This is a genomic window from Enterobacter sp. 18A13 (genome assembly GCF_007035975.1).
Classification (GTDB): Bacteria; Pseudomonadota; Gammaproteobacteria; order Enterobacterales; family Enterobacteriaceae; genus Enterobacter; species Enterobacter vonholyi.
Genome location: NZ_AP019634.1, coordinates 632,844 through 863,529, shown reverse-complemented (window position 1 = coordinate 863,529; position 230,686 = coordinate 632,844). Strand labels below are relative to the sequence as shown.

Below are 230,686 nucleotides of genomic sequence, written 5' to 3'. Positions count from 1 at the left end.
ACGGTAGCCTTCTGGTGCTGGCATACCGAAGTTACGACGGATTTTCTCTTTGGTTTCACGACCCTTCTGATGACCAATGATCATCACCGGGCGTCCGTCCAGACGCGCGATACCGCCAACGATAGCTTTATCGTCAGCGTATGCGCGATCGCCTGCCAGTTCGTCAAATTCGTCAAACGCCAGGCGGACATAATCCAGGGTGTACGGACGCTGTGGATGGCGGGCCAACTGGGCCACCTGCCATGCGCCGAGATCGGCAAAGATTTTGCGCGTCAGCTCTACGCTTTTCTCGCGCAGACGATGCACTTCTTCGTCGATGTTAATATCCAGTTTTTCATCCTGACGGCTTACCGCTGTCAGAGAATCGATTTTCGCTTCCAGCTCAGCAATCGGCTGTTCGAAATCAAGGAAATTCAGACTCATAGTATTCCTGTATTAGTCAAACTCCAGTTCCACCTGCTCCGAACCAATGAGGCCACGGAGATCGTTCAGTAAACGATCGCTCGGAGAGACACGCCACGTTGCACCAAAGCGCAACCGCGCACGTGCATCCGCCCTCTGATAGTAGAGATGTACTGGAATTGTCCCCGAGCGGTGGGGTTCCAGAGACTGACGGAGTCGGTTTAAAAGCTGGTCATCAATTTGCCTGTCCGTCAGCGAGATAGCAAGCCCGCGAGCATATTTTTCCCGGGCTTCGTCAATGTCCATCACTTCGCGGGCGGTCATTTTAAGCCCCCCACTGAAGTCATCAAAGCTGACCTGTCCGCTGACGATAAGTATGCGGTCTTTTTCCAGCAATTGCTGGTATTTATCCAACGCGTCGGTGAACAGCATCACCTCCAGACGCCCGGAACGGTCATCCAACGTACAGATGCCGATACGATTGCCGCGCTTGGTGACCATAACCCTTGCAGCAATCACGAGCCCCGCAGCCGTGGTGATTTTACCACGTTCTGTCGGATGCATGTCTTTAAGCCTGTGGCCGCCGACATAGCGCTCAATTTCTTTGATGTACTGGTTGATCGGGTGCCCCGTCAGGTACAAGCCTAACGTCTCACGCTCCCCATCCAGTACGACCTGTTCTGGCCACGGCTGGCAGTTGGAATAAGATTGCTCGATCTGCTCTGGCTCTTCCGCCAGCACCCCGAACATATCCGCCTGACCAATGGCTTCCGCTTTTGCATGCTGATCCGCCGCTTTCAGCGCGTCGCCGAGGGAATTCATCAGCGCGGCGCGATGCGGCCCGAGTCTGTCAAACGCGCCGGACATGATCAGTTTTTCCAGCACGCGACGGTTCAGTTTTTTGGTGTCGGTACGAGCGCAAAGATCGAACAGCTCGCGGAAATACCCGCCGTTGTTACGCGCTTCGATGATCGCCTCGATCGGACCTTCACCTACGCCTTTGATCGCGCCGATCCCGTAAACGATCTCTCCGTCATCGTTGACGTGGAAGTGGTAGAGCCCTGAGTTAATATCCGGCGGCAGGATCTTGAGTCCCATGCGCCAGCACTCGTCCACCAGGCCAACCACCTTCTCGGTGTTATCCATATCGGCCGTCATTACCGCCGCCATAAATTCAGCAGGATAGTGCGCCTTCAGCCACAGCGTTTGATACGACACCAAAGCATAGGCGGCGGAGTGAGATTTGTTAAATCCGTACCCGGCGAATTTCTCCACCAGGTCGAAGATTTTCATCGCCAGCTCGCCGTCAACGCCGTTTTTCTTCGCCCCGTCTTCAAAAATGGAACGCTGCTTGGCCATCTCTTCCGGCTTTTTCTTACCCATCGCACGACGCAGCATGTCCGCGCCGCCGAGCGTATAGCCGGAAAGCACCTGGGCAATCTGCATGACCTGTTCCTGATACAGGATGATGCCGTATGTTGGTTCCAGTACCGGCTTCAGGCTTTCGTGCTGCCACTGAACGTCCGGGTAAGAAATCTCTTCGCGACCGTGCTTACGGTCGATAAAGTTATCTACCATCCCTGATTGCAGTGGGCCCGGACGGAACAGGGCGACCAATGCGATCATATCTTCGAAGCAGTCAGGCTGCAGACGTTTAATCAGATCTTTCATGCCGCGGGATTCAAGCTGGAAGACGGCTGTCGTCTCCGAGCGCTGCAGCATGTCGAAACTTTTCTTGTCATCCAGCGGGATGGCGGCGATATCCAGCGGCGGCTCGCCGTTCTTCTCGCGGCGGGCGTTGATCATCTCCAGCGCCCAGTTAATGATGGTCAACGTGCGCAGGCCAAGGAAGTCGAACTTCACCAGCCCGGCGTATTCTACGTCGTTCTTGTCAAACTGGGTAACCGGGTGTTGGCCCGCTTCATCGCAGTAAAGCGGTGCAAAATCCGTAATTTTAGTCGGGGCGATAACCACGCCCCCCGCATGCTTACCGGCGTTACGCGTGACGCCTTCCAGCTTGCGCGCCATGTCGATCAGCGCTTTGACTTCTTCGTCCGCTTCGTAGATTTCCGGCAGCTGTGGTTCAGCCTCAAAGGCTTTCGCCAGCGTCATGCCCGGATCGGGCGGCACCAGCTTAGAAATGCGATCGACAAACCCGTAAGGATGGCCCAGCACGCGGCCCACGTCACGGATAACCGCTTTCGCCGCCATCGTACCAAACGTAATAATCTGCGATACCGCATCACGGCCGTACATATCGGCCACGTGCTCGATCACCTGGTCGCGTTTCTCCATGCAGAAGTCGACGTCGAAGTCGGGCATCGAGACACGTTCCGGATTAAGGAAACGTTCGAACAGCAGGTCGAACTCCAGCGGATCGAGGTCGGTAATTTTCAGCGCATACGCCACCAGCGAACCTGCACCGGAGCCACGCCCCGGCCCGACCGGCACGCCGTTATCTTTCGACCACTGGATAAACTCCATAACGATCAGGAAGTAGCCCGGGAAGCCCATCTGGTTGATCACCTGGAGTTCAATGTCCAGGCGTTCGTCATACTCAGGACGACGCTTTTTACGCTCTTCTTCATCCGGGAACAGGAATTCCAGACGCTCTTCCAGACCTTCTTTTGATTTCGCGACCAGGAAATCTTCCGTGGTCATGTCACCCGTCGGGAACTGCGGCAGGAAGTATTCGCCGAGGCGGACGGTAACGTTGCAACGCTTGGCGATCTCTACGCTGTTTTCCAGCGCTTCGGGAATATCGGAGAAGAGTTCACACATCTCCTCCTCACTGCGCATGTACTGTTGAGCGGAGTAATTACGCGGCCGCTTCGGATCGTCGAGCGTAAAGCCATCGTGGATCGCCACGCGAATTTCGTGCGCGTCAAAATCTCCCGGTTCGAGAAAGCGTACATCGTTTGTCGCGACGACGGGCAGACCGCGTTCTTCCGCAAGTGCGACCGCCGCATGAAGATAGCTCTCTTCGTCCTGGCGACCGGTGCGGATCAACTCCAGATAATAACGATCCGGGAAATACTCTTCGTAGAACGAGACGCATTGATCCACCAGCGCGCTATTGCCGCGCAGCAGTGATTTGCCGACGTCACCCATACGGCCACCGGAGATCAGCAGCAGCCCTTCGTTGAGCTCGGCCAGCCAGTCGCGGTCGATCCACGGGCCCAGCGCACCATATCCGCGCTGATAGGCTTTTGAGATAAGCAGCGTGAGGTTTTGATAACCCGTGTTGTTCATCGCCAGCACGGAGATTTGCGTCAGTTCATCCCCGATGAGGTCGCTCTGCACGTGGAAATCCGCGCCGACGATGGGCTTTATCCCCGCGCCGTGCGCTGTTCCGTAGAACTTCACCAGGCCACACAGGTTGGTAAAATCGGTGATCGCCAGCGCAGGCATGCCAAGGGAGGCCGCCTTTTTTACCAGCGGCCCGGTCTTCGCCAGCCCATCGATCATGGAGTAGTCGCTATGCACCCGCAGGTGTACGAAACGTGGTTCAGCCATCTTCAGATTCCGCGTTACTTAATTGCTTGCGTATTGATTCAGGACACCCGTCCCAGCGCGCGTTTCACCGGGCCGAAACTGCGCCGGTGGTGTTCGGTTGCGCCATGTTCAGCCAGCCTCTCCAGGTGGAAAGGTGTGGGATACCCCTTGTGCTGGGCGAAACCGTACTGAGGGTAAGTGAGGTCCAGCGCGGCCATTTCGGCGTCGCGCGTCACTTTGGCAATAATAGAAGCTGCGCTAATTTCTGCGACCCGGCTATCGCCTTTGACGACCGCCATTGAAGGCATGGGCAATGCCGGACAGCGGTTGCCGTCAATCAGGACATATTCCGGGGAAATTTTCAGGCCCGCTACCGCACGCTGCATCGCCAGCATCGTGGCGTGCAAAATATTCAGTTCATCTATTTCATGCGGTTCAGCGCGCCCCAGGCTCCAGGCCAGCGCCTTCTCCTGAATCTCACTAAACAGCGCCAGCCGGCGCTTTTCAGACAATTTTTTAGAGTCGTTCAGCCCGACGATCGGCCGAGCCGGATCGAGGATCACCGCAGCGGTCACCACTGCCCCGACTAACGGACCACGACCCACTTCGTCCACGCCCGCCACAAGATGGGTGTGAGGATAAACAAATTCCATCATTTCGCTAGCTCCAGCACCGCATCGGCCGCTTGCTCATCAGCATTACAGCGGATCAGTTGATGCAGTTCGCGGAAGGTATCGTGCATCTGGTGGCTGGTCTTGCCGTTGGCGAGCAGCGGCAGCAGCGCATCGGCAAGCGCCTGCGGCTGGCACTCATCCTGCAGCAGTTCTTTCACCAGCTCGCGCCCGGCAAGCAGGTTCGGCAGGGAGACATAATCCGTTTTCACCAGACGTTTTGCCAGCCAGAAAGTGAACGGCTTCATGCGATAACCGACCACCATCGGACATTTCGCCAGCATGCATTCCAGCGCCGCCGTGCCGGAGGCTAGCAGTGCGGCATCGCTCGCATACATCGCTTCCCGCCCTTTGCCGTCCAGAAGACGGACGTGGAGATCCGGGGCGACTTCCGCTTTGATGCGCTCAAACTGCTCGCGGCGTTTGGCATTCACCAGCGGCACGACCACTTCGAGATCGGGGTACGTCTGGCGAAGAATTTGCGCTGTCTTGAGGAAATCGGCGCTCAGCATCTCAACCTCTGCGCCACGGCTGCCCGGCAGCAAGGCCAGACAGTGCACATCATGGGGAATGCCCAGCACGTCGCGCGCCGCGTTTTTATCCGGATCCAAGGGCATCGCATCAGCCATGGTATGGCCGATAAAACGGCACGGAACATTAAATCTGTCGTAAAACGCTTTTTCGAAAGGCAGAAAAGCCAGCACCAGGTTGGTGGACCGTCCGATTTTGAAAACGCGTTTCTGTCGCCACGCCCAGACGGACGGACTGACGTAGTGAATCGTTTTGATACCCTGCTTTTTCAGATTCCCTTCGAGGGTAATGTTGAAATCAGGTGCATCGATACCGACAAACACATCGGGTTTGAGTTCGGTAAAACGACGGGTGAGATCGGCGCGGATGTGCAGCAAACGGCGTAGCCGCCCCAGCACCTCAACGATGCCCATCACGGCGAGCTCCTCCATTTCATACCAGGCTTCACAGCCTTCGGCCTGCATTAGCGGGCCAGCAACGCCGACAAAACGAGCATTGGGTACACGCGCCTTAAGCGCGCGGATGAGACCGGCACCAAGAATATCGCCGGAGGTTTCTCCGGCGACCAGGGCTATCGTAAGCGGACGACCGTCGACCATTAACGAATCAGACCCCTTGTGGAACGGTCAAAGAATTCCATGAACGCGTTCACTTCCGGGTGCTTATTCGCCAGCTCGGCAATTTCCGGCTTCGCCTCTTCCAGCGTTTTACCGCTACGGTACAGCAGTTTGTACGCGTTGCGGATGGCAGTAATCGCTTCGCGACTAAAACCACGACGCTTGAGGCCTTCGATGTTCACGCCAAACGGCGTGGCATGGTTGCCCTGCGCAATCACATACGGTGGGACGTCCTGCGCCACACCGGAGCATCCGCCAACCATCACGTGCGCACCAATGATGCAGAACTGATGGACTGCGGTCATGCCGCCAATAATTGCGAAGTCATCAACCGATACGTGTCCTGCCAGCGTTGCGTTGTTGGCAAGAATACAGCGGTCACCTACGGTACAGTCGTGCGCAATATGCGCATTAACCATAAACAGGTTATCGCTGCCCACCTTCGTCAACCCACCACCCTGTACTGTTCCACGATGAATGGTGACGCTTTCGCGAATACGGTTACGATCGCCAATTTCCAGACGGGTCGACTCACCAGCATATTTTAGATCCTGGTTAACTTCGCCGATGGAAGCGAACTGATAGATCTCGTTATTGCAGCCAATGGTCGTGTGACCGTTCACGACAACGTGAGATTTCAGTACTGTACCCTCACCAATTTCGACATGGGGTCCCACAATACAAAACGGGCCAATATGGACGTTAGCGCCAATGATGGCACCGGTTTCCACAATAGCGGTAGGATGAATAAAGGCGGATTTATCAATCACGTATCAGGACTCCCGGCTACGAGCACACATCATCGTCGCTTCGCAAACAACTTTGCCGTCAACCAGCGCTACGCCTTTGAAGCGAGTCAGGCCACGACGCGTTTTTTCAAAAGTGACTTCCATGATCATCTGATCACCAGGCACGACAGGGCGCTTAAAGCGCGCTTCATCAATACCCGCGAAGTAATACAGCTCACCTGGCTCCAGTTTACCGACGCTTTTAAACGCCAGGATACCGGTAGCCTGAGCCATCGCTTCCAGAATCAACACACCCGGGAAGATAGGCTTCCCAGGGAAGTGCCCCTGGAAGAACGGCTCGTTCACGGAAACATTTTTCACTGCGCGCAGAAAACGACCTTCTTCAAAATCCAGCACACGGTCTACCAGCAGAAACGGGTAGCGGTGCGGCAGAAGTTCTAAAATCTCTTCAATATGCAGAGTATGAGTGTCAGTAGTCAAAATACTCTTCCTGTCAAAATGTACTGATAACAATAATAACACGGCCTGCCGGTTTATTAGAAAGCCGACAGGCCGGAAAAAATAGCGTTAAACGGATGACGCTTAATCTTGTTGATCGATCTTACGCTCAAGAGACTTGAGGCGCTTGTTCATATCATCAATGTTCATCACCAGAGCTGCTGTTTTACGCCATACCTTGTTGGGCTGAAGCGGAATGCCGGAGGAATAGACGCCAGGTTCAGTGATAGGACGCATTACCATGCCCATTCCCGTCACGGTGACCTTGTCGCATATTTCCATATGGCCATTAATCACGCTCGCGCCGCCAATCATGCAATAACGGCCAATTTTCAGGCTGCCTGCCATGATGACGCCACCCGCAACCGCGGTATTGTCGCCAATCACAACGTTATGCGCAATCTGGCACTGGTTATCGATGATAACACCATTGCCAATGATCGTGTCGTCAAGCGCGCCACGGTCAATGGTGGTACAGGCGCCGATCTCTACGCGATCGCCAATAATAACGCGACCAAGCTGCGGGATCTTAACCCAGTTACCGCGATCGTTAGCGTAACCAAAGCCATCGGAACCAATCACGGTGCTGGACTGGACGAGGCAATTTTCGCCAATTTCAACGTCATGATAAACGGACACGTTAGCCCATAAACGGGTCCCGGCGCCGATTTTCGTATTTTTCCCAACGAAGCAACCTGGGCCAATGACGACGTTATCGCCCAGCACAACGCCGGATTCGATAACCGCATTCGCGCCAACGGCGACGTTGTTACCCAGCCTGGCCGTCGCATCAATCGCTGCACTGGCAGCAATGTTCTGGGCCGGCTGCGGCGTGGTATCGAGAATTTGAGCCATGCGTGCATACGTCAGGTAGGGGTTTTTCACTACCAGCGCGCTTACAGTGGCAAATGGAAGATCGTCCTGCGTCAGTACAACAGCTGACGCCTGGCATTGAGCCAGTTGCTCACGGTACTTAGGGCTTACCATGAAGGTAATCGTGCCAGCTTTAGCAGATTGCATGGACGCAACAGCGGTGATGACGATATCGCCATCACCGTGTAATTCTGCATCCAACTGCTGAGCTAAATCAGCCAGTCGAATTGAAGGCATTACTTATTTAACCTGTTTCAGAACATCAGCAGTGATGTCTTTAACATCTTTGCTGTTGAAAGCAACGGCGTTCGCATCAACAACCAGATCGATGCTCTGATCGGCAGCCACTGCTTTAACAGCGGTCTGAATGCGAGTCACCAGCTTGCCGCGTTCTTCGTTAGAACGACGCTGACGATCCTGCTCGAAAGCCTGCGCTTTCTGGGAGAACGTCTGGCGCTGAGCCATTACGTCTTTTTCCAGCTTGCTGCGGTCGCTTGCTTTCATGGTAGAACCATCACGCTGCAGACGCTGCATTTTGGACTGAAGATCGTTTTCCATACCCTGCAGTTCGCTTGCACGGCCTTTGAATTCGTTTTCCAGAGTCGCAGAAACACCTGTTTTCTGTGCAACCTGCTGGAACAAATTACCCATGTTGACGATTGCAATTTTGTCTGCTGCCTGAGCAGAAGTTGCCATCGCTAAACCGAGACCTGCAGCTAATAACCACTTTTTCACAATTAACTCCTTACCATCCCATTGGCACCAGAAGGTACCGTTCTTTGCGTGGCAAGGCGACCGTGTTACCGATCGCCAGTTGTCAGCGCTACACTGCCAACGCATTCCTTTGCAGCGGATTATTACCAGGTTTTACCAATGTTAAACTGGAATTGCTCCGCTTTGTCTCCATCGTATTTCTTAAACGGCTGGGCGTAAGAGAAGACCAACGGCCCCAGCGGTGACATCCATTGTAATGCGATACCGGCAGACATGCGAATATTGCTCGGATCGCTGTAGTCTGGAACGCCCTCTGCGCGCATCTGGGCAGTATTCTGCCAGTTGGTATCCCACACGGTACCAGCATCCCAGAAGAAGGACGTACGGACCGAGTTCGCGTATTTATCACTGATAAACGGCGTTGGCGTGATGAACTCCAGGCTGGCAACGGCCATGGCGTTACCGCCCACCGCGTCATCAGAGCTACAGACTTCGGAAGAGGAAGACTTATTACAGTTATCTTTGTCGTTCCCGCCGTAGTAAACCGCTTTCGGACCAATGTTGTTGGACTGGAAACCACGAACGGTGCTGGAGCCACCCGCATAGAAGTTTTCATAGAACGGCAGTTCTTTGCCACCCAGACCATCGCCATAGCCCCAACGGGTACGACCCAGAACCACCCACTTATGATCGTCATCGATCGGGAAGTAGGATGCGGTATCAAGCGTGACCTTATAGAACTCGTTATCGGAACCCGGAACTGTAACTTTACCGTTCAGGTTGACGCGAGAACCTTCCGTTGGGAAGTAGCCGCGGTCGAGACGGTTATAGGTCCAACCGTAGTTAAAGGTGAAGTCATCCGCCGCGAAGCCATTGTCGTGACCAGTTTTGCTGGTTGACTGGCCGATAGAGTCCAGATAACGCCACATCGCCACCTGAGGTTGCATGTTGGACAGGTCGTTATGCACGTAACCTAAGCCCGCGCGCAGGGTGTTGTATTCGTTAACCGGGAAGCCAAGCGTACCGTCTACACCGTAACTCTTGTTGGTGTAAGAAGACAGATCCGCGTCGTCTGCTTTAAAGTCGTTATAGAAAATACGACCGCCCAGGCTCACACCATCTACGGTGAAGTATGGGTTAGTTACAGAGAACTCAGAGTAGGTCTGGTAGTCGTTTTTGGTGCCGTTAATACCGACAGAGTAACCTGTACCCAGCCAGTTATCCTGCTGCACGCCGACCTGGAAGCTGACGCCGCTTTCAGTACCGTAGCCCACACCGAAGTTGAAGCTACCGGTATTGCGCTCTTTCACTTTATAAACGACATCAACCTGATCCGGGCTGCCCGGTACGCGCTGGGTATCGGTATCCACCGTTTCAAAATAACCCAGACGGTTCAGACGCTCTTTACCCTGATCAACGAGGTCGCTACCCAACCATGCGCCTTCCATCTGACGCATTTCGCGACGCAGAACGGAATCTTTGGAGGTGTCGTTACCGACGAAGCGGATCTTACGCACGTAGAAACGGTTGCCCGCATCAACATTCACATGCAGCTTAACGGTTTTATCCGCGTCATTGATTTCAGGCTGAGTCTGTACGCGCGGATAGGCATAACCATAGCGGCCGAGCAGCTTCTTAATGCTGTCTTCCATTTTGGTTACTTTGGAACCGCTATACAGGTCGCCTGGCTGAATTTTGGTCAGCGATTCGATTTCAGCAGAATGCCCCGCCAGATTACCACTCACTTCAACACCAGAAAGCTTGTACTGCTCGCCTTCAGTGATGTTAACCGTAATGTAGATACCTTTCTTGTCCGGAGTCAGACTGACCTGAGTCGAGTCGATGTTGAAACGCGCATAGCCACGATCGAGATAGTAGCTGCGCAGGGTTTCAAGGTCGCCCGCCAGTTTCTGTTTCTGGTATTTGCGATCGCCTACCACGTTCCACCATGGCACTTCATCGCGCAGCTGGAAGGTGGAGATCAGTTCGTCGGTGCTGAACGCATGGTTGCCGACAATGTTGATCTGCTGGATCTTCGCAGAAACACCTTCCTGGAAGACCAGCTTCAGGTCAACACGGTTACGTGGCAGCGGAGTAACAACCGCTTTCACGCTGGCGCTGTATTTACCGACGCTGTAGTAGAAGTCTTCCAGACCTTTTTCAATGTCTGAAAGGGTTGTGCGGTCCAGAGATTCACCCACACGAACACCCGATGCTTCAAGGTTTTGCTTGAGCATGTCATCTTTCACCGACTTGTTACCGGAGAAAGTGATACTGGCGATCGTTGGACGTTCTTTTACCTGTACCAGCAGCGTATCACCATCGCGCAGGACGCGAACGTCCTCAAAGTTGCCGGTGGCAAACAGAGCACGGATGGTGTTACTGATATCATCATCATTAACCGTATCGCCGGGGCGTACAGGCATACTGAGGAGGGCCGCACCAACGGCGACACGCTGGAGGCCTTCGAAATGAATGTCTTTCACTACGAACCCGTCAGCACCGTATACGGTGGCGCTGCTAAACAGCAGCGACGCTATGAGCAACTTTTTCATCGCCATCGTTATTATGCGTTCTTCCTAACACTCTCTTACAACCGAGAGAAATCATTGAAAAGTGCAAGCCCCATTAACAGCACCAGCAGAATCGAGCCAATGCGATAACTAAAGTCTTGAACTCGCTCGGATACCGGTCCGCCTTTTAGCTTTTCAATCGCTAAAAACAGCAGATGACCCCCGTCTAAAACGGGAAGCGGGAACAGGTTGATTATCCCAAGGTTCACGCTAATGAGCGCGAGGAACATGAGATAGTAAATCACCCCGAATTCCGCTGACATCCCAGCCCCCTGAGCAATCGAAATTGGCCCACTGAGGTTGTTCAGTTTCACATCACCGGTTATCAATTTCCCCAACATGTTGACCGTCAGCTTCATCAGTTGCCATGTTTTATCCGTGGCTTCAAGGATGGCGCTGAACGGCCCATACTGGCGTATTGTCTTGTACTCATCTGGCAGCGGGATCACCTTTGGCACAACGCCTGCAAACCCTTCTGCCTTTTTGCCGACCGACTTCGTATCCGGAATCAGCGTCAGCGAAAGCGGACTACCCTGCCTTTCAACTTCCAGCGCGAGAGACGTTCCCGGATTATCGCGCACCAGAGTAACAAAGGTCATCCACTCTGTTAATGGTTGACCATCGACTTTAACGATCCTGTCGCCCGCTTGCAAACCCGCTTTGCTCGCTGCCGAATTTGCCTGTACTTCGGCTAATACCGGCTCGATCTGCGGACCGCGCGGACGAATGCCCAGCGCAGCGACGGGATCCTCTTTGTCTGGCTCGAAACGCCAGTGGCGTAAATCAAGTACTTTGTCCTGACGCGTATCAGAACCAAACGGCGATACGCTGATGGTGGTCTGCGGATCGCCAATTTTGGCTACCAGCTGCAGTCGCACGGCATCCCAATCAGGGGTTTCGATGCCATCAATCGCTTTAAGTTCCATCCCGGATGTAATTTGCGCACTCGCCGCGATGGAGTTGGGGGCAATTTCACCTACCACAGGACGCACGCCAGGAACGCCGATGATGAACACCAGCCAGTAAGCGAAAATCGCAAAGATGAAGTTGGCTACCGGTCCGGCAGCAATGATGGCGGCGCGTTGTCCAACGGTTTTATTGTTGAATGCGCTGTGTCGCAGCTCAGGAGCGACAGGCTCGACGCGTTCGTCGAGCATTTTGACGTAGCCGCCCAGCGGAATAAGGGCGATGACAAATTCTGTGCCATGACGGTCTGTGCGCGTCCAGAGTGATTTACCAAAACCGATGGAAAACCGCTCTACGCGCACGCCACAGCGGCGAGCAACCCAGAAATGGCCAAATTCATGCACGGTAATCAGTACACCCAGTGCAACAATGAACGCCGCCAGATTCCAGAGAATGCTCAGCATAAAACCTTCCGTTAAATCGTCCCGAATACCAGTAAAAGCAAACACGCAAACACTGGAACAGCCGCTGTCAGGCTATCAATGCGATCCAGTATACCGCCATGCCCTGGAATCAGGTGTCCGCTATCCTTAATCCCTGCTTCGCGCTTAAACATACTTTCGGTCAAATCACCGAGCACGGAGGCAAGCGCAGCAAAAATCGAGCACACCAGCAGTATTGACGGTGCCACTTCAAGATTCGCCCAGACGCCGTAGCCCCAGGAGATGATCGCTGCCGTAAACAGGCCGCCGATGAATCCTTGCCAGGTTTTGCCCGGAGAAACCTTCGGTGCCAGCTTATGTTTGCCAAACAGTTTACCAAACATATAGGCCCCGGAGTCAGCACCCCAGACCAGAATCATTACATAAAGCAGCCAGATCGCACCGCTGTAGTGGTTTTCGTCGTAGTGCCAGGCTCGCAGCGCAACCATACCCCAGAAAAAAGGAATAATTGTGAGCAAACCAAAAATCAGTCGCAGCACTTTTGAATTACGCCATAATGCCGCAGAACCTGGATAAAAAAGAACCAGCAACAGCGCGGCAACCCACCAGGCCAACGATATCCACAAGGAACCGGCAACCAGTGGCTGATGAATATCATGGTGATATTCAGGCAACGTAAACAGCATTATGGCCAGGATAAAGCCACAAAGTACCGCAAGCCATACTCGCTGAGTGCGCGAGGTAAAGCCGCTAAACTGTCCCCATTCCCACGCGGCGAGCATACACACCACCAGCGTGACAATAGCGAATCCCACCGGGGGCAGTAAAAACAGCGCCGCTATGACAATGGGTATTAATACAAAAGCGGAAATCAGGCGATACTTCAGCAAAAGCTACCCCCATCAGGCTTTGTCGCCACCAGGCTCGGTGCCGCCGAAACGACGCTCTCGATTGGCAAAGGCATGCAGCGCACCTTCAAAGTCTTGTTCATCAAAATCGGGCCAAAGAACATCCGTAAAGTAAAGTTCGGCATAGGCAATTTGCCATATCAAAAAGTTACTTATGCGATGTTCCCCCCCTGTCCTAATTACCAAATCCACGGGAGCCTGTTCATTCATGCAGATTTGCTTGCTCAGCGCCTCTTCATCAATTTGGTCGGGTCTCAACAGCCCTTCCTGAACCTGTTCGGCCAGATGCCGAACGCCCTGGATAATATCCCAGCGTCCGCCGTAATTCGCCGCAATATTCAGCGTAAGACCGGTATTATTTTCCGTCAGCGCTTCTGCTTTACGAATCCGTTCCTGCAAACGTGAGTTAAAACGACTGGTATCGCCAATGATACGCAGGCGGACGTTGTGGCGGTGCAGGCTTTTTACTTCGCTGTCTAGCGCCCACACAAACAATTCCATCAACGCAGTCACTTCCTGCAGAGGCCGATTCCAGTTTTCACTGCTAAAAGCATAGAGCGTTAACGCATCAATGCCGTTGTTGGCGGCAAAAGAAACGGCGCGGCGAACGGATTTCGCCCCCGCTTTATGCCCAAAGGCTCGTATCTTCCCTTGTCTTTTCGCCCAGCGGCCATTGCCATCCATAATGATTGCTACATGACGGCAGCCATGAGCTGGCAAATTTTCGCTTATTGGTTGATTCGCAGACAACATAACGCGTTTTTTGTCCCTGAAAAGGATTTAACGGTACTCAGGAATACTGAAGCCTATACATAAAAAAGCCGTGTCAAACCACGGCTCACCTGACCACATTAAGTCAAATACCTGCGATCAGGTGGCGCAGACTATATCACTGAAGCCCAACGCTAACAAATAGCACGACGACTAGTGCTTGCTTTATCACCAGCTTGCGAGACGTGTCACCTGTTGGCGCGCAATATTACGCGCAGCTGCATCCACCGCCAGCACCTCTTCCACGCTTTGTGGTTCGCGCAAATCCATCATCTCCAGTACCGATAAATTTAACGACGCGATATCGGTAAAACGAATTTGCTGATTCAGAAATGCCTCAACGGTAATTTCATTGGCTGCATTCAGTGCCGTTGTCGCCGCCTGCCCTTGGTCAAAGGCAGTCATCGCAAGCTTCAGACAAGGATAGCGATCGTAATCTGGTTCACTGAACGTCAGGGAACTTAGCTTGCAGAAATCAAGCGGCTTCACGCCGGATTTCACTCGATTTGGCCACGCCATTGAATGGGCAATCGGCGTACGCATGTCCGGCTCGCCCAACTGCGCCAGCACGCTGCCATCCTGATAACGCACCATCGAATGAATGACCGATTGCGGGTGAATCAGTACTTCCATCTGTTTCGCTGACGCATTAAACAACCAGCGCGCTTCAATGTATTCCAGACCTTTGTTCATCATGGTGGCAGAGTCAACGGAGATTTTACGCCCCATCGACCAGTTCGGATGACGGCACGCCTGATCCGGCGTCATGGCGCGCAGTTCAGACAGTGGCGTTTCACGGAACGGGCCACCAGACCCGGTAAGCAGAATCGACACTACGCCATTCTGCTCCAGGTCAGCGTACCCCAGGTTCTGTTGAAAAGGTTGCGGTAAACTCTGAAAAATCGCGTTGTGCTCGCTGTCAACCGGTAGAAGACGCGCGCCGCGCTGCTTCACCGCATCCATAAACAGGCGTCCGCAGGTGACCAACGACTCTTTATTGGCCAGCAAAACATCCTTACCGGCATCAATCGCGGCAAGCGTCGGCAGCAGCCCTGCCGCGCCGACAATGGCCGCCATCACCTGATCCACCTCGTCCAGCGCCGCCATCTCGCAGGCCGCCTGCTGGCCACTCAGCACTTCGGTTCGGCAGCCCTTTTCACGCAGCTGTGCTTTCAGCAGACGTGCGCTCTCTTCGTCATCCATCACCGCATAGCGGGGCGCAAACTCCAGGCACTGTTCGACCATTCGCTGCACATTCTTACCGGCCACCAGCGCTGTCACGGTGTAAAGTTCAGGATTATGGCGAACGACGTCGAGAGTGCTGCAACCGATAGAGCCGGTTGAGCCGAGGAGTGTTAAATGCTTCATGGGATGCCCGAAAAAAGTTAGACCAGATAAAAGCAAAACGCCGCCAGCAAGACCCGAAGTCCCTCTGAACGGCGTTTATCAGTGTACGACAGAAATCAGAACTGCATCAGTTCCGCTTCTTTATCTGCCAGCGCCGCATCAATTTTCTTGATGGCAGCGTCGGTCATTTTCTGAATGTCGTCCTGAGAACGACGATCGTCATCTTCACTGATCTCTTTTTCTTTCAGCAGCGCTTTTACTTTATCGTTCGCGTCGCGACGGACGTTACGCACGGATACACGACCCTGCTCAGCTTCGCCACGAACGACTTTGATCAGATCTTTACGACGCTCTTCCGTCAGCGGAGGCAGTGGAACACGGATGTCTGCGCCCGCAGAGCTTGGGTTCAGTCCGAGGTCAGAGGCCATAATCGCTTTCTCAACGGCCGGGCCCATAGAACGATCGAACACGTTGATTTTCAGCGTACGGGTATCTTCTACCGTTACGCTCGCCAGCTGACGCAGAGGAGTTGGCGTACCGTAGTACTCAACAATGATGCCATCCAGCAGGCTTGGAGAAGCACGGCCAGTACGGATTTTGCTGATTTGGGTTTTGAACGCTTCTACGCATTTTTCCATGCGTACTTCAGCATCTTTTCTGATGTCGTTAATCACGTTACGAATCCTTGAAAACTTGTCTCAGGCAGACTATCCGCCAGCACAGCGCTACAGGTGTGCTAAGTATAGTCGCGTTTAATTCATGACAACGCCAAAGGCGCGCCCGGGTAAGATACCACTACAAAATAAAGCGGAATCTTACCTGTATTTATCGTCAACGGAAATTATTCCGTGATCAAAGTGCCTTCTTTTTCGCCCATGACCACGCGACGCAGTGCGCCTGGTTTGTTCATGTTGAAGACACGGATCGGCAGTTTGTGGTCGCGAGCCAGCGTGAAGGCGGCAAGATCCATCACTTTCAGCTCTTTATCCAGCACTTCGCTGTAACTCAGCTGATCGTACATGGTGGCAGAAGGATCTTTTGCCGGGTCGGCAGTAAACACGCCGTCAACTTTGGTCGCTTTCAGTACCACATCGGCTTCGATCTCGATACCGCGCAGGCAGGCAGCGGAATCGGTCGTAAAGAACGGGTTACCCGTACCGGCGGAGAGGATCACCACGCGGTTGTTGCGCAGCAGGCTGATGGCTTCTGCCCAGCTGTAATTATCGCATACGCCATTCAGTGGAATAGCGGACATCAGGCGGGCGTTCACATAGGCGCGATGGAGCGCATCACGCATCGCCAGGCCATTCATCACGGTTGCCAGCATACCCATGTGGTCGCCCACAACGCGGTTCATCCCCGCTTTCGCCAGACCAGCACCACGGAAAAGGTTGCCACCGCCAATGACCACGCCAACCTGGATACCCAGTTCGACCAGTTCTTTGATTTCCTGTGCCATGCGATCAAGGATGCTTGCGTCAATACCGAAGCCTTCCGATCCCTGCAGCGCTTCGCCACTCAGCTTAAGCAGAATGCGTTTGTACACGGGTTTTGCATTGGTAGCCATGTTTCTTTCCTGAGACTGTCAACGATTAAGATGGGGGTTAATTCTGGCGACATGATATGCCGCAAATCAGTACAGCGATACTGGAGCCTGTCTGATTTCCTGTGACGGGTGACAAAAAGAAGCCGCCCTCAGGCGGCTCCTTTTCAATCATTAAGACTGCTTGGACATTGCAGCAACTTCTGCTGCGAAGTCAGTCTCAACTTTCTCGATGCCTTCGCCCACTTCGAAGCGGATGAAGCCAGTTACGTCAGCGTTGTGCTCTTTCAGCAGCTGAGCAACAGACTTGCTTGGGTCCATTACGAATGGCTGGCCAGTCAGAGAAACTTCGCCGGTGAATTTCTTCATGCGGCCTTCAACCATTTTCTCTGCGATTTCTTTTGGTTTACCAGACTGCATCGCGATGTCCAGCTGAACCTGGTACTCTTTCTCTACCACTTCAGCAGACACGTCTTCTGGCTTAACGAATTCTGGCTTGCTTGCAGCGATGTGCATTGCCAGCTGTTTAACCAGCTCTTCGTCAGCGCCTTTAGCCGCAACCAGAACACCGATACGTGCACCGTGCTGGTAAGAACCCAGAACGTCACCTTCCAGAGAAGATACGCGACGGATGTTGATGTTCTCACCGATTTTAGCAACCAGCGCAACACGTTCTTCTTCGAACTGTGCTTTCAGAACTTCAACGTCAGTGATTTTACCAGCAACAGCTGCGTCCAGAACTTTGTTAGCAAATGCCTGGAAACCGCCATCTTTAGCAACGAAGTCAGTCTGGCAGTTAACTTCCAGAATGATGCCGTAGTTGCCATCGATCTTAGTGATGATCACGCCGTCAGCAGCAACGTTGCCTGCTTTTTTAGCTGCTTTGATCGCACCGGATTTACGCATGTTTTCGATTGCCAGCTCGATGTCGCCGTTCGCTTCAGTCAGCGCTTTTTTGCAATCCATCATGCCTGCGCCAGTACGCTCGCGCAGCTCTTTTACCAGGGATGCGGTAATTTCAGCCATTCTTAAATCCTCGGGAGATGTGAACTGCCCGGCCGGGGGCCAAACAGTGTAAATTGAAAAAAGGGGCCGGTAATGGGCCCCTATTCATACACGGTACTAATAAGGGGTAAAACCTTATTATTCAGCTTCTACGAAGCTTTCTTCCGCCTGAGAAGCCAGATCCTGGGAACGGCCTTCACGAACGGTAGCAGCTACAGCGCTCAGGTACAGGCTAACAGCACGGATTGCGTCGTCGTTACCCGGGATAACGAAGTCAACACCGTCCGGATCGGAGTTGGTATCAACGATAGCGAATACCGGGATACCCAGGTTGTTAGCTTCTTTGATAGCGATGTGCTCGTGGTCTGCATCGATTACGAACAGCGCGTCTGGCAGGCCGCCCATATCTTTGATACCGCCCAGGCTGTTTTCCAGCTTGTCCAGTTCACGAGTGCGCATCAGCGCTTCTTTCTTAGTCAGCTTGTCGAAAGTACCGTCCTGAGACTGGGTTTCCAGATCTTTCAGGCGCTTGATGGACTGACGAACAGTTTTCCAGTTGGTCAGCATGCCGCCCAACCAGCGATGGTTCACGAAGAACTGGTCGCAGCTGTTAGCAGCATCTTTCACAGCTTCGCTTGCAGCGCGCTTAGTACCAACGAACAGAATCTTACCTTTACGGGAAGAGATCTTGTTCAGCTCAGCCAGGGCTTCGTTGAACATTGGTACAGTTTTCTCAAGGTTGATGATGTGAACTTTGTTACGTGCGCCGAAGATGAAAGGCTTCATTTTCGGGTTCCAGTAACGGGTCTGGTGACCAAAGTGAACACCAGCCTTGAGCATGTCGCGCATGGAAACAGTTGCCATGTTTAAAACCTCTATATTGAAAGTTGGGGTTATGCCTCCACGTATCCCATATTACCGACCCCGAAGGGCACCCCGGAATATGTGCCGATACGTGTGTGTTGTTACACAAAGTGAGATTTGTCGCTTCCGTCCAGCCTGTGTATCTGAGATGGATCGGAAGTCCGGCGCGCTTTATACCACAAAACACGACCAGAAACCAACAGTTGTTGGCGGAGTGTGCTGTTAATGATTCTCAATTTGGCACGGAGCGTGCCTGACTGATACCATTGACGACACTTAGACTAGTATTGTCGAAAAAATCGACACCGATGGACAGATTACATGGCTATCTCTATTAAGACACCTGAAGAAATTGAAAAGATGCGCGTCGCCGGTCGTCTGGCCGCGGAAGTGCTGGAAATGATCGAGCCGTTCGTGAAGCCGGGCGTCAGTACCGGTGAACTGGACCGTATCTGTAACGACTATATCGTGAACGAGCAGCACGCGGTTTCCGCCTGCCTCGGCTACCACGGTTTCCCGAAATCCGTCTGCATCTCTATTAATGAAGTGGTGTGTCACGGTATTCCGGACGATGAAAAACTGCTGAAAGACGGCGACATCGTTAACATCGACGTGACCGTCATTAAAGACGAGTACCACGGTGACACCTCAAAAATGTTCATCGTTGGCAAGCCGACTATTCTTGGCGAGCGTCTGTGCAAAGTGACGCAAGAGAGCCTCTATCTGGCGCTGAAAATGGTTAAACCGGGTATTCGCCTGCGTACCATCGGTGCGGCAATCCAGAAGTTTGTGGAAGCAGAAGGTTTCTCCGTGGTTCGCGAGTACTGCGGTCACGGCATTGGTCGCGTCTTCCATGAAGAGCCGCAGGTTCTGCACTATGATGCAGACGACGGCGGCGTGGTGCTGCAAAAAGGCATGACCTTTACCATTGAACCGATGGTCAACGCGGGTGATTACCGCATCCGTACCATGAAAGACGGCTGGACGGTGAAAACCAAAGACAGAAGCTTGTCTGCACAGTACGAGCATACTATTGTGGTAACAGACAACGGCTGCGAAATTATGACGTTGCGCAAGGATGACACCATCCCGGCGATACTGACGCACGACGAATGATAAAAAAGCCGGCAAATGCCGGCTTTTTTAATGGCTATAGCTTTTTCTTATGGGTGGCGCACGATGAGTAATCTTTTACCCGAACAGTATGCTAACACAGCACTTCCCACCCTCCCCGACCAGCCCGATAACCCGGGCGTCTGGCCGTCGCACGAGCTGACCTGCGCGCATATTAAAGCCCATATGGATGTTTTCCATCGCTGGCTGGGCAGCGCGTTCGACGCAGGCGTGTCGGCCGAGCAGCTCATTGAAGCGCGCACCGAATTTATCGACCAGCTGCTGCAGCGCCTGTGGATCGATTATGGGTTTGGGCAAATCAGTGATGTTGCGCTGGTTGCCGTCGGGGGCTACGGCCGCGGTGAGCTGCATCCGCTTTCCGATATCGATCTGCTGATCTTAAGCCGCAAAAAGCTGCCGGACGAACAGGCGCAAAAAATTGGCGAACTGCTGACGCTGCTTTGGGACGTGAAGCTGGAGGTGGGCCACAGCGTGCGAACCCTGGAAGAGTGTCTGCTGGAAGGGTTATCGGACCTGACCGTCGCCACCAACCTGATTGAAACCCGCCTGCTGATTGGTGACGTTGCCCTGTTCCTGGAGCTGCAAAAACACATCTTCAGCGACGGCTTCTGGCCGTCAGAAAAGTTCTTCGCCGCGAAGGTCGAGGAGCAAAACCAGCGCCACCAGCGCTATCACGGCACCAGCTATAATCTTGAACCCGATATAAAAAGCAGCCCCGGTGGCCTGCGCGACATCCACACTTTACAGTGGGTCGCCCGCCGCCATTTTGGCGCCACCTCGATGGACGAGATGGTCGGCTTCGGCTTTTTAACCGAGGCCGAGCGTAACGAACTAAACGAGTGCCTGCACCTGCTCTGGCGCATCCGCTTTGCCCTGCATCTGGAAGTTACGCGCTACGATAACCGTCTGCTGTTTGACCGCCAGCTCAGCGTGGCTCAGCGCCTGAATTACCAGGGCGAAGGTAACGAGCCGGTTGAGCACATGATGAAGGATTTCTTCCGCGTCACTCGCCGGGTGAGCGAGCTGAACCAGATGCTGTTGCAGCTGTTCGACGAGGCCATTCTGGCCCTGACGGCCGACGAAAAGCCGCGCCCGATTGATGACGAATTCCAGCTGCGCGGCACGCTTATCGATCTGCGCGACGAAACGCTGTTCATCCGCGAGCCGGAAGCGATCCTGCGGATGTTCTATACCATGGTGCGCAACAGCACCATCACCGGGATCTATTCCACCACCCTGCGCCATCTGCGTCATGCGCGCCGTCATCTGACGCAGCCGCTGTGCTATATCCCGGAAGCGCGTTCGCTGTTCCTGAGCATGCTCCGCCACCCGGGTGCCGTAAGCCGCGGCCTGCTGCCGATGCACCGTCACAGCGTGCTGTGGGCCTATATGCCGCAGTGGTCGCACATCGTCGGGCAGATGCAGTTCGATCTGTTCCACGCCTACACGGTGGATGAACACACGATCCGCGTGATGCTCAAGCTGGAGAGCTTTGCGAAAGAAGAGACGCGCTCCCGCCACCCGCTGTGCGTCGAACTGTGGCCGCGCCTGACCCATCCGGAACTGATCCTGATTGCCGCCCTGTTCCACGATATCGCCAAAGGTCGCGGCGGTGACCATTCGGTGCTGGGCGCGCAGGACGTACTGAAATTTGCCGAACTGCACGGCCTGAACTCGCGTGAAACGCAGCTGGTGGCCTGGCTGGTGCGCCATCACCTGCTGATGTCGGTCACCGCGCAGCGTCGGGATATTCAGGACCCGGAAGTCATTAAGCAGTTCGCCGAAGAAGTTCAGACTGAAAACCGTCTGCGCTATCTGGTCTGCCTGACGGTGGCCGATATCTGCGCCACCAACGAAACCCTGTGGAACAGCTGGAAGCAGAGCCTGCTGCGCGAGCTGTACTTCGCCACAGAAAAACAGCTGCGTCGCGGGATGCAGAACACCCCGGACATGCGCGAGCGCGTACGTCATCACCAGCTGCAGGCGCTGGCGCTGCTGCGGATGGATAACATTGATGAAGAGGCGCTACATCAGATTTGGGCCCGCTGCCGCGCCAACTATTTTGTCCGCCACAGCCCAAACCAGCTGGCGTGGCACGCGCGGCACCTGCTCAAGCACGATCTGTCCCAGCCGATGATCCTGCTAAGCCCGCAGGCCACGCGCGGCGGAACGGAGATTTTCATCTGGAGCCCGGACCGGCCTTATTTGTTTGCTGCGGTCTGCGCCGAGCTGGACAGGCGTAATCTGAGCGTTCACGACGCGCAGATTTTCACCACCCGCGACGGTATGGCGATGGACACCTTTATCGTGCTTGAGCCGGACGGCAGCCCGCTCTCGGCGGACAGGCATGAAGGGATACGTTTTGGCCTGGAGCAGGCGATTACCCAGCGCAGCTGGCAGCCTCCGCAGCCGCGTCGCCAGCCGGCGAAATTGCGCCACTTTACCGTCGATACCGAGGTCAATTTCCTGCCGACCCACACCGACCGAAAATCGTTCCTGGAGCTGATCGCGCTCGACCAGCCAGGGCTGCTTGCCCGCGTCGGCCAGGTTTTTGCCGATCTGGGAATTTCGCTTCATGGGGCCCGAATTACAACCATTGGCGAGCGAGTAGAAGATTTATTTATAATCGCCACCGCTGACCGGCGTGCCCTTAATAATGACCTGCAGCTTGAAGTGCAACAACGGTTGACAGCAGCCCTCAATCCAAACGATAAAGGGTGATATGTTTTTTAGTGAAATGGAAAGAGTAAACAATGCAGCAGTTACAGAACGTTATTGAGTCCGCTTTTGAGCGTCGCGCCGAGATTACCCCGGCAAATGTGGATACCGTGACCCGTGAAGCGGTAAACCAGGTGATTTCCCTTCTGGATTCCGGCGCGCTGCGCGTGGCAGAAAAAATCGACGGTCAGTGGGTCACTCATCAATGGCTGAAGAAAGCCGTGCTGCTCTCTTTCCGCATCAACGATAACCAGGTTATCGACGGAGCTGAAAGCCGCTACTTCGATAAAGTGCCAATGAAATTCGCTGACTACGACGAAGCGCGTTTCCAGAAAGAAGGTTTCCGCGTGGTACCGCCTGCGGCCGTACGTCAGGGCGCATTCATCGCACGCAATACCGTGCTGATGCCATCCTACGTGAACATCGGTGCCTACGTTGACGAAGGCACGATGGTTGACACCTGGGCAACCGTCGGTTCATGCGCGCAGATCGGTAAAAACGTTCACCTGTCCGGCGGCGTGGGCATCGGTGGCGTTCTGGAACCACTGCAGGCTAACCCGACCATCATCGAAGACAACTGCTTCATCGGCGCGCGCTCTGAAGTGGTAGAAGGCGTGATCGTTGAAGAAGGCTCCGTGATCTCCATGGGCGTTTACATCGGTCAGAGCACCCGTATTTATGACCGTGAAACCGGCGAAGTTCACTATGGTCGCGTTCCGGCTGGCTCCGTGGTGGTTTCCGGTAACCTGCCGTCAAAAGATGGCAAATACAGCCTCTACTGTGCGGTTATCGTGAAGAAAGTGGATGCGAAAACGCGCGGTAAAGTGGGCATCAATGAATTGCTGCGCACCATCGATTAATCGGGTATAAAAAAAGCGGGGGCAACCCCGCTTTTTTTATATCTGAGGGTGGCGAAAATAGATTTTTTCGTTAATTATTCAAAGGTTATGTTGAGATCAAGGGTACCGCTATGTACGATAATCTGAAAAGTCTGGGCATTACCAATCCTGATGAAATTGATCGTTACAGCCTCCGCCAGGAAGCCAACAACGATATTTTGAAAATCTATTTTCACAAGGACAAAGGAGAGTTTTTCGCCAAAAGCGTGAAGTTTAAATACCCACGCCAGCGTAAAACCGTTGTTGCTGACGGCGTAGGTCAGGGATACAAAGAAGTACAGGAAATCAGCCCTAACCTGCGCTATGTGATCGATGAACTCGATCAGATCTGCCAGCGCGACCGCACCGAAGTCGATCTCAAGCGTAAGATCCTTGACGATCTGCGTCACCTGGAAAGCGTTGTGACTAACAAGATCAGCGAGATTGAAGCGGATCTTGAGAAATTAACCCGGAAATAAAAGCAAAACGGCAATCCTTGATTGCCGTTTTTAGTGTTTGCGCCCTCTCCCCGTGGGAGAGGGATGGGGTGAGGGCACCAGACCGCACTCAGTCATCTCTGATCGTCCAGCTGCAGCGCCACATACAGCAGCAGCCTGTCGTCGAAATTCCCCAGGTCCAGCCCCGTCAGCTCCGAAATCCGGTTTAACCGATACTCCAGTGTATTGCGGTGAATAAACAGCGCCTTCGAGGTCGCCAGCGGCTGCACGTTATGGCGGAACCATGCCTGCAGCGTCCGGCGCAGCAGGCCGTTGTTGTCCATGGCTTTCAGACGCGCTAATGGCCGCGCTAGCTCATTGGCCTGCCAGCCCCCGCGCAGGCTGTCGAGCAGCACCGGCAGCATCAGATCCTGATAGAAATAACTGCGGCTCTCCGGCATTCGCTGCTTGCCCACCATCATGGTGGTTCGAGCGGTACGCCAGGAGCGGGCGATACTGCCCGGCCCGGTAAAGTAGTTGCCCAGCGCAACGCGAAAACGCAGCTGACCATTCTCCTTCATCCGGGAGATCAGCAGCTCCACGCGACGACGATGATCGTCTGCATCCCAGCGGCCAAACGCATTGAGCGCCGGTTTGAGCACCACCATTTCCGTCAGAGAAACGATCGCCACCAGGTTATCGCGTTCCGGCGTTGCCAGCGCATTTTGCAGCTGCTGCAGCTCGGCCATCGCGCTATCTACGCCCAGCTGGCCGCTATCGACCTCAATGACCGCCACCACGCGCGGCTGGTTTAGATCGATCCCCAGACGCTGCGCCCATTCACTCAGTGCAGGCGTATGCTCTTCCGCCTGAATAAGGTTCATCACCAGCTCTTCGCGCAGGCGGCTATCCTGAGCCAGCAGGTGCATCAGGCGCGACTGCTCGAGCATCATCTCTGCCGTCATACAGACCAGCTCGCCGTATTTTCGCAGGGACTCCGGCTCGCCGGTCAGGCCAATAACGCCGACTATCTCCCCTTCCAGACGCAGCGGTAAGTTGATCCCCTGCCGGACGCCGTGAAGATGTTTCGCTACCGCGTCGTCGATATCCACGACCCGCCCCTGGGAAAGCACCAGCAGCGCACCTTCGTGCAATTCTCCAATACGCTCGCGATCGCCGCTGCCGATAATGCGCCCGCGAGCATCCATCACGTTGATATTGGTATCGATGATGCGCATGGTGCGCGCCACGATATCCTGCGCCATTTTGGTATCAAGATGCCAGCCAGCCATAGAACCCTCCCGTGAGCAGAGCTCAAGCATAGGGAAGTTCAGCTGCGGCTGCATTGTGCGAATGCACAAAGAGAGAGGGAGAAGTATAGAGTTGTGGTTACAGTCACAGAAACGAGAAAGCCCCTGCGAACAGGGGCTTCAGAGGATTACTGCATCAGCAGATAAAGAGAGGTATCACCACGCTGGATATTCAGCGCCAGCACGGAAGGCTTGCTGTCGAGAATTTTGCGCAGTTCAGCGATGTTTTTAACCGGCTGCTGGTTAGCGCCCATGATCACATCGCCTTTTTTCAGGCCGATACGGGCTGCCGGTGAATTCGCTTTCACGTTATTCACCACCACGCCTTTGTCTGCGCCTTTATTGCTCATCTCGGCACCTTCAATCCCGCTGAAGATGGTGCTGGAATCCACCTGATTCTGGCTGCTCTGCTGCAGCTCCAGGCTCACGTTAACCGGCTTACCGTCGCGCAGCAGGCCGAGGGTGATTTTACTGCCAACCGGCATGGAGCCCACTTCGGCACGCAGGGCGGCAAAGCTGCTGATCGGTTTACCGTTCAGGGAGGTGATCACATCCCCCGCTTTAATGCCCGCTTTCGCCGCAGAGGAATTCGGCATCACCTGGCTGACGAATGCCCCGCGCTGAGCGTCAACTTTCATTGCCTTCGCCAGCTCGGAGTTCAGCTCCGTACCGAGGATACCCAGCTCGCCGCGTTTCACCTGGCCATACTGCACCATCTGCGCGGTCAGGTTTTTCACCATGTTACTTGGGATAGCAAAGCCAATCCCGATGTTACCGCCGTCCGGTGCCAGGATAGCGGTGTTGATACCGATCAACTCACCGTTGAGGTTCACCAGCGCACCGCCTGAGTTACCGCGGTTAATCGCCGCATCCGTCTGGATGAAGTTTTCATAGTTTTCGGCATTGAGGCCGCTACGGCCCAGTGCAGAGACGATACCGGATGTCACGGTTTCACCCAGACCAAACGGGTTACCGATCGCCACGGTGTAGTCACCCACGCGCAGCGCGTCGGAGTCGGCAATTTTAATCGCCGTCAGGTTTTTCGGATCCTGGATCTGGATCAGCGCGATGTCGGAGCGCGGGTCTTTACCCACCACTTTGGCGTCGAACTTACGGCCATCGCTCAGCTGAACCTTAATGCTGTTAGCGTTATCGACAACGTGGTTGTTGGTAACGACGTAGCCTTTCGCTGCATCAATGATTACCCCCGAGCCAAGCGCCATGAATTTCTGCTGCTGGCCGCCGCCCTGGCTGTCATCCCCTGCGCCACCGCCCTGACAGAACGGAGAGCTCTGGAATGGCGAACCGTCCTGGCAGAACGGCGAATTGTCGCCGAAGAACTGCTGGAAGTTACGCGGCATACGCGGCGTATTGACGGTCGTGCTGCCCTCAACGTTAATACTCACCACCGATGGCATCACTTTTTCGAGCATCGGTGCCAGGCTTGGCATCTGCTGCGCGGTTGCTGCCGACGACGCGGTCTCGGCTGCAGTAGCAGTCAGAGGAGACAGCGCTAAACCTAAACTCAGAGCCAGTGCACTCATTGCTAATGTGGTTTTTTTCATGTTTCTCAATCTCGATTTACAGGTAACGCAAAATTGCTGTGTAACTCAGATTCGTTTTATACCGCTTAGTTCCGGCGATAAGTTTATGGAAAAGGTAAAAATTTATTGGCCGTCTTTACAAAACTCCGGGATTATTCCACCGCCATCAGCTTGCGGTATTCATCCCAGGCATACAAATCCGTCATGCCGCTGATATAGTCCTGGATAAGACGGCAGCGATAATAATATTCCATTACCGGCCATTCGGGAGAGTTGCGTTCCAGCTTGCCAATCGCTTCGACATACGCCAGACGATGCCGGGTAGAGAGTTTTTGATAAAGCCGCGATTCGATGGGTATTCTGCGCACGCGCTCGTGTTCCACCAGCTCGCTGAATTCGTCGACAGAAAGCTGGAGCAATGGGGAATAAATTTCCAGTAACCCACTGATTACCCGATAGCCCTGCAGCTCTAGCTGCTCGACATCCGGATGGCTGAATACATGCCGCATCGCAACATGTTTATAAAGCTCAAGGAGCTGGCTGAAACTGCTGTCATCTTCCAGCAGCGCGTGGTTGAATTCCCCGCTGAAAATGAGCGGCAAATTATCAATAAAGCGCGACGCCGCGTATGGCACCAGTTTATTTAATGTATTGACCCGCAAATACATAAAGAACTGGTCTTCCGTACTGCGGCTTAATGTATTTGACCGCGATTTTTCCCAGGCATTTTCTACAACCTGCGCAAACAGCGAGCCTTTTTCGTGAGTACCCCAGGCCGCATAAAGATGCTGATAAAGCTCCTCGACGCTGAAAATTCTTTTCTCAACGGCATCTTCCAGATCGGCCACGCAATAGGAGATATCATCGGCGGCTTCCATAATCCAGGTCAATGGAAAACGACCGTTTGGCGTCAATGAAAGTTCTTTACGCAGCCTCTCAATATAGGCCTGTTCGGAAAGGTAATAGCCCGGTTTTTTCATTAAATAACTGTGGGACGCGGGGGGATCCCCCATCCACCACGCGGGGCGCGTATATTTTAGAATGCAGCCGACCTGTGCCCAGGTCAGGTTCATGCGCATCAGGGAGTGGACCAGACGGATCCCCTGCGCGTTGCCTTCAAAATGACAGAGATCCTGACGTACCTTGCGGCGCAGATCGTTCAGCCCCTCTTCGCCTTCACGCAGGCGTAAATCGCGTACGATGCAGCGATCGTCGCTCAGCGGCTGGCTCACCGCATCCGAAGGGTAAAGCCGTTGTTTAAACCAGTCATTGATAGCCGCCTCACCAAAGTGACCGAAAGGCGGGTTGCCGATGTCATGCATTAGGCAGGCCATCTCAACGATGCTCTCAAAAGGCCCCGTCAGCTCGTCCAGACCATAGGTTTCCAGTAAACGCTGCTCTTTGAGACGGCTCAAAACCTCCTTGGCAATGTAGCGCCCGACCTGCTGCACCTCCATGGAGTGGGTTAAACGCGTGCGCACCGCGGCGTTACGTTCCAGCGGAAAGACCTGGGTCTTTTGCTGCAGACGGCGGATGGCGGGCGAGTTAACGATCCGCCCGCGATCGCTTTCAAAGATACGCAGGATCTCATGTTCGCTCTTGTCGCCCTGCGGCGAACGGAAACGTCGGTGCCAGTTAATTTTGGTGCGAAAATCGATTGGTGACATGTGCTCCCCCGCATGAGAATGCGTTTCCCCTTAACCGCATGATAGACTATGCATCTTAACAAGGCACATCGCGAGTAAATCTATGAAAATCGGCATTATTGGTGCAATGGAAGAAGAAGTTACGCTCCTGCGTGACAAAATTGAGAACCGTCAGACCCTCTCTCTGGGTGGTTGTGAGATCTATACCGGTCAGCTAAACGGTGTTGACGTGGCTCTGCTGAAATCAGGCATCGGTAAAGTCGCTGCGGCGCTGGGTGCCACCCTGCTGCTTGAGCGCTGCAAGCCGGACGTAATCATTAATACCGGCTCTGCGGGCGGCCTGGCGCCGACGCTGAAGGTGGGTGATATCGTTGTTTCCGACGAAGCGCGCTATCACGATGCGGACGTCACCGCGTTCGGTTACGAGTACGGCCAGCTTCCTGGCTGCCCGGCAGGATTTAAGGCTGACGACAAACTGATTGCGGCGGCAGAGACCTGCATTGCGGAGCTCAACCTCAACGCGGTACGCGGTCTGATTGTCAGCGGTGATGCGTTCATCAATGGTTCCGTGGGTCTGGCGAAAATCCGTCATAACTTCCCTCAGGCGGTAGCCGTTGAGATGGAAGCGACCGCGATTGCTCACGTTTGCCATAACTTCAGCGTACCGTTTGTGGTGGTTCGCGCCATCTCTGACGTGGCAGACCAGCAGTCCCACATCAGCTTCGACGAGTTCCTGACCGTTGCGGCAAAACAGTCCACCGTGATGGTGGAACGCCTGGTGCAGAATCTGGCACGTGGCTAAACATACCCTCAGGGCGCTTGCCGCCCTGCTTCTTTTCGCACCGCTGTGGCTCTATGCGCTACCGCGCGTAATTACCCTCTCTCCCGCGAATACGGAACTGGCATTTGCCGCCGGGATCACTCCCGTTGGCGTGAGCAGCTTTTCGGATTACCCACCGCAGGCCGCGGGTATTGAACAAGTGGCAACCTGGCAGGGGATGAACCTTGAGCGTATCGTGGCGCTTAAACCGGATCTCGTGCTGGCCTGGCGTGGCGGCAACGCCGAGCGGCAGGTCAACCAGCTCACTTCCCTTGGCATAAAGGTGATGTGGATAGATGCCGTCAGCATTGAGCAGGTCGCTCAGGCGCTCCGCGCCCTGGCACCCTATAGCCCTACGCCCAAAAAAGCAGAGGCCGCGGCAAAACAGATGCTGAGCGACTATGCGGCGCTGAAATCCCGATACGATACCCCTGTTAAAAAGCGCATCTTCCTTCAGTTTGGCAGCCAGCCGCTGTTTACCACCGGAAAAGGGTCGATTCAGAACCAGGTGCTGGAAGTCTGTGGCGGTGAAAACATCTTTGCAGCCAGCCGGGTGCCGTGGCCTCAGGTAAGCCGTGAGCAGGTTCTGGCGCGCCAGCCACAGGCCATCGTCGTGGTCGGAAATGCGAGCGAAATTCCCAAAATTGAGCAATTCTGGCAAAGACAGCTAAAAATACCGGTGATACCTCTCAACAGCGACTGGTTTGAACGCGCCAGCCCGCGTATTATCCTCGCCGCAAAACAGCTCTGTGCCGCGCTGGCAGAGAGTCACTAACATAAGACCCTTTTCGAGGATTTAACGATGCTCGTTTATTGGCTGGATATTCTTGGCACAGCCGTTTTTGCTATCTCCGGCGTCCTGCTCGCCGGAAAACTGCGCATGGATCCGTTTGGCGTGCTGGTGCTGGGCGTCGTGACCGCCGTGGGCGGCGGGACTATCCGCGATATGGCGCTGGCGAATGGGCCGGTGTTTTGGGTGAAAGATCCGACCGATCTGGTGGTCGCAATGGTCACCTGCCTGTTAACCATTGTGCTGGTTCGCCAGCCCCGCCGATTACCAAAATGGATATTGCCGGTACTGGATGCCGTCGGTCTGGCCGTGTTTGTCGGTATTGGCGTCAATAAGGCGTTTAATGCGGGCACCGGTCCGATGGTGGCAATCTGCATGGGCGTATTAACCGGCGTGGGCGGCGGCATCATTCGCGACATTCTGGCGCGTGAAGTGCCGATGATCCTGCGTACTGAAATTTACGCGACGGCCTGTATTGCGGGCGGCATTGTTCACGCGACCGCGTACTACACCTTTGCAATTCCGCTGGAAAACGCCGCAATGCTGGGGATGGTCGTGACGCTGGTGATACGTTTAGCGGCGATACGCTGGCACCTGAAGCTGCCGACGTTTGCGCTGGATGATAATGCAAGATAAAAGCAAAACGGTAACCGTCAGGTTACCGTTTTTAGTATTTCTCCCTCTCCCTGTGAGAGAGGGCCGGAGTGAGGGCATCAGCCCGCACTCTCTTAGATACTGAACGAAGATCCACACCCACAGGTGCTTGTCGCATTCGGGTTAGTGACCACAAAGCGCGAACCTTCCAGACCCTCGGTGTAATCCACCGAACCGCCCACCAGATATTGCAGGCTCATCGGGTCAACCACCAGCGCGACGCCCTGTTTCTCGATAGTCATATCGCCATCGTTAACCTGGTCGTCAAAGGTAAAACCATACTGGAAGCCGCTGCAGCCACCACCGGTAATATAAACACGCAGTTTCAGATCCGGATTGTCTTCGTCGGCAATCAGGGTTTTCACTTTGTTGGCTGCTGCTTCGGTAAATTCCAGCGGCACAGCTACGTCATCACTCATCTTATGCTCCCATGAATACTGCTATTGGGTAAAATTCACCCAATTCTTTTCGTCATTATCTAATACCCTGGTAATTCATTCAAGTATTCTGCGCGGCGGCCCGCTCCGCCTCTTGTTTTGCCAGAGTACGCGCAAGGATGGTGGAGTATAGCGGTTTTCCACCCAGGAACTGGGCTAATAGTGTCGCGCCGAGACAGGTAATGATCATTGGCAAAATGAGCTGGTAATTGTCCGTCATCTCCAGCACCAGCACTATCCCGGTCAACGGCGCACGAAGGGACGCGGCCAACAGCGCCCCCATTCCGGAGACGGCAAACGTCCCGGCGTCAAGATGATAGGCGGGAAACCCCGCTTCAGCCGCCATACCAAACGCGGTGCCGAGCAGCGTACCCAGCGCCAGCATCGGGGCGAAAATCCCTCCCGGCGCGCCCGAGGAGAAGCACAATACCGTAGTAATGACGCGGGAGATAAACATAAACAGCAGCAGGCCTACGCTGAAATTCCCCGCAGCCGCAATGGGTATCAGCCCGAAGCCACCGCCCGCGGCATTCGGCTCGATGAACCCAAGCACGCCGCACATGCCGCCCAGCAGCCCCCCCATCAGCACCCATTTCGTCGTGTTGCCGCCGTGAATGCGCTGAAACATATCCTGAGCGCGCAGGATAAAGGTGTTAAACAGCGGCCCCACCACGCCAAAAATCATGCCGAGGATCAGATAAAGCCACAGGGTGTTGACCGGCGCATTGGTCAGTTTCCCCACTTCAATTACCGCCCCTTCGCCATTAAAAAGGCGGAAGACAATGCTCGACATAATGACGCCGGTAAACACCGCTTTAATCGAGATCAGGTTGTAGCGAAACTGCGCGCGCATCTCTTCGATGATGAACAAAATGCCCGCCAGCGGCGCGTTAAACGCCGCCGACAGCCCCGCCGCCGCGCCGGTCGCCAGCAGCGTATGGCGCGCTTCGGCGCTGCGCATCCGAAAGAGATCGCCCACCATGCGGCCGACGTTCCCGCCCAGCTGAACCGTGGGTCCTTCCCGTCCGAGTACCATTCCCGCGCCCAGCGTACCCATGCCGCCGATGAACTTAACCGGAATCACCCGCCACCAGCGCACCGGACGCAGCTCCTCCAGCGCGCCTTCAATTTCCGGGATGCCCGATCCCCCTGCTTCCGGCGCGAATTTACGCACCAGAAAATACCCCACCATGGCAAACAGCGCAGACAGCCCGAATGCCCACACCCAGACCAGCCATTCGCTATTGGCGAAACCTGCCACGGTGCCCACTCGCCAGTTGAGCACGGCATTAACCGCTTTTTCAAACGCCACGCCCACCAGCCCGGCGAGTGTTCCCACCACGGCAGCAGCCAGAAGGATCGCCAGCGGCGTTTTATCGCGGTTAAGCAGCCGCCGAATGCTGATTCGGTGCTGAGCGCGCGTAAACTGTTGTTCTTCAAAAGACGGAGAATCTGATTTCATGTCCTGTTCTTATTCGTCATACAAAAAGCCGCGAGGATTTTACCAGAGACTGCCCTACCGTCTCCTGAAAATTACTTAACAAATCTTAAAGCATTACCCGGCTAAAAATTTCATAACCATCCCCGAATCACTTAGAATAGTGGGCTTAACCATTTTATACGAACCAGGAACGACGCCATGAGCAAGTCTGAAAACCTCTACAGTGCAGCCCGCGAGCTTATTCCGGGTGGCGTGAACTCACCTGTGCGCGCCTTCACCGGCGTGGGCGGTACACCGCTGTTTATCGAACGTGCTGACGGCGCGTATCTGTATGATGTCGATGGCAAAGCCTATATCGATTACGTCGGCTCCTGGGGCCCGATGGTGCTGGGTCACAACCACCCGGCTATTCGTAACGCGGTAATTGAAGCCGCCCAGCGCGGCCTGAGCTTCGGCGCGCCAACCGAAATGGAAGTGAAAATGGCGGAGCTGGTGACTGAACTGGTGCCTACCATGGACATGGTGCGTATGGTGAACTCCGGTACCGAAGCCACCATGAGCGCCATCCGCCTGGCGCGCGGTTTTACCGGCCGCGATAAAATCATCAAGTTTGAAGGCTGTTACCATGGTCATGCGGACTGCCTGCTGGTGAAAGCCGGTTCCGGCGCGCTGACGCTCGGCCAGCCGAACTCCCCGGGCGTACCGGCAGATTTCGCGAAGCACACCCTGACCTGCACCTACAACGATCTTGCTACCGTTCGCGCGGCGTTCGAGCAGTATCCGCAGGAGATCGCCTGCATCATCGTTGAGCCGGTTGCCGGCAACATGAACTGCATTCCACCGCAGCCTGACTTCCTGCCGGGACTGCGTGCCCTGTGCGACGAGTTCGGCGCGCTGCTGATCATCGATGAAGTCATGACCGGCTTCCGCGTGGCGCTGGCGGGTGCCCAGTCTTACTACAACGTCGAGCCGGACCTGACCTGCCTCGGCAAAATCATCGGCGGCGGCATGCCGGTCGGGGCATTCGGTGGCCGTAAGGACGTTATGGAAGCCCTGGCGCCAACCGGTCCGGTTTACCAGGCGGGCACGCTCTCCGGTAACCCAATCGCGATGGCGGCGGGCTTCGCCTGCCTGAACGAAGTCGCTCAGCCGGGGATTCATGAAACCCTGACCGACCGTACCACGCAGCTGGCAAACGGCCTGCTTGAAGCGGCAGAGGAAGCCGGTATTCCGCTGGTCGTTAACCACGTGGGCGGGATGTTCGGGATTTTCTTCACCGATGCGAAAACCGTGACCTGCTATCAGGACGTGGTGAAGTGCGACGTCGAACGCTTCAAGCGCTTCTTCCACCTGATGCTGGAAGAAGGCGTGTACCTGGCGCCGTCCGCGTTCGAAGCGGGCTTCATGTCCGTGGCGCACAGCGAAGCAGATATCAATAACACCATCGACGCGGCGCGTAAGGTGTTTGCGAAGCTGTAAGATGTGCGGCTTGATGCCCTCACCCCAACCCTCTCCCACGGGGAGAGGGAGCAAACCCTAAAACGGCAATCTCAGGATTGCCGTTTACTTTTATTAGCGGCTCTGCTTTCTCAACAGATAAATAAAATACGGCGCGCCAATGAAGGTCGACAGCAGACCCGCCGGGATCTGATACGGGAACAGCACCATTCTTCCGCACCAGTCCGCAAACACCAGCATGACCCCGCCCGTGAGGGCAGACATCACAATATGCGGCATCGTTCGGCGGAATCCCATCATTCGGGCAATGTGCGGCGCCATCAACCCAACAAAGCTCAGCGGTCCGATAGTCATGGTTGCCACAGCCGTCAGGCACGCCGCCAGCAGCAGCAGGGCCACGCGCGCTGGGGTCAGCGCCATTCCCACCGCCCGCGCCGTTTCACCGCCGAGCGGCAGGATAGTCAGCCAGCGACGGCACAGCGGCACAATCGCCAGCAGCACGATCAACACGATCCCGGACCAGACAACCTGACTGCCGGTGGCACCGTACGTTGAGCCAGAAATCCAGGTCAGGATCTTCGCCATGCGCGGATCGCCGCTCGCCTGCAGCATCATCAGGAGCATCGTAAATGCGGTGCTGAGCGCCATCCCGGCCAGCAGCATCCGGTGCGGGGAAAATCCGCCGCGACCGGCAGCCATCAGGATAATCATCAGCGTGGCCGCCGCACCGATACTCCCGGCAGGCATCAGCCAGCCAAACGCATTGCCCGGCACAAAGAACAGCATCAGCACCACGCCAAAGGCGGCGCCGGAGCTGATCCCGAGCACTTCCGGGCTTGCCATTGGGTTGCCGGTCAGACGCTGAATAATGCACCCCGCCACCGCCAGCATCACGCCGGCGATCAGCGCGGCGAAGATACGCGGCCAGCGCCACTGCAGCAGTTCGTTGAGTAAATCGCCCGTTGCCCAGTGCCAGCCCGCCGCATCGCGCCCAAACGCGAGCGCGGTAAACGAGGCGATAACCAGCACCGCCAGGCCGGCAAGGCTAAACCACAGCACCGACTGGCGTTCCGCATAGACTTTACCGCCCGCATCCATCGCCGGCGCGCTCATGCTGCGCAGGCGCGGCAGCAGCCACAGCAGCAGCGGCGCACCGATAAGCGCCGTGACCGATCCGGTGGACACCTCCCTCCAGACCCGCGCCAGCCACAGAATGAGCTGATCGGAAAGCCAGAGGATCAGCGCCCCAATTAGCGAGGCCAGCAGCAGACGCGCCAGCAAACGACGCGCACCGAGCATTTTCGCCAGCAGCGGCGCGAACAGGCCGATAAACCCGATGATGCCGACCGCGTTCACCAGCAGGGCGCTCAGTACAATCGCCAGCGTCAGCGCCGCCAGGCGAGCCAGCGACAGCGCCAGCCCCAGGTTTCGCGCCACGCCGTCATCCAGCCCCATGAGCGTCAGGGGACGCAGGAGTAGCAGCGTCAGCACGACGCCGCCGGCCAGCTGTGGCCACAGATGCGCCACCACGCTCCAGTCGGTCTGGGTGAGCGTGCCGGTACTCCACAGGAACATGCTTTGCAGCCGATCGTGATGGAACAACACCAGCAGCTGGTTAATCGCCCCGCAGTACAGGCTCACCACCAGCCCGGCCAGGATAAGCGTCACGGGAGAAAGGCGTTTGCCCCAGGCCACGCCAAAGACCAGCGCGCCCACCACGCACGCACCCGCGAGTGCCGCAAACTGCGAGGTTAACGCTCCCGGCAGCGTCCACAGGGTGGTGATGGTGATCCCAAGCTGTGCGCCGGTCGCGACGCCGAGCGTGGTTGGCTCTGCCAGCGGGTTACGTAAAACCTGCTGGAACAGCACGCCCACCAGCCCTAAACCGGCACCGACTAACAGGGAGATTGCCAGACGCGGCAGCAGGCTGTAGTGGAACAGCATCTGCTGAATATTGTCGATATCCGGCGAGGCCAGCGCGGCTCCCCATTGCGCGCGAGGTAACGCGGCAGAGAGGTTGAACCCGGTTAACGCCAGCGCGGCAAGAAAAATCAGCATCAGCAGAAGCGCCGGGAAACGGGCGATACGCGTACTCATGCTTTACCTCCCAGAGCGTTATCAAGCACGCGGGCAAAATGCATGGCCGACAGCGTCGCGCCGTAGAACCAGACCGCCGGAGCGCGCTGGAAGCGCTTCTCGCGCACAAACGGCATCGCCTGCCAGAGCGGAGTCGCCATCAGGGTTTGCATGTCGCGTTCGTTGCCGTGGTCGAAACACAGCACGTCCACGTCGCGAAACGCCGCCAGACGGTCGATACCCACGGCGGTACTGCCCCAGAACGTCATCTCCCCTTCCCAGGCATTACGAATGCCGAAGCTGTCCAGCACCTCCTGGAAAAGACAGTTTTTACCGAAGACCAGCATATGGCGGGCATCCAGCAGCGTCACCATCAGCAGCGGACGATCGCCCCGGTGAGCAAAGCGCGGCTTCAGGGAGTCGAGCAGGGCATCAAATTCGTCGAGGTGTTTTTTGGCCTCCACCTCGCGGTTGAGGAAATGCGCCATCTCGTTAATCGAATTTTTCGCTACGGCCAGCGGTTTTTTACCGTCGCTGAAAGCGAATCCGCGCCCGGGCGCAATGCGCGCCATGACCTCCTCTGAGGGACCGTAGCCCGCAGACCAGAACAGGAACGAGGGTTTCATCTGGGTGAGCAGCTCAAGGTTTGGCTCCGTTCGCAGGCCGACGTCGATTACCGAGTCCGGCAGCTTTGGCTCGTTCACCCAGAGGTTATAGTTGGGAATGTCCGCGACGCCGTAGGGCGTGACGCCGAGCGCCATCATCAGTTCGACCGGCAGCCACTCCAGAGCCACAATACGGTGCGGATCGACGGTGGCAGCACGCGCCGTATTCATTTTTAACAGCAGCGGTGAAAGGGCCATCGCCGTCAGCAGGCGACGGCGGCTAATGCGTGTGTTATTCAGCATCAGTAGACAAAGCTCACCGGTGCAGCCCCGGCCGGGTGAGGCAGAATACCCATCGGAATACCGTAAATATGTTCCAGCGTTTCGCTGCGCATCAGCTCGGATGGTGTACCCTGCGCAATCATTTCGCCACCGCGCAGCGCAACAAGGTAGTCACAGTAGCGTGCCGCCATGTTGATATCGTGCAGGACCGCAATGACCGTCAGACCACGTTCCTGGCTTAAGCGGTGCACCAGCGCCAGCACGTCGACCTGATGGGCAATATCCAGCGCGGAGGTTGGCTCATCCAGCAGCAGGCAGCGGCTGTCCTGCGCCACCAGCATCGCAATCCACGCGCGCTGGCGTTCGCCGCCGGACAGGCTATCCACCAGACGGTGCGCCAGCGGTTTCAGCCCGACCAGCGCAATCGCCTCTTCCACTTTCTCTCTGTCAGCAACGCCAAAGCGCCCAAGCGCCCCGTGCCAGGGATAACGCCCAATTGCCACCAGCTCACGCACCGTCATCCCTTCCGCCTGCGGCAGCTGCTGCGGCAGATAGGCCACTTTGCGGGCAAACGCTTTGCTGCTCCAGCTCTCCAGCGGCTGATCATCCAGCAGAATATCGCCTTCAGAAGGCGGCTGATGGCGCCCCAGCATCTTGAGCAGCGTCGATTTACCGGAACCGTTATGACCAATCAGGCCAGTGACTTTACCTGCGGGAAACGTCAAAGAGAACGGATGCAGCAAGGTGCGCCCGGGTACGCGAAAGGAGAGATGGTTAAGCGTAAAGGTGGTGTCGGGTTGCGTTTGATTATCCTGCATATCAGCCAACTTAAATAAAAAGGGCACGGCGAACCGTGCCCGAAGAGAGATTAGAAGCGGAAGGTCGCGGTGGCAACAACCTGACGTTCAGCACCCCAGAAGCAGCCGTAAGTATTAAAGCAGCTGGCAACGTACTCACGATCGAACAGGTTATTCACGTGTAGCGCGACGTTTGAGCCAGCCATGCCAACGCGTGCCAGATCGTATCTGACCAGCGCATCGACAACGGTGTAGCTGCCTACTTTAAAGGAGTTCGCCGGATCGCCATAGCTTGAACCCGTGTAACGCACGCCGGTACCCAGCGTCAGGCCAGACAGCGCACCGTCAAACAGCGTGTAATCACCCCACAGCGATGCCATGTGTTTTGGAACCTGAGCAGGCGTGTTGCCTTTATAAGTGGTGTCTGTGGTGTATTCGGCATCGGTATAGGTATAAGAACCCACCAGGTTAACGCTCGCAGACAGTGCCGCTTTCGCTTCCACCTCTACGCCACGCGCGCGGATTTCACCACCCTGTACCGAGAAGAAGGAGCCCGCCGGGTCCGCCATCAGGTTGTTGGTTTTGGTCAACTGGTACAACGCACCGGTGACGACGATCGGACGATCGTTCGGCACGTATTTCACGCCCGCTTCGTACTGTTTGCCTTTAGACGGTGCAAAGACGTTGCCGTTCGCTCCGGTCTGAGAAGCCGGTTCAAACGACTCGCTATAGCTAAAGTACGGGGTTATACCGTTATCAAACAGGTAGTTAACGCCACCGCGCCAGGTGAACTGGGTATCATCACGTTTGGAGGTGGTGTTCGTCACGCGGTTGTAGGATTCCTGATCGGCCCAGTCATAACGACCGCCCAGGGTTACCAGGACTTTGTCCCACTCAATTTGATCCTGAGCGTAAACGCCGGTCTGTTTTTGCTTGTTCAACACCTGATAGGCACCTGACGGTCCAGGATGTGAACCGAAATCGAAATCGCTACGATCGAGGTTATAGATATCAGATGGCGCAACGGAACCGGCATAGCCGAACCACGAGTCGATGTCATTACGCATGCGCATGAAATCCACCCCAGTCAGCAGAGTATGATCGAGTGAACCTGTCGCGAACTTGCTCTGCAACTGCGTATCAACAGTGAAGTTTTCCAGCTTCTCATTATCGATCACATACTGGCGAGTCAGCGTATGACCCCACTGCGACTGAGGAACGCTCGCGCAAGGGCTGGATGCCGGATTACTCGAGTAGAGCGGATCGGAACACATGCCGTAGCCGTAGACGCTGTTTTGGGAAGTTTTATTCTGCGCATAGCGCAGGTTCTGACGCACGGTAAAGCTATCGTTGAACTCGTGGTCGAAGCTGTATCCCACCATTTTCTGGTTACGGGAATAGGTATTGTTCTTCGCGCCTTCGTTGAAGTTCGTCGGCAGACGATCGCCGTTCGGCAGCGGATCAACCGTTCCCTCTTTTGGCAGCCAGCCGTAGTAGCCCGTTTCAGGTTCGTTCTGGAAATAGGAGAGGAACGTGAAGGTGGTTTTATCATCCGGACGCCAGGAGAACGATGGCGCGATGGCGTAACGCTGCTCGCCCTTACCTTCCTGCTGGGAATTATTAGAACGCGCAACGCCCGTTAAACGGTAAGAGTAAACGCCGTCATCGTCGATTGCATCGCTAAAGTCGAACCCGGTCTGGAACAGGCTGTCCGTGCCGACTTTGAACTGGATCTCTTTCAGGGGCTCGGTTGTTGGGCGCTTACTGACCATGTTCAGCAACCCGCCAGGGCTGCTTTTACCGTACAGAACGGAAACCGGACCGCGCATGATCTCGGCGCGCTCCAGCATATAAGGATCAATCACCGCGTCGTTATAGAAGTTCCCCTGCATTTTCATGCCGTCGAGGTAGTTATTCTGCGTCTGACCATCGGCTGCGAAGCCGCGAATAATCAGATAGTCATAGGTGTTAGACGCACCGCGCGTGCCTACCGCAACGCCCGGCGTATAGCTCAGGGCTTCTTTCACCGAGCGCGGCTGATGCAGCGCCATCTCTTCGGCAGTGACGACAGAAATAGACTGCGGAACCTTTTGAATAGGGGTATCCGTTTTGGTTCCGGTCGCGGATTGCCTTGCGGCGATGGTAGCAGCAGGGCCCCAGGCACTTTCCTGTGCCGCAGGAGCTGCTGTTACCGTAATGGTTTCTTCTTTTTTCGGGGTTTCGGCAGCATGTGCATAAGTTGACATGCCGGCAACCGCTGTAGCGACGACGACCGCGAGTTTACGCAGCGACGTGTTCATTGGCTGAGCAGTATTGGAAAGCGCCATGTTGAATCTCTGATGTGAAAGTGAATGATAACGTAAACGAGAATTATTATTATGAGCGCCAGAATAATATGCGAAACGCTGGTTGCATAGCAAGCAGTAAGCGGCCCTATGAGAATTAAGGGTTTAAGAAATCATCAAGAGAAAACGAAGGGTTAATCAGAGTTAAAACGAGGGTTAACGAAATGAGGTCTACGGGTAAAAAAAGCCCCCTTCCGGGGAAGAGGGCTTTACAAGGTTAGTTACCGCCGAACATGTCTTTAATCCAGCCCGCAACACCGTCGCTGTCTTTCTTCTCATTCTGCTGCTGCTGCTGTTGCTGCTGCGGCTGCTGTGGCTGAGAAGACTGGTCGAACGGGTTACCGGTCGGCTGTTCAGGCTGGCTCAGCTGGCACAGGGAATCCGGGTTGGTTGTCCAGACCGGCAGAGTACGCATTCCGCCGCCGCAGACGAAGTTACCGGAGCTGTCCACGCCCATATCGACGATATCTTCCGGCGCGACAAGGTTCAGCGGCACCGGGGACTGATTTGCCAGATAGCGCTGGTAAATCGACATCGCCCCGCTCGCCCCGTACAGCTTGGTCGGCTGGTTGTTATCGCGGCCTACCCAGGTGATCACCACTTCACGGCCATCAATCCCGGCAAACCAGGTATCGACGTTATTGTTGGTGGTCCCGGTCTTACCTGCCAGATGCAGGCCGGGATACTTCGCACCCAGCTGACGCCCGGTACCGCGCTGCACTACCTGCTGCATCGTCCACAGCGTCATATAGGCGGCCTGAGCAGGAACTGCACGCTCCGCCTGCGGGAAGCTCTGATACAGTACGGAGCCATCTTCGGCAATCACCGAACGCAGGGCAGACAGCGGCGCGCGGTTACCCCCGCTGGCAATAGTCTGGAACGCCTGCGCCACTTCGATCGGCGTCAGGTTAAGCGCGCCCAGGATCATCGCCGGTACCGGGTGCAGCTGATCTTTCGCCACGCCAAGTTTTTGCCAGGTATCGACAATCGCCGGCAGGCCCAGCGACATGCCCAGGTTCACCGTTGGCACGTTCATGGAACGGGTCAACGCATCCACCAGCATGACCTGCCCGCTGAACTGTTTATCATCGTTCTGCGGTGACCAGACCTGGCCGTTGGGCTGGCGCAGGGAGATCGGCGCATCCGCAATCCAGGTATTCAGGCGATACTGATTTGGCTGACTCAGGGCAGTGAGATAGGTTGCTGGTTTTGCCAGAGAACCGATTGAGCGACGCGCCTGCATGGCGCGGTTATAGCCAGCATACTGCGGCTCGGCACCGCCCACCATCGCGCGAACTTCCCCGGTGTTACGGTCAACCACCACCATCGCGGTTTCCAGATCGGAGAGCTTACGCTGTTTCTTCAGCGCCGGAATGCCTTCTACCGCCGCTTTTTCTGCCGCATCCTGCGCCACGGAGTCAAAGGTGGTGAAGATCTTCACGCCGGAGAGATCTTTGACCTTATCGCCAAGCTTGCTTTGCAGCTCCTGACGCACCAGCTGCATAAACGCAGGCTGAGGCGAGATCACCCCACCGCGCGGCTGGACCCCGAGTGGACGCGCGCTCAGCATGTCGTACAGCTCCTGGTCGATCACCTGCTGTTGTTGCAGCAGACGCAGCACCAGGTTACGACGCTCCAGCGCAAGTTTCGGGTTACGCCACGGGTTATAAATGGACGCCCCTTTCACCATGCCCACCAGCAGCGCCTGCTGGTCCAGGCTCAGCTCTTCCACCGGACGACCAAAGTAGTACAGGCTCGCCAGCGGGAAGCCGCGGATTTCGTTATCGCCGCTCTGACCGAGATACACCTCGTTCATGTACAGCTCAAGGATACGATCCTTGCTGTAGCGCGCATCCATCAGCACGGCCATGTAGGCTTCGTTCGCTTTGCGCCAGTAAGAGCGTTCGCTGGAGAGGAACAGGTTCTTCACCAGCTGCTGGGTCAGCGTACTCGCCCCCTGCACGGTCCGACCGGCAGTCAGGTTAGCCAGCACCGCACGACCAATCGAGTAGAGGCTGATGCCATCGTGCTCGTAGAAGTGACGGTCTTCGGTTGCCAGCAGGGTATCGACCAGCAGATCCGGGAAGCCATTACGCGCCACGAAAAGACGCTGCTCGCCGTTTGCCGACGAGAGCATGGTGATCAGACGCGGATCTAGACGGAAGAAACCGAACTGACGGTTGTTATCCATGTTCTCGATGGTATCCAGACGATCGCCGTCAAAGGTCAGACGCGCGCGCACCTGACCCTCTTTGCTGTCCGGGAAATCAAACGGACGACGGATCATCTCAATGCTGTTCGCCTGCACGGTAAATTCGCCAGGGCGCGTCATTTTTGACACCTGACGATACTGGGTGGCTTCCAGCAGTTTAACCATCTCGTTTTTCGTGATGGACATATCTGGCTCAAGGTTCACCATACGGCCATACACTGCCGCAGGTAGCTGCCAGACTTTACCGTCGATACGGCTGCGGATCTTCTGATCGAGATACACGCCGTAAATCGCCATCAGCACGACAAAAACAATAAACAGCTTCAGCAGCAGCCAGAACCAGCCGCGCTTGCCCCGAGGCTTACGCCCTTTGCCTTTTCCATTACGCGGCATCGGTTCTTCATCCTCATAATCGTCTTCATAGTCATCGTCATAGTCCTCATCTCTGAGGCGACGACGGCTTACCTTTTCTTTCGCCGGACGCGCTGGTTTTCCCTTACGTCCTATTGGCTCGCGGTCATTCCCCGCCATGCTTTTTCTCCGCAACTTTCAGGCGCAAAGGCCAGATTTTCTTTTCTTTCACAGGCCTGTGAAAGAAGAAATCTCTCAAAATGTGTTTTCTCCCTCTCCCCGCAGGAGAGGGGCGGGGTGAGGGCATCAGGCCGCACTCCCCTTTCACGAATATTTCTTCGTTCGCCGCGTCGGCGCCGTATTCGCCGGATCGTCCGGCCAGACATGTTTGGGGTATCGCCCCTTCATCTCTTTCTGCACTTCACGGTAGCTTCCCGCCCAGAACGCCCCCAAATCTCGGGTGATCTGCAATGGACGATGCGCAGGGGAGAGCAGCTCAAGCACTAACGGCACGCGCCCTTCCGCAATGGACGGCGTGGTGGCTTCACCAAACATTTCCTGCATCCGAACCGCCAGCGCCGGCGGATTATCCTCATGATAACGGATGGCAATCCGGCTTCCGGTCGGCACAGTGTAATGCCCTGGCAGTTCACTATCCAGACGTTGACGTAATGACCAGTCCAGTAAATTCTGTAACGCGGTCTTAACATCAAGCGCCTTAAGGGCTCGCAGGGAGTGCACGCCGCTCATTTGCGGCAGTAGCCAGCGCTCAAGCGTAGCGAGCAGCGTCTCGTCATCCACCGCAGGCCAACCGTATTCCGGCAGCCACTTCGCGGCGCAGTGCAGACGAATGCGGTACTGATCCGCTTCCGGCGTCCAGTTCAGGGCACTCAACCCTTTTTCCCGAATGCCATTCAGCATCGCCTGATGCAGCTCTTCTTCCGACGGCTTCGCCAGCGGCTTCGTTCCTAAAGTCAATTTCCCAATCTGGCTGCGACGAAACGCCTTCAGCGTGCCCTGGGCGTCATCCCATTCCACGGTATCAGATTGCTGAAGCAGCTGCGGACAGGTACGCGTCAGGGCGTCAATATCTACGGCTATCGCCTGCAGGATACGCGCATCCGGAGAATGGCTACCCTGCAGCAGGAGCGGCGCAATCAGCCACTCGTGACGCGTCAGGGCGTCATCGCTGTCCAGCATCGCACCCATGCCGTTTGCCAGCTGGTAGCGACCGTCCAGCCCGCGCCGACGCGCAATCCTGTCAGGGAAGCCCTGGGCCAGCAGGAAGGCAATCTTATCGCTGTCAGGCGCTCCTCCCCGGCTATTCAGGCGTTTGCTCAGCTGCTGCGCCCGCTGCTGCCAGTTTCCCTGATTGCGCGAAAAAGCCTGCCCCAGATCGCTGTTGCCTCCACGCGGCGGCTCCTCAAGAATAGCCGCCAGTTTTGCCGCCGTGGCAATTTCATCTTCCCCTTGCGCAGCCACCAGCATCGCGGCCAGACGCGGATCGTTGCCCAGCGCCGCCATTTTCTGGCCGCGCGCCGTCAGACGCTCGCCTTCCAGCGCGCCAAGCTGCGTCAGCAACGTGCGCGCAGCGGTGAGGTTTACGACAGGGGGAGGATTGAGCCAGGTGAGCTGCTCAGGGTTCGGGCAGCCCCACTGGAGTAGATCCATCACCAGACCAGACAAATCACTTTGTAAAATTTCCGGCGAGCTTTGCTGTGCAGCACGTTCAGCCTGTTCCGCGCTGGTCAAATGCAGGCAGATACCCGGCTCAAGACGCCCCGCTCGGCCAGCGCGCTGCACCATCGACGCCTGGCTGATGCGCTGCGTCAGGAGTTTAGTCAGCCCGGTACGCGGGTCAAAGCTTGCCACCCGCTCCTGCGCGCTATCCACCACCAGGCGAATACCTTCAATGGTCAAACTGGTTTCAGCAATGTTGGTTGCCAGCACCACCTTGCGCTGCCCCACCGGGGCAGGAAGGATAGCTTTACGCTGCTCCTGCAGTGACAGCGCGCCGTAAAGCGGGCAAAGCAGCATATCGCCGCCTACGCGGGTAGAAAGCTGCTCCTGCACGCGCTGGATCTCACCGACACCCGGCAAAAACAATAGCAGCGAGCCGGGTTCCTGACGCAGCAGTTCTGCGGTTGCGATGGCGACCGCTTCGTCAAAACGCTGATGGGTCGGAAGCGGTTGATAGCGGCGTTCAACGGGATACGCCCGCCCTTCAGAGCTGATAACAGGCGCATCGGGTAGCGCCTGCCGTAGCCGCTCATTGTCCAGCGTGGCCGACATTATCAAAAGCCGGAGATCGTCGCGCAGCCCCTGCTGAACGTCCAGCAACAGCGCGAGGGCCAGATCCGCCTGCAGGCTGCGCTCGTGGAATTCATCCAGGATCACCAGCCCAACGCCGTTCAGCTCCGGATCGTTTTGCAGCATGCGGGTAAGAATGCCCTCGGTGACCACTTCAAGACGCGTGGTCGGGCCAACGCAGGTCTCGGCACGCATCCTGTAACCTACCGTTTCGCCCGGTTTTTCATTCAGCAGCTCCGCCAGGCGCTGCGCCACGTTGCGCGCGGCCAGCCTGCGCGGCTCCAGCAGGATAATTTTCCCGCTGATGTTCCCGTCTTTCAGAATCTGCAGCGGCAGCCAGGTGGACTTACCCGCCCCCGTCGGGGCATTCAGCAAAACCTGCGGGGAGTGGCGTAAGGCAGCGAGAAGGTCAGGAAGAACGACGACGACCGGCAATGAGGACACTAACAGCTCCAGAGGGTTAACATTAGTCGGCGTACATTGTAGCATCGGCGCATATCATTACCGAGTCCTCCGTATGCCTGAGTCGAAACGGCTGTTTTTTGCCATTGAATTGCCCACCACGATACAGCGTCAAATTGTTCGCTGGCGTGCTGACAACTTCACGCCGGAAGCAGGCCGTCCTGTTGCGGCGGCTAACCTGCACCTGACGCTGGCCTTTTTGGGCGACGTCAGCGCCGAAAAACAGCGGGCATTAGCCGCAATGGCCGGGCGTATTGCCCAGCCGGAATTTACGCTGCAACTTGACGACGCGGGCCAGTGGCTGCGTTCGCGCGTGGTCTGGCTGGGAACGCGCCAGCCGCCGCGCGGATTATTGCAGCTGGCGAACATGCTGCGCGCGCAGGCGGCGCGCAGCGGCTGTTATCAGAGCCCACAGCCGTTTCATCCGCATATCACGCTGCTGCGCGATGCCGGTCAGGCCGTTGCCATCCCGCCGCCGGGTTTTCACTGGGCGTTTCCGGTCAACACATTCGCGCTTTATGAATCCGTCTTTGCACAGGGACGCACCCGCTATACGCCACTACAGCGCTGGACGCTGGGCAACACCGAAAGGAATTCTGATGAAGTTTAGTCCTCCTCTGCAGCACGCCACGTTAATCCAACGCTACAAACGCTTCCTCGCCGACGTGATTACCCCCGAAGGGGTTCAGCTCACCCTGCACTGCCCCAATACCGGTGCCATGACGGGATGTGCGACGCCGGGTGACAGGGTCTGGTATTCCACATCAGAAAATAGTAAACGGAAATATGCCCATACCTGGGAAATGACCGAAACTCAAAACGGGGCATTTATTTGCGTTAATACCCAGCGCGCCAATCAGCTGGTTAAGGAAGCGCTGACCCTTGGCACAATTCCCGAACTGGTGGGATATGGCACGCATAAAAGTGAAGTGAAATATGGCGATGAGGGCAGCAGAATTGACTTCATGTTACAGGCGGAAGACAGGCCGGAGTGCTATATTGAAGTGAAATCAGTGACGTTAGCGGAACAGGAAAATGGCTACTTCCCGGATGCGGTAACGCTACGTGGCCAGAAGCATCTGCGAGAGCTAATGAGTGTTGCGGCGGCGGGCAAACGCGCCGTATTGCTGTTTGCAGTATTGCATTCAGCCATTGAACGTTTCTCCCCTGCCCGCCATATTGACCCTAAATACGCGCAATTGTTGAATGAGGCACAAAAGCAGGGGGTAGAGGTTTTCGCTTATAAAGCGGAACTTTCTGCCGATAATATGACTCTGAGATCCTCTCTTCCCATTGTCTTATAAGGGATTAGACGATTGACGAATAAGTGTTCTGGCCGCGTGCGCAAATACGCTTTTCCTCACAGGCTTGTCAAGTGTTACGTTTAGATAATTGCCATACGGAAAAGCATCTGCTATTTATAGCGACCTGATTTTTCCCCCAACACGGGGATCGATAGTGCGTGTTAAGGAGAAGCAACATGCAAGAAGGGCAAAACCGTAAAACATCGTCCCTGAGTATTCTCGCCATCGCTGGGGTGGAGCCGTATCAAGAGAAGCCGGGCGAAGAGTATATGAACGAAGCCCAGCTGTCGCACTTCAAGCGTATTCTTGAAGCATGGCGTAATCAACTCAGGGATGAAGTCGATCGCACCGTTACTCATATGCAGGATGAAGCTGCCAACTTCCCGGATCCGGTAGACCGTGCCGCTCAGGAAGAAGAGTTCAGCCTCGAACTGCGTAACCGTGACCGCGAACGCAAACTGATCAAAAAGATCGAGAAAACGCTGAAAAAAGTCGAAGACGAAGATTTTGGCTACTGCGAATCCTGCGGTGTTGAAATCGGTATTCGTCGCCTGGAAGCGCGTCCAACCGCCGATCTGTGCATCGACTGTAAAACGCTGGCCGAAATCCGCGAAAAACAGATGGCCGGTTAACACCAGCGCTGTTTACACACTCCAAAGGCGGGAGTCTCTCCCGCCTTGTTACTGTTGATATGTCTGAATCACACTATATTGGGCGCTTCGCGCCATCTCCTTCCGGTGAATTACACTTCGGCTCATTAATTGCCGCGCTCGGCAGCTACCTGCAGGCTCGCGCCCGCCGGGGAAAATGGCTTGTCCGCATTGAAGATATTGACCCTCCGCGTGAAGTTCCCGGTGCAGCAGAGACTATTCTGCGTCAGCTGGAACATTACGGTCTTCACTGGGATGACGAGGTGCTCTGGCAGTCAAAACGTCACGATGCTTATCGGGAACGTCTGGCCTGGCTTCGCGATCGGGGGCTTTCCTATAACTGCACCTGCACCCGCGCCCGTATCCAGAGCGTAGGAGGGGTCTATGATGGTCACTGTCGTACGCTCAACCTTCCCCCGGAAAATGCCGCCGTGCGCATCAAGCAGCGCTCCCCGGTGACGCGCTTTAACGATCTCCTCTCCGGTGAGATTCATGCCGATGAACGTCTGGCGCGTGAGGATTTTATTATTCACCGTCGTGACGGCCTTTTCGCCTACAACCTGGCTGTGGTCGTCGACGATCGTTTTCAGGGCGTGACGGAGATTGTGCGCGGGGCGGATCTGGTCGAGCCCACCGTGCGACAAATATCGCTGTATCACCAGTTTGGCTGGACGGCCCCGGATTACATTCATCTGCCGCTGGCGGTTAATGCGCAGGGCTTAAAATTGTCAAAGCAGAACCACGCCCCGGCCCTGCCAGAGGGCGATCCGCGTCCTGTTTTGATCGACGCGCTGCGGTTTCTCAACCAGAATGTAACTAACGAATGGCAGGATCTGCGTATTGACGAACTGCTGAAAATGGCCGTTGCCAACTGGACGCTCGCGGCAGTGCCAAAAATCCAGCATTCTCAAATGCGTTGCGCTGAGCTATGATTAGCCGCTTTTTTCATAACAAAACACACTACGAGGTGTACCATTTTTACCCGAGTCGCTAATTTTTGCCGTAAAGTGCTAAGCCGCGAAGAGAGCATGGCGAACGATGCTATTGCACAGCCACACATGTCGGTTATCCCGCGTGAGCAGCACACAATTTCCCGCAAAGATATCAGTGAAAATGCCCTCAAGGTGCTCTATCGTCTGAATAAAGCGGGCTACGAGGCCTATCTCGTAGGCGGTGGAGTGCGTGATTTACTGCTGGGCAAAAAACCGAAAGATTTCGACGTGACGACCAGCGCCACGCCTGAGCAGGTGCGCAAACTATTCCGTAACTGCCGTCTCGTTGGCCGCCGTTTCCGTCTGGCTCACGTGATGTTTGGCCCGGAAATTATCGAAGTGGCAACCTTCCGCGGCCACCACGAAGCCGGCGCGTCCGATCGCACTACGTCACAGCGCGGCCAGAACGGTATGCTGCTGCGTGACAATATCTTCGGGTCCATCGAAGAAGATGCCCAGCGTCGCGACTTCACCATCAATAGCCTTTATTACAGCGTGGCGGATTTCACCGTGCGCGATTACGTCGGCGGCATGCAGGACCTGAAAGAAGGTCTGATCCGTCTGATCGGCACGCCGGAAACGCGCTATCGTGAAGATCCCGTGCGTATGCTGCGCGCCGTGCGTTTCGCCGCCAAGCTGAACATGCGCATCAGCCCGGAAACGGCAGAGCCTATTCCGCGCCTGGCGACGCTGATTAACGACGTGCCCCCTGCCCGCCTGTTCGAAGAGGCCCTGAAGCTGCTGCAGGCCGGCCACGGCTTTGAAACCTACAATCTGCTGCGTGAATACAACCTGTTCCAGCCGCTGTTCCCGACCATTACCCGCTACTTCACCGAAAACGGTGACAGCCCAATGGAGCGGATGATTGCGCAGGTGCTGAAAAATACCGATACCCGCATTCGCAACGACATGCGCGTGAACCCGGCGTTCCTGTTTGCCGCGATGTTCTGGTATCCCCTGCTGGAAACGGCCCAGCGCATTACCCAGGAGAGCGGACTCGCCTATTACGATGCGTTCGCGCTGGCCGCCAACGACGTGCTCGACGAAGGCTGCCGCACGCTCGCCATTCCGAAACGTATTACCACTCTGGTGCGCGACATCTGGCAGCTTCAGCTGCGCATGTCCCGTCGTCAGGGCAAACGCGCCTGGAAGCTGATGGAGCATCCTAAATTCCGCGCAGCCTTCGATCTCCTGTCGCTGCGCGCGGAAATTGAACGCAACCAGGAGCTGCAGCGTCTGGCGCAGTGGTGGGCTGAATTCCAGGTCTCCGCCCCGCCAGAGCAGAAAGATATGTTGACCGGGCTGGATGAAGAGCCGGAACCGCGTCGCCGTCATCGTCGCCCGCGCAAACGCGCGCCGCGTCGTGAAGGAACAGCATGACCCTCGCGTATATCGCCATCGGCAGCAATTTAGCCTCTCCGCTGGAGCAGGTGAATGCTGCCGTACAGGCGCTGGGTGAGATCCCGCAAAGCAAGATTGTGGCTGTCTCCTCGTTCTACCGCACTCCGCCGTTGGGTCCGCAGGATCAGCCTGATTATCTGAACGCCGCCGTGATCCTTGAGACTGAACTGGGCCCAGAAGAGCTGCTGGACAATACCCAGCGCATCGAACTGCAGCAGGGCCGCGTTCGCAAAGCCGAGCGCTGGGGACCGCGCACGCTGGACCTCGACATTATGCTGTTTGGTCACGAGACCATTAACACTGAACGTCTCACCGTTCCGCATTACGACATGAAAAATCGCGGGTTTATGCTCTGGCCGCTGTTTGAAGTCGCCCCCGATCTTATCTTCCCGGATGGCACCCCACTCAAGTCCATTCTGGACAGCCTCAACGCGGAAAGACCCACTCGCTGGTGATCGGGTTCCCTTGCTGATTAGCCTCAAAATAATTATGGCTAATCGGTTACCTAAAATCATTGTTCCCTCGAATGTTACTGTTAGAATGCGCAAAGATTCGCTTTGGGCTATCAGGAAACAGTATGAAACCAACCACCATCTCCTTACTGCAGAAATGCAAACAGGAAAAAAAACGCTTCGCCACCATCACCGCGTATGACTACAGCTTCGCCAAACTGTTTGCCGAAGAGGGGATCAACGTCATGCTGGTCGGAGATTCGTTAGGGATGACGGTACAAGGACATGATTCCACCCTGCCGGTGACGGTTGAGGATATCGCTTACCATACCCGCGCCGTGCGCCGTGGCGCCCCAGCCTGCCTGCTGCTTTCCGATCTGCCGTTTATGGCCTACGCCACGCCGGAGCAGGCATTTGAAAACGCGGCAGCGGTGATGCGTGCGGGCGCTAATATGGTCAAAGTTGAAGGAGGCGCTTGGCTGGTGGATACGGTGAAGATGCTCACCGAGCGTGCCGTGCCGGTGTGCGGCCATTTGGGTTTGACGCCGCAATCCGTCAACATCTTTGGTGGATATAAAGTGCAGGGCCGTGGTGATGCAGCCCAGACGCTGCTGGATGATGCCCTGGCGCTGGAAGCCGCAGGTGCCCAACTGCTGGTGCTGGAGTGCGTGCCGGTTGAGCTGGCGAAGCGCATTACTGAAGCTCTGTCGATTCCGGTGATTGGTATTGGTGCGGGCAACGTGACTGACGGTCAGATTCTGGTGATGCACGACGCCTTTGGCATCACTGGCGGACATATTCCAAAATTTGCCAAAAATTTCCTCACCGAAGCGGGCGACATGCGCGCTGCGGTCAGGCAGTATATTGCCGACGTTGAATCCGGTGTTTACCCGGGTGAAGAACACAGTTTCCATTAAGGAGTCTCGTTGTGCTAATCATTGAAACCCTGCCGCTGCTTCGCCAGCATATCCGTCGTGCGCGTCAGGAAGGTAAACGTATCGCACTGGTCCCGACCATGGGCAACCTGCATGACGGTCATATGAAGCTGGTTGACGAAGCAAGAGCCCGTGCAGATATCGTGGTGGTCAGTATCTTCGTTAACCCAATGCAGTTTGACCGCGCCGACGATCTGGCACGCTATCCGCGTACCCTGCAGGAAGATTGCGAGAAGCTAAAAAAACGCCATGCGGATATCGTCTTCTCACCTGCACCGGCGGATGTTTACCCGCAGGGTACTGAAGAGGCAACCTACGTTGACGTCCCGGGCATTTCCACAATGCTCGAAGGCGCGAGCCGCCCGGGTCATTTCCGCGGCGTTTCCACTATCGTCAGCAAGCTGTTCAACCTTGTGCAGCCGGACGTTGCCTGCTTCGGTGAGAAAGATTTCCAACAGCTGGCGCTGATCCGCAAGATGGTTGCGGATATGGGTTACGATATCGAGATTGTCGGCGTACCGATTGTACGCGCCAAAGACGGTCTGGCGCTCAGCTCGCGAAATGGCTACCTGACCGCCGACCAGCGTAAAATCGCGCCGGGCTTAAGCAAGGTCATGAATACCATGGCAGAACAGCTTCTGGCGAAAGAGTTAACTGCCGAAGAGATTATTGCTCTGGCTGAACAGGCGCTGAACGATAAAGGCTTCCGCGCTGATGATATTCAAATTCGCGATGCCGACACGCTTCTGGAGCTTACACAGACCAGCAAACGTGCGGTCATTCTGGTGGCGGCATGGCTTGGTCAAGCGCGCCTAATCGACAACAAAGTGGTTGAACTGGCGTAGGTTTCTCTACCCGGAAGATGAAAGGTAAACGTAATGATTCGCAAAATGCTGCAAGGTAAGCTTCACCGTGTGAAAGTCACCCAGGCCGACCTGCACTATGAAGGCTCCTGCGCCATCGACCAGGATTTCCTTGATGCCGCGGGCATCCTTGAAAACGAAGCGATTGATATCTGGAACGTTAACAACGGCAAACGTTTCTCAACCTATGCCATCGCCGCCGAGCGCGGGTCTAAAATCATCTCCGTTAACGGCGCGGCAGCGCACTGCGCTGACGTGGGCGATATTGTGATTATCGCCAGCTTCGTGATGATGTCTGATGAAGAGGCACGCCGCTGGCAGCCGAAAGTCGCCTATTTTGAAGGCGACAACGACATGAAACGTACCGCGAAGGCGATTCCGGTTCAGGTTGCTTAAGCATTATCCCTGCGGCTGATTGCTGATCAGCCGCGACATTGTTTCCAGCGAATCCGTTCTTAAGATGTACAGGCGTTTCAGTAAGAACGGATTATCCCCCGGCTTCACCTTCCCTTTCACCGTCGTCACTGCAAGATGGAAACCGGCATCATTTGCCGCCTTTATCGCTTTATTGTCGTAGCCGCCAAACGGATAGGAAAGATAGAGCACGCGCGGGTTAAACTGCGCCAGCGCGCGACGCGAGCGTTCAAAATCAAACAAAATCACGTGATAGCTGCGGCTCAGTAAAATCGGGTGCTTATACCCATCCACGCGGTGCAGGAAGTGGGTATGTGACTGAATATCAAATACATCCTGAATGCCCTTTATCTCCTGCACGCTCATAAACTGCAGCGATTTGGGGTCCCATTTCTGCGGGTGGCCTTTAATGCGGGAAGAGATAATAAATGCGGTAGCCTTGAAGCCGTATTCTTTCAGCACAGGATAGGCATAGCGGCTGACGGATTTCAGGCCGTCGTCAAAGGTTATTACCACCGATTTTGCAGGCAGGTTCATTTTGTTACGCACGTACCCTTCCAGCTGGTACATCGTCAGGGTGGTATAGCCCTGATCGCGTAACCAGGCCATCTGGTTGTTAAACGCACGTACGCTGGTGGTCGTGGACGTATGTCGAAAGCGCGTGTTTTCTTCATCACGCAAAATATGATGGTAGGTCAGAACCGGAAGTCCATTATCTTCCTGCGCATCCAGGCTGCTGATCCACGCCAGACGATTGCCGATGCGGATCTGAAACCAGGTCTGATTCAGGCGGTCTTTCAGTTTGTTTAATATGGGATAGCGAAGATTGGCGCTTAATGTGCCGAACGGCGCGCTACCGCTCGACGGCGCGTTATAGACCGGCGTGTCTTTCCAGGTAATGAGATTCTGATTGCTCAGGGGTTTATTGAGATCGCCGAGGCTGTCCTCAACGCGCTGTTTCCCCTGAACCGGCTCCAGGTGCCCTTTATCGATAAAACCCGTGCCAAAACCGAAGCGAAATTCATAGTAGTCCGCCGCCGCGGGCACGACGGCCAGGATCTGCCCGGCGCGCACGTTACCGACGTTGATCACGCTGTTTCCCACCTGTGCCCAGATCGCCGCGTCTTCGGTGGTTTGCATGTACTGGGCAGGCAGCGTTTGCTGGCTGAGTAAACTGGCTGAGCTGACGCCGGAAATGAGCATCAATAGCAGGAAAAGAATGCGCGGTAGCATGGTGTCTTAATCGGTGCGGAAAACTGCCGCTATTGTAACAAATGAGACATCAATACCAACGTTTAATTCTTATACAAATCGTGGAGCAGGACGAAAGGAGGATTTTTTTGCTGCTGATGCCACAAGCTGCTGACGCCCGGAACGCCCTGCGCCACGATGGCCTGGCGAAACTCAGCGCTGCTTAAGGATCCACGCTGCGGATACATTAACGCCAGCAGGGAGAGGTTAATACCCGAGATCACTTCACAGCACGCGTGCTTATGGCTGAGCAAAGCGGCTGCGCGGTAAGGCGCCGCGCCCGATTTATCGGTAAGAAAGATCACGCCATCACCGGTGTCGGTTTCATGCAGGGCATCGCACATCATGCGGCTAAGCATGTTGGTGCTCAACCCGCGCCAGTAGTTTACCGCCCGGCATTGCACCAGCGGGCCAAATCTGGCTTCAAGCTTATCCAGTATTTCCTGCGCCTGTTCATCGTGGCAGGTGATAACCCATCCCAGCATAACTCTCTCCTTAGCAGGCAAGTAGTTTAGCGAAGTGAAGGTTAGCTTTCGGTGATAACTGTCAAAGAAAGTGCCCGGCAAACTAAACGTCGCCGGGCAAAAGATTAGCTGCGCAGACCGCGTCCGCGCTGGATCAGATACCAGCAGAGCAGGTAGAAGGCGATGATGAACACCACCAGCACCGCTACCGTGGTAAACAGCGGCACATCGGTAATGCCGAGGAAGCCAAAGCGAAAACCGCTGATCATGTAGACAATCGGGTTCAGGTGCGACAGCGCCTGCCAGAACGGTGGCAGCAGCGTCAGGGAGTAGAACACCCCGCCGAGATAGGTCAGCGGCGTCAGCACGAAGGTCGGGATCAGGCTGATATCGTCAAACGTCTTAGCGAACACAGCGTTCAGTAGTCCGGCCAGCGAGAAGAGGATTGCTGTCAGGAGCAGCGTCAGCGCGACGAACAGCCACGAGTGGACCTGGAACGGCACGAAGAACAGCGAAATCGCCGTGACCAGGATCCCCACGCACAGCCCGCGCGCTACGCCGCCGCCAACATAGCCCGCGATAATGACGTGCGTCGGCACAGGCGCAACCAGCAGCTCTTCAATATTGCGCTGGAACTTAGCACTGAAGAATGACGACGCCACGTTGGCGTAGGCGTTAGTAATCACCGCCATCATTATCAGACCCGGCACGATAAACTGCATATAGGTAAAGCCGTGCATTTCACCAATCCGGGAACCAATCAGGTTACCGAAGATGATGAAATAGAGCGTCATCGTGATGACCGGTGGCACCAGGGTTTGCACCCAGATACGCATAAAGCGGTTAATCTCTTTCGCCCAGATGCTTTTCAGCGCGACCCAGTAAAGATGCGTCATGCCTTGTCTCCTTGTTTGTCCTGTACCAGAGAGACAAACAGCTCTTCCAGTCGGTTCGCTTTGTTACGCATACTTAAGACCTGAATCCCCTGCGCGCTCAGCTGCGAGAACACACTGTTAATCCCCTGCTCGCGCAGCACTTCCACCTCCAGCGTCGAGGTATCGACGAGGCGATACTGATACCCTTCAAGCTTCGGCAGCGGGCTTTTAGCCGCCAGATCGAGGATGAAGGTTTCTGATTTCAGCTTGGAGAGCAGATTCTTCATCGAGGTGTTCTCCACCAGCTCACCGTGCTGGATGATGCCGATGTTGCGGCAGAGCATTTCCGCCTCTTCAAGGTAGTGGGTGGTCAGAATAATGGTTGTGCCTTTGTCGTTGAGGTCTTTCAGGAAGCCCCACATGGAGCGGCGCAGTTCAATATCGACACCCGCCGTCGGCTCATCAAGAATCAGCAGTTTTGGCTCGTGCATCAGCGCGCGGGCAATCATCAGGCGGCGCTTCATCCCGCCGGATAGCATCCGGGCGCGTTCGTTACGCTTTTCCCACAGGTCGAGCTGCTTGAGGTATTTTTCGCTCCGTTCAAGGGCTTCTTTACGCTCGACGCCGTAATAGCCAGCCTGGTTAACGACGATCTGCTGCACCGTCTCGAACGGGTTGAAGTTGAACTCCTGCGGCACCAGACCCAGCTGACGCTTGGCGTTCACCACATCTTTTTGCAGGTCATAACCAAAGACGCTCACCCGGCCGGACGTTTTATTGACCAGCGAGCTGATAATCCCAATGGTGGTCGATTTCCCCGCGCCGTTCGGCCCCAGAAGCGCGTAAAAATCACCGGCCTCTACTTTTAGATCTATTCCGCGCAGCGCCTGGACGCCGCCCGGATAGGTTTTTTTAAGCTGCTCAAGCTCCAGTGCAATTGCCATGAAATTAACTTACCTTTAGTTCTGACACACGTTGTGTGGTTTCATTAAAAGTCGGGTTACCCTATAGTAGCGCAACGCAATTACTCGGTTACAGGTCGCTAACCTCCATGAACAACATAGATACACTCATCAGCAACAATGCACTATGGTCAAAAATGCTGGTGGAGGAAGACCCCGGATTTTTTGGAAAACTCGCGCAGGCGCAAAACCCACGCTTTCTCTGGATTGGATGCTCCGACAGCCGCGTACCGGCGGAGCGCCTGACCGGCCTTGAGCCCGGCGAACTGTTCGTTCACCGCAACGTTGCCAATCTGGTGATTCACACCGATCTCAACTGTCTTTCTGTTGTTCAGTATGCCGTTGACGTTCTGCAAGTCGAGCACATCATCATTTGCGGCCATTACGGCTGCGGCGGCGTGCAGGCGGCGGTTGAAAACACGGAGCTGGGGCTCATTGATAACTGGCTACTGCACATCCGCGATATCTGGTTCAAACATAGCTCACTGCTGGGTGAAATGCCGCAGGAGCGTCGCATGGATACCCTTTGCGAACTCAACGTGATGGAGCAGGTGTATAACCTGGGCCACTCAACGATCATGCAATCAGCCTGGAAACGCGGGCAGAAGGTCTCTATACACGGCTGGGCGTACGGAATTCACGACGGTCTGCTGCGCAATCTGGAAGTGACCGCCACCAACCGCGAAACGCTGGAGCAGCGTTACCGTTCGGGGATTGCCAACCTTCAGCTTAAGCATGTGAATCATAAATAAAGCCGGGGATGTTCTCCCTCTCCCTGCGGGAGAGGGCCGGGGTGAGGGCATCAGCCCGCAATTACTCGTCCAGCAATACCACTTTCCCAACATACGGCAGATGGCGATAACGCTGCGCGTAGTCAATGCCGTAACCGACGACGAATTCGTCAGGAATTGAGAAACCCACGAACTCTACCGGCACCTGAACTTCACGGCGGTCAGGCTTATCCAGCAGAGTGCAAATCGCCAGAGATTTTGGCTCACGCAGGCTCAGGATCTCGCGCACTTTTGACAGCGTGTTGCCGGAGTCGATGATATCCTCAACGATCAGCACATCTTTGCCACGAATATCTTCATCCAGGTCTTTCAGGATTTTCACATCACGGGTCGTGGACATGCCGCTGCCGTAGCTGGAGGCGGTCATAAAATCGACTTCGTGGGGCACATGCACTTCACGGCAAAGGTCTGCCATGAACATGAAAGAGCCACGCAACAGACCGACCAGCACCATTTCGCTGCCGCTGTCCTTGTAATGTTCGGTGATTTGACGACCCAGTTCGGCGATACGCGCTTTGATCTCGGCTTCCGGGATCATCACTTCAACAGTATGTTTCATATTACTAACCAAATGATTTTAATGAAAATCTCTCAATACGGATGAGTTAATATCCAGCACTGATACACAAGCCATTCATTATATCAGCAAATGGATAAGCCTGGCGTATGAGTTATAAAAAGCAAATATTGTGATTCCGATCACACTTGTTAATACCTATAATTAGTTGCTAGCAAATTATTAACAAAAACTGACGAGTACACTTTCTATGGCTGAAACAAACTCTAAACAGCCGCGTCTACTGGTGACATTAACAGCAGCGTTCGCAGCCTTCTGCGCGCTGTATCTGTTAATCGGTGGCGTCTGGCTGGTCGCTTTAGGCGGCTCCTGGTACTACCCGATTGCGGGCCTGGTGATGGTTGCCGTAACCGTCCTGCTGTTGCGTAGAAACCAATCCGCACTGTGGCTGTATGCCGCACTCCTTCTTGCCACCATGATCTGGGGCGTCTGGGAAGTCGGCTTTGACTTCTGGGCGCTGACGCCGCGCAGTGACATCCTGGTCTTCTTCGGTATCTGGCTGATCCTGCCGTTCGTCTGGCGTCGCCTGATCGTGCCGTCCAGCGGTGCCGTTGCGGCGCTGGTGGTAGCGCTGCTGATCAGCGGGGGTATCCTGACCTGGGCCGGCTTTAACGACCCGCAGGAGATCAACGGTACGCTGAACGCAGAATCGACGCCTGCGGCAGCGATCTCACAGGTCGCTGACGGCGACTGGCCTGCCTATGGTCGTAACCAGGAAGGCCAGCGTTACTCTCCGCTGAAGCAGATCAACGCGGACAACGTTAAGAACCTGAAAGAAGCCTGGGTATTCCGTACCGGCGACCTGAAGATGCCGAACGATCCGGGTGAACTGACCAACGAAGTGACGCCAATTAAAGTCGGCGATATGCTTTATCTGTGTACGGCGCACCAGCGTCTGTTCGCGCTCGACGCGGCCACCGGTAAAGAGAAATGGCACTTCGATCCGCAGCTGAACTCCAACCCGTCCTTCCAGCACGTGACCTGCCGTGGCGTCTCTTATCACGAAGCGCGCGCCGATAACGCGAGCCCGGAAGTGGTTGCCGACTGTCCGCGCCGCATCATGCTGCCGGTCAACGATGGTCGTCTGTTCGCCATCAATGCCGAAACGGGCAAGCTGTGTGAAACCTTTGCCAACAAAGGTATCCTGAATCTGCAGACCAATATGCCGGACACCACGCCGGGTCTGTACGAGCCAACCTCGCCGCCAATCATCACCGATAAAACCATCGTGATTGCCGGTTCGGTAACGGATAACTTCTCCACGCGTGAAACCTCCGGCGTTATCCGTGGTTTCGACGTGAATACCGGTAAACTGCTGTGGGCCTTCGACCCGGGCGCGAAAGATCCGAATGCGATCCCGTCGGACGAGCACACCTTTACCTTTAACTCGCCAAACTCCTGGGCACCTGCAGCGTATGACGCGAAGCTGGATCTGGTCTACCTGCCGATGGGCGTTACTACGCCAGATATCTGGGGCGGTAACCGCACGCCGGAGCAGGAACGTTATGCCAGCGCTATCGTGGCATTGAACGCGACCACCGGTAAGCTGGCCTGGAGCTATCAGACCGTTCACCACGATCTGTGGGATATGGATATGCCGTCCCAGCCGACGCTGGCGGACATTACCGTTAACGGCAAAACCGTACCGGTGATTTACGCTCCGGCGAAAACCGGCAACATCTTCGTACTGGATCGCAGCAACGGCAAGCTGGTTGTGCCGGCACCGGAAAAACCGGTTCCGCAGGGTGCGGCGAAAGGTGATTACGTCAGCAAAACCCAGCCGTTCTCCGATCTGAGCTTCCGTCCGAAGAAAGACCTCAGCGGGGCAGACATGTGGGGCGCCACGATGTTTGACCAGCTGGTGTGCCGCGTGATGTTCCATCAGCTGCGCTATGAAGGCATCTTCACGCCGCCTTCTGAGCAGGGCACGCTGGTCTTCCCGGGTAACCTGGGGATGTTCGAGTGGGGTGGGATCTCCGTTGACCCTAACCGTCAGGTCGCGATTGCCAACCCAATGGCGCTGCCGTTCGTTTCCCGTCTGATCCCACGCGGTCCGGGCAACCCAATGGAGCAGCCGAAAGACGCGAAAGGCAGCGGTACCGAAGCCGGTATTCAGCCGCAGTATGGCGTACCGTTCGGCGTGACGCTGAACCCGTTCCTGTCGCCGTTCGGTCTGCCGTGTAAACAGCCTGCCTGGGGTTACATCTCCGGTCTGGATCTGAAAACTAACCAGATCGTATGGAAAAAACGTATTGGTACCCCACAGGACAGCATGCCGTTCCCAATGCCGGTTCCGGTGCCGTTCAATATGGGTATGCCAATGCTGGGTGGCCCAATCTCCACCGCCGGTAACGTGCTGTTCATCGCGGCAACCGCAGATAACTACCTGCGCGCGTACAACATGACCAACGGTGAAAAACTGTGGCAAGGCCGTCTGCCAGCGGGTGGACAAGCCACGCCGATGACCTATGAAGTGAATGGCAAGCAGTACGTTGTCATCTCTGCGGGCGGTCACGGTTCGTTTGGCACGAAGATGGGCGACTATATTGTCGCGTATGCACTGCCTGACGAAAACAAATAACTGAAAAGCCCGGTGGCGCTTACGCTTACCGGGCCTATGGATACGCTATGTAGGCCGGGTAAGGCGAAGCCGCCACCCGGCTTTTTTTATACGGTAAAGCCCAGCATCATCCCCGTATCTTCATGCTCCAGCAGATGGCAGTGCGCCATGTAGGCAAACTCCTTCGGCGCATCGTGGTCAAACTTCACCAGCACCTCGCTGACGCCGCCTTCCACCTTCACCGTATCCTTCCAGCCCGCGCGATGCGCGTCCGGGGCTTTGCCGTTCTCAGAGAGAATGCGGAACTGCGTGCCGTGGATGTGGAACGGGTGCAGCATCATGTCCCCTTCACCTGAAATCACCCAGCGCTCAAGCTGCCCTTTTGTCGCAGCAAACATCGGCGTGTTCATGTCGAACGCTTTGCCGTTGATCATGTTGGCGTTGTGGAAATCAAAGCCATGGTCGCCGTGATTCATGTTCCCCATGCCGCCCATTTTTCCATGGTCCATATTCATATGGCCCATCATCTGCCCGTGATGCATTCCCGCCATCGCCTTATCGCCATATTTCGCCATCAGCGCCTGCATCCCCATCATATCGAGCATCGGGTTCATAGAGAGCTGCAGCTTGCGTTGAGTCAGCCCATCAAGCGACGGAAGTGCCGGCATAGTGGTTAACGTATCAGGGAGCGTGCCGGAAGCGGTCACCAGTAAAGGCTGGATACGCAGCACCGGATGCGGCTTGTCAAACGGCGCGACCGCCATCCCCATCTGGCTAACCGGCAGCGTCACGAGGTCAAACGCCTTGCCGTCGCTGATGTCCACCAGCACCTCAAAGCGTTCGCCCATCAGCATCGGCAGTTCGTTGACCCTCACCGGCTCAGGCAGCAGCCCGCCGTCGCTGGCGACCACGTACAGCGGACGCTTATCGCTGGTAGCAAAATTGAGGGAACGCGCGTTACAGCCGTTAAGCAGACGCAGGCGCAGCCAGCCCTTCGGTGCGGCGTGCTGAGGATAAATGGCGCCGTTGGTCAGCAGCGTGTCGCCAAACCAGCCTACCGCCGCGCTCATCACATCCAGCTGGTAGTCAATTTGCCCGTCAGCGGTGAATTTCTTGTCCTGCACAATCACCGGCACATCGTCGATGCCCCACTGCTTCGGCAGGCGCAGCAGGCGGCTTTCGTCGTCTTCAATCAGCACCAGCCCCGCCAGCCCCATCGCCACCTGATGGCCCGTTTTACCATGCTGATGCGGATGGAACCAGCAGGTCGCCGCGCGCTGGTCGGGCGTAAAGGTGACGCTGCGCGAGCCGCCCGCTTTGATGATGCCCTGCGGCCCGCCGTCTACCTCTCCCGGCACTTCCAGCCCGTGCCAGTGCAGCGTCGTCTCTTCGGCGAGCGTGTTGTGGATATCCACCGTCACCGCTTTCCCTTTACGCAGCTGAAGCGCCGGACCGAGCAGATTGCCGTTATAGCCCCACGTCGTGGCGTTGTGCGCACCGAATGTTGTTTTGCCTGCCTGAACCACAAGCTGGATACGGCTGCGGGCGTCAGCGGTCACCAGGTCAGGGATGGGTAAGGCAGGCCTGTCAGCCGCGAAAACCGCGCGGCTCCAGAGGGGTAATGCGCTGGCAGCCCCCAGCACAGCGGAATATTTTAAAAAATCACGACGTTGCATGTTCATTTCCTTATTTCCAGCAGGCGATCTTTTGAGCATAAACCCTCCCCTTACCGGAAGGTCAAGTAAAGCGGCAATAATAAAGATCGTCGCACTGGCATCAAGTATGCTAACGTTAATTTTCCGTGAAGAAGTGGTAGAAGCAATGAAGACGTTTTTCAGGACAATTTTGTTCGGTAGCCTGATGGCAATGTGTGCGAACAGCTATGCGCTAAGTGAAAATGAAGCGGAAGATATGGCCGATTTAACGGCGGTTTTTGTATTCCTGAAAAATGATTGTGGCTACCAGAATTTACCCAACGGGCAGATTCGCCGCGCGCTGGTCTTTTTTGCCCAGCAGAACCAGTGGGATCTCAGCAACTACGACAGCTTCGACATGAAGGCGCTCGGCGAAGACAGCTACCGTGACTTAAGCGGTATTGGCATTCCCACTGCTAAAAAATGCAAAGCGCTGGCTCGCGACTCACTCAGCCTGCTCGCCTACGTTAAATAACCTTCCCGACGCCTCCTGTTGAACCTCTGGCCGTGCAACCACGGTTAGAGTTAGCTATCATGTTTCGCTCATTTTTTGCGAGCGTAACGGATGTTTACACAGGAGGAGTTCGCTATGGCCGACCACACGTTGTGGCATGAAACATTGCATGACCAGTTTGGTCAGTACTTTGCCGTTGATAACGTGCTCTATCATGAGAAAACCGATCACCAGGATCTGATCATCTTCGAGAATGCTGCCTTTGGCCGCGTGATGGCGCTGGACGGCGTTGTGCAAACCACCGAGCGCGACGAGTTTATTTATCATGAAATGATGACCCACGTCCCGCTCCTGGCGCACGGTCACGCGAAGCATGTTCTGATTATTGGCGGCGGCGACGGCGCAATGCTGCGTGAAGTGTCCCGCCATCGTTCCATTGAAACCATCACCATGGTGGAAATCGATGCGGGCGTCGTCTCTTTCTGCCGCCAGTACCTGCCCAACCACAATGCCGGCAGCTATGACGATCCGCGCTTTAGCCTGGTGATTGACGACGGCGTTAACTTTGTTAACCAGACCTCGCAGACCTTTGACGTGATTATCTCCGACTGCACCGACCCTATTGGCCCAGGCGCGTCGCTGTTCACTTCCTCGTTCTACGAAGGCTGCAAGCGCTGCCTGAACCCGGGCGGGATCTTCGTCGCACAAAATGGCGTCTGCTTCCTTCAGCAGGATGAAGCGCTGGACAGCCATCGCAAGCTCAGCACCTATTTCGAGGATGTCAGCTTCTATCAGGCGGCCATTCCGACGTACTACGGCGGGATCATGACCTTTGCCTGGGCAACGGATAACGACGTATTACGCCATCTCTCCACCGAAATTATTCAGGCCCGCTTCCATCAGGCAGGTCTTCAGTGCCGATACTACAATCCGGCTATTCATACCGCAGCGTTTGCTCTGCCGCAGTACCTGCAAGACGCATTATCCACTAAGGGGGTGAGCTAATTGAAAAAGCTTAAACTGCATGGCTTTAACAATCTGACCAAAAGCCTGAGTTTTTGTATTTACGATATCTGCTATGCCAAAACAGCGGAAGAACGCGATGGTTACATCGCCTATATCGACGAACTCTACAACGCCAACCGTCTGACCGAGATCCTGTCAGAAACCTGTTCCATTATCGGCGCAAATATCCTGAATATCGCCCGACAGGATTATGAACCCCAGGGCGCGAGCGTGACCATTCTGGTCAGCGAAGAGCCGGTTGACCCGAAGCTTATCGACAAAACGGAACATCCGGGCCCGCTGCCGGAAGTGGTTGTTGCCCACCTGGATAAAAGCCATATCTGCGTCCATACCTACCCGGAGAGCCATCCGGAAGGTGGGCTGTGTACGTTCCGCGCCGATATTGAAGTGTCGACCTGCGGCGTGATTTCCCCGCTGAACGCGCTGAACTATCTCATCCACCAGCTGGAATCGGATATCGTCACGATTGATTATCGCGTGCGCGGTTTTACTCGTGACGTCAACGGCATGAAGCACTTCATTGACCACGAGATCAACTCCATACAGAACTTTATGTCCGAGGACATGAAATCGCTGTACGACATGATGGACGTGAACGTGTATCAGGAAAACATCTTCCATACCAAGATGTTACTTAAGGAGTTCGACCTTAAGCACTATATGTTCCACACGAAGCCGGAAGATTTAAGCGAAGAAGAGCGTAAGGCTATTACTGACCTGCTCTGGAAAGAGATGCGCGAGATTTACTACGGCCGCAATATTCCGGCCGTGTAAGAACAAGCCGGAGCAGGGATGCTCCGGGCTGTTATTTCTGTTTCATGAAATCACGGTATGCGTTCACCACCCGAAGGAAGTCTTCTACGCCGCACATCGACAGGCTCTCTTCGTCATAGTAGCTCATCCCCTCTTCCATCTCGTCACCTGAAAACTCGAGCTGGTTGGCACGCACCATGACCTCTTCACCATCCATCCACAGCGTGTATTCGTGCCCGGCGCGCTGCCAGGATCGTTCACTGCCTTTTACCGTATTTGCCGCCTGTTCAACCTCATCAAGAAGTGCGAGGTTTTCTTTCACCTCTTCGTTAAACCAGTGTCCAACGGCTTCGTGGCCCATCGACATACGCACTTTCACCACTCCGGTGATGTCGCGCAGAAATTCGTAATCCATAGTGTTTTCCTCTGCAAAGCCATTAAGGTAATTATCGCAGCAGCGAGGAAGAAAAAAAGCGTGAGAGGTGGGAGGAATGAAAATAAAAAGGTGAGAGCAAGACCCTGCGGCCTGATGCCCTCACCCCGTCCCTCTCCCACAGGAGAGGGTGCAAACACTAAAAACCGTCTCGTGGAGACGGTTTTGCTGTTTATACTGCCGTCTGGAAGATAACCCCGTCAGCCTTCTCGGTGTACTGAGAGAGCTGGTCGAAGTTCAGGTAGCGATAGGTATCAACCGCAGTCTTATCCACCTGAGCCACGAAGGTCTGGTACTCTTCCGGCGTTGGCAGTTTGCCAATCAGCGCCGCAACCGCCGCCAGCTCAGCAGAAGCCAGGAAGACGTTCGCACCGGTACCTAAACGGTTCGGGAAGTTACGGGTCGAGGTGGAGACCACGGTCGCGCCGTCGGCTACGCGCGCCTGGTTACCCATACACAGGGAACAGCCAGGAATTTCGATACGTGCACCGCTCTTACCAAACACGCTGTAGTATCCCTCTTCGGTCAGCTGAGCCGCGTCCATACGGGTCGGCGGAGCCACCCACAGACGGGTTGGCAGCTGTCCTTTGTGGGTATCCAGCAGCTTACCGGCTGCGCGGAAGTGACCAATGTTGGTCATGCACGAACCGATGAACACTTCGTCGATCTTCTCGCCCTGAACTTCAGACAGCGGACGCGCGTCGTCCGGATCGTTCGGTGCACACAGGATTGGCTCTTTGATATCCGCCAGATCGATGTCGATCACCGCCGCGTACTCTGCGTCGGCATCGGCTTCCAGCAGTTGCGGATCGGCCAGCCATTTTTCCATGCCCTGGATACGACGCTCCAGCGTACGACGGTCGCCGTAGCCTTCTGCAATCATCCACTTCAGCAGCACGATGTTAGAGTTCAGGTACTCAATGATAGGCTCTTTGTTCAGCTTGATGGTACAGCCCGCGGCTGAACGCTCGGCGGAGGCATCGGTCAGCTCGAACGCCTGCTCTACTTTCAGATCCGGCAGACCTTCAATTTCCAGGATACGGCCAGAGAAGATGTTTTTCTTCCCTTTCTTCTCAACGGTCAGCAGACCCTGTTTAATCGCATACAGCGGGATCGCGTGAACCAGGTCGCGCAGGGTGATACCCGGCTGCATTTTACCTTTGAAGCGCACCAGCACCGATTCCGGCATATCCAGCGGCATTACGCCGGTCGCCGCAGCAAACGCCACCAGACCGGAACCCGCCGGGAAGGAGATACCGATTGGGAAACGAGTATGGGAGTCACCGCCGGTACCCACGGTATCCGGCAGCAGCATACGGTTCAGCCAGGAGTGGATTACGCCGTCACCCGGACGCAGGGAAACACCGCCGCGGTTCATGATGAAGTCTGGCAGCGTGTGGTGCGTGGTCACGTCAACCGGCTTCGGATACGCCGCAGTGTGGCAGAAGGACTGCATCACCAGATCGGAAGAGAAGCCCAGGCACGCCAGGTCTTTCAGTTCGTCGCGGGTCATTGGGCCAGTGGTGTCCTGAGAACCTACGGAGGTCATCTTCGGCTCGCAGTATGCGCCAGGACGAACGCCGGCGACGCCGCAGGCGCGACCGACCATTTTCTGTGCCAGAGAGTAACCGCGATTGCTTTCCGCCACGTCTTTCGCGTGACGGAATACATCACTGTGCGGCAGACCCAGCGCTTCACGCGCTTTGGTGGTCAGGCCACGGCCGATGATCAGCGGAATACGACCACCGGCACGCACTTCGTCGATCAGCACGTCGGTTTTCAGCTCAAAGCTTGCCAGCAGTTCGTTGGTTTCGTGGTTACGCACTTCACCTTTGTACGGGTAAACGTCAATCACGTCGCCCATGTTCAGGTTAGAGACGTCCACTTCGATCGGCAGTGCGCCCGCATCTTCCATGGTGTTGAAGAAGATTGGCGCAATTTTACCGCCGAGGCACAGACCGCCGCCGCGCTTGTTTGGCACGTGCGGAATATCGTCGCCCATGAACCACAGCACGGAGTTGGTCGCGGACTTACGGGAAGAACCGGTACCCACAACGTCACCCACGTAGGCCAGCGGGAACCCTTTTTTCTGCAGGGCTTCGATCTGTTTGATCGGGCCAACGCTGCCAGGCTGATCCGGCTCAATGCCTTCACGGGCGTTTTTCAGCATCGCCAGGGCGTGCAGAGGGATATCCGGGCGAGACCACGCGTCCGGTGCCGGAGAGAGGTCATCGGTGTTGGTTTCACCGGTCACTTTGAAGACGGTAACGGTGATTTTTTCAGCCAGCGCTGGACGGTTCAGGAACCATTCGGCATCAGCCCAGGACTGCATCACCTGTTTCGCATAGACGTTGCCCGCTTTGGCTTTTTCTTCCACATCGTAGAAGTTATCGAACATCAGCAGCGTAGACGAGAGCGCTTTAGCGGCAATCGGTGCCAGCTTGTCGTTATCCAGCGCGTCAATCAGCGGATGAATGTTGTAACCACCCTGCATGGTGCCGAGCAGTTCAATGGCTTTTTCAGGAGTAACCAGTGGGGAGGTGGCTTCGCCTTTGGCGATAGCAGCAAGGAATCCGGCTTTTACGTAGGCAGCTTCATCTACGCCAGGCGGTACGCGGTTGATCAACAGATCTAACAGGAATTCTTCTTCGCCCTTAGGCGGGTTCTTCAGCAGCTCGACGAGCGCGGCCATTTGGGTTGCATCTAAAGGTTTGGGTACAATTCCCTCGGCGGCACGTTCTGCTACGTGCTTACGGTATTCTTCTAGCACGACGGTTCTCCTCGCTCTCATTGTCATATGCGGCGGGCGTTCTCTTCACGCTCCTGTGAGACAGCAGTTTGTAGGGTAAATGCCCGATACCGCGTCGGGCAGCATAGCAGGATTTCTGCACAGTGTTAATCCGTTTACAAAAAAGCAACATTAAAAAATTTGCTGAATCGTTAAGCATGGTGTAGCGGGGATTTAGGCCATCATTTGCGGTTTCTTCTGCACCGTGACGCTTCAGGTTTTCCTTCATCAGATATAATTGTGTAATAAATACTCACACTCTTTATCCGGACGTACCGGACGCTTCCCAATAAAAGTCAAAACGGTAAAAGGCGGGTGAATAATACTCACGCCAACCGTAACGCCTCACGGCACAGCGCTTGTCTCGTTGGAGTCTTTTATGAAGTTGCCCTTTAAGCCACATCTGCTCGTCCTTCTGTGCAGTGCCGGGCTGTTTGCCGCCTCGGGCGTCATGTTTGTCAAAAGCCGCGCAACGGAACCCGCTGCGACAGCCCCCGTCGCACAACAGCCGGCTGCATCGGACGCGCCTGCCGCAGCGCAGCCCGCCCCTGCTGTCGCGCCAACCTACACAGCCGCACAAATCGATCAGTGGGTTGCCCCAATTGCGCTCTACCCTGACGCCCTGCTGTCGCAAATTTTGATGGCGTCGACCTATCCGGCCAACGTGATTCAGGCGGCGCAGTGGTCCAAAGACAACCCTAAAATGGAAGGAGACGCCGCGATTCAGGCCGTTGCCAGCCAGCCCTGGGATCCGAGCGTGAAATCGCTGGTCGCGTTTCCTCAGCTTATGTCCCTGATGGGTGAAAACCCGCCGTGGGTACAAAATCTGGGCGATGCGTTTCTCGCGCAGCCGAAAGACGTAATGGATTCCGTTCAGCGCCTGCGCGCGCTGGCACAGAAGACAGGCGCGTTACAATCCACGCCTCAGCAGACGGTCACCACCGTGACTAAACCGGCTCCGGCTAAAACCAGCACCACCGAGGCAACGACAACAACCACAACCACGTCTGCGCCAACGGTGATCAAAATTGAATCTGCCGATCCGCAGGTCGTTTACGTCCCCACCTATAACCCCAATACGGTTTACGGGACCTGGCCCAACACCGCGTATCCTCCCACCTATCTCCCGCCCACGCCCGGAGAGCAGTTTGGCAACAGCTTCGTTAACGGCTTAGGTTTCAGCCTGGGCGTTGCCACAACCTATGCCATCTTCAGCAACATCGACTGGGACGACGACGATGACTGGGACCACCATCATGACGGTGACTGGGATAATCACGGAGGCTATAACCGCAACGGTGATAACAACATCAATATCAACGTTGAGAACTTCAATAAAATCAGCGGACAGCGTCTGACGGACGCCAACCGCACCTGGCAGCACAACCCGGCCTATCGGGAAGGCGTGCCCTATCCGACTAACCAGCTCGACAGTCTCTTCCACTCCACCAGCACGGCAACAGGGCTCAGTTCAACGCAGCAAAAACCGGTTAAACGGGACAGCCAGCGTCAGGCCGCGCTGAGCCAGATGGAGAAATCCACGGGTAAAACCTTCCCCCAAACGGCGCGCACCGGCACGAAAGATGTTCAGCGTCAGGCCTCAAGTGAACAGCTGAAGCAGATTTCCCAGCGCAATAACTACCGTGGCTACGACACCAAACCGCAGACGACGAGGCGGAGCACCACGCAGCAGCGAGAAAATCGCCAGACCACCGCGCAGAGGCAAGAGAAACGGGTATCGCAGCCCGCGCAGCAACGCACTCTGCAGCAGCGAAACAGCCAGCCCCGGGCCAATGCGCTGAGCGGCAACGACAGCCGCTCCGCGAACTGGCAGGCGCAGCAGCAGCGCGGTGCGCAAAGCAGACAGTTCGCTGCGCGCCAGCAGCAGCGTCAGGCGTCTGGTGGACGCGCTGAACGCCGTGAAATTCGACATCGCTAAGGGAACCGACATGAAAAGTAAACTACTCAGCGGAATGGTGTTGTTCATGCTTTCGGCCCCGGTGATGGCGCAGCAGTCCTTCAGCACGCCCGATCGGGCGACCGATGCGCTGGCCAACGCCATCAGTGAGCAAAATGAGAGCGCGATGAGCAATCTGCTTGGAGAGAACTGGCGCGATTTTCTGCCCCCTGAAGGCGTTGATCCTGATGCCGTCGATCGCTTCCTGCGCGACTGGAAAGTCCGTCATAAGACCGTTATCGAAGGGGATACGGCGCATCTGGTTGTCGGAGACAGCGGCTGGCAGCTTCCCATCCCGGTGATCAAAACCACTGCAGGCTGGCAGTTCGATATCAAAGAAGGGGCTGAAGAAATCCTGACCCGCGAAATTGGGCGTAACGAGCTCGCCGCCATTGAAGCCTTACATGCCTATGTTGATGCGCAGCAAAGCTACTTTGCGATGAACCAGAAATACGCGCAGAAGATTGTCAGCTCGAAGGGGAAAAAAGACGGTTTGTACTGGCCCGCCTCCCCCGGCGAAGCGCCCAGTCCGCTCGGACCGGCATTTAGCCCAAAAGAGCCGGGTACCGGCTATCACGGCTATCGCTTCCGCATCCTGCCGGATAATAACGGTTTCGCGATGGTGGCCTGGCCGGTCAGCTACGGCCAGACGGGCGTCATGAGCTTTTTGATAAACCAGGACGACAAGGTGTACCAGTCCGATCTCGGCAGCGATTCAGAGCAGAAAGCCCGTGCGCTAGCCGCCTATAGCCCTGATAAAACCTGGCAGCCTGTAGCACCCTGAACACAGCGCATAAAAAAAGCGGCCATTGGCCGCTTTTTTCATCTGAAGAAACTTATTTCTTCTTCGCTTTCGCGTTTGGCAGGTCGGTGATGCTGCCTTCAAACACTTCTGCCGCCAGGCCCACGGACTCGTGCAGAGTCGGGTGAGCGTGGATGGTCAGCGCGATGTCTTCAGCGTCACAGCCCATTTCGATAGCCAGACCGATTTCACCCAGCAGCTCGCCGCCGTTGGTACCGACAATCGCACCACCGATCACACGGTGAGTCTCTTTGTCGAAGATCAGTTTGGTCATACCGTCTGCGCAGTCGGATGCGATAGCACGGCCAGAAGCAGCCCACGGGAAGGTGGCGGTTTCGTAGCTGATGCCTTTCTCTTTCGCTTCTTTCTCAGTCAGACCAACCCATGCCACTTCTGGCTCGGTGTACGCGATAGATGGGATCACTTTCGGATCGAAGTAGTGCTTCATGCCGGCGATAACTTCAGCGGCAACGTGACCTTCGTGAACACCTTTGTGCGCCAGCATTGGCTGACCGACGATATCGCCGATAGCAAAGATGTGCGGCACGTTAGTGCGCAGCTGCTTGTCAACGCGGATGAAGCCACGGTCGTCCACTTCAACGCCAGCTTTGCCCGCGTCGAGGTTTTTACCGTTCGGTACACGACCGATAGCCACCAGCACAGCGTCGTAACGCTGTGGTTCGGATGGGGCTTTTTTGCCTTCCATGGAAACGTAAATACCGTCTTCTTTCGCTTCAACGGCAGTCACTTTAGTTTCCAGCATCAGGTTGAATTTCTTGCTGATGCGTTTGGTGAAGACTTTAACGATGTCTTTGTCGGCAGCCGGGATAACCTGGTCGAACATTTCAACCACGTCGATCTCTGAACCCAGCGCGTGGTACACGGTACCCATTTCCAGACCGATGATACCGCCGCCCATAACCAGCAGACGCTTAGGAACGGTTTTCAGCTCCAGCGCATCGGTGGAATCCCACACGCGTGGATCTTCATGCGGAATGAATGGCAGTTCGATTGGGCGAGAGCCTGCCGCGATGATCGCGTTGTCGAAGTTGATCACGGTTTTGCCGTTTTCGCCTTCCACTTCCAGGGTGTTCGCACCGGTGAATTTACCCAGACCGTTTACCACTTTCACTTTACGGCCTTTGGCCATACCCGCCAGACCGCCGGTCAGCTGAGTGATAACTTTCTCTTTCCAGGTACGAATTTTGTCGATATCGGTTTTCGGCTCGCCGAAGACGATACCGTGTTCAGCCAGCGCTTTGGCTTCTTCGATAACTTTCGCTACGTGCAGCAGCGCTTTAGAAGGGATACAGCCGACGTTCAGACAAACACCGCCGAGGGTGCTGTAACGTTCTACGATGACGGTTTCCAGACCTAAATCCGCGGCGCGGAATGCTGCGGAGTAACCTGCCGGGCCTGCCCCAAGTACTACGACCTGAGTTTTGATTTCTGTGCTCATCATGACCTCTTAATTTATACCCGTCGTCCACCGGGTCGTTCTATCCGCCCGCAGTTTACAAAATTGTTAACAATTTTGAAACAACAAACGGCTCACGAATTGTCGCTTTCGCCAATAACCTCACAAACACCATGAGATTATCAGAAAAAAGCCGGCCGACTGGCCGGCTTTTCGATTACATCACCAGGCGGCGAATGTCGCTCAGCATGTTGTTGATGATGGTGATGAAGCGCGCACCATCAGCACCGTCGATCACGCGGTGGTCGAAGGACAGAGAGATTGGCATCATCAGACGCGGTACGAACTCTTTGCCATTCCACACCGGCTCCATCGCGGACTTAGACACACCGAGGATAGCCACTTCCGGCGCGTTCACAATCGGCGCGAAGTGGGTGGTACCCAGGCCGCCGATGCTGGAGATAGTGAAGCAGCCGCCCTGCATTTCGCCGGCAGTCAGCTTACCATCGCGCGCTTTCTTGGAGATCACGGTCAGTTCACGGGACAGCTCAGTGATGCTCTTCTTGTTCACGTCTTTGAAGACCGGAACAACCAGACCATTTGGCGTATCAACCGCAACACCGATGTTGATGTATTTCTTCAGCGTCAGCTTCTGGCCGTCTTCGGACAGGGAGCTGTTGAAGCGTGGCATCTGTTCCAGAGCCGCAGCAACCGCTTTCATGATGAAGACCACTGGGGTGAATTTCACGTCCAGTTTACGCTTCTCAGCTTCGGCGTTCTGCTGTTTACGGAACGCTTCCAGATCGGTGATATCGGTTTTGTCGAAGTGCGTAACGTGCGGGATCATCACCCAGTTACGGCTCAGGTTCGCACCAGAGATTTTCTGGATACGGCCCAGTTCCACTTCTTCGATTTCGCCGAACTTGCTGAAGTCCACTTTCGGCCATGGCAGCATGCCCGGGATACCGCCGCCAGCGGCTGCAGCTGGTGCAGCTTCGGCGCGTTTCACCGCGTCTTTCACGTAGGTCTGAACGTCTTCGCGCAGGATACGACCCTTACGGCCGGTCCCTTTCACTTTCGCCAGGTTAACACCGAATTCGCGCGCCAGGCGACGAATCAGCGGCGTCGCGTGGACGTAAGCGTCGTTTTCAGCGAACTCTGATTTTTCTGCTTTTGCAGCAGGGGCAGCGGCTGGTTTAGCAGCCTGAGCCGGTGCAGCAGCCGGTGCTGGAGCAGCCGCGGCAGCCGGAGCTGCGGCAGGCGCAGCGCCTTCCACTTCGAAGACCATGATCAGAGAGCCGGTAGACACTTTGTCGCCGGTGCTGATTTTGATCTCTTTAACGGTACCCGCGAATGGCGCAGGGACTTCCATAGAAGCCTTGTCGCCTTCAACGGTGATCAGTGACTGTTCAGCGGCAACTTTGTCGCCCACTTTCACCATCACTTCTGTGACTTCAACTTCGTCACCGCCGATGTCCGGTACGTTAACGTCTTTCGCGCCGCCAGCAGCGGCTGGTGCTGCGGCCGGAGCCGGAGCAGCGGCCTGTGCAGGCGCGGCAGCAGGTGCAGCACCTGCCACTTCGAAGATCATGATCAGGGAGCCAGTAGACACTTTGTCGCCGGTGTTGATCTTGATCTCTTTAACGGTACCCGCAAACGGTGCTGGCACTTCCATAGAGGCTTTGTCGCCTTCTACGGTGATCAGTGACTGCTCGGCCGCAACGGTATCGCCCACTTTCACCAGGATCTCAGTCACTTCAACTTCGTCACCGCCGATGTCAGGCACGTTCACTTCTTTTGCGCTCGCGGCAGCTGCTGGAGCAGCGGCGGCCGGCGCGGCTTTCTTCTCTTCCTGCGCAGGTGCAGCAGCGGCTGCACCGTCGGCGGAATCGAAAATCATGATCAGTTTGCCAGTCTCGGTTTTATCGCCAACAGAGACTTTGATCTCTTTAACGATGCCAGCCTGAGGAGACGGGACTTCCATAGAGGCTTTGTCGCCTTCTACGGTGATCAGCGACTGTTCAGCTTCAACTTTGTCGCCTACTTTGACCAGGATCTCGGTGATTTCAACTTCATCAGCCCCGATGTCCGGTACATTGATTTCGATAGCCATTATTCTTTTACCTCTTACGCCAGACGCGGGTTAACTTTTTCTGCATCGATGTTGAATTTGGTGATTGCGTCTGCAACCACTTTCTTATCGATTTCGCCACGTTTAGCCAGTTCGCCCAGTGCTGCTACAACCACGTAAGAAGCATCAACTTCGAAGTGGTGACGCAGGTTTTCGCGGCTGTCAGAACGACCGAAGCCGTCAGTACCCAGTACGCGATAATCATCAGCTGGAACGTAAGTACGAACCTGCTCAGCGAACAGTTTCATGTAGTCAGTAGACGCCACCGCTGGCGCGTCGTTCATCACCTGAGCGATGTAAGGAACGCGTGGGGTTTCCATTGGGTGCAGCATGTTCCAGCGTTCACAATCCTGGCCATCACGCGCCAGTTCAGTGAAGGAGGTAACAGAGTACACATCGGAACCGACACCGTAGTCTTTCGCCAGGATCTGCGCTGCTTCACGAACGTGACGCAGGATAGAACCGGAGCCCAGCAGCTGAACTTTACCTTTGCTACCTTCGATGGTTTCGAGTTTGTAGATACCTTTACGGATACCTTCCTCGGCACCTGCTGGCATTGCCGGCATGTGGTAGTTTTCGTTCAGGGTGGTGATGTAGTAGTAAATGTTCTCCTGCGCTTCACCGTACATGCGCTGCAGACCGTCATGCATGATGACCGCCACTTCGTACGCGTAAGACGGGTCGTAAGAGATACAGTTAGGGATAGTCAGAGACTGAATGTGGCTGTGACCATCTTCGTGCTGCAGACCTTCACCGTTCAGGGTCGTACGACCGGAAGTACCACCGATCAGGAAGCCGCGAGCCTGCTGGTCGCCTGCCTGCCAGCACAGGTCACCGATACGCTGGAACCCGAACATGGAGTAGTAAATGTAGAACGGGATCATCGGCAGGTTGTTGGTGCTGTAAGAGGTCGCAGCAGCCAGCCAGGATGCGCCTGCGCCCAGCTCGTTGATACCTTCCTGCAGGATCTGACCTTTCTCGTCTTCTTTGTAGTATGCAACCTGCTCACGGTCCTGCGGGGTGTACTGCTGGCCGTTCGGGCTGTAGATACCGATCTGACGGAACAGACCTTCCATACCGAAAGTACGCGCTTCGTCGGCGATGATTGGCACCAGGCGATCTTTGATCGACTTGTTCTTCAGCATCACGTTCAGGGCACGAACGAAAGCGATAGTGGTAGAGATCTCTTTGTTCTGCTCTTCCAGCAGCTGAGAGAAGTCTTCCAGCGCTGGCAGTTCCAGCTTCTCGGTGAAGTTTGGCTGACGAGCTGGCAGGTAGCCTTTCAGCGCCTGACGACGTTCGTGCAGGTACTTGTGCTCTTCAGAACCTTCCGGGAAGGTGATGTAAGACAGGTTTTCTACCTGCTCATCGGTGACTGGAACGTTGAAACGGTCGCGGATATAACGCACGCCGTCCATGTTCATTTTCTTAACCTGGTGAGCGATGTTTTTACCTTCTGCGGTATCACCCATGCCGTAACCTTTGATGGTGTGGGCCAGGATTACAGTCGCTTTACCTTTGGTTTCACGCGCTTTTTTCAGTGCAGCGTAGATTTTCTTCGGATCGTGACCACCGCGGTTCAGGGCCCAGATCTGCTCATCAGTCCAGTCTGCAACCAGGGCTGCGGTTTCTGGATATTTGCCGAAGAAGTGCTCACGAACGTAGGCACCGTCTTTGGATTTGAAGGTCTGGTAGTCACCGTCAACGGTTTCGTTCATCAGCTGGATCAGTTTACCGCTGGTGTCTTTACGCAGCAGTTCGTCCCAACGGGAACCCCACATCACTTTGATCACGTTCCAGCCAGCACCTGCGAAGATGCCTTCCAGTTCGTTGATGATCTTGCCGTTACCGGTTACCGGACCATCCAGACGCTGCAGGTTACAGTTGATGATGAAGCACAGGTTGTCCAGCTTCTCACGGGTTGCGATGGTGATCGCACCTTTGGATTCTGGCTCATCCATTTCGCCGTCGCCCAGGAAGGCGTATACGGTCTGCTCAGAGGTGTCCTTCAGACCACGGTGTTCCAGATACTTCAGGAATTTAGCCTGGTAGATCGCACCGATTGGGCCCAGCCCCATAGATACGGTTGGGAACTGCCAGAATTCAGGCATCAGTTTAGGGTGCGGGTAAGAAGACAGACCTTTACCGTGAACTTCCTGACGGAAGTTGTTCATCTGCTCTTCAGTCAGACGACCTTCCAGGAATGCACGTGCATAGATGCCCGGAGAGATGTGGCCCTGGAAGTACACCAGATCGCCGCCGTCTTTCTCGTTCGCTGCACGGAAGAAGTGGTTGAAGCACACTTCGTAAACGGTCGCAGAAGACTGGAAGGACGCCATGTGGCCACCCAGTTCCAGGTCTTTCTTGGATGCGCGCAGAACGGTCATAATGGCGTTCCAGCGAATTGCAGAACGGATACGACGTTCCAGATCCAGATTGCCCGGGTATTCCGGTTCGTCTTCGACGGCAATCGTGTTTACGTAGTTGCTAGCCCCTGCACCTGAAGCAACCTTCACGCCGCCTTTGCGGGCTTCAGAAAGCAGCTGATCAATCAGATACTGAGCGCGCTCAACACCTTCTTCACGGATGACCGATTCGATCGCCTGTAGCCAGTCGCGAGTTTCGATCGGATCCACGTCATTTTGGAGACGTTCTGACATGGGGGTATTCCTTATCTATCTAATACGTTGATTTGTCTGGAACCTGTCCCATTGTGCTCTTGGGCAAGAACACAATAAGACAGGTTCTGCGTTTAGTTGCCGCGCTCTAAAAGTACCTGGCGCTTAATCCTTTCGTTGCTGTATGCGGCGTAATGAACGTTCGCGACGCGATTGTTCACGGCTGCGGTCCAGCAAGATTTCCTCAATGAAAGCCAGATGGCGGTGCGACGCTTCGCGCGCCTGCTCCGGTTCCCCGGCCATTATCGCCTCGAATACTCGGGTGCGATGGTTGCTTACCAGTGGGAGCATGTCCCGACGGGCATACAACAATTCAAAATTTTGACGAACGTTCTGGGCCAGCATCGGCTCCATGCAGCGTAGCAGATGGAGGAGCACCACGTTGTGGGCCGCTTCGGTGACGGCGATTTGATACTGGACGACGGCGCTGGACTCGGCGTCTAAATCGCCGGACTGCTGTGCCCGTTCAATGGCCTGATGCAGTTCGCGGATACGCACGCGATCTTCATCAGTGCTGCGAAGGGCGGCGTAATAGGCCGCAATACCTTCCAGCGCGTGACGGGTCTCAAGCAGATCAAACTGGGATTCTGGGTGGTCAGAGAGAAGTTCTACCAGCGGATCGCTGAAGCTCTGCCACAGGCTGTTTTGCACAAAGGTTCCGCCGCCCTGACGACGAAGCAGCAAGCCCTTTGCTTCGAGACGTTGAATCGCCTCACGCAGAGAAGGACGTGAAACGTCGAACTGTTTTGCCAGCTCGCGTTCTGGCGGAAGTTTCTCACCCGGGCGCAGAGTCCCTTCGAGGATTAAAAACTCCAGCTGCTGCTCAATCACATCAGATAGTTTTGGTTGGCGAATTTTGCTGTAGGCCATATTCCCTGTCTTACGCCTTTTTGCCCGGAGTCAATTGGTCTTACCAATTTCTATTTCGTATCGCTAAAGTAACAAAGTATTCACCTTCTGTCCATATTGGTTTTGATTGAAATCAGTAAACCCTGCACATTTTAACAACCTTACAGAAATAACGTTTCAGAAATGTAACTTTGCACAAATGAGTTGATTACCCCCAAAGAGGGAGTTTTAACCATAATGAAACGAGGGTTTTTGCAATCTGAAGCGATTCAACAAGGCAAATAATGAAAATTCGCCCACTTAAGGCGCATTTCTATTCTATAGGTTGGGTGAGGAACAACGAGCGGGCCGATTTACAAATGCTTTCTTTTTATTCAAGTCGTCATCACCCCTTCATAAAGCAGGTGCATTCGCAGGCACTTACCACTATTCTGGCGCTTACGGAAGTCACCTCCGCTTTTTTCGGTCTCGTTAACCGTAAAGAAATAAATACAGAATATGGATTTTCATAATTACACACGCTCAGCGTGAACATAACAACCACACACGAGGTTTCAAATGGAAGCTCAACAGCACGGCGATCAGCTAAAGCGCGGGCTTAAAAACCGCCATATTCAGCTCATCGCACTGGGCGGTGCGATTGGTACCGGCCTGTTTCTGGGCAGCGCATCCGTTATCCAGTCTGCCGGTCCGGGCATTATTTTGGGTTACGCGATTGCGGGTTTCATTGCTTTTCTGATCATGCGCCAGCTGGGCGAAATGGTCGTGGAAGAGCCGGTCGCAGGCTCCTTCAGCCACTTTGCCTATAAGTACTGGGGCAGCTTTGCCGGTTTCGCCTCGGGCTGGAACTACTGGGTGCTGTACGTTCTGGTTGCCATGGCCGAACTGACCGCCGTCGGGAAGTACATTCAGTTCTGGTACCCAGAAATCCCAACCTGGGCTTCTGCTGCAGCCTTCTTCGTCATTATCAACGCCATTAACCTGACCAACGTTAAAGTGTTCGGGGAGATGGAGTTCTGGTTTGCCATCATCAAGGTCATTGCCGTGGTGGCGATGATTATCTTCGGCGGCTGGCTGCTGTTCAGCGGCAACGGCGGCCCGCAGGCCACGGTGCGCAACCTCTGGGAACAGGGTGGCTTCCTGCCTCACGGCATGACCGGCCTGGTGATGATGATGGCCATTATCATGTTCTCCTTCGGCGGTCTGGAACTCGTGGGTATCACCGCCGCTGAAGCCGACAACCCGGAGGAAAGCATTCCGAAAGCCACTAACCAGGTTATCTACCGCATTCTGATCTTCTATGTGGGCTCATTGGCCGTGCTGCTCTCCCTGCTGCCGTGGACGCGCGTCACCGCCGACACTAGCCCGTTTGTGCTGATCTTCCACGAGCTGGGCGACACCTTTGTCGCCAACGCCCTGAACATCGTGGTGCTGACCGCCGCGCTCTCCGTTTACAACAGCTGCGTATACTGCAACAGCCGCATGCTGTTCGGCCTGGCCCAGCAGGGTAACGCGCCAAAAGCGCTGCTCAACGTCGATAAGCGCGGCGTGCCGGTAAACACGATTCTTGTTTCGGCGGTCGTGACCGCGCTGTGTGTGCTCATTAACTACATGGCACCGGAATCGGCGTTTGGCCTGCTGATGGCGCTGGTGGTCTCTGCCCTGGTCATCAACTGGGCGATGATCAGCCTGGCGCACATGAAGTTCCGCCGCGCAAAACAGCAGCAGGGCGTCACCACGCGCTTCCCTGCCCTGCTCTATCCGCTGGGTAACTGGATCTGCCTGCTGTTTATGGCAGCCGTGCTGGTGATTATGCTGATCACCCCGGGTATGGCGATTTCCGTCTACCTGATCCCGGTCTGGATTGCGATCCTGGGCGTGGGCTATCTGTTCAGTCAGAAAAGCCGTAAAGCCATGAAGGCACACTAAACCTCTCTTCGCGGCACCTGCTTTTACGGGTGCCGCGCGTTGTTACCTCCTTCACACTTTCACGTCCACAGCGCATTTATCCATATCACCGCCCTGATACTGCAACGCATATATTCCTTTGCCAGCAAATAATTCTCTCCATACCGTAAACCGGAGAGCTGTCGATGGATAACAACAAACTGTCAGTAAAAGAAAAGATCGGCTATGGGATGGGCGACGCGGGATGCAACATCATCTTTGGCGCCATCATGCTGTTTGTTAACTATTTTTATACGGATATTTTTGGCCTCGCCCCTGCGCTGGTCGGCGTGCTGCTGCTTTCCGTGCGCGTGATTGACGCCGTAACGGACCCGATCATGGGCGCGATTGCTGACCGTACCCGCAGCAAATATGGCCGGTTTCGTCCATGGCTGCTGTGGATCGCCTTCCCCTACGCGCTGTTCAGCATCCTGATGTTCACCACGCCTGAGTGGAGCTATAACAGCAAAGTTATCTATGCGTTTGTCACCTATTTCCTGCTGTCGCTTACCTACACCGCCATCAACATCCCCTATTGCTCGCTGGGCGGGGTGATCACCAACGATCCAAAAGAACGTGTGGCCTGCCAGTCCTATCGCTTCGTGCTGGTCGGCATCGCCACGCTGCTGCTCTCATTAACGCTGCTGCCGATGGCCGACTGGTTTGGCGGGGACAACAAAGCCAAAGGCTACCAGATGGCGATGACCGTTCTGGCGCTGATTGGCACATGCATGTTCCTGTTCTGCTTCGCCACCGTGCGCGAGCGCGTGCGTCCGGCGGTGCAGACCAATGACCAGCTGAAAAATGACCTGAAAGACGTGTGGAAAAACGACCAGTGGGTGCGCATTCTGCTGCTGACGCTCTGCAACGTCTGCCCGGGCTTTATCCGCATGGCGGCCACCATGTATTACGTGACCTGGGTGATGGGTCAGAGCACTCATTTCGCCACGCTGTTTATCAGCCTGGGCGTCGCCGGCATGATGCTCGGCAGCGTGCTGGCAAAAGTGCTGACCGACCGCTGGTGCAAACTAAAGGTCTTCTTCTGGACCAATATCGTGCTGGCGATTTTCTCCTGCGCCTTTTATTTCTTCGACCCGAAAGCCACCGTCACCATCGTGGTGCTCTACTTCCTGCTGAACATCCTGCACCAGATCCCGTCTCCGCTGCACTGGTCGCTGATGGCCGACGTGGACGACTACGGCGAGTGGAAGACCGGGAAACGCATCACCGGGATCAGCTTCTCCGGCAACATCTTCTTCCTGAAGCTGGGGCTGGCGATTGCCGGGGCGATGGTCGGCTTCCTGCTCTCCTGGTACGGTTATGATGCGGGAGCAAAAGCGCAGAGCGCGGACGCCATTAACGGGATCGTGCTGCTCTTTACCGTCATTCCCGGCATTGGATACTTAATTACCGCGGGTGTAGTACGACTGCTGAAGGTGGATCGTGAAACCATGAAGCAGATCCAGTCCGATCTGGAAAAACGCCGCAACAACTATCAAGAGCTGAACGATTATCAGGAACTGAAAGCTGCTGAGACTAAATAAGGAAATCCGAATGCAAACCTGGCCAAACCCGTTTATCGAACAACGCGCCGATCCGTACATTTTACATCACGAGGGGCAGTACTATTTTATCGCCTCCGTGCCGGAGTACGACAGGCTGGCGATCCGCCGCGCAGCGTCGCTGGAAGGCTTACGTCATGCCGAAGAAGTGGTGGTCTGGCGTAAACCCGAGACCGGACCAATGAGCCAGCTGATTTGGGCGCCGGAACTGCACCACATTGACGGGAAGTGGTACATCTATTTAGCTGCGGCGCACACCCAGGCGCTCGACGCGCTCGGGATGTTCCAGCACCGCATGTTTGCCATTGAATGTGCCGACAGCGATCCGCTTACCGGCACGTGGGTGGAAAAAGGGCAGATCAAAACGCCTTTCGATACCTTCGCACTGGACGCCACCACCTTTTTGCATCAGGGGAAACGCTGGTATCTGTGGGCGCAAAAAGCGCCGGATATCACCGGGAACTCCAACCTTTATCTGTGTGAAATGGCGAACCCGTGGACGCTAAAAGGCGAGCCGGTGATGCTCAGCAAGCCGGAATACGACTGGGAGTGTCGCGGGTTTTGGGTCAACGAAGGCCCGGCGGTACTGGTTCACGGCGATAAGCTGTTTATCAGCTATTCCGCCAGCGCTACCGACGAGAACTACTGCATGGGGCTGCTGTGGATAGACCTGAACGCGGATCCGCAAAACCCACTGAACTGGCAAAAATCTCCGCATCCCGTATTCGTGACCAGCTACGAAAATCGCCAGTACGGCCCGGGACACAACAGCTTTACGCAAACGCCGGAAGGGGAAGATGTGCTGGTGTATCACGCGCGGAACTACACCGAAATTGAGGGCGATCCGCTGTACGATCCAAACCGCCATACCCGCCTGAAGCGCGTCCGCTGGGACGAAAACGGGATGCCTGATTTCGGCATCCCGCCTGCGGACACGCTTTAATCGTTACGCCGCGCTGGCTTACACCAGCGTGCCGTAGATAGTCAGCAGCGCCACGATAACCACCACCACAAACGACGTTTTCTTCGCCATGGAGACAGCGGCTTTCGGCGTTTCAATCTTGTCGGTATGCGGCTCGCGTGCCAGCGAGAACTGCGCCAGACGCGTTAGCACCTGATACTGCGACGTATGGCGATCGGCAAGCGAGGCAAACCACGCGGGCAACGCTTTTTCACCGTGACCAATTAACGCGTAAACCACGCCCACCAGACGCACCGGGAGCCAGTCAAGCACGTGCAGGATGGCATCGATGCCGGACAGCAGGCGTTCATGCGGCGTCAGATAGCGGGCAAGCCAAGTCTGCCAGGCGCGCAGGAACGCATATCCCATCAGCAGTACCGGCCCCCACGGGCCGCCCACTACGAACCAGAACAGCGGCGCCAGGTAGTAACGGAAGTTAATCCACAGCAGCGCGTTTTGCAGCTCGCGCAGAAACTCGCGCTCGTCGCAGTCAGGCGGCACGCCGTGGATCATGGTTAGTTCGCTCGCCATGGCACTGCGCGCATGGGCATCATCACGGGAGGCGGCTTTCAGGTAGGCGTGATAGTGCAAACGCACCTTGCCCGCACCAATGCACAGCACGCCGAGCAGGATCCACACCACCAGCAGCGGCACGTTGAAAAAGAGTCCATACAGCGAGCGCAGCAGCAGGAACGTAATAACCATCACCCCTGCCATCATCAGCAGCGTGCGCAACATGGAAAAATGCTTAATCCGGCGGAAAAGCACCTCCAGCCGGTGATCCAGATGCCAGTGCTCGCCGAGCTTGAACAGGCGTTCAGCGATGATGACCAGCAGCATGGTAAACAACGTCATGGTATCTCCTTATTCTGACGACGCGGTGAGCATGGCGCGAAAGCGGGGCCAGTCGAATGCCGGGCCGGGATCGGTTTTTCTCGCCGGGGCAATATCGCAGTGCCCGGTAATATTGTCGGCGATTGCCGGGTAAAGTCCGATAAGCGTGCGGGTCACAGCCGCTAGCTGTTGATACTGTGAATCGGTGTAGGGCGTGGTATCCGTGCCTTCCAGTTCGATCCCGATAGAAAAATCATTGCACCGCTCGCGCCCGTGATACACCGACACCCCGGCATGCCAGGCGCGCTTATCAAAAGGAACATACTGAACCACTTCACCATCGCGACGAATCAGGCAGTGAGCCGATACGCGCAGATGTGCAATTTCAGCAAAGAAGGGATGAGCATCGGGATCAATCGTTCCCGTGAATAACGCATCAATCCACGGGCCGCCAAATTCACCCGGCGGGAGACTAATATTATGAACCACCAGCAGTGTGGGCTTTTCATCCTCCGGGCGGCAATCGTGGTGCGGCGAGGGCACACGCCGCGCATCCACCAGCCATCCGTTTTCTAACAACATGCTGGAACTCCTTCTGTATGGTGCAATGACTCGGTTCAGAGTAGCATGTTTCAATATTATGATTCGTTACCAATTTGGAGTTTTATCATGCCGCCTCGCCGCTACAACCCCGACCACCGACGTGAAGCGCTTCTGGAACGTATTAATATGGATATTCCGGCAAGCGTCTCCCATGCTTTGAAAGAAGATCTGGGCGGTGATGTTAATGCCGAAAAGGATATTACCGCACAATTGTTGCCGAAAGAGACGCGCTCCCACGCGGTCATTATCACCCGCGAAGAGGGTGTTTTTTGCGGCAAGCGCTGGGTTGAAGAGGTCTTTACTCAACTGGCGGGTGATGATGTGCAGATTATCTGGCACGTTGAAGACGGCGATGCGATTACGGCAAACCAGCCGCTGTTTGAACTGGACGGACCTTCCCGCGTCTTGCTGACTGGCGAACGTACCGCGCTCAACTTTGTACAAACGCTCTCTGGTGTCGCCAGTGAAGTACGTCGCTACGTTGACCTGCTGGCAGGCACCCGCACCCAGCTGCTGGATACCCGCAAAACGCTGCCGGGCCTGCGCACGGCGCTGAAGTATGCGGTGCTGTGCGGCGGTGGCGCAAACCATCGTCTGGGCCTGTCCGACGCCTTCCTTATTAAAGAAAACCATATTATTGCCTCTGGCTCCGTGCGTCAGGCAGTGGAGAAGGCCTTCTGGCTGCATCCGGACGTGCCGGTTGAAGTGGAAGTGGAAAACCTGGACGAGCTGGAGCAGGCGATTAAGGCCGGGGCCGATATCATCATGCTCGATAACTTCGAAACCGAGCAGATGCGCGAGGCGGTAAAATTGACTAACGGCCGGGCCCAGCTTGAAGTGTCCGGGAACGTCACCTTCGAAACGATCCGTGAATTCGCCGAAACCGGCGTGGATTACATCTCCGTCGGCGCGCTGACCAAACACGTTCGCGCCCTCGACCTCTCAATGCGCTTCAAATAATACATTCTCCCCTCTCCGCCCGGAGAGGGGAATTTCAGCCCCGCTCGCATATCCGCTGTTCTTCCCTGCAACGCGGCATAAATTCTCTGAATGTGCTTTCCCGTTCACTTTTTTGCCCCTCGTATCTGCCCTTTCGCGCTGACAGAGTAGCGCCACTAAACGTAAGGAGCAGATATGAACAGACAACACGGATTCACTCTCATTGAGCTGATGGTGGTCATCGGCATTATCGCGATTCTGAGCGCCATCGGCGTACCAGCCTATCAGAACTACCTGCGCAAAGCGGCGCTGACCGATATGCTGCAAACCTTCGTTCCTTACCGCACGGCCATTGAGCTTTGCGCACTGGATCACGGAGGCGTGGAGAGCTGCGATGCCGGCAGCAACGGTATCCCTTCCCCCACCACGACACGCTACGTTTCAGGAATGAGCGTGGCAAAAGGGACCGTGACCTTAACAGGACAGGAGAGTCTTAACGGGCTGACGGTAACCATGACGCCAAGGTGGAACGACGGCAACGGTATGACGGGCTGGACGCGCGACTGTAAGATCGGTGCTGATAGCGCCCTGAAACAGGCCTGCGAAGACGTTTTCCGCTTCGACAACAACTGAGGAGCGGATAATGAATACCGAGCAACTCGTGGCGCTTTGTCTGCGCCACCGCGCGCTGCTGCTCACCAGCGACAGTGACATGGTCAGCATTGCCGTCGTGGGAAGCCCCGCGGCTGAACTCATGGAGGCGCTGCGCTTCGCCACCCAGAAACGAATTGATATTGAGTGCTGGAGCGCTGAGCGCATGGAAAAACACCGGCAGCTAACGTCCCAATCACATCTGCCCGGCATTACGCAAACATACTCAACAGTTGATGTCCTCAACCACACGCTGCAGCAGGCAATCAACCGACGCGCCTCTGATATTCATATCGAACCGATGGAGCACGCGTGCCAGATTCGTTTACGTATCGACGGCGTACTTTGCCCTCAGCCTCCCCTTGCCGCTGAACTGGCAAGCCTGTTCAGCGCACGTTTAAAGGTGCTGGGTAACCTGGATATTGCAGAACGTCGTTTGCCCCAGGACGGTCAGTTTACGATTGAGCTGGCAAACGAGCCGGTCTCATTTCGGATCGCGACGCTTCCCTGCAGCGGTGGTGAGAAAATTGTGCTGCGTCTCTTGCATCAGGTTCAGCAGGCCCTTGAGCCTGAAGCGCTTGGTATGAGTGCTGAACAACTGGCCCGTTTCAACGAGGTGCTCCACCAGCCGCAGGGGCTGATTCTGGTCACCGGCCCTACCGGCAGCGGCAAAACCGTGACGCTGTACAGCGCGCTGCAGGCGCGTAACACCCCTGACGTCAACATATGCAGCGTGGAGGATCCCATTGAGATCCCCCTTGCGGGTTTAAACCAGACGCAGATTAATCCCCGGGCGGGTTTAACATTCCAGAGCGTGTTAAGGGCGCTGCTACGTCAGGATCCCGACATCATTATGGTCGGCGAAATCCGTGACGGTGAAACGGCAGAAATTGCCATTAATGCCGCCCAGACCGGGCACCTGGTGCTGTCGACCCTGCACACCAACTCGACGACAGAAACCCTGATTCGACTGGAGCAGATGGGCGTCGCGCGCTGGATGATATCTTCCGCGCTGTCGATGGTGATTGCCCAGCGACTGGTCCGGCGCCTGTGCCCACATTGTCGTCGGGAAGCCAGCGAGCATGCTGAATTACCGCGCGCCGTATGGTCCAGACCACTTCCTCGCTGGCAGTCCACCGGCTGCGATCGCTGTTATCACGGTTTTTATGGCCGCGTAGCTATTTTTGAAGTACTCGCGGTCGACAATGCGCTGCGGCAGGCCATTGCCAGCGGAGCGGGAACAGAAGTGATAGAAGCGAGCGCCCGGCAGGCGGGAATGATTTCTCTTTTCGAGCACGGTTGCATGGCCGTCGAACAAGGGCTGACCACGCTCGAAGAACTGGTGCGCGTGCTGGGAATGCCAAATGGGGGCTAATCAACTCTGGCGCTGGCGAGCGCTCACCAAAGAAGGTGAACTCCGAAGCGGGACACTCTGGGCCACAGACCGCAATGCCGCCTTCACCAGGCTAGTGCGGAGCGATCTCCATCCTTTGACGCTGACCCGATGCGCTCAGCAACACCGCTGGCGGCCACATCACTGCTACGAGATGTTTCGCCAGCTTGCAACGCTTCTGCAGGCCGGGCTGACGTTGTCCCACAGCCTGCAGATGCTGGCAGAGCAACATCCGTTAAAACCGTGGCAGGCACTGCTGCAAAGTATTGCCGATGAGCTCGGTGAGGGAGCCCCCTTTTCTGAGTCGCTAAAAAAGTGGCCAGCCGTTTTTAGCCCACTGCATGTCTCGATGGTGAAAACCGGTGAGCTCACAGGGAAACTGGAGGAGTGTTGTCGCCAGCTCGCGCAGCAGCAAAAAGCGCAGCAGGAGCTCAGAGCAAAGGTAAAAAAAGCCCTGCGCTATCCGGCGATTGTCCTGACGCTGGCCGTGCTCGTGGTGCTGGCGATGGTTGTCCTGGTCTTGCCCGAGTTTGCCGCGATCTATAAAACGTTTAACGCTCCGCTTCCCCTGCTGACACAGATGGTCATGGGGATGGCCGCCTTTATCCAGTCCTATGCCCTCGCGTTGTTCGCCGCGTTATTAGCGCCCTTGGCCACTGCCTGGGCTCTGCGGCAGAACCCTCGCTGGCAGCGCATGCTGATGTATACGCCCGTGATGGGCGCGCTGGCAAAAGGGCAAAAACTGGGACACATCTTTACCGTGCTGTCACTCACGCAGCAGTCCGGAATCCCCTTTCTACAGGGCCTGGAGAGTGCAGAGGAGACCGTTGAAAGTCGGTACTGGCAGGGAATACTCCGTGGCGTTCGGGAGGACATTGAAAAAGGTCTCCCCGTCTGGTCATCCTTTAATAAAGCGGGCATCTTTACCCCGCTGTGTATTCAGCTTTTACGAACCGGCGAAATATCAGGTGCGCTGGATATCATGCTGGCAAACCTCGCCCGGCATCACACGGAACAGACCTTTCAACGAGCAGATAGCCTGGCGGCCCTTCTGGAACCGGTGCTTCTGATTGTGACAGGGGTCATCATCGGCACGCTGGTGGTGGCAATGTACCTGCCGATTTTCCATCTGGGGGATGCGTTGAGTGCGGGATAGTACAGCAGGGCTGGCGCACGGGCATGCGCCAGCGAAAGCCATTACAGGCTATTGAATACGCGGTTTTCTTGTTCCTGAACGCGAATAAACGTCGTACGCTTTGTCAGCTCTTTCAGACGGGATGCTCCAACGTAGGTGCAGGCAGAGCGCAGGCCGCCGAGGATATCGCGTGCGGTGTTTTCAACCGGGCCGCGCAGAGGCAGCTTCACGGTTTTGCCTTCTGCCGCACGGTATTTTGCCACACCACCGACGTGACGGGTCATCGCAGACTCAGAGCTCATGCCGTAGAACAGCATGAATTTCTCGCCGTTCTCTTCAACTACGGTACCACCGCTCTCTTCGTGACCTGCCAGCATACCGCCGAGCATCACGAAGTCCGCACCGCCGCCGAAAGCCTTTGCGACATCACCCGGCATGGTGCAACCGCCGTCGCTGATGATCTGTCCGCCCAGCCCGTGCGCCGCATCGGCACATTCAATGACGGCGGAGAGCTGCGGATAACCGACGCCGGTTTTGACGCGTGTCGTGCATACAGAGCCCGGACCAATGCCCACCTTCACGATATCGGCACCGGAGAGGATCAGCTCTTCACACATTTCACCGGTCACCACGTTGCCCGCGATGATGGTTTTCGTCGGCCAGGCCTCACGCGCCTTGCTGACGAACTGCACGAAGTGCTCGGAGTAACCGTTCGCCACGTCAATACAAACGAAGTTGAGCGCCGGGTTAGCGTTCAGGATCTGTTTGGTCTTCTCGAAATCCGCATCGGAGGTGCCGGTAGAAACCATCACATGCTTCACTACGTCAGCAGATGCGGATGCGACAAACGCATTCCACTCTTCAGGGCTGTAATGTTTGTGCACGGCGGTGAGAATATCAAACTGTGCCAGGGCGGTTGCCATCTCAAAGGTTCCCACAGTATCCATGTTGGCAGCGATGATCGGCACGCCAGACCAGGTCTGACCGGAATGCTTAAAGGTGAATTGACGTTCGAGTTCAACGTCTGAGCGACTTTTCAGTGTAGAGCGTTTAGGGCGGATAAGAACGTCTTTGAAACCTAACTTCAGATCTTCTTCGATACGCATGTGCGGATTCCTGGGGTTAGAGGCAAATATGTAAAAAGCACAACTCCAGTGACGCTATCATACGCACTAATACCTGCTCCGCAAGACTGCGAAATTCTCTTTTTTTACGCTACAATCCTATAAATTTACCTGGTCAAAAGCCGGTAAACAGGGCTAAACAGTTGCTGGTGCATCTGAGAGTTTTAATCCACTGATTTTAATAATGAATAATTCCCAGGATTTGATTTAATGGGGTATATCGTTGCATTAACCGGCGGTATCGGTAGTGGTAAAAGTACCGTTGCGGACGCGTTTTCTCGTTTGGGTATCAAGATTATCGATGCCGATATCATTGCCCGCCAGGTGGTAGAGCCCAATACACCCGCGCTTAAAGCCATCGCAGAACATTTTGGCAATGCAATCATCAATGCCGATGGCACGCTAAATCGCCGTCAGCTTCGCGAATGCATTTTTTCTGATTCTGCGGAAAAAGCCTGGCTTAATGCCCTGCTCCACCCCATCATCCACCAGGAAACTCAGCGTCAGATAGCCGCAGCCCGCTCGCCCTATGTCCTGTGGGTGGTTCCGCTACTGGTGGAAAATCAGCTGCATCAGAAAGCCGATCGGGTGCTGGTGATTGATGTTGAACCCGAAACGCAAATCCAGAGAACCATGACGCGCGATCGCGTTTCGCGGGAGCATGCTGAACAAATTCTTGCCGCTCAGGCTACGCGCGCTCAGCGTCTTGCCGTGGCGGATGATGTTATTGATAATAACGGCGCACCAGATGCCATTGCATCGGATGTTGCCCGTCTGCACGCGCAGTATCTGACGTTCGCCGCGCAGGCCGTTGCACAGGAAAAACCATAATGTCGACACACGTCCTTTTTGAGCATCCGCTCAATGAAAAAATGCGCACCTGGCTGCGTATCGAATTTCTTATTCAACAACTTTCACAACATCTGCCGGTTAACGATCATGCCACCGCATTGCACTTCTTCCGCAACGTAGGCGATCTGCTGGATGTGATTGAACGCGGTGATGTCCGCACAGAATTACTCAAAGAGCTGGAGCGCCAGCAGCGTAAATTGCAGGCATGGACAGAGGTCCCCGGCGTAGATCAGAGCCGTATCGACGCGCTCCGCCAGCAGTTGAAAAGCAGTAGCGCCGTCCTGATGGCCGCGCCGCGCGTCGGACAGTTTTTGCGTGAAGACCGCCTGATTGGCCTGGTGCGCCAGCGTCTGAGCATCCCTGGCGGCTGCTGCAGCTTCGACCTGCCGACGCTGCATATGTGGCTACATATGCCACAGGCGCAGCGTGACGTACAAGTGAACAGCTGGCTGGCAAGCCTGGAGCCAATGCACCAGACGCTGTCGCTGATCCTCGACCTGATACGTAACTCTGCGCCGTTCCGCAAGCAAACCAGCCTGAATGGTTTCTACCAGGATAACGGTGATGATGCCGATCTTCTGCGCCTGAATTTATCGCTTGGCGAACAGCTTTACCCGCAGATTTCCGGGCATAAGAGCCGTTTTGCGATTCGCTTTATGCCGCTGGACAGTGAAAATGGCACCGTGCCGGAACGTCTCGATTTTGAACTGGCCTGTTGTTAAGGAGTGCCGATGTCTGATGTCACCACCGTAAGCTGCCCAACCTGTGGTAAAACCGTTGTCTGGGGCGAAGTCAGTCCGTTCCGCCCATTCTGCTGCAAGCGCTGTCAGCTCATTGACCTGGGCGAATGGGCGGCGGAAGAGAAACGCATTCCAAGCAAAGGCGATCTCTCGGACAGCGATGACTGGAGTGAAACCCAGCAGTAATCTGTAAAGCCTGCTGGCGCTTCGCTCAGCAGGCCTACGGTTGTGCGGCTAACCGCAGGATCACGGGCTCATTAGCTGGCGGGAATTTTTCGGCATCACATGCCTGAAGCTCTACCCAGTTACCCGGCTGTCCCTCTTTTCCCCAGGGTTCACCTTCCCAGTTTTCCACCAGCCAGAACCACAGCGTGATGTGCCTGTCCGGAAACTGGTACTCAAGCTTATCAAACAGCGTTGCGCCAAGCGGAGTGATCCCCACCTCTTCCTGAAGCTCCCGAACCAGTGCCTCTTCCGGCGTTTCACCTGACTCGATTTTACCGCCCGGAAACTCCCACTTGTTTGCCATGTGGGCGTCGGCAGCGCGCTGGGTGATGAAGATTTGGTTTTGCGGGTTGCGGATAATCCCGACGGCAATTTGCAGTATTTTCATAGTGTCGCTTCCATAAAAAAGGCGCAGAAATCTGCGCCTTTTTGTTTTTTTATGAACTTAGCTCAGACGGCCGTGGCACGCCTTGTACTTTTTACCGGAACCACACGGGCACGGATCGTTACGACCCACTTTACGATCGCCGGTCTGCGCGGCGATCGCCGCTGCGGCTTCGCTGTCGTCGGTCTGGTGGCTCAGCTGTTGCATTTGTGCCAGACGCTCGGCTTCTTCACGACGCTGCTGCTCCATCGCTTCTACCTCTTCCGGCATACGCACCTGAACCTTGCTCAGGGTGCTGATCACTTCATACTTCAGCGACTCCAGCATAGACGCAAACATGGAGAAGGATTCACGCTTGTATTCCTGCTTCGGATCTTTTTGCGCATAGCCACGCAGGTGGATACCCTGACGCAGGTAGTCCATAGCCGCCAGGTGCTCTTTCCACAGGGAATCCAGGGTCTGCAGCATTACGCCTTTTTCGAAGTGACGCATCATCTCAGCGCCAACAACCTCTTCCTTACGCTTGTATACGTCCAGCGCGGTTTCAAAGATACGTTCACGCAGGGTCTCTTCGTGCAGCTCAGGCTCTTTATCCAGCCACTCTTTGATTGGCAGATCGAGGTCAAAGTCGTTTTTCAGGCGTTCCTGAAGGCCTTCGATATCCCACATTTCTTCCAGAGACTGCGGTGGAATATGCGCGTCGATGGTGGCTTTAAACACATCTTCACGAATGCTGTTAATGGTTTCGCTCACGTCGGAGACGTCCAGCAGTTCGTTACGCTGGGTGTAGATCGCACGACGCTGATCGTTAGCCACGTCATCATATTCCAGCAGCTGCTTACGAATATCAAAGTTGCGGCTTTCCACTTTACGCTGTGCGTTCGCGATCGCTTTGGTCACCCACGGGTGCTCAATGGCTTCGCCAGGTTTCATCCCCAGCTTACGCATCATGCCGGACACGCGGTCGGAGGCAAAAATACGCATCAGCGCATCTTCCATAGACAGGTAGAAGCGGGATGAACCGGCATCACCCTGACGACCCGCACGACCACGCAGCTGGTTATCAATACGACGCGATTCGTGACGCTCCGTACCGATGATGTGCAGACCGCCGGAAGCCAGAACGGCGTCATGACGAACCTGCCAGTCGGCTTTGATCTGCGCAATCTGTTCTGGCGTTGGGTTTTCCAGCTCAGCCACTTCAGCCTGCCAGCTACCGCCCAGCATAATATCGGTACCACGACCCGCCATGTTGGTGGCGATGGTGACGGCAGCCGGATAACCCGCCTGCGCAACAATGTCTGCCTCTTTAGCGTGGAACTTGGCGTTCAGAACGTTGTGCTTGATGCCTGCTTTGGTCAGCTCGTTGGAAACCACTTCAGATTTCTCGATGGAGATGGTCCCCACCAGAACCGGCTGGCCTTTTGCGGTACGTTCGCGAATGTCTTCAATGATTGCCTGGATTTTTTCCGCTTCGGTCATGTACACCAGATCCGGCATATCCTTACGGATCATCGGACGGTTGGTTGGAACGACCACGGTATCCAGCTTGTAGATAGAGCTGAATTCAAACGCTTCGGTATCGGCGGTACCGGTCATCCCTGCCAGCTTCTCGTACAGACGGAAGTAGTTCTGGAAGGTGATAGACGCCAGCGTCTGGTTTTCATTCTGAATATCCACACCTTCTTTGGCTTCCACAGCCTGGTGCAGACCGTCAGACCAGCGACGTCCCTGCATGGTACGGCCGGTGTGTTCATCGACGATGATCACCTCGCCGTCTTTAACGATGTAATCGACGTCGCGGGTGAACAGCGCGTGGGCACGCAGCGCGGCGGTCACGTGGTGCATCAGCATGATGTTGCTCGGGGAGTACAGAGACTCGCCCTCTTCCATAATGCCTTCAGCAACCAGCAGCTCTTCAATTTTCACCAGACCGCGTTCGGTCAGGTTCACCTGGCGCGCTTTTTCATCAACGGAGAAGTGGCCTTCACCCTGGAAGGTATCCGAGTCTTCTTTTTCCTGACGCAGCAGGTGTGGAATGATTTTGTCGACCTTACGGTACATCTCGGAGCTGTCTTCAGCCGGGCCGGAGATGATAAGCGGAGTACGCGCTTCATCGATCAGGATGGAGTCCACCTCATCCACCAGCGCATAGTGCAGCTTACGCTGGACGCGCTCTTCAGGGCTGAACGCCATGTTGTCACGCAGGTAGTCGAAGCCGTATTCGTTGTTGGTACCGTAGGTAATATCCGCGTTATACGCTTCACGCTTGGCTGGCGCAGGCAGGCCGGACATGTTGATGCCAACAGTCATACCGAGGAATTCGAAAAGTGGACGGTTGTTTTCGGCGTCACGCTGCGCCAGATAGTCGTTGACGGTAACGACGTGAACGCCTTTACCGGTCAGCGCGTTCAGGTAAGCCGGCAGCGTTGCGGTCAGGGTTTTACCTTCACCGGTACGCATTTCCGCGATGCAGCGCTCGTTGAGCACCATACCACCCAGCAGCTGAACGTCGAAGTGACGCATGCCGAATACACGCTTACTCGCTTCGCGCACGACAGCAAACGCTTCCGGGATCAGGCTTTCTAAGGTTTCACCTTTTTCCAGACGCGCACGAAATTCCGCTGTTTTCGCTTTAAGCTCGTCATCAGAGAGCTTCTCCATCGCCGGTTCCATACCGTTGATGACGGCAACTGCTTTACGCATACGGCGCAGGGTGCGATCGTTACGACTACCAAAAACTTTAGTTAACAATTTGATTAGCATAATAAATTCTCAAACGCCCCATTGTGGGCAGATAAATTAAGGTATTGAAAAAGTTAATTTAGCTGAGGCGTTGCGGCCCGGCGCGAATGCCGTGAGCCTGGCTAATCCAGGTTGAAACAGAGAATGAAACAGGTGAAACAAACTCACGTTGCGTCGACTGACGAACTATGACCGGCGGCTGGCTGTCCTGCGTGAGCAGCGCGTTGAGCGTGTCCAGCAGGGCAAGATGCTGAGCCTGCACCGGCAGCGCCTCTTCCGCAACAGGCATGGCTTGCGGTGCCATCGCAAAAGACAGATGGCGGATAACCGTGCGGATAGCGTGCTGGTGCCAGTAATCGACGGTGAAGTTTGGACGGCGGCTGGCTTCAAGCCACGCAAGGTTAGTGAAGTTAACCCGCGTGTTGAAATCGTGTTTAGTCGTGGAGGTTTTTGCGGGCGTCGCCGCTTCGGCACTGTTGCTGAGCGCAGGCAAGCCAAAGCTCGCCGCGACCATCCCTAATAAGAGATGCGGCCAGAAGTAACGTCTGCCAAATTGTCGCCAGCGCGTCAGTATTCCGCTCACCTGCTCCACCCAATAAGCCAGCCTTGCAGAGGCTGAGTTCAGTTATTCTTTTAGCGCCCAGATAGTATCACTAAAGCCAATGCACATCAGCAGGAATGAGGTGCCGCCGCGGGGAAAAACGGTCAAGAATGCAGCTAACGCACACATTTTCTGCGAAAGACAAACAAGAGATAACGCTGGGGCAAACGAAGAATGGCAAAAATAAAAACGACTGGTCTTCCTGGTCGGAGAGAGTACCAGGTTAACCAGTCGATTTTTTACGAAACGGCGTGAACCGTTACGCCAGAACCATGTTTGGCGCTTTGAAAGCCAGCGGCAGTTCTGCTTCGTCTTCGAAGGTCACATATTCCCAGGCTTCCTGTTTTGCCAGGACGGCCTGCAACAGTTTGTTGTTCAGCGCATGACCGGATTTGAACGCGGTAAATGCACCAATGATATTGTGACCACACATAAACAGGTCGCCGATAGCGTCCAGCATTTTGTGACGAACGAATTCATCTTCGAAACGCAGGCCGTCTTCGTTCAGTACGCGATAATCGTCAACAACGATGGCACAATCGAAGCTGCCGCCCAGGCACAGGCCGCGGGACTGCAGATATTCGATATCACGCATGAAGCCAAACGTACGGGCTCGGCTGATCTGGCGCATAAACGCATCGGCAGAGAAGTTCATCGCATAGCGTTGGGTGCTGGAGTCAATCGCCGGATGGTTAAAGTCGATGGTAAAGTCCAACGAGAAACCATTGTACGGTTTGAATTCAGCCCATTTGTCGCCATCTTCGACGCGAACGGTCTCTTTGATGCGAACAAATTTCTTCGCGCAGTTCAGTTCTTCGATGCCAGCATCCAGCAACAGATAGACGAACGGTGCAGCACTGCCATCCATAATCGGGATTTCTGGCGCATCGACTTCAACAATAATGTTGTCGATACCCAGCCCCGCCAGGGCGGCGTTCAGGTGCTCAACGGTAGAAATCCGCACGTCATGCTCGTTCACCAGACAAGTACAGAGCATAGTATCACGCACAGATTTGGCATCGGCCGGAAAATCTACCGGTGGATTCAAGTCGGTGCGACGATAGATGACCCCGGTATTGGCCGGCGCAGGGCGTAACGTCAGCGTGACTTTCTTGCCGGTATGTAAACCGACACCCGTCGCCTGAACGATACGTTTAAGTGTCCTTTGTTTGATCATCGTATAATCTCGCCAAATTAACTATCCAACCGAGAGTGTATATCACTAACGGTGGGCCAGTTTAGCACAAAGAGCGCAAATCCCCAAATTCCAGCCAATTCTTAGTCAGCTTGCTTACGCAGGAACGCCGGGATATCCAGATAATCTGGCTCTTTCGCCGTTTGCGGCGTTGGGTCGTTCACCACTTTCGCGGCCGGTTTCTGCTCCTGAGTCAGAGGAGACATACCGTGCTGCTGGTAACGATCCATTACCGGTTGCTGAGTCTGCTTGTTAGTCACTAAGGTGATCTCAGGACGTTTGTCCATGCCGATACCGGTAGCAACAACGGTAACACGCAGCTCGTCGTTCATTTCAGGGTCAAGAGAAGTACCGATTACCACGGTAGCGTTGTCAGAGGCGAACGCACGGATAGTGTTACCCACGGTTTCGAACTCATCCAGACGCAGGTCAAAGCCAGCGGTAATGTTGACCAGCACGCCGCGCGCACCAGACAGATCGATATCTTCCAGCAGTGGAGAAGAGATGGCCATTTCAGCCGCTTCTTCTGCACGATCTTCACCGCTCGCCACGCCAGAGCCCATCATCGCGTAGCCCATTTCGGACATCACGGTGCGAACGTCTGCAAAGTCAACGTTCATCAGGCCAGGACGGGTAATCAGTTCAGCGATACCCTGGACCGCGCCTTTCAGCACGTCGTTTGCTGCACCGAATGCGTCAAGCAGGGAGATACCGCGCCCCAGAACCTTCAACAGCTTGTCGTTAGGGATGGTGATCAGCGAGTCCACATGCTTGGACAGCTCGGTGATACCCTGCTCCGCGAACGCCATACGCTTCTTGCCTTCAAAGTTGAAAGGCTTGGTCACGACAGCAACGGTCAGGATACCTAAATCTTTAGCTACTTCAGCCACAACAGGTGCTGCGCCGGTACCCGTACCGCCACCCATACCTGCTGCGATGAAGACCATGTCCGCACCTTCCAGTGCAGCGCGCAGCGCTTCACGATCTTCTTCAGCCGCATTGCGACCAACTTCCGGGTTAGCCCCTGCTCCCAGCCCTTTGGTGATACCACCGCCGATCTGGATAGTCTGGCCTACAGCCGTCTTACGCAGTGCCTGCGCATCGGTGTTAACTGCAAAGAATTCAACACCTTCAATGCGTTCACGCACCATATGCTCTACGGCGTTACCGCCGCCGCCACCGACGCCGATGACTTTAATCACCGCGTCGTTGGTCAGTTCCATAGGTTCAAACATAATTTCTCTCTCCGTTGTGCCTGTCGCCCGAGACCGCTAATTCTCTCCGGTCTCTTAAAAAAATTAAAACTCTTTTCGCAACCAGTTGTTCAGTCGTTTGACCCACGACCCCACTGAGACGCGTTTTTCCACCTCTGCTTCACCACTGAGATGAGATTCCTTCCCGTAGTGAAGCAGGCCCACAGCCGTTGAATAATACGGCTCCTGAGCATAATCCGTTAAACCGGTGATATTCAGCGGCGCACCAATACGCACCTGCGTATGGAACACGCGCTGAGCACAGGCCGCAAGACCTTCAATTTGCGCCGCACCGCCGGTTAATACAATCCCCGCCGCAAGATGATGCTTAACACCCTGCTGACGAAGCTGTTCCTGTAACTGTAAAATCTCTTCGTTGACCAGGTTGAGCAGCTCGGTATAGCGCGGCTCAATCACCTCTGCCAACGTCTGGCGCTGCAGGCTACGCGGTGGACGACCACCGACGCTCGGCACTTCAACGCTCTCATCTTTGCCAACGATAGACCCCAGCGCACAGCCGTGGCGCACTTTAATTGCTTCTGCATCGCTCGGCGGCGTACCAAAGGCGTAAGCAATATCGCTGGTCACAACGTTCCCGGCATAAGGGATCACTTTGGTGTGGCGCAACGCACCGCCGGTATAGACGGCGATATCCATTGTACCACCACCAATATCGACCACACAGACACCCAGTTCACGTTCATCTTCGGTCAGCACGGAATAACTTGCCGCCAGACCCGCGAAAATAAGTTGGTCAACTTTCAGGCCACAACGTTCAACGGCTTTTACAATGTTCTTCGCCATATCGTTGTGACATGTGATCAGGTGCACTTTTGCCTGCATACGTACGCCAGAAAGACCGACCGGGTTCTTGATCCCTTCCTGGTAGTCAATCGCATATTCCTGCGGAATGACATGCAGCACGCGATGTTCGTCGCGGACACGCACGGATTTCGCCGTGTGCACTACGTTTTCAACGTCTTCCTGCGTCACTTCTTCTTCGGAAATCGGCACCATACCAATTTCGTTCTGGCAGCTAATGTGCTTACCAGAAAGGGCCAGATAGACAGACGAAATCTGGCAATCTGCCATCAGTTCAGCCTGATCGATGGCGCGCTGAACGCATTTCACCACCGATTCAAGATCGTTTACCCCACCTTTATCCATACCACGGGAAGGGCAACTGCCTACGCCAATGATATTGACCATACCGTCGGGCAGAACTTCCCCTACTAAAGCGGCAACCTTCGCGGTGCCAATCTCCAGTCCAACTACCAGTTTTCTGTCCGTCGCCTTGATCATTGTTGTTCTGCCTGTACCTGTGCCTGATTCTGTTGCTGATTAGGTTCCTCGACCGGAGCCGGTACCCAACCGACTGCTGCGCCTGAGTCATAGCGCAAATCAACGTAGCTTATCCTTTTGCCGTCAGTCTGTGCCTGCTGCTGTAAAACCGGGTAAAGTTCGACAAAACGCGCCAGACGCTTCATGGTGTCCCCGCGTCCCAGGTTGAGCTTAATGCCGTTCGTTAACGTCAGCTGCCAGGAACGGCGCGCCGTCATGGCAGCATCTTTTAACGTAAACCTGTCCTTCGCCAGCACCTGACCCATTTCGCGAAAACCCTGTAATACTTCGTTTTCGCTACCTTCCGGGCCATACAACATCGGTAAATTTTGCTTGTTGACACGATCGGCCGGGACGCTGAAGGAATTTCCGTCTGCGTCAACCATGTGCTGATCATTCCAACGCGCAATGGGCACAAATTCAACCAGATGAATCTTCAATTCATCAGGCCATTGCTTTCTTACGCTCGCCTGTTTTATCCATGGCAGACGTTCAATCTGACTCTGGATAATATTGACGTCCTGAGTCATGAAAGTGCCAGGCGAGCCCAGCGCCAGTATTGACTGGCGAATATCGTCGTTACGCGTATAGTGACGCTCACCGGTGACCACCAGCTTAGAGAGCGGCAACCGCTGCGCATCTTCCATCCAGCCCAGGACCATCCAGCCGCTGATAAACACGGTGCACAGCACCCCGAGCAGGAAAATGATGCCTGCAAGACGCGTTCCATTACTGCGGCGTGAAGAGGTGTATTCGTCCTCGTCATCGCGGTTGCGCGTGTTCAATGCAGCCTGAGACATATCAGCCCGCCTGGTCCAGAATGCGTACGACTAACTGCGAGAAACTCATCCCCGCCTGACGCGCGGCCATCGGCACAAGGCTGTGGCTCGTCATACCCGGAGAGGTGTTGGCTTCCAGCAGATAAAATTGTCCATCTTTGTCTTGCATCACATCGATGCGTCCCCAGCCCTGGCAACCCAGAACATGCCAGGCTTTAAGCACCAGGGACTGTAAATCGGCTTCACGCTCAGCTTCAAGACCACTTGGGCAGAAATATTGCGTCTCATCAGAGAGATACTTCGCCTCATAATCATAGAAGACTCCGGCGGGTTGGATACGGATTGACGGTAAAATTTCTTCGCCAAGCATCGCGACGGTAAATTCCGGCCCGCTAAGCCATTTTTCAATCAGAACTTCTTCATCATGTTGAAATGCCAGTGCTAAAGCGGACGAAAGATCTTCAGCTTTGTCGACTTTGGACATTCCCACGCTGGAGCCTTCCCGGCTGGGCTTTACAATAACCGGTAAGCCCAGTTCAGCAATGCGTGCATTAACGCTGTCCGAAAGGCCCAATTCAAATTCGCGACGCGTCAGCGCTACCCATGGCGCAACAGGTAATCCCGCGCCCTGCCACAGCAGCTTGCTGCGCAGTTTGTCCATTGAGATAGCGGAAGCCATCACGCCGCTGCCGGTGTACGGCAGGCCGATCAGATCAAGAAGCCCCTGCAGGGTTCCGTCTTCACCACCACGACCATGCAAAGCGATAAAGACTTTATCGAAGCCCATGGCTTTTAATTGCGTCACGTCGACCTCTTTTGGGTCGACCAGGTGCGCGTTGACGCCCCCCTCCCGCAGGCCCGCCAGCACAGCCGCGCCGGAATTCAGGGAAACCTCGCGTTCAGCAGAGGTGCCGCCAGACAGGACAGCAATCTTATCAGCCATGATGCTCATCCTCCTGGGTTTGCGGCTTCAGTTTGATTTCAGCTAAGGTACGGGCGATTTTGCCGATATTTCCCGCGCCCTGAATCAGAATCAAATCGTTACCCGTCAGGACCGGTGCCAGAATTTCCGCCACCTGCGCAGGGTCAGAAACCAGAATAGGGTCAACCTTACCGCGTCCACGGATTGTACGGCACAGGGAGCGGCTGTCAGCCCCTGGAATCGGCGTCTCGCCTGCGGCGTATACGTCCAGCATTAACAGGGTGTCTACCTGTGACAGGACGCTGGCGAAATCGTCATACAGATCGCGCGTACGCGTGAAGCGGTGCGGCTGGAAGATCATCACCAGATTTTTGTCAGGCCAGCCCGCGCGTGCGGCTTTAATGGTGGCGTCCACTTCGGTCGGATGGTGGCCGTAGTCGTCCACCAGCATCGCCGAACCGGCTTTACCGTTCACGGCATCCAGCGGGAATTCACCGAGGAAGTCGAAACGGCGACCGGTGCCCTGGAAGCTTTCCAGCGCGCGCAGAATCGCATCATCATCAATGCCTTCTTCCGTCGCGACGGCCACTGCCGCTGCGGCATTGAGGGCGTTATGGCGCCCTGGTGCATTCAGCGTGACGTGCAGCAGCTCTTTGTCCTGACGCGCCAGCGTGAAGTGTCCCTGCGCGCCAATCTGTTTGTACTCCTCCACGCGAACGTCAGCGTCTTCGCTGAAGCCGTAGGTGGTGATTTGACGACCCACGCGCGGCAGCAGCTCGCGGATCACCGGATCGTCTACGCACATTACCGCACGTCCATAGAACGGCAGGTTGTGCAGGAAGTTGATGAAGGTCTGCTTTAAGTTCTCGAAATCACCCTGGTATGTATCCATATGGTCAGCTTCGATGTTAGTGACAATCGCCACCATCGGCTGCAGGTGCAGGAACGACGCGTCGCTCTCATCCGCTTCAGCAATCAGATAACGACTGTGGCCCAGACGTGCATGCACGCCTGCGGCTTTGACCAGACCGCCGTTGACGAACGTCGGATCGAGCCCCGCTTCCGCATAAATACTGGAAACCATCGCCGTGGTCGTGGTTTTACCGTGGGTCCCGGCAATGGCGATGCCGTGACGAAAACGCATCAGTTCCGCCAGCATTTCTGCACGGCGGATCACCGGAATGCGCGCTTCGTGCGCAGCAACGATTTCAGGGTTGTCAGAGGAGATGGCGCTTGAGACCACCACCACGCTCGCATCGCGCACGTTTTCCGGACGATGGTTGAAATAGATAGTCGCCCCAAGCGACGCCAGCTGCTGCGTAACAGGGTTTGGCGCCAGGTCAGACCCGCTGATCTGATAGCCTTCGTTAGCTAACACTTCGGCAATACCGCCCATGCCAGCACCACCGATGCCAACAAAGTGAATGTGCCGGACGCGACGCATCTCGGGCACGATTGAACGCAGTTTTGCCAGTTGTTGTGTATTCATTCTCTAAACGCCATCGACTACTTAAAATTCGTGCAGCGCAACACGCGCTGCGAGGGTTAAGCCTGGGCTGCCAGGCTCACTTCTTTTGCCACCCGTTCCGTCGCATCAGGGATAGCGGCCGCGCGCGCGCGTTGTGCCATCTCCAGCAGTGCGTCTCTGTTCCAGCCCGCCAGGGTGGTGGCGACCGCGTCGGCGGTAAATTGTGGCTGCTCAAATATCTTCGCCGCACCGGCTTTCTCAAGCGGCAGCGCATTCCAGTACTGCTGTCTGTCTTTGTGCTGGAACGGCACAAACAGGGCCGGCAGACCCGCGGCGGCGATCTCACTCACCGTCAGCGCGCCTGAGCGACAGACCACGACATCGGCCCAGGCATACGCTGCCGCCATGTCGTCGATAAACTCTGTGACTTTATGCTGCGGCTGACCTTCGTCTGCGTAAGCCTGCTCAACGGTCTGCTGAGCGCCTTTCCCGCTCTGGTGCCAGATGGTAACGGTATCGCCCAGCTTTGCAGCTACCTGCGGCATCGTCTGGTTCAAGATACGTGCGCCCTGAGAGCCGCCGACGACCAGCACACGAACCGGCCCTTCACGGCCCGTCAGGCGAGCGTCCGGCAGCGGCAGCGCCAGCACGTCGACACGCACGGGATTACCCACTACGTCCGCTTTTGGGAACGCGCCGGGAAACGCCTGCATCACTTTAGTGGCGATCTTCGCCAGCCACTTGTTAGTCAGACCGGCAATACCGTTCTGCTCATGCAGAACGACGGGAATACCTAACGACCACGCCGCCAGCCCGCCGGGCCCCGAGACATAGCCGCCCATGCCCAGCACCACATCGGGCTTAAAGCGCTTCATAATGGTGCGCGCCTGACGCCAGGCGTTAAAAATACGCACCGGTGCCAGCAGCATTGCCTTGAGGCCTTTGCCCCGAAGGCCGGAAATACGAATAAAGTCGATCTCGATACCGTGCTTCGGTACCAGGTCGGCCTCCATGCGGTCTGCGGTTCCCAGCCAGCGTACCTGCCAGCCCTGATCCATTAAATGGTGCGCAACCGCAAGCCCCGGGAACACGTGTCCGCCGGTACCGCCTGCCATCACCATTAACCGCTTCGGTTGATTCATCGTGAACCTCGTGTAAACGCCTGGGCTTTTTCCAGACGCGTTTCATAATCTATGCGCAACAACAGCATGATGGCCGTCGACATAATCAACAGACTGGAACCACCATAACTGATCAACGGCAACGTCAGACCTTTGGTCGGCAGCATACCCGCTGCGGCCCCGACGTTAACCAATGCCTGGAAGCTAAACCAGATACCAATTGAGCAGGCCAGGAAGCCTGAGAAGCGGTGATCGATCTCCAGCGCTTTCCGGCCGATGGACATGGCGCGGAAAGCGACGAAGAATACCATTAATAGCGCTAATACCACACCGATATAACCCAGTTCTTCCGCAATAATGGAGAAGATGAAGTCAGTATGCGCTTCCGGTAAATACTCAAGTTTCTGTACCGAGTTCCCCAGCCCCTGTCCCCAGACTTCACCGCGACCAAAGGCCATCAGCGACTGCGTCAGCTGATAACCGCTGCCGAACGGATCTTCCCAGGGGTTCCAGAACGAGGTCACACGGCGAATACGGTAAGGCTCGGCGAGGATCAGCAGCACAACCGCCGAAATCCCCATCCCGATAATAGCGATGAACTGCCACAGCTTCGCGCCCGCCAGGAACAGCATGGCCAGGGTGGTAACGAACAGCACGACAACGGTACCGAGGTCAGGCTGCGCCAGCAGTAATACCGCCAGCACCAGAATCACGCCCATCGGTTTTAAGAAGCCGCGCAGGTTGTTACGCACCTCATCTACCTTACGCACCAGGTAGTTAGCCAGGTAGCAGAACAGGGAGAGCTTGGTAAATTCCGCAGGCTGAATACGCAGCGGACCGAAGGCGATCCAGCGGGATGCCCCGTTAACGGAGCTGCCCACCACCAGTACGATCAGCAGCATAATAATCGACGCGATCAGCATCGCCGTGCTGTGCCGCTGCCAGAACTCCATCGGCAGACGCAAGGTCACCAGTGCCAGACAGAACGCCAGAATGATGTAAAGACCATCACGTTTGGCAAACAGGAAAGGATCGTTCGCCAGACGCTGCCCGACGGGCATTGATGCCGACGTCACCATAATAAAGCCTACCGCCGCCAGCCCCATCGTGAGCCAGAATAGCGTGCGGTCGTACATGATCAGGCTGTCGTTATCTTTTTGACGAGAGCCCATCACCCAGCCTTTGAGCGCCGCAAACAGCCATGCCAGGATCCCAAATCCTGGCAGGCGCGGCATTTTCAGGCGAGGGAGAGATAAACGCATCAGCCTAACTCCTTCGCCAGGCGGGTAAAGACATCACCACGCTGTTCGAAATTCTTGAATTGATCGAGGCTGGCACAGGCCGGAGAGAGCAGCACCATATCGCCTGGCTTCACGCGAGGGGCAATCAGCCGCATCGCCTGTTCCATGGTTTCGGTTTGTACGGCAACCTCAGGGCGCAGTTCAGCCAGCTCGCTGCCGTCACGGCCGAAGCAGTACAGGCGGATGTTATCGCCGGAGAGATACGGCTTCAGCGAGGAAAAATCCGCTGATTTACCATCGCCGCCCAGCAGTAAATGCAGGGTGCCGTCAACGTGCAGCCCGTTCAGCGCGGCCTCCGTGCTGCCCACGTTGGTGGCTTTGGAGTCGTTTATCCAGCGCACGCCGTTGTGCTCCAGCGCCAGCTGGAAACGGTGCGCCAGGCCTGAAAACGTGGTTAACGCCTGCAGGCTGGAGGAGCGCGGCAGCCCTACAGCATCCGCCAGCGCCAGCGCCGCCAGGGCATTGGTGTAGTTGTGCTGACCTGTGAGCTTCATCTCTTTCACGTTCAGCACTTTCTCACCCTTCACGCGCAGCCAGGTTTCACCCAGCTGGCGGTTCAGATGATAATCCCCCATCGTGATACCGAAGCTGATACAGCGATCGTCTGCGCCACGCACCGGCATGGTCAGCGCGTCATCGGCATTAACAACGCAGACTTTGGCATTTTCATAAACGCGGAGCTTAGCGGCACGGTACTGCTGCAGGCCAAATGGATACCTGTCCATATGATCTTCAGTCACGTTGAGGATCGTCGCAGCCGCAGCATGCAGGCTGGAAGTCGTTTCCAGCTGGAAGCTGGAGAGTTCCAGCACGAACAGCTCACAGCCTTTGTCCAGCAGCATCAGAGCAGGTAAACCAATGTTACCGCCAACGCCGACGTTCATGCCTGCCGCTTTCGCCATTTCACCCACCAGAGTGGTGACGGTGCTTTTACCGTTAGAACCGGTAATCGCGATAACGGGCGCCTGCACTTCACGGCAGAACAGCTCGATATCGCCGACAATTTCCACACCCGCATCCGCGGCAGCGCTCAGCGAAGGATGCGCCAGCGCCATACCTGGGCTTGCGACAATCAGATCGGCTGCCAGCAGCCAGTCATCATTCAGACCACCAAGGTGGCGTTCAACCTGTTCCGGCAGTTTGTCCAGACCCGGCGGAGAGACACGCGTATCCATCACGCGTGGCGTCACGCCGCGTGCGAGGAAAAAGTCCACGCAGGAGAGTCCCGTAAGGCCCAACCCGATGATAACGACTTTTTTGCCCTGGTAATCTGCCATGATTAACGTACCTTCAGCGTTGCCAGGCCAATCAGCACCAGCATCAGCGAAATAATCCAGAAGCGCACAATAACGCGCGGCTCCGGCCAGCCTTTCAGTTCATAGTGGTGGTGAATCGGCGCCATACGGAAGATGCGCTGACCGCGCAGCTTGAAGGAACCGACCTGCAAAATCACCGACAGGGTTTCAACCACAAACACGCCGCCCATAATCACCAGCAGGAACTCCTGACGCAGCAGCACGGCGATAATGCCGAGCGCACCGCCCAAAGCCAGAGAACCGACGTCACCCATAAAGACCTGCGCCGGATAAGTGTTGAACCACAGGAAGCCAAGCCCCGCCCCGACAATTGCCGTACAGACGATCACCAGCTCACCCGCATGGCGCAGATAAGGGATGTGCAGGTAGTTCGCAAAGTTCATGTTACCGGTCGCCCACGCCACCAGCGCGAAACCGGCCGCCACAAAGACGGTTGGCATAATGGCCAGGCCATCCAGACCGTCGGTCAGGTTAACGGCATTACCGGTGCCGACAATCACAAAGTAGGCCAGCAGAATGTAGAACAGCCCCAGCTGCGGCATAACGTCTTTGAAGAACGGCACAACCAGCTCGGTGGCCGGTGTGTCTTTGCCTGCCAGATACAGCGCGAAGGCTACGCCAAGCGCGATCACCGACATCCAGAAATATTTCCAGCGCGCGATCAGGCCCTTAGTATCTTTACGAACGACTTTGCGGTAATCATCAACAAAACCGATGATCCCATAACCCACCAGTACCGTCAGAACGCACCAGACGTACGGGTTGGAGGGATACGCCCACAGCAGCACGGAAACGACGATGGCGGTCAGGATCATGATCCCGCCCATGGTCGGGGTACCGCGTTTGCTGAAGTGCGATTCCGGACCGTCGTTACGCACAACCTGGCCGAAAGAGAGTTTTTGCAGACGGGCAATCATGCGCGGGCCCATCCACAACGAGATGAACAGCGCAGTCAGCAGGCTGACGATGGCGCGAAACGTCAGATACGAAAAGACGTTAAAGCCTGAATAATATTTGACCAAATGTTCGGCCAGCCAAACTAACATGTCCCGTTCTCCTGTAATGCGTGCACAACCTCTTCCATGGCGGCACTACGTGAACCTTTAACTAATACAGTCACAATTTGTTTTTCTGTAATTAATGCCTTAAGGCGCTCGATCAATGCCGTTTTATCGGCAAAATGCTCGCCAACGCCGCTGGCCTGGCTAATCGCCTGGCTCAGTTTTCCTGCGCTCAGGACACAGTCCAGCCCCGCAGCTTTCGCCGCTTCACCGACCTGGGTATGACAGGCTTCGCTTTCGTCGCCCAGCTCTGCCATGTCGCCAACCACCATGATGCGGTAGCCCGGCATTTCAGATAACACCTGCACCGCCGCCGTCATTGAACCAACGTTCGCGTTGTAGGAGTCATCCAGCAGCAGTTTGTTTTCCGAAAGCTGAATCGGGAACAGACGACCCGGCACGGCTTTCAGGTTCGCCAGCCCGGCTTTGATCGCCTCATGTGTAGCGCCCACCGCCGTTGACAGCGCCGCCGCCGCAAGGGCATTGGCGATGTTATGGCGACCCGGCAGCGGCAGCAGAACCTCCACGCCCCCCGTTGGGGTCGTGAGGGTGAACTCGGTGCCGTGGGACGTCACATGGATATTGGTCGCCGTAAAATCACTGTTGGCCGCATTTGGCGAGAAGCGCCAGGTTTTACGCGAGCCAATGATGCTCTGCCAGTTCAGCCAGTCGTTGTTATCGGCGTTCAGAATAGCGATACCGTTATCCGGCAGGCCGGTATAAATCTCACCTTTCGCTTTCGCCACGCCTTCCAGCGAGCCAAAACCTTCCAGGTGCGCAGCCGCGAGGTTATTCACCAGCGCAGCTTCCGGGCGAGTCAGGCTCACGGTCCAGGCGATTTCGCCCTGGTGGTTTGCTCCTAACTCGATCACCGCATAGTCATGTTCTTTGGTCAGGCGAAGCAATGTCATCGGCACGCCGATATCATTATTGAGGTTGCCCGCGGTATAAAGCGTATTACCGCACTGGCCGAGGATCGCCGCCGTCATCTCTTTCACTGACGTTTTGCCTGAGGATCCGGTCAGCGCGACGACGCGAGCAGGCACCTGCTGACGCACCCAGGCAGCCAGCTCACCGAACGCGAGGCGCGTATCTTTCACTACAATTTGCGGCAGATCGATATCGAGCTTGCGGCTGACCAGCAGCGCACCGGCGCCGTTCTCTTTGGCCTGTTCAGCAAAATCATGCGCGTCAAAACGTTCGCCTTTCAGCGCCACAAACAGACAGCCTGCAGTGATTTTGCGGGTGTCCGTCGTTACGGCATCAATGGTCAGGTCTTGCCCGTGCAGGTCGCCCTTCAGGATTGCAGCGGCCTGACGTAACGTGATGCTAATCATGCCACGACTCCCAGCAGGCGTGCTGCCGTTACGCGGTCCGAGTAGTCCAGACGGCGATTGCCAACGATCTGATAATCTTCATGCCCTTTGCCCGCTAACAGGACAACATCATTCTCCTGCGCCTGCATAATGGTATTGGTCACGGCTTCCGCACGGCCTTCCACCACGCGAGCACGGCCCGCGTCCAGCATGCCCGCCAGAATGTCATTGATGATGGCGCGCGGCTCTTCCGTACGCGGGTTGTCATCGGTTACTACCGGAATATCTGCGAACTGCTCGGCAATAGCCCCCATCAGCGGGCGTTTGCCTTTATCGCGATCGCCGCCGCAGCCAAACACGCACCAGAGCTTCCCGGCGCAGTGCAGGCGCGCCGCTTCGAGCGCTTTTTCCAGCGCATCCGGCGTGTGGGCATAATCAACCACAACGGTCGGTTTGCCCGGCGCGCTGAACACTTCCATACGGCCGCAAACCGGCTGCAGACGCGCTGAGGTTTTCAGCAGTTCAGCCATCGGATAACCCAGTGCCAGCAGCGTCGTCAGCGCCAGCAGCAGGTTGCTGACGTTGAACGCGCCCATCAGGCGGCTTTCAATTTCGCCTTCACCCCAGGAAGAGGCAAAGCGGATTGTCGCCCCACTGTCGTGGTAATTCACCTCAACCGCCTTCAGCCAGCGGCCGTGGCAGTTCGGATTGATATGGTCTTCCATCGACACCGCAACCGCATCCGGCAGCTTCGCCAGCCAGCGGCGGCCCACTTCGTCGTCGGCGTTGATGATGGCTTGTCCGTAATGGTGAGTGGAGAACAGCAGCCATTTCGCGGCTTCGTAATGCTCCATATCACCATGATAATCAAGATGATCGCGACTCAGGTTAGTAAACACTGAAGCGGCAAATTTCAGCGCCGCAACCCGATGCTGTACCAGGCCGTGCGAAGAGACCTCCATCGCAGCAAAGGTTGCCCCCTGCCCAGCCAGACCTGCAAGCACATGCTGTACGTCTACCGCCGAGCCGGTGGTGTTTTCCGTCGGGCTCACTTTGCCCAGCAGGCCGTTACCTACGGTACCCATCACTGCACCGGTTTCACCCAACAGCTGGGCCCACTGCGCCATCAGCTGCGTGGTGGTGGTTTTACCGTTCGTGCCCGTCACGCCGACCAGACGCAGTTGGTCGGAAGGTTCGTGATAAAAACGTCCCGCCAGCGCGGAGAGACGCTCGTTTAACTGGCTGAGATAGATAACCGGCACCCCGTGCATTTCACGGATCTCACCGTCGGTTGCCTCATCTTTGGCCTCAGCAATAATGGCAGCCACACCTTGCGCAATCGCCTGCGGGATATAACGACGCCCGTCCGCCTGATGACCGACCACCGCCACAAAAAGATCGCCAGAAGCAGCCACGCGGCTGTCCAGTACCATCTCTCGCAGTGCTCGCTCCGGTGCATTTGGCACCCACGGAGCGAGAAGGTCGCGCAAATTACGATCTGCCACCTGTACCCTCGCCTTGATTAATTACAAATTCACTTTTTTCGCCCGTCGCCAGCGCATCCGGTTCAATGTTCATGGTGCGTAACACACCGCCCATGATAGCCCCGAACACAGGCGCGGAGACGGCGCCGCCGTAGTATTTACCCGCCTGTGGATCGTTTATTACGACCACCAGCGCAAAACGCGGATTGCTTGCAGGCGCAACGCCTGCGGTATAGGCAATATATTTGTTGATGTAGCGGCCGTCTGGCCCCACCTTTTTCGCTGTACCGGTCTTGATGGCAATGCGATAGCCTTTGATCGCCGCCTTCACGCCGCCGCCGCCAGGCAGCGCCACGCTTTCCATCATGTGCACCACGGTACGAACGACAGATTCCGGGAAGATACGCTCGCCCGGAACCGGTGGATCAACTTTAGTAATCGACAGCGGACGATAGACGCCATAGCTGCCAATCGTTGCATAGACTCGCGCTAGCTGTAACGGAGTTACCATTAGCCCGTAGCCGAAAGAGAAGGTGGCCCTCTCTATGTCAGACCACCGTTGTTTTTGAGGATATAAGCCACTGCGTTCTCCGACCAACCCCAAATTGGTCGCCTTTCCAAGTCCAAAACGTGAGTAAGTCTCTACTAACGCTGAGGACGGCATCGCTAACGCCAGCTTTGAAACGCCGACGTTACTCGACTTCTGTAATACCCCGGTCAGGGTCAATTCGCTGTAGCGCGCCACGTCTTTGATTTCGTGACCGTTAATTCGGTATGGAATGGTATTCAGTACGGTGTTTTCGTTGACGATACCGCGCTGAAGTGCAGTCATGACCACCATCGGCTTAACCGTCGAACCCGGTTCGAACACGTCGGTGATGGTACGGTTACGCATAACATCCTTCTGCGTGCCGGTAAGATTATTAGGGTTGTAGGACGGGCTATTGGCCATCGCCAGCACTTCACCCGTGCTGACATCAACTAACACAGCACTGCCCGATTCCGCTTTGTTGAAGGCCACGGCATTGTTCAGCTCGCGGTAAACCAGCGCCTGTAATCGCTCATCAATACTCAGCGCAAGGTTGTGTGCGGCCTGGCTGTCCGTTGAGGAAATATCCTCGATCACGCGACCATAGCGGTCTTTACGCACAATGCGCTCGCCGGGCTGGCCGGTAAGCCATTTATCAAAGCTTTTTTCAACGCCTTCAATCCCCTGGCTATCGACGTTAGTAAAGCCAATGAGGTGAGCAGTCACTTCGCCGGATGGATAGTAACGACGGGATTCTTCACGCAGATGGATCCCCGGCAGCTTCAATTTTTTGATGTAGTCCGCCATGTCAGGGTTCACCTGACGTGCCAGATAGATAAAGCGCCCTCTCGGGTTCGTATTCACGCGTGAAGCTAACTGGTCCAACGGCATCTTCAGCGCATCCGCAAGGGCCTTCCAGCGGTTATCAAGTGTGATACCGCCAGCATCATGCAATTCTTTAGGATCGGCCCAAATCGCCTTCACCGGCACGCTCACCGCTAGCGGACGACCCGAGCGATCGGTAATCATCCCACGGGATGTCGACACTTCCTGAACGCGCAGGGAACGCATGTCACCCTGGCGTACCAGCATGTCAGGAGCGATGATTTGTAGCCAGGCCACGCGTCCAAGCAGAAAACCCAGAGCGAGTAAAATGCAGCCGCAAAGCAACGCAAAACGCCAACTGATAAAGTTGGCCTGTTCTTCCTGACGTTTTGGTTTTAGCGTTTTTGCCGCTGCTTTCATGCGTCGCGTTTTCCCTTATTTTTGTACTACGATATTTTCCTGCGAAGGATCAACATGCTGCAATTGCAGCTTTTCCGTTGCGATCCGTTCAACCCGGCTGTGATCGCCGAGCGCGTTTTCTTCAAGGATCAGATTTCGCCATTCAATATCCAGCGCATCGCGTTCCAGTACCATCTGCTCGCGTTGCGCAGTCAATAAACGTGTATGGTGGGCGGTGGTCACCACCGTAACTGCCGTGACAATGATGCAAATGAACAGACAGAGTGGCAGTTTCCCAAACCGCAAAAGATCGTCGCCGATCACGCCAGGCAAGGCATGGCGCTCGTTGCTTCCTAACGAATCCTTAACTTTGCTTAGGGTCTCTGTCACTCTGCCGATCATGCGTTCGTCCTCTCTGCAACACGCAGCACTGAACTACGGGCGCGTGGATTCTCTGCCACTTCTTCTTCGCCCGGCATCAACTTGCCTAATGCTCGCAACTGACGGCCACCCAGCTTCCTGAGTTGTTCTTCCGTCATCGGCAGCCCCGCTGGCACCTGTGGACCGCGGCTTTGTTCACGCATAAAGCGTTTCACAATACGGTCTTCCAGCGAATGGAAGCTGATGATGGATAACCGCCCCCCCGGGGCCAGCACGTCGAGCGAGCTTTTTAGCGCCAGCTCTATTTCCTCCAGTTCACTGTTTACCCAGATGCGAACCGCCTGGAAGGTACGGGTCGCGGGATGTTTGTGCTTATCCTTCACCGGTGTCGCCGCCGCGATCACTTCGGCCAACTCTTTGGTGCGGGTCATTGGTTCAATGCGATTACGCTCAACGATGGCGCGCGCGATTCGTTTGCCAAAGCGCTCTTCGCCAAACGTTTTGATGACCCATGCAATATCGGCTTCGTCAGCGGTCTGTAACCACTCAGCGGCAGACTGACCGCGCGTCGGATCCATCCGCATATCTAGCGGACCATCACGCATAAAGGAGAAACCACGTTCGGCATCATCAAGTTGGGGTGAAGAGACGCCAAGATCGAGGAGAATCCCGTCGATCTTGCCCGTCAGGCCGCGCTCAGCAACATAATCTGCGAGCGCAGAGAAAGGTCCATGCACGATGGAAAAGCGTGGGTCATTGATGGTCTGAGCAACCGCAATTGCCTGCGGATCGCGATCGATTGCCAGCAGACGTCCTTCCTCTCCAAGCTGGGAGAGAATCAAACGCGAGTGACCACCGCGACCAAACGTGCCATCAATGTAGATGCCATCCGGACGAATATTCAGACCGTTTACGGCCTCGTCCAGTAACACCGTTTTGTGTTTATAATTTTCCATCATATTTATAGAGACAAGTCCTGCAGCCGTTCCGATAATGTCGCGGAATCAGACTGCTCAGCGTCGATATCTTCCTTGACCTGTTGATACCAGGTCGTTTCATCCCACAGTTCAAATTTGTTGAACTGCCCGACCAGCATCACTTCTTTGGTCAGACCGGCATGTTGCCGTAACACAGGGGCAATCAGTAACCGCCCTGCGTTATCCATCTGACATTCACTGGCATGTCCCAATAACAGCCGCTGCACGCGGCGTTCCTGCGGGTTCATGCTCGACAGTCGCGACAGCTTTTGCTCAATAATTTCCCATTCAGGCAAGGGGTAAAGCAGCAGGCAGGGGGAGTTAATGTCAATGGTGCAAACCATTTGACCCGCAGCGTTCTCGATCAGCTGGTCGCGATATCGGGTTGGTACCGATAAACGCCCTTTGCTGTCGAGATTGACTAACGTTGCTCCACGGAACATGCCAGTCTCACCCCTCCTCACCACTTTAACCCACAAATTCCCACCTAAAGGAGTTTACGGAGCGAGGGAAAAGCTTGTCAAGCCAGGACTCTCCCTGTAAGGACTCGAACGCCCTCTATTTACAGAGATAAACAGTCCTGGTTAATAACTGCACAACTGGCGAGGCAAAATTAACGTTATGAATATTTGTAAGAAAAAAACCGAATATGCACACTAGCGTTAAAGCTCACTCAATATCATCGCAGATAAATATAAAGTGTCAGTTTGCGACGCGGGCAGCATTTTATGACAGATTCTCAGGGGATAACAGCGCCAGATTCACTCTGGCACCGGGTAAGCGCGGCAGTTGCCACGTAAGCAGCTACAGGAGGAGGAAAAACGTCTGAATATTCATCGGCCGAATAGGGTTTGTAACAAAATAATACAAAGATAGCTGTTTAAAATCGCTGAGATGTTCTTTAAAGGACAATTTAAAAGCCAAAATGAATTAAGAAAAATAGGCGATTATGATCTCACAAGAATTATCCTAATTTCTCTCCGGGAATTATCCGCACGATTTATCGCAGCAAAATGGGGCAGACTTCCCCGCCCCGGTCATTTCATTTTTGGCGGCTTAAAATTCCGCGATGATAGAGATTACGTTTGATACGCGTCAGGCCCGGCTTAGGTTTGCGCGGCTCATCCAGGCTTGCCAGCACAATCTCCAGCACGCGTTCAGCCACATCACGGTGACGCTGTGCTACCGCCAGCACCGGACACTGGAGGAAGTCGAGCAGCTCGTTATCCCCAAACGTGGCAATCGCCAGGTCAGAGGGAAGTTTACCTTCACGGCGTAAGGTTACATCCATGACACCCTGCAACAGCGCAAACGACGTGGTGAATAGCGCCTGCGGCATCGGGTGTGTCTCCAGCCATTTTTCGAACAGCTGCGCTGCGGCTTCACGCTCGTAACTGTTGGCATAGAGGTAGTGAACCTCGCGCGGATCGTCTTTCCAGGCGGTTCTGAACCCCTGCTCACGCAGGAAGCTAACGGAAAGCTCGGGCAGCGCGCCAAGATACAGCACAGTTTCAGCGGGGAAAGTTCGCAGCTCTGCGGCCAGCATTTCTGCATCGTCCTGATCCGCACCCACGACGCTGGTGAAATGCTCGCGATCGAGCGCGCGATCCAGCGCAACGATTGGGAACGGGTCGTTCGCCCAGCGCTGGTAGAACGGATGTTCTGGCGGTAGGGAGGTCGAAACAATAATGGCATCCACCTGGCGCTGGAGAAGATGTTCAATGCAGCGCATCTCGTTGTCGGGCTGATCTTCAGAGCAGGCAATCAGCAATTGATAACCGCGCTGGCGCGCCTGACGTTCGAGATAGTTGGCGATACGGGTATAGCTGGTGTTTTCCAGGTCAGGGATCACCAGACCAATAGAGCGGGTGCGCCCGGCGCGCAGACCGGCTGCGACAGCATTCGGATGGTAGTTATGCTCACGAACCACCGCCATAACTTTTTCAACGGTCTTGTCGCTGACACGGTACTGCTTTGCTTTACCGTTAATCACATAGCTGGCCGTTGTTCGTGACACGCCGGCTAGCCGGGCGATTTCATCCAGTTTCACAATTGCCCCTTAAAAAAAGAAAAGAATCCATGGCCCTGTCAAGGTTATGGTTAAATCTTTTAACATCTAAACGCAGAAAAGCCTTCGCGGCAACCGCTTTTATCTGCGTTGTCGGCTGATTACGCAAAAAAAAGCCCGGCTTTGGTGACCGGGCAGAAAGAGGCGAACCTTTTTGATAACTAACGCATGATTTTCTCGCCGCGTGACAGACCCACTACACCCGATCTCGCGACCTCGACAATTTTTGCAACATCCCGCACGGACGCGAGAAAAGCATCCAGCTTGTCGCTTGTCCCGACCAGCTGAACCGTATAAAGAGAAGGCGTGACGTCGATAATTTGTCCGCGGAAAATATCCGCATTGCGTTTAACTTCTTCACGCCCGTAGCCGCTGGCCTGGATTTTCACCAGCATGACCTCACGTTCAACGTAGGCCCCCTGCCCCAGCTCGCTCACGCGCAGCACATCAACCAGCTTATGCAGCTGTTTTTCAATTTGCTCAAGCACTTTCGCATCGCCAACGGTTTGAATCGTCATGCGCGACAGCGTTGGGTCTTCCGTTGGGGCAACGGTCAGGCTTTCAATGTTATAGCCGCGCTGCGCAAAAAGGCCAATGACGCGCGACAGTGCGCCAGACTCATTTTCCAGTAAAACCGATAATATCCGGCGCATATCAGGTTCTCTCCGTTTTGCTTAACCACATTTCATCCATACCACCTCCACGAATATGCATCGGATAAACGTGCTCGGTCCCATCAACAATCACATCCATAAAGACGAGGCGGTTGTTTTTAACGTGCTCAAGCGCTTGCGCGAGCTTTGTTTCCAGCTCTGCCGGATCGGTCACCCGCATGCCAACATGGCCGTAAGCTTCAGCAAGGCGAACAAAATCTGGCAGCGATTTCATGTAGGATTGAGAGTGACGGCCAGAGTAGATCATATCCTGCCACTGCTTCACCATACCGAGATAACCGTTATTCAGGTTCAGCACCAGTACCGGCAGTTCATATTGCAGCGCAGTAGACAGCTCCTGAATGTTCATCTGAATACTGCCGTCCCCCGTTACGCAGACGACGGTTTCATTCGGCAGCGCCAGCTTCACGCCCAACGCGGCAGGCAGACCAAAGCCCATTGTTCCTAAACCACCGGAGTTGATCCAGTGTCGCGGTTTATCAAACGGGTAATACAGGGCGGCAAACATCTGATGCTGCCCCACATCTGAGGTTACGTACGCCTCACCTTTCGTCAGGCGCCACACCGCTTCAATGACCGCCTGCGGCTTAATATTTTCACTTTGTGTGTCATATTTCAGGCACTGACGCGCGCGCCACTGTTCAATCTGCTGCCACCAGTCGCGGATCTCATCCAGCGGCTGGGTTGCACTCTCCTGGGCCAGCAGATCCAGCATTTGCTCCAGAACCTGCCGGGCATCACCGACGATAGGCACATCAGCCGATACCGTTTTTGAAATTGACGTTGGATCGATATCAATATGCAGCACGGTGGCGTTAGGGCAGTACTTCGCAAGGTTGTTTGTGGTGCGATCGTCAAAACGCACGCCGACGGCAAAAATCACATCGGAATGATGCATCGTCATGTTGGCTTCATAGGTACCGTGCATACCCAGCATACCCAGCGCCTGACGATGGGTTGCGGGGAACGCCCCCAGTCCCATCAGCGACGACGCCACAGGAAGGTTGAGTTTTTCAACCAACTCGCGAAGCTGGGCTTCACAGGCAGCGTTGATCGCACCGCCTCCGACATAGACCACCGGTTTTTTGGCTGCCAGAAGCGTTTGCAACGCCCGCTTGATCTGCCCTTTGTGCCCCTGCGTTGTTGGGTTATAAGAGCGCATGCTGACCGCTTCCGGCCAGACATAAGGCAGCTTGTTTGCCGGGTTGAGGATATCTTTAGGCAGATCGACCACCACCGGTCCAGGGCGTCCGCTCGCCGCCAGCCAGAAAGCTTTCTTCAGTACGCCGGGAATGTCTTCCGTTTGCTTGACCAGGAAGCTGTGCTTCACAACGGGACGCGAAATCCCGACCATGTCGCACTCCTGAAACGCATCGTAACCGATCAGTGAGGTTGCCACCTGCCCGGAGAGGATCACCAGCGGGATAGAGTCCATATACGCTGTCGCAATGCCGGTAATGGCGTTTGTCGCGCCGGGACCGGACGTGACTAATACCACACCCACTTCACCCGTCGCCCGCGCCAGGCCGTCAGCCATGTGTACCGCCGCCTGCTCGTGACGTACCAGAACATGGTCAATGCCCCCTACCGTGTGCAGCGCATCATAAATATCGAGAACCGCGCCGCCAGGGTAGCCGAACACTTGCTTTACGCCCTGATCGATCAGCGACCGAACGACCATTTCCGCGCCAGACAACATCTCCATGGTTTGCCTCCAGGCATTTTGTTATAGACGGAATGCCGAATTCATTTCCGCACCGTCTTACGATTGGGAGAAACCAATCTTATATTTTGCAGAGTGTTCTTTACCTTAACCGCTCGTTATGAGGCAGGCAATTAGCAAACCTGGAGAGATAAACGGTGCGTAAAGCAGAAAAAGCAGCCGTTAACTGAAGATATGGTTAATTCCTCTGGGAATAGAGGATGGGGTGATAAATCATCACTGAAAAGCGCGACAACGCAGGAAATCATCTATTTTTGCGAGCCAGAGAGCAGCCCAAAAAAAAGAACAACAGAACAAAATATCAATTATCTAAAAAAAACCAGGATAAATCACATAATCCGATGCAATTTATCCTGATGCGTTTACCGACGGCAAATGCCCACCAGCAGCTCTTCCATCCACTGATGTCCTTTATCCCGCCCCGCTGCTTCATGCCAGGAAAGATAACAGGTACGGCTATTTAGTTTGAGTGGCAGAGGTAAAATTTGCAGATTTAGAGAGTCAGAAAACTCTTCTGCCAGCCAGCGCGGCGCAATCGCCACCAGCTGTGTCTGTGAGACCACGTTTAATACGCTGACCATAGCCATGCCCTGATAAGCCACGCTTGCCTGTTTATCCGCAGTGTCATACCACGGCAGGCTAAAGGAAGCATATCTGTCGAGTGCAACAACGGCATGCTGCTCGTTATAAACATCGTTTTCGCGCAGCGGAGAATTCAGGCGTGGGTGTCTTTTACTGGCGACCAGAACCATTTCATCTTTAAACAGCGGCACGCAGGAGAATTCCGGACGACGGAACTCTTCATACCCGAGAACGAACTCGATCTCCTGATAGCGTAACTGATGTTCCGTGTTTTGATTCAGGGATGATTTAAAAACAAGATTGATATTTGGTGCGATCTCTTCAACTTTATTATAAATAATTGACGTTAAATAATTATCTAATGGACTACAGACACAAAGATGGAATACGCGCTCGCTGCTTAAGGGTTCAAAGCCCGATCCCGGCAGCTCATTTTGAACCAGTTGCAACGCCTGGCGAATAGATCCGAACAGCTGGAACGCGCGAGCCGTAGGCTGGATACCCCTCCCGTAGCGAACGAATAATTCGTCGTTAAACATGAGCTTAAGCCTGGCAACGGCATTACTCACGGCGGGTTGTGACATCCCCAAAGTTTGGGCCGCTCGGGTGATATTCTGTTCCTGCATGACAGCATCAAACACCGTCAGAAGATTCAGATCCACCGTGCGTAACTGCGGTTTAATCCCATCAGTAGCTTGAGGTTGTTTAATATTATTTTCTGGCACTTCTGACTCCACTGTCACGCTACACTCCCTTTGCCATCGTACGGTAATAATCTCGAAAAATATGATTTATCATGCAAATACGATCAGCGAAAGAGAATTATTTAAAATTCGGAATATATAAAGACTCTATATAAATGAAAATTAATGAGCGCAAATGATATCTTTGACTTTAGGATCTGAATGAAACCATAAACTAAACAAATATACAATTACCATCAGGTTAACGATGACTTAAGTATTATTAAACTGTTAATGCTATCGATCTACAGTTACTTAACATCCTGTTATCTCTTTTCGTTTTTCAACGTTCTGGAATAGATTCACTGCATTTATAACTTAATGATATCCAAACTCTTTAAGCACAAAGCATTCTCTTCAACACATTTCACTCATTTTAAACAATTATATTTATTTGTTTCTGCAACTCTTTTATTAAGTCCAAAATTAGACAATTAGTCGGGCTACGAAAGCTAAAACCAGCACAATTAGCTAAAGTTAATAACCTGTTGATTCCGTCTCTCGGGCCCGTTTTCATCTTCAGGGGTTGACATGAACAGCCGTATCCAGTACCACTAAAAGCATATTGAATTTAACGGAGCACGATTCATGACACGCACCATTCGTTTCACCGGTCTACTACTACTAAACGCATCCACTGTGCGCGGTAGACTGGCGGGCGAAATTCAGCGTTGAATCGTCACCAGTAAGACTAAAAACCCGCGCCACTGCGCGGGTTTTTTTATGCTCGTAGCAAGGCGCCCTAAGACTGACAAGGACCTAACCCATGAGCCAGCAAGTCATTATTTTCGATACTACTTTACGTGACGGTGAACAGGCATTACAGGCAAGCCTGAGTGTTAAAGAGAAACTGCAGATCGCGCTGGCTCTCGAACGTATGGGTGTCGACGTGATGGAGGTCGGTTTCCCTGTCTCGTCTCCGGGTGATTTCGAATCCGTCCAGACTATCGCCCGCACCATTAAAAACAGCCGCGTGTGTGCCCTGGCGCGCTGCGTAGAGAAAGATATCGACGTTGCCGCCGAGTCATTGAAGGTGGCCGAAGCGTTCCGTATCCACACCTTTATTGCGACCTCGCCCATGCACATCGCAACCAAGCTGCGCAGCACGCTGGATGAGGTGATTGAGCGCGCGGTTTACATGGTTAAGCGCGCACGCAACTATACCGATGACGTTGAATTCTCCTGTGAAGATGCGGGCCGTACGCCAATCGAAGACCTGGCGCGCGTCGTCGAAGCCGCCATCAATGCTGGTGCCAAAACCATCAACATTCCGGACACCGTCGGCTACACCATGCCGTTTGAGTTCTCCAACATCATCACCGGCCTGTATGACCGCGTACCAAATATTGATAAGGCAATTATCTCCGTCCACACCCACGATGATTTGGGTCTGGCCGTGGGTAATGCCATCGCCGCCGTCCACGCCGGGGCGCGTCAGGTTGAAGGCGCGATGAACGGCATCGGCGAACGTGCGGGCAACTGTTCGCTGGAAGAAGTGATCATGGCGATCAAAGTACGCAAAGACATCATGAACGTGCACACCCGCATCAATCACAACGAAATCTGGCGCACCAGCCAGACCGTCAGCCAGATTTGCAACATGCCCATTCCGGCCAACAAAGCGATTGTCGGCACTGGCGCCTTCGCACACTCCTCCGGTATTCACCAGGATGGCGTGCTGAAGAACCGTGAAAACTACGAAATCATGACCCCGGAATCCATTGGTCTGAACCAGGTGCAGTTGAACCTGACCTCCCGTTCAGGCCGTGCGGCGGTTAAGCACCGTATGGAAGAGATGGGTTATAAGGACAGCGATTACAACATGGATCAGCTGTATGACGCGTTCCTGAAGCTGGCCGACAAAAAAGGCCAGGTCTTCGACTACGACCTGGAAGCACTGGCCTTTATCAACAAACAGCAGGAAGAGCCGGAGCACTTCCGTCTGGATTACTTTAACGTGCAGTCCGGCTCCAGCGACATCGCTACCGCCTCGGTCAAGCTGGCCTGCGGAGATGAAATTAAAGCAGAGGCAGCTAACGGTAACGGCCCTGTCGATGCGATTTACCAGGCGATTAATCGCGTCACCGAGTACGACGTTGAGCTGGTCAAATATGACCTGACGGCCAAGGGCCACGGCAAAGATGCGCTGGGTCAGGTGGATATCGTGGTCAATTACAATGGCCGCCGCTTCCATGGCGTGGGCCTGGCGACAGATATCGTTGAATCCTCCGCGAAGGCGATGGTGCATGTTCTGAACAACATCTGGCGCGCCGCCGAAGTCGAAAAAGAGTTGCAACGCAAAGCTCAGAATAAAGAGAACAACAAGGAAACCGTGTAATGTCGAAGAATTACCATATTGCTGTGTTGCCGGGTGACGGTATTGGTCCGGAAGTGATGGCACAGGCGCTGAAAGTACTGGAAGCCGTTCGCGCGCGTTTTGCGATGAAAATCACCACCAGCCACTACGACGTGGGTGGTATTGCGATTGATAACCACGGTACACCGCTGCCGAAAGCGACCGTGGAAGGCTGTGAAAATGCCGATGCCGTGCTGTTTGGTTCCGTCGGTGGCCCGAAATGGGAACACCTGCCGCCAGCAGAGCAGCCAGAGCGCGGCGCGCTGCTGCCGCTGCGTAAACACTTCAAGCTGTTCAGCAACCTGCGTCCGGCGAAGCTGTATCAGGGTCTGGAAGAGTTCTGCCCGCTGCGCGCGGATATCGCCGCCAACGGTTTCGACATTCTGTGCGTGCGTGAACTGACCGGCGGGATCTATTTCGGTCAGCCAAAAGGGCGCGAAGGCAGCGGTCAGCATGAAAAAGCGTTCGACACCGAGGTGTATCACCGTTTCGAAATTGAACGTATCGCCCATATCGCCTTTGAGTCTGCGCGCAAACGCCGCCACAAGGTGACCTCCATTGACAAAGCGAACGTGCTGCAGTCTTCTATTCTGTGGCGCGAGATCGTCAGCGAAGTCGCTAAGCAGTACCCGGACGTCACGCTGTCGCACATGTACATCGATAACGCGACCATGCAGCTGATTAAGGATCCGTCCCAGTTTGACGTGCTGCTGTGCTCCAACCTGTTCGGCGATATTCTCTCTGACGAGTGCGCAATGATCACCGGCTCCATGGGAATGCTGCCATCCGCAAGCCTGAATGAAGAAGGTTTTGGCCTGTACGAGCCTGCGGGCGGCTCCGCGCCGGATATCGCCGGCAAGAACATTGCCAACCCGATTGCGCAGATCCTCTCCCTGGCCCTGCTGCTGCGCTACAGCCTGGATGCAGACGATGCAGCAGCCGCAATTGAACACGCCATTAACCGGGCGTTAGAAGAAGGCGTCCGTACCGGCGATTTAGCACGCGGCACGGCGGCAGTCAGTACCGATGAAATGGGCGACATCATTGCCCGCTATGTCGCTGAAGGGGTGTAATCATGGCTAAAACGTTATATGAAAAGTTGTTTGATGCACACGTTGTTTACGAGGCACCAAACGAAACCCCGCTGCTGTACATTGACCGTCATCTGGTACACGAAGTGACCTCTCCTCAGGCATTTGACGGCCTGCGCGCGCACAAGCGTCCGGTACGTCAGCCGGGTAAAACCTTCGCGACGATGGATCACAACGTTTCCACCCAGACCAAAGACATTAATGCCTCGGGTGAGATGGCGCGTATCCAGATGCAGGAGCTGATTAAGAACTGTAAAGAATTTGGCGTTGAGCTGTACGACCTGAACCATCCTTATCAGGGCATCGTCCACGTGATGGGGCCTGAGCAAGGGATCACCCTGCCGGGCATGACCATCGTCTGCGGTGACTCCCATACCGCAACACACGGCGCGTTTGGCGCTCTGGCGTTCGGGATTGGCACCTCAGAGGTTGAACACGTTCTGGCGACGCAGACCCTGAAGCAGGGCCGTGCCAAAACGATGAAGATTGAAGTGAAGGGCAAAGCGGCACCTGGCATTACCGCGAAAGATATCGTGCTGGCGATTATCGGTAAAACCGGCAGCGCAGGCGGTACAGGCCACGTCGTTGAGTTCTGCGGAGACGCTATCCAGGCGCTGAGCATGGAGGGCCGCATGACCCTGTGCAACATGGCCATTGAGATGGGCGCCAAAGCCGGTCTGGTCGCGCCAGATGAAACGACCTTCAACTATGTGAAGGGCCGTCTGCACGCGCCGAAAGGTCACGATTTTGACGACGCGGTAGCGTACTGGAAAACCCTGAAAACCGACGATGGGGCGACGTTTGATACCGTTGTCACGCTGCAGGCAGAAGAGATTGCGCCGCAGGTGACCTGGGGGACCAACCCGGGTCAGGTGATTTCCGTCAACGACGCCATTCCAGATCCTGCTTCCTTCGCCGATCCGGTCGAGCGCGCCAGTGCGGAAAAAGCGCTGGCCTATATGGGGCTGAAGCCCGGCGTGCCGTTGACCGACGTGACCATTGATAAAGTCTTTATCGGTTCTTGCACTAACTCCCGTATCGAAGATTTGCGCGCGGCGGCAGAGATTGCCAAAGGCCGTAAAGTGGCACCGGGCGTGCAGGCGCTGGTGGTACCTGGCTCCGGTCCGGTGAAGGCCCAGGCGGAAGCCGAAGGTCTGGATAAGATCTTTATCGAAGCGGGCTTCGAGTGGCGCCTGCCTGGCTGCTCCATGTGTCTGGCCATGAATAACGATCGCCTGAATCCGGGTGAGCGCTGCGCCTCCACCAGCAACCGTAACTTTGAAGGCCGTCAGGGCCGCGGTGGGCGTACCCATCTGGTCAGCCCGGCAATGGCCGCCGCTGCGGCAGTCACCGGCCATTTCGCCGATATTCGCAGCCTGAAATAAGGAGACAATCATGGCAGAGAAATTTACCCAACATACGGGCCGGGTTGTCCCGCTGGACGCCGCTAACGTCGATACTGACGCTATTATTCCGAAACAATTTCTGCAGAAGGTGACGCGTACCGGCTTTGGCGCGCACCTGTTCAACGACTGGCGTTTCCTGGACGACAAAGGCGAAGTGCCTAATCCGGAATTCGTTCTGAACTTCCCTGAGTACAAAGGCGCCTCCATTTTACTGGCCCGAGAAAACTTTGGCTGCGGCTCATCCCGCGAACACGCCCCGTGGGCGCTCACCGATTACGGCTTCAAAGTGGTCATCGCCCCAAGCTTCGCGGATATTTTTTACGGTAACAGCTTCAACAACCAGCTGCTGCCGGTGACGCTGAGCGATGAACAGGTCGATGAGTTGTTCGCGCTGGTTAAGGCGAATCCGGGTATTTCGTTTGAAGTGGATCTGGAAGCGGAAGTGGTGAAAGCCGGGGATAAAACCTACAGCTTCAGCATTGATGCGTTCCGCCGTCACTGCATGCTGAACGGTCTGGACAGCATAGGTTTAACTCTCCAGCACGAAGCGGCGATTGCCACTTACGAACACAAACAACCTGCATTTATGAAGTAATCCTCCGGCCTGCAGTGCACTCTGCAGGCCGCGTTTTATCCCGATACCCGCCCTCCTTCTGTAAATATTCCCAAACCCAGCCAATAATGACGTTATATTTAACGTCAATTTAATGTTCCCTGCGCAGAATAATCGCTCAATCAGTTGGTAGCGGAAATTATCATGGAAAAGAAAAATGGCAATGAGTCTCACATCCGTTCTCGGGAAATACACAAATGCACATTAGTAAGCGTGATAATAAATATTTTACTCACTTGCTTTCAGATAGTTGCAGGAATATTCTCCGGTTCACAGGGATTAATTGCTGATGGGATTCATTCTCTTTCCGATTTATCTTCTGACTTTGTCGTTCTGATTGCGAATAAAAAGAGTCAGAAAGCCTCTGATATCGATCATCATTACGGTCATCTGCGTTTCGAAAACGGTGCAAAGCTTATTATTGGCGCTATTCTGCTGCTCGTGGGGGTCGGGATGCTCTGGTCCGCTGGCAATAAACTGCTTAATCCCGAGACGCATCAGATAGTAAAAGGGGCCGCTTTGTGGGTGGCGATACTGGCGCTGGTGGTGAAGGAGAGTCTGTTCAGATACATGTTTGCCACGGGAAAACGTATTCAGTCCTCGCTGCTGATAGCCAATGCCTGGCATGCCCGTTCTGACGCAGCGTCGTCAGTGGTTGTCGCCATCGGTATTGCCGGGAATTTAGTGGGTTTTCACGCGATGGACCTGATTGCGGCCCTGATTGTCGGAGTGTTCATCGCCCATATGGGTTACAAATTCTCTGCCGATGCCCTGCACGATCTGATGGACCGTTCGCTTGAACCCGAGCTGGAGCACGATATCAAAACGTGTCTTCTCTCAACCGAAGGCGTCACCGGACTCCATGATTTAAAAACCCGCAAGATGGGCGATTTAGCCCTTGTCGATGTCCATCTGGAAGTGAACGGCGAATTAAGCGTAAAAGAAGGGCATCAGATTGCCGTCAATGCCAGAAACAACGTGATGCAAAAATTCAATGTGCTGAACGTGATGACGCATATTGATCCTGCTCGCTAATCGGAACGCATAAATACAGTGTGACGCTACTCATCGTTAAGGTTTCGTTAATTAATCTGCGTCACACTGCATCGCATCAGCTCTCTCATTATTGAGGTAAAAAGCGATGAACCCAACGCTACGTAATACGCTTCCCCATAAAGAAACACCTTTTCTTCGCGTACTGCACATTCTTGTAGCCATACTGGTGCTGGCCCAAATTATCAATTCTAATTTCACCGAAAGCGAGGCCCTCCACGAATCCGGACTGAACGGAATTGTCACCTGGATCCATGTTATCTCAGGGTTCGGTTTAATTTTTTGTGGTATTGCCATGATGGCATGGATGTTAACCCAACGCGGATTTAAGTATTACTACGCCTGGCTGGCGCTGGATTTTCGTGGAATCGTTGAAGATATTCGCACCCTCGCGCAGCGTCAGTTACCTGACGCGCATGCTGGCGGTATGGCGGCAACGGTGCAAGGTCTGGGTGTGCTGGCGCTGCTGGGCGTTGCACTCTGCGGCGCGGCCTGGTTCGTGCTGAACGCCACGCTTGGGCCGGTTTCGTCCGTCACGGAATCCGTCTTAGATTTGCATAAATTCCTGACAGTTTTTATTGAGACATATTTCTGGGCACACGGTTTCATGGGCCTCGTTCATATGTACCTGACGCTACGCGCGCAGCGTAAATATCAGTATTCCGAATAAAACGGTTCGCAGAGCCCGGTGCTCCCGGGCTTCGTTTCATTCATCCGATCACACGTCTTTTACGCGGCAGGTCAGCAGGAGCGTCACGACGGATAGCGCCGCAATCATCCAGTAGACCGACGCATGGCCATAGCTTTGCGCCAGCGCCCCCTGAATCACGCCCGCCAGGATCACGCCGGTTGAAATACTGTTGGTAAAAAGCGTCGTTGCCGAGCCTGCACGGCCGGGCATCAGATCCTGGAACCAGAGCATGCCGATCCCGGCAACAATTCCAATAAACACGGCGTTAAAGAGCTGCAGCGCCAGCAACGCTTCACGCGAATGGAAAAGGATCAACCCCGCGTAGAACAGTACCCCGGCCGCCACGGCGACGATCATCATCCGACGCTTTCCAAAGCGCTTAACGTAATAGCCCGCCAGAATCATCGCCGGAATTTCCAGCCCGGCGGCGGTCCCCATTAAGATCCCCGCGAGCTTGTCCGGTAAGCCCAGATCGCTGCTGATCCACAGCGGCATATCAATAATGTACATGGTGTTGCAGGTCCACATCAGCGTCGAGGCAATAAACAACATGCGGACGTTCTTGTCCTGCCAGCCGCTCACCTGGGTAACAGGTTTATCCGTCGCCTGTTCGACGCGGGCCACGGACGGCAGTGCGAAGGCTATCAGCGCCAGGCTGATGACAAAAATCCCTGCCGCAATGGAGAACATGGTGGTAAAGCCATAGTTCAACGCCAGCATAAAGGCCAGCGGCGGACCAATGACCCACGCCAGCGAGAGCTGGGCACGCATTACCGAGCTGAACATCACCACTTCCCGCGCGGAGTTATCCGCATATTCACGGGCCAGGGCGAACAGCTGCGGCATAGCGGTGTTCGCCAGCGACGCCAGCAGCACGCCGCAGGTAATGAGCGTCAGATAATGACGATTGAAGGCAAAGAGCAGCGCGTTGCCCACGGCCATGGCGCAGCAAAAGAGGATCAGCCTGCGGCGATCGCCCTGGCTGTCCGATCGTTTCGCCAGCGCGAGGCTGACCAGGATCCCGGCAATGGCGTTGACGGTATAAAACAGGCCGACCCAAAACGGCTGCGCCCCCACCTCGCGGCTGAGAAACAGGCTCAGCGTCGGCGCCTGAAGCGCCCCCGCCACGCCCATCATAAAGGCCACCAGCATAAAAGCGGCATACACGCCGTTCAGGCGTCGCCCCATCGTCATCAACCACAGCATGCGCAAGTCCTTGTGAAAGCGAATCGAAATTGGGTGAATAGTAAACGAAAAAAGCCAGCAAAAACATTTTGCTGGCGGGTGATAAGCACCAATACTCAGTCACACATGATCGAGGCGAGTTAGCGGGAAGAGGTCGGTGTCGTAACGTCCCACTGCATCAATTCTTCTAACGTTTTCAGCCGTTGCTCTGCACACCGGCGGGCCAGCCAGGACGATCCTTTTGTCGCTGAAAAGTACTGCTGATAAAACTGACGTGCGGTAGACCTCTTCATAATTTACCTCCTCGCTTCATCGAGGAGAATTATTGGCCTAATATAGGGATAAATAAATTGCTGGTTTTTTGTCAGGAGTTCCCCTTTTATGCCTTCCGGTCGTCTGCAACAACAGTTTATCCGCCTCTGGCAGTGCTGCGAGGGGCAATCGCAGGAGACCACGCTCAACGAGCTGGCGGACCTGCTTAGCTGTTCCCGCCGTCATATGCGCACGCTTCTCAACACCATGCAGCAGCAGGGGTGGTTAAGCTGGGAAGCGGAAGCGGGACGCGGCAAACGTTCGCGGCTGACCTTCCTGTATACCGGACTGGCGTTGCAGCAGCAGCGCGCAGAAGATCTGCTCGAACAGGACCGTATCGATCAGCTGGTCCAGCTGGTGGGCGACAAGGCCGCCGTGCGCCAGATGCTGGTCTCCCATCTCGGACGCAGCTTTCGTCAGGGCCGACACATTCTGCGGGTGCTCTACTACCGTCCGATGAAAAATCTGTTGCCCGGCACGGCGTTACGCCGCTCTGAAACCCACATGGCCCGACAAATCTTCAGCGGGCTGACGCGCATAAATGAGGAAAACGGGGAACTGGAGGCGGATATCGCGCACCACTGGCAGCAGCTTTCCCCGCGCCACTGGCGCTTCTTCTTACGCCCCGGCATCCACTTTCACCACGGCCGCGAGCTGGAAATGCACGACGTCATCGCCTCTCTGGAACGCGCCCGCAGGCTGCCGCTCTACTCACATATTTCGCGCATCCACTCCCCCACGGCCTGGACGCTGGACATTGAGCTGTCGCAGCAGGACAAGTGGCTTCCCTGGCTGCTGGGCTATGTGCCGTCGATGATTTTGCCCGGCGAGTGGGAATCATTGAACAATTTTGCCAGCCTGCCGATTGGCACCGGGCCCTACTCCGTGTCCCGCAATAACAGCAACCAGCTGAAAATCCGCGCGTTCGATGACTACTTTGGCTATCGGGCGCTGATCGACGAAGTGAACGTGTGGGTATTGCCTGATCTCAATGAAGACCTGAGCTGCGGTCTGACGCTTGAAGGCCCCACCACCGGAGAAAAGGCCGTGGAGAGCCGCCTGGAGGAGGGATGCTACTATCTCCTGTTTGACCGCCGCACCCACCGCGGGGCAAACCAGGGCGTCCGCAAGTGGATCAGCCACGTGCTGTCCCCTTCCAATCTGATCTACCATGCGGAAGAGCAGTACCAGACATACTGGTTTCCGGCCTACGGCCTGCTTCCGCGCTGGCACCACGCCCGGCCGTCGCACTGCGACAAACCCGCAGGGCTGGAGTCCATCACCCTGACCTACTACCGCGAGCACGTGGAGCATCGTTTTATCGCGAGGATCATGACCCGCCTGCTGGCAGCAGAGGGGGTCAAGTTAGAGGTAAGAGAAGTGGACTATGACGAATGGCATCAGGGAGAGATCGCCAGCGATATCTGGCTCAACAGCGCTAATTTTACCCTGCCGCTCGATTTTTCATTATTTTCACACCTGTATGAAGTCCCGCTGATCCAGCACTGCATCGACCGTGACTGGCAGCAGGACGCCGCCCTGTGGCGATCGGGCGAGATGAATCTTGCCGTATGGTGCCAGCAGCTGCTGGCCGAGCAGGCGATCGTCCCGCTGATCCACCACTGGCTGATGATTCAGGGCCAGCGCAGCATGCGCGGCCTGCGGATGAACACCCTGGGCTGGTTTGATTTTAAATCCGCCTGGTTTGCCCCCCCGGAGCCATAACGCTTTCGTAATATTCACCAAATCATTACAATAGCGCCGTTCTCAACGGGGTGCTGCATCACAGATGTGCGCTGAGATAATACCCGTCGAACCTGATCCGGATAACGCCGGCGAAGGGATTTGAGGCTGTCGCTCAAAATCCTTTGCCACTCAACCCTGAGGTGCAAAGTGTTAAAAAAAGTTCTCCCCCTGCTGGCGCTGTTTGCGCTGCCTGCTTTTGCCAAGCCCGTCCTGACGGTCTACACCTACGACTCCTTCTCTGCCGACTGGGGCCCTGGCCCGGTTGTCAAAAAAGCCTTTGAAGCGGACTGCAACTGCGAGCTGAAGTTCGTGGCGCTTGAAGATGGCGTGTCGCTGCTCAACCGTCTGCGCATGGAAGGAAAAAACAGTAAAGCCGACGTGGTGCTCGGGCTGGATAACAACCTGCTGGAAGCCGCCTCGCAAACCAAACTGTTTGCCAAAAGCGGCGTCGCGGCAGATGCCGTTAACGTGCCGGGCGGCTGGAAGAACGACACCTTTGTGACGTTCGACTATGGCTACTTTGCTTTTGTTTATGACAAAAATAAGCTGAAAAACCCGCCAAAAAGCCTGAAAGAGCTGGTCGAAAGCGATCAGAAGTGGCGCGTAATTTACGAAGATCCGCGTACCAGCACGCCGGGCCTGGGCCTGCTGCTATGGATGCAAAAGGTCTACGGGGATAAAGCACCGGAAGCATGGCAGAAGCTGGCCGCCAAAACCGTCACCGTGACCAAAGGCTGGAGCGAAGCCTACGGCCTGTTCCTCAAAGGCGAAAGCGACCTGGTGCTGAGCTACACCACCTCCCCGGCCTACCACATTATCGCCGAGAAGAAAGACAACTATGCAGCCGCAGATTTTGCAGAAGGGCACTATCTGCAGGTGGAAGTGGCCGCGCGTACCGCTGCCAGCAAACAGCCGGAGCTGGCCGAGAAGTTCCTGAAGTTCATGGTTTCGCCGGCGTTCCAGAGCGCGATTCCCGCAGGCAACTGGATGTATCCGGTTACTAACGTTGCGCTGCCCGCAGGTTTCGAGCAGTTGACCAAACCGAAAACCTCGCTGGAGTTTACGCCGCAGCAGGTCGCCGCGCAGCGTGCCGCATGGGTAAGCGAATGGCAACGCGCCGTCAGCCGTTGATTCCCGGCTGGTTACTTCCCGGGCTGCTCGCCGCCGCCGTGATGGTAGCGGTCAGCCTGGGGGCTTTTCTTGCATTGTGGTTTAACGCGCCAGGGAGCGACCTGCTCGCCCTCTGGCACGACAGCTACCTCTGGCACGTTATCCGGTTCTCCTTCTGGCAGGCGTCTCTTTCTGCCCTGCTGTCGGTGATCCCGGCTATTTTTCTGGCACGCGCTCTGTATCGACGGCGATTTCCCGGCAGGCAGGCCCTGCTGCGCCTGTGCGCCATGACGCTGATCCTGCCCGTGCTGGTGGCGGTATTTGGTATTCTGAGCGTTTACGGTCGCCAGGGCTGGCTGTCTTCACTGTTCGGTCAGCTTGGTCTGGAATGGTCATTCTCGCCTTACGGACTGCAGGGCATTCTGCTGGCGCACGTATTTTTCAATATGCCGATGGCAACGCGCCTCTTTTTGCAGGCGCTGGAAAATATTCCCGGCGAACAGCGTCAGATTGCCGCCCAGCTCGGCATGCGCGGCGTGTCGTTCTTCCGCTTTGTCGAATGGCCGTGGCTGCGCCGCCAGCTCCCGCCCGTGGCGGCGTTAATCTTCATGCTCTGCTTTGCCAGCTTTGCCACCGTGCTGTCACTCGGCGGCGGGCCGCAGGCCACCACCATTGAGCTGGCGATTTACCAGGCGCTGAGTTACGACTACGATCCCGGTCGCGCCGCGCTGCTGGCGATGGTGCAGATGGCGTGCTGTCTTGCGCTGGTGCTGTTGAGCCAGCGGCTGAGTAAAGCCATTCCCGCAGGTAGTCATCAAATAACCGGCTGGCGCGATCCGCAGGACAGCCTGCACAGCCGCATCAGCGATGTTATCCTGATCGCGCTGGCGCTGTTGCTGTTGCTGCCGCCGCTGCTGGCCGTTATCGTTGACGGCCTGAACCTCAATCTTATGTCCGTCCTGCAACAGCCCGTTCTCTGGCAGGCGACCTGGACCTCGGTACGCATAGCGCTGGCTGCCGGATTGCTGTGCGTTATGCTGACCATGATGCTGCTGTGGAGCAGCCGTGAGCTCTACGCCCGCCAGGCGCAAAAAGCCGGACAAATGCTGGAACTGACGGGCATGCTGATACTGGCGATGCCGGGTATCGTGCTGGCAACGGGCTTCTTTTTACTGTTCAACAGCACCCTCGGCCTGCCGGAAAGGGCCGATGGCATTGTGATTTTCACTAACGCCTTAATGGCCATCCCCTACGCGCTTAAGGTGCTGGAAAACCCGATGCGCGACGTCAACAGCCGCTACGGTTTGCTGTGTCAGTCGCTGGGCATGCAGGGCTGGCAGCGGCTGAAGGTTGTGGAACTGCGCGCGCTAAAACGTCCGCTTGCTCAGGCGCTGGCGTTTGCCTGCGTGCTCTCCATTGGAGACTTTGGGGTCGTGGCGCTGTTCGGTAATGACGATTTCCGCACGCTGCCGTACTGGCTTTATCAGCAAATCGGCTCTTACCGCAGTCAGGACGGCGCGGTTACCGCGCTGTTACTGCTGCTGCTGTGCTTTGCCTTATTTACCGTTATCGAAAAACTCCCGGGGCGTGATGTTAAAACTGACTGATGTAACCTGGCTCTATCAGCATCTGCCGATGCGCTTTACGCTCTCCGTTCAGCAGGGCGAGCGGATTGCGGTGCTTGGCCCAAGCGGTGCCGGGAAAAGCACCTTGCTCAATTTGATCGCCGGTTTTCTGCAACCTGCCAGCGGGTCGATAGCCATCGATAATCGTGATTTCACCGACGCCCCTCCGGCTAAACGCCCTGTGTCGATGCTGTTTCAGGAAAACAACCTGTTTACCCATCTGACGGTGCGGCAAAACATCGCGCTGGGAATGCATCCGGGGCTCAGGCTGAACGATGCCCAACGCGAAAAACTTGAAGTGATTGCCGCACAGATGGGGATCGCTGAATTCATCGACAGGCTGCCGGGCGAGCTCTCCGGCGGCCAGCGTCAGCGCGTGGCGCTGGCGCGTTGTCTGGTGCGCGAGCAGCCGCTGCTGCTGCTGGATGAGCCGTTCTCGGCGCTCGATCCCGCGCTGCGCCAGGAGATGCTCGCCCTGGTGCAGGACGTCTGCCAGCGCCAACAGCTTACGATGCTGATGGTTTCGCACAGTATCGAAGATGCCGCACGGATTGCGCCGAGATCGGTGGTGGTTGCCGAAGGGCGAATTGCGTGGGATGGGAAGACGGAAGAGCTGCTGAGTGGTAAAGCGGGGGCGTCTTCACTGTTGGGCATTCGTGCCGTCTGATGCCCTCACCCTGACCCTCTCCCACAGGGAGAGGGAATAAACATTAACGGCTCACCACCTTCAGCAGAATTTCGCCGTACACCGGCATCAGCGGGTGGCGAATCAGCGCGACCAGGGCCACCACGGCCACACCCAGCGTCAGCGGGGCCAGCCACAAAAGACGAGAGCGCGGGAGATAGCGCGTCAGGCGATCGACGCTCGCTTTCGCGCTGCGCCACAGCCGCCAGCAGAGCCAGACCGCCAACCACAGCAGCAGCGCCGTGCCCAGCAGCAGCCACTTAAACTCACCGCTTTGCATCCCGTCAGGAATATCTATCGCCGCCCCTGCGAGGATCCCCGGCAGGAAGTAGAACGGCGGCCAGAAGACGCAGCCGATAATGTTCGGCACCACGAATTTCGCGACGGGCAGATCCAGCATCCCGGCCACCATCGGCACCAGCGGACGCGTTGGCCCGACAAAGCGGCCGACGAGGATGGTAAACATGCTGTGCTGATGCAGCGCGTGCTCGGTTTTATCCAGCAAGGCTTTGTTCTTTTTCATGAACGACCAGCGGTGCAGCGGCTTCTTAAAGCGCCAGCCCAGCCAGAAGGAGATCCAGTCGCCGAGCAGGCAGCCGATAATCCCGGCCAGCCACGCCTGCCAGAAATTAACCTCGCCGCTGCCAATCAGCGCACCAAGCCCTGCCATCATTACGGTGCCGGGCAGGATTAACCCGACGAGCGCCAGCGACTCCAGAAACGCCACCAGCGCCACGGCGATGAGCGAGTACATAACGGACTGGGTAATAAAGTGTTCCAGCAATGCCTGCATAACTATTCCGGTCAGAAAACGAATCAGCGATTCTGCTTAGCGCCCCGCACCGCGTCAAGGCAACAATTGTCTGAATAGTTTACAGGTTGCTTTCCGCATTCACCTGTTTGTTTATCTTTTTTTACCGATTATTCACATCCCGCGCGGAATTCACTCGGACTGGCACCGGTACATTTTTTAAATACGCGGGAGAAATAGAGCTGATCCTCAAAGCCTACGTTGCGTCCCACGGTGGCGATGGGCATCCGGGTGGTGCTGAGCAACAGTTTCGCCTGGCTGATGCGCTGATCTTCACGCCAGCTCAATACGCTGACGCCCAGCTGCTGGCGGAACAGATGCGACAGCCGCGACGGCGACAGGCAGACGTGCTGAGCAACGCTGGCGATATCAAACTGGCTATCGGCCAGGTGATCGCTGATGTACTGGCAGGCGTCGCGCACGCGGTTATCCAGCGGCGGGTTAAGCGACTCGTTAATCGCCTCCATCCGTCGCAGCAGCAGCTGTTCAAGGAGGTTTATCGCCAGCAGTTCGGCATAGCGACCACCGGCCTGCCCCGCCTCGATAATCTGGGCAAAAAGCTCGCGAAACTGCGCAAGATGAACCTCGTCCGGGCGATAAAAACCGGTGTGCGCAAAAATTGCTGGCCAGGAAAGCCACTCCTGCCAGTAGGCGCGCGGACGGAAGTAAACCCACTGGTGATACCACTCTTTGGCATCAGGATGACGGCCATAGTGGTGGATCTCACCCGGCGGGAACAGCAGGATATCCCCCGGGCGGCAGACAAACTGCTGGTCACCGTTCTTGATGATTCCTTCCCCTCGCACGGTGAGGTTGAGGATATACCCTTTCATCCCAAGCGGTCGGTCGACGTAAAAGTCGAGATATCCCTCAGCCTCGATAGGGGTCAGTCCCGCCACAAGGTGCGCGTTAAACGAGTATCCCGGCAGCAGGGGATCGTTTTGCGTTTCGGCCATAGATTCAGTTCTCCCAAGGGTCCTGAAGGAAACCAATTGTCCATATCACTAAAAGCAGCTTAAAAATGGCCCGCGTAAAGATCTAAAAAGCATCACGCCGCTTTTACGTCCGCCATGTTTCAGCCTTTCCCCCTGATTTCTTCGCCAGAGCAAGCAGATAACCAGTAACAAAAGTGTCTATAAGTGCGGCAGAAATGTCCACATTGAATATTTGCACGGCGTCACACTTTCCGTTGTAACAGCAATTTAGTCCATAAGATTAGCGGATCCTGCCTGACGACTTTTTCCCCCAGTCTCTAATGTTCTTCCATACCTGTTTTTTCGATGGAGCAACACCATGGCAATTGCGATTGGCCTCGATTTTGGCAGCGATTCGGTTCGCGCGCTGGCAGTGGACTGTACGTCCGGCCAGGAGATAGCAACCAGCGTTGAGTGGTACCCGCGCTGGCAAGAGGGGCGCTACTGTGATGCGCCGAACAATCAGTTCCGCCACCACCCGCGTGACTATATCGAGTCGATGGAAGCGGCGATCAAAACCGTCCTGGCCGAACTGACTGACGCCCAGCGAGCTGAGATTGTGGGGATTGGCGTCGACAGCACCGGCTCCACGCCAGCCCCTGTGGATGCCGAAGGACGCGTGCTGGCGCTGCGCCCGGAGTTTGCCGACAACCCGAACGCCATGTTCGTGCTGTGGAAAGACCATACCGCCGTGGAAGAGGCCGAAGCCATCACCCGCCTGTGCCATCAGCCGGGCAAAACGGACTACTCGCGCTACATCGGCGGGATTTACTCCAGCGAATGGTTCTGGGCCAAGATCCTCCACGTCACCCGTGCCGACGACTCCGTTGCGCAAGCTGCCGCGTCATGGGTTGAGCTGTGCGACTGGGTGCCTGCCCTGCTCTCCGGCACCACCCGCCCGCAGGATATCCGCCGCGGTCGCTGCAGCGCCGGGCATAAATCCCTGTGGCATGAAAGCTGGGGCGGCCTGCCTCCGGCCGCGTTCTTTGATGAACTCGACCCGATTATCAACAAGAGCCTGACATACCCGCTGTTTACCGACACCTTCACCGCCGATGTTCCCGTCGGCACCCTCTGCGAAGAGTGGGCGACGCGCCTCGGCCTGCCGCGAAACGTGGCGATCTCTGGCGGCGCCTTTGACTGCCATATGGGCGCCGTAGGCGCGGGCGCACAGCCAAACACGCTGGTCAAAGTCATCGGGACTTCCACCTGCGACATCCTGACGGCGGATAAAGCCACCGTCGGCGACCGCGCGGTGAAAGGCATCTGCGGACAGGTTGACGGCAGCGTGGTGCCGGACTTCATCGGCCTGGAAGCCGGTCAGTCCGCGTTTGGCGATATCTACGCCTGGTTTGGCCGCGTGCTGGGCTGGCCGCTGGACCAGCTGGCGGCGGCGCATCCTGAACTGAAAACACAGATAGCCGATAGCAAAAAGCAGCTCCTGCCGCAGCTCACCGAAGCCTGGGCAAAAAATCCTTCTCTCGATCACCTCCCGGTAGTGCTGGACTGGTTTAACGGCCGTCGTACGCCGTTCGCCAACCAGCGTCTGAAAGGGGTGATCGCGGATCTCAACCTGGCAACCGACGCGCCTGCGCTGTTCGGCGGCCTGATTGCCGCAACGGCCTTCGGCGCCCGCGCGATTATGGAGTGCTTCACCGGGCAGGGCATCGACGTGAATAACGTGATGGCGCTGGGCGGTATTGCCCGTAAAAACCCGGTGATCATGCAAGCCTGCTGCGACGTGCTGAACCGTTCGCTGCAGATTGTGGCCTCCGATCAGTGCTGCGCGCTGGGCGCGGCGATTTTCGCCGCCGTGGCCGCAGGGGTCCATGCGGATATCCCGACCGCGCAGCAGCATATGGCGAGCGCTGTCGAAAATACGCTCCAGCCGCGTGCCCAGCAGGCACAACGCTTTGAACAGCTTTATCAGCGCTACCAGCAATGGGCAAAAAGCGCCGAACTTCACTATCTCCCTGTCGCCGCCCCGGCCAAAAGCGCCGCGGACACTACGGCAACCCTGACCCATTAAGGACACGATGATGACCATTTTTAATAACTATGAAGTGTGGTTTGTGATTGGCAGCCAGCATCTGTACGGACCGGAAGCGCTGCAGCAGGTGACAAAACACGCGGAGCACGTCGTTAACGCGCTGAATGCGGAAGCCAAGCTGCCGTGCAAACTGGTGCTGAAACCGCTGGGCACAACGCCGGACGAAATCACTCACATCTGCCGCGACGCCAACTACGACGATAAATGCGCCGGTCTGGTGGTGTGGCTGCACACCTTCTCCCCCGCAAAAATGTGGATCAACGGCCTGTCTATCCTCAACAAACCGCTGCTGCAGTTCCACACCCAGTTCAACGCCTCCCTGCCGTGGGACAGCATCGACATGGACTTTATGAACCTGAACCAGACCGCGCACGGCGGCCGCGAGTTCGGCTTCATCGGCGCGCGTATGCGTCAGCAGCATGCGGTCGTGACTGGCCACTGGCAGGATGGCAAAGCGCAACAACGTATCGGCTCCTGGATGCGCCAGGCAGTCTCTAAGCAGGATACCCGCCACCTGAAAGTAGTGCGTTTCGGCGACAACATGCGTGAAGTGGCGGTCACCGACGGCGACAAAGTGGCCGCGCAGATCAAGTTCGGCTTCTCCGTGAATACCTGGGCCGTGGGCGACCTGGTGCAGGTGGTGAATGAAATCAGCGATGGCGACGTGAGCGCGCTGGTGGACGAATACGAAAGCAGCTACCGCCTGACGCCTGAGGCACAAATCAACGGCGACAAGCGCCAGAACGTGCTGGACGCGGCGCGCATCGAGCTGGGCATGAAGCGCTTCCTGGAACAGGGCGGTTTCCACGCCTTTACCACCACCTTTGAAGATCTCCACGGTCTGAAACAACTGCCGGGTCTGGCAGTACAACGCCTGATGCAGCAGGGCTACGGCTTTGCGGGCGAAGGCGACTGGAAAACTGCCGCTCTGCTTCGCATCATGAAGGTGATGTCGACCGGTCTGCAGGGCGGCACCTCCTTTATGGAGGACTACACCTACCACTTCGAAAACGGCAACGATCTGGTGCTCGGCTCACACATGCTGGAAGTCTGCCCTTCCATCGCGGTAGAGGAAAAACCGATCCTGGACGTGCAGTACCTCGGTATTGGCGGTAAAGCCGATCCGGCGCGTCTGATCTTCAACACCCGCACGGGCCCGGCCATCAACGCCAGCCTGATCGATCTGGGCGATCGTTTCCGCCTGCTGGTGAACTGCGTCGATGCGGTTGAAACGCCACACTCCCTGCCGAAACTGCCGGTCGCCAACGCCCTGTGGAAAGCACAGCCAGATCTGCCGACCGCGTCAGAAGCCTGGATCTTGGCCGGCGGCGCGCACCATACCGTCTTCAGCCACGCGCTGGATCTGAACGACATGCGTCAGTTCGCCGAGCTGCATGATATCGAGCTGACCGTCATTGATAACGATACCCGCCTGCCCGCCTTCAAAGACGCGCTGCGCTGGAACGAAGTCTATTACGGTTCAAAACGCTAAGTACGTAATGCCCGGTGGCGCTGCGCTCGCCGGGCAGGGAGACAACCATGTTAGAAGATCTCAAACGTCAGGTACTTGAAGCCAACCTGGCGCTGCCAAAGCATAACCTGGTGACCCTGACCTGGGGCAACGTCAGCGCCGTTGACCGGGAAAAAGGGGTATTCGTGATCAAGCCTTCGGGCGTGGATTACACGGTGATGACCGCAGAAGATATGGTCGTGGTCAGCATCGAAACGGGTGAAGTGGTGGAAGGGAACAAAAAGCCCTCCTCCGATACGCCGACCCACCGCCTGCTGTACCGCTCATTCCCGACCATCGGCGGTATCGTGCATACCCATTCACGCCATGCCACCATCTGGGCGCAGGCGGGCCAGTCCATCCCGGCGACCGGCACCACCCACGCGGATTACTTTTACGGCACTATTCCCTGCACGCGTCTGATGACCGATGCAGAAATCAACGGCGAGTATGAGTGGGAAACCGGCAACGTGATCGTTGAAACCTTCGAAAAACGGGGAATCGACGCGGCGCAAATGCCCGGCGTGCTGGTGCACTCCCACGGCCCGTTTGCCTGGGGGAAAAACGCAGAAGACGCGGTGCATAACGCCATCGTACTCGAAGAGATCGCCTATATGGGGATCTTCTGTCGCCAGCTGGCGCCGCAGCTGCCGGATATGCAGCAAACCCTGCTGGATAAGCATTACCTGCGCAAACACGGCGCGAAGGCCTACTACGGGCAGTAAACTGTATATAAACCCAGCATTAAAATCTTAACCAGGCTATAATCAGGCCTGGTTTTGTTTTCTGGGATAACGGCGTGGCGCAGGTGCAAGAAGGCTTTTTACTGACCCGACACTGGCGGGATACCCCTCAGGGCACCGAGGTCGCGTTCTGGCTGGCGACGGACAACGGTCCGCTGCACGTGACGCTCCCCCCGCAGGAATCCGTGGCTTTTATTCCGGAAGCTCACGTCGAAAAAGTGAAAGAGCTGCTGCGCGGCGAAAACGGCTGGCGCATCACTCCGCTTGAGCTGAAAGATTTCCACCGTCAGCCGGTTTACGGCCTCTACTGTCGCGCCCATCGTCAGCTGATGCGCTATGAAAAACTGCTGCGCGAAGCAGACGTGACGCTCTACGAAGCGGATATCCGCCCACCGGAACGCTTTCTGATGGAGCGGTTTATTACCGCGCCCGTCTGGGTGGACGGCACCGCGCATAACGGCAGCCTCGTTAATGCGCGGCTGAAGCCGAACCCGCACTACCGCCCGCCGCTGAAGTGGGTATCACTGGATATCGAAACCACCCGCCACGGCGAACTGTACTGCATCGGTCTGGAAGGCTGCGGCGATCGGGTTGTCTATATGCTCGGGCCGCCGAATGGTAATGCCTCCGCGCTGGATTTCCGGCTTGAGTACGTCAGCAGCCGCCCGCAGCTGCTGGAAAAGCTTAACCAGTGGTTTGCCGACTACGATCCCGACGTCCTGATCGGCTGGAACGTGGTGCAGTTCGATCTGCGCGTGCTGCAAAAGCACGCCGAGCGTTACCGCATTCCGCTGATGCTCGGGCGCGGCAACAGCGAGCTGGAATGGCGCGAGCACGGTTTTAAGAACGGCGTCTTCTTCGCACAGGCGAACGGTCGCCTGATTATCGACGGCATTGAGGCGCTGAAATCCGCCTTCTGGAACTTCTCTTCATTCTCCCTCGAAGCGGTTGCGCAGGAGCTGCTTGGTGAAGGTAAATCCATCGACAACCCCTGGGACAGAATGGACGAGATCGACCGGCGCTTTAACGAAGACAAGCCCGCGCTCGCCACCTATAACCTGAAAGACTGCGAGCTGGTCACGCAGATATTCCATAAAACCGAGATTATGCCGTTCCTGCTGGAGCGCGCGACGGTGAACGGCCTGGCAGCTGACAGACACGGCGGCTCCGTGGCGGCTTTCAGCCACCTCTATTTTCCGCGGATGCACCGGGCAGGATACGTCGCCCCCAACCTTGGGGACGTGCCGCCGCAGGCCAGCCCCGGCGGATATGTCATGGACTCCCGGCCAGGATTGTATGACTCCGTTCTGGTGCTGGACTACAAAAGCCTCTACCCGTCGATAATTCGCACCTTCCTGATCGACCCCGTCGGGCTGGTGGAAGGCCTGGCCCAGCCGGATGATGAACACAGCACCGAAGGCTTCCTCGGCGCACGCTTCTCGCGGGAAAAACACTGTCTGCCTGAGATAGTGGGAAACATCTGGCACGGCCGAGATGAGGCCAAGCGCCACGGCAACAAGCCGCTATCGCAGGCGCTGAAAATCATCATGAACGCCTTTTACGGCGTGCTGGGCACCAGCGCCTGCCGCTTCTTTGACCCGCGGCTGGCGTCGTCGATCACCATGCGCGGACACGAGATCATGCGCCAGACTAAAGCGCTGATTGAGTCCCGGGGCTATGACGTCATCTACGGCGACACGGACTCCACCTTTGTATGGCTTAAGGGCACTCATTCAGAAGAAGACGCCGCGCAAATCGGCAAAGCGCTGGTTGCCTTCGTGAACAACTGGTGGCAGGAACATCTGCAGAAAGCGCGCTTAACCAGCGCGCTGGAGCTGGAATTTGAAACCCATTTTGCCCGCTTTTTAATGCCCACCATTCGCGGTACCGATCAGGGCAGCAAGAAGCGCTACGCCGGGCTGATTCAGGAAGGCGACGCGCAGCGGATGGTCTTCAAAGGGCTGGAGACGGTACGTACCGACTGGACGCCGCTGGCGCAGCAGTTCCAGCAGACGCTTTATCTGCGGGTGTTCCGCAATGAGCCGTATCAGGACTACGTGCGCGAGACGATAGCCAGCCTGATGGCGGGCGAACTTGACGCGCAGCTGGTGTATCGCAAGCGTCTGCGCCGTCCGCTGGCGGAGTACCAGCGTAACGTTCCTCCGCACGTCCGCGCCGCGCGCCTGGCGGATGAAGAAAACGTCCGCCGCGGCCGCGCGCCGCAGTATCAGAACCGGGGGACCATCAAATACGTCTGGACGATTAACGGCCCGGAACCTGTGGATTATCAGCACTCGCCTCTGGATTATGAACACTATCTGACGCGTCAGCTTCAGCCGGTTGCCGACGGAATTTTGCCCTTCATCGACGATGATTTTGCTACACTGGTTACAGGGCAACTTGGCCTATTTTGACGCGTGACGAAATGGCTGCCATCCAGTACCATAGCGCCCTTTCCATTCCCGGACCCATTTTTCGATGACCGTTTTTTCTGACGGTAGTCGAACTATTGCCTGCAATTAAAGATTAGAGCCGAACAACTATGCCTTTTACACTTGGTCAACGCTGGATCAGCGATACAGAAAGCGAACTTGGATTAGGAACCGTCGTAGCAATCGATACGCGTATGGTTACCCTCCTCTTCCCTGCCACCGGTGAAAACCGTCTGTACGCTCGCAATGACTCCCCTGTAACCCGCGTGATGTTTAATCCGGGTGACACCGTGACCAGCCATGACGGCTGGCAGCTCAAGATTGAAGACGTAAAAGAAGAAAATGGACTGCTCGCCTACATCGGGACTCGCCTGGACACCGACGAGTCAAATGTCATCCTGCGTGAAGTGTTGCTCGACAGCAAGCTGGTGTTCAGCAAGCCGCAGGACCGCCTGTTTGCCGGGCAAATCGACCGTATGGATCGCTTCTCCCTGCGCTATCGCGCGCGTAAGTTCCAGAGTGAACAGTACCGCATGCCGTGGAGCGGTCTGCGCGGCCAGCGCACCAGCCTGATCCCCCACCAGCTGAACATCGCCCATGACGTGGGCCGTCGTCACGCGCCGCGCGTGCTGCTGGCAGATGAGGTGGGGCTGGGTAAAACCATTGAAGCGGGCATGATACTGCATCAACAGCTGCTTTCCGGCGCTGCCGAACGCGTGCTGATTGTGGTGCCAGAAACCCTGCAGCACCAGTGGCTGGTTGAAATGCTGCGCCGCTTTAACCTGCGTTTCTCCCTGTTCGACGACGAACGCTATGCCGAGGCGCAGCATGATGCGGACAACCCGTTTGAAACCGAACAGCTGGTGATCTGTTCCCTGGACTTCGTGCGCCGCAGCAAGCAGCGTCTTGAGCACCTGTGCGATGCCGAGTGGGATCTGATGGTGGTCGACGAAGCGCACCACCTGGTCTGGAGCGAAGACGCGCCGAGCCGCGAATATATGGCTATCGAGCAGCTTGCCGAGCGCGTGCCTGGCGTCCTGCTGCTGACCGCAACGCCGGAACAGCTGGGTCTGGAAAGCCACTTCGCCCGTCTGCGCCTGCTCGATCCAAACCGTTTCCACGACTTCGGGCAATTTGTGGAAGAACAGAATAATTACCGTCCGGTGGCGGATGCCGTCGCGCTGCTGCTGGCGGGCAAGCGTCTTTCTGATGACGAACTCAACACCCTGAGCGATCTGATTGGCGAGCAGGATATCGAGCCGCTTTTGCAGGCCGCTAACAGCGACAGCGAGAACGCGGAATCCGCGCGCAAAGAACTGATCGACATGCTGATGGATCGCCACGGCACCAGCCGCGTCCTGTTCCGTAACACCCGTAACGGCGTCAAAGGCTTCCCGAAACGCGAGCTGCACACCATCAAGCTGCCGCTGCCGACGCAATATCAGACGGCCATTAAAGTTTCCGGCATTATGGGCGCGCGCAAAACGCAGGAAGAGCGCGCTCGCGACATGCTCTACCCGGAACAAATCTACCAGGAATTTGAAGGCGATACCGGCACCTGGTGGAACTTCGATCCGCGCGTAGAGTGGCTGATGGGCTACCTGACCGCGCACCGTTCCCAGAAGGTGCTGGTGATCTGCGCCAAGGCGGCCACCGCGCTGCAGCTGGAGCAGGTCCTGCGCGAGCGCGAAGGCATTCGCGCCGCCGTGTTCCACGAAGGCATGTCCATCGTTGAACGCGACCGCGCCGCGGCGTGGTTTGCCGAAGAGGACAGCGGCGCTCAGGTTATGCTTTGCTCTGAAATCGGTTCTGAAGGCCGTAACTTCCAGTTCGCCAGCAACCTGGTGATGTTCGATCTGCCGTTTAACCCCGATCTGCTGGAGCAGCGTATCGGCCGTCTGGACCGTATCGGTCAGGCCCATGATATTCAGATCCACGTGCCGTATCTGGAAAAAACGGCCCAGTCCGTGCTGGTGCGCTGGTTCCACGAAGGTCTGGACGCGTTTGAACATACCTGCCCGACGGGCCGCACCATTTACGATCAGGTGCATGGCGATCTGATCGGCTACCTGGCCGCGCCGGAAAACACCGACGGCTTTGACGATCTGATTAAGTCCTGTCGTGAGAAGCACGACGCGCTAAAAGCGCAGCTGGAACAGGGCCGCGACCGCCTGCTTGAGATCCACTCCAACGGCGGTGAAAAAGCGCAGGCGCTTGCCGAAAGCATTGAAGAACAAGATGATGACACCAGTCTGATCAGCTTCTCCATGAACCTGTTCGACATCGTCGGCATTAACCAGGACGACCGCGGCGAGAACCTGATTGTCCTGACCCCGTCGGATCACATGCTGGTTCCGGATTTCCCGGGCCTGCCGGAAGATGGCTGTACCATCACCTTCGAGCGCGATGTGGCGTTGTCCCGCGAAGACGCCCAGTTTATCACCTGGGAGCACCCGCTGATCCGCAACGGTCTGGACCTGATCCTCTCCGGCGATACCGGCAGCAGCACCATCTCCCTGTTGAAGAACAAGGCGCTTCCGGTGGGTACCCTGCTGCTGGAGCTGATCTACGTTGTGGAAGCGCAGGCGCCGAAACAGCTGCAGCTCAACCGCTTCCTGCCGCCAACGCCTGTCCGCCTGCTGCTGGACAAAAACGGTACGAACCTGGCGGGACAGGTTGAATTCGAGAGCTTCAACCGACAGCTGAGCGCGGTGAACCGCCATACCGGAAGCAAGCTGGTTAACGCGGTCCAGCAGGACGTGCACGCTATTCTGCAACAGGGCGAAACCCAGATTGAGAAAGCGGCCAGAGCGCTGATTGATGCCGCGCGCGCGGAAGCCGACGAGAAACTGTCTGCTGAGCTGTCGCGTCTGGAAGCGTTGAAGGCCGTGAACCCTAACATCCGTGACGACGAACTGGCAGCGATTGAAAGCAACCGTAAGCAGGTGCTGGAAAGCCTCAACCAGGCTAGCTGGCGTCTGGATGCCCTGCGTCTTATCGTTGTGACGCATCAGTAACCGGAGCGCAAGATGGTGATGGAGCCGTACAATCCGCCGCAGGATCCCTGGCTGGTCATTCTGTATCAGGATGAACACATTATGGTGGTCAACAAGCCCAGCGGGCTGTTGTCCGTGCCGGGGCGTCTGGACGAGCACAAAGACAGCGTGATGACGCGCATTCAGCGCGATTATCCTCAGGCGGAGTCTGTCCATCGCCTGGACATGGCGACCAGCGGCGTGATTGTGGTGGCGCTGAACAAAGCGGCGGAACGCGAGCTGAAGCGCCAGTTCCGCGAGCGCGAGCCGAAGAAGCAGTATGTCGCCCGCGTCTGGGGTCACCCGGCGCAGGCCGAAGGGCTGGTGGATTTACCGCTGATCTGCGACTGGCCGAACCGGCCAAAGCAGAAGGTGTGTTATGAAACCGGCAAGGCCGCGCAGACCGAGTATGAAGTGCTTGAGTACGCGCCGGATAATACCGCGCGCGTCCTGCTAAAGCCGATTACCGGACGCTCGCATCAGCTGCGCGTGCATATGCTTGCGCTGGGTCATCCGATTCTGGGCGACAGGTTTTACGCGCCGCCTGAAGCGCTGGCCTTAGCGCCACGTCTGCAGCTGCACGCGCAGACGCTCACCATCACCCATCCGGCCTTCGGTAACGCAATGACGTTTAAAGCCCCGGTGGACTTCTAAAAAAAAGCCCGACATCGTCGGGCTTTTTTTTATTTGAAACCTTTCTTCTCTTTAATCAGTTCGTACGCTTTCTGAATTTCCTGCGCTTTTTGCTTTGCCATCTCCATCATTTCTGGCGGTAAGCCTTTCGCGACCAGCTTGTCCGGATGGTGCTCGCTCATAAGCTTACGATAGGCACGTTTGATCGTGGTCTGATCGTCAGAGGGCTTAACGCCAAGCACATTGCAGGCATCTTCCAGCGTTGGACCACGCTGCGCCTGCTGCCAGGCACCGCCGGACGACTGCTGGTGATAGCCACCGCCAAACTGTGCCCCGCCCTGCATCATGCGCAGGAACTGGTCGAACTGCATACGGGAGATGCCCAGCTCTTCCGCAATGACGTAGAGCACGTCACGCTCATTAGGGTGTAGTGAACCGTCCGCGAAGGCCGCCTGGATTTGAATTTCCAGAAACATCCGAATTAAATCAAAACGTCCAAAACAGATGCTGCGGAACTGACGCATTTTTTCGCGAAGCGGATAGTTATCGGATTTCCCGATGCGAAACGCATTTTGCGCTTCCAGACGGGAGTCGCCGTGCAGGTTCATGCGATCCATAAAAACGCTGGCAATCTGAATATCGGCTTCTGTGACACGCCCTTTGGATTTGGTTAAGTGCCCCATGACCTCAAAGGTGGTGGAGAAAAAGAGTGACTGACGCTCGCGCTGATTGGCAAACCAGGCCATTTTGCGGCTGCGCGCCTTATCAAACATATGGCCAATAATAAGCCCCAGCACAATTCCCCAGAACCCGGCACCCATGATGATGGCGAACGCAACGCCGATTATTTTACCCCAATACTGCATATACTCCCCGGATAGTCATATTCCTTGCCGACGCAACGTCATCATCACTGTGTTCAAGTCACGGTCAATTGAAGGACATCGCCTATAATTTGCTTTATCATACTCGTCATTCGATAGCGAGCCTAACACTCTGGCACGCAAACGGGCAGGATTAACGCTGGTACTGCGCAGATGAGTAAGATAGTCTCTGAGCGTTTATAAGCCGTAGCCACTGATGACGGAACAATAAAATACAACGTATGAAAAAACGTATCCCCACCCTCCTGGCCACAATGATTGGCTCCGCCCTGTACAGTCAACAGGGTCTGGCGGCCGATCTCGCCTCGCAGTGTATGCTTGGCGTCCCAAGTTATAATCGCCCACTGGTGAGTGGCGATACAAATAGCTTGCCGGTAACTATTACTGCCGACAGTTCAAAAGGGACTTACCCTGACAATGCCACGTTTACGGGCAATGTAGATATTAACCAGGGCAATAGCCGCCTGCAGGCAGATGAAGTGCAGCTGCACCAGAAACAACCGGAAGGTGCGGCCGAGCCGGTACGAACGGTGGATGCGCTGGGTAATGTGCACTATGACGACAATCAGGTCATCCTGAAAGGTCCGAAAGCCTGGTCAAACCTGAATACGAAAGATACTAACGTCTGGAAAGGTGATTACCAGATGGTGGGTCGCCAGGGGCGCGGTGACGCAGACCTGATGAAACAGCGCGGTGAAAACCGCTATACGATCCTGGAAAACGGTACGTTCACGTCATGTCTGCCGGGTTCAAATACCTGGAGCGTGGTCGGGAGCGAGGTTATCCATGACCGCGAAGAACAGGTCGCAGAGATCTGGAACGCCCGCTTCAAGCTGGGTCCGGTGCCCATATTCTATAGCCCTTATCTGCAGCTCCCCGTGGGTGACAAACGTCGCTCCGGTTTCCTGATCCCGAATGCCAAATACAGCACGTCGAACTACTTTGAGTTCTACCTGCCGTATTACTGGAACATCGCGCCAAACATGGATGCGACGATCACGCCGCACTATATCCACAAGCGCGGCAACATCATGTGGGAGAACGAGTTCCGCTATCTGACCCAGGCTGGTGCGGGTCTGATGGAGCTGGATTATCTGCCGTCGGATAAAGTTTTCCAGGACGAGCATCCAACCGAAGGCGATAAGCACCGCTGGATGTATTTCTGGCAGCATTCCGGGGTGATGGACAAGGTCTGGCGTTTCAACGTCAACTACACCAAAGTCAGTGACCCGAACTACTTCAATGATTTCTCATCCAAATACGGTTCGAGTACCGATGGTTATGCCACACAGATTTTCAGCGTTGGCTACGCGGTTCAGAACTTCGATGCGACGGTAACCAACAAACAGTTCCAGGTATTCTCCAGCCAGACGGCAAGTACCTATGGCGCCGAGCCTCAGTTGGACGTTAACTGGTACCAGAATGACGTGGGTCCGTTCGACACTCGTATTTATGGCCAGGCCGTGCATTTTGTGAACACCAATTCCAATATGCCGGAAGCCACCCGTGTTCACCTGGAGCCCGTTATCAACTTGCCATGGTCGAATGACTGGGCAAGCCTGAATACGGAAGCCAAGCTGATGGCGACCCATTATCAGCAAAAAAATATTGATGATTACAATACCAGCAACAACGCCCATCTTGAGGAATCCGTAAACCGTACGCTTCCGCAGTTCAAAATGGACGGTAAGCTGATCTTCGAACGCAATATGGCACTTCTGGCGGATGGCTATACCCAGACGCTGGAGCCACGTATGCAGTACCTGTACGTGCCTTATCGCGACCAGAGCAACATCAATAACTACGACTCCTCTTTACTGCAATCTGACTATAGCGGCCTGTTCCGCGATCGTACCTACGGCGGCCTTGACCGCATCGCCTCAGCGAACCAGTTAACGACCGGGGTCACATCGCGCGTTTATGATGACGCTGCCGTTGAACGTTTTAACGTTTCTGTTGGTCAAATCTACTATTTCACCGAGTCTCGCACGGGCGATGACAATATTAAGTGGGAGAAAGATAACAAGACAGGTTCGCTGATTTGGGCTGGTGACACCTACTGGCGTATGACCGATCGTTGGGGTCTGCGCGGCGGCGTCCAATATGACACTCGTCTCGACAATATCGCCAACAGTACGGCGGCGATTGAGTATCGCCGGGATGAAGATCGTATGGTGCAGTTGACCTATCGTTATGCCAGCCCGGAATATATTCAGGCGACGCTACCGAACTATGGTACTGCCGAGCAGTATAAAGACGGTATTTCGCAGGTGGGTGGCGCAGCGAGTTGGCCAATCGCCGACCGCTGGTCAATCGTAGGCGCTTACTACTTCGATACTAACGCCAATAAAGCTGCTGACCAGATGGTGGGTCTGCAATATAACTCCTGCTGTTACGCGCTGCGTCTCGGCTACGAACGTAAGCTTAACGGCTGGAACAGTGAAAACAATCAGAGCAAATACGATAACGTGATTGGCTTTAACTTCGAGTTACGCGGCCTGAGTTCCAACTACGGTCTGGGTACGCAGAAAATGCTGCGCTCGAATATTCTGCCGTACAGTAGCGCCTTGTAATGTGCTTGATTTGCAACGTAATCCGCTTTGCGGTTAATTGAAATGGAAAAAGTATGAAGAACTGGAAAACGCTGCTGCTCGGTGTCGCTATGGTTGCGAATACCAGCTTCGCCGCCCCCCAGGTTGTTGATAAAGTCGCTGCTGTGGTTAACAACGGCGTCGTGCTTGAAAGTGACGTTGACGGTCTGATGAAATCGGTGAAGCTCAATTCGGGTGAAGCCGGTCAACAGCTTCCGGATGACGCCACGCTGCGCCACCAGATCCTGGAGCGTCTGATCATGGATCAGATCGTTCTGCAGATGGGGCAGAAAATGGGTGTGAAGATCACTGACGAGCAGCTCGATCAGGCGATCGCTAACATCGCGAAGCAGAACAATATATCTTTAGACCAGATGCGCAGCCGTCTGGCCTATGACGGCATCAGCTACGCCACCTACCGTAATCAGATCCGTAAAGAGATGCTGATTTCGGAAGTGCGTAACAACGAAGTGCGTCGCCGCGTGACTATCCTGCCTCAGGAAGTGGACGCGCTGGCAAAACAGGTGGGTAACCAGAACGATGCGAGCACAGAGCTGAACCTGAGCCACATCCTGATCCCACTGCCAGAGAACCCAACATCCGATCAGGCTGCGGAAGCTGAAAGCCAGGCGCGTTCTATTGTCGAACAGGCGCGTAATGGCGGAGACTTTGGCAAGCTGGCTATCACCTACTCCGCTGACCAACAGGCGCTGAAAGGCGGCCAGATGGGCTGGGGACGTATTCAGGAGCTGCCATCCATCTTTGCTCAGGCGCTGAGCACGGCGAAGAAAGGGGATATCGTGGGTCCAATCCGTTCAGGCGTGGGCTTCCACATTCTGAAGGTGAACGATCTGCGTGGCCAGAGCCAAAATATCTCCGTCACCGAAGTTCACGCTCGCCACATTCTTCTGAAACCGTCACCGATCATGACTGACGATCAGGCGCGTGCGAAACTGGAACAGATTGCAGCAGACATTAAGAGCGGTAAAACCTCTTTTGAGAAGGCAGCAAAAGAGTTCTCTCAGGATCCAGGCTCTGCTAACCAGGGCGGCGATCTGGGCTGGGCGGCTGCGGATATTTACGATCCTGCCTTCCGCGATGCGTTGATGAAGCTGAACAAAGGCCAGATCAGCGCGCCGGTCCACTCTTCGTTTGGCTGGCATCTGATCGAGCTGATGGACACCCGTAACGTTGATAAAACGGATGCGGCACAGAAAGACAGAGCCTACCGTATGCTGTTTAACCGTAAGTTCTCTGAAGAAGCAGCCACCTGGATGCAGGAACAACGCGCCAGCGCATACGTGAAAATTCTGAGCAACTAATGAAACAGCATCGTGTTGTTATCACGCCCGGCGAACCCGCCGGGATTGGGCCTGACCTCGTTGTCCAGCTCGCCCAGCGCAGCTGGCCTGTAGAACTGGTTGTCTGCGCCGATGCAACACTGTTACAAGACCGGGCAACGCTGCTCGGTCTGCCTTTAACGCTTATCCCTTACGTTGAAGGCCAACAGCCTGCACCGCAGCAAGCCGGTACACTCACCCTTCTTTCTGTTCCGCTTCGTACACCGGTTATTCCGGGCCAGCTCAGCACGGAAAACGGCCACTATGTCGTGGAAACCCTGGCGCGCGCCTGCGACGGTTGCCTGAAGGGCGAATTTGCCGCCCTGATTACCGGTCCCGTCCATAAAGGCGTCATCAACGAAGCGGGTATACCGTTTACCGGGCATACGGAGTTCTTCGAAGAGCGCTCACGTAGCCCGAAAGTGGTGATGATGCTGGCGACGGAGGAAATGCGCGTTGCGCTGGTGACCACCCATCTGCCGATCAAAGCCATTCCGGATGCGATCACCCCTGAACTCCTGCGCGAGATCATCGGGATTTTGCACCACGATCTGCAGACAAAGTTTGGGATACCGCAGCCGCATGTGCTGGTCTGTGGCCTGAATCCGCACGCCGGCGAAGGCGGGCACATGGGCACCGAAGAGATCGACACCATTATTCCGGTGCTCAACGAAATGCGGGCGAAGGGGATGAACCTCAGCGGGCCGCTCCCTGCAGATACTCTTTTCCAGCCGAAATACCTGGATAATGCCGACGCCGTGCTCGCGATGTACCACGATCAGGGCCTGCCCGTGCTAAAATACCAGGGCTTTGGCCGCGGGGTGAATATCACCCTCGGTTTACCCTTTATTCGAACGTCCGTTGACCACGGTACTGCGCTGGATCTGGCAGGCCAGGGGAAAGCGGATGTCGGCAGTTTTATTACGGCGCTTAATCTCGCCATCAAAATGATTGTTAATACTCAATGACTAATCGAGTCCATCAGGGCCACTTAGCCCGTAAACGTTTCGGGCAAAACTTCCTTAACGATCAGTTCGTGATCGAAAGCATTGTCTCGGCTATTAATCCGCAAAAAGGTCAGGCGATGGTCGAAATCGGCCCGGGTCTTGCCGCGCTGACCGAGCCGGTAGGCGAACGCCTTGACGAGCTGACCGTCATCGAACTGGACCGCGATCTGGCCGCTCGCCTGCAAACGCACCCGTTCCTCGGGCCGAAGCTGACCATCTATCAGCAGGACGCCATGACCATGAACTTTGGCGAACTGTCGGAAAAAATGGGCCAGCCGCTGCGCGTCTTCGGCAACCTGCCGTACAACATCTCCACGCCGCTTATGTTCCACCTCTTTAGCTATACTGATGCCATTGCCGACATGCACTTCATGTTGCAAAAAGAGGTTGTTAACCGTCTGGTTGCAGGCCCGAACAGTAAAGCGTATGGTCGTTTAAGCGTGATGGCACAATATTACTGCAACGTGATCCCGGTACTCGAAGTACCGCCGTCAGCGTTCACACCACCACCGAAAGTGGATTCAGCGGTTGTGCGCCTTGTACCGCACAAAACGAAACCGTATCCGGTTAAAGATCTGCGTGTACTGAGCCGCATTACCACTGAAGCCTTTAACCAGCGTCGTAAAACGATCCGTAACAGCCTCAGCAATTCCTTTACCGTTGAGGTGTTAGCCGAACTGGGAATCGACCCGGCAATGCGTGCGGAGAACATTTCCGTAGAGCAATACTGCAAGCTGGCTAATTACATCAGCGATAATGCGCCGCCGAAGGAGAGTTAAGCCATGATTGATTCGCCCCGCGTATGTGTCCATGTACAAAGCGTCTATGTTGAATCACAGTCATCACCGGACGAAGAACGTTTTGTCTTTGCTTACACCGTGACCATTCGCAATCTGGGGCGGACGCCCGTGCAGCTGCGCGGACGCTACTGGCTTATTACCAACGGCAATGGCCGCGAAATCGAAGTTCAGGGTGAAGGTGTGGTCGGTGAACAGCCCCACATCGCCCCTGGCGAAGAGTACCAGTACACCAGCGGCGCGGTGATTGAAACGCCGATGGGTACGATGCAGGGCCATTATGAAATGGTCGATGTCGATGGCAATGATTTCCGCGTTGCCATTCCCGTGTTCCGTCTCGCCGTAACCACACTTATTCATTAATCTAATGTCTACATATCTGATTGGCGACGTTCACGGTTGCTACGATGAACTGATCGCATTATTAAAACAGGTCGACTTTACGCCAGGACAGGACACGCTCTGGCTGACGGGCGATTTAGTCGCGCGTGGCCCCGGCTCCCTTGAAGTATTACGTTTCGTCAAATCTCTGGGCGACAGCGTCCGCATGGTGCTGGGCAATCACGATCTGCATCTGCTGGCGGTGTTCGCCGGGATCAGCCGCAACAAACCTAAAGATCGCCTCACTCCGCTGCTGGATGCCCCGGACGCGGACGATCTGATTAACTGGCTTCGCCGTCAGCCGCTGCTGCAGGTCGACGAGGAGAAAAAGCTGGTCATGGCGCATGCCGGGATCACCCCGCAATGGGATCTTGAGACGGCGAAAACCTGCGCGCGCGACGTTGAGGCGGTGCTGGCAAGCGACTCGTATCCTTTCTTCCTCGATGCCATGTACGGCGATATGCCGAACCACTGGAGCGAGGATCTCAGCGGTCTGGCCCGTCTACGCTTTATCACCAACGCCTTTACCCGCATGCGCTTCTGCTTCCCGAACGGACAGCTGGACATGTATTCCAAAGAGACGCCGGAAAGTGCGCCCGCTCCGCTGAAACCGTGGTTTGCCATTCCGGGGCCGGTGACAAGCGAGTACAGCGTGGTATTTGGTCACTGGGCGGCACTGGAAGGAAAAGGAACGCCGGAAGGGATTTACGGTCTGGATACCGGATGCTGCTGGGGCGGAGAGTTAACCTGTTTACGCTGGGAAGATAAAGCTTACTTTGTGCAGCCGTCCAACCGACAGCTGGACTTAGGAGAAGGCGAGGCCGTCGCCTCCTGATACGCTATTCCCTCTCCCGGCCGGGAGAGGGAAAATCACTTAACGACGTTCCAGAATCTCGAAGCAGTAGCTGTGGGAGTTCTGTGCATCCGCGTCGTGGAATTCACTGAATACCGATTCCCACTCGTCCGGATCGTAGTCCGGGAAATGAGTATCCCCTTCCACTTCTGCATCAATGTGGGTCAGATACAGCTTCTGCGCTTTTGGCAGGAACTGCTCGTACACGCGCCCACCGCCGATCACCATGATCTCTTCGGCATTGCCGCATGCAGCAATCGCCTCGTCGACTGATTTTACCCATTCGACGCGATCGTCAGTGCCCGGCTGGCTGCTGATAACGATATTCTTACGGCCCGGCAATGGACGACCAATCGACTCCCAGGTCAGACGGCCCATCACTACCGGCTTGTTTAACGTAGTACGTTTAAACCATGCGAGATCGGCAGGCAGGTTCCACGGCATGGCATTTTCCATACCGATAACGCGGTCCACCGCCAGCGCTGCAATCAGACTGATCATTGAAAATTTCCCGGATGCAAAAAATTGCCGCCACTATACGGAAAGCTTAATCTTTCGTCGACTGGCGGCAGAGTAAAGATAAAGAAATTTTTTAATATTGCTGGCAACTCCACTTCACGCGGAAGGTTTACTCTCCGGTTCGTCAGACGGATCGCCGGTATGCTTGCCCTCTTCCGTGCCCTGCCAGCCGTGACGCTGGATCAGCGACAGGTGATTACGGTCCTCGTTAATGATTTCCGTCAGCATGGCGCTGGTGCGTTTAAACACCGCCGCACGCTCGGTGGCCGTACTCCCGGCCATCGCCGCCATCTCTTCGACCATCTGGGTGTTAAAGCGGCGGAACAGGTCCGCACGCTCACGCGCTTCATACGCGCCGAGCCCCAGATTTTCCAGCGCCATACGGCCAGATTTCAGCGCGCCTTCGAAGGTTTCACGCTCAGGGGCTTCTACGCCCGCTTGCCTGAGACGGATATAATGATCCACATCGCGGGCACGGGAAATAATGGTCAGATCCGGGAAATGTTCTTTCGCCATTTCCACCATCTGCATGCTGGTCTCCGGATCGTCAATCGCGTTAATCAATACCTCCGCTTTGGCCGCACCGGCGGATTCCAATAGATCGACGCGGGTCGCATCGCCGTAAAATACCTTCATATCAAATTTACGCAGAGTATCGACATGGTCGGGGTCGTGATCGAGGATAACCATTTTCACCCCGCTGGACAGCAGCAGACGGCCAACGATCTGCCCGTAGCGGCCAAATCCGGCAATGATGACGCGCGGCTGTTCTTCGTCAATTTCATCGGCTTCGCGCTCCTGCTCGCTACCCGATTTTTCCAGACGCGTCAGCACCACCAGCAGAACGGGCGTTGCGGCCATCGAGAGCGCGACCGCCAGCGTCAGCGCTTTCGCCCACTCGGGATCGAGCACGTTTGCCATCTGCGCAGCGCCAAAAACCACAAACGCAAATTCGCTCCCCTGCCCCAGCAGAACCGCAAACCAGCTGCGCTGCTTATTTGGAACCTTCAGCGGACGCGCAATCAGCCACAGCATTACCATTTTAATGATCAGGAAGCCGACGAGCAGGATGACGATCCGCAGCGGGTGCGTCACCAGCGTGCCGAAGTCGACGGACATCCCCACGCCGATGAAAAACAGCCCCAGCAGCAAGCCTTTAAACGGCTCGATATCGCTTTCCAGCGCGTGACGGTATTCCGAGCTCGCCAGCAGGACGCCTGCGAGGAACGCCCCCATCGCCATCGACAGCCCGGCTTCTTCCAGCAGCAGACCAAAGCCAAACACCAGGAACAGCGCCACGGCGCTGAACACTTCGCGCAGGCCTGAACGGGCAACAAACCGCAGCAGCGGGCGGGTCACGTAACGGCCAAGCAGCACCACCAGCGCCAGCGCGCCCGCCACCTTCAGTGCCGACAGCGCGAAAGCGCCCAGCGTGGTAGAGGAACCGCTGGCTGCCAGCAGCGGGATCATCGCCACCAGCGGAATAGCGGCAATATCCTGGAACAGCAGCACCGAGAACGCGCTACGTCCCATCTGGGATACCGTCAGATTTCGCTCGTTCATCGCCTGCATGGCAATAGCCGTTGAGGAGAGCGCCAGCGTCATGCCGATGAGCTCTGCCACTTTCCAGTCCATACCCAGCAGGATGCAGAACCCACCCAGCAGCAGGCCGCAGGCCACCATCTGCAGTGCCCCTCCGCCAAATACCGAGGCGCGAAGCTTCCACAACCTCTGGGGATCGAGCTCAAGGCCAATCACAAACAGCATCAGCACAACGCCGATTTCAGCAAAATGGAGAATCGCCTCGGCATCCGTGACCAGTCGAAAGCCCCACGGCCCAATGACGCAGCCCGCAATCAGATAGCCGAGAACAGAGCCCAGCCCCAGGCGTACCGCCACGGGCACAATCAGCGCCGCCGCGCCGAGGTAAATCAGCGCCTGTATCAGCGTATGGCTATCCATGGTGCGTCTCCTGCCACTCAAGTAAGCGTTGTTTATAATGGCGAGCCTGCGCCTGCAGCGTTTCATCGTCGCAAACAAACGTGCAGTGCATCGCAAAAGGCGGGAGCCAGTTCAGACCGCAATAGAGCGCTGTCGCCTGCAGCGGCTGCGCCAGGACGTCAAAACCCGGGAAGGAACCGATATCAAAATGGCTTTCCCCACCGCCGGTGGTGACCGCCCACATCAGGCTTTTCCCTTTTAGCGCATGGCCGTTGTGTCCATACGCCCAGCCGTGGGAGAAGACTTTATCAATCCACAGTTTCAGCAGCGGGGGCGTGCTGTACCACTGCATGGGGTGCTGCCAGATAATCAGATCGGCACGAGAAAGCGCCTCCTGCTCGGCGGCGATATCGATATTAAAATCGGGGTAGAGTTGATAGAGGGAACGTATCTCTACGTTATCAAGCGTCCTTACCTGCTCAAGCATCCGCTTATTCGCATGCGAGTGCTGCGGATAAGGATGGGCATAAATTATCAGAATCATTGATTAGCCTGTTGTTACTGCTTTCTTTTAACAAAAGAGTGTAGTCAGTAATTCAACAGGCTAATAGTGAATATTATTGACGGGCTTACGTCAGAATTCTGAATTAGTTATCCAGCTCGCCCATGGATTTCACCTGGTCACGGTTAATCTGCTCGGTTTGACCGGTTTCGGCGTTTTTGTACGACACCAGACCGGTATCGTCATCCACCTGCGGTTTGCCGTCGGTGACGATGGTTTTGCCATCGGTGGTTTTTACGGCCTGATTAGACGAACAGCCCGCAACGGTAAACATTGCCGTAGCAGCCAGAACGGAAGCGATCAGTAATTTATTTTGCATGGTGTTTTCCCCTGCTCTCAGTTGAATTTCGTTATCGACCTAACCATTTTAGGCTAACTGACTGAAACCGGATGAAAAACCAGAAGGTTCTGAAGATGGGGAGAATGCCCGGCAGCCAAACGGCACCGGGCATTTTTACTTACTTGCTAATCTGCGCGTGCATTTCCTGCACTGAAATCACCTTCTCGGTGGCATCCGCGTTCAGCGCCATAGCCGTTGCGAAACCGCCGTTCAGGGTGGTGTCGTAGTGCACCTTGTACTGCAGCGCGCTGCGGCGAATCAGCTTGGAGTCTTCAATCGCCTGGCGGCCTGCGGTGGTGTTGATGATGTAGGTGTATTCGCCATTCTTGATACGGTCCTGAATGTGCGGACGGCCTTCATGCACCTTGTTCACCAGACGCGGATTGATGCCGGCTTCGCCCAGCACAATCGCCGTACCGTGGGTTGCGTCCAGCTCGAAGCCCTGTTTCAGAAGCTTGGCGGCCAGGTCAACCACGCGCTCTTTGTCGCCTTCGCGAACGGAGAGCAGCGCACGGCCTGATTTTCTCATGGTAGAGCTACTGCCCAGCTGCGCCTTCGCGAACGCTTCGGCAAAGGTGCGGCCCACGCCCATCACTTCACCGGTAGAGCGCATTTCTGGCCCTAACAGCGGGTCAACGCCCGGGAATTTGTTGAACGGCAGCACCACTTCTTTCACCGAGTAGTACGGTGGAATGATCTCTTTGGTCACACCCTGCTGCGCCAGCGTCTGGCCCGCCATCACGCGCGCCGCCACTTTCGCCAGCGGTACGCCGGTGGCTTTGGAGACGAACGGTACGGTACGTGCCGCACGCGGGTTGACTTCAATCAGGTAGACTTCGTTGTCTTTCACCGCGAACTGGACGTTCATCAGGCCGCGAACCTGCAGCTCGAAGGCCAGCTTCTGCACCTGCTGGCGCATCACGTCCTGAATCTCCTGGCTCAGGGTGTACGCTGGCAGAGAACAGGCGGAGTCGCCGGAGTGCACGCCTGCCTGCTCGATATGCTCCATGATGCCGCCAATCAGCACCATTTCGCCATCGCAGATGGCGTCAACGTCTACTTCCACCGCGTCGTCGAGGAAGCGGTCAAGCAGCACTGGCGCATCGTTGGAAACGCTCACTGCGGTCTGGAAGTAGCGACGCAGGTCGGCTTCGTCATAAACGATTTCCATCGCGCGGCCGCCCAGCACGTAGGAAGGACGCACCACCAGCGGGTAGCCAATCTCTTTCGCCTTCTCAACGGCCTGTTCGATAGCGGTCACGGTGGCGTTCGCCGGCTGTTTCAGCTTCAGACGGTCAACCGCCTGCTGGAAACGCTCGCGGTCTTCCGCACGGTCAATCGCATCCGGGCTGGTGCCGATAACCGGTACGCCTGCCGCTTCCAGCGCGCGCGCCAGCTTCAGCGGGGTCTGGCCGCCGTACTGCACGATAACGCCTTTTGGCTTCTCGATGCGCACGATTTCCAGCACGTCTTCCAGGGTAACCGGCTCGAAGTAGAGGCGGTCAGAGGTGTCGTAGTCGGTAGAAACCGTTTCAGGGTTACAGTTGACCATGATGGTCTCGTAACCGTCTTCGCGCAGCGCCAGCGAGGCGTGTACGCAGCAGTAGTCAAACTCGATGCCCTGGCCGATACGGTTTGGACCGCCGCCCAGCACCATAATCTTGTCGCGGTCGACTGACGGGTTCGCTTCGCACTCGTCTTCATAGGTGGAGTACATGTACGCGGTGTCGGTCGAGAATTCAGCCGCACAGGTGTCCACGCGCTTGTAGACCGGGTGCAGGTTGTACTGGTCGCGCAGCTTGCGGATTTCTGCTTCACGCACGCCCGCCAGCTTAGCCAGACGCGCGTCGGCGAAGCCTTTACGCTTCAGCACGCGCAGGAAGTCAGCGTCCAGGCCGGTGATGCCCAGCTCGGCAACCTGTTCTTCCAGACGGACCAGCTCTTCAATCTGCACCAGGAACCAGCGGTCGATGTTGGTCAGGTTGAACACGCCGTCCACGGACAGGCCCGCACGGAAGGCATCGGCGATGTACCAGATACGCTCTGCGCCCGCGTCTTTCAGCTCGCGGCGGATTTTAGTCAGCGCTTCCGGGTCATCCAGGCTCACTTTCGGGTCAAAGCCGGTCGCGCCCACTTCCAGGCCGCGCAGCGCTTTTTGCAGGGATTCCTGCTGGGTGCGGCCAATCGCCATCACTTCACCGACAGATTTCATCTGGGTGGTCAGACGGTCGTTCGCGCCCGCGAATTTCTCGAAGTTGAAGCGAGGAATTTTGGTCACAACGTAGTCGATGGACGGCTCGAAGGACGCAGGCGTGCGGCCACCGGTGATGTCGTTCATCAGCTCGTCGAGGGTGTAACCCACCGCCAGCTTCGCCGCCACTTTCGCAATCGGGAAGCCGGTCGCTTTCGACGCCAGCGCGGAGGAACGGGACACGCGCGGGTTCATTTCGATAACAATCAGGCGGCCTGTTTTCGGGTTAACCGAGAACTGCACGTTAGAACCGCCGGTTTCCACGCCGATTTCACGCAGTACCGCCATCGAGGCGTTACGCATGATTTGATACTCTTTGTCGGTCAGGGTCTGGGCTGGCGCAACGGTGATGGAGTCACCGGTGTGGATACCCATCGCATCGAAGTTTTCGATGGAGCAGACGATGATGCAGTTGTCGTTTTTATCACGTACCACTTCCATCTCGTACTCTTTCCAGCCAATCAGCGACTCGTCAATCAGCAGCTCTTTGGTTGGGGAGAGATCAAGACCGCGTTCACAAATCTCTTCGAACTCTTCACGGTTGTAGGCGATACCGCCGCCGGTGCCGCCCATGGTGAACGATGGACGGATGATGCACGGATAACCCACTTCAGCCGCAACGGCCAGCGCTTCTTCCATGTTGTGTGCGATACCGGAACGCGCGGTGTCGAGGCCGATTTTCTTCATTGCCACGTCGAAGCGGCGACGGTCTTCTGCTTTATCAATGGCGTCGGCGGTCGCACCGATCATGGTCACGCCGAACTCTTCCAGCACGCCCTGACGCTCCAGCTCCAGCGCACAGTTCAGCGCCGTCTGGCCGCCCATGGTTGGCAGCACCGCGTCCGGACGCTCTTTCTCGATGATTTTACGCACGACTTCCCAGTGAATCGGCTCGATGTAGGTTGCATCTGCCATCTCCGGGTCGGTCATGATGGTTGCCGGGTTGGAGTTCACCAGGATAACGCGGTAACCCTCTTCGCGCAGGGCTTTACACGCCTGAGCGCCGGAGTAGTCGAATTCGCAGGCCTGGCCGATCACGATCGGGCCAGCGCCAAGGATCAGGATGCTTTTTATGTCTGTACGTTTTGGCATTGTCTTCTCGGCTCCTGATTATTTAGCTGTCTTACGGTATTGCTCGATAAGTTCGATGAAGTGATCGAACAGCGGCGCGGCGTCGTGTGGCCCCGGGCTGGCTTCAGGGTGGCCCTGGAAGCTGAATGCTGGCTTATCGGTACGGTGGATACCCTGCAGGGTGCCATCGAACAGCGACTTATGGGTCACGCGCAGGTTAGCCGGCATTGAGGCTTCGTCGACGGCAAAGCCGTGGTTCTGCGCGGTGATCATCACCGTGTTGTTATCAATGTCTTTCACCGGGTGGTTACCACCGTGGTGGCCGAACTTCATCTTAACGGTGTTCGCACCGCTAGCCAGCGCCAGCAGCTGATGGCCGAGGCAGATGCCGAATACCGGGATGTCGGTTTCCAGGAAGGACTTGATGGCGGCGATGGCGTAATCACACGGCGCCGGGTCGCCAGGACCGTTGGACAGGAAAATACCGTCCGGATTCATCTTCAGCACGTCTTCGGCAGACGTTTGTGCCGGAACCACCGTCAGGCGGCAGCCGCGGTCAACCAGCATGCGCAGGATGTTGCGCTTGGCGCCGAAATCGTAGGCCACCACGTGGAACGGCAGCTCGCTCTCTTTTTTCGCTTCCGGCAGGTCGCCTTCCAGCGTCCAGCTACCCTGAGTCCAGCTGTAGGCTTCAGCAGTAGTCACTTCTTTCGCCAGGTCCATGCCGTTCAGGCCAGGGAAGGCTTTCGCTTTTTCCAGCGCCAGCGTCGCATCGAGGTTATCACCCGCGATGATGCAGCCGTTCTGTGCACCCTTCTCGCGCAGCAAACGCGTTAGCTTACGGGTATCGATATCGGCAATCGCCACGATGTTATGGCGCTTCAGGTAAGAAGAAAGATCTTCGGTATTGCGGAAGTTGCTGGCTATCAGCGGCAGGTCGCGGATGACCAGGCCTTGCGCATGTACCTGAGAGGATTCTTCGTCAGCCGCATTGGTGCCGACATTGCCGATATGAGGATAAGTAAGAGTAACGATTTGGCGAGAATAGGAAGGATCAGTGAGGATTTCTTGATAACCGGTCATTGAAGTATTGAAAACGACTTCCCCAACCGCCGAACCCGTTGCCCCTATGGCCCGACCGATAAACTGGGTTCCGTCTTCCAGAACCAATAGCGCTGACTTAATCAAAACACCCTCCAGAGAATATTCACTCACTTTATTTGCATATTAATTCATAACCGTGTCATGAATCAATGCAAATGTGTTGCCAGCGGATTTTTGGCAAACGGCGGCATTCTGGAGATTTGGTGGGTAAAAGTCAACTTAAAACGGATATTTTGTTTAGTGTTTTGCAGCCCTGGTGAGAGTAATGCGGCTTAAGCGACAAAAAGATCAGGTAAATCACCGCGGAAAACGCTTGCGCGCCGGGTTTAATAAAAAATGTCGTGTTGGAGCATGAAAAAGTGGACCGGATGGTCAAAATTTACATTTCAGTAACGTTAAAACGCCACAAGATATAGAAATTTAGAGGCTTAATTAAAAATAACACATGAAAAAGATAAAACAAAAGGGCAATAAAATATTGCCCTATGCAATCAAACAATTACGACTGCAATAACCACATCACGATGGGTAATAATGCTTACAAATTGTTGAGATCTAGCACATCTCGCATATCAAAAAGACCATTTTTCTTCTCTTTCAGCCACAAGGCGGACCGAACGGCACCATTGGCAAACGTCATTCGGCTGGACGCTTTATGCGTAATTTCGACACGTTCGCCAATATCGGCGAACATCGCCGTGTGTTCGCCGACGATGTCACCCGCTCGCACGGTTGCGAAACCGATGGTGCCAGGCACGCGTTCGCCGGTGTAGCCTTCGCGGGTATAGACCGCGCAGTCTTTTAAATCTTTATCAAGTGCATGAGCAATCGCTTCGCCCATCGCCAGCGCCGTCCCAGATGGCGCATCAACCTTGTAACGGTGGTGAGCTTCTACAATCTCGATATCGGTATAATTGCCCATCACCTTCGCGGCCTTCTCCAGCAGCTTCAGCATGACGTTAACGCCCACGCTAAAGTTTGCGGCGAAGACAATCGCAATCTCTTTGGATGCATCCTGGATAGCCTGCTTGCCCGCATCGTCAAAACCGGTGGTGCCAATCACCATCCCCTTGCCGTGCTGACGGCAAAACGCCAGATGCGTGAGCGTCCCTTCCGGGCGTGTAAAATCGATGAATACATCGAAGTCCTCTTTTACCGCTTCCAGACTGCTTTGCACGGTAACACCCGTGTGGCCAGCGCCCGCCAGCTCACCGGCATCGGTCCCCAGAAGCGAAGAACCTTCTCGCTCCAGTGCCGCGCCAAGCGCTACGCCATCCATCTGAAGTGCCGCCTGAATAAGCTGACGGCCCATACGTCCACCCGCGCCCGCAATGGCGACACGGATCTGTGCATCATGCATAGTTATTCTCTTACGTTAAAATGATGTAAACCGTTTTCAGATTAACCAGCCTTGAGAAGCACTGCCAACTGAAAACACCGATAATTAGAATTTAACGTGAAACCGACTTAAATATCAGTAAAAGACATGATTTTGTCGTCACGATAAAGTAACGGGTAAAAAAAAGGCCAGCACAGGAGGTGCTGGCCTTTCATCAGAAAAAGGACTATTCAACTTCGCGGGCGTCGATGCGCAGTTCTTTCGGGACTTCGAAAACGATGTTCTCTTCACGTCCTTCCAGCGGCACCGCTTCGCCGCCGCCCAGCTCCTGCAGACGGGAAATGACGTTCTGAACCAGAATATCTGGCGCAGACGCCCCGGCCGTCACGCCGACACAGGCCGCGTCTTTAACCCACGCTTCCTGAATATCCGACGCGTCATCAATCAGGAAAGCCATTTTCCCCATGCGTTGCGCCAGTTCGGCCAGACGGTTGGAGTTAGATGAGTTTTTGGAGCCGACCACGAGCACCACATCCGCCTGTTCAGCCAGCGCGCGCACCGCTTCCTGACGGTTAGTGGTTGCGTAGCAGATATCATCCTTACGCGGGCCGACGATTTTCGGGAAGCGCTGACGCAGGGCGTCAATCACGTCTGAGGTATCGTCTACGGAGAGCGTCGTCTGGGTCATAAACGACAGACGCGCTTCGTTTTTCACGTTCAGCGTAAGGACATCTTCAGGCGACTCAACCAGATACATCCCCCCTTCCGGGTTGCTGTACTGGCCCATGGTGCCTTCGACTTCCGGATGACCGGCATGGCCAATCAAAATCGACTCTTCACCACGACGGCTGGCGCGCGCCACTTCCATATGCACTTTTGTCACCAGCGGACAGGTAGCATCGAATACGGTCAGATCGCGGCTTTTTGCTTCGTTACGGACCGCCTGAGAGACACCGTGCGCGGAGAAGATCAGGATCGCACCGTCCGGTACTTCGCTGATCTGCTCAATGAAGATGGCGCCGCGCTCGCGCAGGCTGTCGACCACGTAGCGGTTGTGCACCACTTCGTGACGCACATAAATCGGCGCGCCGTAAATCTCCAGCGCGTTTTCAACAATGCTGATAGCGCGGTCTACACCGGCGCAGAAGCCGCGCGGGTTAGCCAACAGGATCTGCATTTCAGGCCTCCAGTGCAGGATCGATTTCCAGCACTTCAACATCAAAATGAACGGTACGCCCGGCAAGCGGATGGTTGAAGTCAACGGTAATGGAGTCGCCGTTGATTTCGCGGATCACGCCAGGCATTTCGCTGCCGTCCATAGCGGTAAAGAGCATAATCGCACCGACTTCCGGTTCACCTGCGTCCATAAACTCGCGGCGCGAGAAATACTGGATCAGATCCGGGCTCGGCACGCCAAACGCGGCATCCGGCTCCAGCGAAAAGGCCTTTTTCTCACCCTCTTTCAGACCGAGAAGCTGCTGCTCAAGACCTTCAGACAGGGAGGTATCACCAAGACGAAACAGGGCCGGTTTGCCGTTGTTGCGGGTGGATTCGGCCGTAGAGCCGTCATCCAGCTTCAGCGTGAAGTGAACGAGAACCGCGCTGTTGCTCTGTACGGATTTAGACATGCAAATTGCTCGCTTGTTTTGCCCGGTGGCATTACACCACCGGGCGAGTGTGTTACGCCTGCTCTTTCGCAGCCGGTTTAGGCAAGAAGCCTTCCAGCACGATTAACGCCGCACCGATACAAATTGCCGTATCGGCCAGGTTAAAGGTCGCGAAATGCCAGTCGCCGACGTAAAAGTCAATCATATCGACCACAAAGCCGTGCCACAGGCGGTCAAACAGGTTGCCCAGCGCGCCGCCAATGATCAGCGCGTAGGCGATGTTATTCAGCTTTTGCGTGGCCTTCGAGCGGTACATCAGCACCGCCAGGATCACGCAGATACCCAGAGCGATACCTGCAAAGAACCAGCGCTGCCAGCCACCGCTGTCGGCAAGGAAACTAAACGCTGCGCCGTAGTTACGCGCGTAGTGCAGGTTAAGCGACGGGAACAGCGGGACCGTCTCCCCCAGAGAAAAATTCTGGAGTATCAGGAATTTGCTGCCCAGATCGATAATCAGCACCACCACAACCAGCCACAGCCAGCGCAGTCCTGTTGAACAGAGAGTTTTACTCATCAGGCAAACTTACGTTTTTCGCCGTCACCGGCGACGTTGCTTACACAGCGTCCGCAGATGTCTGCGTGTTCCGCCACCTGACCGACATCGGTAGTGTAATGCCAGCAACGCGGGCATTTCTCACCGTCGGCTTTGCTCAGCGCGACTTTCAGTCCTTTGAGCAGTTCGCTCTGCTGAGCATCAGCAGAAGCCTCGGCATAATCCGCAACTTTCGCACCGGAGGTCAACAGGACAAATCGTAATTCATCGCCCAGCGCGATCAGCTTCGCCGCCAGCTCCGGTTCAGCGTACAGCGTGACTGCCGCTTCCAGAGAGCCGCCGACTTTCTTGTCTGCACGCGCCTGCTCGATAACCTTGTTCACTTCGCCACGCACCTTCAGCAGCTCGTCCCAGAAGGCATCGTTCATCGCTTCGGTGCTGGAGAGATCGAACAGACCTTCGTACCACTCACCCGTGAAGACATACTTCTCACGGTCGCCAGGCAGATAGCCCCAGATTTCATCCGCGGTGAAGGACATGATCGGCGCCATCCAGCGTACCAGCGCTTCTGCGATGTGGAACAGCGCGGTCTGGCAGCTACGACGCGCCACGCTGTCCGCTTTCGCGGTGTACTGGCGGTCTTTGATGATGTCGAGGTAGAACGAGCCCATCTCGATGGAGCAGAAGCGCATCAGGCGCTGCACCACTTCGTGGAAGTCGTAAGACTCATAGGCTTTCAGGATATCGTCCTGTGCCGCTTTCGCGCAGCCTACCGCCCAGCGGTCCAGCACCACCATCTCTTCCGGTTTAACCATGTCTTTTGCCGGATCGAACCCGTTCAGGTTCGCCAGCAGGAAGCGCGCGGTGTTACGGATACGACGATAGCTGTCGGCAGCACGCTTCAGGATCTCGTCAGACACCGCCATTTCGCCGGTGTAGTCGGTCGACGCCACCCACAGACGCAGGATGTCTGCGCCCAGTTTGTTCATCACATCCTGCGGAGAAACGGTGTTACCGATAGATTTGGACATCTTACGGCCCTGACCATCCACGGTGAAGCCGTGAGTCAGTACCTGACGGTAAGGCGCTTTACCCTTCATGGCGGTGGAGATCATCAGAGATGACATGAACCAGCCGCGGTGTTGGTCCGACCCTTCCAGATACATATCGGCAGCGTGACCGGCGAATTCCGGACGCACGTCAACCACGGAGGAGTGGGTCGACCCGGAGTCGAACCACACGTCCAGGGTATCCGGCACTTTCTCGTAGTTATCTGCATCAGCGCCCAAGATGTCGCGGGCGTCGAGATCCCACCACGCCTGAATGCCGTCAACTTCGACGCGCTTCGCCACTTCTTCCATCAGTTCCAGGGTATTCGGGTGCAGTTCCTGCGTCTCTTTGTGCACGAACAGAGACATCGGTACACCCCAGGTACGCTGACGGGAGATACACCAGTCAGGACGGTTAGCTACCATGGATTCGATACGCGCCTGGCCCCAGTCAGGGATCCACTGCACGCCTTTGATCTCTTTCAGAGACTGCTCGCGCAGGCCTTTCTGATCCATGCTGACGAACCACTGCGGGGTCGCACGGAAGATGATTGGGGTCTTGTGACGCCAGCAGCACGGATAGCTGTGCTGCATTTTTTCTACGTGCAGCAGCGCGCCGCTGGTACGCAGCATGTCGACGATAATGTCGTTCGCTTTGAAGACGTTGATACCATCCAGCGCCGGGTAGGTGCCAGGCAGATAAGAACCGTCCGGGCCGACCGGGTTAGCGATTTCCAGACCGTACTTCAGGCTGATGTTGTAGTCGTCAGGACCGTGGCCACCGGCGGTATGCACCGCACCGGTACCCGCTTCCAGCGTCACGTGATCGCCCAGGATCGCCGGAACGTCGAAGTCCAGGAACGGGTGCTTGAAGCGCATCAGCTCCAGGGCGTCACCTTTCACGGTGCCCAGCACGGTGTAGTCACTGATATGCGCGCGCTTCAGCACGCTCTCAACCAGATCTTTCGCCAGGATAACCGCCTGACCGTCAATCTGCACCAGTGCGTATTCGAACTCACCGGACAGGGAGATCGCACGGTTGGCAGGCAGAGTCCACGGGGTGGTGGTCCAGATCACCAGAGAGATCGGGCCGTTTACCGAGGAGACGCCAAATTTAGCCTTCACCGCATCCTGATCGACGGCATGGAACGCCACGTCGATAGATGGGGAAGTTTTGTCGTAATACTCCACTTCCGCTTCTGCCAGCGCAGAGCGGCAGTCCACGCACCAGTGCACCGGCTTAGCGCCTTTGTGCAGGTGACCGTTACCGATGATTTTGCCCAGCGCACGGATGATGTTGGCTTCAGTTTTGAAATCCATGGTCAGGTACGGGTGCGACCAGTCGCCCAGCACGCCCAGACGGATGAAGTCAGCGCGCTGACCGTCGACCTGCGTGGCTGCATATTCGCGACACTTCGCACGGAACTCGGCGGCGGTGAACTTCTCACCCGGCTTGCCGAACTCTTGCTCCACTTTCAGCTCGATTGGCAGACCGTGGCAGTCCCAGCCTGGAACGTAAGGCGAGTCATAGCCCGTGAGCCCTTTGGACTTCACGATAATGTCTTTCAGAATCTTGTTAACCGAGTGACCAATATGAATGCTGCCATTCGCATATGGAGGGCCATCATGCAGAATGAAGGTTTTTTTGCCTTTTTTGGCTGCACGAATGATGCCGTACAGGTCATCATCGGTCCAACGCGCCAGCATTCCCGGTTCGCGCTTGGCGAGATCGCCGCGCATCGGGAACCCTGTTTCCGGCAAATTCAGGGTTGATTTATAGTCACTCATCAGATTCTCGGTTCCGTATTTATCACGTAGGCAGTTAAGCCGGGTTCAAAGCCCAAAAAACTCGCGGGCCGTCAATTCATCTCGCGCAATTTGCGCTTTTAGTTCATCCAGCGAACCAAATCGCTGCTCGTTGCGTATTTTTTTACGCAGTATCACATCTATATGGCGACCATACAGGTCCATTACAACGTCCAGCAGGTGCACTTCTAGCTGTTGACGCACACCCGCGACGGTCGGACGCGTGCCAATGTTGGCGACGCCGTAGAACGGCTTATCGCCCAGTCCTGCCACTTCCACCGCATAAACCCCTTTAACCGGGGAAACCTGACGACGCAGCGGTATATTCGCCGTCGGGAAGCCTATCGTGCGGCCCAGCGCATCGCCATGGACCACGCGGCCAGAGATAGTAAACGGATGCCCCAGCAGGGTTTCAGCCGTATCCAGTTCATCATCGGCCAATGCCCGGCGAACCGCCGTGCTGCTGACGCGCACGCCGCCTTCGCAGAAGGTCATCGCGCTGGTGACGTCAAAACCGTACTCCAGACCAGCCTTCTGTAATAGCAAGAAATCGCCCTGACGACCAGCGCCAAAGCGGAAATCATCGCCCACGGCGAGAAACTGCACGCCAAGGCGCTTAACCAGCAGGTCGCTGACGAAATTTTGTGCTGTCAGCGCGGCAAAGCGGCGATCGAAACGTACACACAATACATAGTCCACGCCGGACTCCGCCAGATAGCGCAACTTCTCGCGCAGGCGAGTGAGGCGGGCGGGAGATTTATCGCCCGCGAACAGCTCCAGCGGCTGCGGCTCGAAAATCATCACTACAACAGGCAGGCCGCGGGCCTCCCCTTCTTTACGCAATCCCTGCAACAGCGCCTGATGACCACGATGCACGCCGTCGAAATTACCAATAGTCAGCACGCACCCGTGCGGTGCGCTGCTGAGATTATGTATGCCGCGTATCAGCTTCATGTCTGGCTCAAAACAGTGAAAATCGCCAAAGTATACCTTGTACAGCGGTTAAGGTTAACCGGCGATTGTTCGCGCAAAACAGAAAGCCGTAATGATTTCATCAGGCTGACCTTTCGCAGCGAAAAAATCTGCTCGTGAACTGCGATTTTTATGCCGAAAGGCTGTATTCAGGGAAGACAAGCTGGTAGAATCCTGCGCCATCACTACGTAACGTAGCGTCGCTAATTAACGGCGCTTATTTGCACAAATCCATTGACAAAAGAAGGCAAAGAGGGCATATTCCTCGGCCTTTGAATTGTCCACATAGAACATATTTGGGAGTTGGACTTGGCTAATATCAAATCAGCTAAGAAACGTGCCGTTCAGTCTGAAAAGGCTCGTAAGCACAACGCAAGCCGTCGCTCTATGATGCGTACTTTCATCAAGAAAGTATACGCAGCAATCGAAGCAGGCGACAAAGCTGCAGCGCAGAACGCATTTAACGAAATGCAACCAATCGTGGATCGTCAGGCTGCTAAAGGTCTGATCCACAAAAACAAAGCAGCGCGTCATAAAGCAAACCTGACCGCGCAGATCAACAAACTGGCTTAATCGCTACTTGTTGTTGCTTGTTTAAAGAACCCGCTTAACGCGGGTTTTTTTATGCCTTCAGATTGCCGGTGGCGTAAACAGCGCCGAGTAGTCACGGTTACAGATTCGCTGCACCGCCGGGTGCTGAATCATCCTTTCGGCAAATATGGCGTGATACTCCTCCATCACGTTATCCACTCTGCCTATCTCCGTAATCTTATCGTCCGAATAGAGATCGTGCGCGTACAGCGTCGGCGCAACGAAGATGGCGTTATGCGCTTCGCCAAAGGCTTTCATCAGCGCCGCATCGTCAAACTCTCCGAGAATTTCGACCTTTAGCCCCTGCGAGTTAAACCAGTTCAGCAGCTTGCGTCCCAGCATTGAGCGCCTTCCCGGCACCAGCAGGCGGCGCTCTTCAAGGCACGCGGGGAACGGTTTTTTCGGCGGCGGATTAATGCACCAGAAGCTCACGCCGCATTCGCCAATTTTTACCGAGAACAGCCCTTCCTGCTGGGTGGAATCAATCGGACAATCCGAGATAATCATATCCAGCTTGTGCTGGCTTAGCTGTTCCAGCAGCATCTCGTGGGTGGATTCAAAGCAGCGCAGATGAATTTGTTCATCTTCAACCACCGCCGCGTCCAGCACGCCGCTCACCAGCCGTTTGGACAGCGCATCCGCCACGCCCACGTCAAAGAGCAGGTTCGACTCTTTGCGGTAGTTGACAATATCCAGCATCTCCTGGCTCAGGGTGAACATCTTGTCCGCGTAGCGAAACACCAGCTCGCCCAGTTCGCTGGGTTCAATCCCACGCCCCTTACGCTTGAACAGCTTGCCCTGCAAACGCTCTTCCAGCGCCTTGATTTGCCCGGTAATGGTTTGCGGCGTCAGATAGAGCGCTTCTGCCGCTCCCACCACCGAGCCCTGCTTATAGACGTGCCAGAAGTAGTACAGATGGTTGTAATTTAAATGAGACATCGCGTCTTCTCTCCCTGAGTGTATATCGGGAGAAGGATCGCCTCCTCCCGGTGTTCCGTTATGCCCGGACGGCCTGTCCGGATAACTTCACCTTCAACAAGGTATAACCGATTACCGCGGCCAGTAATGACCCGATGAGGATGCCGAGTTTAGCCCAGACGATAAGCTCAGGCGCATGCGCGCCAAACGCAAGGGTCGAGATAAAGATCGACATCGTAAACCCGATTCCACACAGCACGCCGACGGCCATAATTTGACCAAAGGTTGTGCCGTGCGGCAATGACGCCAGCTTCAGCTTCGTCGCCAGCCAGCAGAAGAGGCTAATACCCAGCGGCTTACCGATAAACAGCCCGGCAATAATGCCCAGCGGCAGCACGGACGTCAGCCCGTCCAGCGTCACCCCGCCCAGCGAAACCCCGGCGTTGGCAAACGCAAATAGGGGTAGGATCATAAAGGCGACCCACGGGTGCAGCACATGCTCCAGCTGCTTAGCGGGCGACTTGCCGTCCTGCGGCTTAAGCGGCACGAGGAAGCCGACGATCACACCTGCCAGCGTAGCGTGCACGCCCGATTTCAGCACCGCCGTCCACAGCACCATCCCCACCAGGATATAGATACCGATGCGGCGCACATTAAAGATGTTCAGCAGCGCCAGCACCGCAATCGCCCCGGCAGCGACGCTCAGGGACAGGATCGACAGATCGCTGGTGTAGAACAGCGCGATAATCACAATGGCGCCCAGGTCATCGATGATCGCCAGCGCCATCAGGAAGATTTTCAGGGCTACCGGCACGCGGCTACCGAGTAAGGCTAAGACACCGAGCGCAAAGGCGATATCCGTCGCAGCCGGGATCGCCCAGCCGTGACGTGCAATCGGATCCTGCCAGGTGAATGCCAGGAAGAGCAGCGCCGGCACCACCATCCCACCGAGCGCGGCAATGACCGGGAACGCCGCGCGCTGGCGGCTGGCTAGCGAGCCCAGTACCAGCTCACGCTTAACCTCAAGCCCCACCAGCAGGAAGAACACCGCCATTAGCGCATCGTTGATCCACAGCAGCATGTTCTTGTTAATTTCCAGCGCCCCGACCTTCAGCTCAACGGGCGTTTCCAGAAATGCATGGTAGAGATCCTGCGTGATGCCAAGGTTAGCCAGCACCATCGCGGCCGCTGCGGCAATAATCAGGATCACGCCACCGGACGCCTCACTGCTAAAGAAACGGTGTAGTAATTTCATTTAAGTTCTCTCTTTTACAACAATACCTCGATAAAACCATAATACCAAGCCAAATAGCTCGGCAAAAACAGATTAATATTGAGTATAGATTCAGTTTAACCGAGCAATACCTACAAAAAGAAAAAGCCCGGAATCGCTTCCGGGCTTTTGCGGATGAAAACCAGCTGATCGATTAGCGGGTCAAATCATCGAAGAATTTTTTGACGCCATCGAAGAAGCTTTTGGAGCGCGGGCTGTTTTTCTCACCCGTCGGGCCGCCGAAGCTCTCCTGCAGCTCTTTCAGCAGCTGTTTCTGCTTGTCGTTCAGGCCAACCGGCGTTTCCACGACGACGCGGCAAAGCAGGTCGCCCTGCGCACCACCACGAACGGATTTAACGCCTTTCCCGCGCATGCGGAACAGCTTACCGGTCTGGGTCTCGCCCGGGATCTTCAGATTGACGCGACCATCCAGCGTCGGTACTTCGATTTCACCGCCCAGTGCCGCCATCGCAAAGTTGATCGGCACTTCGCAGTACAGGTTGTTCCCTTCACGCTCAAAGATAGCGTGCTGTTTCACCTGCACCTGGACGTACAGATCGCCTGCCGGTGCGCCGTGCTCGCCTGCTTCGCCCTCACCTGCCAGACGGATGCGGTCGCCCGTATCCACGCCGGCCGGGATCTTAACGGACAGGGTCTTGGTTTTCTCAACGCGACCGTGGCCGTGGCATTTGGTGCACGGATCTTTGATCAGCGTACCGCGACCGTGACAGTGCGGACAGGCCTGCTGCACCGCAAAGAAGCCCTGACGCATCTGTACCTGACCCGAACCGTGACAGGTTGGACAGGTTTGTGGCTGCGTACCCGCTTTCGCACCGCTGCCGTGGCAAACGTCACACTCTTCCAGAGTTGGAATACGGATCTCTTTGGTTACGCCGCGAACGGCCTCTTCCAGCGTCAGCTCCATGTTGTAGCGCAGGTCCGCGCCGCGCGCCGCGCGCTGACGACCACGGCCGCCGCCGAAGATATCGCCGAACACATCGCCAAAGATATCGCTGAAGTCAGCGCCGCCGCCAAAGCCGCCACCGCCGAATCCACCGCCGCCCATGCCGCCCTGTTCAAAGGCTGCGTGACCGTACTGGTCATAGGCCGCACGTTTTTGTGCATCGGTCAGGACTTCGTAGGCTTCTTTGATCTCTTTAAATTTGGCTTCAGCCTCTTTGTCACCCTGGTTACGGTCCGGGTGGAATTTCATGGCCAGGCGCTTATACGCCTTTTTGATTTCACGCTCTTCCGCAGTTTTCGGAACGCCTAAAATCTCGTAATAGTCTTGCTTTGCCATTGGTTTTTTTAAGCCCCTTAACATGCGAGCACGGGCGTGGAGAGTTCTCCTACGCCCGTGCCGATTAATTACCCTGCATCAGGGCGATTATTTTTTATCTTTAACTTCTTCGAACTCAGCGTCGACAACATCGTCGTCTTTCGCGTTGTTCGCCGAAGCGTCAGCGCCCGCCTGCTGTTGAGCGTGCTGCTGCTGAGCGATTTCCATCAGCTTCTGAGAAGCCTGTGCCAGTTCCTGCATCTTCGCTTCAATGTCCGCTTTATCTTCACCTTTCAGTGAGGATTCCAGCGCACTCAGTGCAGCTTCGATAGCAGTCTTGTCTTCCGCTGGCAGTTTATCGCCTGCTTCTTCAACCTGCTTACGGGTGCTGTGCAGCAGATGGTCACCCTGGTTACGGGTCTGAACCAGCTCTTCGAACTTACGGTCGGATTCCGCGTTAGCTTCGGCATCGCGAACCATTTTTTCGATTTCAGCTTCGTTCAGGCCAGAAGATGCCTTGATGGTGATCTTCTGCTCTTTACCGCTGTTTTTGTCTTTCGCAGACACGTGCAGGATACCGTCAGCATCGATGTCGAAGGTGACTTCGATCTGCGGCATGCCGCGCGGTGCCGGGTTAATACCGTCCAGGTTGAACTGACCCAGAGATTTGTTATCCGCCGCACGCTTACGCTCACCCTGCAGCACATGGATGGTTACCGCAGACTGGTTGTCTTCAGCGGTAGAGAACACCTGGCTGTGCTTGGTTGGGATGGTGGTGTTTTTGTTGATGAGCGCAGTCATCACACCGCCCATGGTTTCGATACCCAGAGACAGCGGGGTAACGTCCAGCAGCAGTACGTCTTTAACTTCACCGGTCAGTACGCCACCCTGAACCGCAGCACCGATAGCCACTGCTTCGTCCGGGTTAACGTCTTTACGTGGCTCTTTACCAAAGAACTCAGCCACTTTCTTCTGCACCATTGGCATACGGGTCTGGCCACCAACGAGGATAACGTCGTTGATATCAGACACGGACAGGCCAGCGTCCTGCAGAGCAACTTTCAGCGGCTCGATAGAACGGTTCACCAGGTCTTCTACCAGGCTTTCCAGTTTCGCACGGGTCACTTTGATGTTCATGTGTTTAGGACCGGTCGCGTCTGCAGTGATGTACGGCAGGTTAACGTCGGTCTGCTGAGCAGAAGACAGCTCGATCTTCGCTTTCTCAGCGGCTTCTTTCAGGCGCTGCATAGCCAGCGGGTCGTTACGCAGGTCAATGCCCTGATCTTTCTTGAACTCGTCAACGAGGTAGTTGATCAGACGGGTATCGAAGTCTTCACCACCCAGGTGGGTATCACCGTTGGTTGCCAGAACTTCGAAGGTTTTTTCGCCGTCAACTTCGTCGATTTCGATAATAGAGATATCGAAGGTACCACCACCCAGGTCGTAAACCGCGATAGTACGGTTGCCGACTTCTTTATCCAGACCGTAAGCCAGTGCAGCCGCGGTTGGTTCGTTGATGATACGTTTTACTTCCAGACCTGCGATACGGCCAGCATCTTTGGTTGCCTGACGCTGAGCATCGTTGAAGTAGGCAGGTACGGTGATAACAGCTTCAGTTACCGGCTCACCCAGGTAATCTTCAGCGGTTTTCTTCATTTTTTTCAGCACTTCAGCAGAAATCTGCGGTGGTGCAGTTTTGGTGCCTTTCACATCAAGCCATGCATCGCCGTTATCTGCCGCGATGATTTTGTAAGGCATGATGGAAACGTCACGCTGAACTTCTTCGTCCTGGAAGCGGCGACCGATCAGGCGTTTAATCGCAAACAGGGTGTTTTGCGGGTTTGTCACTGCCTGACGTTTAGCCGGCTGACCAACCAGAGTTTCACCATCCTGGGTATAAGCAATGATAGAAGGCGTGGTGCGATCGCCCTCGGCGTTCTCCAGCACGCGTGCAGTAGTGCCATCCATAATCGCTACACAAGAGTTGGTAGTACCCAGGTCGATACCAATAATTTTACCCATCTAAACGTCTCCACTAAAAATTCAGTCAACATGTGGTTGTGTACCTGTAATAAGGGCAGAACGTGCTTTTTCAACTGCCCAGATTTGATTTTTTTCAGGTCCACACACTGCGGTTGACTACAAGATGGGGTCGCGACGGCATCCATCAAGGGGCAAGCATAAAAAAAATTTTAATTTCACCCTGATGAGATCATAGACGCCATTGATTGCGCCCATTATGATGCCGCGCCCAGTCAGGGAGAACTGACGCGGGTTTAACCATTTCACCATATTAATGATGATTTTTTTGAGGACTTATGGGCAACACTAAGTTGGCTAATCCGGCTCCGCTGGGCCTGATGGGTTTTGGCATGACCACTATTCTGCTGAACCTGCACAATATCGGGATGTTCCCGATGGATGGCATCATCCTGGCGATGGGCATTTTTTACGGCGGTATCGCACAAATCTTCGCGGGCCTGCTGGAATATAAGAAAGGCAATACCTTCGGCTTAACCGCATTCACCTCTTACGGTTCTTTCTGGCTGACCCTGGTTGCCATTCTGCTGCTGCCTAAAATGGGCATGGCAGACGCGGCAAACGCCCACTTCCTGGGCGTTTACCTGGGTCTGTGGGGCGTTTTCACCCTGTTTATGTTCTTCGGTACCCTGAAGGGCAACCGCATGCTGCAGTTCGTTTTCCTGAGCCTGACCGTCCTGTTCGCCCTGCTGGCGATCGGTCACCTGGTGGATAACGAAGGCATCGTTCATGTTGCAGGCTGGATTGGTCTGGTTTGCGGCGCAAGCGCTATCTACCTTGCAATGGGTGAAGTGCTGAACGAGCAGTTTGACCGCACCGTTTTACCGATTGGTGAAAAACACTGATCCTTCTGTCGTGTCCGCCTCGCGGGCACGACATCCCCGCTTCTGCCCCAGCCAAATCCCTAATCCCAGCCCCATCATCGACAGCGCCAGCACGTACCAGGCCGGAGCCATGGGAGACACGCCCATCAACACCGTCACCGCAATCGGCGTCAGCCCACCGAAAATGGCATACGACACGTTGTAGGAAAAAGAAATCCCGGTGAAGCGTACCTCTGGCGGGAACGCGCGCACCATCACGTACGGTACAGCCCCGACAACGCCTACGAACAGGCCTACCACGCCGTACAGCAGGAACAGCTGTTCAGGATGGCTGCCAGCCAGATGGTAAAACGCCCAGCTTGATGCGGCCAGTAACAGGCTCCCGACAACAAAGGTAACGCTGGCACCGAAACGATCCGCCGCCAGCCCGGCGGCAAGACAGCCAAAGCAGAGCATGATTGTCGCGATACTGTTCGCCTGTAACGTCACGGCAGGAGCGAAACCATACTGCTTTTGCAGCCACACCGGGGACATCAATATCACCACCACGATGCCCGCTGAGAGCAGCCAGGTAAGCAGCATCGACACCACTACCGCTTTTTTATGGCGTACCACGACCGCCTTCACCGGCAGCTCCTGCGCCAGCGCCCTGCGCTGCTGCATTTCGAGGAAAATCGGGGTCTCCTGCAGCCAGCGACGCAGGTACATCGCGACCAGGCCAAACGCTCCGCCCAGCAGGAATGGAATACGCCAGCCCCAGTCGTGCACGGCCTGCTGCGTCATGCTGGTATTAACGATCGTTGCGACGACGGACCCGAGCAAAATCCCTACCGTTAAGCCCGCGGTTAAGGTTCCGCAGGCGATACCAATGCGGCGCGCCGGAACATGTTCCGCGACAAACACCCACGCGCCCGGCACTTCACCGCCAATCGCCGCGCCCTGAAGAACGCGCATCAGCAACAGCAGCAACGGCGCAAGGATACCCATCGAGGCATAGGTGGGCAGCAGACCAATGGCCAGCGTCGGCACGGCCATCAGCAGGATGCTAAGGGTAAACATCTTCTTACGCCCGACCAGATCGCCAAAGTGGGCCATGATGATGCCGCCCAGCGGACGCGCCAGATACCCGGCGGCAAAAATGCCGAAGGTTTGCACCTGACGCAGCCATTCCGGAATATCCGCCGGGAAGAAGAGCTCTCCCACCACGGCGGCGAAGAAGACGAAGATAATGAAGTCGTAAAACTCCAGCGCGCCGCCTAAGGCCGCAAGCGTGAGGGTTTTGTAATCCTGTCGATTCAGAGGTCGGGTGTTATGTGACATAGCGAACCATTATGCGTGTATTGTGGATTTATTTTTACAGCAATCGTAAAGAAAAAATTACTATACCGTAAAACCTTGCCCACGCTATCGCCGCTTCAGCTTATGTCACATATTGATTAATTTCAGGAGATTGTTTCGCGATGCGCGTTTTTAGGACGAAAAGCTGCTACCACTTTCTCATCGGTTTCGACATACGGGCCGTCAAGAAGCTGTATACAATACGGTACACTTGCAAAGATACCGTGAACGATGACGCTGCCGTCTTCCGCTTTAAGCCCTTCCAGGGTCTCTTTGATCGACTTCGGCTGACCCGGCAGGTTCAGAATCAACGCCTGCTTGCGGATCACCCCCACCTGGCGGGAAAGAATGGCCGTCGGAACAAAGTGTAGACCGATCTGGCGCATCTGTTCACCGAAGCCCGGCATTTCGCGATCGGCGATAGCCAGCGTCGCGTCCGGCGTCACGTCACGGCGGGCGGGGCCGGTTCCGCCCGTCGTCAGAACAAGGTGGCAGCTCATCTCATCCACCAGCTCGCAGAGCGTCTGCTCGATGATCGGTTGTTCGTCAGGAATCAGGCGTGTCTGAATCTCAAAAGGGGTGGTCAGCGCGCTGCTCAACCATTCTTCCAGAGCGGGGATGCCTTTATCCTGGTAAACACCGCTGGAGGCGCGGTCAGAAATCGACACTAAGCCGATGCGTAAGGTATTCATATCCATTCCATTCAAAGAGTACTGATTAAAGGGAATGATACACGCAGAGAGGAGATTCAGACAGGGGACGAAAGAAGTCGGGTGACCGGGAGCCCGGTCACGCAGAATGATTACAGCAGGTCGCCGATCATTTTTTCCAGTTTGCCCTGGTCAACAGCAAACTTACGGATACCATCCGCCAGCTTGTCTACCGCCATTGGATCCTGGTTGTGCTGCCACAGGAACTCGGATTCAGTGATGCGCTCTGGACGTGCTTTTACTTCACCGGTGTAAGACAGTTTACGCTCAATGGTACCTTCGCTTTCTGCCAGCTCTTTCAGCAGCGCAGGAGCGATGGTCAGGCGGTCACAGCCAGCCAGCTCGATGATTTCACCGACGTTACGGAAGCTTGCGCCCATAACCACAGTCTCATAACCGTGCTGTTTGTAGTATTCGTAGATTTCAGTAACAGAAACTACGCCTGGATCTTCAGCCGGTGCGTACTCTTTCTTATCAGTGTTGGCTTTGTACCAGTCCAGAATACGGCCCACGAACGGAGAAATCAGGTATACGCCCGCTTCTGCACAAGCACGCGCCTGCGCGAAGGAGAACAGCAGGGTCAGGTTACAGTTGATGCCGTCTTTTTCCAGCTGCTCTGCCGCGCGGATACCCTGCCAGGTGGAAGCCAGTTTGATCAGGATACGGTCGTTGCTGATGCCCGCGTCGTTGTACATTTTGATCAGACGTTTCGCTTTGGCGATAGACGCTTCGGTGTCGTAGGAAAGACGCGCATCTACTTCGGTAGAGATACGGCCAGGAACCAGTTTCAGGATTTCCAGACCGATGTTCACTGCCAGTTTGTCGGTGGCATCCACAACCTGCTGCGCGCGGTCGTTGCTCTGTGCTTTCGCCCAGGTCACTGCGTCGTCAATCAGTTTGCGATACTCAGGGATCTGTGCGGCGTTAAGGATCAGAGAAGGGTTAGTTGTGGCATCCTGCGGCTGGTACAGCTTCATTGCCGCGATATCTCCGGTGTCAGCTACGACAGTGGTGAACTGACGAAGGGAGGTCAATTTATCCGTCATGATAGTGTTTCTCTTTTAACGTGCCCTGGATAATTCACGCTACCGACAGCATGCCTGCAGCGGAAAAATGACAGGTTTACTTGTTAGGGGGATGTAACCGGTCTGCCCTGATGATAACACGACGGAGGGGTAGCGCAACCGCAGACAGTGCGCTTAGGTAGAGTATGGTAAACTCGGAATATTAACAGGCTGCTAAGCAACAGCATGCCCAATCAGTGGTAGCGCTTACATATTCACTTTGGCATCAACAAGAGGGACGTTAATGCCTGATTTCTTTTTCTTTATTAACGAAGTCCTGTGGGGTTCGATAATGATTTACCTGCTTCTGGGAGCAGGTATTTGGTTTACGCTACGCAGTGGGTTCATCCAGTTTCGTTATATTCGCAAGTTTGGCAGAAGTCTGAAAAACAGCGTCACGCCTCAGCCGGGCGGATTAACGTCGTTTCAGGCACTTTGTACCAGCCTGGCGGCACGCCTCGGCAGCGGCAATCTGGCGGGCGTTGCGCTGGCCATCAGCGCCGGAGGGCCAGGCGCAGTCTTCTGGATGTGGGTGACGGCGCTTCTCGGGATGGCCACCTCCTTTGCCGAAAGTTCGCTCGCCCAGCTTTATAAAGAGAAAGATAAAAACGGCCAGTTTCGCGGCGGTCCTGCCTGGTACATGGCGCGTGGCTTAGGGATGCGCTGGATGGGCGTCCTGTTCTCGCTTTTTTTACTGCTCGCGTACGGCCTTATTTTTAATACCGTCCAGGCGAACTCGGTCGCCAACGCCCTGCGCTATGCCTTCTCCTGCCCCGAGTGGCTCGCGGGTCTCGCTTTAGCCATCGTCGTTCTGCTTACCATCTCGGTCGGTCTCAAGGGCATCGCCCGTCTGATGCAGTGGCTGGTGCCCATTATGGCGCTGCTCTGGGTTGCCGCGAGCCTGTTCGTTGCCGCCCTGCATCTCGACCAGGTGCCGGGCGTGATTGCGACCATCGTCAAAAGCGCCTTTGGCTGGCGCGAAGTGGCCTCCGGGGCGCTGGGCTATACCTTCAGCCAGGCGCTGATGGCGGGTTTTCAGCGGGGCATGTTCTCCAATGAAGCCGGTATGGGGTCAACCCCCAACGCGGCAGCCGCCGCCTCTTCCTGGCCGCCGCACCCGGCCGCGCAAGGCATTGTGCAGATGATTGGCGTCTTTACAGATACCATTATTATCTGTTCCGCCAGCGCTATGATTTTGCTGCTGGCAGGCCCCGTACCGCACGCGTCGGGCACCGTCGGAATACAGCTTCTCCAGCAGGCGCTGGTGAACCTGACCGGCGGCTGGGGTGCAGGGTTTGTCTCGCTAATCCTGGTTTTGTTTGCCTTCAGCTCGATAGTGGTGAATTACCTTTACGCCGAAAATAACCTTATTTTCCTGAAGCTCGACTCCCGCGCCGCAATCGGAACCCTGCGTCTGGGGGTCATCCTGATGGTGATCGCAGGCTCCCTGCTCAGTATGCCGCTGGTCTGGCAGCTGGCCGATATCATTATGGCGCTGATGGCGATCACTAACCTCACGGCGATCCTGCTGCTCTCGCCCGTTGTGACCCTGATTGCCAGAGACTATCTGCGCCAGCGCAAACTCGGCGTTCCGCCGGTATTTGATCCCGCCCGTTATCCCGATATTAAGGCGCAGCTTGCCCCCGGCACGTGGGATGATTTGCCGCGGCAATAACAGCTATCGATCAATTCAGGGCTATTTTTTGCTAAAGTCGCTCTAAATTTCCTGCAAGGACTGGATATGCTGATTCTGATTTCACCTGCAAAAACGCTCGACTACCAGAGCCCGCTCGCTACCGAGCGCTATACCCAGCCTGAACTGCTGGACTACTCGCAACAGCTGATCCGCGAAGCGCGTAAGCTCTCTGCGCCGCAAATCGCCTCGCTGATGAGCATCAGCGACAAGCTGGCAGACCTTAACGCGACCCGCTTTCACGAGTGGCACCCGGATTTCACCCCGGCTAACGCTCGCCAGGCCATCCTGGCGTTTAAAGGCGATGTCTATACTGGCCTGCAGGCGGAAGATTTTAGCGAAGCCGATTTCGATTTTGCCCAGCAGCATCTGCGCATGCTGTCGGGTCTGTACGGCGTACTGAGACCGCTGGACCTCATGCAGCCGTATCGTCTGGAGATGGGGATTCGTCTGGAGAATGCCAAAGGCAAAGACCTGTACCATTTCTGGGGCGATATCATTACCGACAAGCTGAATGCGGCGCTGCACGCCCAGGGCGATAACGTGGTGATTAACCTGGCATCCGATGAATACTACAAGTCGGTGAAGCCGAAAAAGCTGGATGCGGAGATTATCAAACCGGTGTTCCTCGACGAGAAGAACGGTAAGTTCAAAGTGATCAGCTTCTACGCCAAGAAAGCGCGCGGTCTGATGAGCCGCTACATTATCCAGAACCGCCTGACGAAGCCGGAGCAGCTAACCGCCTTCAACAGCGAAGGCTATTTCTTTGACGAAGAAGCGTCAGGGAAAGGCGAGCTGGTGTTTAAGCGCCACGAGCAGTAAAAACAAACCCCGCCGGCTGGCGGGGTTTTGCATTAGTGGTGTTTCCAGTCCGGGCCCGGACGATGATCGTCATGGCGACGGTCGTCATGATGGTGGTCACGCTCGCGATGCTCATCATGTGGACGCCAGTGGTTATCGCGCCAGTCATAATGCGCCTTCCACCAGTCGTGGTCGCGCCAGCGGCCACCGTCCCAGTAGTGCCCGTTATTATCCCGGTCGCCAATCTGCAGTTTTACCGCAGGTACGAGGGTGATTTCGGATGCCTGTACCGCCATGGGAGCGACCAGCATCAGTGAAAGCGCAATCAGCACAGGTTTCAGTGTAGACATCGGTGACTCCTTATTATCTTTGCCCTACGTGGGCCGATGTAAGGAGATTACGCGAGGGAAACGGGGGATGTTATTCTCTGCAATCCTAATCGCTAAGTGACCGCATTTATTGGGAATTTCTGCTTTTTCCCTGCTATTTTCCTCCTTAATTTCTCCATAAAAAAAGCCGGGTAGCGGCTACGCCTTACCCGGCCTACGTTCTGAGCCGTTGTAGGTCGGGTAAGGCGAAGCCGCACCCGACAAAAATTATGCTCGGGACATCATCAGCTTACGCAGCGCGGCAAAGTCTGCCGGCAGTTCATGGGACAGCAGCGGCAGGTCGGCACGCTCGGCCAGCTCTTTCGGCAGCGGCAGCGTTTCGCCCAGGATTGCCTCCACGCTCTCTTTGAACTTCGCCGGATGTGCGGTACCCAGGAACAGGCCATATTCACCCGGGTTAAGCTGGTCGCGCAGCGCGCGGTAGGCAATCGCCGCGTGCGGTTCAGAGGTATACCCGACCGCCTTCAGCTCGCGCATGGTGGATTTGGTAGTTTCATCCGTCACCGCGGCATAGCCCAGGTCGCCCAGACGCCAGATCTTACGGCGGAACAGCTCTTCCACGCGCGGCCAGTTGTTCGGCTGAGACACATCCATCGCATTGGAGAGGGTCGCCTGCGTGGCGTTCGGCGCCCACTTCCCGTCTTTCAGGAAGCGCGGCACGGTGTCGTTGGCGTTGGTCGCGGCGATAAAGCGTTTCACCGGCAGACCCAGGGATTTTGCCAGCAGGCCCGCCGTCAGGTCACCGAAGTTACCGCTCGGAACGGAGATCACCAGCTGGTTGCGCGCTTCCTGCGGCAGCTGCGCCACCGCTTCGAAGTAGTAGCAGATCTGCGCCAGCAGACGGCTGATGTTGATGGAGTTCGCAGAGTTAAGACCCAGAGCTACCTTCAGCTCTTCGTCGTCGAAGGCCTGCTTGACCAGCGCCTGGCAGGCATCGAAATCGCCGTCAATTGCCACGGTTTCAATGTTGCCGCCGAGGGTGCAGAACAGTTTCTCCTGCAGCGGGCTGATTTTGCCTTTCGGATAGAGGATCACCACGCGGACGTTTTTCAGGCCGTAGAACGCGTGTGCCACCGCCGCGCCGGTATCGCCGGAGGTTGCGGTCAGGATGGTCACCGGCTTGTCGCCGCTGATGTGGGTCAGCATCTGCGCCATAAAGCGGCCGCCGAAGTCTTTAAACGCCAGGGTTGGGCCGTGGAACAGCTCCAGACAGCCCACGTCAGGCTCAACCTGCTGAACCGGCGCCGGGAACGCGAATGCCGCACGCACGCGCTCTTCCAGCAGCTCCTGCGGAATTTCATCGCCGATAAACGCGGACAGAATTTTGGTGCTGCGGGTGACAAAATCCTGCTTCAGCAGGTCATCAATCTCGGTCAGCTGGAATTCCGGCAGGTCATGCGGGAAAAACAGCCCCTGATTTTTGCCCAGTCCCTGAGTCACCGCCTGCGCGAAGCTGACCTGCTCGTTATGATCTTTAAGGTTGTAGAGTTTCATTAATTATCCCAGTACTCGTGCGCCAGCCGTGTCCAGACGGCAAATATGAACAAAGCCTTCCTGATTTTGCAGGTAGTGTTTAGAGAGCCAGTCCGCCACGCGCTGCGCAGTGTCTGCCTTGTCGCACAGGGCGAACAGCGTCGGGCCGGAGCCGGAGATGCCGCACGCCTGCGCGCCGATATCCATTGATGCCTGTCGCGCCTCGTTAAAGCCGGGTAGCAGCTTCGTGCGATACGGCTCGGCAATGACGTCCTTCATCAGTTTTGCCGCCAGCTGCGGCTGACGGGTGTAGCAGGCGTGGATAAAGCCCGCCAGATGACGCCCGTGGGCGATACTGTCCTGACGACGATATTGCGCGGGCAGGATCGCACGCGCTTCCGCGGTAGAGACCTTAATGCCCGGATAGGCCAGCACCCACAGCCACTCATCAAACCCTGGCACCTGCTGGCTGATGATGCCATTTTCTTCGATCATCAGCTGCATGCCGCCGAGGAAGCACGGCGCCACGTTGTCATAGTGAATGCTGCCGGAGATACGCCCTTCCAGCTCGCCCATTAAGCCCAGCAGGCGGTTGTTGTTCAGCGGCTTGCCGCAGTGCTCATTCATTGCCACCAGAGCGGCGACCACCGAACAGGCGCTGGAACCCAGCCCCGAGCCAATCGGCATACTTTTTTCCAGCGTCATAGCGACCGGCACGTTTTTACCGATCTCCTGACAGAAGCGTTCCCAGCATTGATAGACGATGTTCTCGCGCGGGTCGGACGGTAGCTTGCTGGCGAAGCGGCCCACGTTATTCAGGCTGAAGCTGTCTGCCGCTTCCACCGTAACCGTATCGCCCAGCAGCGAACCATCCACCGGCGTCACCGCCGCACCCAGCACGTCAAATCCGACGCTCATATTCGCGCTGGAAGCCGGGGCATAAACTTTGACCATGTTAAACTCCTAACTTCCATGACAGGGTACGCAGCAGATCGGCAAACACACCCGCCGCCGTAACATCGTTCCCTGCGCCATAGCCGCGAAGCACCAGCGGCAGTGGCTGATAATAGTGGCTGTAAAACGCGAGGGCGTTTTCGCCGTTTTTGACTTTGTACAGCGGGTCGTTGCCATCCACTTCGGCAATCTTCACCCGGCACACGCCATCTTCTTCAATGTTGCCAACATAGCGCAATACCTTACCTTCATCACGGGCTTTCGCAACGCGCGCGGCAAACGCGTCGTCAAGCTGCGGCAGTCTGGTCATAAAGGCGCTGACGTCACCGCTGCTGTCAAATTCTGCCGGCAGGACCGGTTCAATCACGATATCAGAAAGCTCAAGCTCCCGGCCCGTTTCACGGGCGAGGATCAGCAGCTTACGCGCCACATCCATACCGGAGAGATCGTCACGCGGATCCGGCTCGGTGTAGCCCAGCTCGCGCGCGGCGCGGGTGGCTTCGGAAAGGCTCATCCCTTCATCCAGCTTGCCGAAGATAAACGACAGCGAGCCGGAGAGAATGCCGGAGAAACGCTGCAGTTCATCACCCGCGTTAAGCAGGTTCTGCAGGTTTTCGATAACCGGCAGACCAGCCCCAACGTTGGTGTCGTAAAGGAACTTGCGGCGCGACTTGCTCGCCGCCAGACGCAGCTGGTGATAGTAATCCATCGACGAAGTGTTGGCCTTTTTGTTCGGCGTCACCACGTGGAAACCTTCGCGCAGGAAGTCGGCGTACTGGTCGGCGACCGCCTGGTTCGAGGTACAGTCGACGATGACCGGGTTAAGCAGATGGTACTCTTTCACCAGACGGATCAGGCGGCCCAGGTTGAACGGCTCTTTCGCCTCGTTCATCTCTGCCTGCCAGTTTTCCAGGTTAAGGCCGTGGACGTTGGTAAGCAGCGCTTTGGAATTCGCAATCCCGCAGACGCGCAGGTCGATGTGTTTCTTCTTAAGCCACGCCTGCTGACGCTTCACCTGCTCCAGCAGCGCGCCGCCTACGCCACCCACGCCAATCAGGAACAGCTCGATGACCTGATCGGTGTTGAACAGCATCTGGTGAACCACGCGAACGCCGGTGGTGGCGTCATCATTGTCCACGACAACAGAAATTGAACGCTCCGACGAGCCCTGGGCAATCGCCACGATGTTGATATTGGCGCGCGCCAGCGCGGCAAAGAACTTGGCGGAGATACCGCGCAGCGTGCGCATGCCGTCGCCAACCACGGAGATAATCGCCAGACGCTCCTGAATGGAGAGCGGCTCGAGCAATTCTTCTTTAAGCTCCAGATAGAACTCTTCTTCCAGCGCGCGACGGGCGCGCAGGCAGTCGCCCTGCGGCACGCAGAAGCTGATGCTGTATTCGGAAGAGGACTGGGTAATCAGCACCACCGAGATACCGTTGCGGGACATGGCCGCAAATACGCGCGCTGCCATGCCGACCATCCCTTTCATCCCAGGGCCGGAGACGCTAAACATCGCCATATTGTTCAGGTTGGAGATGCCTTTCACCGGCAGACCGTCCTCATCGGTACTCGCGCCAATCAGCGTACCCGGCGCCTGCGGGTTACCGGTGTTTTTAATCAGGCAAGGGATCTGGAACTGGGCAATCGGGGAGATGGTACGCGGGTGAAGCACTTTGGCGCCGAAGTAGGAAAGCTCCATCGCTTCCTGGTACGACATCGACTTCAGCAGCCTGGCGTCCGGAACCTGGCGCGGGTCGCAGGTATAGACGCCGTCGACGTCAGTCCAGATCTCACAACAATCCGCGCGTAAGCAGGCGGCCAGCACGGCGGCGGAGTAGTCGGAACCGTTACGGCCCAGCACCACCAGCTCGCCTTTCTCGTTACCGGCGGTAAAGCCTGCCATCAGGATCATGTGGTCAGACGGAATTTTGCTGGCGGCGATACGGCGGGTTGATTCGGCAATATCAACGGTGGATTCGAGGTAGTGGCCCACCGCAAGCAGTTTTTCAACGGGATCGATCACGGTCACGCTATGGCCGCGCGCTTCCAGCACGCCGGCCATAATGGCGATAGAGAGTTTTTCACCGCGACAAATCAGCGCCGCGTTGATGCTGTCCGGGCACTGGCCGAGGAGGCTGATACCGTGCAGAACGTGTTTGATTTGCGCAAATTCCTGCTCAACGAAGGACTTCAGCTGAGCGTGCGGGAAGCCAGGCAGCGCCTCTGCCAGCCCTTGCAATAAGTCAGCGAATATACGCTCTGCGTCGCTGATGTTCGGGAGTGCATCCTGGCCACCGATGGTTTTTTCGATCATCGCCACCAGATGGTTCGTGATTTTTGCCGGGGCAGAGAGCACGGTCGCAACCTGCCCCTGCCTGGCGTTGCTTTCCAGGATATCGGCAACACGCAGAAAACGTTCTGCATTTGCCACTGATGTACCGCCGAACTTCAACACTCGCATGGTTCTACCTCGTTTCCTTTAGCCGAAAAAAAAGCCCGCACTGTCTAGGTGCGGGCTTTTTTTTGTTTTTCCTGTACGCGTCAGCCCGCATCGTTACCAGTGGTAATGATGATGGTTGTGGTAATGGTGGTGATGCTGATGCGTTTCATGGATGTTGTGTACTCTGTCATTATTATCTGTCTGTGCTGTATTCTTTTAGGGTTAAAGGATCGGGCTCGTTAAGTCAACGAATTTTTAATTTGATCACAATTCGGAAGACTCTCACGTCCCGCTGCGTGCAGATTTATTTTCATCCGATTCCCCCAGATGCAACCCATACAGACAGACTTATTCGCCATAGTAAAAACTTATGGCAGTATTTTACTCGGCCAATTTTTTTTCAATATCATGCAGCAAACGGTGCAGCATTGCGGTGTCCCGCTGCTCAAGACGTCCCAAACGCTGCTGCAGCCAGTCAGCCATTTTTTGATCGTCAGCTACTTCCAACTGCGTTAACAGCTGCTCAACGCGTGCGCGCAGCGCAGCCAGCTGATTTTCATCTGCCCTTTCAGCCTTAGGCTGGGGAATTTGTATTAGGGAGGCTAATTGATAGCAGTACACCATGACCGCCTGGCCCAAATTCAGGGAAGGATAATCGGCCACCATCGGCGCACCGGTGAGCACGTCCGCCAGTTCCAGCTCCTCGTTGGTTAATCCGGAATCTTCACGACCAAATACCAGCGCCGCTTTCTCCAGCCACTGGCTTTTCTCTTCCAGCATCGGCACCAGCTCCGCTGGCGTCGCATAGTAGTGGAACTTAGCGCGACTACGCGCCGTGGTTGCAACGGTAAACGAAATGTCGTGCAGCGCGTCGACAAGCGTAGCGTAAGTGGTTATATTATCGAGAATATCTCCCGATCCGTGCGCCACCCAACGCGCGGCTGGCTCCAGATGGGCCGTGCTGTCCACAATGCGCAAATCGGTAAAACCCATGGTCTTCATCGCACGCGCCGCTGCGCCTATATTTTCTGCTCTGGCTGGTGCAACCAGTACAATCGACAGATGCATTTATGCTCTCTTTTTAATCAGTTAGCCGGTAAAAATGTGATGCACTTCAACATATTACGCAGCGCGAATTTACAAAATTGCAACACAAATCACCGAAATAGCGTTTCATAACAAATTAAAAACGCTAAACTATTCTGTGTCTGAACAATCAGTTAGAATGTTAACAGAACACTATTATCCCTATGTTTTATAATGATAATAGTAACATGAATGCTCTATTCTGATTGGATTCGCTTCGTTTATAAATCAATGTCCGCAACTAGTTGGTTTATTGAAAAATTGTGACAAAGGCTAGCATTCGGCTACGATGATTTCATCAAACTGTTAACGTGCTACAATTGAACTTGATATATGTCAACGAAGCGTAGTTTTATTGGGTGTCTGGTGTCACTTAGCCTGTTATGTTGCTGTTAAAATGGTTAGGATGACAGCCGTTTTTGACACTGTCGGGTCCAAAGGGAAAGTACCCAAGACCAAGCTAATGATGTTGTTGACGTTGATGGAAAGTGCATCAAGAACGCAATTACGTACTTTAGTCACGTTAAGCCGATCATGTTAATTTGCGACATGCATCAGGCAGGTCAGGGACTTTTGTACTTCCTGTTTCGATTTAGTTGGCAATTTAGGTAGCAAACATGCAGACCCCGCACATTCTTATCGTTGAAGACGAGTTGGTAACACGCAACACGTTAAAGAGCATTTTCGAAGCAGAAGGCTACGATGTCTTTGAAGCGACCGATGGCGCAGAGATGCATCAGATCCTTTCTGAAAATGATATCAACCTGGTGATCATGGATATTAACCTGCCGGGCAAAAACGGTCTTCTTCTGGCGCGCGAACTGCGCGAGCAGGCGAACGTCGCGTTAATGTTCCTGACGGGCCGTGATAACGAAGTTGATAAAATTCTTGGCCTGGAAATCGGTGCGGATGACTACATCACCAAGCCGTTCAACCCTCGCGAGTTAACCATTCGTGCACGCAACCTGCTGTCCCGCACCATGAACCTGGGCACGGTCAGCGAAGAGCGTCGTAGCGTAGATAGCTACAAATTCAACGGCTGGGAACTTGATATCAATAGCCGCTCGCTGATTAGCCCGAACGGTGAGCAGTATAAACTGCCGCGCAGTGAATTCCGCGCGATGCTGCACTTCTGCGAAAACCCGGGAAAAATTCAGTCCCGTGCAGAACTGCTGAAGAAAATGACCGGCCGTGAGCTGAAGCCGCACGACCGCACCGTAGACGTCACCATCCGTCGTATTCGTAAACATTTTGAATCTACGCCAGATACGCCGGAAATCATCGCCACCATTCACGGCGAAGGGTACCGTTTCTGCGGCGATTTGCAGGAATAGTCCCGCAGTTAATGCATTAAAAAACGGCGCTTATGCGCCGTTTTTTTTATTCCCGCCAGGGCATAATCGGCACCGCGCTGATCGCGTTTTTCGGTGAACCTTCCACCACTTTATCAGAATAGGCCAGGTAGGCCAGCGTATTGCGTTTGGCATCGTAGAAACGCACAACCTGCAGCTTTTTGAACACCAGCGAGGTCCGTTTCTGGAATACCACATCGCCCTGCGCTTTGCCGTTTTTAATTTTGTCGCTCAATTCAACCGGGCCCACCTGCTGACATGAGATCGCCGCATCGGAGGTATCTTCCGCCAGCCCCAGTCCGCCTTTGATACCGCCCGTTTTCGCGCGGCTGACATAGCAGGTGACGTTTTTCACGTCCGGATCGTCAAACGCCTCTACCACGATTTTGTGGTCCGGGCCAAACATTTTGAACACGGTATCGACGGAACCAATCTGTTCCGCCTGTGCAACGCGCCCGACCATCAACATCAGCGCGGTGAAGAGCAAAGTCTTGTATTTCATATTGTTACCATTCTTTAAAATTACAGTGAGCGATTATTCAACACTTTAGACAAAAATGTAGCAAGATCACAGGATTAGAATATATCTGCCTGTAATGTGCTCGAAAAAGCATGAATGCGCAAAAAAAACACTGAATGCTAAAACATCAAAAAATGCTATTATCCGCTAACCTGTTATCAGGCACCTGCTGTTTTAAGGATGAGGATAGTATATGGATCAGGCTGGAATTATTCGCGACCTGCTCACCTGGCTGGAAGGTCATCTCAACCAGCCTTTGTCACTGGATCATGTGGCGGCTAAAGCAGGCTATTCCAAGTGGCATCTGCAAAGGATGTTCAAGGATGTCACCGGTCATGCCATCGGGGCCTATATTCGCGCACGTCGTTTATCAAAATCTGCTGTAGCATTGCGCCTCACCGCGCGGCCGATTCTGGATATTGCCCTGCAATATCGTTTCGATTCACAGCAGACATTCACCCGCGCCTTTAAAAAACAGTTCTTGTTGACGCCAGCGCTTTATCGTCGCTCGCCTGACTGGAGCTCGTTTGGCATGCGTCCGCCACTGCGTCTGGGCGAGTTCGCAATGCCGAAGTACGACATTATTACACTGCCGGAAACCCATCTGATCGGCACGACGCAGAGCTACTCCTGTTCACTGGAGCAGATTTCCGAGTTCCGACATCAGATGCGCGTCCAGTTCTGGCGCGACTTCCTGAGCCACGCGCCGGCGATACCGCCGATCCTGTATGGTCTCAACGAAACGCACCCAAGCCAGGAAAAAGACGACGAGCAGGAGGTGTTCTACACCACCGCGCTGACGCCAGATATGGCCAATGGCTACATTCAGGGTTCAAAGCCTGTCGTGCTGGAAGGCGGCGAATACGTGATGTTCGCCTATGAAGGGCTGGGAACGGGGGTTCAGGAGTTTATCCTGACCGTTTACGGTACTTGCATGCCGATGCTGAATCTGAATCGCCGTAAAGGTCAGGACATTGAGCGCTACTACCCGGCGCAGGATGCCAAACCGGAAGAAGGCCCAATCAATCTGCGTATGGAATTCTTGATTCCGATACGTCGTTAACGCTGCAGTTCATCAAGCGCAGGGGCATCGAGATGCGAAATGTCCCCTGCCATCTCCACGACCCAACCTGACGCCAGCCACGCGCTTTCCTGATAATCAATCCGGGAAATGGAGCAGTTGCGCAGACGCAGACGGCGCTCAGCGTAAGCCGGTAATCCCAGAATGGTGCTCACCAGGCATCCCAACGCAATCCCATGACTCACCAGCAGCGGACGGCTTCCCGCCGGAAGCTTCAGGCATTCCGCCAGTGCGGCATGCATACGGACGCTGAGCTCCTGCATGGATTCGCCCTCAGGAATACGGCCATCTTCGGTACCGTTCACCAGCGTGCGGCGCCAGCCCTCTTCCGTTTCCGTCAGCGTATCGATATGGCGTTTTTCCAGCACGCCCATATCCAGCTCGCGCAGGCGCGGCTCAAGCATGACGTCACAGCCGCAGGCGTCTGCAATGATGCGCGCCGTCTGCTGTGTGCGACCTAAATCGCTGGTAATGACGTGGGTAATGCCCAGCGTTCGGGCGCGTTCTGCCACCTGCCACGCTTGCTGCACGCCCTTCTCTGTAAGAGGACTGTCTGACTGGCCTTGAATACGTCGCTCGGCGTTCCACTGCGTTTCACCGTGGCGAACAAGGTATACCTGTAACATGCTTTTTTTCCGTTATACTGCGATGAGTTTTTTTTGAATCGAGCTTAATTATGCACCATGTTGTCTCTGCTACCACTAATCCTGCCAAAATTCAGGCAATTCTAAGGGCATTTGAAGAGATCTTCGGCGCAGGATCCTGCCATATTGAAGCCATCGGCGTCGAGAGTTGCGTTCCTGAACAGCCGTTTGGCAGCGAGGAAACGCGCGCTGGCGCACGAAACCGCGTAGCAAATGCCAGGGCTGCGGCACCGGATGCGGACTTTTGGGTGGCAATTGAAGCCGGTATCGACGAAGGCGCAACCTTTAGCTGGGTGGTGATCGAAAGCCGTGAACAGCGCGGTGAAGCGCGTTCAGCCACCCTGCCGCTGCCGGAGATTATTCTGGAAAAAGTCCGCGCGGGTGAAGCGCTCGGGCCGGTGATGTCGCAGTACACCGGCATTGATGAGATTGGCCGTAAAGAAGGGGCGATTGGCGTCTTTACCGCAGGCGCGCTTACGCGTTCAGGCGTTTATCATCAGGCGGTGATCCTGGCGTTAAGCCCGTTCCATAACGCGATTTATCGCTAAGCGTTTTTCAACAGCACCGCTTCCAGCCACTGGCGCAGCTCAACGGGCGCCGACTTCAGGCTGTTCGATCCGCGGGTAATCGTTGCGATGCCCGCGCCGAGCTCATTTTTCAGCTCGCGCTGGCTCATCTCGCCGCGCAGCAACTCTTCAATGATGCGCACGCGCGTGCCCAGCGCCTCGCGCTCGTCCGGCGTGAGCATCAGCTGCATAAGGGGTAAGTGCAAATCCTGCTCGTAAGACTGGCGAAGCAGCTCCACAAAACGAAGCCACTCCTGATGACGTTGTTCGGCCATTGCCGAGGAATACGGGGAATGCTGGGTCATGTTATGCTGCCTCTTGTACTCATTAGCGAGTACAGCATAACACAACCCGCGCCGATCAGTAACGTCTCTGCCACTCGGCATCACTCATCAGGGTATCTTTCTGCCCCATGAAGTAGCGATAGTAGGCGTCATAGGCCAGCACGTTCTTCACATAGCCGCGCGTTTCAGAGAACGGGATGCTCTCGACAAACGCCACGGCGTCAATGCGTCCGGCGCTGTTGCCGAGCCAGGTACGCACGCGACCCGGCCCCGCGTTATACGCCGCCGACGCGAAGATGCGGTTATTGCCGAACTGCTGATACACGTACTGCAGGTAGCTGGTACCGATGTTGATGTTGGTATCCGGATCCAGAAGCTGTGACGGGCTGCTGTAGCCAGGAATATTAAACATCTTCACCGTGTGCGTCGCCGTGCCCGGCATAATCTGCATCAGGCCGCTGGCGCCCACCGGGGAACGGACTTTCGGGTTCCATGCGCTCTCCTGACGGGCAATTGCCATCGCGTAGCTTTGCGGGATATCTTTGCCGCTGGTGTAGCGATCGAACAGATCCTTGTAAGCCAACGGGAAACGCTCTTCGAGATGATCCCAAAGCTTACCGGCGATCGTCGCCTGCACGCTCAGATCCCACCAGTGGTTATCAAAAGCATAGCGGGCAAGCTGGGCTTTCTCGTCGGTGCTGCGGCTGGTCACCAGATTCGCCCACTCGCTGCGCGCGGTATTATCCATATTCCAGTACATCAGCTCGCGCACACGCGCCATTTCTGGCCCCTGCGTCAGCGCCGGGTTCGCGTTAGCGGGCGCTTTATCAATGCGGAAGGTATACTCCTCGCCCAGGCGCTGCGCGGCTGCCATCGGGTAGAACCCGCGCTGCTGCATCAGCGTATGGAGAATTTCTTTGGCCTCGTCATCACGACCGCGCTCCATCAGCAGATCGGCCTGCCAGTAGCGCCATTCGTCCTTCTCTTTAGCCTCCATAGGCAACCGCGCAAGCCAGGTATTCAGCCCACGGCGATCTCCCGTACCCAGCGCCATGCGCACGCGACGTTCCACCAGAGACGTGGAGTTCGAACGCATAATGGCATCGTCACGCCAGCGCGCCTGTTCATCGGTCACATCCGTGCCCATCAGTCGCCACGCCACGATATCGCGCAGCTCCTGGGTTTGTTCCTCATTAAGCTGCTGCGCCTGCACCAGCTGCGGGATCATCAGCCGCGCGTTTTCCACATCGTCACGCGCCACGCTGGCAAAGGCCACCGCCGCCATCTGGCGGGTAAAATCGGTCGCGCCCGTACTGCGGGCAAAGGTCAGCACGCTGTTGGGATCGTTTGCCAGCGAGATAACCGCGGTGGAGATCGTCTGGTAATCAGACGGCATCTGTCCCGCCAGCGTGGTCACCAGACGCGTGTTGCCGGCTTTCATCGCCAGACGGATGCGCTCAAGGTAGGACAGCGGATCCTGCTTGCCGGATGCTCGCCACGCGCCGAACAGGGAATCACAGGCGTTCGGCTGGTTTTTCCCGGTCAGCCAGAGCTCTTTCGCCCCGGCCCAGGCCTCTTCCTGCTGGCCGGTCGCCCATTTCGCGTAGTAGTAGTTACACTGCGCTTCGGTGGTATTCGGCTTTTCAGGGCTAAACGCCAGCAGTCCGCGCCAGTCTTCGCGTCGCGCCAGCTCATTCACAAAACGAGACTGGAGATTTCGGGCAGGCGGCAGGGTCGGGTTCGCCTGAATGAAGTTATTCACGGTAACGGTGGGTTGATTCATGAGATCGTCCGTAATTTGACGATACTCCAGATACGGATACAGCGGATAATCCTTTAGCGTCGGCATCAGCGCCTGCACGGTATCCATCTGCTTGTTGTCCCACGCCTGTTTAATCTGGGCGTATCGGTTGCGTTGTTCATCCAGTGAATCGGCATGCACCGCCTGGCTTACCGCCATTACGCATACGCTGGCAGCCAGCAGACGCCAGACCACCCGTTTGGCTTTTTCCACAAGCTCTTCCTCATTGTTTTTTCGTCAATTGCAGCGTCTTGCCACGTCAAAGTCTAATTAACTTATGCTAACCAGGCATCCTTCAACGCGCCACGTCATGGACACTTTTTTACCTTTCTTGCGCGTTTTAACACTCCCGACGTTCCTGGCTGGGATTAGGGCGGGAAAAAGGCTACACTTCGAGGCTGAAATTCCTTCTCATTACGATAAAAGAGGCGAAGTCCAACGTGGCTCAATTCGTTTATACCATGCATCGTGTCGGCAAAGTTGTCCCGCCGAAACGTCATATTCTTAAAAATATCTCGCTGAGCTTCTTCCCGGGCGCAAAAATCGGTGTTCTGGGTCTCAACGGTGCCGGTAAGTCCACCCTGCTGCGCATCATGGCCGGCATTGATACAGACATCGAAGGTGAAGCCCGTCCGCAGCCTGGCATCAAGATTGGCTACCTGCCGCAGGAACCTCAGCTGAACCCGGAACACACCGTTCGCGAATCCGTTGAAGAAGCGGTATCCGAAGTGGTTAACGCCCTGAAAGGTCTCGATGAAGTGTATGCCAAATACGCCGAGCCGGATGCGGACTTCGACAAGCTGGCTGCACAGCAGGGCAAGTATGAAGAGATTATCCAGGCGCACGACGGTCACAACCTGAACGTGCAGCTGGAGCGCGCGGCTGACGCCCTGCGTCTGCCGGACTGGGATGCGAAAATCGCTAACCTCTCCGGGGGTGAACGCCGTCGCGTGGCGCTGTGCCGCCTGCTGCTGGAAAAACCAGATATGCTGTTGCTCGACGAACCAACCAACCACCTGGATGCGGAATCCGTGGCGTGGCTGGAGCGCTTCCTGCACGACTTTGAAGGCACCGTTGTGGCGATTACCCACGACCGTTACTTCCTCGACAACGTCGCTGGCTGGATCCTGGAGCTGGACCGCGGCGAAGGTATTCCGTGGGAAGGCAACTACTCTTCCTGGCTGGAGCAAAAAGATCAGCGTCTGGCGCAGGAAGCGTCTCAGGAAGCGGCCCGTCGTAAGTCTATCGAGAAAGAGCTGGAGTGGGTGCGTCAGGGCGCGAAAGGCCGTCAGTCTAAAGGCAAAGCCCGTCTGGCACGCTTCGAAGAGCTGAACAACACCGAATACCAGAAACGTAACGAAACCAACGAACTGTTTATTCCACCTGGAGCACGTCTGGGGGATAAAGTGGTTGAAGTGACCAACCTGCGTAAGTCTTACGGCGACCGTGTGCTGATCGACGACCTGACCTTCTCCGTACCGAAAGGCGCTATCGTCGGCATCATCGGTCCGAACGGCGCGGGTAAATCGACCCTGTTCCGCATGATGTCCGGTCAGGAACAGCCTGACAGCGGCTCTATCACCCTGGGTGAGACCGTGAAGCTGGCCTCCGTTGACCAGTTCCGTGACGCGATGGACAACAGCAAAACCGTGTGGGAAGAAGTCTCCGGCGGTCTGGATATCATGCGCATCGGCAACACCGAGATGCCAAGCCGCGCCTATGTTGGCCGCTTTAACTTTAAAGGCACCGACCAGGGCAAACGCGTGGGCGAACTGTCCGGCGGTGAGCGCGGTCGTCTGCACCTGGCGAAGCTGCTGCAGGTGGGCGGTAACGTTCTGCTGCTTGATGAACCAACCAACGACCTGGATATTGAAACCCTGCGCGCGCTGGAAAACGCTCTGCTGGAGTTCCCGGGCTGCGCGATGGTTATCTCGCACGACCGCTGGTTCCTGGACCGTATCGCGACCCACATCCTGGACTATCAGGACGAAGGTAAGGTGGAGTTCTTCGAAGGTAACTTCACCGAATACGAAGAGTACAAGAAACGCACGCTGGGCGCCGACGCGCTGGAGCCGAAGCGTATTAAGTACAAGCGTATCGCGAAATAAAAGCAAAACGGCAACCTCGGTTGCCGTTTTTTATATTTGTACCCTCTCCCCGTGGGAAAGGGCCAGGGTGAGGGCATCAGGCGGCACAAACTCAGCCACCCACGTAATACCGCTTCACCTCGTCAAACTGCATCGCAAACTCGATATAGCTCATCAGCGCGGGCGAATTCAGCTTGCGGCTCGGGTAGGCCAGCCAGAGGTCGTTGCCTTCAACGTTCCACTCCGGCAGTACCTGCACCAGCGCGCCCTTTTCAACCTTATCTCCCAGCAGAAATGCAGGAAGCAGCGTGATCCCCGCCCCGGCCATCGCGCACTCGCGGGCGTACACCAGATTATCGGTCATGTGCGCGTTATCCGGCAGGTAGCGGTAATCCTCATTCTCGCTTCGCAGAAGCCACTCCGACCAGGCTCTGTGCGTAATGCTGCGGTGCTCCACCAGCTGACGGGGATGCGTTATCGGCGCCCGGCGCGCCAGATAGTCCGGCGAGGCCAGCATGTAGCGCGGACAGTGCCCGATCATTCGGCCAATCAGGGAGGAGTCCTGCGGCTTGCCGGTACGCAGCGCCACGTCAAAGCCGGACTCGACCAGATCCACCACATCATCAGAGATCGACACGTCCAGCGAAACCTCAGGATAGCGAAGCTGGAACTCGGCATTCATATGCGCCAGCAGCGTCGCGCCAATCCCAGCCGGACAGGTGATGCGCAGCCGCCCGCTCGGGTTTTCGCGCAGGCGCTGAATGGCATACTCCGCCCGCTCGCTGGCCGCCAGCATTTCGCGGCAGTGCACCAGATAGTGCTCGCCCGCAAACGTCAGGTTCAGCCTGCGGGTAGTGCGGTTAAGCAGGCGGATACCCAACTGCTGCTCCAGCTGGCTAATTCGCTGGCTGACGCTGGATTTCGGCAGTTCGGCTTTTTGGGCTGCCGCGGTAAAGCTGCCCATCTCCGCCACCAGCGCGAAAAGCGCCATATCCTGCAGCTGTTTAAACATGATTGTTCATCCTGTACGAACGCTGAGTTCTTGATTGTCCATCTTATCATGCAGCTGGCCACTTAATAGACTAGCCTCAACAAAACGCATGCCATTGAGGAGCACACCATGTCAATGAAAGCCATTGCCGTGAACCCGGAAAATCCGTCCACCTTCATTGAAATCACCCCACCGATGCCACAGCCCGGCGAGCACGATCTGCTGGTGGAGGTCAAAGCCGTCTCGGTTAACCCGGTCGATACCAAAGTCCACGCGGGCATTGCCAAAAACGGGCTGAAAGAGCCGCGCATTCTCGGGTGGGACGCCAGCGGGATCGTCAAAGCCGTTGGGACGGGCGTCACCGGATTTAAACCGGGAGATGAAGTGTGGTACGCGGGCGACATCACCCGCCCGGGCAGCAACACCACGCATCAGCTGATTGATGCGCGCATTGTCGGGCGCAAGCCTGCAAGCCTCGGCTGGGCCGCTGCCGCTGCACTGCCGTTGACCGCACTCACCGCGTGGGAAGGCCTGTTTGAACGGCTGAACATTCAGGATGCCGGCGCGGACAAAACCCTGCTGATCATTGGCGGCGCGGGCGGGGTGGGATCGCTGGCGATCCCGTTTGCGAAGCACAACAGCAAGGTGAAGATCGTCGCAACCGCGTCTCGCGAAGATTCCGCCCGGTGGTGCCGCGATCGCGGTGCAGATGTGGTGGTGAACTACCGCGATCTGAAAGGCGAACTGGCGAAACACGGGCTCAAATTTGTGGATTACATTTTCATCCTCAACGACACCGACGGACACTGGGATGCGGTCAGCGAACTGATTGCCCCACAGGGGCATATCTGTTCCATCGTGGAGAATGAACACCCGCTGAACCAGGACAAGCTGAAGTCGAAATCCGCCGCCCTGCACTGGGAATTTATGTACACCCGCAGCATGTACCAGACCGCGGATATGGCGCGTCAGGGTGAGATCCTCAATGAGGTGGCGAAGCTGGTAGATAATGGCGTGGTGGAAAGCTCACTGAGTGAAACGCTGCACGGGCTGAGCGTGGAGAGCATTACCGAGGCGCACCGTAAGGTACTGGACGGGCATATGCGCGGAAAAGTGGTGGTGGAGTTCTGAGTGGCTTGATGCCCTCAACCCGGCCCTCTCCCGCAGGGAGAGGGTTAGGGTGAGGAGTAAGTTTTTACCCCTGCTCCCCCATCATCTCCTTCACCAGCTCGACGCAGCGCAGGAAACGGGAGTCGTAGTCCGACTCTTCCACGTGCACAAACTCAACGTTGTTTTCGTTGAGCATCTCCACCAGCATGGACTGGAATTCACGCCTGTCAACGGAGCTGCCTAGGCTGCGCATGCCGTCGGCCACCCACGGGGTGTTGTTTTCCAGCAGGATCACCAGGTCAAAGCGATATTCGTCAATCAGCGCCTGCACGAACGGGTGCTCGCGCCCTTCGTATTTTTTACAGAACGCCTGAGTGGTGACAAAATCGGTATCGATAAACGCCACCTTGTTGGCATATTTCACTGCGAAATCAATGTACTGGGCGTGACCGAGCGCGATTTTGTCATAGTCGGAATACTGCAGCGCCATCTCGTCGCCGCCCAGGTGCGAGAAGACATAATCGCGGCCGTACTCCCATGCGCTGGTGGTATTGAAGATATTCGCCAGCTTGTTGACCAGCGTTGATTTACCGCTCGACTCGCCGCCCAGGATCGCGACGGTGCGCACAAAGAACGGCTTCACCTCGGTCGGGATGTAATCCCAGTAGCGGAACGGATTTTCGCGGATCTGCGCTCCGCTGATGTTCATGAAGGTGCGTTTCGGATCGATCAGCACCGTCTCGATGCCCAGATGCTCGCGGAACTGCGGCGCATCGGACTCTTCAGAGGTGTAGATCCAGTTAGGCGCAATGCCCTTCTCTTCCATAAACGCTTTGATGCCGTTGCTCCACACGTCCCAGCCGTGCGGATACGGCTCCATGCCCTCTTCGTTAAAGGCATGAATGCGAATGTTTTTCTGGTACTTGAAGGTCTGAAGCAGCCAGCGCAGGCGGTCAGGCACGGTCGGCTGCTGCGACATGGCGCTGTCCTCAAACAGCTGACGATCGCGGGTTTCATCGTAGCCCATGATGATGTGCAGCTCGTCAACCTGGCTACAGGCTCGCTGGATCAGATAGATATGCCCGGTATGCAGCGGGTAAAACTTGCCGAACACCACGCCGATGTTCTTTTGCATACGCGGGAATTCCAGCCCCAGAAAGCGGTGCAGCGCTTCCAGCTTCTGCGCGCTGGGGCTTTTGATTTTGGCGTTCAGCAGCTGGCTCAAATAACCCTTGGTCATGCCGCTGGCGTCCGCCACCTGCTGCAGAGTGCAGCCCTTCTGGCGGATAGCGGTCTTGATGTAGTCAAATGATGACATAAATTACGGTGCCTCCTGCAAAATCGAATACGTAATTATAAGTCGTCAAAGACATTTAACGCATCTGCGAGTTTCTTCACGCCGAAAACCTGCATCCCTTCCGGGATTTTTTTCGGCACGTTAGCAGCGGGAACGATAGCCCGGCGGAAACCGTGTTTTGCCGCCTCGGAGATACGCTCCTGGCCGCTGGGCACCGGACGGATTTCCCCGGCGAGGCCCACCTCACCGAAGACGACCAGATCCTGCGGCAGCGGTCTGTCGCGCAGGCTTGAGACCATCGCCAGCAGCAGCGCCAGGTCTGCGCTGGTCTCAGTGACTTTCACGCCACCCACCACGTTAACGAAAACGTCCTGATCCGCCATCTGCAGCCCACCGTGACGGTGCAGCACCGCCAGCAGGATCGCCAGACGGTTCTGTTCCAGACCGACCGCCACGCGCCGCGGGTTGCCCATCATCGACACGTCCACCAGCGCCTGAATTTCGACGAGCAGCGGGCGCGTGCCTTCCCACAGCACCATCACCGAACTGCCGGAGGTGGTCTCATCTCCCCGGCTCAGGAAGATCGCCGACGGGTTGCTGACTTCGCGCAGCCCCTGCTCGGTCATGGCAAACACGCCTAACTCGTTCACCGCCCCAAAGCGGTTTTTATGGCTGCGCAGGGTACGGAAACGGGAGTCCGCGTCGCCGTCGAGCATGACGGAGCAGTCGATACAGTGTTCAAGCACCTTCGGTCCCGCCAGCGAGCCGTCTTTGGTCACGTGGCCGACCATCACAATCGCCACGCCGCGCGTTTTGGCAAAGCGCGTCAGGTAGGCCGCCGTTTCACGCACCTGCGCCACGCTGCCCGGCGAGGACTGAATGTCCGCCATGTGCATCACCTGGATGGAGTCGATCACCATCAGCTTCGGCTGCTCTTCTTCGGCGATCATGCAGATCTGCTCGATGCTGGTTTCGGAGAGCATGTTCAGATTGCCGGTCGGCAGGCCCAGACGGTGCGCGCGCATCGCCACCTGCTGCAGTGATTCTTCGCCCGTGACGTACAGGGTTTTCATCTGTTCGGCGAGCTTGCAGAGCGTTTGCAGCAGCAGGGTCGATTTACCCGCGCCCGGGTTACCGCCGATCAAAATGGCGCTCCCCGGCACCACGCCGCCGCCGAGCACGCGGTCAAACTCTTTGAACCCGGTGGAGAAGCGCGGCAGCTCTTCGAGGCTGATGTCCGAAAGTTTTTGCACCTTCGCCACGCCCGCATTGCCCGCGTAGCCGCTCAGGCGTTCATTGCGCGCCACGCTCGGCGAAGCCGCCACACCACGCACTTCGGTGATGGTGTTCCAGGCATGACAGGCGCTGCATTGCCCCTGCCAGCGCGGATAATCCGCACCACATTCATTACAGACAAATGCGCGTTTTGGAGCTTTCGCCACGGTTTACCTCGTTATTTCTGATTAAGGCTGCCGGAGAGAATGCAGAACACCCCCATCAGGTCAGCGTGACGGATAGTGACTTCCGTCTTTTCATTCACTTTTGGCTTGGCATGGTAGGCAATGCCCAGGCCGGCCGCTTTGATCATCGGCAGGTCGTTCGCGCCGTCCCCGATAGCGACGGTCTGGATAACCGGAATTTCATATTTTTCCGCCAGACGCGTCAGCGTATTGGCTTTGTACTGGGCATCAACGATATCGCCGATCACCTGGCCGGTCAGCTTGCCGTCCATGATCTCCAGCTCATTGGCCACCACGGTGGTCAGATGCAGTTTTTCCCGCAGGTAATCTGCGAAGAAGGTGAAGCCACCGGAGGCGATTGCCACCTTCCAGCCGAGGGACTGCAGCTTCAGCACCAGCTGCGTCAGCCCTGGCATCAGCGGCAGCACGTCGCGCACCTGGCGCAGAATGTTGGCATCGGCCCCTTTCAGGGTCGCCACGCGCTGTCGCAGGCTGGCGGTGAAATCCAGCTCGCCGCGCATCGCACGCTCGGTGACTTCCGCCACCAGCTCGCCGCTGCCCGCCAGCTTCGCAATTTCGTCGATACACTCGATCTGAATGGCGGTAGAGTCCATGTCCATGACCAGCAGGCCAGGCGTTTTCAGGTGCGGAATTTTACCCAGCGGCGCGACGTCCAGCCCGGCGTCATGCGCCAGACGCGTGGCGCGCTGCGTCAAAGAGCCCGCCAGGCGAATGACCTGATAGTCTTCCACGCACCAGGCGGCGACGATGACCATCGCGGCCCCCAGTTTGGTTTGATACTGGGTCAGGCGTTGCTTATCCAGACCGCGTCCATAGAGGAGCCAGCCGCTACGACCGGCATGGTAATCCAGAGGCATCACCTCATCGCCACTTAAAGAGAGCGGCAATCCTGGCCATAAAGAGACATCCGTTGGCAGGTCACACCAGGTAATGTTCGGCATTAAAGCTCCTGTAATTTCGTTCGCGCCGGAAGGTTGCAGAGGGAAAATAACGCATGAGGCTACCCTGTAACCATCACTTCTGGCAACATTAAGCCGTAAATTTTCAGCAGGTGGAATATGGCTCGCGCAAAACTGAAATTCCGGCTCCATCGCGCCGTGATCGTCCTTTCCTGTCTCGCACTCTTAGTGGTGCTGATGCAGGGGGCATCGTGGTTTAGCCAGAATCATCAACGGCAACGCAACCCGCAGTTTGAAGAGCTGGCCCGCACGCTGGCACGCCAGGTGACGCTCAACGTCGCACCGTCCATGCGAACCGAAACGCCGGACGATAAGCGAATAGGCCAGGTTTTACGCCTGCTCACGGAGAATAGCCGCATTCTTGATGCGGGCGTCTATGATGAGCAAGGCAACCTGATTGCCCGCGCGGGCGAACATGTCGACGTGCGCGACAGGCTGGCGCTTGACGGTAAAAAAGCCGGCGGCTACTTCAACCAGCAGCTTGTTGAACCTATTCAGGGTAAGAATGGCCCCCTGGGGTATCTGCGCCTGACACTCGACACCCACACCCTGCCCACTGAAGCCAAGCAGGTCGATAATACCACCAATATTCTGCGCCTGATGCTACTGCTTTCTCTCGCCATCGGCGTTGTGCTGGCGCGCACCCTGCTTCGCGGCAAGCGCTCGCGATGGCAGCAATCCCCGTTCCTGCTGACCGCCAGCAGATCCGTTCCCGAAGACGAAGAGAGCGAGAAGAAAGAATAGTGATAAAGTAGGCGAACGATTCGGAAAAGGAACTTTGCCATGACGACGTTACGCCTGCTTATCTCTGACTCTTACGATCCCTGGTTTAATCTCGCGGTAGAAGAGTGCATTTTCCGCCAGATGCCTGCCACCCAGCGCGTCCTGTTTCTCTGGCGTAACGCCGATACGGTCGTGATCGGCCGCGCGCAAAACCCGTGGAAAGAGTGCAATACGCGGCGTATGGAAGAGGATAACGTCCGCCTCGCGCGCCGGAGCAGCGGCGGTGGCGCGGTCTTTCACGATCTGGGCAATACCTGCTTTACCTTTATGGCGGGAAAACCGGAATACGACAAAACCATCTCAACTTCGATTGTCCTCAATGCGCTGAATTCACTCGGCGTGACGGCTGAAGCCTCCGGACGTAACGATCTGGTGGTGAAAACCCCCGAGGGCGACCGGAAGGTCTCCGGCTCCGCCTACCGCGAAACGATGGATCGCGGGTTCCACCACGGCACCTTGCTGCTGAATGCCGATCTCAGCCGTCTGGCGAACTACCTTAATCCTGATAAGAAAAAGTTACAGGCTAAGGGCATTACGTCCGTACGCGGGCGCGTGGCAAATCTGGTGGAGCTGCTGCCGGGGATTACGCACGAGCAGATTTGCGACGCGATCCGTGAAGCGTTCTTTGAACATTACGGCGAGCGCGTGGAAGCAGAAGTGATCTCCCCAGACAAAACCCCGGATCTGCCCAACTTCGCCGACACCTTCGCCCGCCAGAGCAGCTGGGAGTGGAACTTCGGTCAGGCTCCTGCGTTTTCCCATCTACTGGATGAGCGTTTTACCTGGGGCGGCGTGGAATTGCACTTTGACGTGGAGAAGGGCCACATTACCCGTACGCAGGTCTTTACGGATAGTCTCAATCCGGCACCGTTAGAGGCGCTGGCCGCTCGTCTGCAGGGCTGTTTGTATCGGGCGGATATGCTGCAGCAGGAGTGTGACGCGTTGATTGGGGATTTCCCTGAGCAGGAGAAAGAGTTAAGGGATTTGTCAGCATGGATTGCGCAGGCCGTGCGCTAGGTGCGGTCTGGTGCCCTCACCCCAGCCCTCTCCCACAGGGAGAGGGAGGGAAGAGACAGAATTACGCTTTATCGCCCAGCAGAACGGATTCCAGCGCGATTTTGATCATGTCGTTGAAGGTAGTCTGACGCTCGGCAGCGGTGGTCTGCTCGTGGGTACGGATGTGGTCAGACACGGTACAGATGGTCAGCGCTTTCGCACCAAACTCAGCCGCGACGCCGTAGATACCCGCCGCTTCCATTTCCACGCCCAGGATGCCGTATTTTTCCATCACGTCGAACATCTCGCCGCCGTCCGGGGCATAGAACAGGTCAGCAGAGAAGATGTTACCCACGCGCGCTTCAACGCCCAGCGCTTTTGCTGCGTCAACCGCGTCGCGCACCATGCCGAAGTCAGCAATCGCTGCGAAGTCATGGTCTTTGAAACGCATACGGTTAACTTTGGAATCGGTGCAGGCACCCATACCGATAACGATGTCGCGCAGCTTAACGTCCATGCGCACCGCGCCGCAGGAGCCAACGCGGATAATTTTCTTCACGCCGAAATCGGTGATCAGCTCTTTAGTGTAGATAGAGCAGGATGGGATACCCATACCGTGGCCCATAACGGAAATTTTGCGGCCTTTATAGGTACCGGTGAAGCCCAGCATGCCGCGAACGTTGTTCACTTCACGCACGTCTTCCAGGAAGGTTTCTGCAATGTGCTTCGCGCGCAGCGGGTCGCCCGGCATCAATACGACGTCAGCGAAATCACCCATTTCTGCGTTAATGTGAGGAGTTGCCATCTTCAGTTCCTTTAACATTGTTTATTCTTTTCACCCTCTCCCTGCGGGAGAGGGTCGGGGTGAGGGCATCAGACCTCACCCAACATGATTCAGAACATGGCCTTGCCATATTCCATGTCAGACGTACCAAAGTATTTGGCGATAGTCTGGCCGATGTCCGCGAAGGTTTCACGGTGCCCCAGCGAGCCCGGCTTCACTTTCGGGCCGTACACCAGCACCGGAATGTGCTCACGGGTGTGGTCGGTACCGGTCCAGGTTGGGTCACAGCCGTGGTCCGCGGTCAGGATCAGAATGTCATCTTCACCCACCAGTTCCATCAGCTCCGGCAGACGGCGGTCGAACAGTTCCAGACCAGCCGCATAGCCTGCGACGTCGCGACGGTGGCCCCAGGAGGAGTCGAAGTCCACGAAGTTGGTGAAGACAATGGTCTTGTCGCCCGCTTCTTTCATCTCTTTGATGGTGGCATCGAACAGCGCATCCAGACCGGTGGCTTTGACCTTTTTGGTAATGCCGCAGTTAGCGTAGATATCCGCGATTTTACCCACGGACACCACGTGACCGTCCTTCTCTTCAACCAGCTTCTGCAGCACGGTAGGCGCCGGCGGCTCAACGGCCAGATCGTGACGGTTACCGGTACGCTGGAAGTTACCCGCTTTGTCGCCGATAAACGGACGCGCGATCACGCGCCCAATGTTGTAGCCGCCTTCGGTCAGCTCTTCACGGGCGATTTCGCACAGCTCGTAGAGTTTATCCAGGCCATACGTTTCTTCATGGCACGCAATCTGGAACACGGAGTCAGCAGAAGTGTAGAAAATCGGCTTGCCGGTTTTCATGTGCTCTTCGCCGAGCTGATCCAGAATCACGGTACCGGAAGAGTGGCAGTTGCCCAGGTACCCCGGCAGGTTGGCACGCTTCACCAGCTTATCGAGCAGCTCCTGCGGGAAGCTGTTCTCGTGATCGGAGAAATAGCCCCAGTCGAACAGCACCGGCACACCGGCGATTTCCCAGTGGCCAGACGGGGTGTCTTTACCGGAGGAGAGCTCGTGAGCCCAGGCGTAGGCGCCCACGACTTCCGCGTTGCCGTCCATACCGGCTGCGATTTTACCGGTAGAGCCTTCATGCGCTTTCACCAGCCCGAGGCGGGTCAGGTTAGGTAGAGTCAGAGGGCCTTTACGACCGTTGTCCGCTTCGCCTTTCGCACAGGCTTCCGCGATGTGACCCATGGTATCGGAACCCACGTCACCAAAACGTTCTGCATCTTCGGTTGCGCCGATGCCGAATGAGTCCAGCACCATAATAAATGCACGTTTCATAATTGTTCTCCGTACGTAGTGCTTCAAAAATTATCGATCAGATCAGTATACCGCTATTCGGTGATACGGCGATAGACAGTCGGTGTGGTTTCAGGTGCTTTATTGTCAAGCGTGATGGCCGCCTTCACCGCTTTTGCCGCTTCCTGCCAGCTGGCTTCGTCTTTGGCGTGGATCACCGCCAGCGGACGTTGACCGTCAACGCTGTCGCCCAGACGGGCCATATCGGTAAAGCCGACGCTGTAATCAATGGTGTCTGACGCCTGACGGCGGCCGCCACCCATCGAGACCACCGCCATACCCAGCGCGCGGGTGTCCATCGCAGAGACAAACCCTTCGCTATCGGCATACACCGCTTTGCTGAGCGTCGCGGTTGGCAGGTACTTCGCATAGTTTTCGACGAAATCGATCGGGCCTTTCTGCGCGGCAACCATGCGGCCAAAGATCTCCGCCGCTTTGCCGTTGTCCAGCACCGCCTGCAGTTTTGCGCGGGCGTCAGCGTCGTCTTTGGCGAGCTTGCCGGAGATTAACATCTCAACGCACAGCGCCATGGTGACGTCAAACAGACGCGGGTTACGGTATTCTCCGGTGAGGAACTGGACGGCCTCACGCACTTCGACGGCATTACCGGCGCTGGAGGCCAGCACCTGATTCATGTCGGTGAGCAGTGCGGTGGTGCGCACGCCCGCGCCGTTGGAGACGCCAACGATCGCTTCGGCAAGCTGCGCAGAGAGTTCATAGGTTGGCATAAAGGCGCCGCTGCCCACCTTCACGTCCATCACCAGCGCATCTAGCCCTTCCGCCAGCTTCTTCGCCAGGATAGAGGCGGTGATCAGCGGGATGGAGTCAACGGTCGCGGTGATGTCGCGGGTCGCGTAGAAACGCTTGTCTGCCGGAGCAAGAGAGCTGGTCTGGCCGATAATCGCCACACCAACGTCTTTAATAATGTCGCGGAAGCGGTTGTCGTCCGGGAAGATATCGAAACCCGGAATGGCTTCCAGTTTGTCGAGCGTACCGCCGGTGTGGCCCAGGCCGCGTCCGGAGATCATCGGGATGTAACCACCACAGGCTGCCACCATTGGGCCGAGCATCAGGGAGGTCACGTCGCCCACGCCGCCGGTGGAGTGTTTATCCACAATCGGGCCATTAAGGTTGAGGCTTTTCCAGTCCAGAACGGTTCCTGAATCTCGCATCGCCATGGTCAGCGACACGCGCTCAGGCATCGACATATCGTGGAAGAAAATGGTCATCGCCAGAGCCGCAATCTGCCCTTCTGAGACGGTGTTATCACGAATGCCGTTGATGAAGAAGCGGATCTCTTCGTCGCTTAATGCATGACCATCACGTTTTTTACGAATAATTTCTTGTGCGAGAAACACGGTAACCCCCATGAGGAATCGGGTGAATGGTGGCGGGTACGGTTTACCCGACCACGATCCGGGTAGGCCGGGTAAGCGTAGCGCCACCCGGCAATTCAAACTTAGTAGCTGCTTGCGCTCTTACCGTCGCCGTGACCCAGCGCTTTCAGCAGGCTGGCCAGCAGGCTGGAGGCGCCGAAGCGGTAGTGACGAGAATCGGCCCAGTCGGCACCAAACAGCTCGTCGGCAATCGCCAGGAACTGCTGCGCGTCTTCAGCGGTACGCACGCCGCCCGCAGGTTTGAAACCGACGGTTTTGGACACGCCCATGTCGCGGATAACTTCCATCATGATGCGCGCGCTTTCCGGGGTCGCATTCACCGGCACTTTACCGGTAGAGGTTTTAATGAAATCCGCACCGGCTTTGATGGAGATTTCAGACGCCTTACGAATCAGCGCCTCTTCTTTAAGCTCGCCGGTTTCGATGATCACTTTCAGCAGCACGTTTGCCGCCGCACACGCGTCTTTACAGGCTTTCACCAGGTCAAAACCGACCTGCTCGTTACCGGCGATCAGCGCGCGGTACGGGAACACCACGTCAACTTCGTCTGCGCCGTAGGCAATCGCCGCGCGGGTTTCTGCCAGCGCAATGTCGATATCGTCGTTGCCGTGCGGGAAGTTAGTCACGGTTGCAATGCGCACGTCCGGGGTGCCCTGCTCTTTCAGCGTCTTACGGGCAATCGGGATAAAGCGCGGGTAGATACAAACGGCTGCGGTATTACCCACCGGCGTTTTCGCCTGATGGCACAGGGCGATGACTTTCTCATTGGTGTCGTCATCGTTCAGGGTGGTCAGGTCCATCAGTTTCAACGCGCGCAGGCTGCTTGCAGTTAAATCGGTCATAACATTCTCCAACGGCAGTGCCGTATAAATTTTACCTTGCGGGTCTGTGAGTATTCTAACATTCACCCGCATCCACACTTCGACATTCATCACAGTTAATGAAAACTGCGTACTAATTTGCATTACTGTAATGAGATCTTCTTCAAACTTTAGTGCGCAAATTGCCGACTAAAGCAGCAATACCCCCTGTGGGATCAAAAGCGCCAACAGGCAGGCTTTCTACAATCCGTTCATCATCCGCAGAACATTCAAGGAAGCGAATATGCCCCACTCCAGCCCCGACGCCCTGCAGCAACGTTGCCAGCAGATTGTGACAAGCCCGGTGTTAACCCCGGAACAAAAACGTCATTTTCTGGCGCTGGAAGCGGAAAACAACCTGCAGTATCCGGCACTTCCTGAAGCTGCGCGCGCCGCGCTGGACGAGGGGTTTATCTGCGACATGTTCGAAGGCCATGCGCCTTACAAACCCCGTTACGTTCTGCCGGATTACGCAAAATTTCTGGCTAATGGTTCAGAATGGCTTGAGCTGGAAGGGGCAAAAGATCTCGACGATGCCCTCTCGCTGTTAACCATCCTCTACCATCATGTTCCGTCCGTCACATCGATGCCGGTCTATCTCGGTCAGCTTGATGCGTTGCTGCAACCTTATGTTAGAATTCTAACACAAGAAGAGATCGATAGCCGAATAAAACGTTTCTGGCGCTATCTCGACCGTACGCTGCCGGATGCGTTTATGCACGCAAACATCGGGCCTGCTGACGGCCCCATCACCCGTGCCATTTTGCGGGCCGATGCAGAGCTGAAGCAGGTCGCGCCAAACCTGACCTTTATCTACGATCCCGATATCACCCCGGACGACTTGCTGCTTGAGGTAGCAAAAAACATATGTGAATGCAGCAAACCGCATATTTCTTATGGCCCGGTGAATGATAAAATTTTCACAAAAGGCCGTTACGGCGTGGTGAGCTGTTACAACTCCCTGCCGCTTGCAGGCGGTGGCAGCACCTTGGTGCGCCTTAACCTCAAAGCCATTGCTGAACGCAGCACATCCATTGAAGACTTCTTCACCCGCACGCTCCCGCACTACTGCCAGCAGCAAATGGCCATCATCGATGCACGCTGCGGTTTCCTGTACGAGCAATCTGGCTTCTTTGAGAATAGCTTCCTGGTGAAAGAGGGGCTGATTGATGCCGATCGGTTTGTGCCGATGTTTGGCATTTACGGCCTGGCGGAAGCGGTAAACTCGCTTTGTGAGAAAGCAGGAATAGCGGGACGCTACGGAAAAGATGAGCAGGCCAACGCGCTGGGCTATCGCATCAGCGAACAGCTTGCGGCGTTTGTCGAAAACACGCCGGTGAAGCACGCCTGGAAGCAGCGCGCGATGCTTCATGCCCAGTCGGGGATCAGCTCCGATTCGGGTACCACGCCAGGCGCGCGCCTGCCCTACGGCGACGAGCCGGATCCCATCAGCCACCTGCTGGCGGTGGCTCCCCATCACAAGCACTACTCTTCCGGGATAAGCGATATTCTGACGCTGGATGAAACAGTAAAACGCAACCCGCAGGCGGTGGTTCAGCTGTGCCTGGGCGCGTTCAGGGCGGGTATGCGTGAGTTTACCGCCAACGTAGCGGGTAACGATCTGGTGCGCGTAACCGGGTATATGGTGCGGCTATCGGATCTGGAGAAATACCGCGAAGCAGGGTCGAGAACGAACACCACGTGGCTGGGTGAAGAAGCCGCACGTAATACCCGTATTCTGGAACGTCAGCCTCGCGTGATTAGCCATGAACAGCAGATGCGCTTTAGTTAGTCAGGTCATCCCTTTTTCCTGCGTGGACGGGCCGGGCAGCCGCCTGGCCCTGTTCCTGCAGGGCTGCAACCTGCGCTGTAAAACCTGCCACAACCCGTGGACGATCGGCCGCTGCAATGACTGCGGGGACTGCGTGCCCCACTGCCCGCACGACGCGCTGACCATTCAGGCCGGGCGCGTCTGGTGGCAGGAGAGCGACTGCCAGCAGTGCGACACCTGCCTGCACCTGTGCCAGCAGCAGGCGACGCCCATGGCGCACCGCTTCAGCGTGGAGGAGATCCTCACCCAGGTCCGCAAATCCGCACCGTTTATCGAAGGGATCACCGTAAGCGGCGGGGAAGCCACAACTCAATTGCCGTTTTTAGTGACGCTATTCTCTGCGATCAAAGCCGATCCCGCCCTGAATCATCTGACCTGCCTGGTCGACAGCAACGGCTTGTTAAGCGAAACCGGCTGGCAAAAGCTGCTGCCGGTACTGGATGGCGCGATGCTGGACCTGAAGGCGTGGGGGAACGAACACCACCGCTTCCTGACCGGGCGCGAAAACCCGCAGATCAAGCAGAGCATCCGCTGGCTGGCAGATCGTCACCGTTTGACGGAGCTCCGCCTGCTGGTGATTCCGGGGCAGTGTGATTACCTGGAACATCTGAAGCCGCTGACGGCGTTTATCCACGGGCTGGGAAACGTGGCGGTACGCCTTAACGCGTTTCATGCGCACGGCGTATACGGTGAGGCAGCGTCATGGCGCAGCGCCACGCCAGAAGACGTTGAACCGCTGGCGCGGGCGCTGGAAAAACAGAAAATAACGGTGATCCGCCCGGCGCTTTATCTATAGCGTGATGCCAAATACCGAACGCGTATTTTCCAGCAGAGCATCGGCAATCACCTCTTCCGGCTCCTGACGCAGTTCACACAGGGTGGTGAACACGCGCGCCGCCTGTTCCGGGCGATTCGGCTGTCCCTGAAAACCGTTCAGCGGCATATCCGGCGCGTCAGTTTCCAGCAGAAGCGCCGACAGCGGCAGCTGTGCCATCACGTCACGGGTTTTACTGGCGCGCGGATAGGTGATGGTGCCACCCACACCAATTTTATAGCCCAGTTTAATGAAACGCTGCGCCTGCTGCAGGCTGCCGGAGAAACCGTGCACGACGCCCCTGCGCGGCAGATCGATGCGTTTCAGGTGCATCGCCAGCTTATCGTGCGTGCGTCTTGAGTGGAGGATCACCGGCAGATCGTGGCGCTTCGCCAGCCTGAGCTGCGCGTCGAGGATCGTCTGCTGGCGCTCAAACTGCGGATCCTCGCGATAAAGATCGAGGCCGATCTCACCGATGGCGACAAGCTTGTCGCCTGCGGTCTGCACGATCTCATCAAGCCTCTCAATGTGCTCATCCCGATGCCGCTCAATCACAATCGGATGCAGGCCGAGCGCGGCATAGAGCGCGGAGTGCCGCATGGAAAGATCCAGCACGCGGGAAAAATAGGCCGCTTCCACTGAAGGAACAATGATGGCCTGAACGCCTGCCTCGGCCGCTTTCGCAATACTGTGTTCTTCATCTCCCGTAAACGGCGGGAAATCGAAGTGGCAGTGGGTATCAATAAAGCAGTGCGTCACGCCAGATCCTCGTTATCCAGTAAAGCGTCATTCGCCTGCGGAATATCCACAAGCGGCATCGTCAGGGCATCGTTAGCGACAATCGCAGGCGGCGTAATAATGCGTTTATGGCGATGAAGAGGCGGTTGCTCTGCCAGCATTTTACCCACCGTCGCCAGGAAGTAGCGTCCGCACAGCCGCCCCGTTTTGTAATCCATGCGCAGCGCAGGGACGCGGCTGCCCAGCGCCATGCTCAGCAGCGGCTTAGGCGGATAAATTTCAAAAATACGCAGCTTACCCGGTGGCTTTTCAATGAATCGCTGCATCGCGCCGTAGGTTGTTTCATGCTGCTTCGCGATATTCACCAGCGGCTGAAGGCTGCTGTCGCCCAGCCAGCGCTCCATCCGCTTAAACCACTGCGGGGTGTAATACATTTGCGACGGCACGGTGCGGATCACCACGATGGTTTTCGCCCCGCGACGGGCGGCTTCCTGCACCGGCACCGCGTCACTGATCCCGCCGTCCAGATAGCTAATGCCGTCCAGCAGGGCGCCGGTACGATAAAAACCGGGGATCGCGCTGGAGGCGCGGATGATGTCCAGCCAGTTCTCTTTCTGAGGCGAAAAATAGCCCGGCGAATAGTCATCGCCCCGGCTGGCGCACATCCAGAACTCTTTGCCGCTATCAAACAGACGCGCGGCGGTGTCCATGGCCAGCGGCATCTGGCTGGAGGTCGACTCCAGCAGCCAGTCGAGATCGATCAGGTTGCCGCCGCGCACAAAGCGCACCGGATTAAAAAATTCTTTCGCCGTGGTATAGCGCATGATGACCTTTCGCGCGTAGCCGGGCTGGTTGCAGACATAGGCAGAGAGGTTCTGCGCCCCGGCAGACGTGCCGAAATAGAGGTCAAACGGGTTGAACTGCGCGCGCATAAATTCGTCGAGCACGCCAGCGGTGAAAATGCCGCGCTGTCCGCCACCCTCGCAGACCAGCGCGAGTTGACCTGCGCGGAACGGTTTTAACGTCAGCGGCGCAATATTGCCAAGCGTAACGGGAATTCGTTGCCCCACCTCTGCTTTCCTGTTTTGATTATTTTATAACACCACAGTAACGCACCCGACCTGTTACGCAAATAAGAAAAAGCCAGTCACAGTGACTGGCTTTATTTTGTTGAAGGAATATTGCGTTTGCTACGGACGTCGACGTCCCGTAAACAGGCTGACCAGGAACAGAATAATACCCACAACGAAGACAATTTTAGCTGCCCATGCCGCTGTACCTGCCAGTCCACCAAAGCCCAATGCGGCGGCAATTAACGCGATAACCAGAAATATAATGCCCCAACGAAACATAAGCTTCTCCTTTACCATAGTTAATGTCGGCCGCTAAACGTGAGCGCTCAGGTCACTCACCGGCGTTTTTCCAGAGTCGTTCTTATTTCGCCCGCTGGTGTTAGCCAGACGGGCGAATGGTCAAGATTTACTTCGTTTTCAGATCGTTTTTAACGCTTTTCACACCGTCAATCGCTTTCGCGATGGACTCGGCACGTTCACTTTGCGCCTGCGAATCTACCGTACCGGAAAGCTGAACCACGCCATCGGTGGTTTCTACTTTCACCTTACGGGACGGCACGATGTCATCCGCTAAAAGTTTAGCTTTGATTTCGCTGGTGGTGGCTGCATCACCGGCATAACCTTTCACCGACGCGTTTTTGCCGTCACGGACGTGCAGCTTATCGCTGACGGAGGCGACACCTTCGACGCCTTTCGCCACTTTTACCGCCTGTTCAGCCTGAGCCTGGCTTTCGACAAAGCCGCTCAGCGTGACCACTTTCTTGTCGGTCTTAACGGAAATGTCGGTGCTCTTAATGGCTTCATCATCCACCAGTGCGGCTTTCACTTTTGCTGTGATTGAGCTGTCATCCATGAAGTTGCCGACTTTATTCATAGAGCTATCGATTTTTTGCCCTGCGTTATCGGCCGTGGATTGTGCTTTATCCATGGTGCTGCTTTCCGCCAGGGCGGAGCCGCTCACCAGAACGCTACCCAGAGTTACAGCCAGCAGAGTTTTAGAAATCTTCAGTCTTGTCATATTCATCGATCTATTCCTGTGTTGACCCGTTATTCGGGCTGCATACTTCCTTAGTAGTTTTATATATTGCGAATAAACACGCGGGCAAAATGGATAACCTAAAGTCATGCATTGAACAGTTAATTTATCCACGCCCGGTGTTAAACACTGAGTTAAATATAGATCACTCTCACAGAGCCGCTTTCAGAATTGGGCAAAAAACGCGCGAATAGCGTGAAATTGCGTTGAATTAAGAACATTCCGCAAGGGATTAATAAGACAGGAATTAAAGAAGAGCACGGCGGAAGCCGTGCTCAGAGAGGGGATTAGTGCTCGCGGGTTTTACGGAACTGAACGTCAGGGTAACGTTCCTGCGTCAGGTTCAGGTTCACCATCGTTGGCGCGATATAGGTCAGGTTATCGCCACCATCCAGCGCCAGCTGAACTTCATTCTTACGCTTAAATTCTTCGAATTTCTTCACGTCAGAACACTCAACCCAGCGCGCAGTCGCGACGTTCACCGATTCGTAAATCGCCTCCACGTTGTACTCGCTCTTCAGACGCGCAACGACCACGTCAAACTGCAGCACGCCGACCGCGCCAACGATCAAATCGTTGTTCGCGATTGGGCGGAAGACCTGCACGGCGCCCTCTTCGGAGAGCTGAACCAGGCCTTTCAGCAGCTGTTTCTGCTTCAGCGGATCGCGCAGACGAATACGACGGAACAGCTCCGGCGCGAAGTTCGGAATACCGGTGAACTTCATCATTTCGCCCTGGGTGAAGGTATCACCGATCTGGATGGTGCCGTGGTTGTGCAGCCCGATGATGTCGCCCGGATAGGCCTCTTCAACGTGCGAACGGTCACCCGCCATAAAGGTCAGCGCGTCGGAGATGACAACGTCTTTCCCGATACGCACCTGGCGCAGCTTCATGCCCTTTTCATACTTACCGGACACCACGCGCATAAAGGCCACGCGGTCACGGTGTTTCGGATCCATGTTGGCCTGAATCTTAAACACGAAGCCGGTGAACTTCTCTTCTTTTGCTTCCACTTCACGGGTGTCGGTTTTGCGCGGCATCGGCTGCGGCGCCCACTCCACCAGGCCGTCGAGCATGTGGTCAACGCCGAAGTTACCCAGTGCGGTACCGAAGAAGACCGGGGTAATTTCGCCGCTCAGGAACAGCTCTTTGTCGAATTCGTGAGACGCGCCCTTGACCAGCTCCAGCTCGTCGCGCAGCTGCGCGGCCAGCTCTTCGCCAACCGCCGCGTCCAGATCCGGGTTGTCCAGACCTTTAACAATGCGCACTTCCTGAATGGTGTGGCCTTTACCGGTCTGGTACAGGTAAGTTTCGTCTTTATAAAGGTGATACACCCCTTTGAACAGCTTACCGCAGCCAATTGGCCAGGTGATTGGCGCACAGGCGATCTTCAGCTCGTTTTCTACTTCATCCATCAGCTCCATCGGATCGCGGATGTCACGGTCGAGCTTGTTCATAAAGGTGAGGATCGGCGTATCGCGCAGACGGGTGACTTCCATCAGCTTACGGGTCCTGTCTTCTACACCTTTCGCGGCGTCGATCACCATCAGACAGCAGTCCACCGCCGTCAGGGTACGGTAGGTATCTTCGGAGAAGTCTTCGTGGCCCGGGGTGTCCAGCAGGTTCACCAGGCAGTCGTGATACGGGAACTGCATCACGGAGGTGGTAATCGAAATACCACGCTGCTTTTCCATCTCCATCCAGTCGGATTTTGCATGCTGGCTGGAACCACGGCCTTTAACGGTACCCGCAGTCTGGATCGCCTGTCCGAACAGCAACACCTTCTCGGTGATGGTCGTTTTACCGGCATCCGGGTGAGAGATAATGGCAAAAGTGCGGCGCTTGGCCACCTCTTGCAGATAAGGAGACAACGTCATAATTAAATCTTCTTTTATAAGCGCGGCAGCACGCCACGCATCATGGAATACAAAATTGCGGCTATTTTACCCATCAACGGGGGGCAGGCAATCATTGTTTACACAGGAGTTGCTCCAGTTCGTTCAACGACGTGACGGTCCAGGTCGGCTCGATGCCTTCAGGCTTCACGCGGCCATGCGCGTTGAGCCACACGGTTGACAGACCTGACTTCATGCCGCCCAGGATATCTGACTCTGCCGTATCACCCACCATCAGGACGCGATCGCGGTCGGGATTTCCGGCCTGCGCCAGCGCGTAGTCGAAAATACGCGGATCCGGCTTCGGCACGCCAACCTCTTCCGAGATCACCAGCGCGTCGAAATGATCGCGTAGGCCGGTGCGCTCAAGGCGGATCTGCTGCAGGGCGGTAAAACCGTTGGTGATGATCCCCAGTTTCACCTTGCCTTTCAACGCATTCAGCAGGGAAACCGCGCCCGGCAGCGGTGCACAGATATCGGCCATCGCGTTCAGGAACGCATCGTTCAGCGTCCCCGGACTGACCTTTAAGCGTTCCGCCCAGACGTCAAAGCGCTGGTGCTGAAGTTGTAACGCGGTGATGGCACCGTTCTGGTAATCCACCCACAGCGGCTTATTTACCGCCTGATAGTCCTGAAAATCTTCAGCGGTGAAGGTCACGCTATAGTCGAGAAACATCCGCTGCAGGCCGCCGAACGAATCAAACGTAAACAGCGTTTCGTCGGCATCAAAGAAAATCCAGTCCCATTTCATCGTTACAACCTTATATTCGTTATCCAATCGGCAGAGCCATGATAATGGCGTCTTCACGTCCCTCTGCGGTGGGGTAGTAGTTACGGCGGATTGTCGCCTCGTTAAAGCCTAAGCTTTGATAGAGCGCGATGGCGGCGACATTCGACGCGCGCACCTCCAGCCACAGGGTGAAAACGTCACGGGTTTCGAGCTCACGGATGAGGTACTCAAGCAGTTCTCTTCCCAGCCCACGGCGCTGAAACGCGGGATCAACCGCGATATTAAACAGCGTCGCTTCATCAAGAACAACCTGCGTGATCGCGAAAGCGGCCATGGTGCCGTCAACGTCCAGGCGGTAGTTCAGATACCGTTCGCCCTGATTGCTGGCGAAAGTTTTTTCGCTCCACGGAAACGCGTGGGCGCGTGTTTCAATCGCGAACGCGGTGGACAGGTCAGGCGTCGTGAGGGAAGAAATCGTGTTCATATTCGCAGATTTGTTGCCATAGCGCGCTGCGCGCTTTTGGGTTGGCTTTCAGTTCGTCCAGCGCTGGCGAGTAGATCTGGCTCCCCTGAAGAGAGATCTCATTTGCCTCTCCGATACGCCAGCTGTTACAGCGGCTATCAGGAGGCAGCATCGCGACACGCTCTGGCGTCAGCGGTAAAACCTGGTCGGCCGTCAGCTTCAGGCTGCGAAGGACATCACCGATCAGGGGGTCATTCAGGGCAGGAAGTTCTTCCGCCACCATCACAAGACGAACGTGCGCCGGGATGGAGATGGCGATTTCGCCCTGCAACGCCGTCGGGCGACGCAAAGCCCACTGGGTAATGCCCAGCTGCTGCAAATGCCAGTCTCGTCGGGATGTCATAGGGAAAACTCCTGTCTCTCAGGCGCGCAAATATAGCAAATGTGTCGAAAGTGCGCCATCTACCTACTATAATCCCCGCCTGAGTTTATTGAGGAACAATTCATGTCTGCATTTACCCCGGCAAGTGAAGTCTTGCTGCGTCACAGTGATGATTTCGAAGAAAGCCGTATTCTGTTTGCCGGAGATATGCAGGATGACCTGCCTGCGCGTTTCGACTGTGCTGAAAGCCGTGCCCATACCCAATACTACCACCACTGGCAGGTGCTGAGCCGCCAGATGGGCGAGCGCGCGCGCTTTAGCCTGGTGGCAGAGCAGAGCGATATTGCCGACTGCGATACGCTGATCTACTACTGGCCGAAGAATAAACCTGAGGCCCAGTTCCAGCTGATGAACCTGCTCTCCCTGCTGCCGGTCGGCTGCGATATTTTCGTGGTCGGTGAAAACCGCAGCGGCGTGCGTAGCGCTGAACAGATGCTGGAAGGCTACGCGCCGTTGAATAAAGTCGACAGCGCTCGCCGCTGTGGTCTCTACCATGGCCGTCTGGAAAAACAGACAACGTTTGATGCGCAGGCTTACTGGGACGAGTACCAGCTTGACGGCCTGACCATCAAAACCCTGCCGGGCGTGTTCAGCCGCGACGCGCTGGATACGGGCAGCAAGCTGTTGCTCTCCACCCTGACGCCGCACACCAAAGGCAAAGTGCTGGACGTAGGATGCGGTGCGGGCGTGCTCTCTACCGTGCTCGCCAGCCATTCACCAAAAGTGCGCTTAACCCTGTGTGACGTGAGCGCTCCGGCGGTAGAAGCCAGCCGCGCAACGCTTGCCGCAAACGGTATTGAAGGCGAGGTGATTGCCAGCAACGTCTTCTCCGACGTCACCGGTCGCTTCGACATGATCATCTCTAACCCGCCGTTCCACGACGGTATGGAGACCAGCCTGGAAGCCGCGCAAACGCTGATCCGTGGCGCGGTCCGTCACCTCAACAGCGGCGGTGAGCTGCGTATTGTCGCGAACGCCTTCCTGGCGTACCCGAAAGTGCTTGACGAAACCTTCGGTTTCCACGAAGTGATCGCCCAGACCGGCCGCTTTAAGGTCTACCGTACCGTGATGACGCGTCAGGCCAAAAAGTAATCTCCACTCATGCAGGCCGGATAAGTGCAAGCACCATCCGGCTCCGCATGGCGCCTGCATCGGCCATTTTTGCAGCAATCAAGGCGTCGCGCGCACTTTTCTGTTGACGTAAAGCTGAAAACATCTAGAATGCGCCTCCGTGGTTACGATACTTTTACAGTATCGATGGTATGCGAAGGTGGCGGAATTGGTAGACGCGCTAGCTTCAGGTGTTAGTGTCCTTAGGATGTGGGGGTTCGAGTCCCCCCCCTCGCACCAATTATCTTACATCCCTTCTGTAGTTCCTCTTCTTTTCCCTGTTATTTCAAGCTCATCAGTATCACCAGAATTCCACTGACCAGTGCTACACATGATGGTAGTAAAACAAAGTGGCGCAATTGCTTATGCCAGATCATGCCTGACGTGACTAACAGTCCTGACACAATGATCGCTTTCCATGTATCAAGGGAGAGATCGGCAAACGTCAACCCGCCGAGAATGGCTCCCGGTAGCAATACCCCCCAACCACTGCCAAGCGCCCTGTTCAACATGCTCTGCCCTCTCGGAACGATAATGATAACCAATATCATATGACACGAATTATCATTTGTCAGCTGAATGAATCAAAATCCATCGTCCTTTACCTTTCCCGTAATGACAGGAATTGCCTAAGGTGATAAATTGCACACCTGTTAACAACATCTAAAGATTTTCTGATAATTACTCTTTGAGTTTTTTTCATATTTTATTGCGATATAGCACCTACTTATTTGTTTTAATTAAATTTTAATAAAAACGCACGACTATGACATCACAATCCTGGCGGTCTTTGGTTCACAGAAAATATCAATTGTCGTTACGTTTATTTTTATTTCTGAACGCAACCTCGGCAGTGTTCTCGGTAACAAATCCGCTCAATTCTGTACGCCTGTTATCTGCCCCACTTATTGCTATTTTCTCCATCAGCACCGGCCTGTTCGTCTGGCACTGGAGAAAGCGCGCGCGGAAGATAAATATTCCTGTTGTTTCAGGGATATTCGGTATTTTGTGGGCCTGGCAAATTGTGTCTAAATTCGCCTTAATTACCCACGATCACGCGACGTATTTGTTAATCGCCCTATTAACGGTGCTTTTTATCGGAACGCTGGCATTCGCCAGTAATATCAAAGCCTTTACGCTGCATTCACTGCCTACGTTTATTGTCTGCCTGTGGTTAAGCGATCACGATATATGGCTGAGAATGACCTATTCTTTCGCACTTCCTGTGGTGGCAATTGCTATTCATAACATTTTGCAAACACGTAACGACCGTTTTGCTCAGGAGCTGCTCTCACGTCTTCTGGAAGAGCGAGAAACCCTTACCGATCTCAGCATGATGGACCCGCTTACCGGGCTTTATAATCGTCGCGGTCTGCAAAGCCGTCTGGAGAATCTGCCGACGGTTGAAAATGGCGAGCATTTTGTCCTGCTGATGGATATCGATCACTTCAAAGCCTATAACGACCATTATGGCCACATGATGGGCGACCAGGCGCTGAAGCGTGTCTCTGCGGCAATCCGCGACGCCGTGCGTTCTCGCGATATTGTGGCGCGTTTTGGCGGGGAAGAGTTTATGGTGCTGTTGACGAATATTTCTCTCGAACATGCTCGCCAGACGGCCGAGCGGATCCGTCAGAAAGTCTACGATTTGAAAATCCCGCATCTGTTTAACGAGAGCGTCGCGACAAACGTCACCATCAGCATTGGTATTGCCATTTTCGAGGATGAAGACGTAGAAGTTGCGCTGGAAAAAGCGGACAAAGCCCTCTATGAAGCCAAGCATATGGGGCGCAATAACATTCTGCTGAGTGAAGAGCTGCAGACGGCTTAAACATCACGACGATGTCACCCGGACAAAAGTCTTGCCATTGGTATAAGCAATAGTTAGGATTGGCAATCATTATCATTTAGATTTCTATCTATACTATGGCTACGCATACCGCACACATCGTCGAACCACTCCTCTGGCGAGCGCCCCTCACCAGCGGGAATGTTTCGCTTGCGGATGCCATACGGGATAAGATTGCGGAGACGCGCGCCCACCTGCTGGACTTCATCCGGCTTGATGAAGCGCCCCCGAATCACGCCATGACGCTCTCAGAGTGGCGTCACCCGACAAAACTGCGGTCTCTGCTGGCTATCTATTCCGACCATATCTATCGCAATCAGCCCACCCTTACGCGGGAAAATAAACCCCTGCTCTCTCTATGGGCGCAGTGGTATATCGGGCTGATGGTGCCCCCCCTCATGCTGGCGCTGTTAACCCAGAAGAGCATGCTGGAACTCTCGCCGGATAATTTCCACGTCGAGTTCCACGAAACCGGGCGTGCGGCCTGTTTCTGGATTGATCTCCACGAAGACCAGAACGCTGAACGCCTGACGGCTCAGGAACGTATGGAGCAGCTTATCATCCAGGCCCTGATCCCGGTGGTGGAAGTGCTTGAAGCGACGGGAGAGATTAACGCAAAGCTTATCTGGAGCAATACGGGCTATTTAATCCACTGGTATTTAACGGAAATGAAGCCTCTGCTTGGTGATGAGAACGTTGATGCCCTGCGTCAGTCCTGTTTCTTTGCAAAACAGCTTTCCGATGGCCGTGACAACCCGCTATTCCGCACCGTCGTGCTCCGTGATGGGCTTCTGGTTCGCCGCACCTGCTGCCAGCGCTATCGCCTGCCGGACGTTAAGCAGTGTGGGGACTGTACGCTGAAGTAGAGCAGTGAATTGCCCGGTGGCGCTTTGCTTACCGGGCCTACAAAACCGGGCCTGGCCTAAATCCTCTCACACAAGGAGAGGGAATAAACACTAAAAACGGCAACATGCGTTGCCGTTTTGTTTTTACCTATGCCACCTGCTGATTGTCCTCTTCCGCGTTACGCTGCGCTTCTTCCGCTTCCTGCTCCAGCAGCTGTTTCTCGTATACTTTGAAGAACGGGAAGTAGATGATTGCCGATACGCAGGCAAGAACCACAACCAGAATAGCCGCGCGGAAATCCCAGCCCAGAGCCCACGCTGCACCTATTGGCGCCGGTGCTGTCCAGGGGACTACTGAGATGACGCGTCCAATCAGGTCAAACGTCATCGCCGCCCAGGCCAGCACGGCATTTACCATCGGTGCCAGCAGGAACGGAATAAAGAACACCGGGTTCATCACAATCGGCGTACCGAAAATGACAGGTTCATTGATGTTAAAGAAGCTGGGTACCACGCTCAAACGACCGATAGAGCGTAAATGCGCTGAACGGCTACGCAGATAGCAAATCACCAGCCCCATCGTGGCGCCCGACCCGCCAATCACGATAAAGAACGTCCAGAACGCCTCCATAAAAATATGCGGCAGAGGCTGGCTGGCGGCCAGAGCGGTCTGGTTCGCGCCGAGGTTCGTGAGCCAGAACATCTGAAGCATCCCGGAGACGATGGCGGCTCCGTGGATCCCGGCGAACCACAGCAGATGACCAATCAACACGGCCAGCAGGATCGCAGGCAGGGAATCCGCTGCGGAAACAAGAGGTTTAAAGACCGACATAATGGCCTGCGGGATCAGCATGCCGAACTGAGACTGAATGACCAGGCTCAGAGGGTAAAGCGTCAAGACCACCACCAGCACAGGGATGAGCAGATCAAAAGAGTTTTTGATCATCGGAGGTACCTGGTCTGGCAGGCGAATACCGATGTTGTGCACCTTGAGGAAACGCATCATCTCAACGCAGTAGATCGCCACCAGAATCGCGGTAAAAATCCCCGTTCCACCCAGGCTGTCGACAGGCAGCGTGCCTTTGGTTTTCGGTGCCGCGACCAGCAGAAATGCCATCAGCGACAGCATGGCGCACATAAACGGGTCTAACTGGTGCGATTTGACATAGTGTTTGCCAAGGTTATAGGCAATGGCCGCACAGATATAAATGGACATAATGCCCATCGTCATATCAAACGGCGTCAGGATCTGACCTTCAAACTGCTTCGCCATATCCAGCCAGGCGCGGGCGAAACTCCAGGTGGTATCAGGCGAAAACGGCGGGTATGCGAACACTAACAAAAATGAACCCACAATCATGAATGGCATCGCGGAGATGAACCCATCACGAATGGCCATCACATGACGCTGGGAAGAGATCCGCCCGGCAATCGGGCTGACGTAATTTTCAACAAAACGGAATATCAGGTTAAACGCAGCATGGTTGGCAGACATGGCAGATCTCCTGTCAGACGTTTGTTACGGGCAAATTTGCGCCGCACGTTGTTCCATAAATCACCTTCACAACCTTGCTGGCTTGTGTACCAGTAGTACTGCTAAGACGGAATGGTTTCATAATTTGCTCTTATTATTAGATACAGGGGACGTTACGTACTCAGTATTAATCGACGCATCACGCTCTGCAACCGGTTACTGTAACCGGTTTCCGTGATTGTGAAGAGGATCCAGAAATCAGCCGTTCGGTATATTTGTTACTGAAGAGATATTTACAGAGCATAAATTCTTATGACAGATTACGCAGGATATTTGTCAGGAGGAAACAATGAGTTTGCAGTCTGTACAGCAGTTTTTTGCCGACAACGCGCCGGATATAGACGTCATTGAACTTAGCCAGAGTACCGCTACCGTTGCGTTGGCTGCTGCCGCCCACCGTGTGGAACCGGGACAAATCGCCAAGACCTTGTCACTAAAGGTGAAAAATGAGGTGATTCTGGTGGTAGCGAAAGGCGATGCGCGTCTGGATAACAAAAAGCTGAAAGACACCTTTGGTGCAAAAGCGCGCATGCTCAGCAGTGATGAAGTGGTGACCATAACCGGTCACCCCGTTGGGGGCGTGTGCCCGTTCGGCCTGGAAAACCCACTCGCGGTTTACTGCGATGTCTCGTTAAAGCAGTACGCCGAAGTGCTGCCCGCCGCAGGCGCAATTCACAGCGCTGTGCGTATCTCACCTGACAGAATGGCAGAGCTGACTTCCGCAAAATGGGTGGATGTTTGCATCTGATTGATGCGCCAGAGCCTGTCTGGCGCGCAACAGGCAGGTTATAAAAAGGTCGGCTTGCTAAGCGTCGGACTTCGCGGTTCTCTTGCCGAAAGGTGGGTAATAATATCTGCCGCATCGAGCAACCCTACGTCAGAGTTCACCCCCAGCTTCACCATCGCATTAAACTTATGCGCCCGGATGGTCTTAATATTGCGTTCAAGCCGTGCCGCGATTTGAGGAATGGAATACCCGCAAGACATATAACGCAATATTGCCCTTTCCGTTGGGCTTAACATTCTGCTTTGACTCCGGTACCAGTGATTCATCATATTGTCATTGATGCACAAGGTTTCACTCAACAACACCATGAGTTCCTTCTGCAGGAGCTCAAGCGTCAGCGATTTACTAACCACACCGTGAAGGCGTGACGGGGAAAGATAGCTAATTAATCTTGCTTCCATCTCGTCAGCGACCAGGATGATGCGCTGGATATGACCATGCGTAAACGCAAAATCCCGCAGGTGCGCCAGGCAGCTACGACGCTCTTCCCGCGCATCGGAATATGAATAGATCAGCGAGAAAAAATTGACGTGCTGAAGTGCTTTCTTAAAACTGTCAAATTCACTAAACAGATGCAGTTGGTAATGATTCAGGCCGGGCATCGCAAAAAGATGCTTTAGCCCAACAGCACTCATCGTGCAATTTTCGACGATGGCAATATGGCTTGTTGAATCGGTTTTTTCCATTCTTCGAACTCTCCATAGGCTGACATCAAACTCAGCTCTCGCATTCCCTGTGTACTGTTTATCCAGGCGTACATATCGGCGTTACTGCGTAATGAAAGTCGTCGCATCGCACTGTTTTTCTGCGCACTGATGGTTTTATTGCTCTTCTTGAGCAATGTGGCGATTTGGTTGATCCCCCATCCTTTACCTAACAGTCTCAATACCTTGCGCTCGGAGTGCGTGAGGGCGATAACATGTTCGTTTTCCTCCTCTGAACTTAGAGGTTCCGGGGTTAACAACATCTGGCTTACTCGCTCTGCGCGTTCGCGACCTGCCCGTACAGCGTTAACCAGGCCTTCAATGGGTTCCATATCAGAAAGCAACGTACTTTCAGGGCGCACAAGTAACTCAACGGCAATAGGGTTAAGTGGCCGCGAAACTAAAAAGATCCAGTGAATATTCCGGTATTGATTCAATAAACTGAAATACTCTTCAAGCGCCCCTCGAGGATTCCAGTATTCGCCTGAAATGTCGGCAATGATGACGTCAGCGCGGCGTAGCTGGAGCAGCGTTAACTCCTGCAATGAGCTGCAATAGGTCAATTCAAAATCGGGGAAATGGCGAGTCATCACGCCCCCTAACCCGTTTTGCATCACAGGTATCCGGCTGATGATAACGCTATGCTTACCGTGCAAAGACAACATAGACCCTCCGTGTCCATTCTTCATTTGATGAGTAACGTTAAAACGCATCAACGTATGAGTATTTTTGTCCCTGAGTGTAATGCAGGTTAATACAAGTAGAAGATGAGATGTATTGTTAGTATAAGAAATGCCTAAACAGCACTAATATCTCACAAAGCGAAACAAAATTTAATTGCAGTGCCATTAAAATAACTACAATATAAAATTAGAATAACTAAATATAAATAACTTATCTTTCAATATTAATTATTCATGAAAATGATAAATTAATCCCAACCTCTTCCGCACTAAGGGGCGGCAACTGTTTGCATAAACCTTGATCTGGCCCACAGCAAGAGACACTGCACTTTGTGTTAAAAATAATCGCTATGGGCCAACCGGCAACTTTCACCCTTTTTCAGGACAATACATGCAGGCAGATCGGTCAACGCAGCGTGCTATCACGCGGCTATGTATCCAGTGCGGTCTTTTTCTGCTCCAGCACGGCGCGGAAAGCGCGCTGGTTGAGGAGCTTTCCACCCGACTGGGACTGGCGCTGGGTATGGATAGCGTTGAAAGCGCTATTTCATCCAACGCCATTGTGCTGACCACGATCAAAGACGGTCAGTGCCTGACCTCCACCCGCAAAAACCATGACCGTGGCATTAACATGCACGTCGTGACTGAAGTGCAGCACATCGTCATCCTTGCTGAACATAAGCTTCTCGAACTTCGGGAGATTGAAAAAAGGTTCAGCCAAATTAAGCCATTACGTTATCCGCGCTGGCTTGTCGTGTTGATGGTAGGGCTGTCGTGCGCCTGCTTTTGTAAGCTCAATAAAGGCGGCTGGGACGGTGCGATCGTCACCTTTTTCGCCAGCAGCATCGCCATGTATGTTCGCCAGCTGCTGACGCACCGACAGCTGCATCCGCAAATTAACTTCTGTATTACCGCGTTTGTCGCCACCACGGTTTCCGGTCTGCTGCTGCGCCTGCCGCAGTTTGCCAGCACCCCGACGATTGCTATGGCCGCCAGCGTGCTTCTGTTGGTCCCGGGCTTTCCGTTGATAAACGCCGTCGCCGACATGTTTAAAGGGCACATCAATACAGGTCTGGCACGCTGGGCTATTGCCAGCCTGCTGACGCTGGCGACCTGCATCGGCGTGGTCATGGCCATGACACTCTGGGGGTTACGCGGATGGGCGTGATAGATTTTCTGCTGGCGCTGGCACAGGACATGCTTCTGGCCGCCATTCCTGCCGTCGGCTTTGCGATGGTATTTAACGTTCCGCAACGCGCGTTGCCATGGTGTGCACTGCTGGGCGCGATTGGGCATGGCTCGCGAATGGTGATGATGACGGCGGGTTTTAACATCGAATGGTCAACATTTATGGCTTCCATGCTGGTTGGCAGTATCGGCATCCAGTGGTCGCGCTGGTATCTGGCGCATCCCAAAGTGTTCACCGTCGCCGCCGTTATCCCGATGTTCCCGGGCATATCTGCGTACACAGCGATGATTTCCGCGGTGAAAATCAGCCATTTTGGCTACACCGAACCTCAGATGATCCTCCTCCTGAGCAACTTTCTTAAGGCGTCGTCCATCGTTGGCGCGCTCTCTATCGGGCTGTCGATCCCCGGGCTGTGGCTGTACCGCAAACGCCCACGCGTTTGATATTTGTGTTATTTCGCTGCCGTGGAGATAATCCTTCTGGTCCGTTTGGTGAAAATAAGGAAAGGATGTGGCTAACCCTGGCAGCGAACACCCCGAGCACAGCGAAGAATCTAGCCTGAAAGAGAAAATCTTTCAGAGCGCCATCGCGCTTTTTGCCGAGTATGGATTGAACGGTGCCCGCATGGAGCAGATCGCGGAGAAAGCGGGTACGACCAAACGCATGGTGGTTTACCATTTTAAGAATAAAGAGAACCTCTATCTCCTGGTCCTGGAACATGTTTACACTCAGATTCGCGCCAGTGAAAAAGCGCTAAGCCTGGCGGGAATGCCTCCCGTCGAAGCGCTGGTCAATCTGGTTGAAGCTACCTTTGACTATCATGCCGACCATCCGGATTACATCCGGATTATCTGCATGGAAAACATGCAGCGCGGCCGCTTTATGCAGCAGTCGAACTATCTTCGTCAGGTCAACCGTAGCGCGCTCGACCTGCTGGAGGGCATCCTGCACCGGGGCAAAGAAAAACAGCTATTCAGCCAGACCGTTGACGCCCGCGATCTTCACCGCCTGATAAGCAGCTTCAGCTTTCACTACGTTGCCAACAGCTACACCTTTACGCTGTTGTTTGAAGATGGCGCAGACGAACAGGCTCAGCGCGAGCACTACCGCAAAATGGCCGTTCAGGTAGCGCTCCGTTACACCTGCCCATAAAATTGCTTGCAATTAAATTGTACACTATCTATATTCATCTCATGAACGCGAAAACGAACGACGCAACCGCTGCGCTCAAGCTGGATAACCAGCTCTGCTTTGCCCTCTATTCGGCAAATCTGGCGCTTAATAAGCTGTACCGGCAGCTGCTGGCACCGCTGAACCTGACTTACCCGCAATATCTGGTGATGCTGGTGCTGTGGGAGCAGGATGACATAACGGTGTCGGACATCGGCGAACGGCTGTTTCTGGACTCTGCGACGCTGACGCCGCTGTTGAAGCGGCTGGAAAGTGCCGGCCTAATCAACCGTCACCGTTCGCGTAAAGACGAACGTCAGGTCGCCGTCACCCTGAGTGAAACGGGACGTGAACTTCAGCAGCAGGCACGGGGTATCCCCGATGCGGTGGGTTGCGCAGCGCAGTGTGATACTGACACTCTGGTGACGCTCAAACAGGAGCTCGAACTTTTGCGACAACAGCTACACCGCGCGTAACGCTATACTTTACGCGTTATTATTTACCCATATAAATCGCACGCTATTTAATAGCACATACCAAAACAAGATGAGGAACCTGCCATGTCTTTAGAAAAAGTTGTTTATACCGCCAAAGCAAAAGCCACCGGTGGCCGTGACGGCCGTGCCACCTCCTCCGATGGCGTACTGGACGTCAAACTGGGTGTGCCAAAAGAGATGGGCGGCATGGGCGGAGAAGTGACTAACCCTGAGCAGCTGTTTGCTGCGGGCTACTCTGCCTGCTTCCTCGGCGCGATGAAGTTCGTGGCCGCACGCGACAAATTTACCCTGCCAAAAGAAGCCTTTATTGAAGGCGAAGTGGGGATTGGCCCGCTGCCAACCGGTTTTGGTATCGAAGCAAAGCTGAACATCCATGTTGAAGGTATGGATCCGGCGGAAGCTAAAAAGCTGGTCGATGCGGCACACATTGTTTGCCCGTACTCTAACGCGACCCGCGGCAACATCGACGTCACGCTGAACATCTTTGCGTGATAACTGCCTGATGGCGCTGCGCTTATTCGGCCTACGACTGTAGCCTCGGTAAGCGCAGCACCACCGGGGAAATCCCCTCCTTCCCTTTCCCCTCTCTGTGCTACCATAAGCTCATATCACGCCCGTAGTAATCAGTAGAGTAAGCGTTATGTCCTCCAGAATTCTGACCACCAGCATTGCTGGCATTGATGCCTTTATGCGCGACCCACGCGGTGTGTTGACCCACGCCGAAGGCGGCACGGTTGCCGTTTTTGCCGACAACGCGCCGGCGTTTTACGCAATCACACCGGAACGTCTGGCACAGCTTTTGGAGATTGAAGCGCAACTGTCACGCCCGGCGAGCGATGTCACGCTGGACAACCAGTTCTTTGATGAGCCGGTCAACGTTCCCGTGACCGTTCCAATGGGAAAATTTGCTCTTTACACGGGCTGGCAGCCGGATGCGGATTTTCAGCGGCAGGCCGCGCTGTGGGGGATTGCGTTAACCCAACCGGCCACCGCGGAAGAGCTTGCCGCGTTTACTGCCTGGTGGCAGGCGGAAGGTAAAGTCTTCACCCATATTCAGTGGCAGCAAAAGCTCGCGCGTCATCTGCAAATTACTCGCGCCGGCAACAATGGCCAGCCAAAACGCGACATCAACGCGTTTTCAGAACCGGATAAACAGATCCCCAGCGGATTCCGAGGTGCGAAATGAAGAACGTCGGCGACCTGATGAAACGTCTGCAAAAAATGATGCCTGCCAACGTGAAGCCTGCTTTCACCACCGGTGAAGAGCTGCTGGCGTGGCAAAAAGAGCAAGGCAAGATCCGCGCCGCCGCGCTTGCCCGCGAAAATCGGGCAATGAAAATGCAGCGCACCTTTAACCGTTCCGGTATCCGTCCCCTGCACCAGAACTGCTCGTTCGATAACTATAAAATTGAGACCAACGGGCAGATGAACGCCCTTGCCGCCGCCCGTCAGTACGTGGATGAATTCGACGGCAATATCGCCAGCTTCATTTTTAGCGGCAAGCCGGGCACCGGCAAAAATCACCTTGCTGCCGCCATCTGCAACGAGCTGCTTCTGCGCGGTAAATCGGTCCTCATCATCACCGTGGCCGATATCATGTCCGCGATGAAAGACACCTTCAGCAACCGCGAAACCAGTGAAGAGCAATTGCTTAATGATTTAAGCAATGTCGATTTACTGGTCATCGACGAGATTGGCGTTCAGACGGAATCCCGCTATGAAAAAGTGATCATCAACCAGATTGTCGATCGCCGCTCTTCGTCCAAACGCCCCACCGGCATGCTGACGAACCACAACATCGACGAAATGACCCGCTTATTAGGTGAACGCGTCATGGACCGCATGAAGCTGGGTAACAGCCTGTATGTCATTTTCGACTGGGAAAGCTACCGCAGCCGCGTCACCGGCAAAGAGTATTAAGACAGTTCCAGGAATCGCCGACAGGGCATAGGTATATACTGGAACCCCTCGGCCCAAAACGGACCTTTTTGAGAGAGCCATAATGAAAAAACAGATTCTAATCAGCACCTTTTTAGGCGCGCTGCTGGTGACCGGCGCAGCGCAAGCGGCGTCCTGGCAGGAGTCCCTGTCAAGCGCAGCAAATGAGCTGACCAAAGAGAGCAGCAGCTCTCAGGGTGGACTCTCCGCCTCTTCTCTTACCAGCCTGCTGGGCAACAGCTCCCAGAGTCTGAGTGCGGGCACGATGAACAACGCGGCGGGGATTCTGGAATATTGCGCGAAGCAAAAGCTGGCCTCCGTGACCGACGCGCAAAACGTGAAAAACCAGGTGCTTGGTAAACTGGGTCTGGATACCCAGGAGCAAAAAGCGGACACCAACTATATGGACGGCATTCAGGGCCTGCTTAACGCACAAAACGGGCAGCAGCTGAATCTGAGCACCCTCGGCAACTCTTCTCTGGCAAAACAGGTCAAAACCAAAGCCTGCGATCTGGTGCTGAAACAAGGCGTTAATTTCATCTCCTGATCCACCCCATTTTCTGCCACAACACGCCGCGTTTAATGCGATAGTCTTGCAGCGCGGCGCTAAATGAGCGTTTTCCCCACCTGCCACCGCCTCAGCGTCCGTTTGTCAGGATGTGCACGTCTTCATAAAAACGATTTTCTAAACCAAATCCTAACAACAGCACACTTTCGTGACACTAAAATTGCAGCTTAACGACATCGCAATTACATTGTATGACCCAAAAAATAAACAGTTAGCCAGCGAATTATCTGGCGTCACGAGGATATGCTGTTGTCTGAATTCATGTCTCTTATCCTTTTTCTGGCTTCCGTCGGCGTTTACGCCTGGAAAGCAGGCCGTCATACCTGGTGGTTTATCGCCACGCTGGTGGTGCTCGGCATTTTTATTATTTTAAACATTACCTTATACGCCAGCGATTACTTTACCGGTGACGGTATTAACGATGCGGTGCTCTACACGCTGACAAACAGCCTGACGGGCGCGGGTGTGGGCAAGTACATTCTGCCGGGGCTCGGCCTTATCGTCGCGCTGGTGACGATATTTGGCGCGCTGGCCTGGGTGCTGCGCCGCCGCCGCCACCTTCCACACCATCATGGCTATAGCCTGCTGGCGCTTTTCCTGGCGCTGGCCTCCGTCGACGCCAGCCCGGCGTTCCATCAGATCACCGAGCTGGTGAAATCCCAGTCGCGCGACGGCGATCCGGATTTCGTGGCTTACTACAAAGAACCGTCGAAAACGATCGCCAACCCGAAGCTCAACCTGGTCTATATCTACGGTGAAAGCCTGGAACGCACGTACTTTGATAACGATGCATTCCCGGAGCTGACGCCGGACCTGGGTGCGCTGAAAAATGAAGGGCTCGATTTCAGCCACACCATGCAGCTGCCCGGTACGGATTACACGATTGCCGGGATGGTTGCCTCCCAGTGCGGTATTCCGCTGTTCGCGCCTTTTGAAGGTAACGCCTCAGCCTCCATGTCGACCTTCTTCCCGCAGAATATTTGCCTCGGCGATATCCTGAAAAACTCCGGCTACGAAAACTATTTTGTGCAGGGGGCAAACCTGCGCTTCGCCGGAAAAGATGTGTTCCTGAAATCCCACGGTTTTGATCACCTGTATGGCTCAGAGGAGTTAAAAACGACGGTTGCCGATCCGAGCTACCGCAACGACTGGGGCTTCTATGACGATACGGTACTCGACGAAACCTGGAAGAAATTCGAGGAGCTGTCCCGCACGGGCAAGCGTTTCTCCCTCTTTGCGCTGACGGTGGACACCCATCATCCGGACGGATTCGTCTCGCGCAGCTGCAAACGCAAAAGCTATGACGTGGACGGCAAAAACAACAAGTCTTTCAGCGCCGTCACCTGTAGCCAGGAACACATTGCCGCGCTGGTCGAGAAAATCAAAGCCTCGCCCTGGTTTAAAAACACCGTCATCGTCGTTTCGTCTGACCATCTGGCGATGAAAAACAGCGCATGGGATCAGCTCAATAAGCAGGATCGCAGCAACCTGTTCTTCGTCCTGCGCGGTGACCAGCCGCAGCAGGAGACGATCGCCACCAAACGCAACTCCATGGATAACGGCGCAACCGTGCTGGACATTCTGGGCGGCGACAACTTTATTGGCCTTGGCCGCAGCACGCTGTCGGGGCAGTCCCTGTCAGAAGTGTTCCTCAACATGAAGGATAAAATCCTCGCCTGGAAGCCAGACATTATCCGCCTGTGGAACTTCCCGAAAGAGATGAAGGACTTCACCGTCGATCGGGATAAAAACACGATTGCCTTCTCGGGCAGCAGCTTCCGTCTGCCGCTGCTGGTGCGCGTGTCGGAAGGGCGCGTTGAGCCGCTGCCGGAAAGCGAATATTCCGCGCCGCTGCGCTATCAGCTGGCCGATTTCGCGCCACGCGATAATTTTGTCTGGGTCGACCGATGCTACAAAATGGGCCAGCTCTGGTCGCAGCCGCTGGCGCTTTCTACCGACTGGTGCGTCTCTCAGGGTCAGCTCGGCGGGGAGCAAACCGTGCAGCACGTTGATAAGGCGCAGTGGAAGGGCAAAACCGCGTTCAACGATACGGTGATTGATACCGCGCGCTATCAGCACAACATCGACATGCTGAAAATCAGCGATAACGATATTCGCTACAAAGCGGATAGCTTTATCTTTAACGTGGCCGGCGCACCGGAAGAAGTGAAGCAGTTTAGCGGCATCTCGCGTCCGGAGTCCTGGGGGCGCTGGTCCAACGCGCAGCTGGGCAATGAGGTGAAAATTGAATACGCCCATCCGCTGCCGGAACAGTTCGACCTGGTGATCACCGCCAGAGCGTATGGCCCCAATGCTAACAAGCCCGTACCCGTGCGCGTGGGGGATCGGGAGCAGACGTTAACGCTTGGATACGACGTGAGCACACAAACGCTGCATTTTGAGAATCCTTCGCGCAGCAATACCCTGGTGATCGTGCCGCCGGACCCGCAGTCCACGAATGAGGGAAATATCCTTGGGCACTCACCGCGCGAGATCGGAATTGGCATGGTCGAAATCAAAATCATCAGCAAAGCGGGTTAATGCGCGTCGCGCCCGGCGTTCTGCCGGGCGCTTATGAAAATAAATAATCCTTTACAAGCCTTATAAATTAGATAAAAACACTTTATATAAGCCATTTTTATCTATAAATATCCCACCAAAAACCAAATAAATAAAATGTGCAGCTCCTGAAATCACCACGGAGCGTTACGCACTTTTATCATGCTAACCGGCTATAAGTTCGAATCCATCCGGGCACTGCGCAGCGAAAATGTGATTGCCTGGGAGGTATTGTCCACGGCAAAGCCCCACGTCGATCTTGAAGACTACTTTGGCTCGATGTCCTCGACGCTGCGTAAGGCGCACTTCTTTGCGCAGCTTCGTCATGCCATGTTTTGCGAAGAGGGCGACAAGTATTACCTCAATGCGACATCGGATTTACTGCTGGAAACGGACTTCCTCGACAGGCTCAAAGAAGAAACACCCTGCCCGGAGAGACTTGCTATCGAGGTCACCGATCTCCATACGATGGTACAACTCGACGATACGCAAAGCCGGGCGCTGAGGAAATGCATCGCAACGCTCCATCAGTGGGGAATAGAAGTGTGGGCAGACGATGTTTGCGAAGACCTTCTTCCCGAACTTTTGACCAGCCAGATCCGCTTCTGCGGCATCAAAATTGACAAACATACCTTCTGGAACGGACGGATCGAGCAGGCAAAGTTTCTGCATCTCACCCGCCAGTGCAAGCGCATCGCCAGCAAGGTACTGATCGAAGGCATCGAAACCGCGGGTGA

General features: G+C 55.6%; 206 protein-coding genes, 1 tRNA gene, 1 pseudogene, 1 riboswitch and 1 other annotated feature (2 of these 210 only partly in view). Of the genes and pseudogenes, 86 read left to right on the top strand and 122 right to left on the bottom strand.

The features are described from left to right. From accA to rpsB, 17 genes are all read right to left on the bottom strand, one after another. Positions 1-423: the start of an acetyl-CoA carboxylase carboxyl transferase subunit alpha gene (accA, locus tag FOY93_RS04075; RefSeq protein ID WP_023310466.1), read on the bottom strand. Its footprint begins 537 nt before the window's first position; 423 of the gene's 960 nt are visible here — the first part of the coding sequence; its start codon is at positions 421-423; its stop codon lies beyond the left edge, outside the window. 12 nt (positions 424-435) lie between these two features. Next, the gene (gene dnaE, locus FOY93_RS04070; protein ID WP_133293817.1) at positions 436-3,918 is read right to left on the bottom strand and encodes a DNA polymerase III subunit alpha; all 3,483 of its coding nucleotides are present in this window, start codon (positions 3,916-3,918) and stop codon (positions 436-438) included. A gap of 38 nt (positions 3,919-3,956) precedes the next feature. Further along, positions 3,957-4,553: a ribonuclease HII gene (gene rnhB / locus FOY93_RS04065; protein WP_008501897.1), complete on the bottom strand. Its 597-nt coding sequence runs from the start codon at positions 4,551-4,553 to the stop codon at positions 3,957-3,959. Then, a complete protein-coding gene (gene lpxB / locus FOY93_RS04060; RefSeq protein WP_133293816.1) occupies positions 4,550-5,698 on the bottom strand; it encodes a lipid-A-disaccharide synthase in 1,149 nt (382 codons plus the stop codon). The genes rnhB and lpxB overlap by 4 nt, the downstream gene beginning before the upstream one ends. Continuing rightward, entirely contained in the window at positions 5,698-6,486 is a 789-nt protein-coding gene (gene lpxA / locus FOY93_RS04055) for an acyl-ACP--UDP-N-acetylglucosamine O-acyltransferase (protein ID WP_023310462.1), read from the bottom strand. Before lpxA ends, lpxB begins: the two co-directional genes overlap by 1 nt. A gap of 3 nt (positions 6,487-6,489) precedes the next feature. Beyond that, entirely contained in the window at positions 6,490-6,945 is a 456-nt protein-coding gene (fabZ, locus tag FOY93_RS04050; RefSeq protein ID WP_010426706.1) for a 3-hydroxyacyl-ACP dehydratase FabZ, read from the bottom strand. Positions 6,946-7,047: 102 nt separating this feature from the next. Beyond that, complete coding sequence (gene lpxD, locus FOY93_RS04045; protein ID WP_111963991.1) at positions 7,048-8,073, bottom strand: UDP-3-O-(3-hydroxymyristoyl)glucosamine N-acyltransferase; 1,026 nt, start codon at positions 8,071-8,073, stop codon at positions 7,048-7,050. A gap of 3 nt (positions 8,074-8,076) precedes the next feature. Then, a complete protein-coding gene (gene skp / locus FOY93_RS04040) occupies positions 8,077-8,571 on the bottom strand; it encodes a molecular chaperone Skp (protein WP_045907838.1) in 495 nt (164 codons plus the stop codon). 122 nt (positions 8,572-8,693) lie between these two features. Beyond that, positions 8,694-11,111 carry an outer membrane protein assembly factor BamA gene (bamA, locus tag FOY93_RS04035; protein WP_111963993.1) on the bottom strand — a complete coding sequence of 806 codons (2,418 nt, stop codon included), beginning with the start codon at positions 11,109-11,111 and terminating at the stop codon, positions 8,694-8,696. Between the two features lie 29 nt (positions 11,112-11,140). Next, positions 11,141-12,493 (bottom strand): sigma E protease regulator RseP, encoded by a 1,353-nt coding sequence (rseP, locus tag FOY93_RS04030; protein ID WP_111963994.1) that lies wholly within the window; start codon positions 12,491-12,493, stop codon positions 11,141-11,143. A gap of 11 nt (positions 12,494-12,504) precedes the next feature. Continuing rightward, positions 12,505-13,362 carry a phosphatidate cytidylyltransferase gene (gene cdsA, locus FOY93_RS04025; protein ID WP_023310457.1) on the bottom strand — a complete coding sequence of 286 codons (858 nt, stop codon included), beginning with the start codon at positions 13,360-13,362 and terminating at the stop codon, positions 12,505-12,507. Positions 13,363-13,374: 12 nt separating this feature from the next. Next, a complete protein-coding gene (gene ispU / locus FOY93_RS04020) occupies positions 13,375-14,133 on the bottom strand; it encodes a (2E,6E)-farnesyl-diphosphate-specific ditrans,polycis-undecaprenyl-diphosphate synthase (protein WP_024907522.1) in 759 nt (252 codons plus the stop codon). 186 nt (positions 14,134-14,319) lie between these two features. Continuing rightward, the gene (gene ispC / locus FOY93_RS04015; RefSeq protein WP_133293814.1) at positions 14,320-15,519 is read right to left on the bottom strand and encodes a 1-deoxy-D-xylulose-5-phosphate reductoisomerase; all 1,200 of its coding nucleotides are present in this window, start codon (positions 15,517-15,519) and stop codon (positions 14,320-14,322) included. Between the two features lie 95 nt (positions 15,520-15,614). Continuing rightward, positions 15,615-16,172 (bottom strand): ribosome recycling factor, encoded by a 558-nt coding sequence (frr, locus tag FOY93_RS04010; protein ID WP_008501909.1) that lies wholly within the window; start codon positions 16,170-16,172, stop codon positions 15,615-15,617. A 167-nt stretch (positions 16,173-16,339) separates the two neighbouring features. Then, entirely contained in the window at positions 16,340-17,065 is a 726-nt protein-coding gene (gene pyrH, locus FOY93_RS04005) for a UMP kinase (protein ID WP_008501910.1), read from the bottom strand. Positions 17,066-17,215: 150 nt separating this feature from the next. Further along, entirely contained in the window at positions 17,216-18,067 is an 852-nt protein-coding gene (gene tsf / locus FOY93_RS04000) for a translation elongation factor Ts (RefSeq protein WP_014882627.1), read from the bottom strand. A 117-nt stretch (positions 18,068-18,184) separates the two neighbouring features. Then, the gene (rpsB, locus tag FOY93_RS03995; protein WP_003856207.1) at positions 18,185-18,910 is read right to left on the bottom strand and encodes a 30S ribosomal protein S2; all 726 of its coding nucleotides are present in this window, start codon (positions 18,908-18,910) and stop codon (positions 18,185-18,187) included. A gap of 321 nt (positions 18,911-19,231) precedes the next feature. On the opposite strand from rpsB, the gene map reads away from it, so the two are divergent. The 4 genes from map to FOY93_RS03975 all read left to right on the top strand — a co-directional run bounded on the left by map (position 19,232) and on the right by FOY93_RS03975 (position 24,119). Continuing rightward, entirely contained in the window at positions 19,232-20,026 is a 795-nt protein-coding gene (map, locus tag FOY93_RS03990) for a type I methionyl aminopeptidase (RefSeq protein ID WP_023310454.1), read from the top strand. A gap of 63 nt (positions 20,027-20,089) precedes the next feature. Next, entirely contained in the window at positions 20,090-22,765 is a 2,676-nt protein-coding gene (glnD, locus tag FOY93_RS03985; RefSeq protein WP_143344662.1) for a bifunctional uridylyltransferase/uridylyl-removing protein GlnD, read from the top strand. Positions 22,766-22,797: 32 nt separating this feature from the next. Continuing rightward, positions 22,798-23,622 carry a 2,3,4,5-tetrahydropyridine-2,6-dicarboxylate N-succinyltransferase gene (gene dapD, locus FOY93_RS03980; protein ID WP_008501915.1) on the top strand — a complete coding sequence of 275 codons (825 nt, stop codon included), beginning with the start codon at positions 22,798-22,800 and terminating at the stop codon, positions 23,620-23,622. A 110-nt stretch (positions 23,623-23,732) separates the two neighbouring features. Beyond that, positions 23,733-24,119, top strand: coding sequence for a DUF3461 family protein (locus FOY93_RS03975; protein ID WP_014168696.1), 387 nt, complete (start codon positions 23,733-23,735; stop codon positions 24,117-24,119). 92 nt (positions 24,120-24,211) lie between these two features. On the opposite strand, the gene FOY93_RS03970 is transcribed toward FOY93_RS03975, so the two are convergent. The 3 genes from FOY93_RS03970 to dgt form a co-directional block, all read right to left on the bottom strand. Further along, entirely contained in the window at positions 24,212-25,369 is a 1,158-nt protein-coding gene (locus FOY93_RS03970; protein WP_136195595.1) for a CdaR family transcriptional regulator, read from the bottom strand. A 146-nt stretch (positions 25,370-25,515) separates the two neighbouring features. Next, the gene (gene degP / locus FOY93_RS03965) at positions 25,516-26,952 is read right to left on the bottom strand and encodes a serine endoprotease DegP (RefSeq protein ID WP_111963996.1); all 1,437 of its coding nucleotides are present in this window, start codon (positions 26,950-26,952) and stop codon (positions 25,516-25,518) included. 131 nt (positions 26,953-27,083) lie between these two features. Next, a complete protein-coding gene (dgt, locus tag FOY93_RS03960; protein WP_136195596.1) occupies positions 27,084-28,598 on the bottom strand; it encodes a dGTPase in 1,515 nt (504 codons plus the stop codon). An 82-nt stretch (positions 28,599-28,680) separates the two neighbouring features. Here dgt and mtnN point away from each other — a divergent pair, with 82 nt between their 5' ends. The 3 genes from mtnN to FOY93_RS03945 are packed head-to-tail and all read left to right on the top strand — an operon-like array spanning position 28,681 to position 30,823. Continuing rightward, the gene (gene mtnN / locus FOY93_RS03955; protein ID WP_115876408.1) at positions 28,681-29,379 is read left to right on the top strand and encodes a 5'-methylthioadenosine/S-adenosylhomocysteine nucleosidase; all 699 of its coding nucleotides are present in this window, start codon (positions 28,681-28,683) and stop codon (positions 29,377-29,379) included. Continuing rightward, positions 29,372-30,172, top strand: a complete 801-nt coding sequence (gene btuF / locus FOY93_RS03950) for a vitamin B12 ABC transporter substrate-binding protein BtuF (protein WP_111963999.1) — start codon at positions 29,372-29,374, stop codon at positions 30,170-30,172. Before mtnN ends, btuF begins: the two co-directional genes overlap by 8 nt. Before the next feature lie 27 nt (positions 30,173-30,199). Next, positions 30,200-30,823 (top strand): TRIC cation channel family protein, encoded by a 624-nt coding sequence (locus tag FOY93_RS03945; protein ID WP_115876409.1) that lies wholly within the window; start codon positions 30,200-30,202, stop codon positions 30,821-30,823. Positions 30,824-30,915: 92 nt separating this feature from the next. On the opposite strand, the gene erpA is transcribed toward FOY93_RS03945, so the two are convergent. After that, positions 30,916-31,260 carry an iron-sulfur cluster insertion protein ErpA gene (gene erpA / locus FOY93_RS03940; protein ID WP_008501923.1) on the bottom strand — a complete coding sequence of 115 codons (345 nt, stop codon included), beginning with the start codon at positions 31,258-31,260 and terminating at the stop codon, positions 30,916-30,918. Between the two features lie 79 nt (positions 31,261-31,339). Further along, positions 31,340-32,740, bottom strand: coding sequence for a H(+)/Cl(-) exchange transporter ClcA (clcA, locus tag FOY93_RS03935; RefSeq protein ID WP_143344661.1), 1,401 nt, complete (start codon positions 32,738-32,740; stop codon positions 31,340-31,342). Positions 32,741-32,917: 177 nt separating this feature from the next. On the opposite strand from clcA, the gene hemL reads away from it, so the two are divergent. Next, positions 32,918-34,198 carry a glutamate-1-semialdehyde 2,1-aminomutase gene (gene hemL, locus FOY93_RS03930; RefSeq protein WP_143344660.1) on the top strand — a complete coding sequence of 427 codons (1,281 nt, stop codon included), beginning with the start codon at positions 32,918-32,920 and terminating at the stop codon, positions 34,196-34,198. Positions 34,199-34,291: 93 nt separating this feature from the next. Here the strand turns inward: hemL and fhuB are convergent, their stop codons facing one another. The 6 genes from fhuB to hrpB form a co-directional block, all read right to left on the bottom strand. Further along, the gene (fhuB, locus tag FOY93_RS03925; protein ID WP_143344659.1) at positions 34,292-36,274 is read right to left on the bottom strand and encodes a Fe(3+)-hydroxamate ABC transporter permease FhuB; all 1,983 of its coding nucleotides are present in this window, start codon (positions 36,272-36,274) and stop codon (positions 34,292-34,294) included. Next, complete coding sequence (gene fhuD / locus FOY93_RS03920; RefSeq protein ID WP_127729652.1) at positions 36,271-37,161, bottom strand: Fe(3+)-hydroxamate ABC transporter substrate-binding protein FhuD; 891 nt, start codon at positions 37,159-37,161, stop codon at positions 36,271-36,273. The genes fhuB and fhuD overlap by 4 nt, the downstream gene beginning before the upstream one ends. Beyond that, entirely contained in the window at positions 37,161-37,958 is a 798-nt protein-coding gene (gene fhuC / locus FOY93_RS03915) for a Fe3+-hydroxamate ABC transporter ATP-binding protein FhuC (protein ID WP_133293806.1), read from the bottom strand. Before fhuC ends, fhuD begins: the two co-directional genes overlap by 1 nt. 50 nt (positions 37,959-38,008) lie before the next feature. Continuing rightward, positions 38,009-40,264 carry a ferrichrome porin FhuA gene (gene fhuA / locus FOY93_RS03910; RefSeq protein ID WP_133293805.1) on the bottom strand — a complete coding sequence of 752 codons (2,256 nt, stop codon included), beginning with the start codon at positions 40,262-40,264 and terminating at the stop codon, positions 38,009-38,011. Between the two features lie 235 nt (positions 40,265-40,499). Next, a complete protein-coding gene (gene mrcB / locus FOY93_RS03905) occupies positions 40,500-43,025 on the bottom strand; it encodes a bifunctional glycosyl transferase/transpeptidase (protein ID WP_143344658.1) in 2,526 nt (841 codons plus the stop codon). A gap of 144 nt (positions 43,026-43,169) precedes the next feature. Next, positions 43,170-45,599, bottom strand: a complete 2,430-nt coding sequence (gene hrpB / locus FOY93_RS03900) for an ATP-dependent helicase HrpB (RefSeq protein WP_143344657.1) — start codon at positions 45,597-45,599, stop codon at positions 43,170-43,172. A gap of 73 nt (positions 45,600-45,672) precedes the next feature. On the opposite strand from hrpB, the gene thpR reads away from it, so the two are divergent. The 9 genes from thpR to panD all read left to right on the top strand — a co-directional run bounded on the left by thpR (position 45,673) and on the right by panD (position 52,610). Beyond that, positions 45,673-46,227 carry an RNA 2',3'-cyclic phosphodiesterase gene (thpR, locus tag FOY93_RS03895; protein ID WP_136195602.1) on the top strand — a complete coding sequence of 185 codons (555 nt, stop codon included), beginning with the start codon at positions 45,673-45,675 and terminating at the stop codon, positions 46,225-46,227. Continuing rightward, a complete protein-coding gene (sfsA, locus tag FOY93_RS03890) occupies positions 46,217-46,921 on the top strand; it encodes a DNA/RNA nuclease SfsA (RefSeq protein WP_023310436.1) in 705 nt (234 codons plus the stop codon). The genes thpR and sfsA overlap by 11 nt, the downstream gene beginning before the upstream one ends. Before the next feature lie 176 nt (positions 46,922-47,097). After that, a complete protein-coding gene (gene dksA / locus FOY93_RS03885) occupies positions 47,098-47,553 on the top strand; it encodes an RNA polymerase-binding protein DksA (RefSeq protein WP_001155232.1) in 456 nt (151 codons plus the stop codon). 59 nt (positions 47,554-47,612) lie between these two features. After that, a complete protein-coding gene (gene gluQRS, locus FOY93_RS03880; protein WP_143344656.1) occupies positions 47,613-48,503 on the top strand; it encodes a tRNA glutamyl-Q(34) synthetase GluQRS in 891 nt (296 codons plus the stop codon). A gap of 42 nt (positions 48,504-48,545) precedes the next feature. Continuing rightward, on the top strand, positions 48,546-49,943 hold the full coding sequence (pcnB, locus tag FOY93_RS03875; RefSeq protein WP_072254544.1) for a polynucleotide adenylyltransferase PcnB: 1,398 nt from the start codon (positions 48,546-48,548) through the stop codon (positions 49,941-49,943). After that, positions 49,940-50,419 carry a 2-amino-4-hydroxy-6-hydroxymethyldihydropteridine diphosphokinase gene (gene folK / locus FOY93_RS03870; RefSeq protein WP_143344655.1) on the top strand — a complete coding sequence of 160 codons (480 nt, stop codon included), beginning with the start codon at positions 49,940-49,942 and terminating at the stop codon, positions 50,417-50,419. Before pcnB ends, folK begins: the two co-directional genes overlap by 4 nt. Positions 50,420-50,541: 122 nt before the next feature. Then, positions 50,542-51,333: a 3-methyl-2-oxobutanoate hydroxymethyltransferase gene (panB, locus tag FOY93_RS03865; RefSeq protein WP_045401071.1), complete on the top strand. Its 792-nt coding sequence runs from the start codon at positions 50,542-50,544 to the stop codon at positions 51,331-51,333. An 11-nt stretch (positions 51,334-51,344) separates the two neighbouring features. After that, entirely contained in the window at positions 51,345-52,196 is an 852-nt protein-coding gene (panC, locus tag FOY93_RS03860) for a pantoate--beta-alanine ligase (RefSeq protein ID WP_111964013.1), read from the top strand. A 33-nt stretch (positions 52,197-52,229) separates the two neighbouring features. Next, complete coding sequence (gene panD / locus FOY93_RS03855) at positions 52,230-52,610, top strand: aspartate 1-decarboxylase (RefSeq protein ID WP_006810068.1); 381 nt, start codon at positions 52,230-52,232, stop codon at positions 52,608-52,610. A 3-nt stretch (positions 52,611-52,613) separates the two neighbouring features. Here the strand turns inward: panD and FOY93_RS03850 are convergent, their stop codons facing one another. The 4 genes from FOY93_RS03850 to FOY93_RS03835 form a co-directional block, all read right to left on the bottom strand. Next, positions 52,614-53,861 carry a polysaccharide deacetylase family protein gene (locus tag FOY93_RS03850; RefSeq protein WP_115876423.1) on the bottom strand — a complete coding sequence of 416 codons (1,248 nt, stop codon included), beginning with the start codon at positions 53,859-53,861 and terminating at the stop codon, positions 52,614-52,616. 62 nt (positions 53,862-53,923) lie between these two features. After that, positions 53,924-54,364 (bottom strand): PTS sugar transporter subunit IIA, encoded by a 441-nt coding sequence (locus FOY93_RS03845; protein WP_133293795.1) that lies wholly within the window; start codon positions 54,362-54,364, stop codon positions 53,924-53,926. 104 nt (positions 54,365-54,468) lie between these two features. Further along, positions 54,469-55,239 (bottom strand): ABC transporter permease, encoded by a 771-nt coding sequence (locus FOY93_RS03840; protein WP_023334536.1) that lies wholly within the window; start codon positions 55,237-55,239, stop codon positions 54,469-54,471. After that, positions 55,236-56,162: an ABC transporter ATP-binding protein gene (locus tag FOY93_RS03835; protein ID WP_008501946.1), complete on the bottom strand. Its 927-nt coding sequence runs from the start codon at positions 56,160-56,162 to the stop codon at positions 55,236-55,238. Before FOY93_RS03835 ends, FOY93_RS03840 begins: the two co-directional genes overlap by 4 nt. Before the next feature lie 107 nt (positions 56,163-56,269). Here FOY93_RS03835 and can point away from each other — a divergent pair, with 107 nt between their 5' ends. Next, a complete protein-coding gene (gene can / locus FOY93_RS03830) occupies positions 56,270-56,932 on the top strand; it encodes a carbonate dehydratase (protein WP_008501947.1) in 663 nt (220 codons plus the stop codon). Between the two features lie 61 nt (positions 56,933-56,993). Here the strand turns inward: can and hpt are convergent, their stop codons facing one another. After that, entirely contained in the window at positions 56,994-57,530 is a 537-nt protein-coding gene (gene hpt, locus FOY93_RS03825) for a hypoxanthine phosphoribosyltransferase (protein WP_008501948.1), read from the bottom strand. A 208-nt stretch (positions 57,531-57,738) separates the two neighbouring features. Here hpt and FOY93_RS03820 point away from each other — a divergent pair, with 208 nt between their 5' ends. Beyond that, positions 57,739-60,129 (top strand): glucose/quinate/shikimate family membrane-bound PQQ-dependent dehydrogenase, encoded by a 2,391-nt coding sequence (locus FOY93_RS03820; RefSeq protein ID WP_133293794.1) that lies wholly within the window; start codon positions 57,739-57,741, stop codon positions 60,127-60,129. Positions 60,130-60,215: 86 nt separating this feature from the next. Here the strand turns inward: FOY93_RS03820 and cueO are convergent, their stop codons facing one another. After that, a complete protein-coding gene (gene cueO, locus FOY93_RS03815) occupies positions 60,216-61,784 on the bottom strand; it encodes a multicopper oxidase CueO (protein ID WP_136195605.1) in 1,569 nt (522 codons plus the stop codon). Positions 61,785-61,929: 145 nt separating this feature from the next. Between cueO and FOY93_RS03810 the strand changes: the two genes are divergently transcribed. From FOY93_RS03810 to speD, 3 genes are all read left to right on the top strand, one after another. Further along, positions 61,930-62,277, top strand: a complete 348-nt coding sequence (locus FOY93_RS03810) for a YacC family pilotin-like protein (protein ID WP_014882582.1) — start codon at positions 61,930-61,932, stop codon at positions 62,275-62,277. Between the two features lie 114 nt (positions 62,278-62,391). Further along, positions 62,392-63,261, top strand: coding sequence for a polyamine aminopropyltransferase (gene speE / locus FOY93_RS03805; RefSeq protein WP_039265690.1), 870 nt, complete (start codon positions 62,392-62,394; stop codon positions 63,259-63,261). Continuing rightward, the gene (gene speD, locus FOY93_RS03800) at positions 63,262-64,056 is read left to right on the top strand and encodes an adenosylmethionine decarboxylase (RefSeq protein ID WP_008501953.1); all 795 of its coding nucleotides are present in this window, start codon (positions 63,262-63,264) and stop codon (positions 64,054-64,056) included. A gap of 31 nt (positions 64,057-64,087) precedes the next feature. Here speD and yacL read toward each other — a convergent pair whose 3' ends face one another. Beyond that, positions 64,088-64,450, bottom strand: a complete 363-nt coding sequence (gene yacL / locus FOY93_RS03795; RefSeq protein ID WP_143344654.1) for a protein YacL — start codon at positions 64,448-64,450, stop codon at positions 64,088-64,090. A gap of 190 nt (positions 64,451-64,640) precedes the next feature. Next, positions 64,641-67,238 (bottom strand): bifunctional aconitate hydratase 2/2-methylisocitrate dehydratase, encoded by a 2,598-nt coding sequence (gene acnB / locus FOY93_RS03790; RefSeq protein ID WP_032645211.1) that lies wholly within the window; start codon positions 67,236-67,238, stop codon positions 64,641-64,643. Between the two features lie 397 nt (positions 67,239-67,635). Here acnB and FOY93_RS03785 point away from each other — a divergent pair, with 397 nt between their 5' ends. Further along, positions 67,636-69,195 (top strand): DUF3300 domain-containing protein, encoded by a 1,560-nt coding sequence (locus tag FOY93_RS03785; protein WP_143344653.1) that lies wholly within the window; start codon positions 67,636-67,638, stop codon positions 69,193-69,195. Between the two features lie 10 nt (positions 69,196-69,205). Further along, on the top strand, positions 69,206-69,997 hold the full coding sequence (locus FOY93_RS03780; RefSeq protein WP_045401139.1) for a DUF2950 family protein: 792 nt from the start codon (positions 69,206-69,208) through the stop codon (positions 69,995-69,997). Positions 69,998-70,049: 52 nt separating this feature from the next. Here FOY93_RS03780 and lpdA read toward each other — a convergent pair whose 3' ends face one another. The 4 genes from lpdA to pdhR all read right to left on the bottom strand — a co-directional run bounded on the left by lpdA (position 70,050) and on the right by pdhR (position 77,111). Further along, complete coding sequence (gene lpdA / locus FOY93_RS03775) at positions 70,050-71,474, bottom strand: dihydrolipoyl dehydrogenase (protein WP_003856313.1); 1,425 nt, start codon at positions 71,472-71,474, stop codon at positions 70,050-70,052. A 175-nt stretch (positions 71,475-71,649) separates the two neighbouring features. After that, positions 71,650-73,545, bottom strand: a complete 1,896-nt coding sequence (aceF, locus tag FOY93_RS03770; protein WP_133293791.1) for a pyruvate dehydrogenase complex dihydrolipoyllysine-residue acetyltransferase — start codon at positions 73,543-73,545, stop codon at positions 71,650-71,652. A 14-nt stretch (positions 73,546-73,559) separates the two neighbouring features. Beyond that, a complete protein-coding gene (gene aceE / locus FOY93_RS03765) occupies positions 73,560-76,223 on the bottom strand; it encodes a pyruvate dehydrogenase (acetyl-transferring), homodimeric type (RefSeq protein WP_028015529.1) in 2,664 nt (887 codons plus the stop codon). A 123-nt stretch (positions 76,224-76,346) separates the two neighbouring features. Then, on the bottom strand, positions 76,347-77,111 hold the full coding sequence (pdhR, locus tag FOY93_RS03760) for a pyruvate dehydrogenase complex transcriptional repressor PdhR (protein ID WP_008501960.1): 765 nt from the start codon (positions 77,109-77,111) through the stop codon (positions 76,347-76,349). A 263-nt stretch (positions 77,112-77,374) separates the two neighbouring features. Here pdhR and FOY93_RS03755 point away from each other — a divergent pair, with 263 nt between their 5' ends. The 4 genes from FOY93_RS03755 to FOY93_RS03740 all read left to right on the top strand — a co-directional run bounded on the left by FOY93_RS03755 (position 77,375) and on the right by FOY93_RS03740 (position 81,542). Then, entirely contained in the window at positions 77,375-77,602 is a 228-nt protein-coding gene (locus FOY93_RS03755) for a hypothetical protein (RefSeq protein WP_128569279.1), read from the top strand. Positions 77,603-77,648: 46 nt separating this feature from the next. Beyond that, positions 77,649-79,019 carry an aromatic amino acid transporter AroP gene (gene aroP / locus FOY93_RS03750; protein WP_133293790.1) on the top strand — a complete coding sequence of 457 codons (1,371 nt, stop codon included), beginning with the start codon at positions 77,649-77,651 and terminating at the stop codon, positions 79,017-79,019. Positions 79,020-79,183: 164 nt separating this feature from the next. Beyond that, positions 79,184-80,581, top strand: coding sequence for a glycoside-pentoside-hexuronide (GPH):cation symporter (locus FOY93_RS03745; protein WP_136195608.1), 1,398 nt, complete (start codon positions 79,184-79,186; stop codon positions 80,579-80,581). 10 nt (positions 80,582-80,591) lie between these two features. Continuing rightward, complete coding sequence (locus FOY93_RS03740) at positions 80,592-81,542, top strand: glycoside hydrolase family 43 protein (protein WP_143344652.1); 951 nt, start codon at positions 80,592-80,594, stop codon at positions 81,540-81,542. An 18-nt stretch (positions 81,543-81,560) separates the two neighbouring features. Here the strand turns inward: FOY93_RS03740 and ampE are convergent, their stop codons facing one another. Both ampE and ampD read right to left on the bottom strand, forming a co-directional pair. Further along, complete coding sequence (gene ampE / locus FOY93_RS03735; protein ID WP_111964025.1) at positions 81,561-82,415, bottom strand: beta-lactamase regulator AmpE; 855 nt, start codon at positions 82,413-82,415, stop codon at positions 81,561-81,563. Positions 82,416-82,424: 9 nt separating this feature from the next. Continuing rightward, positions 82,425-82,976, bottom strand: a complete 552-nt coding sequence (ampD, locus tag FOY93_RS03730; RefSeq protein ID WP_115876430.1) for a 1,6-anhydro-N-acetylmuramyl-L-alanine amidase AmpD — start codon at positions 82,974-82,976, stop codon at positions 82,425-82,427. A gap of 87 nt (positions 82,977-83,063) precedes the next feature. Here ampD and nadC point away from each other — a divergent pair, with 87 nt between their 5' ends. The 4 genes from nadC to hofC all read left to right on the top strand — a co-directional run bounded on the left by nadC (position 83,064) and on the right by hofC (position 87,136). Further along, positions 83,064-83,957, top strand: coding sequence for a carboxylating nicotinate-nucleotide diphosphorylase (gene nadC / locus FOY93_RS03725; RefSeq protein WP_115876431.1), 894 nt, complete (start codon positions 83,064-83,066; stop codon positions 83,955-83,957). A 174-nt stretch (positions 83,958-84,131) separates the two neighbouring features. Further along, on the top strand, positions 84,132-84,569 hold the full coding sequence (gene ppdD, locus FOY93_RS03720; protein ID WP_111964028.1) for a prepilin peptidase-dependent pilin: 438 nt from the start codon (positions 84,132-84,134) through the stop codon (positions 84,567-84,569). Positions 84,570-84,579: 10 nt separating this feature from the next. Beyond that, the gene (gene gspE, locus FOY93_RS03715) at positions 84,580-85,962 is read left to right on the top strand and encodes a type II secretion system protein GspE (RefSeq protein ID WP_133293786.1); all 1,383 of its coding nucleotides are present in this window, start codon (positions 84,580-84,582) and stop codon (positions 85,960-85,962) included. Next, positions 85,952-87,136 carry a protein transport protein HofC gene (gene hofC, locus FOY93_RS03710; RefSeq protein WP_143344651.1) on the top strand — a complete coding sequence of 395 codons (1,185 nt, stop codon included), beginning with the start codon at positions 85,952-85,954 and terminating at the stop codon, positions 87,134-87,136. Before gspE ends, hofC begins: the two co-directional genes overlap by 11 nt. Before the next feature lie 41 nt (positions 87,137-87,177). On the opposite strand, the gene FOY93_RS03705 is transcribed toward hofC, so the two are convergent. Beyond that, positions 87,178-88,221, bottom strand: a complete 1,044-nt coding sequence (locus FOY93_RS03705; RefSeq protein WP_022647054.1) for a GMP reductase — start codon at positions 88,219-88,221, stop codon at positions 87,178-87,180. 228 nt (positions 88,222-88,449) lie between these two features. Between FOY93_RS03705 and coaE the strand changes: the two genes are divergently transcribed. From coaE to yacG, 3 genes are read left to right on the top strand one after another with little or no spacing between them, the layout of a single operon-like run. After that, on the top strand, positions 88,450-89,070 hold the full coding sequence (gene coaE, locus FOY93_RS03700; RefSeq protein WP_133293784.1) for a dephospho-CoA kinase: 621 nt from the start codon (positions 88,450-88,452) through the stop codon (positions 89,068-89,070). Further along, on the top strand, positions 89,070-89,813 hold the full coding sequence (zapD, locus tag FOY93_RS03695) for a cell division protein ZapD (protein WP_133293783.1): 744 nt from the start codon (positions 89,070-89,072) through the stop codon (positions 89,811-89,813). Before coaE ends, zapD begins: the two co-directional genes overlap by 1 nt. Before the next feature lie 9 nt (positions 89,814-89,822). After that, on the top strand, positions 89,823-90,017 hold the full coding sequence (gene yacG / locus FOY93_RS03690) for a DNA gyrase inhibitor YacG (protein ID WP_045401034.1): 195 nt from the start codon (positions 89,823-89,825) through the stop codon (positions 90,015-90,017). A gap of 34 nt (positions 90,018-90,051) precedes the next feature. On the opposite strand, the gene mutT is transcribed toward yacG, so the two are convergent. The 23 genes from mutT to leuO all read right to left on the bottom strand — a co-directional run bounded on the left by mutT (position 90,052) and on the right by leuO (position 117,245). Further along, positions 90,052-90,444 (bottom strand): 8-oxo-dGTP diphosphatase MutT, encoded by a 393-nt coding sequence (gene mutT, locus FOY93_RS03685; protein ID WP_136195611.1) that lies wholly within the window; start codon positions 90,442-90,444, stop codon positions 90,052-90,054. 57 nt (positions 90,445-90,501) lie between these two features. After that, positions 90,502-93,207, bottom strand: coding sequence for a preprotein translocase subunit SecA (gene secA / locus FOY93_RS03680; RefSeq protein ID WP_111964034.1), 2,706 nt, complete (start codon positions 93,205-93,207; stop codon positions 90,502-90,504). A gap of 58 nt (positions 93,208-93,265) precedes the next feature. Next, the gene (secM, locus tag FOY93_RS03675) at positions 93,266-93,769 is read right to left on the bottom strand and encodes a secA translation cis-regulator SecM (RefSeq protein ID WP_164850615.1); all 504 of its coding nucleotides are present in this window, start codon (positions 93,767-93,769) and stop codon (positions 93,266-93,268) included. A 277-nt stretch (positions 93,770-94,046) separates the two neighbouring features. Then, entirely contained in the window at positions 94,047-94,964 is a 918-nt protein-coding gene (lpxC, locus tag FOY93_RS03670) for a UDP-3-O-acyl-N-acetylglucosamine deacetylase (RefSeq protein ID WP_010426966.1), read from the bottom strand. Positions 94,965-95,065: 101 nt separating this feature from the next. Further along, the gene (gene ftsZ / locus FOY93_RS03665; protein WP_008501978.1) at positions 95,066-96,217 is read right to left on the bottom strand and encodes a cell division protein FtsZ; all 1,152 of its coding nucleotides are present in this window, start codon (positions 96,215-96,217) and stop codon (positions 95,066-95,068) included. A 63-nt stretch (positions 96,218-96,280) separates the two neighbouring features. Next, the gene (gene ftsA / locus FOY93_RS03660) at positions 96,281-97,537 is read right to left on the bottom strand and encodes a cell division protein FtsA (protein ID WP_023334508.1); all 1,257 of its coding nucleotides are present in this window, start codon (positions 97,535-97,537) and stop codon (positions 96,281-96,283) included. Then, entirely contained in the window at positions 97,534-98,376 is an 843-nt protein-coding gene (ftsQ, locus tag FOY93_RS03655) for a cell division protein FtsQ (RefSeq protein ID WP_133293781.1), read from the bottom strand. Before ftsQ ends, ftsA begins: the two co-directional genes overlap by 4 nt. A gap of 1 nt (position 98,377) precedes the next feature. Continuing rightward, the gene (locus tag FOY93_RS03650; protein WP_115876436.1) at positions 98,378-99,298 is read right to left on the bottom strand and encodes a D-alanine--D-alanine ligase; all 921 of its coding nucleotides are present in this window, start codon (positions 99,296-99,298) and stop codon (positions 98,378-98,380) included. Further along, positions 99,291-100,766 carry a UDP-N-acetylmuramate--L-alanine ligase gene (gene murC, locus FOY93_RS03645; protein ID WP_115876437.1) on the bottom strand — a complete coding sequence of 492 codons (1,476 nt, stop codon included), beginning with the start codon at positions 100,764-100,766 and terminating at the stop codon, positions 99,291-99,293. The genes FOY93_RS03650 and murC overlap by 8 nt, the downstream gene beginning before the upstream one ends. Before the next feature lie 56 nt (positions 100,767-100,822). Next, the gene (gene murG, locus FOY93_RS03640) at positions 100,823-101,887 is read right to left on the bottom strand and encodes an undecaprenyldiphospho-muramoylpentapeptide beta-N-acetylglucosaminyltransferase (RefSeq protein ID WP_039260813.1); all 1,065 of its coding nucleotides are present in this window, start codon (positions 101,885-101,887) and stop codon (positions 100,823-100,825) included. Beyond that, entirely contained in the window at positions 101,884-103,128 is a 1,245-nt protein-coding gene (gene ftsW, locus FOY93_RS03635; protein WP_115876438.1) for a cell division protein FtsW, read from the bottom strand. Before ftsW ends, murG begins: the two co-directional genes overlap by 4 nt. Next, on the bottom strand, positions 103,128-104,444 hold the full coding sequence (gene murD, locus FOY93_RS03630; RefSeq protein WP_143344650.1) for a UDP-N-acetylmuramoyl-L-alanine--D-glutamate ligase: 1,317 nt from the start codon (positions 104,442-104,444) through the stop codon (positions 103,128-103,130). The genes ftsW and murD overlap by 1 nt, the downstream gene beginning before the upstream one ends. A 2-nt stretch (positions 104,445-104,446) precedes the next feature. After that, on the bottom strand, positions 104,447-105,529 hold the full coding sequence (gene mraY / locus FOY93_RS03625) for a phospho-N-acetylmuramoyl-pentapeptide-transferase (protein WP_008501985.1): 1,083 nt from the start codon (positions 105,527-105,529) through the stop codon (positions 104,447-104,449). Continuing rightward, the gene (gene murF / locus FOY93_RS03620) at positions 105,523-106,881 is read right to left on the bottom strand and encodes a UDP-N-acetylmuramoyl-tripeptide--D-alanyl-D-alanine ligase (protein ID WP_143344649.1); all 1,359 of its coding nucleotides are present in this window, start codon (positions 106,879-106,881) and stop codon (positions 105,523-105,525) included. Before murF ends, mraY begins: the two co-directional genes overlap by 7 nt. After that, positions 106,878-108,365 carry a UDP-N-acetylmuramoyl-L-alanyl-D-glutamate--2,6-diaminopimelate ligase gene (murE, locus tag FOY93_RS03615; RefSeq protein ID WP_143344648.1) on the bottom strand — a complete coding sequence of 496 codons (1,488 nt, stop codon included), beginning with the start codon at positions 108,363-108,365 and terminating at the stop codon, positions 106,878-106,880. Before murE ends, murF begins: the two co-directional genes overlap by 4 nt. Continuing rightward, entirely contained in the window at positions 108,352-110,118 is a 1,767-nt protein-coding gene (locus tag FOY93_RS03610) for a peptidoglycan glycosyltransferase FtsI (protein ID WP_111964042.1), read from the bottom strand. The genes murE and FOY93_RS03610 overlap by 14 nt, the downstream gene beginning before the upstream one ends. A 15-nt stretch (positions 110,119-110,133) precedes the next feature. Continuing rightward, a complete protein-coding gene (gene ftsL / locus FOY93_RS03605; protein WP_008501989.1) occupies positions 110,134-110,499 on the bottom strand; it encodes a cell division protein FtsL in 366 nt (121 codons plus the stop codon). Continuing rightward, positions 110,496-111,437, bottom strand: coding sequence for a 16S rRNA (cytosine(1402)-N(4))-methyltransferase RsmH (gene rsmH / locus FOY93_RS03600; protein WP_021240527.1), 942 nt, complete (start codon positions 111,435-111,437; stop codon positions 110,496-110,498). The genes ftsL and rsmH overlap by 4 nt, the downstream gene beginning before the upstream one ends. 2 nt (positions 111,438-111,439) lie before the next feature. Then, the gene (mraZ, locus tag FOY93_RS03595; RefSeq protein WP_021240528.1) at positions 111,440-111,898 is read right to left on the bottom strand and encodes a division/cell wall cluster transcriptional repressor MraZ; all 459 of its coding nucleotides are present in this window, start codon (positions 111,896-111,898) and stop codon (positions 111,440-111,442) included. A gap of 599 nt (positions 111,899-112,497) precedes the next feature. Continuing rightward, on the bottom strand, positions 112,498-113,505 hold the full coding sequence (gene cra, locus FOY93_RS03590) for a catabolite repressor/activator (RefSeq protein ID WP_008501993.1): 1,008 nt from the start codon (positions 113,503-113,505) through the stop codon (positions 112,498-112,500). Between the two features lie 179 nt (positions 113,506-113,684). Further along, positions 113,685-114,176: an acetolactate synthase small subunit gene (ilvN, locus tag FOY93_RS03585; RefSeq protein WP_008501994.1), complete on the bottom strand. Its 492-nt coding sequence runs from the start codon at positions 114,174-114,176 to the stop codon at positions 113,685-113,687. Between the two features lies 1 nt (position 114,177). After that, positions 114,178-115,902: an acetolactate synthase 3 large subunit gene (ilvI, locus tag FOY93_RS03580; protein WP_115876442.1), complete on the bottom strand. Its 1,725-nt coding sequence runs from the start codon at positions 115,900-115,902 to the stop codon at positions 114,178-114,180. Between the two features lie 380 nt (positions 115,903-116,282). Beyond that, positions 116,283-117,245, bottom strand: coding sequence for a transcriptional regulator LeuO (gene leuO, locus FOY93_RS03575; RefSeq protein ID WP_269473895.1), 963 nt, complete (start codon positions 117,243-117,245; stop codon positions 116,283-116,285). A 588-nt stretch (positions 117,246-117,833) separates the two neighbouring features. Here leuO and leuL point away from each other — a divergent pair. The 7 genes from leuL to FOY93_RS03540 all read left to right on the top strand — a co-directional run bounded on the left by leuL (position 117,834) and on the right by FOY93_RS03540 (position 124,434). After that, the gene (leuL, locus tag FOY93_RS24015; protein WP_071786497.1) at positions 117,834-117,920 is read left to right on the top strand and encodes a leu operon leader peptide; all 87 of its coding nucleotides are present in this window, start codon (positions 117,834-117,836) and stop codon (positions 117,918-117,920) included. Positions 117,921-118,011: 91 nt separating this feature from the next. Further along, positions 118,012-119,583 (top strand): 2-isopropylmalate synthase, encoded by a 1,572-nt coding sequence (leuA, locus tag FOY93_RS03565; protein ID WP_133293776.1) that lies wholly within the window; start codon positions 118,012-118,014, stop codon positions 119,581-119,583. Beyond that, on the top strand, positions 119,583-120,674 hold the full coding sequence (gene leuB / locus FOY93_RS03560) for a 3-isopropylmalate dehydrogenase (protein ID WP_143344647.1): 1,092 nt from the start codon (positions 119,583-119,585) through the stop codon (positions 120,672-120,674). The genes leuA and leuB overlap by 1 nt, the downstream gene beginning before the upstream one ends. A gap of 2 nt (positions 120,675-120,676) precedes the next feature. Then, complete coding sequence (leuC, locus tag FOY93_RS03555; protein ID WP_115876447.1) at positions 120,677-122,077, top strand: 3-isopropylmalate dehydratase large subunit; 1,401 nt, start codon at positions 120,677-120,679, stop codon at positions 122,075-122,077. Between the two features lie 10 nt (positions 122,078-122,087). Next, a complete protein-coding gene (gene leuD / locus FOY93_RS03550; protein WP_143344646.1) occupies positions 122,088-122,693 on the top strand; it encodes a 3-isopropylmalate dehydratase small subunit in 606 nt (201 codons plus the stop codon). A 162-nt stretch (positions 122,694-122,855) separates the two neighbouring features. Continuing rightward, positions 122,856-123,746, top strand: a complete 891-nt coding sequence (locus FOY93_RS03545; RefSeq protein ID WP_143344645.1) for a cation diffusion facilitator family transporter — start codon at positions 122,856-122,858, stop codon at positions 123,744-123,746. Between the two features lie 106 nt (positions 123,747-123,852). After that, the gene (locus FOY93_RS03540) at positions 123,853-124,434 is read left to right on the top strand and encodes a cytochrome b/b6 domain-containing protein (protein ID WP_111964050.1); all 582 of its coding nucleotides are present in this window, start codon (positions 123,853-123,855) and stop codon (positions 124,432-124,434) included. A 48-nt stretch (positions 124,435-124,482) separates the two neighbouring features. Here the strand turns inward: FOY93_RS03540 and FOY93_RS03535 are convergent, their stop codons facing one another. Both FOY93_RS03535 and sgrT read right to left on the bottom strand, forming a co-directional pair. Continuing rightward, the gene (locus FOY93_RS03535; protein WP_133293771.1) at positions 124,483-125,661 is read right to left on the bottom strand and encodes a sugar efflux transporter; all 1,179 of its coding nucleotides are present in this window, start codon (positions 125,659-125,661) and stop codon (positions 124,483-124,485) included. 119 nt (positions 125,662-125,780) lie between these two features. Beyond that, positions 125,781-125,933, bottom strand: coding sequence for a glucose uptake inhibitor SgrT (sgrT, locus tag FOY93_RS03530; protein ID WP_023334488.1), 153 nt, complete (start codon positions 125,931-125,933; stop codon positions 125,781-125,783). A gap of 88 nt (positions 125,934-126,021) precedes the next feature. On the opposite strand from sgrT, the gene sgrR reads away from it, so the two are divergent. The 4 genes from sgrR to thiQ all read left to right on the top strand — a co-directional run bounded on the left by sgrR (position 126,022) and on the right by thiQ (position 131,100). After that, positions 126,022-127,677 carry an HTH-type transcriptional regulator SgrR gene (gene sgrR, locus FOY93_RS03525; protein ID WP_111964052.1) on the top strand — a complete coding sequence of 552 codons (1,656 nt, stop codon included), beginning with the start codon at positions 126,022-126,024 and terminating at the stop codon, positions 127,675-127,677. A gap of 36 nt (positions 127,678-127,713) precedes the next feature. After that, positions 127,714-127,814, top strand: a riboswitch (TPP riboswitch). 31 nt (positions 127,815-127,845) lie between these two features. After that, positions 127,846-128,829 carry a thiamine ABC transporter substrate binding subunit gene (gene thiB / locus FOY93_RS03520; protein WP_143344644.1) on the top strand — a complete coding sequence of 328 codons (984 nt, stop codon included), beginning with the start codon at positions 127,846-127,848 and terminating at the stop codon, positions 128,827-128,829. Next, positions 128,805-130,415 carry a thiamine/thiamine pyrophosphate ABC transporter permease ThiP gene (gene thiP / locus FOY93_RS03515; RefSeq protein ID WP_143344643.1) on the top strand — a complete coding sequence of 537 codons (1,611 nt, stop codon included), beginning with the start codon at positions 128,805-128,807 and terminating at the stop codon, positions 130,413-130,415. Before thiB ends, thiP begins: the two co-directional genes overlap by 25 nt. Then, complete coding sequence (gene thiQ / locus FOY93_RS03510) at positions 130,399-131,100, top strand: thiamine ABC transporter ATP-binding protein ThiQ (protein ID WP_143344642.1); 702 nt, start codon at positions 130,399-130,401, stop codon at positions 131,098-131,100. The genes thiP and thiQ overlap by 17 nt, the downstream gene beginning before the upstream one ends. Before the next feature lie 43 nt (positions 131,101-131,143). On the opposite strand, the gene FOY93_RS03505 is transcribed toward thiQ, so the two are convergent. Both FOY93_RS03505 and araC read right to left on the bottom strand, forming a co-directional pair. Continuing rightward, positions 131,144-131,911 carry a DedA family protein gene (locus tag FOY93_RS03505; protein ID WP_063616175.1) on the bottom strand — a complete coding sequence of 256 codons (768 nt, stop codon included), beginning with the start codon at positions 131,909-131,911 and terminating at the stop codon, positions 131,144-131,146. A 128-nt stretch (positions 131,912-132,039) separates the two neighbouring features. Continuing rightward, positions 132,040-132,885, bottom strand: a complete 846-nt coding sequence (gene araC, locus FOY93_RS03500) for an arabinose operon transcriptional regulator AraC (RefSeq protein ID WP_023310373.1) — start codon at positions 132,883-132,885, stop codon at positions 132,040-132,042. 337 nt (positions 132,886-133,222) lie between these two features. Between araC and araB the strand changes: the two genes are divergently transcribed. From araB to rluA, 6 genes are all read left to right on the top strand, one after another. After that, positions 133,223-134,932, top strand: a complete 1,710-nt coding sequence (araB, locus tag FOY93_RS03495) for a ribulokinase (protein ID WP_143344641.1) — start codon at positions 133,223-133,225, stop codon at positions 134,930-134,932. 10 nt (positions 134,933-134,942) lie between these two features. Next, a complete protein-coding gene (gene araA / locus FOY93_RS03490; RefSeq protein ID WP_143345701.1) occupies positions 134,943-136,445 on the top strand; it encodes an L-arabinose isomerase in 1,503 nt (500 codons plus the stop codon). 47 nt (positions 136,446-136,492) lie between these two features. Continuing rightward, positions 136,493-137,188, top strand: coding sequence for an L-ribulose-5-phosphate 4-epimerase (gene araD, locus FOY93_RS03485; protein ID WP_111964059.1), 696 nt, complete (start codon positions 136,493-136,495; stop codon positions 137,186-137,188). 74 nt (positions 137,189-137,262) lie between these two features. Then, on the top strand, positions 137,263-139,620 hold the full coding sequence (polB, locus tag FOY93_RS03480) for a DNA polymerase II (protein ID WP_127729586.1): 2,358 nt from the start codon (positions 137,263-137,265) through the stop codon (positions 139,618-139,620). Positions 139,621-139,748: 128 nt separating this feature from the next. Beyond that, positions 139,749-142,655 (top strand): RNA polymerase-associated protein RapA, encoded by a 2,907-nt coding sequence (rapA, locus tag FOY93_RS03475; protein WP_143344640.1) that lies wholly within the window; start codon positions 139,749-139,751, stop codon positions 142,653-142,655. Between the two features lie 12 nt (positions 142,656-142,667). Then, the gene (gene rluA / locus FOY93_RS03470) at positions 142,668-143,327 is read left to right on the top strand and encodes a bifunctional tRNA pseudouridine(32) synthase/23S rRNA pseudouridine(746) synthase RluA (protein ID WP_008502014.1); all 660 of its coding nucleotides are present in this window, start codon (positions 142,668-142,670) and stop codon (positions 143,325-143,327) included. A 29-nt stretch (positions 143,328-143,356) separates the two neighbouring features. Here rluA and djlA read toward each other — a convergent pair whose 3' ends face one another. Further along, on the bottom strand, positions 143,357-144,172 hold the full coding sequence (gene djlA / locus FOY93_RS03465; RefSeq protein ID WP_008502016.1) for a co-chaperone DjlA: 816 nt from the start codon (positions 144,170-144,172) through the stop codon (positions 143,357-143,359). Positions 144,173-144,411: 239 nt separating this feature from the next. On the opposite strand from djlA, the gene lptD reads away from it, so the two are divergent. From lptD to apaH, 6 genes are read left to right on the top strand one after another with little or no spacing between them, the layout of a single operon-like run. Continuing rightward, positions 144,412-146,763 (top strand): LPS assembly protein LptD, encoded by a 2,352-nt coding sequence (lptD, locus tag FOY93_RS03460; RefSeq protein WP_143344639.1) that lies wholly within the window; start codon positions 144,412-144,414, stop codon positions 146,761-146,763. A gap of 53 nt (positions 146,764-146,816) precedes the next feature. Beyond that, on the top strand, positions 146,817-148,103 hold the full coding sequence (gene surA / locus FOY93_RS03455) for a peptidylprolyl isomerase SurA (protein ID WP_143344638.1): 1,287 nt from the start codon (positions 146,817-146,819) through the stop codon (positions 148,101-148,103). Next, complete coding sequence (gene pdxA / locus FOY93_RS03450) at positions 148,103-149,089, top strand: 4-hydroxythreonine-4-phosphate dehydrogenase PdxA (RefSeq protein ID WP_032660737.1); 987 nt, start codon at positions 148,103-148,105, stop codon at positions 149,087-149,089. Before surA ends, pdxA begins: the two co-directional genes overlap by 1 nt. After that, on the top strand, positions 149,086-149,907 hold the full coding sequence (rsmA, locus tag FOY93_RS03445; protein WP_023310362.1) for a 16S rRNA (adenine(1518)-N(6)/adenine(1519)-N(6))-dimethyltransferase RsmA: 822 nt from the start codon (positions 149,086-149,088) through the stop codon (positions 149,905-149,907). The genes pdxA and rsmA overlap by 4 nt, the downstream gene beginning before the upstream one ends. Before the next feature lie 3 nt (positions 149,908-149,910). Further along, positions 149,911-150,288 (top strand): Co2+/Mg2+ efflux protein ApaG, encoded by a 378-nt coding sequence (gene apaG, locus FOY93_RS03440; protein WP_008502021.1) that lies wholly within the window; start codon positions 149,911-149,913, stop codon positions 150,286-150,288. A gap of 4 nt (positions 150,289-150,292) precedes the next feature. Further along, the gene (apaH, locus tag FOY93_RS03435) at positions 150,293-151,141 is read left to right on the top strand and encodes a bis(5'-nucleosyl)-tetraphosphatase (symmetrical) ApaH (RefSeq protein ID WP_115876460.1); all 849 of its coding nucleotides are present in this window, start codon (positions 150,293-150,295) and stop codon (positions 151,139-151,141) included. 39 nt (positions 151,142-151,180) lie between these two features. On the opposite strand, the gene folA is transcribed toward apaH, so the two are convergent. From folA to FOY93_RS23650, 13 genes and pseudogenes are all read right to left on the bottom strand, one after another. Continuing rightward, positions 151,181-151,660, bottom strand: coding sequence for a type 3 dihydrofolate reductase (folA, locus tag FOY93_RS03430; RefSeq protein WP_008502023.1), 480 nt, complete (start codon positions 151,658-151,660; stop codon positions 151,181-151,183). Between the two features lie 114 nt (positions 151,661-151,774). Continuing rightward, positions 151,775-153,640 (bottom strand): glutathione-regulated potassium-efflux system protein KefC, encoded by a 1,866-nt coding sequence (kefC, locus tag FOY93_RS03425; RefSeq protein WP_143344637.1) that lies wholly within the window; start codon positions 153,638-153,640, stop codon positions 151,775-151,777. Beyond that, entirely contained in the window at positions 153,633-154,163 is a 531-nt protein-coding gene (gene kefF, locus FOY93_RS03420; RefSeq protein WP_047173708.1) for a glutathione-regulated potassium-efflux system oxidoreductase KefF, read from the bottom strand. Before kefF ends, kefC begins: the two co-directional genes overlap by 8 nt. 103 nt (positions 154,164-154,266) lie before the next feature. Next, positions 154,267-154,500, bottom strand: coding sequence for a YgdI/YgdR family lipoprotein (locus tag FOY93_RS03415; RefSeq protein ID WP_003856439.1), 234 nt, complete (start codon positions 154,498-154,500; stop codon positions 154,267-154,269). A gap of 139 nt (positions 154,501-154,639) precedes the next feature. Continuing rightward, positions 154,640-157,864 (bottom strand): carbamoyl-phosphate synthase large subunit, encoded by a 3,225-nt coding sequence (gene carB / locus FOY93_RS03410; protein ID WP_111964067.1) that lies wholly within the window; start codon positions 157,862-157,864, stop codon positions 154,640-154,642. A gap of 18 nt (positions 157,865-157,882) precedes the next feature. After that, on the bottom strand, positions 157,883-159,031 hold the full coding sequence (carA, locus tag FOY93_RS03405; protein WP_010427050.1) for a glutamine-hydrolyzing carbamoyl-phosphate synthase small subunit: 1,149 nt from the start codon (positions 159,029-159,031) through the stop codon (positions 157,883-157,885). A gap of 454 nt (positions 159,032-159,485) precedes the next feature. Next, the gene (gene dapB / locus FOY93_RS03400) at positions 159,486-160,307 is read right to left on the bottom strand and encodes a 4-hydroxy-tetrahydrodipicolinate reductase (RefSeq protein ID WP_133293759.1); all 822 of its coding nucleotides are present in this window, start codon (positions 160,305-160,307) and stop codon (positions 159,486-159,488) included. 205 nt (positions 160,308-160,512) lie between these two features. Then, entirely contained in the window at positions 160,513-161,463 is a 951-nt protein-coding gene (gene ispH, locus FOY93_RS03395; RefSeq protein ID WP_115876464.1) for a 4-hydroxy-3-methylbut-2-enyl diphosphate reductase, read from the bottom strand. 1 nt (position 161,464) lies between these two features. Further along, complete coding sequence (gene fkpB, locus FOY93_RS03390; protein WP_143344636.1) at positions 161,465-161,914, bottom strand: FKBP-type peptidyl-prolyl cis-trans isomerase; 450 nt, start codon at positions 161,912-161,914, stop codon at positions 161,465-161,467. 52 nt (positions 161,915-161,966) lie between these two features. Further along, on the bottom strand, positions 161,967-162,467 hold the full coding sequence (gene lspA, locus FOY93_RS03385; protein ID WP_127729576.1) for a signal peptidase II: 501 nt from the start codon (positions 162,465-162,467) through the stop codon (positions 161,967-161,969). Continuing rightward, positions 162,467-165,283 carry an isoleucine--tRNA ligase gene (gene ileS, locus FOY93_RS03380; protein WP_115876466.1) on the bottom strand — a complete coding sequence of 939 codons (2,817 nt, stop codon included), beginning with the start codon at positions 165,281-165,283 and terminating at the stop codon, positions 162,467-162,469. The genes lspA and ileS overlap by 1 nt, the downstream gene beginning before the upstream one ends. Before the next feature lie 45 nt (positions 165,284-165,328). Continuing rightward, on the bottom strand, positions 165,329-166,255 hold the full coding sequence (ribF, locus tag FOY93_RS03375; RefSeq protein WP_032644021.1) for a bifunctional riboflavin kinase/FAD synthetase: 927 nt from the start codon (positions 166,253-166,255) through the stop codon (positions 165,329-165,331). A gap of 7 nt (positions 166,256-166,262) precedes the next feature. After that, positions 166,263-166,481, bottom strand: a pseudogene (locus FOY93_RS23650) (DUF2575 domain-containing protein). A gap of 101 nt (positions 166,482-166,582) precedes the next feature. Here FOY93_RS23650 and rpsT point away from each other — a divergent pair. After that, the gene (gene rpsT, locus FOY93_RS03360; RefSeq protein WP_003856458.1) at positions 166,583-166,846 is read left to right on the top strand and encodes a 30S ribosomal protein S20; all 264 of its coding nucleotides are present in this window, start codon (positions 166,583-166,585) and stop codon (positions 166,844-166,846) included. A 57-nt stretch (positions 166,847-166,903) separates the two neighbouring features. On the opposite strand, the gene nhaR is transcribed toward rpsT, so the two are convergent. The 4 genes from nhaR to dnaK all read right to left on the bottom strand — a co-directional run bounded on the left by nhaR (position 166,904) and on the right by dnaK (position 172,356). Then, complete coding sequence (gene nhaR / locus FOY93_RS03355) at positions 166,904-167,803, bottom strand: transcriptional activator NhaR (RefSeq protein WP_112781627.1); 900 nt, start codon at positions 167,801-167,803, stop codon at positions 166,904-166,906. 58 nt (positions 167,804-167,861) lie between these two features. Continuing rightward, positions 167,862-169,037 (bottom strand): Na+/H+ antiporter NhaA, encoded by a 1,176-nt coding sequence (nhaA, locus tag FOY93_RS03350; RefSeq protein WP_136195625.1) that lies wholly within the window; start codon positions 169,035-169,037, stop codon positions 167,862-167,864. A gap of 172 nt (positions 169,038-169,209) precedes the next feature. Beyond that, positions 169,210-170,355 carry a molecular chaperone DnaJ gene (gene dnaJ, locus FOY93_RS03345; protein ID WP_014830600.1) on the bottom strand — a complete coding sequence of 382 codons (1,146 nt, stop codon included), beginning with the start codon at positions 170,353-170,355 and terminating at the stop codon, positions 169,210-169,212. Positions 170,356-170,442: 87 nt separating this feature from the next. Then, positions 170,443-172,356, bottom strand: coding sequence for a molecular chaperone DnaK (dnaK, locus tag FOY93_RS03340; RefSeq protein ID WP_008502041.1), 1,914 nt, complete (start codon positions 172,354-172,356; stop codon positions 170,443-170,445). Positions 172,357-172,652: 296 nt separating this feature from the next. Between dnaK and satP the strand changes: the two genes are divergently transcribed. After that, the gene (gene satP / locus FOY93_RS03335; protein ID WP_008502042.1) at positions 172,653-173,219 is read left to right on the top strand and encodes an acetate uptake transporter; all 567 of its coding nucleotides are present in this window, start codon (positions 172,653-172,655) and stop codon (positions 173,217-173,219) included. Here the strand turns inward: satP and FOY93_RS03330 are convergent. The 3 genes from FOY93_RS03330 to tal all read right to left on the bottom strand — a co-directional run bounded on the left by FOY93_RS03330 (position 173,196) and on the right by tal (position 176,292). Further along, on the bottom strand, positions 173,196-174,518 hold the full coding sequence (locus FOY93_RS03330; protein ID WP_136195626.1) for an MFS transporter: 1,323 nt from the start codon (positions 174,516-174,518) through the stop codon (positions 173,196-173,198). The genes satP and FOY93_RS03330 overlap by 24 nt on opposite strands. Before the next feature lie 122 nt (positions 174,519-174,640). Then, a complete protein-coding gene (gene mog, locus FOY93_RS03325) occupies positions 174,641-175,228 on the bottom strand; it encodes a molybdopterin adenylyltransferase (RefSeq protein WP_136195627.1) in 588 nt (195 codons plus the stop codon). A 110-nt stretch (positions 175,229-175,338) separates the two neighbouring features. Next, entirely contained in the window at positions 175,339-176,292 is a 954-nt protein-coding gene (gene tal, locus FOY93_RS03320) for a transaldolase (protein ID WP_023310342.1), read from the bottom strand. A gap of 262 nt (positions 176,293-176,554) precedes the next feature. Between tal and FOY93_RS03315 the strand changes: the two genes are divergently transcribed. Both FOY93_RS03315 and yaaA read left to right on the top strand, forming a co-directional pair. Next, positions 176,555-177,985: an alanine/glycine:cation symporter family protein gene (locus FOY93_RS03315; RefSeq protein WP_133293756.1), complete on the top strand. Its 1,431-nt coding sequence runs from the start codon at positions 176,555-176,557 to the stop codon at positions 177,983-177,985. Between the two features lie 66 nt (positions 177,986-178,051). After that, entirely contained in the window at positions 178,052-178,825 is a 774-nt protein-coding gene (yaaA, locus tag FOY93_RS03310; protein WP_045355099.1) for a peroxide stress protein YaaA, read from the top strand. Positions 178,826-178,857: 32 nt separating this feature from the next. On the opposite strand, the gene FOY93_RS03305 is transcribed toward yaaA, so the two are convergent. The 7 genes from FOY93_RS03305 to yjjY form a co-directional block, all read right to left on the bottom strand. Beyond that, positions 178,858-179,154 carry a DUF2502 domain-containing protein gene (locus FOY93_RS03305; protein ID WP_115876475.1) on the bottom strand — a complete coding sequence of 99 codons (297 nt, stop codon included), beginning with the start codon at positions 179,152-179,154 and terminating at the stop codon, positions 178,858-178,860. A gap of 246 nt (positions 179,155-179,400) precedes the next feature. Beyond that, a complete protein-coding gene (gene thrC / locus FOY93_RS03300; protein WP_069720140.1) occupies positions 179,401-180,687 on the bottom strand; it encodes a threonine synthase in 1,287 nt (428 codons plus the stop codon). Positions 180,688-180,690: 3 nt separating this feature from the next. Then, complete coding sequence (gene thrB / locus FOY93_RS03295) at positions 180,691-181,620, bottom strand: homoserine kinase (RefSeq protein ID WP_143344635.1); 930 nt, start codon at positions 181,618-181,620, stop codon at positions 180,691-180,693. A gap of 1 nt (position 181,621) precedes the next feature. Beyond that, positions 181,622-184,084 (bottom strand): bifunctional aspartate kinase/homoserine dehydrogenase I, encoded by a 2,463-nt coding sequence (gene thrA / locus FOY93_RS03290; protein WP_143344634.1) that lies wholly within the window; start codon positions 184,082-184,084, stop codon positions 181,622-181,624. Between the two features lie 24 nt (positions 184,085-184,108). Beyond that, positions 184,109-184,226 (bottom strand) — a sequence feature (Thr leader region). Next, positions 184,165-184,233 (bottom strand): thr operon leader peptide, encoded by a 69-nt coding sequence (gene thrL / locus FOY93_RS03285; protein ID WP_015572623.1) that lies wholly within the window; start codon positions 184,231-184,233, stop codon positions 184,165-184,167. It overlaps the preceding feature by 62 nt. 211 nt (positions 184,234-184,444) lie before the next feature. Continuing rightward, the gene (locus FOY93_RS03280; RefSeq protein ID WP_143344633.1) at positions 184,445-185,131 is read right to left on the bottom strand and encodes a tRNA/rRNA methyltransferase; all 687 of its coding nucleotides are present in this window, start codon (positions 185,129-185,131) and stop codon (positions 184,445-184,447) included. A gap of 399 nt (positions 185,132-185,530) precedes the next feature. Next, entirely contained in the window at positions 185,531-185,671 is a 141-nt protein-coding gene (yjjY, locus tag FOY93_RS03275) for a YjjY family protein (RefSeq protein ID WP_085928893.1), read from the bottom strand. Positions 185,672-185,766: 95 nt separating this feature from the next. On the opposite strand from yjjY, the gene arcA reads away from it, so the two are divergent. Beyond that, complete coding sequence (gene arcA / locus FOY93_RS03270; protein ID WP_003856501.1) at positions 185,767-186,483, top strand: two-component system response regulator ArcA; 717 nt, start codon at positions 185,767-185,769, stop codon at positions 186,481-186,483. A 46-nt stretch (positions 186,484-186,529) separates the two neighbouring features. On the opposite strand, the gene creA is transcribed toward arcA, so the two are convergent. Next, positions 186,530-187,003 (bottom strand): protein CreA, encoded by a 474-nt coding sequence (gene creA / locus FOY93_RS03265; RefSeq protein ID WP_008502054.1) that lies wholly within the window; start codon positions 187,001-187,003, stop codon positions 186,530-186,532. A 211-nt stretch (positions 187,004-187,214) separates the two neighbouring features. On the opposite strand from creA, the gene robA reads away from it, so the two are divergent. After that, the gene (robA, locus tag FOY93_RS03260) at positions 187,215-188,084 is read left to right on the top strand and encodes an MDR efflux pump AcrAB transcriptional activator RobA (protein WP_143344632.1); all 870 of its coding nucleotides are present in this window, start codon (positions 187,215-187,217) and stop codon (positions 188,082-188,084) included. Here robA and gpmB read toward each other — a convergent pair. Next, positions 188,081-188,728, bottom strand: coding sequence for a 2,3-diphosphoglycerate-dependent phosphoglycerate mutase GpmB (gene gpmB / locus FOY93_RS03255; RefSeq protein WP_008502057.1), 648 nt, complete (start codon positions 188,726-188,728; stop codon positions 188,081-188,083). The genes robA and gpmB overlap by 4 nt on opposite strands. Positions 188,729-188,778: 50 nt before the next feature. On the opposite strand from gpmB, the gene yjjX reads away from it, so the two are divergent. Continuing rightward, positions 188,779-189,294: an inosine/xanthosine triphosphatase gene (yjjX, locus tag FOY93_RS03250; protein ID WP_143344631.1), complete on the top strand. Its 516-nt coding sequence runs from the start codon at positions 188,779-188,781 to the stop codon at positions 189,292-189,294. On the opposite strand, the gene trpR is transcribed toward yjjX, so the two are convergent. Together trpR and sltY are read right to left on the bottom strand one after the other, a co-directional pair. Beyond that, positions 189,291-189,617, bottom strand: coding sequence for a trp operon repressor (trpR, locus tag FOY93_RS03245; protein WP_021240574.1), 327 nt, complete (start codon positions 189,615-189,617; stop codon positions 189,291-189,293). The genes yjjX and trpR overlap by 4 nt on opposite strands. Positions 189,618-189,672: 55 nt before the next feature. Next, a complete protein-coding gene (gene sltY, locus FOY93_RS03240; RefSeq protein WP_115876482.1) occupies positions 189,673-191,610 on the bottom strand; it encodes a murein transglycosylase in 1,938 nt (645 codons plus the stop codon). 227 nt (positions 191,611-191,837) lie between these two features. Between sltY and ettA the strand changes: the two genes are divergently transcribed. Further along, on the top strand, positions 191,838-193,505 hold the full coding sequence (gene ettA / locus FOY93_RS03235) for an energy-dependent translational throttle protein EttA (RefSeq protein ID WP_003856515.1): 1,668 nt from the start codon (positions 191,838-191,840) through the stop codon (positions 193,503-193,505). Positions 193,506-193,596: 91 nt separating this feature from the next. Here the strand turns inward: ettA and FOY93_RS03230 are convergent, their stop codons facing one another. Continuing rightward, entirely contained in the window at positions 193,597-194,496 is a 900-nt protein-coding gene (locus tag FOY93_RS03230) for a LysR family transcriptional regulator (protein WP_136195631.1), read from the bottom strand. A 108-nt stretch (positions 194,497-194,604) separates the two neighbouring features. Here FOY93_RS03230 and FOY93_RS03225 point away from each other — a divergent pair, with 108 nt between their 5' ends. Next, positions 194,605-195,606 (top strand): zinc-binding alcohol dehydrogenase family protein, encoded by a 1,002-nt coding sequence (locus tag FOY93_RS03225; protein ID WP_136195632.1) that lies wholly within the window; start codon positions 194,605-194,607, stop codon positions 195,604-195,606. A 64-nt stretch (positions 195,607-195,670) separates the two neighbouring features. Here FOY93_RS03225 and nadR read toward each other — a convergent pair whose 3' ends face one another. From nadR to serB, 3 genes are read right to left on the bottom strand one after another with little or no spacing between them, the layout of a single operon-like run. Continuing rightward, the gene (gene nadR / locus FOY93_RS03220) at positions 195,671-196,903 is read right to left on the bottom strand and encodes a multifunctional transcriptional regulator/nicotinamide-nucleotide adenylyltransferase/ribosylnicotinamide kinase NadR (RefSeq protein WP_006810194.1); all 1,233 of its coding nucleotides are present in this window, start codon (positions 196,901-196,903) and stop codon (positions 195,671-195,673) included. Positions 196,904-196,938: 35 nt separating this feature from the next. Then, positions 196,939-198,324, bottom strand: coding sequence for a DNA repair protein RadA (gene radA / locus FOY93_RS03215; protein WP_136195633.1), 1,386 nt, complete (start codon positions 198,322-198,324; stop codon positions 196,939-196,941). An 11-nt stretch (positions 198,325-198,335) separates the two neighbouring features. Then, a complete protein-coding gene (gene serB / locus FOY93_RS03210; RefSeq protein ID WP_136195634.1) occupies positions 198,336-199,304 on the bottom strand; it encodes a phosphoserine phosphatase in 969 nt (322 codons plus the stop codon). A gap of 117 nt (positions 199,305-199,421) precedes the next feature. Between serB and FOY93_RS03205 the strand changes: the two genes are divergently transcribed. Together FOY93_RS03205 and lplA are read left to right on the top strand one after the other, a co-directional pair. Then, positions 199,422-200,066: a YtjB family periplasmic protein gene (locus tag FOY93_RS03205; RefSeq protein WP_115876488.1), complete on the top strand. Its 645-nt coding sequence runs from the start codon at positions 199,422-199,424 to the stop codon at positions 200,064-200,066. A gap of 39 nt (positions 200,067-200,105) precedes the next feature. Further along, on the top strand, positions 200,106-201,122 hold the full coding sequence (gene lplA, locus FOY93_RS03200; RefSeq protein ID WP_133293749.1) for a lipoate--protein ligase: 1,017 nt from the start codon (positions 200,106-200,108) through the stop codon (positions 201,120-201,122). 61 nt (positions 201,123-201,183) lie between these two features. Here lplA and deoD read toward each other — a convergent pair whose 3' ends face one another. The 4 genes from deoD to deoC all read right to left on the bottom strand — a co-directional run bounded on the left by deoD (position 201,184) and on the right by deoC (position 205,476). Further along, positions 201,184-201,906, bottom strand: a complete 723-nt coding sequence (gene deoD, locus FOY93_RS03195) for a purine-nucleoside phosphorylase (RefSeq protein ID WP_032643987.1) — start codon at positions 201,904-201,906, stop codon at positions 201,184-201,186. Between the two features lie 89 nt (positions 201,907-201,995). After that, positions 201,996-203,219 (bottom strand): phosphopentomutase, encoded by a 1,224-nt coding sequence (deoB, locus tag FOY93_RS03190; protein ID WP_127729560.1) that lies wholly within the window; start codon positions 203,217-203,219, stop codon positions 201,996-201,998. A gap of 53 nt (positions 203,220-203,272) precedes the next feature. After that, positions 203,273-204,595 carry a thymidine phosphorylase gene (gene deoA, locus FOY93_RS03185; RefSeq protein ID WP_143344630.1) on the bottom strand — a complete coding sequence of 441 codons (1,323 nt, stop codon included), beginning with the start codon at positions 204,593-204,595 and terminating at the stop codon, positions 203,273-203,275. Between the two features lie 101 nt (positions 204,596-204,696). Further along, on the bottom strand, positions 204,697-205,476 hold the full coding sequence (deoC, locus tag FOY93_RS03180) for a deoxyribose-phosphate aldolase (RefSeq protein WP_023303054.1): 780 nt from the start codon (positions 205,474-205,476) through the stop codon (positions 204,697-204,699). 262 nt (positions 205,477-205,738) lie between these two features. On the opposite strand from deoC, the gene FOY93_RS03175 reads away from it, so the two are divergent. Both FOY93_RS03175 and FOY93_RS03170 read left to right on the top strand, forming a co-directional pair. Further along, positions 205,739-207,286, top strand: coding sequence for a YjjI family glycine radical enzyme (locus FOY93_RS03175; RefSeq protein ID WP_143344629.1), 1,548 nt, complete (start codon positions 205,739-205,741; stop codon positions 207,284-207,286). Beyond that, positions 207,261-208,121: a YjjW family glycine radical enzyme activase gene (locus FOY93_RS03170; protein WP_143344628.1), complete on the top strand. Its 861-nt coding sequence runs from the start codon at positions 207,261-207,263 to the stop codon at positions 208,119-208,121. Before FOY93_RS03175 ends, FOY93_RS03170 begins: the two co-directional genes overlap by 26 nt. On the opposite strand, the gene FOY93_RS03165 is transcribed toward FOY93_RS03170, so the two are convergent. The 8 genes from FOY93_RS03165 to FOY93_RS03130 form a co-directional block, all read right to left on the bottom strand. Beyond that, on the bottom strand, positions 208,116-208,898 hold the full coding sequence (locus FOY93_RS03165; protein ID WP_143344627.1) for a TatD family hydrolase: 783 nt from the start codon (positions 208,896-208,898) through the stop codon (positions 208,116-208,118). The genes FOY93_RS03170 and FOY93_RS03165 overlap by 6 nt on opposite strands. Next, positions 208,895-209,947 (bottom strand): patatin-like phospholipase family protein, encoded by a 1,053-nt coding sequence (locus tag FOY93_RS03160; RefSeq protein ID WP_024908268.1) that lies wholly within the window; start codon positions 209,945-209,947, stop codon positions 208,895-208,897. Before FOY93_RS03160 ends, FOY93_RS03165 begins: the two co-directional genes overlap by 4 nt. A 120-nt stretch (positions 209,948-210,067) precedes the next feature. After that, positions 210,068-210,229: a DUF1328 domain-containing protein gene (locus FOY93_RS03155; protein ID WP_003856556.1), complete on the bottom strand. Its 162-nt coding sequence runs from the start codon at positions 210,227-210,229 to the stop codon at positions 210,068-210,070. A gap of 127 nt (positions 210,230-210,356) precedes the next feature. Beyond that, positions 210,357-210,974 (bottom strand): molecular chaperone OsmY, encoded by a 618-nt coding sequence (gene osmY / locus FOY93_RS03150; protein WP_039260909.1) that lies wholly within the window; start codon positions 210,972-210,974, stop codon positions 210,357-210,359. A 299-nt stretch (positions 210,975-211,273) separates the two neighbouring features. After that, positions 211,274-212,863 carry a peptide chain release factor 3 gene (gene prfC, locus FOY93_RS03145; RefSeq protein WP_008502076.1) on the bottom strand — a complete coding sequence of 530 codons (1,590 nt, stop codon included), beginning with the start codon at positions 212,861-212,863 and terminating at the stop codon, positions 211,274-211,276. Between the two features lie 91 nt (positions 212,864-212,954). Next, positions 212,955-213,632, bottom strand: a complete 678-nt coding sequence (gene yjjG / locus FOY93_RS03140; RefSeq protein WP_023310313.1) for a pyrimidine 5'-nucleotidase — start codon at positions 213,630-213,632, stop codon at positions 212,955-212,957. 19 nt (positions 213,633-213,651) lie between these two features. After that, entirely contained in the window at positions 213,652-214,095 is a 444-nt protein-coding gene (rimI, locus tag FOY93_RS03135) for a ribosomal protein S18-alanine N-acetyltransferase (RefSeq protein ID WP_133293744.1), read from the bottom strand. Beyond that, positions 214,064-214,477: a DNA polymerase III subunit psi gene (locus tag FOY93_RS03130; protein WP_143344626.1), complete on the bottom strand. Its 414-nt coding sequence runs from the start codon at positions 214,475-214,477 to the stop codon at positions 214,064-214,066. Before FOY93_RS03130 ends, rimI begins: the two co-directional genes overlap by 32 nt. Before the next feature lie 102 nt (positions 214,478-214,579). Here FOY93_RS03130 and rsmC point away from each other — a divergent pair, with 102 nt between their 5' ends. Beyond that, entirely contained in the window at positions 214,580-215,608 is a 1,029-nt protein-coding gene (gene rsmC / locus FOY93_RS03125) for a 16S rRNA (guanine(1207)-N(2))-methyltransferase RsmC (protein ID WP_115876501.1), read from the top strand. Between the two features lie 172 nt (positions 215,609-215,780). Then, positions 215,781-215,866 (top strand) — tRNA-Leu (locus FOY93_RS03120). Between the two features lie 41 nt (positions 215,867-215,907). Here the strand turns inward: FOY93_RS03120 and FOY93_RS03115 are convergent. Next, positions 215,908-216,177 carry a DUF1435 domain-containing protein gene (locus FOY93_RS03115; RefSeq protein ID WP_172621901.1) on the bottom strand — a complete coding sequence of 90 codons (270 nt, stop codon included), beginning with the start codon at positions 216,175-216,177 and terminating at the stop codon, positions 215,908-215,910. Between the two features lie 215 nt (positions 216,178-216,392). Between FOY93_RS03115 and FOY93_RS03110 the strand changes: the two genes are divergently transcribed. Both FOY93_RS03110 and fhuF read left to right on the top strand, forming a co-directional pair. Next, entirely contained in the window at positions 216,393-217,457 is a 1,065-nt protein-coding gene (locus FOY93_RS03110; RefSeq protein ID WP_143344625.1) for a GGDEF domain-containing protein, read from the top strand. 95 nt (positions 217,458-217,552) lie between these two features. After that, positions 217,553-218,341 carry a siderophore-iron reductase FhuF gene (gene fhuF, locus FOY93_RS03105; protein ID WP_143344624.1) on the top strand — a complete coding sequence of 263 codons (789 nt, stop codon included), beginning with the start codon at positions 217,553-217,555 and terminating at the stop codon, positions 218,339-218,341. Between the two features lie 127 nt (positions 218,342-218,468). Here fhuF and FOY93_RS03100 read toward each other — a convergent pair whose 3' ends face one another. After that, positions 218,469-219,815, bottom strand: a complete 1,347-nt coding sequence (locus FOY93_RS03100) for a PTS sugar transporter subunit IIC (protein ID WP_133293741.1) — start codon at positions 219,813-219,815, stop codon at positions 218,469-218,471. Between the two features lie 328 nt (positions 219,816-220,143). On the opposite strand from FOY93_RS03100, the gene FOY93_RS03095 reads away from it, so the two are divergent. Further along, positions 220,144-220,602: a YbaK/EbsC family protein gene (locus tag FOY93_RS03095; protein WP_115876508.1), complete on the top strand. Its 459-nt coding sequence runs from the start codon at positions 220,144-220,146 to the stop codon at positions 220,600-220,602. Between the two features lie 38 nt (positions 220,603-220,640). Here FOY93_RS03095 and bglJ read toward each other — a convergent pair whose 3' ends face one another. Both bglJ and FOY93_RS03085 read right to left on the bottom strand, forming a co-directional pair. After that, the gene (gene bglJ / locus FOY93_RS03090; RefSeq protein ID WP_115876511.1) at positions 220,641-221,276 is read right to left on the bottom strand and encodes a DNA-binding transcriptional activator BglJ; all 636 of its coding nucleotides are present in this window, start codon (positions 221,274-221,276) and stop codon (positions 220,641-220,643) included. Continuing rightward, on the bottom strand, positions 221,273-222,010 hold the full coding sequence (locus FOY93_RS03085; RefSeq protein ID WP_136195640.1) for a helix-turn-helix transcriptional regulator: 738 nt from the start codon (positions 222,008-222,010) through the stop codon (positions 221,273-221,275). Before FOY93_RS03085 ends, bglJ begins: the two co-directional genes overlap by 4 nt. 409 nt (positions 222,011-222,419) lie before the next feature. On the opposite strand from FOY93_RS03085, the gene FOY93_RS03080 reads away from it, so the two are divergent. From FOY93_RS03080 to FOY93_RS03035, 10 genes are all read left to right on the top strand, one after another. Further along, entirely contained in the window at positions 222,420-223,196 is a 777-nt protein-coding gene (locus tag FOY93_RS03080; protein ID WP_115876516.1) for a threonine/serine exporter family protein, read from the top strand. Further along, on the top strand, positions 223,187-223,660 hold the full coding sequence (locus FOY93_RS03075) for a threonine/serine exporter (protein WP_020885295.1): 474 nt from the start codon (positions 223,187-223,189) through the stop codon (positions 223,658-223,660). Before FOY93_RS03080 ends, FOY93_RS03075 begins: the two co-directional genes overlap by 10 nt. Positions 223,661-223,727: 67 nt before the next feature. Continuing rightward, positions 223,728-224,369 carry a TetR/AcrR family transcriptional regulator gene (locus tag FOY93_RS03070; protein WP_111964103.1) on the top strand — a complete coding sequence of 214 codons (642 nt, stop codon included), beginning with the start codon at positions 223,728-223,730 and terminating at the stop codon, positions 224,367-224,369. 41 nt (positions 224,370-224,410) lie between these two features. After that, complete coding sequence (locus FOY93_RS03065; protein ID WP_127729540.1) at positions 224,411-224,863, top strand: MarR family winged helix-turn-helix transcriptional regulator; 453 nt, start codon at positions 224,411-224,413, stop codon at positions 224,861-224,863. An 84-nt stretch (positions 224,864-224,947) separates the two neighbouring features. After that, entirely contained in the window at positions 224,948-225,376 is a 429-nt protein-coding gene (locus FOY93_RS03060; protein ID WP_143344623.1) for an organic hydroperoxide resistance protein, read from the top strand. Positions 225,377-225,524: 148 nt separating this feature from the next. After that, positions 225,525-226,070 (top strand): primosomal protein DnaT, encoded by a 546-nt coding sequence (dnaT, locus tag FOY93_RS03055; RefSeq protein ID WP_127729538.1) that lies wholly within the window; start codon positions 225,525-225,527, stop codon positions 226,068-226,070. Beyond that, positions 226,067-226,804 carry a replicative helicase loader DnaC gene (gene dnaC / locus FOY93_RS03050; protein ID WP_014168503.1) on the top strand — a complete coding sequence of 246 codons (738 nt, stop codon included), beginning with the start codon at positions 226,067-226,069 and terminating at the stop codon, positions 226,802-226,804. Before dnaT ends, dnaC begins: the two co-directional genes overlap by 4 nt. Before the next feature lie 82 nt (positions 226,805-226,886). After that, on the top strand, positions 226,887-227,369 hold the full coding sequence (locus tag FOY93_RS03045) for a YjjA family protein (protein WP_073001066.1): 483 nt from the start codon (positions 226,887-226,889) through the stop codon (positions 227,367-227,369). Between the two features lie 270 nt (positions 227,370-227,639). Next, positions 227,640-229,931: a phosphatidylglycerol--membrane-oligosaccharide glycerophosphotransferase gene (gene opgB / locus FOY93_RS03040; protein WP_143344622.1), complete on the top strand. Its 2,292-nt coding sequence runs from the start codon at positions 227,640-227,642 to the stop codon at positions 229,929-229,931. A gap of 180 nt (positions 229,932-230,111) precedes the next feature. Then, positions 230,112-230,686: the 5' portion of an EAL domain-containing protein gene (locus FOY93_RS03035; RefSeq protein WP_115876526.1), read on the top strand. The gene runs 64 nt beyond the window's last position; only the first 575 of its 639 coding nucleotides appear in the window; it begins with the start codon at positions 230,112-230,114; the stop codon falls past the right edge of the window.

What these genes read in the sequence shown, in the direction of transcription:
- dnaE (WP_133293817.1), bottom strand. Translation starts at nt 3,918, where the DNA reads ATGGCTGAACCACGTTTCGTACACCTGCGGGTGCATAGCGACTACTCC.
- rnhB (WP_008501897.1), bottom strand. Translation starts at nt 4,553, where the DNA reads ATGATGGAATTTGTTTATCCTCACACCCATCTTGTGGCGGGCGTGGAC.
- lpxB (WP_133293816.1), bottom strand. Translation starts at nt 5,698, where the DNA reads ATGGTCGACGGTCGTCCGCTTACGATAGCCCTGGTCGCCGGAGAAACC.
- lpxD (WP_111963991.1), bottom strand. Translation starts at nt 8,073, where the DNA reads ATGCCTTCAATTCGACTGGCTGATTTAGCTCAGCAGTTGGATGCAGAA.
- bamA (WP_111963993.1), bottom strand. Translation starts at nt 11,111, where the DNA reads ATGGCGATGAAAAAGTTGCTCATAGCGTCGCTGCTGTTTAGCAGCGCC.
- rseP (WP_111963994.1), bottom strand. Translation starts at nt 12,493, where the DNA reads ATGCTGAGCATTCTCTGGAATCTGGCGGCGTTCATTGTTGCACTGGGT.
- ispU (WP_024907522.1), bottom strand. Translation starts at nt 14,133, where the DNA reads ATGTTGTCTGCGAATCAACCAATAAGCGAAAATTTGCCAGCTCATGGC.
- ispC (WP_133293814.1), bottom strand. Translation starts at nt 15,519, where the DNA reads ATGAAGCATTTAACACTCCTCGGCTCAACCGGCTCTATCGGTTGCAGC.
- pyrH (WP_008501910.1), bottom strand. Translation starts at nt 17,065, where the DNA reads ATGGCTACCAATGCAAAACCCGTGTACAAACGCATTCTGCTTAAGCTG.
- tsf (WP_014882627.1), bottom strand. Translation starts at nt 18,067, where the DNA reads ATGGCTGAAATTACCGCATCCCTGGTAAAAGAGCTGCGCGAGCGTACT.
- rpsB (WP_003856207.1), bottom strand. Translation starts at nt 18,910, where the DNA reads ATGGCAACTGTTTCCATGCGCGACATGCTCAAGGCTGGTGTTCACTTT.
- map (WP_023310454.1), top strand. Translation starts at nt 19,232, where the DNA reads ATGGCTATCTCTATTAAGACACCTGAAGAAATTGAAAAGATGCGCGTC.
- glnD (WP_143344662.1), top strand. Translation starts at nt 20,090, where the DNA reads ATGAGTAATCTTTTACCCGAACAGTATGCTAACACAGCACTTCCCACC.
- dapD (WP_008501915.1), top strand. Translation starts at nt 22,798, where the DNA reads ATGCAGCAGTTACAGAACGTTATTGAGTCCGCTTTTGAGCGTCGCGCC.
- FOY93_RS03975 (WP_014168696.1), top strand. Translation starts at nt 23,733, where the DNA reads ATGTACGATAATCTGAAAAGTCTGGGCATTACCAATCCTGATGAAATT.
- FOY93_RS03970 (WP_136195595.1), bottom strand. Translation starts at nt 25,369, where the DNA reads ATGGCTGGCTGGCATCTTGATACCAAAATGGCGCAGGATATCGTGGCG.
- degP (WP_111963996.1), bottom strand. Translation starts at nt 26,952, where the DNA reads ATGAAAAAAACCACATTAGCAATGAGTGCACTGGCTCTGAGTTTAGGT.
- dgt (WP_136195596.1), bottom strand. Translation starts at nt 28,598, where the DNA reads ATGTCACCAATCGATTTTCGCACCAAAATTAACTGGCACCGACGTTTC.
- mtnN (WP_115876408.1), top strand. Translation starts at nt 28,681, where the DNA reads ATGAAAATCGGCATTATTGGTGCAATGGAAGAAGAAGTTACGCTCCTG.
- FOY93_RS03945 (WP_115876409.1), top strand. Translation starts at nt 30,200, where the DNA reads ATGCTCGTTTATTGGCTGGATATTCTTGGCACAGCCGTTTTTGCTATC.
- erpA (WP_008501923.1), bottom strand. Translation starts at nt 31,260, where the DNA reads ATGAGTGATGACGTAGCTGTGCCGCTGGAATTTACCGAAGCAGCAGCC.
- clcA (WP_143344661.1), bottom strand. Translation starts at nt 32,740, where the DNA reads ATGAAATCAGATTCTCCGTCTTTTGAAGAACAACAGTTTACGCGCGCT.
- hemL (WP_143344660.1), top strand. Translation starts at nt 32,918, where the DNA reads ATGAGCAAGTCTGAAAACCTCTACAGTGCAGCCCGCGAGCTTATTCCG.
- fhuB (WP_143344659.1), bottom strand. Translation starts at nt 36,274, where the DNA reads ATGAGTACGCGTATCGCCCGTTTCCCGGCGCTTCTGCTGATGCTGATT.
- fhuD (WP_127729652.1), bottom strand. Translation starts at nt 37,161, where the DNA reads ATGCTGAATAACACACGCATTAGCCGCCGTCGCCTGCTGACGGCGATG.
- fhuC (WP_133293806.1), bottom strand. Translation starts at nt 37,958, where the DNA reads ATGCAGGATAATCAAACGCAACCCGACACCACCTTTACGCTTAACCAT.
- fhuA (WP_133293805.1), bottom strand. Translation starts at nt 40,264, where the DNA reads ATGGCGCTTTCCAATACTGCTCAGCCAATGAACACGTCGCTGCGTAAA.
- mrcB (WP_143344658.1), bottom strand. Translation starts at nt 43,025, where the DNA reads ATGGCGGGGAATGACCGCGAGCCAATAGGACGTAAGGGAAAACCAGCG.
- thpR (WP_136195602.1), top strand. Translation starts at nt 45,673, where the DNA reads ATGCCTGAGTCGAAACGGCTGTTTTTTGCCATTGAATTGCCCACCACG.
- sfsA (WP_023310436.1), top strand. Translation starts at nt 46,217, where the DNA reads ATGAAGTTTAGTCCTCCTCTGCAGCACGCCACGTTAATCCAACGCTAC.
- dksA (WP_001155232.1), top strand. Translation starts at nt 47,098, where the DNA reads ATGCAAGAAGGGCAAAACCGTAAAACATCGTCCCTGAGTATTCTCGCC.
- gluQRS (WP_143344656.1), top strand. Translation starts at nt 47,613, where the DNA reads ATGTCTGAATCACACTATATTGGGCGCTTCGCGCCATCTCCTTCCGGT.
- folK (WP_143344655.1), top strand. Translation starts at nt 49,940, where the DNA reads ATGACCCTCGCGTATATCGCCATCGGCAGCAATTTAGCCTCTCCGCTG.
- panB (WP_045401071.1), top strand. Translation starts at nt 50,542, where the DNA reads ATGAAACCAACCACCATCTCCTTACTGCAGAAATGCAAACAGGAAAAA.
- panD (WP_006810068.1), top strand. Translation starts at nt 52,230, where the DNA reads ATGATTCGCAAAATGCTGCAAGGTAAGCTTCACCGTGTGAAAGTCACC.
- FOY93_RS03850 (WP_115876423.1), bottom strand. Translation starts at nt 53,861, where the DNA reads ATGCTACCGCGCATTCTTTTCCTGCTATTGATGCTCATTTCCGGCGTC.
- FOY93_RS03845 (WP_133293795.1), bottom strand. Translation starts at nt 54,364, where the DNA reads ATGCTGGGATGGGTTATCACCTGCCACGATGAACAGGCGCAGGAAATA.
- FOY93_RS03840 (WP_023334536.1), bottom strand. Translation starts at nt 55,239, where the DNA reads ATGACGCATCTTTACTGGGTCGCGCTGAAAAGCATCTGGGCGAAAGAG.
- FOY93_RS03835 (WP_008501946.1), bottom strand. Translation starts at nt 56,162, where the DNA reads ATGGCAATTGCACTGGAGCTTGAGCAGCTTAAAAAAACCTATCCGGGC.
- can (WP_008501947.1), top strand. Translation starts at nt 56,270, where the DNA reads ATGAACAACATAGATACACTCATCAGCAACAATGCACTATGGTCAAAA.
- hpt (WP_008501948.1), bottom strand. Translation starts at nt 57,530, where the DNA reads ATGAAACATACTGTTGAAGTGATGATCCCGGAAGCCGAGATCAAAGCG.
- FOY93_RS03820 (WP_133293794.1), top strand. Translation starts at nt 57,739, where the DNA reads ATGGCTGAAACAAACTCTAAACAGCCGCGTCTACTGGTGACATTAACA.
- cueO (WP_136195605.1), bottom strand. Translation starts at nt 61,784, where the DNA reads ATGCAACGTCGTGATTTTTTAAAATATTCCGCTGTGCTGGGGGCTGCC.
- FOY93_RS03810 (WP_014882582.1), top strand. Translation starts at nt 61,930, where the DNA reads ATGAAGACGTTTTTCAGGACAATTTTGTTCGGTAGCCTGATGGCAATG.
- speE (WP_039265690.1), top strand. Translation starts at nt 62,392, where the DNA reads ATGGCCGACCACACGTTGTGGCATGAAACATTGCATGACCAGTTTGGT.
- yacL (WP_143344654.1), bottom strand. Translation starts at nt 64,450, where the DNA reads ATGGATTACGAATTTCTGCGCGACATCACCGGAGTGGTGAAAGTGCGT.
- FOY93_RS03785 (WP_143344653.1), top strand. Translation starts at nt 67,636, where the DNA reads ATGAAGTTGCCCTTTAAGCCACATCTGCTCGTCCTTCTGTGCAGTGCC.
- FOY93_RS03780 (WP_045401139.1), top strand. Translation starts at nt 69,206, where the DNA reads ATGAAAAGTAAACTACTCAGCGGAATGGTGTTGTTCATGCTTTCGGCC.
- lpdA (WP_003856313.1), bottom strand. Translation starts at nt 71,474, where the DNA reads ATGAGCACAGAAATCAAAACTCAGGTCGTAGTACTTGGGGCAGGCCCG.
- aceF (WP_133293791.1), bottom strand. Translation starts at nt 73,545, where the DNA reads ATGGCTATCGAAATCAATGTACCGGACATCGGGGCTGATGAAGTTGAA.
- aceE (WP_028015529.1), bottom strand. Translation starts at nt 76,223, where the DNA reads ATGTCAGAACGTCTCCAAAATGACGTGGATCCGATCGAAACTCGCGAC.
- pdhR (WP_008501960.1), bottom strand. Translation starts at nt 77,111, where the DNA reads ATGGCCTACAGCAAAATTCGCCAACCAAAACTATCTGATGTGATTGAG.
- FOY93_RS03755 (WP_128569279.1), top strand. Translation starts at nt 77,375, where the DNA reads ATGAAAATTCGCCCACTTAAGGCGCATTTCTATTCTATAGGTTGGGTG.
- aroP (WP_133293790.1), top strand. Translation starts at nt 77,649, where the DNA reads ATGGAAGCTCAACAGCACGGCGATCAGCTAAAGCGCGGGCTTAAAAAC.
- FOY93_RS03745 (WP_136195608.1), top strand. Translation starts at nt 79,184, where the DNA reads ATGGATAACAACAAACTGTCAGTAAAAGAAAAGATCGGCTATGGGATG.
- FOY93_RS03740 (WP_143344652.1), top strand. Translation starts at nt 80,592, where the DNA reads ATGCAAACCTGGCCAAACCCGTTTATCGAACAACGCGCCGATCCGTAC.
- ampE (WP_111964025.1), bottom strand. Translation starts at nt 82,415, where the DNA reads ATGACGTTGTTTACCATGCTGCTGGTCATCATCGCTGAACGCCTGTTC.
- ampD (WP_115876430.1), bottom strand. Translation starts at nt 82,976, where the DNA reads ATGTTGTTAGAAAACGGATGGCTGGTGGATGCGCGGCGTGTGCCCTCG.
- nadC (WP_115876431.1), top strand. Translation starts at nt 83,064, where the DNA reads ATGCCGCCTCGCCGCTACAACCCCGACCACCGACGTGAAGCGCTTCTG.
- ppdD (WP_111964028.1), top strand. Translation starts at nt 84,132, where the DNA reads ATGAACAGACAACACGGATTCACTCTCATTGAGCTGATGGTGGTCATC.
- gspE (WP_133293786.1), top strand. Translation starts at nt 84,580, where the DNA reads ATGAATACCGAGCAACTCGTGGCGCTTTGTCTGCGCCACCGCGCGCTG.
- hofC (WP_143344651.1), top strand. Translation starts at nt 85,952, where the DNA reads ATGGGGGCTAATCAACTCTGGCGCTGGCGAGCGCTCACCAAAGAAGGT.
- FOY93_RS03705 (WP_022647054.1), bottom strand. Translation starts at nt 88,221, where the DNA reads ATGCGTATCGAAGAAGATCTGAAGTTAGGTTTCAAAGACGTTCTTATC.
- coaE (WP_133293784.1), top strand. Translation starts at nt 88,450, where the DNA reads ATGGGGTATATCGTTGCATTAACCGGCGGTATCGGTAGTGGTAAAAGT.
- zapD (WP_133293783.1), top strand. Translation starts at nt 89,070, where the DNA reads ATGTCGACACACGTCCTTTTTGAGCATCCGCTCAATGAAAAAATGCGC.
- yacG (WP_045401034.1), top strand. Translation starts at nt 89,823, where the DNA reads ATGTCTGATGTCACCACCGTAAGCTGCCCAACCTGTGGTAAAACCGTT.
- mutT (WP_136195611.1), bottom strand. Translation starts at nt 90,444, where the DNA reads ATGAAAATACTGCAAATTGCCGTCGGGATTATCCGCAACCCGCAAAAC.
- secA (WP_111964034.1), bottom strand. Translation starts at nt 93,207, where the DNA reads ATGCTAATCAAATTGTTAACTAAAGTTTTTGGTAGTCGTAACGATCGC.
- lpxC (WP_010426966.1), bottom strand. Translation starts at nt 94,964, where the DNA reads ATGATCAAACAAAGGACACTTAAACGTATCGTTCAGGCGACGGGTGTC.
- ftsZ (WP_008501978.1), bottom strand. Translation starts at nt 96,217, where the DNA reads ATGTTTGAACCTATGGAACTGACCAACGACGCGGTGATTAAAGTCATC.
- ftsA (WP_023334508.1), bottom strand. Translation starts at nt 97,537, where the DNA reads ATGATCAAGGCGACGGACAGAAAACTGGTAGTTGGACTGGAGATTGGC.
- ftsQ (WP_133293781.1), bottom strand. Translation starts at nt 98,376, where the DNA reads ATGTCTCAGGCTGCATTGAACACGCGCAACCGCGATGACGAGGACGAA.
- FOY93_RS03650 (WP_115876436.1), bottom strand. Translation starts at nt 99,298, where the DNA reads ATGGCTGATAAGATTGCTGTCCTGTCTGGCGGCACCTCTGCTGAACGC.
- murC (WP_115876437.1), bottom strand. Translation starts at nt 100,766, where the DNA reads ATGAATACACAACAACTGGCAAAACTGCGTTCAATCGTGCCCGAGATG.
- murG (WP_039260813.1), bottom strand. Translation starts at nt 101,887, where the DNA reads ATGAATCAACCGAAGCGGTTAATGGTGATGGCAGGCGGTACCGGCGGA.
- ftsW (WP_115876438.1), bottom strand. Translation starts at nt 103,128, where the DNA reads ATGCGTTTATCTCTCCCTCGCCTGAAAATGCCGCGCCTGCCAGGATTT.
- murD (WP_143344650.1), bottom strand. Translation starts at nt 104,444, where the DNA reads ATGGCAGATTACCAGGGCAAAAAAGTCGTTATCATCGGGTTGGGCCTT.
- mraY (WP_008501985.1), bottom strand. Translation starts at nt 105,529, where the DNA reads ATGTTAGTTTGGCTGGCCGAACATTTGGTCAAATATTATTCAGGCTTT.
- murF (WP_143344649.1), bottom strand. Translation starts at nt 106,881, where the DNA reads ATGATTAGCATCACGTTACGTCAGGCCGCTGCAATCCTGAAGGGCGAC.
- FOY93_RS03610 (WP_111964042.1), bottom strand. Translation starts at nt 110,118, where the DNA reads ATGAAAGCAGCGGCAAAAACGCTAAAACCAAAACGTCAGGAAGAACAG.
- ftsL (WP_008501989.1), bottom strand. Translation starts at nt 110,499, where the DNA reads ATGATCGGCAGAGTGACAGAGACCCTAAGCAAAGTTAAGGATTCGTTA.
- rsmH (WP_021240527.1), bottom strand. Translation starts at nt 111,437, where the DNA reads ATGATGGAAAATTATAAACACAAAACGGTGTTACTGGACGAGGCCGTA.
- mraZ (WP_021240528.1), bottom strand. Translation starts at nt 111,898, where the DNA reads ATGTTCCGTGGAGCAACGTTAGTCAATCTCGACAGCAAAGGGCGTTTA.
- ilvN (WP_008501994.1), bottom strand. Translation starts at nt 114,176, where the DNA reads ATGCGCCGGATATTATCGGTTTTACTGGAAAATGAGTCTGGCGCACTG.
- ilvI (WP_115876442.1), bottom strand. Translation starts at nt 115,902, where the DNA reads ATGGAGATGTTGTCTGGCGCGGAAATGGTCGTTCGGTCGCTGATCGAT.
- leuL (WP_071786497.1), top strand. Translation starts at nt 117,834, where the DNA reads ATGACACGCACCATTCGTTTCACCGGTCTACTACTACTAAACGCATCC.
- leuA (WP_133293776.1), top strand. Translation starts at nt 118,012, where the DNA reads ATGAGCCAGCAAGTCATTATTTTCGATACTACTTTACGTGACGGTGAA.
- leuB (WP_143344647.1), top strand. Translation starts at nt 119,583, where the DNA reads ATGTCGAAGAATTACCATATTGCTGTGTTGCCGGGTGACGGTATTGGT.
- leuC (WP_115876447.1), top strand. Translation starts at nt 120,677, where the DNA reads ATGGCTAAAACGTTATATGAAAAGTTGTTTGATGCACACGTTGTTTAC.
- leuD (WP_143344646.1), top strand. Translation starts at nt 122,088, where the DNA reads ATGGCAGAGAAATTTACCCAACATACGGGCCGGGTTGTCCCGCTGGAC.
- FOY93_RS03545 (WP_143344645.1), top strand. Translation starts at nt 122,856, where the DNA reads ATGGAAAAGAAAAATGGCAATGAGTCTCACATCCGTTCTCGGGAAATA.
- FOY93_RS03540 (WP_111964050.1), top strand. Translation starts at nt 123,853, where the DNA reads ATGAACCCAACGCTACGTAATACGCTTCCCCATAAAGAAACACCTTTT.
- FOY93_RS03535 (WP_133293771.1), bottom strand. Translation starts at nt 125,661, where the DNA reads ATGCTGTGGTTGATGACGATGGGGCGACGCCTGAACGGCGTGTATGCC.
- sgrT (WP_023334488.1), bottom strand. Translation starts at nt 125,933, where the DNA reads ATGAAGAGGTCTACCGCACGTCAGTTTTATCAGCAGTACTTTTCAGCG.
- sgrR (WP_111964052.1), top strand. Translation starts at nt 126,022, where the DNA reads ATGCCTTCCGGTCGTCTGCAACAACAGTTTATCCGCCTCTGGCAGTGC.
- thiP (WP_143344643.1), top strand. Translation starts at nt 128,805, where the DNA reads ATGGCAACGCGCCGTCAGCCGTTGATTCCCGGCTGGTTACTTCCCGGG.
- thiQ (WP_143344642.1), top strand. Translation starts at nt 130,399, where the DNA reads ATGTTAAAACTGACTGATGTAACCTGGCTCTATCAGCATCTGCCGATG.
- FOY93_RS03505 (WP_063616175.1), bottom strand. Translation starts at nt 131,911, where the DNA reads ATGCAGGCATTGCTGGAACACTTTATTACCCAGTCCGTTATGTACTCG.
- araC (WP_023310373.1), bottom strand. Translation starts at nt 132,885, where the DNA reads ATGGCCGAAACGCAAAACGATCCCCTGCTGCCGGGATACTCGTTTAAC.
- araB (WP_143344641.1), top strand. Translation starts at nt 133,223, where the DNA reads ATGGCAATTGCGATTGGCCTCGATTTTGGCAGCGATTCGGTTCGCGCG.
- araA (WP_143345701.1), top strand. Translation starts at nt 134,943, where the DNA reads ATGACCATTTTTAATAACTATGAAGTGTGGTTTGTGATTGGCAGCCAG.
- araD (WP_111964059.1), top strand. Translation starts at nt 136,493, where the DNA reads ATGTTAGAAGATCTCAAACGTCAGGTACTTGAAGCCAACCTGGCGCTG.
- rapA (WP_143344640.1), top strand. Translation starts at nt 139,749, where the DNA reads ATGCCTTTTACACTTGGTCAACGCTGGATCAGCGATACAGAAAGCGAA.
- rluA (WP_008502014.1), top strand. Translation starts at nt 142,668, where the DNA reads ATGGTGATGGAGCCGTACAATCCGCCGCAGGATCCCTGGCTGGTCATT.
- djlA (WP_008502016.1), bottom strand. Translation starts at nt 144,172, where the DNA reads ATGCAGTATTGGGGTAAAATAATCGGCGTTGCGTTCGCCATCATCATG.
- lptD (WP_143344639.1), top strand. Translation starts at nt 144,412, where the DNA reads ATGAAAAAACGTATCCCCACCCTCCTGGCCACAATGATTGGCTCCGCC.
- surA (WP_143344638.1), top strand. Translation starts at nt 146,817, where the DNA reads ATGAAGAACTGGAAAACGCTGCTGCTCGGTGTCGCTATGGTTGCGAAT.
- pdxA (WP_032660737.1), top strand. Translation starts at nt 148,103, where the DNA reads ATGAAACAGCATCGTGTTGTTATCACGCCCGGCGAACCCGCCGGGATT.
- rsmA (WP_023310362.1), top strand. Translation starts at nt 149,086, where the DNA reads ATGACTAATCGAGTCCATCAGGGCCACTTAGCCCGTAAACGTTTCGGG.
- apaG (WP_008502021.1), top strand. Translation starts at nt 149,911, where the DNA reads ATGATTGATTCGCCCCGCGTATGTGTCCATGTACAAAGCGTCTATGTT.
- apaH (WP_115876460.1), top strand. Translation starts at nt 150,293, where the DNA reads ATGTCTACATATCTGATTGGCGACGTTCACGGTTGCTACGATGAACTG.
- folA (WP_008502023.1), bottom strand. Translation starts at nt 151,660, where the DNA reads ATGATCAGTCTGATTGCAGCGCTGGCGGTGGACCGCGTTATCGGTATG.
- kefC (WP_143344637.1), bottom strand. Translation starts at nt 153,640, where the DNA reads ATGGATAGCCATACGCTGATACAGGCGCTGATTTACCTCGGCGCGGCG.
- kefF (WP_047173708.1), bottom strand. Translation starts at nt 154,163, where the DNA reads ATGATTCTGATAATTTATGCCCATCCTTATCCGCAGCACTCGCATGCG.
- FOY93_RS03415 (WP_003856439.1), bottom strand. Translation starts at nt 154,500, where the DNA reads ATGCAAAATAAATTACTGATCGCTTCCGTTCTGGCTGCTACGGCAATG.
- carB (WP_111964067.1), bottom strand. Translation starts at nt 157,864, where the DNA reads ATGCCAAAACGTACAGACATAAAAAGCATCCTGATCCTTGGCGCTGGC.
- dapB (WP_133293759.1), bottom strand. Translation starts at nt 160,307, where the DNA reads ATGCATGATGCACAGATCCGTGTCGCCATTGCGGGCGCGGGTGGACGT.
- ispH (WP_115876464.1), bottom strand. Translation starts at nt 161,463, where the DNA reads ATGCAGATCCTGTTGGCTAACCCGCGCGGCTTCTGCGCCGGTGTAGAC.
- fkpB (WP_143344636.1), bottom strand. Translation starts at nt 161,914, where the DNA reads ATGTCTAAATCCGTACAGAGCAACAGCGCGGTTCTCGTTCACTTCACG.
- lspA (WP_127729576.1), bottom strand. Translation starts at nt 162,467, where the DNA reads ATGAGTAAAACTCTCTGTTCAACAGGACTGCGCTGGCTGTGGCTGGTT.
- ileS (WP_115876466.1), bottom strand. Translation starts at nt 165,283, where the DNA reads ATGAGTGACTATAAATCAACCCTGAATTTGCCGGAAACAGGGTTCCCG.
- ribF (WP_032644021.1), bottom strand. Translation starts at nt 166,255, where the DNA reads ATGAAGCTGATACGCGGCATACATAATCTCAGCAGCGCACCGCACGGG.
- nhaR (WP_112781627.1), bottom strand. Translation starts at nt 167,803, where the DNA reads ATGTCTCATTTAAATTACAACCATCTGTACTACTTCTGGCACGTCTAT.
- nhaA (WP_136195625.1), bottom strand. Translation starts at nt 169,037, where the DNA reads ATGAAATTACTACACCGTTTCTTTAGCAGTGAGGCGTCCGGTGGCGTG.
- dnaJ (WP_014830600.1), bottom strand. Translation starts at nt 170,355, where the DNA reads ATGGCAAAGCAAGACTATTACGAGATTTTAGGCGTTCCGAAAACTGCG.
- dnaK (WP_008502041.1), bottom strand. Translation starts at nt 172,356, where the DNA reads ATGGGTAAAATTATTGGTATCGACCTGGGTACTACCAACTCTTGTGTA.
- satP (WP_008502042.1), top strand. Translation starts at nt 172,653, where the DNA reads ATGGGCAACACTAAGTTGGCTAATCCGGCTCCGCTGGGCCTGATGGGT.
- FOY93_RS03330 (WP_136195626.1), bottom strand. Translation starts at nt 174,518, where the DNA reads ATGTCACATAACACCCGACCTCTGAATCGACAGGATTACAAAACCCTC.
- mog (WP_136195627.1), bottom strand. Translation starts at nt 175,228, where the DNA reads ATGAATACCTTACGCATCGGCTTAGTGTCGATTTCTGACCGCGCCTCC.
- tal (WP_023310342.1), bottom strand. Translation starts at nt 176,292, where the DNA reads ATGACGGATAAATTGACCTCCCTTCGTCAGTTCACCACTGTCGTAGCT.
- FOY93_RS03315 (WP_133293756.1), top strand. Translation starts at nt 176,555, where the DNA reads ATGCCTGATTTCTTTTTCTTTATTAACGAAGTCCTGTGGGGTTCGATA.
- yaaA (WP_045355099.1), top strand. Translation starts at nt 178,052, where the DNA reads ATGCTGATTCTGATTTCACCTGCAAAAACGCTCGACTACCAGAGCCCG.
- FOY93_RS03305 (WP_115876475.1), bottom strand. Translation starts at nt 179,154, where the DNA reads ATGTCTACACTGAAACCTGTGCTGATTGCGCTTTCACTGATGCTGGTC.
- thrC (WP_069720140.1), bottom strand. Translation starts at nt 180,687, where the DNA reads ATGAAACTCTACAACCTTAAAGATCATAACGAGCAGGTCAGCTTCGCG.
- thrB (WP_143344635.1), bottom strand. Translation starts at nt 181,620, where the DNA reads ATGGTCAAAGTTTATGCCCCGGCTTCCAGCGCGAATATGAGCGTCGGA.
- thrA (WP_143344634.1), bottom strand. Translation starts at nt 184,084, where the DNA reads ATGCGAGTGTTGAAGTTCGGCGGTACATCAGTGGCAAATGCAGAACGT.
- FOY93_RS03280 (WP_143344633.1), bottom strand. Translation starts at nt 185,131, where the DNA reads ATGCATCTGTCGATTGTACTGGTTGCACCAGCCAGAGCAGAAAATATA.
- arcA (WP_003856501.1), top strand. Translation starts at nt 185,767, where the DNA reads ATGCAGACCCCGCACATTCTTATCGTTGAAGACGAGTTGGTAACACGC.
- creA (WP_008502054.1), bottom strand. Translation starts at nt 187,003, where the DNA reads ATGAAATACAAGACTTTGCTCTTCACCGCGCTGATGTTGATGGTCGGG.
- robA (WP_143344632.1), top strand. Translation starts at nt 187,215, where the DNA reads ATGGATCAGGCTGGAATTATTCGCGACCTGCTCACCTGGCTGGAAGGT.
- gpmB (WP_008502057.1), bottom strand. Translation starts at nt 188,728, where the DNA reads ATGTTACAGGTATACCTTGTTCGCCACGGTGAAACGCAGTGGAACGCC.
- yjjX (WP_143344631.1), top strand. Translation starts at nt 188,779, where the DNA reads ATGCACCATGTTGTCTCTGCTACCACTAATCCTGCCAAAATTCAGGCA.
- trpR (WP_021240574.1), bottom strand. Translation starts at nt 189,617, where the DNA reads ATGACCCAGCATTCCCCGTATTCCTCGGCAATGGCCGAACAACGTCAT.
- FOY93_RS03230 (WP_136195631.1), bottom strand. Translation starts at nt 194,496, where the DNA reads ATGTTTAAACAGCTGCAGGATATGGCGCTTTTCGCGCTGGTGGCGGAG.
- FOY93_RS03225 (WP_136195632.1), top strand. Translation starts at nt 194,605, where the DNA reads ATGTCAATGAAAGCCATTGCCGTGAACCCGGAAAATCCGTCCACCTTC.
- nadR (WP_006810194.1), bottom strand. Translation starts at nt 196,903, where the DNA reads ATGTCATCATTTGACTACATCAAGACCGCTATCCGCCAGAAGGGCTGC.
- serB (WP_136195634.1), bottom strand. Translation starts at nt 199,304, where the DNA reads ATGCCGAACATTACCTGGTGTGACCTGCCAACGGATGTCTCTTTATGG.
- FOY93_RS03205 (WP_115876488.1), top strand. Translation starts at nt 199,422, where the DNA reads ATGGCTCGCGCAAAACTGAAATTCCGGCTCCATCGCGCCGTGATCGTC.
- lplA (WP_133293749.1), top strand. Translation starts at nt 200,106, where the DNA reads ATGACGACGTTACGCCTGCTTATCTCTGACTCTTACGATCCCTGGTTT.
- deoD (WP_032643987.1), bottom strand. Translation starts at nt 201,906, where the DNA reads ATGGCAACTCCTCACATTAACGCAGAAATGGGTGATTTCGCTGACGTC.
- deoB (WP_127729560.1), bottom strand. Translation starts at nt 203,219, where the DNA reads ATGAAACGTGCATTTATTATGGTGCTGGACTCATTCGGCATCGGCGCA.
- deoC (WP_023303054.1), bottom strand. Translation starts at nt 205,476, where the DNA reads ATGACCGATTTAACTGCAAGCAGCCTGCGCGCGTTGAAACTGATGGAC.
- FOY93_RS03175 (WP_143344629.1), top strand. Translation starts at nt 205,739, where the DNA reads ATGCCCCACTCCAGCCCCGACGCCCTGCAGCAACGTTGCCAGCAGATT.
- FOY93_RS03170 (WP_143344628.1), top strand. Translation starts at nt 207,261, where the DNA reads ATGAACAGCAGATGCGCTTTAGTTAGTCAGGTCATCCCTTTTTCCTGC.
- FOY93_RS03155 (WP_003856556.1), bottom strand. Translation starts at nt 210,229, where the DNA reads ATGTTTCGTTGGGGCATTATATTTCTGGTTATCGCGTTAATTGCCGCC.
- osmY (WP_039260909.1), bottom strand. Translation starts at nt 210,974, where the DNA reads ATGAATATGACAAGACTGAAGATTTCTAAAACTCTGCTGGCTGTAACT.
- prfC (WP_008502076.1), bottom strand. Translation starts at nt 212,863, where the DNA reads ATGACGTTGTCTCCTTATCTGCAAGAGGTGGCCAAGCGCCGCACTTTT.
- yjjG (WP_023310313.1), bottom strand. Translation starts at nt 213,632, where the DNA reads ATGAAATGGGACTGGATTTTCTTTGATGCCGACGAAACGCTGTTTACG.
- rimI (WP_133293744.1), bottom strand. Translation starts at nt 214,095, where the DNA reads ATGAACACGATTTCTTCCCTCACGACGCCTGACCTGTCCACCGCGTTC.
- FOY93_RS03130 (WP_143344626.1), bottom strand. Translation starts at nt 214,477, where the DNA reads ATGACATCCCGACGAGACTGGCATTTGCAGCAGCTGGGCATTACCCAG.
- rsmC (WP_115876501.1), top strand. Translation starts at nt 214,580, where the DNA reads ATGTCTGCATTTACCCCGGCAAGTGAAGTCTTGCTGCGTCACAGTGAT.
- FOY93_RS03115 (WP_172621901.1), bottom strand. Translation starts at nt 216,177, where the DNA reads ATGATATTGGTTATCATTATCGTTCCGAGAGGGCAGAGCATGTTGAAC.
- FOY93_RS03110 (WP_143344625.1), top strand. Translation starts at nt 216,393, where the DNA reads ATGACATCACAATCCTGGCGGTCTTTGGTTCACAGAAAATATCAATTG.
- fhuF (WP_143344624.1), top strand. Translation starts at nt 217,553, where the DNA reads ATGGCTACGCATACCGCACACATCGTCGAACCACTCCTCTGGCGAGCG.
- FOY93_RS03100 (WP_133293741.1), bottom strand. Translation starts at nt 219,815, where the DNA reads ATGTCTGCCAACCATGCTGCGTTTAACCTGATATTCCGTTTTGTTGAA.
- FOY93_RS03095 (WP_115876508.1), top strand. Translation starts at nt 220,144, where the DNA reads ATGAGTTTGCAGTCTGTACAGCAGTTTTTTGCCGACAACGCGCCGGAT.
- bglJ (WP_115876511.1), bottom strand. Translation starts at nt 221,276, where the DNA reads ATGAGTGCTGTTGGGCTAAAGCATCTTTTTGCGATGCCCGGCCTGAAT.
- FOY93_RS03085 (WP_136195640.1), bottom strand. Translation starts at nt 222,010, where the DNA reads ATGTTGTCTTTGCACGGTAAGCATAGCGTTATCATCAGCCGGATACCT.
- FOY93_RS03080 (WP_115876516.1), top strand. Translation starts at nt 222,420, where the DNA reads ATGCAGGCAGATCGGTCAACGCAGCGTGCTATCACGCGGCTATGTATC.
- FOY93_RS03075 (WP_020885295.1), top strand. Translation starts at nt 223,187, where the DNA reads ATGGGCGTGATAGATTTTCTGCTGGCGCTGGCACAGGACATGCTTCTG.
- FOY93_RS03065 (WP_127729540.1), top strand. Translation starts at nt 224,411, where the DNA reads ATGAACGCGAAAACGAACGACGCAACCGCTGCGCTCAAGCTGGATAAC.
- FOY93_RS03060 (WP_143344623.1), top strand. Translation starts at nt 224,948, where the DNA reads ATGTCTTTAGAAAAAGTTGTTTATACCGCCAAAGCAAAAGCCACCGGT.
- dnaT (WP_127729538.1), top strand. Translation starts at nt 225,525, where the DNA reads ATGTCCTCCAGAATTCTGACCACCAGCATTGCTGGCATTGATGCCTTT.
- dnaC (WP_014168503.1), top strand. Translation starts at nt 226,067, where the DNA reads ATGAAGAACGTCGGCGACCTGATGAAACGTCTGCAAAAAATGATGCCT.
- FOY93_RS03045 (WP_073001066.1), top strand. Translation starts at nt 226,887, where the DNA reads ATGAAAAAACAGATTCTAATCAGCACCTTTTTAGGCGCGCTGCTGGTG.